This is a genomic window from Pseudomonas sp. PvP028 (genome assembly GCF_017832255.1).
GTDB classification, from domain to species: Bacteria; Pseudomonadota; Gammaproteobacteria; order Pseudomonadales; family Pseudomonadaceae; genus Aquipseudomonas; species Aquipseudomonas syringae.
This window is the reverse complement of sequence record NZ_JAFIBL010000001.1, coordinates 5,825,668-6,004,502: the sequence shown is the minus strand read 5'-3', so window position 1 is coordinate 6,004,502 and position 178,835 is coordinate 5,825,668. Positions and strand designations below refer to the sequence as shown.

Below are 178,835 nucleotides of genomic sequence, written 5' to 3'. Positions count from 1 at the left end.
GCTTGCTCTCATTTGTTCTAAACGATCACATATGGATCGTCAGAGCAGTTGAAATCTGGTTTTAAATTTTCGCTTCAACTCGCTGATTCGATCACGAATCTTCTAAACGAAGCAGAATAAATGGTCATTGATCTTATTCCAATATCTATCCAAAATCCACAATAAATCTAACTGTGGATTTTCTAGTCAAGTAGTCCCAATACTAAGTTTCTCAAAATAAATACTTAACAAGTAATCATAATTAACTATCTACTTGTACAGCTATTATTTCAACGCATCAGCCTCTCAACACCTGAGTTAGCCTGCTGACCTTTTCAGCCTATACGGGCGGCCATCTGATCCTCCCCCGATGCATCGCCAACTCAGACGAGAGGAGTAGGGCGTTCCGACATGAAAACCTAGGCAAAAAAAACCGCGAAGCGGGCTTGATGATGATCGGCGGAGACCAGAACTGATCCCCGGCCGGTCAACTATTTGTGAAACCGTGCAGCTATTTTGTAAACCTACAGCCTGAAACAGACTCTTGCGGCGAAAATGGAACCGCTCCACCTGTTTGCTCCACTCAAGGTTTGAACCTTTCTGCTGGAGCATCCGGACATGATAAATTTCAAATCCCTGCAAAATAACCTCGATTCCACGCTCACTCGCGCGTTGTCCGACGTGGATGACGTGCTGGACGGGGGCAATGGGCATTTCACCGCCGACGACATCGATGCCTTCAGTGAGGCGAGCCAGCAGGCTGCGGTCAGCTCCAACATCGCTGATCAATGCCAGCAGGCTGGTTATAAAATGACCAAAAATGTCATCGATGGATTTCAGTGAGTTCGAGGAGGTCGTCGGCCTGTGGCGTGATCAGCGTCCGGCGAGCCCGCTCGACTGCTGGGTCGACGACGCCAACGCACGGCTGGAAATGGTGGGTGGCGGAGTCCGTTGCAGCATCGAGTTACTCGACCCCTATGACGCCAACGACCCTCAGCGTATCGAAGCATTGCTCAGTCATGGCGGTGCCAGCCTGGCGTGTGCCTGTGACGGCGCGTTCGCCATCGATCCGCAAACGCGCTGCATGGTGCTGGTCAGCTGGATGCCTGGCCCCTGCAGCCTTGCCGATCTGCTGAACCGTCTGGAAAGCCTGGCCAATCAGCGCGCGGCCTTGCTCAGCCTGATGCACACCACTCTGGTCAATTCTGTGCCCGCCTTAGCCGGGCGCACGACCCTCAATCACCGGCAACCGGGAGTTTGAAATGCGCAAGGCCTTGATGTGGTTGCCTTTATTGTTGATCGGGCTGTCCCCCGCCACGTGGGCGGTGACCCCCGAAGCCTGGAAACATACGGCTTACGCCTACGATGCCCGGCAGACCGAGCTGGCGACAGCGCTGGCCGACTTCGCCAAAGAATTCGGCATGGCGCTGGATATGCCGCCCATTCCCGGGGTCCTTGATGACCGGATACGCGCTCAGAGCCCGGAAGAGTTTCTCGACCGTCTGGGCCAGGAATATCACTTCCAGTGGTTTGTGTATAACGACACGTTGTACGTCAGCCCCTCTAGCGAGCACACCTCGGCACGCATCGAAGTGTCATCCGACGCGGTAGATGACCTGCAGACTGCTTTGACCGATGTGGGGCTGCTGGACAAGCGTTTCGGTTGGGGTGTACTGCCGAACGAAGGCGTGGTTCTGGTTCGCGGCCCTGCAAAATATGTGGAACTGGTGCGCGATTACAGCAAGAAAGTCGAAGCGCCTGAAAAGGGCGACAAGCAGGACATCATCGTATTTCCGCTCAAATACGCCAGTGCCGCGGACCGCACCATTCGCTATCGCGATCAACAACTGGTGGTCGCCGGTGTCGCCAGCATTCTCCAGGATTTGCTGGATACCCGTTCTCATGGCGGGTCCATCAATGGTATGGATCTGCTGGGGCGAGGCGGTCGCGGTAACGGTCTGGCGGGCGGTGGCGCCCCGGACGCTCCGAGTCTGCCGATGAGCTCCAGCGGCCTCGATACCAATGCGTTGGAGCAGGGCCTCGATCAGGTGCTGCACTATGGCGGCGGCGGCGGCAAAAGCGGTGGAAAAAGCCGCTCTGGCGGTCGGGCCAACATCCGCGTAACGGCCGATGTCCGTAACAATGCTGTGCTGATCTATGACTTGCCCTCACGCAAGGCCATGTACGAAAAGCTCATCAAAGAGCTGGATGTTTCGCGCAACCTGATCGAAATCGACGCCGTGATTCTCGACATCGATCGCAACGAGCTGGCAGAACTGTCCAGCCGCTGGAACTTCAATGCCGGGAGTGTCAACGGGGGTGCCAACATGTTCGACGCGGGCACCAGCTCTACCCTGTTCATTCAGAACGCCGGCAAGTTCGCTGCCGAACTGCATGCGCTGGAAGGTAACGGCTCGGCCTCGGTGATCGGCAATCCATCGATTCTTACCCTTGAAAACCAGCCGGCCGTGATTGACTTCAGTCGCACCGAATACCTCACTGCGACGTCGGAACGTGTGGCCAATATCGAGCCCATCACCGCTGGCACCTCTCTGCAGGTGACTCCGCGCTCGCTGGATCACGATGGCAAGCCTCAGGTACAACTGATCGTCGATATCGAGGATGGTCAGATCGACATCTCCGACATCAATGACACGCAGCCAAGTGTGCGTAAAGGCAATGTCAGTACCCAGGCCGTCATAGCCGAACACGGTTCACTGGTCATAGGCGGTTTCCATGGCCTTGAAGCCAACGACAAGATCCACAAGGTTCCGTTGCTGGGCGATATCCCCTACGTCGGCAAGCTGCTGTTCCAGTCCCGCAGCCGTGAACTGAGCCAGCGCGAGCGCCTGTTCATTCTGACGCCAAGACTGATTGGCGACCAGGTCAACCCGGCTCGCTATGTGCAGAACGGCAACCCTCACGATGTCGATGACCAGATGAAAAGGATCAAGGAACGGCGTGACGGCGGTGAACTGCCTACCCGCGGCGACATTCAGAAAGTCTTCACGCAGATGGTCGATGGCGCTGCGCCAGAGGGTATGCATGACGGCGAAACACTGCCCTTTGAAACCGACAGCCTGTGTGACCCGGGCCAGGGCCTGACCCTCGATGGCCAGCGCTCGCAATGGTATGCACGCAAGGACTGGGGTGTGGCCGTTGTGGTAGCGCGTAACAATACCGACAAACCGGTGCGCATCGACGAGAGTCGCTGCGGTGGTCGCTGGGTCATCGGCGTCGCCGCCTGGCCCCACGCATGGCTGCAACCGGGCGAGGAGAGCGAAGTGTATATCGCGGTACGTCAGCCACAGATATCAAAAATGGCCAAAGAGAGTCGGCCATCACTGCTCCGGGGGGCAAAGCCATGAAGATCAGCAGCGTTGCAGTCGTGTTGGTGGTGTTCGCTACCCTGACCGGGTGCGCCACCCACGGTTGTTCGGGAACTGCCTGCAAACGCCCGGACTCCACCAGCCGTGAACTGGTCATCTGGTGGCCTCCGGACATGCGTGACGGTCTTGACGATCAAGACCACGAGCGCGATTACACCGTCGTGAAGTTAAGGGACTAGACATGATCGAGGTCGAGGAGAAAACAGCGTTCTACTACAACGTTGCGGCGCAGAGTCCTGCGGTGTGGCCGGTGGCAAACGGAGTCTCTTTCGTCAGCCGGCGCGAGCATCATGACTGGGGCATTGCGCTGCACATCGAGGGGCGAGCGCTGCGTCCCGAACAACTTAGAGAGGCGCTGCAACTGAGGTTCTCAGAAGCCGAACGATTCAATGACTACTTTCTGTTCCTGGATATGCGGCGTGATTTCGTCGTATGGCACGCGGTGAGCGACGCCCCCCATGCCGTCACCAACCTCGATGATATCCGGCGAAACGAATTGATACTGGCAGGCCTGGATCATCTGGTTTAGGAGATAACACCCGCATGAAAAAAAGACCGCCCCAGTGCAGATGGGGCGGTCTTTTTTTGCGCAGATGCAATCTACAAGCGTCAGGCAGTCACTGGTCGTGCGGAGCTCGGTCGGTTTTCGACACTGCACAGCGGTCACCCCGGCAGCGAGCACTGCCATCCGGATGGGGCAACCAGGCCAAATGCGGACGCCAGCGACAAAAAAGACGATAGCCGATATCAAGTAGCGGCCTGGTCAAGCGCCATGACAACGGTGCAGCCCAGACACCCAGCCCTGCTGCTCGCCAGCTCCAGAGCGTAGCGTCCAGGCCTGTGACCCATGTCCCATCGTCAAATCGGGCGTGCAATGATGATTCCATCTGCGCAAGTGTGAACCCCACAGATCCGGCATCAAACGCTTCACCACTGATATCGACAAAACGAAGGCGATCGGGTTTGGCGCGCGCACGCAGGATCTTGATCTCGCGCGCGCAGAGTGGGCATTCACCGTCAAAATAGAGGGTCAGGGGCCAATGGGTTATCTTGTGCATCGATGCTGTGTCCCGTACCGGTTGTGCACAAGGTAGTCCCAAACATCCAGGCCGACAATGGGCAATGCGGCCCGGTGTGATTCTGTCGGTTATTCATGCGGGTTTCGACGTTCACCAGATGACGTTGGTTCAGGTGACCTGGCCGGAAGTACGCCTGTGGCTAAACAGCCATCACAGCTCGACTTCGACCTGAATCACTTCATCGGTGACTTCGTCCAGCTGCCGAACCACTTTGTAGATGTGGCCGACAGCCTGCAGGGTGGGGCGGGGGATGTATTTGCCGACCTTGGAGCGGTACAGCGTCCTGGTCAGCCAGATGCTCTGCACCACCGGGATGCCGGCTTTTTTGGCGCGGGCAATCAATGCCAGGGCTTCCTCGTCTTCACCTTTGCAATGAATCAGCGGCAGAGGCGTTTCGCCTGGTCGGTAATACAGGGCCACCGCATAGTGGGTCGGGTTGACCAGCAGCATGTCGGCATCTTCCACAGGCTTGGGCGCAGCACTGGGCTCCTGATTGAGGATCTCCTGGGCAAGTTGCCGGCGATGGCCTTTGACGTGGGGGTCGCCTTCCGACTGCTTGTACTCTTTCTTGATGTCTTCGTGGCTCATGCGCAGTTTTTTCGCATGGAAGTATTTCTGCATGGCGAAGTCGATCATGGCGATCGCCAGCAGCAGCCCCAATATCACTCGCAAAATATGCCTGAACAGCTCGACCAGGGCATGCCAGTAGGTCGTCAGATCGCTGTTGGCCAGCAACACCAGGGTGCCCAGCACAGGTTTGACTTGCACATACAGCGTCGCGCCGATGGCAATGGCCTTGAGAACACTGAGCAGCAGGTTGAGCAGGTTTTGCCCGGAAAACATCTGTTTGGCGTGGGAGAACGGGTTGATCTTGTTGGGATCGATTTTCAGCGCCTTGGGCGCGAACAGAAAGCCGATCTGCATCCAGCTGCTGATCAGGCGCATCAGCATCGCTATACCGACGCTGCACAAGGTGAAGCTGAGCAGTACGGTGAGGCCTTCGCTGGCGATCAGCTCGACCGATGCGGCAAAGCTGCGGTCGATGCCTTTAAAGGACAGCGACAATAGCGCCTCCAGTCGGCTGACGCTTTCATCAGCCAGGGCCAGAGTGATTTCACTGACGGCCATCAACACCAGCAGTTTGCCGAGGTCCTGACTCTGCCCGACCTGACCCTTTTCCCGCGCGTCGCGCAGTTGCTTGGGCGTGGCCTTTTCGGTTTTTTCGCTCACGGCACTTGCACCAGAAGCGTCAGCAGCGACTTCAGATCAACCAGCTTCAACAATTGACCTGTGCCCAGTTCCAGCAGCGTCGGCAGATAGATCAGCAGAAAAGCGAGGCCGGCCATACTTTTGGCTGGCATGGCGAGGATCGAAACGTTCAGCTGTTGCGCATACAGGCCGATGATCGCGAACGCTGCTTCGATCAACAGCAGCAGCGCGATGAAGGGCGCGGCGTACAGCAGCATGTGCTGCATCGTCTGGTTCAACTGCTCCAGAAAGACATCCAGGCCGCCAGCGTTCATGCCCGGCATCCAGGCCGTCGGAGGCCAGACGCTGTAGCTGTCCCAGATGATCTGAGTCATCAGCGAAAGCCCCCCGGTGAGGATTACCAGCATGATCAGGGTTTCTTGAAACAGTTCGCCCAGTGGCGTGGCGTCAGGGCCCAGCGCCGGGTTCAACTGGCCGCCGCTGAGCGCACCGCGCTGGCTGTCGAGCAGCGCGCCCACCGAGGCGAACATCCAGAATGGCGCATACAGCAACAGCCCCAGTAGCGTGCCGAGTACCGCTTCCTTGATCAGCAGGCCGCCGATTGCGAACCAGTTGTCGTCGAGGGACTCCAGAGCCTTGCTGATGGCTGGTGCCGGGATCATCGCCATCACCGCCACGACGGCATAACGCAACGGGCCTTTCAGGTATTTGAAGCAAAAGGCTGGCACCAGCAGCATGCAGGGCATCAGCCGTGCCATTGCCAGTCCCATGCCCAGCATGAATTGAAAGGCGCTGTGCGCGTCGAAGGGCATTTAGTGGCTGACCCCGGAGCGGGCAATCAGGTCGAAGGCCATATTGATGAACTGGATCAGCTCGACGCCGATCCAGCGGCCGGTCATGGCCAGGGTCAGTCCGACGGCCCCCAGTTTGATGCCGAAGGGCAATGTCTGATCCTGAATCTGCATGAGTGCCTGCAGCAGCGAGGTGACCACACCCACGAGCACCGCAACGGCCAGCGGCGGGGCGGTCAGGATGACGACCAGAAACATGCCTTGCTTGAACAACGCCAACGCTTCCATGACCGCCTCACATGTAGGAATAGAACAGGCTGTCGAGCAGACGCGACCAGCCCGATACGAGCACGAACAGCAGCAGTTTGAGCGGCAGCGACAGTGTCATAGGCGAGACCATCTGCATGCCCAGTGCCAGCAACAGGTTGGAGACAATCAGGTCAATGACGATGAAAGGGATATAGATCAGAAAACCGATCTCGAAACCGGCCTGCAGCTCCGACAGCACAAAGGCCGGGATCGCCAGCAGAAGATCGTTTTTGTTGGCCTGATCGGCCATTTCCTTGGGCCACATGCGCTGGGTATTTTCCAGCAGATGGGCGACGACATCCGGGTCGGTGTTGCGTGTCATGAAGCGTTGCAGCGGCTCGATGACCACTTTGAGGCTGCTCTGCAGTTTGTCGGCGTTGCTCAGTTCCAGCGGGTGTTCATGAACCCGCTGCTGTATGTCGTGCGCCACCGGGGCCATGACGAACATCGTCGCGGCCAGGGCGATGCCATACAACGCCATGTTCGGCGGCACTTGCTGAACGCCGATCGCGTTGCGGGTGATCAGCAGCGTCATGGCGATCTTCAGAAAGGCGGTGCAGACGATCAACAGGAACGGGATCAGCGACAGCGAGCCGAGAAACAGCGCCAGCATGATCGGGTTGACGCCCTCCATGATCATGAGCGCGCCACCAGCCGGGTAATCTGCAAACCGAGGCGGCCTTCGACGTCGACCAGCTCGCCTTCGGCAACCACCTGCTCGCCATGGCACAGCGTGGCGTGGCCTGGCGCGATGCCGCTGACTTCGAGAATGGTTCCGGCGTCCAGTCGGCGCAGTTCGGCAAGCGTCAATCTGAGCTCGCCGCAGCGCAACGTCAGGGCCAGCTCCAGTGAGTCGAGCATCGGCGACTCGTTGTGTTCTCCCGACGCCTCTTCATGCTCCGCTTCGCTGTCCGCATAGCCGAATGCCTGCTCGGCGTGCTCGTCGTCACGCAGTTGCTGATCAGCCTGTTCAGGCACCGGTTCTTCATAGTCGTCGAGCATCTCGACGTCGTCCTGATACAGATCTTCAGTACTCATGGTGACTGTGCTCCTCATGACCGAGCTGCAGAAAAAGATGCTGGGCCTGTTGGTCGGTGCGGGCCGCCCATTGACGTCCAGCGAGTGTCACGGACCCTTGTCCGGCGCTGTCGAACCGGCAGCGGGCGGGTAGCACCACGTCACCGGGGCGTAGCGAGGCGATTTGTTCCCGAGTCAGTGACAGTTCGCCGACGATCAGTGGTGTCGCCACCGACCAGGATTCGTCCACGTTACGATTCAAGACTTGCCAGTCAGCCGAACCCAGAAGCCTGAGCAGGGTGGCGGGTGTGGCGTGCAGGTGGGCATCGAGTCGTTCGCTGCCCAGTCGCACGAGAACCCGGCAGCCGATGGCCGGCTCGGTCGGGGCGTCTGAAAACGGCGCAACAGGCGCCAGCAGATCGGCGATCACCGTGCTCAGGCGCTGGTTGAATAACTGCCAGTACCAGGCCTGGTACTCGCCGCCGAGCGTTAAGGGCACTTCGCCCAGCAGGCTGAGCAACGCTTCGGCATCGCTTAGCAACAAGGGGCCGACCGCCGTATTCAACCAGACACCGTCTGCCGGTATCCGCGCGTCTTCGTGCTGCGGCAGCAGGCTCAGTTCGGCGTGCTGACCGCGGGCGCTGAAGCCCAGGCGCCGTCCGGCGCCGAGTGCGCGTGTGGCTTGGGCCAGCAGAGCGTCGACCTTGCGCAGACGCAGGGCGCTCATGCTGTGAAGTCTTCATGCATGTCCAGCTCGACGTCCTGGCCAAGTGCCTGCGCCAGCGATTCCCGGCATGCGCCGACCTGGCCCTGCAAGCGCTTGAGAACGTCACGTCGGCCAAAGCCCAGTTGAATGCTCCAGCGGTTTTCGGATTTGCTGGCGTTGACCCGCACGCTGCCCAGATTGGGCATGAGCAGGCTGAACGCCAGCGGACCGTCCGGCTGATCGGGCAAACGCTGCGCCAGCTCGTCGATCAGCTGAGTCGGTACGTTTTCGGACTGTGCAGAGAAGGCCACACCGCTGCCTCCGAAGCCCTGCTGATCCGGCTCTTCACCTACCTGCGGTATCAGCAGTTGCGAGAAGAACATGCCGTCGGCGCTCATCGGGCTGTCGGCCACTGAACGGTTCAGCGCGAAACGAACCTTCTGCACATCGCCCCGTGGTGCTCCGGTAAAGGCTGGTGGCTGGTCATCGGACCTGGCGGGCTGACGCAGCGAAGGCAGGGGGCGCGAGGTGGCTGGCGGGGCACTCGGCGCGGGTGGCGCTTTGGCAGGGGTTTTGATCGGTGCGGTCATCGTCACTTAACCTTCTTCGTTGAGCGTCTCCTCCATGCAGGCGAGTTTCTCGACCGCGCGCTGAGACGCCTTGGCTTGCAGCCGTTTCTGTTCAAGCAACGCCTGTTGTTCAGCTACTCGCATTTGCTGTTGCTGCACGTCCTGGCGGATGTAAGCCAGGCGGTCGAGCATGGTTCTTTCCTTTTCGTGCCAGCCGTCGACATCAGTCAGGCTGAGCGTCTTTTGCAAATGCGCATGGGACAGACTCTCGCGGCGGCGCTTGTGGTTGTCGCGTTCCTGATTCAGCGACGCCCTTGTCTCTGCTAAGTGGTCGAGCATCGATTTCAGTTCCAACTGCGCCTGGCGATGGGCACGCTCGGCACTGGCCTGACGGTGTTGGCGCAGTGGCGTGAGCAGACCGATCACCTGCTGCAGAGCGACCTGTTGCGGGTCGTCTTCCAGTGGTTCGTCCATGGCTACTCCGGCAGTTGAGAGGTGAGTTGCAGCAGCCTGTCGAGGGTTTCCTGCAAGGGCACGGGTTCACGCAGGTCCTGGCGCAGGAACGCGTTTATGGCCTCGTTCAGTTGCACGGCACAGTCGGTGACCGGGTCGGCCCCGGCCTGGTATTCACCCAGGCGCAGGAGCATTTCCACTTGTTTATAGGCAGCCAGTAACTGGCGCAGGCGATTGTTCGCCCGTTGATGTTCGCGACCGGTGACGTTGCTCAGGATCCGGCTGATGCTGGCTGACACATCGATTGCCGGGTAGTGCCCGCGTTCGGCCAGTTTGCGCGACAGTACGATGTGCCCGTCGAGCAGCGAGCGCACTTCGTCGGCGACCGGATCGTTCATCGAGTCCTGTTCGATCAGCACCGTGTAAAGCGCGGTGATCGAACCGTTCTCGCTCATCCCGGCGCGTTCCACCAGGCGTGGCAGCAGGGTGTACACCGAGGGTGGCAGACCGCCGCGCCCCAGCGGCTCGCCCGAAGCAATGCCGATTTCCCGTTGCGCGCGGGCGAAGCGGGTCAGCGAGTCGAGCAGCAACAGCACTTTCTGGCCTCGGGCGCGAAAGGCTTCGGCGATGGCGGTCGCGGTGAACGCAGCGCGGGCGCGCTCCATGCTGGAACGATCGGATGTTGCACAGACCAGCACCGAGCGGCGGCGCAGGGTTTCGTCCAGTTCGTGGTCGAGAAACTCGCGCAGCTCGCGGCCCCGTTCGCCAATCAGGCCGAAAACGATGACGTCACAATCCATGTTGCGCGCCAGTTCGGCCATCAGCGTGGTCTTGCCGCAGCCTGCTCCGGCGAACAGCCCGACACGCTGGCCCTCGCCGAGCAGAATCGCACTGTCGATGGCGCGTATCCCGGTGGGTAACGCCCGGGTGATACGCGGTCGCTGGGTCGGCGGCAGGGCGTCGGCGATCACCGGCAAAGTCGTGCGGCGGTCCTCGGGGCCGGCGAAAGCGCCGAGGCAATCGCCCATCAGCGGGCGCCCGAAACCGTCCAGTACACAGCCGAGCAGGCTGTCATCGACGCCGATCCGGTGTGCCACGCCCAGCGGGCGGATCGGCGCGCCGACCTGAATACCGTCGGGTGGGCCCAAGGCACTGAGCAGCGTGCATTCCTGGGTGAAGCCGACGATTTCGGCCAGCAGCAACGAGCCGTCGGCTTTGCTCACTTCACACAGATCGCCGACCTTGGCCGATGGAATCTTGCACTCCAGCAGAATTCCGCGCACGGCGCTGACGCGGCCAATGACGCGCACCGCGCAGTACTGGCTCAAACGCTTGGCGTGCGCGTCTTTCCACAGGTTCAGTGCTGCATTCACCAGTTCACCTCGACATGGCGATTACCGTCGAATTGCAGGCGCTGATTATCGATTCGGGTGAGGCGCAGGCCATCCACTTCGTCACCTACGTAAACCCGTCGACCGTCGGCAGTCACCAGATGCGCATGCGGCCCGGTCATGATCTGAACCACCACAAAGGGCAGGGTGTTGCGATTGCTGCCCACGTTGTCCAGAACGGTTACCGGCGAGTCGTACAGGGTCTTGAAGCGCTGAAGCATGCGCTGGTAGACCAGCAGCGATTCTTCTTTCAGATCGCCGTTTAGGACCAGCCCGTCGGGCGTCTCTTCTACGCTGACGTCAGTCAGCAGGCGGTCGCTGAGCATGGTGCTCAACTGGTGGCGGACGTCATCCGCGCTGCTCAGACGTATGCGTTTGTCGGTCACAGGGTTTGCAGCCTTGGCTGGCGCCTTGGGTGTATCGGGCGAGGCCCCTGTCGTGGCGGCCGCCAGGTGTGCCGGGCTCTGATCCATAGCAATAGCGGGCGGGCGGGTCAGGCTCCAGGCGCTGCCGATGACGCCCACCAGCAGCCCGGCGATGATGCCCGTGGTGCGGTTGAGAAACTGCGAGCGGGACTTGACCTTCTCCAGCGGCACGTCGTTGCGTGCCGGCCCGGATTCGGCCTCAGGCTGTTTGGGAATCACGGCGGGCACGGAGGGCCATTCATCGCCCGCAGACGAAACGCACAGCCACACCGAACCCAGCATGAAGGCGTTGTTCAGCGTCAGGTCGATGCTCGGCCGGGCGTTGCCCTGTTCGTCGCAGACCGCGCCTTGTTCAGCGTTCAGTGTCCAGTTGTCGTCGACACGTTGCAGGCGGCAATGCAGGATTTCCACGCCCGCATCGTCAAGCGCCAGATCGTGTTGTCCGGCAGAGCCAATCGACCATTGCTCACCGATCAGCGGTAATGCCGCGCCTTGGTGCTGGCCGTTCAGTACGCGTAATTCAAACATCTGAAAGTCTCCGTGCGTTCAGGCCTTGCAGGCTCAAGCAGCATGCTCGTTGTCCAGCGGCTCGAGATCGTCTTCAAGGTCGAATCGACCCATGACCTTGACCTTGGCCGCATTGCTGATTTCCGCGAAAGATAGTACGGGTACATGGTAGAACTCCTCCCTCAACAAGGTACGCAGAGGGCTGCGCAGATCCTGTGCCACCAGCAGAACCGCCTGTTCGGGAGCTCGTACCGGGAAGGCAATGTGCAGCTGTTGCACGAGCATCTGGCTGATCTCGTTGCTCAGCGCGAAGAATGTTTCGGTTTGCGTCTGGCGCAGGCCATCCCGCAACAACCCCTCGCTTTCCGGCGTCAGCAGCCACACTTGCAGGCCTTCGGCACCGCAGTACTGGTGGTAGATCTGCGACTTGAGCGCAATGCGTACGTAGTCGGTCAGCACATTGGTATCGCGTTCATGCTGACAGTGCTCGATCAGGGTTTCGGCAATGACCCGGATCGCCCTCAGCGGCACACGCTCCGAGGCCAGGCGTTGCAGGACGGCCGAAAAGCGCGTCAGGGTGAGGACCCGTTGCATTTCCTGAGCGAGTTCCGGTTGCTCGGACTCTAGCCAGCTGAGGATGGCTTTGGTTTCCTGCAAGCCGATGAACTGCGGCGCGCAGGACTGCAATGTGCGCTCCATGCGTTCGATGATCAGGGTCGTGGAGCTGACCGGGTTCAAGTCGCCAGACTGCTCGGCCGGCAGCCATACCCATTGATCTTCCTGGCGGTCGGTGTTGCCCGGGATGGCCGCCGGAAGGTTTTCGCCTGCCAGCTGGCGTGCTTCCACGGCGACATGGCTCTGCGTGAAGGTGGCCTTGAGCATCGGTACGTCATAGACGGTGAAGCGAAACTCGTCCGGGGCAATGTCATCGACATGCTCGATGATGAACGAAGGCAGGGTCAGGCCGTACTGCACCACCAGACGGTTGCGGCGCTTGCGTATTTCGCTGACCAGCGCTTCGATCTGCGCGCTGTCCTGGCCGGGGTGGAATTGCAGCACAAACTGCCGGCTGGGGGAAAAGGTACGCAGGTCTTCCTTGCCGTTCATTTCTGGCGCCACAGCGGCTGTACGTTGCTCATCGGCCTTGGGTTTTGCCCGTTGCAACTGCAGCAGTCCACCGGCACCGCAGATGATCGCGATGGTGACGAAAACACCGGTCGGCATTCCCGGCAGGGCAGCGAAGCCGAGCATGGCCACCGAGGCGATGATCCAGGCCTTGGGCTGACTGGTGATCTGCTCGGCGATCTCGCGGCCGATATTGGCTTCCGCCCCTGCCTCGGTGTTGGGCACGCGAGTGATGATCATGCCGCTGGTGACGGAGATCAGCAGCGCAGGAATCTGGGCGATCAGGCCGTCACCGATGGTCAGCACGGTATACAGCTGCAAGGCGTCGCCCGCTGCCATGTTGTGCTGCAGCACGCCGATGGATATGCCGCCGATCATGTTGATGGCAACAATAATCAGGCTGGCGATCGCATCGCCGTTGACGAACTTCATGGCGCCGTCCATCGCACCGAACAACTGGCTTTCTTTGTTCAGTTCGGCGCGTCGTTTACGGGCCTCGTGGACGGTGATCAGGTTGGCGCGCAGGTCACTGTCGATGGACATCTGCTTGCCGGGCATCGCGTCCAGGGTAAAACGCGCGCCGACTTCGGCGACCCGTTCCGAGCCTTTGGTGATCACCAGAAAGTTGACCACCGTCAGGATCAGGAAGATCACCAGACCCACCGCCAGGTTGCCGCCCACCACGAACTGCCCGAACGCCTCGACGATGTGCCCGGCGTCCTGGTTGAGCAGAATCAGCCGCGTCGTAGACACCGACAGGGCCAGGCGAAACATCGTGGTCAGCAGCAGCACGGCAGGGAAGGTCGAGAACGCCAGTGGCCTGGGCAGGTGCATCGCCAGCATGATCAGCAGGCAGGAAATACAGATGTTCACGGCGATCAGCACGTCGATCAAGCCGGTGGGCAGCGGCGTGATCATCATGAACACGATGGCGATCACAAAAAACGCACCGACCAGTTCCGAGCGGCGCATGGCCGACAGCGCGACCATGTTCAGAAAGTTGATGACCCGGTTCATCAGGCAAGCCCCTCGTATAATTGCTTCTGTTCCTTATGCGTGAGCTCGGCCATCAGCGTGAGTAGATTATTCAGCGCGGCCTGACGGCTTTTCAGGTCCCGCCAGAGCAGGATCGGCAACTGCATCAGCATCGGCCGCAGGCCATTGAGAAACGCCAACTGGTGTTCGAGCCTGTTGCCCCCGATGTGCTGGGTCAGTTGCAAGGTCTGATTCACATTCATGCCATTGGCCGTCAGGGTCAGCATGTGTTTGAGGAAGGCCGGTGGGTCCACCGTCAGTTTGGGATTCTTTTTGCGCATGCGCCCCAGCAGGTGTTCGCAGCCGCGCAACAGCGTAGTGACATGGCGCGCGGTGGTCAGGCCATGCATCAGCGTGCGCAGTTGTTCATGAGAAGCCGACGGGGTAATCGCCGAAAGATCGTCGGCGATTGCGATGCGCATGTCGCGCAGGTTCAGGTCGAACTCGCCGGGTTCCTGTTGCTCGCCAATCAAGGCTTCGATCAAGCCCGTGACGTTGGGTTGTCCGGAAACCGCTACGCCATACAGATTGCGCAAGGCCGTGCGGCGCTTGTTATCGATGTTCTGGCGCCCGAAGGCTCTTGCGGTATTGATACCGGCGCGTGCGCGCGGGCCGAATCGGCGGCGCAGATGTTTGAGCGTCTGGGTCAGCGCTGCATATTCTGCTTCAGCCCCATCGTCTTCTGCCTGTTTACGTGCTGCCTGCAATACGACATGAGCCTTGGCAGCGTCGCCGTCAGCGAATTCCAGAACCTGTTCCAGATCGGCGTCGTTGTCCTGCAGCAGTTTTTTGCGCAGCAGTCTGGCGGCGTTATCCAGCCCGGTGTCGCTGGCGCTCATCAGCAACTGATAAAGCTCGCCCAGCTTGACGGCCCGCGACTGCAACGCGTTCCTGCTCGCGATCAGTTCTCGCTCACGCAATATCCGGCTGTGCTGCACCAGAGCCGCAGCGAAGCGCGAAACCTGCAGTGACGAGGTGCCTTTTTCATCAGGCAACCCGCTGCCGGGAATCGCTCGCGCAGCCGGTGTGATGGCGCGGATCGGCGCTACCGGGCGAATGGGCAATGTAGGCGGGGCGACAATTTTCATAGGACGATTCTGGGCCTGGTGTGACCGCTGAGTGGGTCGTTGGCCCGGTTCGGTTCCCTGGTGCCGAAGGCTCATGCGTTTGTGCCAAAAGCTGCAGAGCTAAAAATCGTGTTGCGCAAAAAAATGTATTACAAAGAATTTCACATTTTAAAATATTCATATAAATCATGTGGTTATGATTATTTTTGGACTGGCATGGTTATCGCTATAGGACTTGCACTCCATCAATTGAGGCAAGCCCATGCTCCCGAATCTTGTGATCCTTGATGCAACCGAACCACGCCAACCATCGTCGTCCGCCGGTATCCGGCAATTGACGGCCGATCAGGTCCAGATGCTCAGAGCGTTCATCCAGAAGCGGGTGAAGAACGCTGATGATGTGGATGACATCCTGCAATGCGTGTTTCTCGAGGCGTTACGCAATGAGCACAAGTTTCAGCACGCCAGCAAACCGCAAACCTGGTTGTGTGGCATTGCGCTGAATCTGATCCGTAATCACTTTCGCAAAATGTATCGTCAGCCCTATCAGGAAAGCTGGGAAGACGAGGTCCATACGGACCTGGAGTCGAACGGCGATATCACCCATCAGGTAGACGGGCACCGACAGCTGGCACGCGTCATAGAGGCCATCGACTGCCTGCCGACGAACATGCAGAAGGTTCTGGAAGTTTCTCTGGAAATGGATGGCAATTATCAGGAAACCGCCAACATGCTCGGTGTTCCTATCGGCACCGTACGCTCCCGACTGTCCCGGGCACGGGTGCAGCTCAAGCAACACATAGACCCGTTCGCCTGAGTGAATATCTGTCTGGAACCAACTTGCGCGCAAAACCACACAGTTGCCATCCCTCACCACTTGGATGGCAACCATGCGTATATCCAGTTCTCCCAGTCCTGCCCTCGGCAGCATCGTGAATCAACCCACCTCTGGCGAACTGGCTGCTGAGACGCCATTGGCCAAAGCTTCGCTTACGCAGGGCAGCGCAGGTGGTGGTCAGGCTTTTGTGCAGTTCGGCCAGGCCAACGACAGCCCCTCTTCCTTTTCGGGAACCGAGCAAAGCGGTTCATCGCTGATGAGTCTGCTGACTCGCAGCAGCAGCAGTGAAAGCACCTCCAGCGTCGATCAGGACGGTGATCAGGTGTCCCCGATGACATCGGTCTCGGCCACAGCGAGCTCGGCACCCACGGCGGCCTCCAGCCCGGCGAATGCCCCAAGCGCTACCGATGCAGCGTTTCTCGATAACTCCGAATATTCTTCGCCCGAGGCGCTCAAGCGCTGGGAGCCGATGGTTGCCAACCTGCCGCCCGAAGAGCGCGAGCAGGCGGCCAAAGAACTCAACCGGCCCATCGCCGCAGCGTGGATGGCCAGAGAGGATGGTCCCAATGCCGAAAAGGCGATGGCGTTCATCAATGCCAACCCTGCGTTGAAGACGGCGGTGGACGTCGGCAAGGATGGCGGTAATGCGGATGGCAAAATCACCAACAAAGACCTCAAGGCGTTCGCCAAAAACATGGAGAAGGCGGCCGACAATGCCGACAAGGATGTGGCCAAGTACATGGAAGATAACCCCGGCGCTGATCCTCAATCCCTTGAAATGGTGCGCAGCGCAGCGGTGATGCGCGCCAATATGCCGTTGGCGACGGCAGCCGACCCTCATCATGCCGTCGGGGCGGCGGACAAAACCGATGTCGATGGTAATGTCAGCGCCGAGGGTCTGAAAGCGCTGATTAAAAGTAACCCCGGGTTGTCAGGTACGCTCAAACAGTCCTGCAACATGTGGTCGCAGGCGGGCTTCCTCAGCCAGGTGGATGAAGCCGGTCTGACCGGGCGCAAGAAGGCTGCGCATAGCCCCGACCAGGTGTTCGATGCGTCCAATATGAGCGAGTGGATCAGGAAGAGCGCCCCCAAAAATGGTGGCCAGTTCGCCAGCATGCTCAGCGATGCCGCGACGTTGAATTCGGTAGCCGGTATCGATATCAGCAAACTCAATGCTCAGGTTTTCGAGAAGCCCGAGGCTTACACCGGCGCGCAGAAAGCCGCTGTGATGATCAAGTTGCAGCAGACCCAGCAAAGCGTGATAGCCGGGCGGGATTTGCGCAACACCGAGAAGACCGAGGCGGGCCTTAACGACCGAATTGCCCGGTTGCAAGACGATCCAGACGTTCAGGAGTACCTCAACAAAAGCATTCCCGAACAGGAGCGCAGCCTGGTTCGCAGCGATTCGGCGCTGCAGAAGGCCGTGACTGAGCAGGCTCAAAACGTCAACAGCGGAAAGGCCTTGCAAGCCGACATGGCAACCGCAGACAAGGCCGTCGACAAACACAACCCCAACCCCGATTACAGCGGCGCCATCACCGGCCTGTCGGCCCAACTGCAACTGCAAAAAGACCTGTTTCCGGATGCCCAGGTACCCACTGCCCAGCAAGTCTTCAACAACCAGCCTGATGAACTGCAAACGAAGATCGCCGACTCCTACGTGCGCAATTTCAGCGAGGGGGGCGCTCTGAAACAACTGCTTGGCCAGAAAAAGTCTGACGCCGGCGAGTCTCTGCAAACCGCAGATAACCAGAAAGCGGCGTATGAAAGCGTGCTGCCCGCTGATTTCGTTAATGATGAGCGTGAGAGCTACACGGCCAGCACCTTGTCCGAACTGCAGAACTCCAAAAAAGGCCGCAAGTTGCTGGAGGGCAAGACCGATGAAGAGGGCGGCCCTTCGCTGGCCGAGCAGCTCGCCGAGCAAGGTATCGGAGGCAAGGCATTCAACTCGGTCATGGGCTTTGCGTCAGTGTCTGACAGGCTCGCCAGCGGTGACAAGCTGGGCGCTGCTCAGGGCATCATCGACAGCTCCAGGTTGGGCGCGGAGGCAATCAAGGGCGGCATAGACACCGGCGCGAAAATGATGGGCCGTGAGGCGTCCGCGGGTCTTGGTCGTCTGGGCGGACAGATGATCGGCCGCGCTGTCGGTCTGGTTGCCGGTGAAGCCACAGGGCTTGCCGCAGGCGCAGCGCTGGGTGCTGCAATCCCGGTCATCGGCTGGGCCATCGACGGCGCCATGGCGTTGGGTTTTGGTATTTCGGCGATTATCGACGCAGTCAAAAAGCACAAGGCGCAGAAGGCGTTTGATCATAACGTTGACCCGGTGCTGGATCAGTTCGGGATTGACAGGGCGCATTGATTGAATTGAGTCGGCTCAGACGCCTTGAATGCTGAGCCTTCATTTCTACAGATCCGTGTGAGCTGTTTAATCGGACGCATGAAAGTTTATGGACAGCGTTAGCGCTAGACGCTAAAAAACCGAGGCTATTTGACAAATATCGGCCTTTTGTCAGGCCTGACATTAAATTAAACAGTTAAAAAAGGTGAGCCCGAAGAGTTGCGTATCGTCAAAAGCATCTGTCATTTCTTCGGACAGCTTTCGCGCATCATATACAAACTCTCCAGAAGCATCCTCTGTCCATCAACGAGCCAGGACGCCAAGGTGCGGTGAGCTTCAGGGGCCCCAAGTGAGCAGATTGATGCCTTGCCAGCAGGCGTTAGTAGGAGTGGCCCGATGGCCTGATCCGCATTTTAACAGCCTGCTGAATCGTGGGACGGTGGTGCCCTTGGTTTTCGGATTCGAAAAAGTCAAAGGTCTTTCTGCCCATGAGATCAGTACCTCTATACCGGGCAAGAATAATAGGTTTATGTACTAGGCAAATGAGAATCGCCTGGCCGGGGAGGCAGACGGTGGCAATCGAGGAAGTGGAGATCAGAAGCCTTGGCGATCTTGTAACGCTGTCTCTGGGATGTGAGCTCAAGAATATAAAGCTGCCTGAAGATCTGCTTGTAAGGCTGAAAACAAGCAAGAAACAGAAAGCCGAGTATCTGGATGCGTCAGCTGTTGATAGGTTTCCCAACAATCTCCTTGAGCAGGTCTCGGAAATGTCCAATGGTGCGCCCTTGAATACGCTGAGTCTTGAGGCGCTACAGGATATAAACGCTGAGTTGCGTGTGCGTGATCTGCGGACTTTTCTTCGGCAGTCCTGACAGCGTTGGCGCTCTTTCAGCAAAGTGACGCACGTCTTTCTATAACCTGATTCGTCTTGCAGTGGAGCTGAGGCCGCGATACACGGCCCCGGCTCCAATAGGGGGCTGGCCAAACCCGTTACGCCAGCTTTTCGTTTGCTGAGCAAGCCGAGCCTCGACTCGTTCCTCCTGCCTCTTGAGGTGACAACCTTTATTCTTCTCGAACACCTGTCCTCGGACAAAACGCGCCAACCATAAGGCGCGTTTTTTCAGAGGACGTGAGTCAAGGCTTGGCCCGGACCCTGTTTGCGGCAAGGAAGTCACCTGCTCGCTTTATTTCCTGCATTCTGAAACCTTCAATAGAGGTAACGTGCTGACCGGCAGATCGTTGCGCCCGGTAGGCACGGTTTCTGTGTAATAGCGTTTCCATATGCAGACCGCCCTGGTCTTTAGTGACGGTGGTATCTTTTTTCGGGTGATTCTCCACGAAGCTTTTTGACTGAGCATGTTTCAAGAAGGTCGCCGGGATAGGCACCTGCTTTTCTCCATTGTGCAGACGGGAGGTATATTCTTCGTGATGTTTAAAAGCTTTCAGGGCGTTATTAAGCGCAAACATGGTGCAGTCAGTTTTCGAGTATTGAAGAAAATTTCCTACCATTTTGAGTTTGACGTTGCCTAATGCTGAAAATATTTCCCTTTCTGCAGCATCTATAATGTTCCCCGGGGCAGACTCAAAGCCGACAATCGACGGTCGATGGCCGTATCTCAGTTGGATATCCAAGGCTATATGGTGGTCTGGCATCTTTTTGAATGGGGGGTAAACAACTCGCATACTCAGCGATTGCTTGTTTTTTTGAATATCCCTGTTTTGCTCTTTTATCGCCTGGTAACAGTCTTTATGACTTTTGAATGTCTGCAGATTCAAACCGGGATTTCTTGTATTTTCCGCTTTGGCGAACAGCGGCAGTAACTTGATATCTCCTTGCGTAATATTGGAGTTCGGACCTTCACCCTTTTTCACTTGGTTACAGACCATTACGGCATATTCATGCAGATCCTTATCACGCAAAGCTAACTGGGCCAGGTTAATCGGTTCCATCTTCTCCAGTAGGCGCTTAGGTATTGCTTCGGGCTTCTCAGGTATAGCATCTCCCCGTGATGCTTTCGGTGAGTTCAGCATCATTGTATGAAAATCTTCCAGCTCAGAATGGTTCCGCCCGCCGGGGAGGCGAAATTGTAAAAAGGCGGACGACGAAGGCATTGAACCTTCAGCCTGCGGAGTATCATTCGCGCCGGATGAGCTGGCCCCTGATTCATATCTTCCTGCCGCGCGCGCGTTTTGCGGTGATGCCGCTGTCTGGTTGGCGTTGTATCTGATATCCGTTGGCAGCGCATCCTGACGTCGCAGACGTCTGCCCTCGCCACGCTGTAGCGGTGGGTTAGTTACCGATGATGACGAAGCGCTTTCAGTGTTCTCTGCCTGAGTCCCCTGACGTCTGTTCGGACCTGAGATATTCATCGAATAGTCCCCGCCATGGTTAGCATTAAACCGGCTTTCGTCAGCCTGGTTGAGGAGGCGAGCGGAGCAGAATGGCCATGCAGTAACTTTGCCCGCCATATTTTCGCCACTTCGATCATCTGAACGCAGGCGCTGACAAAGTGATCCTCATCAATCCGTAACGGATCAAACCGCTGAAAAAGCAGCACTTCATTATTTTTTTCGTCCAGCCCGAAGGCCGCACCATCGCTGGAGCCGTAATGAAAGAGGTTGGCGGCCAGAATATCGCTCAGAAGTGTGCTGCTGGCTGGAGTAGAAAGCGTGCCCACGCACAGATAAACAAACAGCGTATTTTGCTGTTCAATCCGTTCCAGCGTCATGTCCAGTTCGTTGACCTTCAGACAGCACAGGTGATTCGCATCCAAAGAAAGCGGTCCACTTTCAAGCCTTATCGCCAACGCATTCAGCAAGTCTTGTATCGTCATAATCGGAACTCTGCAGGTCAGGAAAATGTGCACCAGCCGCTATCGAGGCCAAACCTCGCCCTGTCATGGCCAGGTCCTGTCCGGCTGGCCCGGTGCTCTATTACTGATCGTTGAGTGGTTGAGGCCTTCAGTCAGTTCCCCAGGCATTGATCGACTCAATGAAAGATCTTTTAGGGGGCGCCTTAGAAAAAGGATTTTAAAGTACGTTAAGCTGAACTGATTTCAGCTGTTGTAATGGCCGGAATCTTGGCGACGCCAGCTAGGGCATTACTAACCGGTCTAGCCTAGCAAGCTCTTCAGTGAATCCGTAAACGGCGTTTTTCAGCGCCTTGAATCGCTCATTCGCTGCCAGAATCGCTGTTTTCGTACCAAATCGGCGGGGTTGGCAACCACTTGGCCTAGTAGTCCGGGTCGAGAGTCGGCGGGCAGGCCCGCAGCGGCTCGATCGCGTCCTGATGGCTCATACCTCTGGCCAGTAGCGTGTCGATTTCCTTCCGGATCTGATCGCGGCAGGCTGCCTGGTAGAGCAGGGGCCGGCTGTGAGCGATCTGGTTTAGCGCTCGCTGAATCGGCTTGGGTAGCGTTTCAGGTTTGGTGATGCTCATGGCGGTGGTGGTGTCGAGAATCAGCGCTTTACCCTCGGGCATTCCCATGGTGACAACTACCGGCGTACCCCACAGGCTCGGTGGCGCTGGCGGGCGTCACGGTGGGGTAGGCGCCAAGCCCCATCATTTTGGCTTTGCCGCCGAGACGGTAACGGAACCGCCAAAGCTTCGAGCCGCCACGTGTGATCTCAAGGCAAAGGCCAGCGGTATCCGTCAGACAGTAGAGTTTTTCGCGGGGCTTTGCGGTACGAACGGCTGTGTCAGTGAGAGCCAAGACAAACCCTCTGGGCTGGCGCTGGCGGGGGATTTTCCCGTCAGAGTGTGAGTAGAAATCTGGACCGAACTCGATCTACTCACAATAAACTGGGCTTACAAGGGATTCGCTGGGAAAGCTGAGCACAAAAAAACCGGCTCGTGGGCCGGTTTATCTGGTGTTCCGGGTCTGGTTGTGACCTCTGGATACTGCTATGTGGTGCCCCGAGGGAGAATCGAACTCCCACTTCTTTCGAAAACGGATTTTGAATCCGCCGCGTCTACCAATTCCGCCATCAGGGCTCAATGGCGGCGAAGTATAAGGATGAGTTTTCTGTTGGTCAACAGGGATTTACGCAGGTTTTTTACTAATGCCGTCAAACCGGATAAACTTCCCGGCCCTGCTAAACGAACCCGATCATGCGCGTCGCTGACTTTACCTTCGAACTCCCCGATTCCCTGATTGCTCGCCATCCACTGGCCGAGCGTCGCAGCAGTCGTCTGTTGACCCTCGATGGGCCGACGGGCGCGCTGGCACATCGTCAATTCACCGATTTGCTCGAGCATTTGCGCCCGGGCGACTTGATGGTGTTCAACAATACCCGGGTCATTCCCGCACGCCTGTTCGGGCAGAAAGCCTCCGGCGGCAAGCTGGAGATTCTGGTCGAGCGCGTGCTGGACAGCCATCGTGTGCTGGCGCATGTTCGCTCGAGCAAGTCGCCCAAGCCTGGCTCGTCGATTCTGATCGATGGCGGTGGCGAGGCCGAGATGATCGCTCGGCACGATGCGCTGTTCGAGCTGCGTTTCGCCGAAGAGGTGCTGCCGTTGCTGGAGCGTGTCGGCCACATGCCGTTGCCTCCTTATATAGACCGTCCGGATGAAGGTGCGGATCGCGAGCGCTATCAGACCGTTTACGCGCAGCGTGCCGGTGCGGTGGCTGCGCCGACTGCCGGCCTGCATTTCGATCAGCCGCTGCTCGAGGCGATTGCTGCCAAGGGCGTGGAAACCGCGTTCGTCACTCTGCATGTCGGCGCAGGGACGTTCCAGCCGGTGCGCGTCGAGCAGATCGAAGATCATCACATGCACAGCGAATGGCTGGAAGTTGGCCAGGACGTGGTCGACGCCGTCGCCGCGTGCCGTGCACGGGGCGGGCGGGTGATTGCCGTCGGGACCACCAGCGTGCGCTCGCTGGAGAGTGCCGCGCGTGATGGCGAACTGAAGCCGTTCAGCGGCGATACCGACATCTTCATCTATCCAGGCCGACCGTTTCACGTGGTCGATGCCCTGGTGACCAATTTCCATTTGCCTGAATCCACGCTGTTGATGCTGGTTTCGGCGTTCGCCGGTTATCCCGAGACGATGGCGGCCTACGCGGCGGCCATCGAGCACGGCTACCGCTTCTTCAGTTACGGTGATGCGATGTTCATCACCCGCAATCCCGCGCCGACGGCCCCACAGGAATCGGCACCAGAGGATCACGCATGAGTCGCACCTGTCGTATGTCTTTCGAGTTGTTGGCCACCGATGGCAAGGCCCGTCGCGGTCGGCTGACCTTCCCGCGTGGTGTGGTGGAAACCCCGGCGTTCATGCCGGTGGGCACCTATGGCACGGTCAAGGGCATGCTGCCCCGTGATATCGAGGCGACCGGCGCGCAGATGATTCTGGGCAATACGTTCCACCTGTGGCTGCGTCCGGGTACCGAGGTCATCAAGGGCCACGGCGACCTGCACGATTTCATGCAGTGGAAGGGGCCGATTCTGACCGACTCCGGCGGCTTTCAGGTGTTCAGCCTGGGCGCCATGCGCAAGATCAAGGAGGAGGGCGTGACGTTCGCCTCGCCGGTTGATGGTGCCAAGGTGTTCATGGGGCCGGAAGAGTCCATGCAGGTCCAGCGTGATCTGGGTTCGGACGTTGTGATGATCTTCGACGAATGCACACCGTACCCGGCCGACGAAGAGGTGGCGCGGGTCTCCATGGAGCTGTCGCTGCGTTGGGCCAAGCGTTCCAAGATCGCCCACGGCGAAAACACCGCCGCGCTGTTCGGCATCGTTCAGGGTGGCATGCACGAGAACCTGCGCAAGCGCTCGCTGGAAGGCCTGGACGAAATCGGTTTCGACGGTCTGGCGATTGGCGGTCTGTCGGTGGGCGAACCCAAGCACGAGATGATCAAGGTGCTGGACTACCTGCCAGGCCTCATGCCGGCAGACAAACCTCGTTACCTGATGGGTGTAGGCAAGCCGGAAGATCTGGTCGAAGGTGTGCGCCGTGGCGTCGACATGTTCGACTGCGTGATGCCGACCCGCAATGCCCGCAACGGCCATCTGTTCACCGATACCGGCGTATTGAAAATCCGTAACGCGTTCCATCGCCACGACAATACGCCGCTGGATCCGACCTGCGATTGCTACACCTGCCAGAACTTCTCGCGCGCTTATCTGCATCACCTGGACAAGTGCGGGGAAATGCTGGGGAGCATGCTCAATACAATCCACAATTTGCGGCACTACCAGCTGCTTATGGCTGGTTTGCGCGAGGCTATTCAACAGGGTACATTGGCCGCCTTCGTCGATGCCTTCTATGCCAAACGCGGCCTTCCAACGCCGCCTCTGGGTTGAAACAGAACGAGTTTTTCCTGCTTTTTATACTAATTATGTAACTGGAGCGACAAATGAGCTTTTTCATCTCTCCCGCTTTTGCGGATGCTGCTGCACCGGCTGCCGGTCCTGCGGGCAGTGGTTTCGAGTGGATCTTCCTGGTCGGCTTCCTGGTCATCTTCTACCTGATGATCTGGCGTCCACAGGCCAAGCGCGCCAAAGAGCAGAAAAACCTGCTGGGCAACCTGCAGAAAGGCGATGAAGTTGTCACCAGTGGCGGTATCGCGGGCAAGATCAACAAAGTGACCGATGACTTCGTGGTCATCGAAGTGTCTGACACCGTTGAGCTGAAAATCCAGAAGGGCGCCATCGCGGCCACTCTGCCTAAAGGCACCCTGAAAGCGATCTGAGCAACAACTTTTTACCCATCGACGGGGCGCGCAAGGCGCCCCGCGTTTTAAGCGGGCGGCGTGATGCTGAACAAATACCCTCTGTGGAAATACGTACTGATCCTGGCGGTGCTGGTGGTCGGTTTTATTTATTCCGCACCCAATCTCTACCCTGATGATTCTGCCATCCAGATCAGCGGCGCAAGCACTGCGCTGCAAGTCAATCAGGCGGACGTGGATCGTGCAGCCAAGGCGCTTGCCGATGCCGGCATCTCGGTCAAGGCTTCTTCTCTGGCCGAGAATGGCAAGGGCGGTTTGTTGCGTCTGAGCAAGCAGGAAGACCAGTTGCCAGCCAAGGATGTCGTGCGCAAGGCGTTGGGTGACGATTATGTCGTCGCACTGAACCTGGCGCGTACCACGCCGACCTGGTTGCGTAAGCTGGGTGCAAGCCCGATGAAGCTCGGCCTCGACCTGTCCGGCGGCGTGCACTTCCTGCTGGAAGTCGACATGGACAAGGCGATCGATGCACGTCTGAAAGTCTACGAAGGCGAAGTCAAATCCCTGTTGCGCAAGGAAAAGGTGCGTTATCGCAGTCTGCCGCAGCTGGGCAATGTGATTCAGCTGGGCTTCACCGACGACGCAGAGCGTGAACAGGCGCGTGCACTGGTACGCAAGACCTTTACCGATTTCGAAATCACGCCTGCCGAGCTGAACGGTATCCCGGTGCTGCGCATGGCGTTGACGCCGGCCAAGCTGGCCGAGATTCGCGAATACTCGATCAAGCAGAACCTGACCACCGTGCGTAACCGGGTCAACGAGCTGGGTGTTGCCGAGCCGCTGGTTCAGCGCCAGGGTGCCAACCGCATCGTGGTCGAGTTGCCGGGTGTGCAGGACACGGCCGAAGCCAAGCGTATTCTGGGCAAGACCGCCAACCTCGAATTCCGTCTGGGTGCAGGCCCGGATGATTCGAAAGGCACTACCGAGATGTTCGAATTCCGCGAAGGCGGTCGTCCGGCAGCGGCGGTGGAGCGTGGTCTGATCATTACCGGTGATCAGGTGACTGACGCCAAGGCCAGCTTCGACGAGCATGGTCGTCCACAGGTGAACATCAACCTCGATGGTCACGGTGGCGAACTGATGAGCCGTGCAACCCGCAGCAATGTGGGACGCAGCATGGCGGTGATCTTCATCGAACAGCGTCCGACCACCACCTACACCAAACAGATGGTTAACGGCGTCGAGAAAGACGTGCCGGTGCAGACCTTCAAGGAAGACAAGAAAATCATCAGCCTGGCGACCATTCAGTCGCCACTGGGCAGTCAGTTCCGGATTACCGGTCTGAATGGTCAGGGTGAGTCTTCCGAGCTGGCGCTGCTGTTGCGTGCCGGTGGTCTGGCTGCTCCGATGTACTTCGCTGAAGAGCGCACCATCGGTCCTAGCCTGGGTGCCGACAACATTACCAAGGGTATCGATGCATCCCTGTGGGGCATGCTGTTCGTCTCGCTGTTCATCATGGCGATCTACCGCTTCTTCGGTCTGATCGCGACCGTGGCACTGGCCCTGAACATGGTCATGCTGCTGGCACTGATGTCCTTGCTGGGTGCCACACTGACCCTGCCGGGTATCGCCGGTATCGTGTTGACCATGGGTATGGCGGTGGACGCCAACGTGCTGATCTTCTCGCGGATTCGTGAAGAGATCGCCAACGGCATGACGGTTCAGCGTGCTATCAACGAAGGTTTCGATCGTGCCTACACGGCGATCCTCGACGCCAACCTGACGACGCTGCTGGTCGGCGGCATTCTCTTTGCGATGGGCACCGGCCCGGTCAAAGGGTTTGCGGTGACCATGTCGCTCGGGATCTTTACCTCGATGTTCACGGCCATCATGGTGACCCGCGCTATGGTCAACCTGATCTACGGCGGTCGTGACTTCAAGAAGTTGTGGATTTAAGGGGCTGCCATGTTACGTACCATCAACTTCATGGGCGTTCGCAATGTTGCGTTCGCCATCACGATGCTCCTTACCGCACTGGCGTTGTTCAGCTGGTTCCATAAAGGGCTCAACTTTGGTCTGGACTTCACCGGCGGTACGCTCATCGAGCTGACCTACGAGCGTCCCGCCGACCTCGGCAAGGTCCGTCAAGAGCTGGTTTCGGCGGGCTATCACGAAGCCGTTGTACAGAGCTTCGGCGCCACAACCGACTTGCTGGTGCGCATGCCGGGTGAAGACCCGCAACTGGGCACTCAGGTTGCCGAGGCGCTGCGCAAGGCTGGTGCCGATAACCCGGCAGTGGTCAAGCGTGTCGAGTTCGTCGGCCCGCAGGTCGGTGAAGAGCTGCGCGATCAGGGCGGCCTCGGCATGCTGATGGCGCTGGGCGGTGTTCTGATCTACCTGGCATTCCGCTTCCAGTGGAAATTCGCAGTCGGGGCGATCATCTCGCTGATCCACGACGTGGTAGTGACGATGGGTATCCTGTCGTTCTTCCAGATCACCTTCGACCTGACGGTGCTGGCGGCGGTGCTGGCGATCATCGGTTACTCGCTGAACGACACCATTGTGGTCTTCGACCGGGTACGCGAAAACTTCCGCCTGCTGCGCAAGGCTTCGCTGATCGAGAACATCAACATCTCCACCACGCAGACACTGCTGCGCACCATTGCCACCTCGGTTTCGACCCTGTTGGCGATCGTGGCATTGTGGGTGTTTGGCGGTGACAGCCTGGAAGGCTTCTCCATCGCGTTGTTCATCGGTGTATTGGCGGGTACCTACTCGTCCATCTACATCGCCAACGTGGTGCTGATCTGGCTGAACCTGACCACCGAGGATTTGATTCCTCCAGTGGTCGTCGAGAAGGCTGACGATCTCCCGTAGGTCCGGCCATCATAAAAAAGGCGCGAGTGCTGAACTCGCGCCTTTTTTTATGCTCCAAGGCTAGGCATTGCGCAGCCATGCTGCGTTTCGATTGGTCAGGAGGTTCAAGTGAACAAGTCTATGCTTGTTGGTGCTGTGTTAGGTGCTGCTGTCGTGACTGCTGGCGGCGCCGTTGCCACCTATAGCTTGGTCAAGGGTGGTCCTGAGTATGCGGATGTATTGGCGGTAGAGCCGATCAACCAGCAGATCAAAACCCCCCGTGAAGTTTGCAAGGACGTAACCGTTACCCGTCAGGCGCCGGTCAAGGACCAGCATCAGATCGTCGGTAGCGTTATTGGCGCGGTTGCCGGTGGTTTGCTCGGCAATCAGGTGGGTGGTGGTAATGGCAAGAAAATCGCAACGGTCGCAGGCGCGCTCGGCGGTGGTTATGCCGGTAACAAGGTTCAGGAAGGCATGCAGGAGCGTGACACCTACACCACTACGCAGAACCGCTGCACAACGGTCAACGATGTGAGCGACAAGGTTGTGGGCTACAACGTCAAATACAAGTTGAACGAGAAAGTGGGTCAGGTTCGTATGGAGCGTGATCCGGGTAGCCAGATTCCGGTCGACAAGAACGGTCAGCTGATATTGGGTCAGGCGCAGTAACGCCAGCCGCTGGGCTTCACAAGACATAAAAAAAACCGGCTTGCGCCGGTTTTTTTATGCCTGCAGCTTAACGCTTGAGTGAAGCTGGCAGGTGCGGTGCGATCGCGGTCAGTACCGCCTTGAAGCACTTGGTGTTGCCAGCAACGATGTGGCCTTTCTCAAGGAAGTCGTGACCACCGGTGAAATCGCTGACCAAACCGCCTGCTTCCTGAATCAGCAGGGCGCCTGCAGCCATGTCCCACTCGGACAGGCCTGATTCCCAGAACGCATCGAAGCGGCCGGCAGCGACATAAGCCAGGTCGAGGCTCGCAGCGCCTGCACGGCGGATGCCGGCGGTCTGGCCTACCAGGCTGCGGAACATGCCCAGGTAGTTCTCGATGTTGTCCATCTGGTTGTCACGAAACGGGAAGCCGGTGCCGAGCAGGGCGCCTTCCAGGCTCTTGCGCTGGCTGACGCGCAGACGGCGACCGTTCAAGGCTGCGCCACGACCACGGCTTGCGGTGAATTCTTCCTGGCGGACCGGGTCGAGAACCACGGCGTGCTCGAGGCGGCCGCGGTATTTGCAGGCGATGCTGACGGCAAAGTGCGGGATGCCGCGAACGAAGTTGGTGGTGCCGTCCAGTGGGTCGATGATCCACAGGTAGTCAGTACCCTCGCCGCTGCCTTCGTGCAGGCCGCTTTCTTCGCCGAGAATGCCGTGAGTCGGGTAGGCCTTGCGCAGAGCGGTGATGATGCTTTGCTCGGCAGCGCGGTCGATCTCTGTGACGTAGTCTTTGGCTTCTTTTTCGTCAACCTTGATGGTATCCAGGCGCTCGATGGAGCGGAAAATCAATTCGCTGGCGCTGCGGGCGGCGCGCAGCGCGATATTCAGCATGGGCTGCATGGATAATTCACCTAAGGTTGTTAAAGAGAGCCGGGCATTCTATGGGCTGATTCGAATTATTTCCAGCCTTGCGTTGTTACGGTTGTCGGGTTCGTGTGTGTTTTTTTGCGTCCGGTGCGTTCGCTTCTGCGGTTGCGCTCCGCACAGCTTCATAGCGTTAGCCGAGCCGTTTCTGTAAGATTTGCCCCCCTAATTCGTGTCAGTGAGCGTTCGCTTTGTTGCAGAACATTCGTGTTGTCCTGGTCGGCACTACCCATCCCGGAAATATCGGCGGGGCTGCTCGCGCCATGAAAAACATGGGGCTTTCGCGTCTGGTGCTGGTTGATCCGCGCATTTTCCCTTCGCCCGATGCCGATGCGCGTGCGTCCGGGGCTACCGACATTCTCGAGGGTGCGCAGGTGGTGGCGACCCTTGAAGAAGCGCTGGTCGGCTGCCGTCTGGTGCTGGGCACCAGCGCGCGGGATCGAAGCCTGCCGTGGCCTATGCTGGATCCGCGTGCCTCGGGTGAAAAAGTCATCGAGCAGGCCGGCGAGGGTGCCGAGGTGGCGCTGGTGTTCGGTCGCGAACATGCGGGCCTGACCAACGAAGAGCTGCAGCGCTGCCACTTCCATGTGCACATCCCGTCAGACCCTGCGTTTAGCTCGCTCAATCTGGCGGCTGCCGTACAGGTGCTCAGTTATGAAGTGCGCGTGGCCTGGCTGGCTGCCACGGAGCAGGGCGAGGCTTCCAGACCTGCGTCGGCGCACAATGCCGAGCTGGCGACGATGGACGAAATGGAAGGTTTCTATACCCATCTTGAGGCCGCGCTTGTGGCCATCGGCTTTCTTGATCCGGAAAAGCCGCGGCATCTGATGGCCCGGCTGCGCAGGCTGTACGGGCGTAGCGAAGTCGAGCGATCCGAGCTGAGTATTCTGCGCGGTGTGCTCACCGAAACCCAGAAAGCCGCACGTGGTGAACCCTACAAGCGAAAGGATCAGTGATGTTCGAGCGTCTGCGAGAAGACATTCAAAGCGTATTCCACCGCGATCCTGCGGCGCGCAATGCCTTTGAAGTCCTGACCTGCTATCCGGGGATGCACGCCATCTGGCTGCACCGCTTCGCCCATATCCTGTGGCGCACCGGCTGGAAATGGCCGGCGCGGGTGGTGTCGAACTTCGGGCGCTGGATGACCGGTATCGAGATCCATCCAGGTGCGCGTATAGGTCGCCGTTTTTTCATCGATCACGGTATGGGCATCGTGATCGGTGAAACCGCCGAGATCGGTAATGACGTCACCCTCTATCAGGGCGTGACCCTGGGTGGTACCAGCTGGAATGCCGGCAAGCGCCATCCGACGCTGGAAGATGGTGTAGTGGTCGGGGCGGGGGCCAAGGTGCTCGGGCCATTCACGGTGGGGGCGGGCGCCAAGATCGGCTCCAACGCAGTGGTCACCAAGGCTGTGCCTGCGGGCGCAACCGCAGTGGGCATCCCGGGGCGGATCATCGTCAAGTCGGACGACGAGGTTGAGGCCAGGCGCAAAGCCATGGCCGAGAAGCTCGGCTTTGATGCCTACGGTGTCAGTGCAGATATGCCTGATCCGGTCGCGCGCGCCATTGGCCAGTTGCTTGACCATTTGCAGGCTGTCGACGGTCGTCTTGAAGGCATGTGTGATGCGCTCGGCAGGCTTGGCAGCGACTACCGCGCCAAGGAGTTGCCGGAGCTGCGCGATGAGGTGTTCGACTGCGTGAAAGACCGTCAGGACGACAAGGTCGGCTAGGTATTGCAGCGGGCGAGCGCGTGCCATTACGCCGCACCTTTGCTATGATGCAGCCCGCACTTTTCGCTAATCCCGACTGTTTTACTTGGTCTAATAGTTGACTCTTTTACTCGGGAATAGCATACTCGCTCTCATTCCGAATCTCTGCGGTATACGCCATGCGACTGACTACTAAAGGCCGATACGCTGTAACAGCCATGCTTGACCTGGCGTTGCATGCGCAGAACGGGCCAGTGTCTCTGGCCGACATCTCCGAGCGGCAGGGTATTTCCCTGTCCTACCTCGAGCAGCTGTTCGCCAAGCTGCGTCGCGGCAATCTGGTTTCCAGTGTTCGTGGTCCGGGTGGTGGTTACCAGCTGTCGCGCGACATGAAAGGCATCCAGGTTGCTCAGGTTGTCGATGCAGTCAATGAATCGGTCGATGCTACGCGGTGTCAGGGTCTGGGCGATTGCCACGCTGGCGATACCTGCCTGACCCATCACTTGTGGTGCGACCTGAGCCAGCAGATTCACGAATTTCTAAGCGGTATCAGCTTGGCGGATCTTGTCACTCGCCGTGAGGTACAAGAAGTCGCTCAGCGCCAGGATATGCGCCGTGGTCATAACCACATGTCGCAACTGGGTAAGATCGAAACGTCCGCCGTCGAATGAACGCAGATGAATGAGCGGTGCGCCTGCCTGATAGGAGAGCTTCAATGAAATTGCCAATTTACCTCGACTACTCCGCGACGACCCCGGTCGATCCGCGTGTCGCGCAGAAAATGATCGATTGCCTGACCGTCGAAGGAAACTTCGGCAACCCGGCCTCGCGCTCCCACGTCTTTGGCTGGAAAGCCGAAGAAGCGGTCGAGAATGCACGTCGTCAGGTCGCTGATCTGGTCAGCGCCGATCCGCGCGAAATCGTCTGGACCTCGGGTGCTACCGAATCCAACAACCTGGCTATCAAGGGTGTTGCGCATTTCTACGCCAGCAAAGGCAAGCACCTGATCACCTCCAAGGTTGAACACAAGGCTGTCCTCGACACCACTCGCCAGCTGGAACGCGAAGGTTTCGAAGTGACCTATATCGAGCCGGGTGAAGACGGTCTGATCACGCCTTCCATGATTGAGGCGGCACTGCGCGACGACACCATTCTTGTTTCGATCATGCATGTGAACAACGAGATCGGCACCATCAACGATATCGCCGCGATCGGTGAACTGACCCGCTCGCGCGGTGTGCTGTTCCACGTCGATGGCGCGCAGTCGACCGGCAAGGTTGAAATCGATCTGGCCAGCCTCAAGGTTGACCTGATGTCGTTCTCTGCACACAAGACCTACGGCCCTAAAGGCATCGGCGCACTCTACGTCAGTCGCAAGCCTCGTGTTCGCCTTGAAGCGACCATGCACGGCGGTGGTCATGAGCGGGGCATGCGTTCCGGCACCCTGGCGACTCACCAGATCGTCGGCATGGGCGAAGCATTCCGTATCGCCAAAGAAGAAATGGCTGCTGAAAACGTGCGCATCAAGGCACTCAGCGATCGTTTCTTCAAGCAGGTCGAAAATCTGGAAGAGCTGTACGTCAACGGCAGCTTGACTGCCCGCGTACCGCACAACCTGAACCTGAGCTTCAACTACGTCGAAGGCGAGTCGCTGATCATGGCACTCAAGGATCTGGCGGTATCGTCCGGTTCGGCCTGTACCTCGGCGTCGCTTGAGCCTTCGTACGTGCTGCGTGCCCTGGGTCGCAACGATGAGCTGGCACACAGCTCGATTCGTTTCACCTTCGGCCGCTTCAGCACCGAAGAAGAAATCGATTACGCCGCGCAGAAGGTTTGCGAGGCGGTTACCCGGCTGCGCACACTGTCGCCGCTGTGGGACATGTTCAAAGACGGCGTCGACATTTCCAAGATCGAGTGGGCGGCGCACTAATTTAAAGTCGCCTCCAATACAGGTCATGGGCAATTGCGCGTGACCTGCAGAGCGGCTCCCTGATGTGAGAGGAATAGAATCATGGCTTACAGCGAAAAGGTCATCGACCACTACGAAAATCCCCGTAACGTCGGCAAGATGAACGCGGAAGATCCTGATGTGGGCACCGGCATGGTCGGCGCTCCTGCGTGCGGCGACGTGATGCGTCTGCAGATCAAGGTCAACGAGCAGGGCGTTATCGAAGACGCCAAGTTCAAGACCTACGGCTGTGGTTCGGCCATTGCGTCCAGCTCCCTGGCGACCGAGTGGATGAAAGGCAAGACTCTGGACGAAGCAGAGACCATCAAGAACACTCAACTGGCTGAAGAGCTGGCACTGCCGCCAGTGAAGATTCACTGCTCGGTACTCGCTGAAGATGCCATTAAGGCAGCCGTTCGCGATTACAAGCAGAAGAAAGGTCTGCTGTAAGCAGGCTTTTCTACAGAAGCTTGCGACAGAGTTAACTGCAACAGGCTAATGCAACAGGCTAAGGAGTTCCGATGGCTATCAGCATGACAGAAGCTGCCGCTAACCACGTACGACGTTCCCTCGAGGGGCGCGGCAAGGGTGACGGCGTTCGTCTGGGTGTTCGCACCACAGGCTGTTCAGGTCTTGCCTATGTGCTCGAGTTCGTCGATGAGGCGGCCAGCGAAGACACCGTGTTTGAACTGCACGGCGTCAAGGTGATCATTGACCCGAAAAGTCTGGTCTATCTGGATGGCACCGAGCTCGACTTCGTGCGCGAAGGGTTGAACGAAGGCTTCAAGTTCAACAATCCCAACTCGCGCGGTGAGTGCGGCTGTGGCGAAAGCTTCAACGTCTGAGGCTTTTATTGTGGGTACTCCCTGTCACTTCGCCCTGTTCGACCTCAAGCCCGAGTTTCAGCTTGATCTTGACCAGTTGGCCACGCGTTACCGTGAGCTTGCGCGCAACGTGCATCCGGATCGTTTTGCGGATGCCCCCGAGCGTGAACAGCGTGTGGCGCTGGAGCGCTCGGCCATTCTCAACGAGGCCTATCAGACCCTGAAAAGCCCGCCGAAAAGGGCGCGTTATCTGCTGGCAATGAACGGCAACGAAGTGCCGCTCGAAGTCACGGTGCATGATCCCGAGTTTCTTCTGCAGCAGATGCAATTGCGCGAAGACCTCGAGGACTTGCAGGACGAGGCCGATCTGGCCGGCGTTGCGACCTTCAAGCGTCAGCTCAAGATCGCTCAGGACGAACTGAACCAGAGCTTCGCAGCCTGTTGGAATGATGCTGCACAACGCGAGCACGCTGAAAAGCTGATGCGGCGTATGCAGTTTCTCGACAAGCTCTCTCACGAAGTGCGCCAGTTAGAAGAGCGCCTCGACGATTAACCCCGCGCGGCTTCTGCCGCGCGCCAGTGATTATTCTGAACAGCATGGCTTTACTGCAGATCGCCGAACCCGGCCTGAGTCCTCAACCGCACCAGCGTCGTCTGGCTGTGGGTATCGACCTGGGCACTACCAATTCTCTGGTCGCTGCAGTACGCAGCGGCCTGTCCGAACCGCTGGCCGATGCAGAGGGGCAGGTCATTCTGCCGTCTGCCGTGCGCTATCACGCTGATCGTGTCGAAGTAGGGCAGTCAGCGAAGATCGCCGCCTCCCAGGACCCGTTCAATACCGTTCTTTCGGTCAAGCGTCTCATGGGTCGTGGTCTGACCGACGTCAAGCAACTGGGCGAGCAGCTGCCGTACCGGTTCGTCGGCGGTGAGTCGCACATGCCGTTCATCGACACCGTGCAGGGGCCGAAAAGCCCGGTCGAAGTGTCTGCCGACATCCTCAAGGTCCTGCGCCAGCGCGCAGAAGCCTCGCTGGGTGGTGAGCTGGTAGGCGCGGTGATCACCGTTCCTGCCTACTTCGACGATGCCCAGCGTCAGGCGACCAAGGACGCTGCCAGACTGGCGGGCCTCAATGTACTGCGGCTGCTCAATGAGCCTACGGCTGCGGCGGTGGCCTACGGCCTGGATCAAAAGGCCGAAGGCGTGGTTGCCATCTACGACCTGGGCGGCGGGACCTTCGACATCTCTATCCTGCGCCTGACCGGTGGTGTGTTTGAAGTACTGGCCACTGGCGGCGATACCGCTCTGGGTGGCGATGACTTCGATCATGCGATCGCCAGCTGGATTGTCACTGATGCCGGTCTGTCTGCCGATATCGACCCTTCTGCGCAACGCAGCCTGCTGCAGGCTGCCTGCTCGGCCAAGGAAGCGCTGACTGACGCCGAGTCTGTCGAGGTCGCCTACGGCGAGTGGCGTGGCACACTGACTCGCGAGGCACTCAATGCGCTGATCGAACCTATGGTTGCGCGCAGCCTCAAGGCCTGTCGCCGAGCAGTACGTGATACCGGTATCGAGCTTGAAGAAGTCGAGGCGGTGGTCATGGTCGGCGGTTCGACCCGTGTTCCACGAGTGCGCGAAGCGGTGGCCGAGCTGTTCGGTCGTCAGCCGTTGACCGAGATCGACCCGGATCAGGTGGTAGCCATCGGGGCTGCGATCCAGGCCGATACTCTGGCCGGCAACAAGCGTGACGGTGGCGAACTGCTGCTCCTCGATGTGATTCCGCTCTCGCTGGGGCTGGAAACCATGGGCGGGCTGATGGAGAAGGTCATTCCGCGCAACACCACCATTCCTGTGGCACGTGGTCAGGAATTCACCACGTACAAGGATGGTCAGACGGCCATGAAGATTCATGTCCTGCAGGGCGAGCGTGAATTGATCAGCGACTGTCGTTCGCTGGCGCGCTTCGAACTGCGTGGCATCCCGCCGATGGTCGCGGGTGCGGCAAAGATTCGTGTCACCTTCCAGGTCGATGCAGACGGTTTGCTCAGCGTTTCGGCGCGTGAAATGGGCTCGGGTATCGAGTCGAGCATTCAGGTCAAGCCGTCCTACGGGCTGACCGATGACGAGGTCACTCGTATGCTCAAGGATTCCTTCGAGTATGCCGGCGACGACAAGGTCGCTCGTGTGCTGCGTGAGCATCAGGTTGATGCCGAGCGCCTGCTCGAAGCTGTTCAGGGTGCCCTGGACGCCGATGGCGAGCGTCTTCTCGACGAAGAAGAGCGCCTGGTCATCAACCTGCAGATGGACGAACTCCGTGAACTGATGCAAGGCACCGATGGTTATGCCATCGAGCAGCAGACCAAGCGTCTGTCGCAGGTGACCGATGCATTTGCTGCCCGACGCCTCGATTCGACGGTAAAAGCCGCACTGGCCGGGCGCAACTTGAATGAAATTGAGGAATAACTGATGCCGCAGGTGATTTTTCTGCCCCACGCCGAGCATTGCCCGGACGGGCTGGTTGTAGAAGTGGAGCCCGGCACGTCTATTCTCGAGATTGCCCACGAGCACCACATCGAGATTGAAAGCGCCTGTGGTGGCGTGTGTGCCTGCACCACCTGCCATTGCGTCATTCGCGAAGGGTTCAATTCGCTGAATGAAGCCGATGAGCTTGAAGAAGACATGCTCGACAAGGCGTGGGGGCTGGAGCCGCAGTCGCGTCTGTCCTGTCAGGCCATTGTCGGCAACGAAGACCTCACGGTCGAAATACCCAAGTATTCGCTCAACCACGCCGCTGAAGCGCCGCACTGATTCAAGGATTGCTCATGAGTCTCAAATGGGTTGATGTGCAGGAAATCGCCATCCAGCTGGCTGACAGCCACCCGGAAGTAAATCCGCTCACCGTGAGCTTCCCCAGGTTACGTGGTCTGGTCATGGCCTTGCCTGAATTCGATGACCATCCGGACCGTAGCGGGGAAAAGGTCCTGGAAGCGATCCAGACATTGTGGATCGAAGAGCTGGATTGACGTTCAGTAACGCGCGCAGTTAGGCAATACACCAGAACCCGCGTATAATTCGCGGGTTTAATTTTTCGCTTCAATCACTGCTTCTGGAGTTTCACCATGGCTGTTCAACGTACTTTCTCCATCATCAAGCCTGACGCCGTTGCCAAGAACGTAATCGGCGAGATCACCACTCGTTTCGAAAAAGCCGGTCTGCGCGTTGTCGCTTCCAAGCTGAAGCAGCTGTCCAAGGCCGAAGCTGAAGGTTTCTACGCTGAGCACAGCGCTCGCGGTTTCTTCGGCGACCTGGTTGCTTTCATGATCTCCGGTCCGGTTGTCGTTCAGGTTCTGGAAGGCGAAAACGCTATCGCTCTGAACCGTGAGCTGATGGGCGCTACCAACCCTAAAGAAGCTGCTGCCGGCACCATCCGTGCTGATTTCGCTGATTCCATCGACGCCAACGCTGTTCACGGCTCCGATTCCGAAGCAGCCGCCGCTCGCGAAATCTCGTACTTCTTCGCAGCTACCGAAGTAACCGCTCGCTAAGTCATTTTTGACTGACGAGTGAAGGGTGAATTCATGATTGCATCGACTGGTAAAACCAACCTGCTGGGGCTGACTCAACAGGAAATGGAGAAATTCTTCGACTCTATCGGGGAGAAGCGCTTCCGTGCCGGTCAGGTCATGAAGTGGATTCACCACTTCGGCGTCGATGATTTCGACGCGATGACGAACGTCAGCAAGGCCTTGCGCGAAAAGCTCAAGGCCTGTGCTGAAGTTCGCGGTCCTGAAGTGGTCAGCGAGGACATCTCCAGCGACGGCACCCGTAAATGGGTGGTGCGCGTAGAGTCCGGCAGCTGTGTCGAGACCGTCTATATCCCGCAGGGCAAGCGCGGCACCTTGTGTGTTTCGTCCCAGGCGGGCTGTGCTCTGGATTGCAGTTTCTGCTCCACGGGCAAGCAAGGCTTCAACAGCAACCTCACCGCCGCCGAAGTCATCGGTCAGGTGTGGATTGCCAACAAATCTTTTGGCAGCGTCCCGGCGACCGTCGACCGTGCCATCACCAACGTGGTGATGATGGGCATGGGTGAGCCGCTGCTGAACTTCGACAATGTCATTGCCGCCATGCATCTGATGATGGATGACCTGGGGTATGGCATTTCCAAACGCCGGGTGACCTTGTCCACTTCCGGTGTGGTACCGATGATCGATGAGCTTTCCAAGCACATCGACGTATCCCTGGCCTTGTCGCTGCACGCACCGAACGATGCGCTGCGCAACCAGTTGGTGCCGCTCAACAAGAAATACCCGTTGAAAGTGCTTCTCGAGTCCTGCCGTCGCTACATGTCCAGTCTGGGTGAAAAACGTGTGCTCACCATCGAGTACACCATGCTCAAGGACATCAACGACAAGGTAGAGCACGCGGTCGAGATGATCGAACTGCTCAAGGACACGCCTTGCAAGATCAACCTGATCCCGTTCAACCCGTTTCCGCACTCCGGTTACGAGCGTCCCAGCAATAACGCGATACGTCGTTTTCAGGACCTGTTGCATCAGGCCGGTTATAACGTCACTGTGCGTACCACACGTGGTGAGGACATCGATGCTGCATGCGGCCAATTGGTCGGGCAGGTGATGGACCGCACACGTCGTAGCGAACGCTATATAGCCGTGCGTGAGTTGAGCGCCGAGGCCGATGCGGCCCCTGTCGCGGTGACTCGAACCTGACTGCGAACCTGATCGAGAGAGACTCCATGCCTGTGCGTGCCTCGCTGCTGCTCTGTGTTGTCGTTTTGCTGACAGCGTGCGTATCCACCGGCAATGTCAACCCGCTGACGACGGCCCAGGGGCGCGAGGAAGCGCGCAAGGCTTACGTGCAACTGGGGCTGGGTTATTTTCAGCAGGGCCAGACCGAGCGAGCCAAGGTTCCGCTGAAAAAGGCGCTGGAACTCGACAACTCGGATGCGCAGGCCAACGCCGCGCTGGCCCTGGTGTTCCAGACAGAGATGGAGCCAGAGCTGGCCGAGCAGTACTTTCGCAAGGCGTTGGCCGCCAGCAATAACGAAACACGTATCGTCAATAATTACGGGAGTTTTCTGTTCGAACAAAAGCGTTACAAGGAAGCCTACGAGCGTTTTGAACAGGCGGCTGCCGACAACCTGTATCCTGAGCGGTCACGGGTTTTTGAAAGCCTGGGCATGACCTCGCTGAAACTGGGCAACCGCGAGCAGGCTCGCGAGCATTTTACCAAGGCATTGCGCCTGGACCGTCAGTTGCCGTTATCCTTGCTGGAGATGGCTCAGTTGTCCTACGAAGACAAGCAATATGTGCCGGCGCGTGACTATTACGACCGTTTTAGCCAGCTCAGCGAGCAAAATGCACGTAGTCTATTGCTCGGTACTCGGCTGGCGAAGATATATGATGATCGTAACAAGGCGGCCAGCTTTGGCCTGCTGTTGAAAAGACTCTATCCCGGTACGCCGGAATATCAGCAATACCTGTCGGAGCAATGATGAAAGCGGCGCATCCCGAAGTTGTAGCAACCAATCGCGTGAATCCTGGAGAAACCCTGCGCCAGGCCCGCGAGAGCAGGAGCTGGTCGCTGCCAGATGTGGCCTTGAGACTCAATCTCACCGTGACCTCCCTGACCAATCTGGAGAACGGCCAGTTTGAAAAGCTGCCTGGGCATACGTTTGCCCGTGGCTACGTGCGTGCCTACGCCAAACTGCTTGAGCTTGATCAGGCGGCGCTGGTCGAACAGTTCGACCAGTTCACCGGCACTGACGGTAAGGGTAGTTCGGTTCATGCGCTGGGCCGTATCGAAGAGCCGGTCAGGCTGTCGCACAACATTCTGCGTATCGTCAGCCTGCTGTTGCTGGTGATTCTGGTCGGCGGTGGTTTCTTCTGGTGGCAGGATCAGGCGACCTTGCGCGGCAAGGATCAGTCCGGGCTGAACATGGAGCACGTCGAAGTCGAAAGCGCTGATGGCACCACGCAGATTCACCCGCTTGACGAACCGGACGAGCCTGCTGTGGCTGAAACGCCTGCCTCCGGGCAAACTTCCTTGCCGTTGAATACCGGTGCGCCTGCCAGTGAGGCGCCAGCTGCTGCGCCTGCGGCACCGGCTTCCAGCGTTACAGGTCACGCAACCGCACAACCACAGACACCTGCTGCCGCTACGCCGCCGGCGAGCGCGCCTCAGGCCCCCGTTGCTGCGCCGAACGTGCCGTCGATGCCGGCTGCACCTGCCGAGCAGCCGGCGCCTGTCGTCGCGGGTGCCGGTCAGGTGACCGTACAGTTCGTTGCCGACTGCTGGACCCAGGTCACTGACGGGAACGGCAAGGTGCTGGTCAGCGGCCTCAAGCGCAAGGGCGAGAGTCTGGATGTCAACGGCAAGCCGCCGTTGACCCTGCGTCTGGGTTACGCGCGTGGTGCGCAGGTCAGCTACAACGGTCAGCCTGTGGATGTAGCACCTTTTACCAGCGGCGAAACTGCTCGCCTGAAGCTAGGGCAATAAGTCATGCACGGCGAATCTCCAATCAAGCGTCGCGAATCCCGGAAAATATGGGTCGGTTCCGTACCTGTCGGCGGTGATGCGCCGATCGCGGTGCAGAGCATGACCAACAGTGATACCAACGATGTCGCCGCTACCGTGGCACAGATCAATCGTCTCGAAGCGGCAGGTGTCGACATCGTGCGTGTTTCGGTGCCGGACATGGATGCTGCCGAAGCATTCGGCCGCATCAAGCAACTGGTCAAGGTGCCGCTGGTCGCCGACATTCACTTCGATCACCGCATCGCCTTGCGTGTGGCGGAGCTGGGCGTCGATTGTCTGCGTATCAACCCGGGCAATATCGGTCGTGAAGACCGTGTGCGGGCCGTGGTCGATGCTGCGCGCGATCGCGGCATCCCGATCCGCATCGGCGTCAATGCCGGTTCGCTGGAAAAAGACCTGCAGAAGAAGTACGGCGAGCCTACGCCAGAGGCCCTGGTAGAGTCTGCGCTGCGCCATGTCGAGCACCTGGAGCGCCTGAACTTTCAGGACTTCAAGGTCAGCGTCAAGGCTTCCGATGTATTCATGGCGGTCGCTGCCTATCGGCTGCTGGCCAAGGAAATTGTTCAGCCGCTGCACCTGGGCATCACCGAAGCCGGTGGCTTGCGTTCGGGTACGGTGAAATCGGCTGTCGGTCTCGGTATGCTGCTTGCCGAAGGAATTGGCGATACTATCCGCATCTCGCTGGCGGCTGACCCGGTCGAGGAAGTGAAGGTCGGGTACGACATTCTCAAATCGTTGCGCCTTCGTTCGCGTGGAATCAACTTCATCGCCTGCCCGAGCTGCTCGCGGCAGAACTTCGATGTGGTCAAGACCATGAACGAGCTGGAAGGTCGACTCGAGGATTTGCTGGTTCCGCTCGATGTCGCGGTCATCGGTTGTGTGGTCAACGGTCCGGGCGAAGCCAAAGAGGCGCATATCGGCCTGACCGGTGGCACGCCGAACCTGATCTACATCGACGGCAAACCCGCGCAGAAACTGACCAATGACAATCTCGTGAATGAGCTGGAACGCTTGATTCGCGAGAAAGCGGCTGAAAAAGCCGAAGCCGACGCCTCGGTCATCGTGCGCGGCTAACCCGGATTGCTAAGGATTTTCTGTGAGTAAGTCTCTACAAGCCATTCGTGGCATGAACGACATCCTGCCCGAGCAGACGCCGCTGTGGCGTCACTTCGAAGGCACTGTTGCCCGTCTGCTGGATAACTACGGTTACCGGCAGATTCGTATGCCTATCGTCGAATTCACCGAGCTGTTCAAGCGCTCCATCGGTGAAGTGACTGATATCGTCGAGAAAGAGATGTACACCTTCGCCGACCGCAACGGCGACTCTCTGACCCTGCGCCCTGAAGGCACTGCCGCGTGCGTGCGTGCAGTCCTCGAGCACGGCATCACTGGCGGCGGCCAGGTTCAGAAACTGTGGTACATCGGTCCGATGTTCCGTCACGAGCGTCCGCAGAAAGGCCGTTATCGTCAGTTTCACCAGATCGGTGTCGAGGTCTTCAACCTGGACGGTCCGGATATCGATGCCGAACTGATCGTCATGACCTGGCGCCTGTGGGGCCTGCTGGGCATTCGCAACGCCGTCAAGCTCGAGCTGAACAGCCTGGGCACCAGCGAGGCGCGTGCGCGTTATCGCGATGCGCTGGTCGAATACCTCTCTGCACGTCTCGACCAACTGGACGAAGACAGCCAGCGCCGACTGAAAACCAACCCGCTGCGCGTGCTGGACACCAAGCACCCTGAAACCCAGGCTGTGCTGGTCGATGCGCCGAAGCTGGCGGACTACCTGGATGACGAATCCCGCGTTCACTTCGAAGGCCTGAAGGCCCGTCTGGACGCCGCCGGTATTCCTTATGTGATCAATCCCAAGCTGGTGCGTGGCCTGGATTACTACAGCAAGACCGTTTTCGAGTGGGTCACCGATCAACTCGGTGCCCAGGGTACGGTCTGTGCGGGCGGTCGTTACGATGGTCTGGTCGAGCAGATGGGCGGCAAGCCTACTGCAGGCGTCGGTTTCGCGATGGGCATCGAGCGACTGGTTCTGCTGCTCGAAACCCTTGAGCAGGTGCCGGAAGAAATTGCCCGTCAGGTCGATGTCTACCTGTGCGCATTCGGCGAAGCGGCCGAGCTGGCGGCACTGGCACTTACCGAAAAGGTCCGTGATCAGTTGCCGACCCTGCGCTTGCAGGTCAACGCCGGTGCCGGCAGCTTCAAGAGCCAGTTCAAGAAAGCCGACAAGAGCGGTGCGCTGTACGCGCTGATCCTCGGCGAAGAAGAGCTGGCGGCGAAGGTCATTGGCGTCAAACCCTTGCGTGGCCAGGGTGAACAACAAAATATTGCCTGGGATGCTCTGTCAGAGCACCTGGCCTCCTGCGTCGTGCAGGGTTGAAGCTGATTTAACAGCCGTTTAGCGAATAGGAGTATTGGGGTGTCGGGTACCGAAGATGAAGAGCTGGCGGTAATGAAGGACTGGTGGCAGCGCAACGGCAAACCTCTGTTGACCGGCGGTCTGCTGGCGCTGGTCGTGGTTCTGGGTTGGCAGTTCTGGCACAGGTATCAGGCCAGCCAGTCGCAAGGCGCCTCGATGCTTTATCAGCAATTGCTGGAAACCGCACTGACGCCCAGTGGTCAGGCAGACACCGCACGTGTCGCCGAGATCTCCGGCAAACTGAAAAGCGAATTCGGTGGCACTACCTACGCACAGTTCGGTAGCCTGTTCGTCGCCAAGGTGGCGGTCGATGCCGGCAAGCTGGATGATGCTGCAGCCGAGCTGAAACCCGTGGCCGACAAACCTGCCAACGACACGCTGGGCGAGATTGCCCGTCAGCGTCTGGCACGCGTGCTGGCTGCGCAGAACAAGACCGATGACGCGCTGAAGCTGCTCGACGGCGATGCCGACAAGGCTTTCCTCGCCAGTCGTGAAGAACTCAAGGGTGACCTGCTGGTACAGCTGGGTCGTACCGACGAGGCGTATGCTGCATACCAAAAGGCCAAATCTGCTCTGTCCGAAGACGCAGCAGTGGGTGGCCTGCAAATGAAGCTCGACGATCTGGCGAAAGGGGATGCGTGACGTGATTCGTTGGAAACATGCAGCATTGCTGGCTCTGGCCATTCTGGCCGCGGGTTGCAGCAGCAACAGCAAAAAGGAATTGCCTCCGGCCGAGCTGACTGACTTCAAAGAAGAAGTGGTTTTGCAAAAGCAGTGGAGCCGTTCCGTTGGCGACGGTCAGGGCAAGACTTACAACATGCTCGTGCCGGCCATTGATGGCGACCGCATCTATGCGGCTGACGTCACGGGCGAAGTCGTGTCGCTGGACCGTCTGACCGGCGACGTGATCTGGAAGAAAGATCTCGACCTGCCCGTTTCCGGCGCAGTCGGCGTGGGCTATGGCCTGGTAATGATCGGCACCCTCAAGGGTGAAGTGATTGCCATGGACGCCACTTCCGGTGAGGAAAAGTGGCGCGCTCGTGTCACCAGCGAAGTGCTGGCTCCGCCTGCCACCAACGGTTCTGTGGTCGTTGTCCAGACTCAGGATGACCGCATCGTCGGTTTCGACGCTTCGACCGGTTCGCAGCTCTGGATCTACGAAAGTACCCCAGCGGTGCTGACCCTGCGCGGCACTGGTGCTCCGCTGGCAACCAACCGTCTTGCCGTAGCGGGTCTGTCGACCGGCAAGGTCGTCGCGCTGGATATCACCAACGGCGTGCCGGTCTGGGAACAGCGCGTTGCCATCCCGCAAGGTCGCTCGGAACTGGATCGTGTCGTCGATATCGACGGCGGCCTGTTGCTGTCCGGCGGTACGCTGTACGTCGCTACCTATCAGGGTCGCGTCGCCGGTCTCGATCTGGAAAGCGGTCGTGTGCTCTGGCAGCGTGATGCTTCGAGCTACTCGGGTGTCGCCCAAGGCTTTGGCAGCGTCTATGCCACTCTGGCCTCCGGCACTGTCGAAGGCATCGACGAGCGTTCGTCCACCGCGCTGTGGAGCAACGAATCACTGGCTCGCCGCCAGCTCGGCGCGCCGGAAGTGTATTCCAGCTATGTAGCGGTCGGTGACATGGAAGGCTACCTGCACCTGTTGAGCCAGGTGGACGGTCGTTTTGTCGGTCGCGAACGTATCGACAGCGACGGCCTGCGTGCGCGTCCGCTGGTGGTTGGGGACATGATTTACGTGTATGGCAACAGCGGCAAACTGGAAGCCCTGACCATCAAGCAATAAGTGTCCATGCCCGGGGCCATTGGCCTCGGGTGCCCTTGCTTCGGCAAGGCTGCGGTGCCTTTGTGGCATCGCCCCGAACTCCGGCCGCTGCCCTGCAGCGGCTTTTGTATTTTCTGAAATAACGAAGTGGAGAGCCGCATGGTTCCCGTAATCGCCCTGGTGGGTCGACCGAACGTCGGCAAGTCCACCATGTTCAACCGCCTGACCAGGACTCGCGACGCCATTGTCGGCGATCTGTCCGGTCTTACCCGTGATCGCCAATACGGAGAGGCGAAGTGGCAAGGGCGCTCCTATATTCTGATCGACACCGGCGGTATCTCCGGTGACGAGCATGGCATGGACGAAAAGATGGCCGAGCAGTCGCTGCTGGCCATTGAAGAAGCCGATGTGGTGCTGTTTCTGGTGGACGCCCGTGCGGGCTACACCGCTGCTGATCAGATGATTGGTGAGCACCTGCGCAAGCGCAACAAGCGTTCCTACGTGGTTGCCAACAAGATCGACAACATCGACGAGAACCTGGCGCGTGCCGAGTTCAGCCCGATGGGTCTGGGCGACGCCATTCCGGTGGCCGGTGCCCACGGCCGTGGCATCTCGCAGATGCTCGAAATCGCCCTGCGGGAATTCCCCAGGGACGAGGACGAGCTTGAAGAGGGCGCTGAGGTCGAGGAAGTTGCCGAAGGTCAGGAAGCCAAGCGCATCCCCGGCCCGAGCGAGAAAGACGGCATCAAGATCGCCATCATCGGTCGTCCCAACGTCGGCAAGTCGACGCTGGTCAACCGCATGCTGGGTGAAGACCGGGTTATCGTCTATGACGAGCCAGGCACCACGCGCGACAGTATCTACATTCCCTTCGAGCGCAACGAAGAGAAGTACACGCTGATCGACACCGCCGGTGTGCGCAAGCGCGGCAAGATCCACGAGGAAGTCGAAAAGTTCTCGGTGGTCAAGACGCTGCAGGCCATCAAGGACGCCAACGTGGTGATCTTTGTGATGGACGCCCGCGAAGGAGTGGTCGACCACGACCTGAACCTGCTGGGCTTCGCCCTTGAAGCGGGTCGTGCGCTGGTCATCGCGCTGAACAAGTGGGACGGCATGACGCCGGGCGAACGCGATTTCGTGAAGATCGAGCTGGAGCGCCGCTTGTTCTTCGTCGACTTCGCCGACATCCACTTCATCTCCGCGCTGCACGGCACGGGCGTGGGCAACCTGTATCAGTCGGTACAGAACTCGTTCAAGTCCGCGGTCACACGCTGGCCAACCAGCCGCCTGACGCAGATTCTCGAAGATGCGGTCAGCGAGCATGCACCACCGATGGTCGGCAGCCGCCGCATCAAGCTGCGCTACGCCCACCTGGGTGGTGCCAACCCGCCGCTGATCGTGATCCACGGTAACCAGGTCGAGAAGGTACCCAAGTCCTACGTCCGCTATCTGGAAAACACCTACCGGCGTGTACTCAAACTGGTCGGTACGCCGATCCGTATCGAGTTCAAGGGCGGCGAGAACCCATATGAAGGCAACAAGAACACGCTCACTGACCGTCAGGTCAACAAGAAGCGTCGGATGATGTCGCACCACAAGAAGGCCGACAAGAAGCGCCGCGACAAGCGCTGAGTCAGCATCGGGAAAAAGGCGCTTCGGCGCCTTTTTTTGTGGCCGTTTAATGGGCTATCCTGCCTGACCCGTGCCGCCCGGTGCCGGGAGATTGCAGGGAAAGGGTTCCATGATCGACAGCAAGTTGCCCAACGTGGGCACCACTATCTTCACCGTCATGTCACAGCTGGCCGCCGAAACCGGGGCTATCAACCTGTCCCAGGGGTTTCCCGATTTTGACGGGCCGCAGGCGCTGCGTGATGCGGTCTGCCGACATGTCACCCAAGGCCACAACCAATACTCCCCGATGACCGGGCTGCCTGCGCTTCGTCAGCAAGTCGCGGCAAAGATCGCCCGCAGCTATGGGCGTACGGTCAATCCGGACAGCGAAATCACTATCACGCCGGGTGCCACGCAGGCGATTTTCTGCGCGATCCACAGCGTGATTCGCGCTGGCGACGAAGTGATCATTTTCGACCCTTGCTATGACAGCTACGAGCCCGCCGTCGAACTGGCCGGTGGGCGCTGCGTCCATGTGCAACTGGGGCTGGATGACTTCGCCATCGACTGGCAAAAGCTGAGCGATGCGCTGAGCCCGCGTACCCGCATGATCGTCATCAACAGCCCGCACAACCCCAGCGGCGCGTTGATCAGCCGTGCAGAGCTCGATCGGCTGGCCGCGCTGATCGCGGATCGTGATATCTACCTGCTCAGCGATGAGGTCTACGAACACCTGGTGTTTGACGGCGCACGCCATGTCAGCGTGCTTGACCACGAAGCGTTGTATCAGCGCGCCTTCGTCGTCAGCTCGTTCGGCAAGACCTATCACGTCACAGGCTGGAAAACCGGTTACGTGGTCGCGCCGCCTGCGCTGACGTCCGAGCTGCGCAAGGTGCACCAATACGTGAGCTTCTGCGGTGTCACGCCGTTGCAGTACGCGTTGGCCGACTTCATGGCCGAACACCCGGAGCATGTCGACGAGCTGCCAGGCTTCTATCAGGCCAAGCGCGACTTTTTCTGTGGTCATCTGGCTGAGTCGCGTTTCAGCTTCCGGCCGGTGGGCGGGACTTATTTCCAGTTGGTCGATTACTCGCAGATCAGGCCCGACCTGAACGACGTCGACATGGCCTTGTGGATGACCCGCGAGCATGGTGTGGCGAGCATTCCGATTTCTGTGTTCTACCAGAGCCCTCCAGCAGGCCAGCGCCTGATCCGCCTGTGCTTCGCCAAACAGGAAGAGACGCTGCGTCAGGCGGCGGAGAAACTATGCGCGATATAAGCGGGCTGCCGAACCTCAACCTAGCGCTGATCCAGACCACGCTGGCGTGGCATGATCGCGAGGCCAATCTCGAGCATTTCGAGCCATTGCTGGATCAGGCGCGCGGCGCGGACCTGGTGATCCTGCCAGAGATGTTCACCACCGGGTTCTCGATGGAGTCCGAGGCCCTGTCAGAACCGGAAGCCGGGCCTACATCGGTATGGCTATTGGCTCAGGCCAAGCGTATCGACGCCGTGGTGACCGGCAGCGTCATGATGCGCGCGGCCGATGGTAGTCATCGCAATCGCCTGCTGTGGGCGCGACCGGATGGTGAGCTGCTGCATTACGACAAGCGTCATCTGTTTCGCATGGCCGGTGAACACCAGCACTACACGCCGGGCGATCGCCAGGTGATGTTTGAACTCAACGGCTGGCGCGTACGGCCGCTGATCTGCTACGACCTGCGCTTTCCGGTCTGGAGCCGTGACGCTCAGGACACCGACCTGTTGCTGTACACCGCCAACTGGCCGGGTGCGCGGCGCCTGCACTGGAACCGCCTGCTGCCTGCCAGAGCCATTGAAAACCTGTGCTATGTGGCGGCAGTCAATCGCGTTGGGTCAGACGGCAAGGGCTTTGCGTACACCGGTGACAGTCAGGTCCTGGATTTCCAGGGCGAGAGCCTGTTGAGCGTTGGCGAAGCGGACGGGGTGTTCAAGGCGACGCTTGGCGCGGCAGACTTGCATGCCTACCGCACACGGTTCCCAGCGGGGCTGGATGCTGATTCGTTTAATATTGAATAAAAGTACTTCAGAATGTTTCAAGTCGGCCGATAGCTGTTCCAGACCTCCAGGAGACCGTTATGACTATTATCAACACCTCCACGCTGAACAGTTACACAAGCTCGTTGACCTTAGCGATCAAACCTACTGACGCTGAAACAGCCAAGGCCGCGACTGCTGCTGCCACCACGACTACTGAAACAGAGAAAAGCTCTGATCAGGCGTCCACCGAAGGTGGCAAGGCCGGTGCGGCGGGTGGTGGTGGCAGCGTGGGTGGTTCCAGCGAATCGTCGCTCAATCAGACCATCGAACAGATAAAGCAGCAGATCAAGGACGCTCAGAAGCAACTCGCCGAGCAGAAGGCGCAGTTGGCTGCTGCTCAAAGCGGTAACGGCTCAGCGGAAGAAAAGGCTCAGAAATCCATGGCCATTCAGGGCCAGATCGCGACCATCAGCGCCAACCTGCAGACGTTGCAGGCCTCGTTGCTGCAGCTGGAAACCGGTGGCGGTGTAAACACCACCGCGTGATATCGCCTGCTTTGCGTCCGAAGTGACGCTCATCATGCCCGCGCACAGTGTTGCGCGGGCATTCAGCTGCTTGCGCCCCTGATCAGGTGGCGCAGCGTCCAGCGTTGCCTGTCACTCGTTGACGTTCATGAACTTGCGGGCCCACTCTACGTAGTCTTCAGGCTGCGTATAGGTGTGGGTCAGTTCGGTCGCGCTCATGTTCGATTCGCTGCCCAGGATCTGACGCTGCTCGCGCAGGCAGTCATAGGTGGCCTTGATCGCAGCGAAGTACGCCGCGTGACCATGCACGCAGACCCTCACGCCCATCTCGGCAAGACGCGCGTTGTCGTGCAATTCCGGGTTGCCGTACGTCACCAGCATCAGCGGCACGGTCACGCCTTCGGATATCTGCGCCAGGTGATCGAAGTCACGAATGCCGACGATGGTAATACCGTCAGCCCCGGCAGCCTGGTACTGCTGAACCCGGCTGATGGCTTCCTGAACCGGAATGATTGCCGCGTTGGTGCGAGCGAAAATCGACATCTCCGGATCGACACGCGCTTCCAGCGCTGCGCGGATCTTGCCAACACCTTCTGCAGTGGAAATCAGGTCAGTGGATTTGCGTCCGAACTGCGCCGGCAGCAGGGTATCTTCGATCGTCAGTGCAGAAATACCGGCACGTTCCAGTTCGACAACGGTGCGCATGACGTTAAGGGCATTGCCATAACCATGGTCTGCATCCGCGATGACCGGGAGCTGTGCGACGCGGCCGATACGCGTGGCCTGTTCGACGAATTCGCTCAGGGTGATCAGGGCGAAGTCAGGGGCTGCCAGGACTTGCAGCGACGCCACGGAGCCGCCGAGGATGCCTACTTCAAAGCCCAGGTCCGCTGCGATTCGCGCTGACATGGGGTCGAACACCGAGGCTGTGTGAAAGCAAGCGTTCGACGAGGTGAGCGCACGGAAGCTGCGGCGCAAATCTTGATGGGAAGCCTTGGGCATAATCGCTCCAAATGTGATTGGATCAGCTCAGCGTACCGAGGCCGATGGTAATTTCAATGCACGGTGGGTCTGCCCGAGCATTCTTTTCGTCCGGAAATCAATGCAATAGTCGTCTTGGTTTTATAGGAAAGGTGCAGCTGGCAGGTAAGTCCGAGCAGGCATCGTCAGCATATGAATTGCTGTTGGATTGGGCGCGCTCTGGAGTAAGGGCAGCATGCTACCACAGCATAAATGAAAAAGATTATGCCGAAACAGGCAGGGTCATGCGCGGAATGCAAGAGGTGGGTGCAGCGTGAGGCGGGGAGGGAAGAGTGCGATGCGAATGACGGACCTGCGTCCGCCATCCGGCTATCGAATCAGGCAGCCTTGGCTTGCGTCTGACTGATTGAACGATTCAGAGCACTGAACAGGGCGCGGAAGCTCGCCGTGGTGATGTTTTCATCGATGCCCACACCATGCACGGCGCGTTCGCCATTCACGCGCAGCTCGATGTAGGCAGCTGCCTTGGCGGTGGTACCCGAGCCGATCGCATGCTCGTTGTAGTCCATGATTTCCACGGCCAATGGCAGGCCGGCCACCAGTGCTTCCAGGGCGCCCTTGCCCTTGCCGCGCCAGTGCTGGGTTTCACCGTCGACGTGCACCTCGGCATCCACCGAGCTGTTGCCGTTCTCTTCCTGCAACTTATGGCTGATCAGCGCATAAGGAACGTTGGCTTGCAGGTATTCACGACGCAACAGCGAGTGAATCTGCTCGGCCGTCATCTCCAGGCCCAGACGATCGGTTTCACCCTGAACCACCTGGCTGAACTCGATCTGCATGCGGCGTGGCAGGGAAATGCCATATTCCTGTTCCAGCAGGTAAGCGATGCCACCTTTGCCCGACTGGCTGTTGACGCGGATCACCGCCTCGTAGCTGCGACCGATGTCAGCCGGGTCGATCGGCAAGTAAGGCACTTCCCACAACTCGCCTTCCTTCTGCTGGGTGAAACCCTTGCGGATCGCATCCTGGTGCGAGCCGGAGAACGCGGTGTGAACCAGGTCGCCAACGTACGGGTGACGTGGGTGAACCGGGATCTGGTTGCACTCTTCGACGACCTTGCGCACGCCGTCGATGTCCGAGAAGTCCAGCCCGGGATTGATGCCCTGGGTGTAGAGGTTCAGCGCTACGGTGACCAGATCGACGTTGCCGGTCCGCTCGCCGTTACCGAACAGGCAGCCCTCGACGCGATCCGCACCGGCCATCAGACCCAGCTCGGTAGCGGCAACGCCCGTGCCACGGTCATTGTGGGTATGCAGGCTGATCAGCACGCTGTCGCGGCGGGTAATGTTGCGGCCGAACCACTCGATCTGGTCGGCGTAAATGTTGGGTGTCGCTACTTCCACGGTCGCCGGGAGGTTGAGGATCACCTTGTTCTCGGGCGTCGGGTTCCACACCTCGATCACCGCATCGCAGACTTCCTTGGCGAATTCCAGCTCGGTCGCACTGAAGGTCTCCGGCGAGTACTGGAAGGTCCATTGGGTTTCCGGCTGTTGTGCTGCGTATTTAACGAACAGCTTGGCCGCGTTGACCGCGATCTCTTTCACCCCGGCCTTGTCCTGATTGAAGACAATGCGGCGGAACGACGGGCAGGTCGCGTTATACAGGTGAACGATAGCTTTCTTGGCGCCGCGCAGTGATTCGAAGGTGCGGGCGATCAGGTCTTCGCGAGCCTGGGTCAGTACCTGGATGGTGGTGTCATCCGGGATATGGCCGTCTTCGATCAGAGTACGCACGAAGTCGAAGTCAGTCTGCGAAGCCGATGGAAAGGATGCCTCGATTTCCTTGACGCCGACGCTGACCAGGGCTTTCCAGAAGCGCAGCTTCTTGGCCGCGTCCATCGGCTCGATCAGCGACTGGTTGCCATCGCGCAGGTCGGAACTGCACCAGATCGGCACTGCGTCGATGGTCTTCGAAGGCCAGGTGCGGTCAGGCAGATCGATGGTCGGGAACGCACGGTACTTCTTCGAGGGGTCTTTGAGCATGGTCATCAGGAAATCCTTTTGTATTCACGGGGCCGGGGTTGGGCGGCCTGCCGTTCTGGATAGATAGCACAGGGAGTTGCGAACACAGGGACGAGGCACAGCATGCTAGCCAGGCAGTCGGGCGCTGACCAGGCTGAGGCACCGATGTTGGCGCAACAGAATAAGGGTTTGAGAGGTTTTCATGAGGCCAACCGTAACCATTGGCATGGATGATGGCAAGCATTTGAAAAAGATTGGAATAAATTCTCGAAAAGGCGTCTTTAGCGATTTTTTATAGCGGGATATGAAGCTTTATGTGCGGGTTATTGTTGGGCGAAAGCGATGTGCGCAATGAGGGGGTAGGTGAACGAGCGGGGTAACACTCGCTCACCAGCAGGCTCACGGTTGAAACGCGCCGATGAAGATCGCCGGGTCTACGCGCGCATCGTTGAGGCTGACGTTCCAGTGCATGTGCGGCCCAGTTGCGCGACCGGTGGCGCCGACTTTGCCAACCACTCCGCCACGCGGTACGAGGTCGCCGACCTTCACGTCGATCTTCGACATATGGCAAAACATGCTGATGAAGCCTTGCCCATGATCAACGAATACCGTGTTGCCATTGAAGAAGTAATTGCCGGTCAGGATGACCTTACCCGCTGCCGGAGATTTGATCGGCGTGCCTGCAGGAACCGCGAAGTCGAGGCCCGAATGCGGGTTGCGCTCTTCGCCGTTGAAGAAGCGACGCACACCGAACTTGCTCGACAGCGGGCCGTTGACCGGCTTGTCCAGAATCAGATTGCTTGGCGTGCCCGGGCTGAAACTGCGGTAGGCGCGCAGTTGCTCGGCCAGTTCGCCCTCGATACGTTTGTTGTCTTCGGGGTTGGGATTGACCTGACGTTTGTTCTTGAGCGTGATGTGCTGCTCCGGGTATTTCTTGCTGCCAACGGTGAAGTTGAGCGTGCGCCCGCCGGACGTGACTTGCTGAGTGCCGGGTTTGACGGTCAGCGGAATGCCGACGATGGCCAGCCAGCGTGTGCCCTGTTCCCTGACCACCAGCACCGGTTTGCCTTGATAGGTGGCGGTCGGTGCCTGAGCGCCCGTGCCCAGATCGATAACCGCGACACCGCCGGGCACCGGCTTGTCGAGTGCGCGAGTGATGAAACTGTCGGCGTGGGCCGGGAGACAGAGCAGCAGGGCGAACAGCGGGGCGATAAAACGTAGCATCAGGCAGTCAGTCCAGAAGGGAGAGGGTCACGGGGGTGAGGTGATTGTCTTCGACACGCACGTGCAGTTCGCCTTCGCCGAGCCTGGCGGTAAGCCGTTGGCCCGTTTGCGTCTGTGCAGCGTTGCGGATTGCGTGGCCGCGCTCGTCGAGCAAAATGCTGTAACCGCGTCCCAGTGTGGCAAGCGGGCTGACCACGTTGAGGGTCTGCACCTGACTTTGCAGTTGCAGCTTGCGTGCCTTGATCTGTTCGCGAATGGCTCTCGGCAGACGCTCGGCCAGGGCATCCAGACGCTGGCGCAAAAAGGCCAGGGTCCGGCCTGGATGCTGGGCAGCAAGGCGGCTTTGCATGTGCGCCAGACGCACCTGACGTTGATGCATGTTCTGTTCAAACGCGCGGCGCAGGCGCATGTCCAGGTCATCCAGCCGTTGCGACTGCTGACGCAAGCGCTCGCCAGGGTGACGCAGACGCCGCGAAATACCCTCAAGACGCAGCCGCTCGCGCATCAGGCGGTCCTGCATGCGGCTGACCAGTCGCCGGTGCAGGTTGTCGACGCGTCGATGCAGGTCGCTGGAATCCGGGGCGAGCAGTTCGGCGGCAGCTGAGGGCGTCGGTGCGCGCACGTCGGCGACAAAGTCGCTGATGGACACATCGGTTTCATGCCCGACAGCGCTGACGATCGGCGTCACGCACGCGTCGATGGCACGGGCGACGGCTTCTTCGTTGAAGCACCACAGGTCCTCCAGCGAGCCGCCGCCACGGGCGAGGATCAGCGCATCGAAGCCTCTGCTGTCAGCCAGCTTCAGTGCGCGGACAATCTGGTTGATCGCCTCGCGGCCCTGAACGGCTGTGGGAATCAAGGTCAGCTCGACCCGCGGCGCGCGACGGCGGAACACGCTGATGATGTCGCGGATCACCGCACCGGTCGGAGAACTGATAATCCCGATACGTTGCGGGTGCAGCGGCAGCGCGACCTTGCGCTCGGCGCTGAACAGGCCTTCATCGCTGAGCTTGGCTTTCAGCGCATCGAACGCCAGGCGTAACGCACCATCACCGGCAGGTTCCACCGTATCGAGAATCAGCTGATAGTCGCCACGACCTTCAAACAGCGAAACCTTGCCGCGCACCTTGACCTGCAAGCCGTCCTTGAGCGCCTGACGCACACGCGCCGCGCTCTGCCGGAACAACGCGCAGCGTACCTGCGCGCCAGAGTCCTTCAGCGTGAAGTACACATGGCCCGAGGCCGGGCGCGAGAGGTTGGAGATCTCGCCCTCGACCCAGATGCTGCTGAACACGTCTTCCAGCAGCACGCGGGCGCGGCCGTTGAGCTGGCTGACAGTAAGGACTTCCCGGTCGAGGCCGAGTCTTGCGAAAGGGTCTTTGATCATGTCGGGCATCATAATGGCAATGCCGGTCTGGCGCACAGGTCTGTCTCGTCGGTAAAGGCAGGATTGCTTCTTGACCTGAATGGCCAGCCCATTAAGCTGCGGCCTCGAACAGCTTTAAGCGACGCTCCGTTATGAACACCCAAAGCATCATCGTCCCGCAAATCTCCACCTTTCCCGGGCACGAGGCCAGGGCGCGGCTGATCCTGCGCTGGTTGGTCAAGCTCAATGTGGTCGAGCCAGAGCTGACCACGTGCGGACGCACCTATAACAAGATGGCCTACTCGGTGGCACTGGGCGCGAAGCGGGTGGTGAAGAATCCCGATGCGTTGCCGTTCGGACAGGTCATCAACGGCCTGGAAATCGTCACCAAGCGCTGCATCTATACCCCGCTGAACGACTTTGCCGAAGAGGCCGGTTGCCCGGAGTGTAGCCGCGAAGTGGGGGAGGCGCTGTTCGACAGCCTGGAAGACTGGATGCCCGGTCACACCGATAATTTCACCTGCCCCGAATGCCGCCATGAAGATGACATCAACGGCTTTCTTTTTCTCGACGCCTGCGGGTTTTCCAACCTCGGTTTCATCTTCAATAACTGGCTGGATGCGTCGTTCACGCAGACCTTTCTGGATGACTTCGCCGAACGTCTGGATCGCCCGGTCTCCTGCGTTAATGTGCGTCTATAAACAGCTTTGATAATAGGCTGAGGTTTACATTGAGCCGGGCGGGGTCTGTGGGTATAATGGCGCGCTTCCAATTTCCCGCCCGGGAGCCCCCGCGATGCTGCGTATCAGTCAAGAAGCCCTTACATTCGACGACATTCTCCTTGTGCCCGGTTATTCCGAGGTACTCCCTAACGAAGTCAGTCTGAAAACCCGTTTGACCCGTGGCATCGAGCTGAATATACCTTTGGTCTCTGCTGCAATGGATACAGTCACCGAGGCCCGTCTGGCAATTGCCATGGCCCAGGAAGGCGGTATCGGTATCATCCACAAGAACATGACCATCGAGCAGCAAGCTGCCGAAGTGCGCAAGGTCAAGAAGTTCGAGGCCGGTGTCGTCAAGGACCCGATTACGATCGAAGCCGACGCCACTGTCCGCGATCTGTTCGAACTCACCCGCATGCACAACATTTCCGGCGTACCGGTCCTGCACAATGGCGACCTGGTCGGCATCGTGACGTCCCGCGACGTACGCTTCGAAAATCGTCTTGATGTCCCTGTCCGCGAAGTGATGACGCCCAAAGAGCGTCTGGTCACCGTGCGTGAAGGCGCCGACAAGAACGAAGTGCGCGAACTGCTGCACAAGCACCGCCTTGAAAAAGTCCTGATCGTGGATGCCAATTTCGCGCTCAAGGGCATGATGACCGTCAAGGACATCGAGAAAGCCAAGGCTTACCCGCTGGCCAGCAAGGACGATCAGGCTCGCCTGCGTGTCGGCGCTGCAGTCGGTACCGGCAAGGACACCGGCGAGCGCGTCACCGCACTGGTTGCGGCTGGCGTTGACGTCGTGGTCGTCGATACCGCTCACGGCCATTCCAAAGGCGTGATCGACCGCGTCCGCTGGGTCAAGGAAAACTTCCCGCAGGTGCAGGTCATCGGCGGCAACATCGCCACTGGCGAAGCAGCCAGGGCACTGGTTGCCGCAGGCGCCGATGCAGTCAAGGTCGGTATCGGCCCGGGCTCCATCTGCACCACGCGTATCGTTGCTGGTGTCGGCGTGCCGCAGATCAGCGCCATCGCCAACGTCTCCGCTGCCCTTGAAGGCACTGGCGTGCCGATGATCGCCGACGGCGGTATCCGCTTCTCCGGTGACCTGTCCAAGGCCATCGTGGCTGGCGCCTCCTGCGTGATGATGGGCTCGATGTTCGCCGGTACTGAAGAAGCGCCAGGCGAGATCGAACTGTTTCAGGGCCGTTCCTACAAGGCCTATCGCGGCATGGGCTCGCTGGGTGCGATGTCCCAGGCGCAAGGCTCGTCCGATCGCTACTTCCAGGATTCGTCCGCTGGTGCCGAGAAGCTGGTGCCGGAAGGCATCGAAGGCCGTGTGGCCTATAAAGGTCCGTTGTCGGCCATCATCCATCAGTTGATGGGCGGCCTGCGTTCCTCCATGGGCTACACCGGCAGTGCCGACATCGAGCAGATGCGTACCAAGCCCGAGTTTGTTCGCATCACCGGTGCCGGTATGGCTGAGTCCCACGTCCATGACGTGCAGATCACCAAGGAAGCGCCGAACTATCGCGTCGGCTAAAGCCTCCAGCTTCAAGCCCCAAGCAATCAGCTACAAGCGGTAGTTACGCAAGTGTAACTACCGCATTGATTCCGACAACTTGCCGCTTGCAGCGTATAGCTTGCAGCTGCTCAGAGAGTTTCCATGGCCCTCGACATTCACGCCCACCGTATCCTGATCCTCGACTTCGGTTCCCAGTACACCCAGCTGATCGCCCGCCGCGTGCGCGAAATCGGCGTGTATTGCGAGCTGCATCCGTTTGACATGGACGACGAAGCGATTCGCGAATTCGCTCCAAAAGGCGTGATCCTCGCCGGCGGCCCCGAGTCCGTACACGAAGCCGACAGCCCGCGCTGCCCGCAAGCGGTATTTGACTTGGGTGTGCCGGTTTTCGGTATCTGCTACGGCATGCAGACCATGGCCGAGCAGTTGGGCGGCAAGGTTGCCGGTTCCGAGCTGCGCGAGTTCGGCTACGCTCGCGTTGACGTAGTCGGCAAAAGCCGTCTGCTCGATGGTATCGAAGACCATATCGACGCCGACGGCCTGTTTGGCCTCGACGTATGGATGAGTCACGGTGACAAGGTCACCAAACTGCCGGAAGACTTCCACATTCTGGCCAGCACCCCGAGCTGCCCGATTGCCGGTATGGCTGACGACGCTCGCGGTTACTACGGCGTGCAGTTCCACCCGGAAGTGACCCACACCAAGCAGGGCGGTCGCATCCTGTCGCGCTTCATCCTCGACATCTGCGGCTGTGAAGCACTGTGGACCCCTTCGAAGATCGCTGAAGACGCCATCGCTCAGGTTCGCGCTCAGGTCGGTACTGACAACGTGTTGCTGGGCCTGTCCGGCGGCGTTGATTCCTCCGTGGTCGCGGCGCTGCTGCACAAGGCCATCGGCGATCAACTGACCTGCGTATTCGTCGACAACGGCCTGCTGCGTCTGCATGAAGGCGAGCAAGTGATGGCCATGTTCGCCGAGAACATGGGCGTCAAGGTGATCCGCGCCAACGCCGAAGAGCAGTTCCTGAACAACCTGGCAGGCGAGAGCGATCCAGAGAAGAAGCGCAAGATCATCGGCCGCACCTTCATCGACGTGTTCGATGCCGAGTCCTGCAAGCTGGACAACATCAAGTACCTGGCGCAAGGCACCATCTACCCGGACGTCATCGAGTCGGCTGGCGCGAAAAGCGGCAAGGCCCACGTCATCAAGTCGCACCACAACGTGGGCGGCCTGCCGGAAGAAATGAACCTCAAGCTGGTCGAGCCACTGCGCGAGCTGTTCAAGGACGAAGTCCGCCGCCTGGGCCTCGAACTCGGCCTGCCCTACGACATGGTCTACCGCCACCCATTCCCAGGCCCAGGCCTGGGCGTGCGCATCCTCGGCGAAGTGAAGAAGGAATACGCCGACATCCTGCGTCGTGCCGACCACATCTTCATCGAAGAACTGCGCAAGGCCGACTGGTACCACAAGGTCAGCCAGGCGTTCGTCGTGTTCCAGCCGGTCAAATCAGTCGGCGTCGTCGGCGACGGCCGCCGCTACGCCTGGGTCGTCGCGCTGCGTGCGGTGGAAACCATCGACTTCATGACTGCTCGCTGGGCACACCTGCCTTATGAGCTGCTGGAGACAGTGAGCGGCCGGATCATCAACGAAATCGAAGGGATCTCGCGGGTGACTTACGACGTGTCGAGCAAGCCGCCGGCTACGATTGAGTGGGAGTGATGGGACGTCCGGCATTGTCCGGCACGATCTAGCAAAAAATGCCATGGAGCCCGCTTAATTGCGGGCTTTTTGGTTCTGGCCGATTTTCTTTTTGAGAGTGAAGTGACTACTTTTAACGCAATATGCTCACCCCCAGCCTACCTGCGAGCCGAGTCAGGTTCGCGCGATCCAGATTAAGACCTCTAGCTGCAGCAGAAACATTGCCTTCTGAAAGCCTGAGAGCCTCTTCCAATATCGCTTTCTTGTATCCGTCGACAGATGATTTGAAATCGTGAGACGGGAGCTGCTGTGCAAGGATAGAGCCTGACTTTTCCGCAACCCTCTCGGAGGGAGATTCCAGGAGGTCAAGGTCCTGCAACTCCAGCGACAATACACTCTGCCTTTTCAACGATGCCGCCCGTTTTTTTGCTTTCAGCGCCGCCCGTGCCATCAGGTGTTCCAGCTCCCGAATATTCCCTGGCCACGAGTAGCCGACTAATGCCTGGCGGGCGGAGTCGGAAAATCGCAACGAAGGTACGCCGACCCTCCAGCGGTTTTCTTCCGCGAAAGCTCCGGCCAGCAACATGATGTCGTCCCGACGTTCTTTCAAAGAGGGGACGCGTAATGGGTAGACGCTTAGTCGGTGATACAAGTCTGCTCGAAAGCGACCCGCACGCACTTCCTCAATCAGGTCTCGGTTGGTGGCGGCAATCAAACGAATATCGACGACATGGAGCTTGTCGGAACCGACCCGCTGAAGCTGGCCGCCCTGAAGTACTCTAAGCAGGGTGGCTTGTGCGGCCAACGGCAGCTCGCCGATCTCATCCAGAAATAGCGTGCCAGTGCTGGCCACTTCAAATTTACCCAGCCGATTTTCGATGGCTCCCGAAAAGGCGCCTTTGACGTGTCCGAAAAGCTCGCTTTCAATCAGGTGCTCAGGAAGGGCGGCGCAATTGACCGTTATGAACGGTTTGTCCGCTCGCGCCGAGAGATCGTGCAGCCGCTGGGCAACCAGTTCCTTACCTACTCCGGTTTCGCCGGTAATCAAAACCGTGAGGTCGCTTGAAGCGACCAGATCGATTTCAGAGAGGAGTTGCCTGAAATTGTCGCTGTTCCCAATCATTTCAGGCTTGGGCCTGCGTGCAGAGAGTCGATAGGCTTCTGCTCGTTTCCGTTCTCCGGCAACGGTGCGCAATAGATCATCAAATCGGGATGCCGCTACGACGGTCGCCGCAGCGAACATGGCGAAGGTCTCGACGGTTTGAAGATCCTGCTCGGAGAACTGCCCCACGGTCAGGGCGTCCAGTGTCAGAACCCCCCAGGTTTTGTCATTGATCCGCAACGAGCACCCCATGCAGTCGTGTACGGGTAAGGCGCTTGAACCGATCAGTCCGTCATAGGGGTCTGGAAGATCACAGTTCGGTGGAAACAGAACGGCTCCCTGCGCTTCAATGATCGCCTCCAGTCGCGGATTGCTTGCCACGCGGTAGCGTCGCGCCATTGCGTCACTGGCCAAGCCATGCGCGGCAACCGGAATGAGTTCGCCCTGCTCCAGGCGCAGTAATGCCACAGCATCCGAGGGGACCAGCTCTCGCAATGCGTTCAGAACACGGTAGTAGCGATGCTCTGCAGGCAGCTCTACTGCTAAATCACCCAAGAGCGGAAGAAGGGCATGCAACGCATTCAGTTGATGAGTCGAAATGACATCTTTTTTCACGGATCAGGTCTTAATAACACAGTCATAAAGACTCTATACGCCTTCGGCTTGCTGTTTTACAAGGCTTTTATGCCTGGCACGGCGGTTGCTCTAACCAAGGGTACAGATTCCTACCCTCTGGAGCCCACCATGCTGACCTCAACCCAGCGCGACATCATCAAAGCAACTGTGCCTCTGCTTGAAACTGGAGGGGAAGCGCTGATCACTTATTTTTATCAACTCATGCTCGACACGCACCCTGAAGTGCGTCCGTTGTTCAATGAGGCGCATCAAGCTAACGGGTCGCAGCCCCGCGCGCTTGCCAACGGCGTGCTGATGTATGCCAAGAATATCGACAGGCTCGAAAACCTGGGCGGGCTGGCGAGCCGGATAATCAACAAGCATGTGGCGCTGCAGATCCTTCCCGAGCATTACCCTATTGTCGGCTCCTGCCTTTTGCAGGCTATCCGCGAGGTACTGGGCGCTGAAACCGCAACAGATGAAGTCATCGCAGCCTGGGCCGCAGCCTATCAACAGCTCGCAGACATCCTCATCGCCGGTGAGCAGAGTGTCTACGACGCCATTGCTGCAGCACCTGGCGGCTGGCGGGGTGGCCGTCAATTCACAGTCCTTAGAAAGGTGGCCGAAAGCGCTGAAATTACGTCATTTTATCTTGCGCCCACTGATCATCAGCCCGTTATCCGGCATAAAGCCGGACAGTACATCGGCCTACGGCTCATGATCGATGGTAAGGAAGTGCGGCGTAACTACTCTTTGAGTGAGCAGGCTGACGGTGTTCGATATCGAATCAGCGTCAAGCGTGAGCTGGGGGGACTCGCGTCTACTTATCTGCATGATTATGTGGAAGAGGGAAGCACCCTCGATGTGTTTCCTCCCTCCGGGGATTTCACGCTTAACGCCCACACCAAGCCACTGGTACTTATCAGCGGCGGCGTCGGAATCACGCCGACGTTGGCGATGGCGGAGCAAGCAATGGAGTCCGGCGAACGACAAGTAACCTTCATTCACTATGCACGTAATGGTCAGGTGCATGCGTTCTCAGACCTTCTGCGAGACTGGCAACACCGCTATCCGCTGTTCAAGGCGCATGTCGTTTACGCAGAGCGGACCGATCATGAGGCCTACACGCCGGACGCCATTGGCTATCCCTCCCTCACTCACCTTGAACAATGGCTGCCTGCCGACCGCGATGTCGATGCGTATTTCCTGGGGCCTAAGCCATTCATGGCATTCATGAAACGAGCCTTAAAGGATCTGGGAGTACCAGAGAATCAGGCCCGGTATGAGTTTTTCGGTCCCACAGAAGCCTTGGCGTGAGGTTGTAAGGCAAACGTCTAACCAGGCAACAATGCTGCTGATGTGCGGCGCTTCAAGCTCTATCTGCGCTGACCTTTAAGCGCACATGGATCCAGGTAAGCGGTTAGAGTTCGAACCTGTTTTGGCCTATTTGACTTTGCTGATCGCCGCAGGCGTTGGCCTGCTGCTCTCGACACTGCTGACCGTTCGACTTCCTTCACCACTCCAGACAGGCAGGTAGTGACATGAACACCACTAATTTCTGGTCCAGCATAGGGGTTCGGCTACCCATTATTCAGGCGCCGATGGTTGGCGTTTCAACTCCAGTACTTGCTGCCGAGGTTAGTAACGCAGGAGCCCTGGGATCGATCGGCCTTGGCGCCAGCACCCCGGATCAGGCACGAGCCCTTATAAAACAGACGCGCGAACTGACTGACCAACCGTTCAACGTGAACATGTTCTGCCATAGACCTGCCTGTTTTAGCCATACGCAGAATTATGCCTGGCTGGCCTATACCGCAAAATGGTTCTCCGAATTCGATGCAGCGCCTCCTCAAGAAATACGCGAAATCTATAAAAGTTTTCTGAGTGACCGGGTGATGCTTGAAGTGCTGTTAGCCGAGCGGCCCGCCGTAGTCAGCTTCCACTTCGGCACACCCGACTCGGCCTGGGTAGCTGAGCTACGAGAGGCGGGCATTGTTACGCTGGGTTGTGCCACCACGCTTAAAGAAGCACAAATGCTTCAGAAGGCCGGCGTAGATGCCATTGTCGCGCAAGGCTATGAGGCAGGTGGGCACCGTGGCGTATTCGACGATGCGCCCAATCAGGACCACGAGCTTGGGTTGCTCCCATTGACCCGCATGCTGACAACGCACATACGCTTACCGGTGATCGCAGCCGGTGGGATCATGGACGGCGCAAGCATTAATGCAGCATTGGCACTAGGAGCCGCAGGGGTACAAATGGGAACCGCCTTTATCCTGTGTCCGGAGTCCTCAGCTACGCCCGAGCATCGCGCAGCGCTTATCTCCGCAAGAGCCCATGAAACTCGAGTAACCAGCTATGTATCCGGCCGTCCTGCCCGTGGCTTGGCGAATCGTTTGTACCTGGAAAGCACTGGACAGCAGATCCCTGTCCCAGCCGAATATCCCTTGGCTTATGATGTGACCAAAGCACTGCACGCCGCCGCTGTTCTAAAAGGCTGTCATGATTTTGCCGCTCAATGGGCCGGGCAAGGGGCGCCGCTCGCACGCGCACTCCCTGCAGCAGAATTGATCAAAACCCTGGTGGAAGAGATGCGTTCAGCGTCTAAATCCACAACCTTCCTGTAGAGAGACAATCAATGCCATTGCTGAAAATTGATGTAATAGAGGGCCGTTCGGATCAGGAAATCGAGACGTTGCTGGATGCGATCCACGACGCGATGGTGAACGCATTCCAGGTTCCTGAACGTGACCGATACCAGGTGTTGAATGAACACAAAAGAAATCGACTGATCATTCAGGATACGGGGCTTGGATTTACGCGGTCCGACAAAGTCGTTGTCATCACCGCCATTAGCAGGCCGCGTCCAGCAGAGATGAAAAAGCGGTTTTATGCCCTGATAGCAGAAGGATTGGAGCGCAACTGTGGCATCGCAGCAGAGGACGTCATGGTTTCGATAGTGATCAACAGTGACGAAGACTGGAGTTTCGGTCTGGGGCGCGCTCAATTTCTAACAGGTGAGCTATAAAGGCACTTCCGCCAATCACCACCTCGAACTTCACGCTAGATGCTGGGCAAAAATCAATCAGGGTTGGGGCTTATGTGATCTATCAAACGGCCCGAGAACGCAAAGGAATCAGCGCTACTTTACCCGCTGGTGATACGTCCCAATGAGCACTTTCGCGTAAGAGGCTGCCGTCGTGACGGACGTCTCAGCTCCTTACCGACCGCAAAGCACCTCATTTGAAACTGGCTTGAAGTTCGAGGAAAATCCGCTCAAAGGCACCCCAAGCCCCAACATCGACGCAGGGGGCGCCCAGCAAAAAGATTCGATATTCACATCCCCAAAAACCAAGGACCCCCGTTCATGAAATCCCGATTTTCTCTCAGTTCATCTTTCCTGATCATGTTGTCGCTGACAGGATGCGCAGCGAATATGGATGCTCCAAAGCACGATCAGCCTGGAGAAAGTGCGCTTTACGGCAGTTGGCATGTTGCAGGCGTAGCGGTATCAGACTCAGGCGTGCAGGCACTGGGGGATGATGATCCGAGCTTTATGGGGCGACGTCTCAGCTTCAGTCACGACCAGCTGGCATGGAAAGCGTCCACAGACTCTACGGAGGATGTGTGCAAGGGGCCTGTTTTTCATGAGCTTCCGGCGATGACTGGAGCTGAACTGGAGCCGCAACTCCACAAGCTTGGCATCGAAAAAGCTGTGCGCTATAGCGTTGAATGCAAATCTGGAAGCTGGGGTCCTTTTGATAAAGAAACGCCGGCATTTTTCCTGGCACAGGACGGGGCGTTAGCTCTTTCCTGGTATGACGGCGGACTGCTGAAGCTCGTGCGAGACTGATCACGCACAGACCCTTCGCTTAGCGCGGTGAAGGGTCTACTAAAAAAGAAACCCGCGCTGTAACCAGATGCAGCCGTAAATCCACCAGCCACCTGAAAAGCTCACTGAATATACACGCTAGCCCTCCGCACACGTTATGACCTGAAGCACCTGAAACCACTTGCCCACTAACCCCAAACCGCGGCGACTCCATTTATGTTCAAACGCATTCTGTCCGCTCTCAGCGGCAAGAAATCTCAAGCTTCAACAGATAACTCGCCTGCTGATACAACGCCGCCAGAATTTAACGATGGCGAGTTGATCACCGTCTACGACAGTTACGGGCGCGAGATGAAGATCACTCGGAGCGAGTGGCGCGAGAAGGTGTTCCTGCCCAATCTGAAACAGCAGTGGGGTGATGCTGACGAGCTTTACAACCTCATTGTTTCGGGGCTCAACGATGGATTTGCGACTGACCTGATGCCTGCCGCCGAACGACTGGTCGAGATCGACGCTAATCCCGAGCGCAGTTATGTGGTGAACGGCATCGTGCTGATGCATAACGCCCGGCTCGATGCTGCAGAAGCCACGCTGCGCGAAGGGCTGGCTAAAGTCGGCGTGTCGGGAATCATTCTGACCAATCTGGCCAAGGTGTTTGCCGAGCGTGGTGATCAATCAGTTGCAGAGGCAACACTTTGGCAGGCGGTTGAGGCCGATCCGAATCAGGAAAACGGCCTGTTGTGGTGGCTGAGCATCCAGCAGGAACGGGGCGGTGAGGCCGCCTATCTCGATGCTCTACGCACTGTAGCGGCGTTGCCGGGCAGTTGGCGTGCGCAGTTGTGGATGGCGCGACATTACCTGCAGCAGCAGAACGTCGCGCAGGCGCGTGTGTTGTATGAAGAGGTACTGGCGGGCGGTCATTTCGACCGCAGTGCCTTGCAGATGATATCGGGTGACTTGGGCAACAATGGCCACATTCCGCTGATCATCGAGCTTGTCGGGCCTGCTTATGATGAGCACAAACATGATTCGACGGCAGGTCTCAACTTGCTGCGTGCCTATCAGGAACTTGGCAGGGTGGATGAAGGCGAGGCGTTGCTTACTCGCTTGTATGCACTCGGCTTTGCGCCAATCAAAAGTCACCTTGACCAGTTTGCGCGTGCTTTCGAGGACGTGCGCAGGCCGGAAGACAAAGGCATTCCGATTGATCCTGCCAGCGTGACGATCAGTACCTTGGCGCTGAACAAGCCGGTCTGGCACTACGGTTTGCGCAATGCTGACTGGCTCTTCGCGCAAAAACCGGAAGGTGCGCCAGAAATCGGTTTCTTCGCCTTGTCCAAAATCATGGAGAAAGCAGAGCCTGCCGAATCGCAGCGCGAGGATGATGTCGGGCGCTATACGCGTGCCATTCCTCTTTACATGGCTGAGTCGGTTCACTACTGGAACGACTATGTAGCCAATTGTTATGTTCAGGTCGCGGAGGGTGCGGGGCCGGTTGTATCGGGGGTTGAGGTCGACGGCAACACACTGTTCGATATCGTCCCGCCAACGACGAAGTATTTCGTGACGGGCGAAGTGGGTTGTTCGGGTGAGGGCGATCAGGCCCAGTGGCGGATTTCACTGAGCCTATGGAATTGTGCGACCCGCACCCGGCAAACCGTTGAAAACGGTAGTGCAGGCAAGGCAGAACTTGGTGCGCTGGTACTTGATCTTCAACAGCGCTTGTTGGCCGATATCGGACTCAAGCGTGAGCAGCCGCTGGATGTGTTTTACCAGCAGCCTGCAGCCGAGGTTTTGCCGGTGTATCTGACCCAGTTGGGCCAATCATTCATGCTGACGTTGCTTGCGAACGACCATTTGCCCAAGTCGGCAATGTGGGGTGAGCGGGCCATGCTCGAATGGCCCCTGAATATGGCGCTCCAGTGGCCTGAGATGGAGACCGCAAAACTGATGTACATCTCAGGGCTGGGAAAGTCGTTCGGTTACAAGTCGGAGACAGTGGCCGAGCACCAGCAACGATGCCTGCAAGTGCTGAGCGAACTGGAACGGGCAAACATCCCGGCATGGCGCCTTGCACCGTTGGTATGGAAAGTGTTTGGCATGCAGGCAGAACTGGAGGACTACCGCGTCAATCTTCCGCCTGATACAGAGCCGGCCTACATCGAATGGCTGGAGCGGGTGAGCCAGGCATAGCGGTTGATTGATGCAAAAAGCCGGAGCGGGCGTCACTGCCTTGCCCGGCTTTTTTACGCCTCGACTTCAGTTCGTGGTATCCACCCTTATCTTTACGCAAATGCAGGTGTATCGTATTCGCCCCTCGCATTTGCTCGCAGATGCGCTCAGTCGTCGTTTTCGAGGTTGCGCCGTTCATGTCCTTTACCCGTCGTCAAATCCTTACAGGCATCGCCGGTCTGGCCGTAGTCGGCCTAGGCGCGGGTGGTGCTTCGCGTTACTGGATGGGGCGTCGCGAGTCTGAAGCGGGCTCTGACTTCGTTCTGATCGCCGCTCCGCTGGATGTGGAACTGGTGGCGGGCCACAAGACGCCTGCCTGGGCCTTCGGCGGTTCTGCGCCGGGCACGGAGTTGCGCGTGCGGCAGGGTGAGTGGCTGCGCTTGCGTTTCATCAATCAGTTGCCGGTCGAGACGACCATTCACTGGCACGGCATCCGCTTGCCGCTGGAGATGGACGGCGTGCCGTATGTGTCGCAGTTGCCGGTCAAGCCGGGTGAATACTTCGATTACAAATTCCGTGTGCCGGACGCCGGTAGCTACTGGTATCACCCGCACGTCAGCAGCAGTGAAGAGCTGGGCCGCGGTCTGGTCGGGCCGCTGATTGTCGAAGAACGCGAGCCGACCGGTTTTGCCCATGAGCGCACGGTCAGTCTGAAAAGCTGGCATGTGGACGAAGTGGGTGCGTTCACCGAGTTCAGTGTGCTGCGTGAAGCGGCACGTGAGGGCACGGCGGGGCGGCTTTCAACGTTGAACGGCATTGCGCAGGCGGTAATTGAGCTGCCTGCCGGGCAGATCACTCGCGTGCGCTTGCTCAATCTCGACAATACCGTGACCTATAGACTCAATCTGCCGGACGCCGAGGCGCAGATCTATGCGCTGGATGGCAATCCGGTGAAGCCGCGTCCCTTCGGCGACGAATACTGGCTGGGGCCGGGCATGCGCATCTGTCTGGCAATCAAGGCCCCGCCGGCGGGCGAGGAGATCTCGCTGCGTAACGGCCCAGTGCGCTTGGGTACGTTCCGCTCGGTCGCCAATAACGACGCGCCTGGCCAGTGGCCGCCCGAGCTGCCGGCCAATCCGGTGGCCGAGCCTGACATGGAAAACGCCGAGAAGATCAATTTCAACTTCGAGTGGGTGGGCTCGATGTCGGTCAACACCGACAATGGCAAGCCGCCGAGCCTATGGCAGATCAATGGCGAAGCGTGGGACATTACCGACAAGACCTGCGCCGATCGGCCTATCGCCAGGTTGAAGCTGGGCAAGAGCTATATCTTCGAACTGAAGAACATGACTCAGTATCAGCACCCGATTCATTTGCACGGTATGAGTTTCAAGGTGATCGCCTCCAATCGGCGCAAGATCATCCCGTACTTTACCGACACCTTCTTGCTGGGGCGTAACGAGCGGGCGCGAGTGGCGCTGGTGGCGGATAACCCCGGTGTATGGATGTTCCATTGCCACGTGATCGATCACATGGAAACCGGCCTGATGGCCGCCATCGAGGTGGCATGATGCGGCAACCGCAGATCATCGACCGCAGCAATGATCAGTACTTCATGCGCGAGGCGCTGGCGCTCGCCGCGCAAGGCGCGCTGTTGGGTGAAGTGCCAGTCGGGGCAGTGGTGGTGCAGAACGGCGAGATCATCGGTCGTGGTTACAACTGCCCGATCAGCGGCAGCGACCCCAGCGCGCATGCCGAAATGGTCGCGATTCGTGACGCCGCCAAGGCGCTGGACAATTATCGCCTGCCGGGCAGCACGCTCTACGTGACGCTGGAGCCGTGCAGCATGTGTGCGGGGCTGATTGTGCACTCACGGGTGGCGCGTGTGGTCTACGGAGCGCTCGAACCCAAGGCGGGCATCGTGCAGAGCCAAGGGCAGTTTTTCAGTCAGGCATTTCTCAATCACCGCGTGCTATTCGAAGGCGGGGTGCTGGGCGAGGAGTGCGGGACGATGTTGAGCGAGTTTTTCAGAATGCGACGGGCAGCCAAGGACGCTGGCAAAGGCCAAGGCAACGTTTAGAGCGCAGATTCGTCCGTGCTATTGCTGGACGAGGGGACGGGAGAGGCTGGCGGGACGGGCGGTTGGGTCTTGTCGACGCCAGGAACATGCAGGTTGCCGTCGGCGACCTGACTGCCTTCAAGCTGGGGCTGCGTCACCCAGGTCAGAATGTCGTAATAACGGCGGATGTTGGCCACGAAATGCACCGGCTCACCGCCTCGGGCATAGCCGTAACGCGTTTTGCTGTACCACTTCTTCTGTGCCAGACGCGGCAGCATTTTTTTCACGTCGAGCCATTTATCAGGATTCAGCCCCTCGTTCTGGGCCAATTTGCGCGCATCTTCCAGGTGACCGCTGCCAATGTTGTAGGAAGCGAGAGCTAGCCAAGTGCGATCCGGCTCTTTAATTGAGTCGTCCAGTTGATCCTTTATGTAGGCAAAGTACTTTGCCCCGCCCTGAATGCTCTGGCGCGCGTCCAGCCGGTTGGATACACCCATGGCTTGCGCGGTGTTCTGGGTGAGCATCATCAGGCCGCGCACGCCGGTTTTCGAGGTCACGGTCGGCTGCCACATCGATTCCTGATAGCCAATGGCGGCCAGCAGTCTCCAGTCGACCTGTTCTTTCTTGGCCGATGTCTGGAAGTGTTTTTCGTATTTGGGCAGGCGCTCCTGAAGGTGCTGTGCAAAGGTGTAGGCACCCACATAGCCGAGTACATCGACGTGACCGTAGTAGCGGTCTTTCAGGCGTTGCAGCGTGCCGTTCTTTTCGACCTTGTCGAGGTAGGCGTTGATTTCGTTGAGCAGGCTGTTGTCTTCACCCGGCGCGACGGCCCAGCGCTGCGCGCGCGCTTCGCCCAGGTCGAAGGCGACGCGCACGTTCTGGAAGTAGACCTGGTTCATTGCCAGCTCATTGGAGTCGACCAGGGTCAGGTCGAGCTGGCCTTCGTCGACCATGCGCAGGAGATCAACGACCTCGACCGCGTCAGATTCTTCATATTCAATGCGGGGATTCTGCGCCTTCAGCGCCGCCAGTTGCTCGGCATGCGCGCTGCCCTTGAGCACCATGATGCGCTTGCCCACCAGATCGCCGGGATCGGTCGGCCGCGACTGGCCGTTGCGATAGACCACCTGAGGGGTGACTTCCAGATAAGAATGCGAGAAACGCGCCTGCGATTTGCGCTTTGGTGTCTCGATCAGGCCGGCGGCACCGAGTACCGGACCGCCTGGTTTGTTCATCTGGTCGAAAAGATCGTCGAGATTGTCAGCCGTTTCTATCTTCAATTCGACGCCCAGGTCCTTGGCAAAACGCTTGACCAGCTCGTATTCGAAGCCGGTTTCACCGTTGCGATCCTGGAAATAAGTCGCCGGGCTGTTGCGAGTGATCACCCGCAGTACGCCGTCCTCCTTGACTCGCTCCAGTGTGGTGGGTTTTTCCACACAGGCGCCGAGCATCAGGAAGAGTCCGGTTGCGATGAGCCATTTGGCGCAACGTGGGCGGAAGTCTGGTTTGAAGAACATCGGTGCAGTATACGCAAAGCGCACCGGGCGCCATATCTCGACAGTGAAGCTTGCGTCTGATAGGCGAGTGGCTTTTACAGGCATTTCCGGAGTTTTTTTGCCTGGGGCGACATTCGGGCGCAGCGGATGCCGCCGTTTTGGGTGATCAAATGCCCGGTTTAGGCTAGAATATGCGGCCTCAAAGCACACCCCCTTCTCGAGGCTGTCCCGAAGATGTTGATCCTGCGCGGTGCTCCTGCCCTTTCTGCTTTCCGCCACAGCAAATTACTAGAACAACTGAAACAAAAAGTTTCAGCTGTCAGTGGCTTGTACGCCGAATTCGCTCACTTCGCTGACGTCAACGACGTTCTGACCAGCGAAGAACAGCAGGTTCTCGACCGTCTCCTGAAATACGGCCCCAGCGTGCCGGTTCAAGAGCCGAGCGGCCGTCTGTTTCTGGTGTTGCCGCGTTTTGGCACCATTTCACCCTGGTCGAGCAAGGCCAGCGACATCGCTCGCAATTGCGGCCTTAGCAAAATCCAGCGCCTCGAGCGCGGGATTGCCTTCTATGTAGAAGGCCAGTTCAGCGAGACCGAGGCCCAGGCAATCGCCGACAGCCTGCACGACCGCATGACGCAACTGGTATTGGGCGACCTCGAGCAGGCTGCCAACCTGTTCAGCCACGCCCAGCCCAAGCCGCTGACCGCGGTGGACATTCTGGGTGGCGGCCGCGCGGCGCTGGAAAAAGCCAACGTCGAGCTGGGCCTGGCTCTCGCCGAAGATGAAATCGATTACCTGATCACCAGCTTCAATGGTCTGGGGCGCAACCCGCACGACATCGAGCTGATGATGTTTGCCCAGGCGAACTCCGAGCACTGCCGCCACAAGATTTTCAACGCCAGTTGGGACATCGACGGCCAGAGCCAGGAAAAAAGCCTGTTCGGCATGATCAAGAACACCTACCAGATGCACAGCGAAGGCGTGCTGTCCGCTTACAAGGACAACGCTTCGGTGATCGTCGGCAACGTCGCCGGTCGCTTCTTCCCGGACCCTGAAACCCGTCAGTACGGCGCGGTTCAGGAGCCGGTGCACATTCTGATGAAGGTCGAGACCCACAACCACCCGACCGCCATTGCGCCGTTTCCTGGCGCGGCGACTGGCTCCGGCGGCGAGATTCGCGACGAAGGTGCAACCGGTCGCGGTGCCAAGCCCAAGGCGGGGCTGACCGGTTTCACCGTCTCCAACCTGCAGATCCCCGGTTTCGTACAGCCTTGGGAAGTGCCGTACGGCAAGCCCGAGCGCATCGTGACTGCGCTGGACATCATGATTGAAGGCCCGCTGGGTGGCGCGGCGTTCAACAACGAATTCGGTCGCCCGGCGCTGACCGGCTATTTCCGTACCTTCGAGCAGTCCATCACTACGCCGCACGGTGACGAGGTTCGTGGTTACCACAAGCCGATCATGCTGGCGGGCGGTATGGGCAATATCCGCGAAGATCACGTCCAGAAGGGCGAGATCACTGTAGGTTCCAAGCTGATCGTACTGGGTGGCCCGGCGATGCTGATCGGCCTGGGTGGCGGCGCGGCTTCCTCGATGGCGACCGGCACCAGTTCTGCAGACCTGGATTTCGCTTCGGTTCAGCGTGAAAACCCCGAGATGGAGCGTCGTTGCCAGGAAGTCATCGACCGCTGCTGGCAGTTGGGCGACCGTAACCCGATCAGCTTCATCCACGACGTGGGTGCCGGTGGTCTGTCCAACGCCTTCCCCGAACTGGTCAACGATGGCGACCGCGGCGGACGTTTCGAACTGCGTAACGTACCGAATGACGAGCCGGGCATGGCCCCGCTGGAAATCTGGAGCAACGAATCCCAGGAACGTTACGTGCTGGCCGTGGGCGTCGAAGACTTCGAGCGCTTCAAGGCTATCTGCGAGCGCGAGCGCTGCCCGTTTGCGGTTGTCGGCGAAGCCACTGCAGAGCCGCAACTGACCGTCACCGACAGTCATTTCGGTAACAGTCCGGTAGACATGCCGCTGGAAGTCCTGCTGGGCAAGGCGCCGCGCATGCACCGCTCGGTCGCACGCGAAGAGGAGATCGGCGATGATTTCGACCCGAGCACGCTGGACATCGAAGAAAGTGTGCAGCGCGTATTGCGCCACCCGGCCGTCGCCAGCAAAAGCTTCCTGATCACCATCGGTGACCGCAGCATTACCGGCCTGGTTGCTCGCGATCAGATGGTCGGTCCATGGCAGGTGCCTGTGGCTGACTGCGCCGTCACCGCCACCAGCTTCGACGTCAACACCGGCGAAGCCATGGCGATGGGCGAGCGGACTCCGCTGGCGTTGCTGGATGCTCCGGCTTCGGGCCGTATGGCGATCGGCGAAACGCTGACCAACATCGCGGCCTCGCGTATTGAAAAGCTTTCTGACATCAAACTGTCGGCCAACTGGATGTCGGCGGCTGGTCACCCTGGAGAAGATGCGCGTCTTTATGACACCGTGAAAGCGGTCGGCATGGAGCTGTGTCCGGAACTGGGGATCACCATTCCAGTGGGCAAGGACTCGATGTCCATGAAGACCCGCTGGAGCGACGAGGGTACCGAAAAGAGCGTGACCTCGCCGCTGTCATTGATCGTGACGGGCTTTGCGCCCGTAGTCGACATCCGTCAGACCCTGACGCCCGAGCTGCGCATGGACAAGGGCATCACCGACCTGATCCTGATCGATCTGGGGCGCGGCCAGAACCGCATGGGCGCCTCGATTCTTGCGCAGACTCACGGCAAGCTCGGCCGCGTCGCTCCGGACGTCGACGATGCTGAAGACCTCAAGGCCTTCTTCGCTGTGATTCAGGGCCTCAATTCCGACGGTCATATCCTGTCCTATCACGACCGTTCCGACGGTGGTCTGCTGGTCAGCACGCTGGAAATGGCTTTCGCCGGTCACTGCGGTCTGAACCTGCACCTCGACGGTGTGGCCGACAACGTCTCCGAACTGAGCGCGATCCTCTTCAACGAAGAGCTGGGCGCGGTCATTCAGGTGCGTCAGGACGCTACTCCACTGGTGCTGGCGCAATTCAGCGCGGCTGGTCTGGAAGACTGCGTGGCAGTGATCGGTCAGCCGATCAACAACGATGAAGTGTCGATCAGCTTCAATGGCGAGCCGGTATTCAGTGGCCAGCGCCGTCTGTTGCAACGTCAGTGGGCCGAGACCAGCTATCAGATCCAGCGCCTGCGTGACAACGCCGAATGCGCGGATCAGGAATTCGATGCGCTGCTGGAAGAAGACAACCCGGGCCTGACCGTCAAGCTGGGCTTCGACGTCAACGAAGATATCGCCGCGCCGTACATCAAGACGGGTGTTCGTCCTCAAGTTGCCGTTCTGCGCGAGCAGGGTGTCAACGGTCAGGTCGAGATGGCGGCAGCCTTTGATCGTGCCGGCTTCAACGCAATCGACGTGCACATGAGCGATATCCTGGCCGGTCGTGTCGACCTGAACGACTTCAAGGGTATGGTCGCCTGCGGTGGCTTCTCCTACGGTGACGTATTGGGTGCAGGCGAAGGCTGGGCCAAGTCGGCATTGTTCAACAGCCGCGCGCGTGATGCATTCCAGGGCTTCTTCGAGCGCTCCGACAGCTTCACGCTTGGCGTGTGCAACGGTTGCCAGATGCTGTCCAACCTGCACGAGCTGATTCCGGGTAGCGAGTTCTGGCCGCATTTCGTGCGTAACCGCTCCGAGCAGTTCGAAGCGCGCGTGGCCATGGTTCAGGTTCAGGAGTCGGCGTCGATCTTCCTGCAGGGCATGGCCGGTTCGCGCATGCCAATCGCCATCGCGCATGGCGAAGGGCACGCGGAGTTCCGCAATGACGACGCACTGCTCGAGGCGGATGTGTCCGGCACCGTGGCACTGCGCTTTGTCGATAACCACGGCAAGGTCACTGAAACCTACCCGGCCAACCCGAATGGCTCGCCACGCGGTATCGGCGGCATGACCACCCTCGACGGTCGTGTGACCATCATGATGCCGCACCCGGAGCGTGTATTCCGTGCCGTGCAGAACTCGTGGCGTCCCGAGGACTGGAACGAGGACGGTGCCTGGATGCGCATGTTCCGCAACGCGCGGGCCTGGGTTAACTAAGGCGCGTGTACAAGCTCGCCTTCTTCGTTCCGCCGAGCCATGTGGACGAGGTCAAGAACGCCGTATTCGCTGCTGGTGCAGGGCGAATCGACGCTTACGATCACTGCTCGTGGCAAGTGCTCGGCTAGGGCCAGTTCCGCCCGCTGGATGGCAGTCAGCCATTTATCGGGCAGAGCGGTGTGGTCGAGTCGGTGGAAGAGTGGAAGGTCGAGCTTGTCGTCGCTGACGAGCTGATTCAGCACGTGGTGGTGGCGCTCAAGCAGAGCCATCCTTACGAAACGCCTGCTTACGAAGTATGGCGGCTGGCAGAGTTCTGAAGCTGGACGCAGAGCGTCCGGAAATGCGTCACCACGCTGGAGCGTGGGGACGATAATCATCCTGTAACTATCGTGCCAATGCTACGCACTCAGACTTGTACATAAATCTTGTGGGAGCGAGCTTGCTCGCGAATGCGCAACGCCGCACATTCAAGGTCGAATTTCGATCATCGTCCCGTCTTTCACCAGATCCCATATTTCCCGCATGTCGTTGTTCTTCAGCGCAATGCAGCCGTTGGTCCAGTCCAGTGTGTGGAAATACCATTCCGGATACTCTTCATCCACCGGTGTGCCATGAAGCATGATCATGCTGCCCGGTTTCACGCCCTCGGAGCGTGCGCGTGCCGAGTCCGAGACATTCGGGTAGGAAATGTGCATCGACAGGTTGTAGTTATTGCTGGGTTTACGCCAGTCGATCCAGTAGAAACCTTCCGGCGTGCGCTGGTCGCCTTCCTGCAGCTTGGTGCCCTTGGGGTTCTTGCCCAGCGAAATTCGGTAGGTCTTCAAGGCCTCACCACCGCTGATCAACTGCAATTGGCGCGCTGACTTGAGCACCAGCACCTTATCGATCGGCTTGCTGGCGATACTCTCGGTATTGATGACCTTGTTATTGATGATTTTCTGTTCGCTGCCCTTGGGCACGATGGTTTGAGTAAACGCGGCCTGCGAAAGCGGCATGAACGACATGCAAAAGAGGGCGAGCAACCAGCGCATTACAATTTCCCTGAAGATACTTCTTTGACAAAAAGCGCCGATGTTGTGTGCGACCCTGGCGTTCAGGTGTCCAGCAACGGACGTGACGGGGGAAGGGCGCTGGTATGAACCGGGTAGGCCTGGCGACGCCGATCCGCGAAGAAGTATTCTAGGGTACGCCCGACTGTCATGAAAGCCAGGTCCGACCACGGAATGTCTGCTTCGTCGAATAACTGCACTTCCAGGCTCTCGATGCCTGCGGCGAATGCCTCATTCGCCATCTCTCCACGATAGAACACATGCACCTGATTGATATGCGGCACGTCGATCAAGGTGTACAGATGCAGTTCGCTCAGGGTGGCGCAGGCTTCCTCCATGGTTTCGCGCCGTGCAGCCTGTTCGATGGTTTCGCCGTTTTCCATGAAACCGGCCGGCAGCGTCCAGAAACCCAGGCGCGGCTCTATGGCCCTGCGACACAGCAGCACTTTGCCGCCCAGCGTCACCAGACAGCCCGCAACGATGTTCGGGTTCTGGTAATGAACGGTTTGGCAATGCTCGCAGACATAGCGCAAACGGCTGTCGCCTTCGGGAATGCGCTGGATAACAGGGTTGCCGCACTGGCTGCAAAATTTCATGGGATCAGTCGATAGTGAACGCAGTCGCTATCTTGGCCTGTCGTGCAGCGGCTCGGCAACCCTCTGTGTGGCAGGAGTTGTCCTACAAGGGCTTGGGCGCAGCGTTGCTTTGGTGCATGATGCCAGACAGGCAACAGATCGAGATTTCCCATGCTGGATGAGCTACTTGGCCGTGTAGTCAGGCACACGCCAGAAACCCTTGACTCGGATCGACAATTCCCCGAGGCGGCTGTTCTGGTGCCGATTACCCGCAGCGAGCAACCCGAGCTGATTCTGACCCTGCGCGCCAGTGGCCTGTCGACGCATGGCGGTGAAGTGGCGTTTCCGGGTGGCCGGCGCGACCCCGGCGACCCCGATCTGATTTTTACTGCGTTGCGCGAAGCCGAGGAGGAAATCGGCCTGCCTCCCGGGCTGGTCGAGGTGATCGGGCCATTGAGTCCGCTGATCTCCAAGCACGGTATCAAGGTCACGCCTTACGTGGGGGTGATACCTGACTTCGTCGAATACCAGCCCAATGACGGCGAGATCGCTGCAGTATTCAGCGTGCCGCTGGAATTCTTTCGTCAGGACACGCGCGAGCATACTCACCGCATCGATTACGAGGGTCGCAGCTGGTACGTGCCCAGTTATCGTTATGGCGAGTACAAGATCTGGGGGCTTACCGCGATCATGATCGTCGAGCTGGTCAACGTGCTGTACGACACCAGAATCAGCCTTCATCATCCGCCTGAACGGTCGACGATCTGAGCCGCTGGCACCTTAACCGTCACTGTTTATAGTTCGTCCCCATGAGTACGACCCGCCCGAGGAGGCTGCATGAAATTTCGCCTGGGAGAATCCCGTGTCCAGACCGATCCGCAGAGCTGGGTGGCTCCCAATGCAACGCTGATCGGCAATGTCAGGCTCGAGGCCGGCGCGAGTGTGTGGTTCAACGCGGTATTGCGGGGCGACAACGAGCTGATTCACATTGGTGAAAACAGTAATGTGCAGGACGGTACAGTCATGCACACCGACATGGGGTCGCCGCTGAGTATCGGCAAAGGCGTGACCATCGGCCACAACGCCATGCTGCATGGCTGCAGCGTTGATGATTACAGCCTGATCGGTATCAATGCGGTCATCCTCAACGGGGCGAAGATCGGCAAATACTGCATCATCGGCGCCAATTCGCTGATCGGGGAAAACAAGGTCATTCCTGATGGCTCGCTGGTCATGGGCACACCGGGTAAAGTGGTGCGCGAACTCACCGACGTGCAGAAGAAGATGCTGGAAGCCAGCGCAGCCCATTACGTACACAATGCCCAGCGTTACGCCCGTGACCTGGCGGTGCAGGAAGAGTGATGAGCACTGATACCCCGATCGAAAAACCGGTCCGTTCCCCATGTGTAAGTATTTGTGCACTGGATGAGCAGGATATATGCACCGGTTGCCAGCGAACCGTCACCGAAATCACCCGCTGGAGCCGCATGAGCAACGACGAGCGCCGTGTGGTGCTTGGCCTCTGTGACGAGCGCGCCAGAGCCAGCGGCCTGATGTGGACAGTGGGCGAAGCACGCTGATGTTCCGATGGCCTTGTAGCCGCGAACTTGTTCGCGAAGAGAGTGGTGCAGTCGATGCATTTCCTGCGTCAGGAATAGCGCTTTCGCGAACAAGTTCGCTCCTGCAGGTTATCCGTGAGCTTTTGTAGGAGCGAACTTGTTCGCGAAGAGGGCGGTGCAGTCGATGCATTTCCTGCGTCAGGAATGGCGCTTTCGCGAACAAGTTCGCTCCTGCAGGTTATCCGTGAGCTTTTGTAGAGGCGAACTTGTTCGCGAAGAGGGCGGTGCAGTCGATGCATTTCCTGCGTCAGGAATAGCGCTTTCGCGAACAAGTTCTCCTGCAGGTTATCCGCGAGCTTTTGTAGGAGCGAACTTGTTCGCGAAAAGGGCGGTGCAGTCGATGCATTTCCTGCGTCAGGAATAGCGCTTTCGCGAACAAGTTCGCTCCTACAGGTTATCCGCGAGCTTTTGTAGGAGCGAACTTGTTCGCGAAGAGGGCGGTGCAGTCGATGCATTTCCTGCGTCAGGAATAGCGCTTTCGCGAACAAGTTCGCTCCTACAGGTTATCCGCGAGCTTTTGTAGAGGCGAACTTGTTCGCGAAGAGGGCGGTGCAGTCGATGCATTTCCTGCGTCAGAAATAATGCTTTCGTTTTCGCTTGGGCGCGGCTCTTGTCCGCGTTTGCTATCATTGCCGCTCGCTTGCACAGGCCCAAACCCTCCATGCTTTTCCTGATCGCCTACATCAGCAGTGTCGTGCTGATCAACTTCGCCTTTTCCAGTGCGCCGCATCTGGACATGATCTGGTCTGCCTGGGGCGGGTTGGTGTTCGTGTTGCGGGACATGGTGCAGATTCGCTTTGGCCACGGCGCGATCATTGCCATGCTGGTGGCGCTGGTTCTGTCATATGTCACCAGCGACCCCACCATCGCCCTGGCCAGCGCCACGGCGTTTGCGGTTTCCGAATGCATTGACTGGCTGGTGTTCAGCATTACCAGACGCCCGTTACGTGATCGGTTGTGGATCAGCTCGGCACTCAGCATTCCGCTGGATACCTTTATCTTCTTCGGCATGATCGACGCCCTGACGGCGCCGGTCGTGCTCACCGCGCTGGCATCGAAGTTCGCCGGCGTTACCATTGTCTGGATGATCATGGCCTGGCGGGCGCGCAACAGTGCCTGTCCAGGCTGAGCGCCCATTTGCCGGGGCTTCGTGGTAAATTGCGCGCCTTTCTTCACAGCGGTTGCTTGCATACGGCGGGCAGCCCTCGACATCTGCTTCACGAGGACCTGAGATGACTCAAATCGGAACTCCACTGTCGCCCACCGCGACGCGCGTACTGTTCTGCGGCAGCGGCGAACTGGGCAAGGAAGTCGTGATCGAGCTGCAGCGCCTCGGCGTTGAAGTGATCGCTGTTGACCGTTACGAGAACGCGCCGGCCATGCAGGTCGCTCATCGCAGCCATGTGATCAACATGCTCGACGGTGCGGCACTGCGCGCAGTCATCGAGGCCGAGAAGCCGCATTTCATCGTTCCGGAAATCGAAGCCATCGCCACCTCGACGCTGGTCGAGCTTGAGGCTGAAGGTTTCACCGTGATCCCGACCGCACGTGCCGCGCAGCTGACCATGAACCGCGAAGGCATTCGTCGTCTGGCAGCCGAAGAGCTGAAGCTGCCGACCTCGCCTTACCACTTTGCCGACACTTTCGAGGCGTACAGCAAAACGGTCGAAGACCTCGGTTTCCCGTGTGTGGTCAAGCCGGTCATGAGTTCTTCGGGCAAAGGGCAGAGCCTGCTCAAGAGCACCGATGACGTACAGAAAGCCTGGGATTACGCGCAAGAGGGTGGTCGCGCTGGCAAGGGTCGCGTCATCGTCGAAGGGTTCATCGACTTCGATTACGAAATCACCCTGCTGACCGTGCGTCACATCGGTGGCACCACGTTCTGCGCGCCGGTTGGGCATCGTCAGGAAAAGGGCGACTATCAGGAATCCTGGCAGCCGCAAGCCATGAGCCCGGTTGCGCTGGCAGAGTCCGAGCGTGTTGCCAAGGCGGTGACCGAGGCATTGGGTGGGCGCGGGATGTTTGGCGTCGAACTGTTTATCAAGGGCGATCAGGTGTGGTTCAGCGAAGTCTCGCCGCGCCCGCACGACACCGGTCTGGTGACACTGATTTCTCAGGACCTGTCGCAGTTTGCTCTGCACGCGCGCGCAATTCTTGGCCTGCCGATTCCGTTGATCCGACAGTTCGGCCCGTCGGCTTCGGCAGTCATTCTGGTCGAAGGCCAGTCCACGCAAACCGCTTTCGCCAACCTCGGCGCTGCATTGGCCGAGCCTGATACTGCATTGCGTTTGTTTGGCAAGCCGGAAGTCAACGGTCAACGGCGCATGGGCGTTGCCCTGGCGCGTGACGAGTCCATCGAAGAGGCCCGGGCCAAAGCGACCAGGGCATCGCAGGCGGTAAACGTAGAACTGTAGGGGCGCAGCGGTAAGCCTCAAGGCTCAAGCTGCAAGAAAGAGCACCACGCTTCTTCTTGCAGCTTGCAGCTTGCAGCTCAAAGCTCTCTATCTCTCGTCTCCTTCAGGCTCAACACCGCCAGCACGCTTATCAGCGCTGCTGCAGACACATACCCGCCAACCCAGCTCAGGCCACCCATCGCCACCAGTTTCTGGGCGAAGAAGGGGGCGACCGACGCTCCGACGATTCCACCCAGGTTGTAGGCCGCCGATGCCCCGGTGTAGCGGACCTGCGTTGGGAACAGCTCCGGTAGCAGCGCGCCCATCGGCGCGAACGTGATGCCCATCAGAAACAATTCAATGCACAGAAACAGCGCCACAGCCCAGGTGCTGCCGTGGGTCAACAGCGGCTCCATGGTGAAACCTGACAGGATCGCCAGCACACCACCCGCAATCAACACTGGCTTGCGCCCGAAGCGATCACTCGCCAGTGCGGCCAGTGGTGTTGCCGCCGCCATGAAAAGCACCGCAAAGCACAGCAGCCCCAGGAATGTCTCACGGGTATAGCCCAGCGTGGCCACGCCGTAGCTCAACGAAAACACCGTTGAGATATAAAACAGCGCGTAGCAGACCACCATCGACGCTGCACCGAGCAGCATGGGTTTCCAGTGCTGGCTGAAGGTCTCCACGATTGGCAGGCTGACCCGTTGGTGACGAGCCATGGCCTTGGCGAACACGGGTGTTTCTTCCAGCTTCAGGCGCACGTAAAGCCCGACCATGACCAGTACGGCACTGAGCAGAAATGGAATCCGCCAGCCCCACGAACGGAACTGCTCGTCATCCAGGGTCATGGCCAGCGCCAGAAACAGGCCGTTGGCGGCGAGGAAGCCGATCGAAGGGCCCAGTTGCGGAAACATGCCGAACCAGGCGCGCTTGCCTTTCGGGGCATTCTCGGTCGCCAGCAGCGCCGCGCCACCCCATTCGCCGCCCAGGCCAAGTCCCTGACCGAAACGCAGCACACATAGCAGAATCGGCGCCAATGCCCCGATCGTCGCGTAACCAGGCAATACGCCGATCAGTGTGGTGCAGATCCCCATCAACAGCAGCGAGGCCACCAGCGTCGACTTGCGCCCGATCCGGTCGCCGAAGTGACCGAACAGCGCCGACCCCAGGGGGCGAGCGAGAAAGGCGATGCCGAAGGTCAGAAATGACGACAGCATCTGGGCGGTGCCCGAGGTCTGCGGGAAAAATACCGGACCGATCACCAGAGCGGCGGCTGTGGCATAAACGTAAAAGTCGTAGAACTCGATGGCTGTGCCGATGAAGCTGGCCGTAGCGACGCGGGTCGTCGAATTCACCGGTTTTGCGTGCGCGTCTTGGTCTTCGCGAGAGAGCAGGGTGCTGGTCATGCGGATTTCCTGACAGTCGACTCGCCGGTCGGCAACGACCGTACTCCGGCAAGCGTGCATTTATTGTGATTGTGGTTACAGCGTCGAGCAGATTAACCCGAATGGGTCGAGAGGCAAGGGCGGTGCAGGAATCTATTTGAAGGCAGACAGCTATTTAGCTATTTGAAGGTGCGGACCAGCGTGTTCTGCCACATGGCGACACGCTTGACGCGGTTGTCCTCGGTCTCGAGGATTTCCAGTCGGTAAGGCCCTATCTTCAAGCACACCGGAGCGTCCGGGATGGTCTCGAGTGCTTCGGTAACCAGCCCGTTGACAGTTTTCGGACCGTCTGAGGGCAGGTGCCAGCCAAGGCTCTTGTTCAAATCGCGGATGGACGCTGCGCCTTCGACTTCCAGACGCCCGTCGTCCTGTTGTTTGACATGCGGGTTATCCAGTCGCTGCTCGCTTTCGAACTCGCCGACAATCTCTTCGAGAATATCCTCGAGGGTGACGATGCCCAGCACTTCGCCGTATTCATCGACCACCACGCCGAGACGCCGTTGCTGTTTGTGGAAATTCAGCAACTGCAACTGCAACGGGGTGCTTTCCGGCACGAAATAAGGCTCGTAGCAGACCGCCAGCAACTGCTCCTTGGTCAAGGTGCCCTTGGGCAGCAGGTGGCTGATGTCACGGGTATTGATGACGCCTTGCACCTGATTGATGTCGTTGTGATAAACCGGCAGGCGCGTGTGCCGTGAAATGATCAGGCGTTCGATGATCATTTCCATGGGGTCATCAAGGTTGACGCCGTCCACTTCGTTGCGCGGGATCAGGATGTCATTGACCGTAATGCTGTCCAGCGCACGAATCCCTGAGAGCACGCTGGCGCGTGGCGAATATTCCTGGGCAGCATCGTTGCGTGGAGTGTTTTGCGTATCGTCTTCGAAGGCCTGATCCTGCTGCTGTACAGCACGTGACAGGAAGGGGCGCAGCAGCGTCTTGGCCAGAACATTGAACACGTAGGCCAGCGGCCAGACGATCTTCATCGGAATGCGCAGCACACTGTTGCCCAGCAGCAGTGTCGAGACGGGGTGGCGGTTCGCCAAGCGACGCGGCATGTATTCAGCGAAGACCAGCATGACGCTCATGGTAGCGAGCCAGGCCACGGTCGGACCGTTGTAGAACCAGTAATTGGCGGCGATAAGCGTCGCAATGACGGTGATCAGTACCCTGATCAGGGTATTGCCCAGAATCAGACTGTTCAGGTTGAACGCCAGCTCGGGGAGCGGCGCCGACTTTTCCGGGCGGCTGGCGGCGCGCATCGCCTTGACCTGATGATGAGCGGCCTCGACCGCGGTCAGCAGGCCGGCCCACAGCAGCAGTAGGGCGAGGACACCGAGCAACGGGCCCAGGGGCAGATTATCCATGATCAGGGCCCGTCAGATGTGCAGGATGAATTCGCGTACCAGCTTGCTGCCGAAATAGGCGAGCATCAGCAGGCAGAAACCGCCCAGGGTCCAGCGAATAGCCTTGTGCCCACGCCATCCAAGGCGGTTACGGCCCCATAGCAGCACACTGAACACGATCCAGGCCAGGCAGGCCAGCAGGGTCTTGTGCACCAGATGCTGGGCAAACAGGTTTTCGACGAACAGCCAGCCGGAAATCAGCGACAGCGAGAGCAACGACCAGCCAGCCCACAGGAAGCCGAACAGCAGGCTTTCCATGGTTTGCAACGGCGGGAAGTTCTTGATCAGCCCGGAAGGGTGCTTGTGCTTGAGGCGATAGTCCTGCAACAGCAGCAGCAATGCCTGGAATGCAGCAATGGTAAACATCCCGTAAGCCAGCAGCGACAGCAGGATGTGGCTGAGTATGCCGGGCTCTTCCATAATCGGCTGCACGGTGCCGCTAGGGGCGAACTGGGCGAGCAGTACAGTAACCATGCCCAGCGGGAACAACAGCACCAGCAGGTTTTCCACCGGGATGCGCGACGTGGCGATCAGGGTGACGACGATCACCGAAGCCGCGATAAGGCTGGCGGAGTTGAAAAAGTCCAGGCCAAGGCCGACCGAGTGCGTCAGTTGGGAAAACAGACCAATGGCATGTGCGATGACCGCCAGCGTACCGAGCAGGCAAAGCAGCCGCTTGTCGGGCTTGACGGCCTGGCTCAGGCGCAGGCTCTGATAGACGGTCGCAGCGGCATAAATGATGGCGGCGGCGAGGCTGGGAAGCAGGCTGGGTGGCAAAGGGGACATAGATCCTGATGGACGGGCCTGAAAAGACGCTGAGTTTGGCATAGAACCGGTAAATCACGAAAGACCACAGAAGCAGTCTGCGTGGTGTCCGTGCGACGGAGTCTTCGCTATAATCTGCGACCTGCTCAAGCCGCAGGCTCGCCGAGCGCCATTTCTGCATTACGGGCCGGGCCGCATCAACCGGGGTTCGACGAGAGCCTGAAAGGATCGCGCATGTTTGAAAATCTGACTGACCGCCTCTCGCAGACGCTGCGCCATGTTACTGGCAAGGCCAAGCTGAACGAGGACAATATCAAAGATACCTTGCGCGAAGTGCGTATGGCGTTGCTCGAAGCCGACGTCGCCTTGCCGGTGGTCAAAGACTTCGTCAACAACGTCAAGGAACGCGCCGTCGGCACTGAGGTGTCGCGCAGCCTGACCCCGGGTCAGGCGTTCGTGAAGATCGTCCAGGCCGAACTCGAAAGCCTGATGGGCGCGGCCAACGAAGACCTGGTGCTCAATGTCACGCCGCCTGCCGTCATCCTGATGGCGGGTTTGCAGGGGGCGGGCAAGACCACCACTGCCGGCAAGCTGGCGCGCTTCCTTAAAGAGCGCAAGAAGAAAACCGTGATGGTGGTGTCGGTCGACGTTTATCGTCCCGCGGCCATCAAGCAGCTCGAAACCCTGGCCAACGACATCGGCGTGACGTTCTTCGCCTCCGACATCAGCCAGAAGCCGGTGGACATCGCCCAGGCGGCCATTAAAGAAGCCAGGCTCAAGTTCATTGACGTGGTCATCGTCGACACTGCCGGTCGTTTGCACGTCGATGTCGAGATGATGGGCGAGATCCAGGCGCTGCACGCGGCGGTCAAACCGGCCGAGACGCTGTTCGTGGTCGACGCCATGACCGGCCAGGATGCGGCCAATACCGCCAAGGCCTTCGGTGACGCACTGCCGCTGACCGGCGTGATCCTCACCAAGGTCGACGGTGATGCGCGCGGTGGTGCGGCGCTGTCGGTGCGTGCCATTACCGGCAAACCGATCAAGTTCATCGGTATGGGCGAGAAGAGCGAGGCGCTGGAGCCGTTTCACCCGGACCGCATCGCGTCGCGCATCCTCGGCATGGGCGATGTGCTCAGCCTTATCGAGCAGGCCGAACAGACCCTCGACAAGGACAAGGCCGACAAGCTGGCGAAAAAGCTCAAGAAGGGCAAGGGCTTCGACCTCGAAGACTTCCGCGACCAGCTGCAGCAGATGAAGAACATGGGTGGCCTTGGCGGCCTGATGGACAAACTGCCGAGCATCGGCGGCGTCAACCTGTCGCAGATGGGTAACGCCCAGGGCGCAGCGGAAAAACAGTTCAAGCAGATGGAAGCCATCATCAACTCGATGACCCCTGCCGAGCGCCGTGATCCGGATCTGGTCAGTGGTTCGCGCAAGCGCCGCATTGCGATGGGTTCGGGCACTCAGGTTCAGGACATCGGGCGTCTGATCAAGCAGCACAAGCAGATGCAGAAGATGATGAAGAAATTCTCCGCTAAGGGCGGAATGGCCAAAATGATGCGCGGCATGGGTGGAATGTTCCCCGGCGGCGGCATGCCAAAAATGTAATTGCGTCGCGTGCAAGAGGCTTTGCACGCGTCCCATCTGGGGGGTGACCCCCAGTCAGCCCGCACTATGCGGGCTTTTGCCGGCTGTCATACCGACAGCTCCCTCGCAAATCTGGAAGGCATGCCGATAGGCGCCGGAAAAAGACATTTGCAAAAGTCGGGATATTCCTTAGAATATGCGGCCTTTCGGGCACCTATGCCCGCTGTGCATCTTAGATTTGCAGCACCGACTACAGGAACGATGTTCAATGCTAACCATCCGTCTTGCCCTTGGCGGCTCCAAAAAGCGCCCGTTTTACCACCTGACCGTAACCGACAGCCGCAACGCTCGTGACGGTTCCCACAAGGAACAGGTTGGTTTCTTCAACCCGGTTGCCCGTGGTCAGGAAATCCGTTTGTCCGTTAACGAAGAACGCGTCAACTACTGGTTGAGCGTGGGTGCACAAACTTCCGAGCGCGTTGCCCAGTTGCTCAAAGAGCACAACAAGACCAAGGCCGCGGCCTGAGTCTTATGAGCGCGACGCCTGCATCTGCCGACGATCTGATCGTCATTGGCAAGATTTATTCGGTTCATGGCGTTCGCGGCGAAGTGAAGGTTTATTCCTTTACTGATCCGATTGGAAACCTGTTGGACTACAAAACCTGGACGCTTCGGCGCGAAGGCAGCGTTGATAAGCAGGTGGAGCTGGTCAGCGGACGCTTGCAAAGCAAGTTTCTGGTCACAAAGCTCAAGGGTCTCGATGATCGTGAAGAAGCCCGTCTTCTGTCCGGTTACGAAATCTGCGTGCCGCGTAACCTGTTCCCTGATCTGGACGATGGCGAGTACTACTGGTACCAGCTTGAAGGCCTCAAGGTCATCGACCAACTCGGGCAATTGCTCGGGAAAATCGATCACCTGCTCGAAACCGGTTCGAACGATGTAATGGTTGTAAAGCCCTGCGCGGGTAGCCTGGATGATCGTGAACGCCTGTTGCCCTATACAGAGCAATGCGTGTTGGCAATCGATATGGCTGCTGGCGAGATGAAGGTGGATTGGGACGCGGACTTCTGAATGCCATGGCCAGCCTGCGCATAGAAGTCATCAGTCTGTTTCCCGAGATGTTTTCCGCCATCAGCGAATACGGCATTACCAGCCGTGCGGTGAAACAAGGGCTGTTGCAGCTCACTTGTTGGAATCCGCGGGATTACACCACTGATCGCCATCACACTGTGGATGATCGCCCATTTGGCGGTGGTCCGGGCATGGTGATGAAGATCAAGCCCCTTGAAGATGCTCTGGTTCAGGCCAGGCAAGCGGCAGGGGATGCGGCGAAGGTGATTTACCTGTCGCCACAAGGCCGCCAGCTGAATCAGTCTGCGGTACGCGAACTGGCGCAGGAGGAAGCGATTATCCTCATCGCCGGTCGTTATGAAGGCATTGACGAGCGTTTTATTGATGCTCATGTCGATGAAGAGTGGTCGATTGGTGACTATGTTCTTTCCGGTGGCGAGCTGCCGGCTATGGTCCTGATTGACGCGGTTACGCGGCTGCTGCCTGGAGCTTTAGGGCATGTGGACTCCGCGGAGGAAGATTCCTTCACGGACGGTCTGCTGGATTGCCCGCATTACACCCGACCTGAGGTGTATGCGGATCAGCGTGTTCCCGACGTGTTGCTAAGTGGCAATCACGCGCACATCCGGCGTTGGCGTTTACAGCAGTCCCTTGGGCGGACCTATGAACGACGCGCTGATCTTCTGGAAAGCCGCTCGCTTTCTGGAGAAGAGAAGAAGCTGCTGGCGGAATACATCCGCGAGCGGGACGATAGTTAACGTATCGATGGTCGATCCAGACGGATTACCTTAGGAGCACCAGCATGACTAACAAAATCATTCTTGCCCTCGAAGCAGAGCAGATGACCAAAGAGATCCCTACCTTTGCACCAGGCGACACCATCGTCGTCCAGGTTAAAGTGAAGGAAGGCGACCGCGCTCGTCTGCAAGCATTCGAAGGCGTTGTAATTGCCAAGCGTAACCGTGGCGTGAACAGTGCTTTCACTGTTCGTAAAATCTCCAACGGTGTTGGCGTTGAGCGTACTTTCCAGACTTACAGCCCGCAAATCGACAGCATGGCTGTGAAACGTCGCGGTGACGTTCGCAAGGCCAAACTGTACTACCTGCGTGACCTGTCCGGTAAAGCAGCGCGCATCAAGGAAAAACTGTCCTGATACAGTTTTTCGATGCATAAAAAAGGCAGCCTCAGGGCTGCCTTTTTGCTGTCTGTTGTTTGATGATTCATCCCTTGTCTACCGACACATGCACTGAGTGAACATGGCTGCCATCGACCACCCGCTGATTGACCGGTTTCTGGACGCGCTCTGGCTTGAGAAGGGGCTGTCCGACAATACCCGGGATTCTTACCGCAGTGATCTGGCGCTGTTCAACGGCTGGCTGCAGGAGCGCAACGTTGACCTGATCAGTGCCGGGCGCGAAGTCATCCTCGATCATCTTGCCTGGCGCGTTGAGAATGCCTACAAGCCTCGCTCCACGGCGCGTTTCCTGTCCGGCGCACGTGGCTTCTACCGCTATCTGCTGCGCGAAAAGCTGATTTCCGTCGATCCTACCTTGCAGATCGACATGCCTCAGTTGGGCAAACCGTTGCCCAAATCGCTTTCCGAAGCCGATGTCGAAGCATTGCTTGCTGCTCCCGACCTGAGCGAACCCATCGGCGAACGTGACCGCGCCATGCTTGAGGTGCTGTATGCCTGCGGTCTGCGCGTGACCGAACTGATCAGCCTGACCCTGGAGCAGGTCAATCTGCGTCAGGGCGTGCTGCGCGTGATGGGCAAAGGCAGCAAGGAGCGACTGGTGCCCATGGGCGAAGAGTCCATCGTCTGGGTCGAGCGTTACCTGCGCGGTGCCCGCGACGAGTTGCTGGGCGGAAAGCCCAGCGACGTGCTGTTCCCGAGCACCCGCGGCGACCAGATGACCCGCCAGACCTTCTGGCACCGTATCAAGCATCAGGCGACTGTTGCGGGCATCGGCAAATCCCTGTCGCCGCACACCCTGCGCCATGCCTTCGCCACCCATCTGCTCAACCACGGCGCTGACTTGCGCGTGGTGCAGATGTTGCTCGGGCACAGTGATCTCTCGACGACGCAGATCTACACCCATGTGGCGCGTGCGCGGTTGCAGGAATTGCATGCTAGGCATCATCCGCGCGGTTGATTCACGACGTATTTTGCGAAGCTTCTTACGTCGCTCCGAGTCGGCCCCGCGAGCCTTATGTGGTAGGCTTTGCCGGTTTCGCCTATCAAGGCTGGCACGCCTTTTTTCGACAGTTGCCAGCCTGTCCGCCGTCATAGGAGTTTTCATGCGTTTGCCACAGATTTTCGCTGCCGCCGCTTTGATGCTGGCCGGCACCTTCAGTATCTCTGCCCTGGCGGATGCAGCCCCCGATCAGGCCATCCGCAAGACGCTCGACTCGCTGGAATTGCAGCTGCCGGTCGAGAGTATTTCGCCGAGCCCGCTCAATGGCCTCTATGAAGTGAAGCTCAAGGGCGGCCGCGTCCTGTACGCCAGCGCCGACGGTCAGTTCGTGGTGCAGGGTTACCTGTTTCAGGTGCAGAACGGCAAGCCGGTCAACCTGACCGAGAAGACCGAGCGTCTGGCCATTTCCAAGACCATCAATGCCATTCCTGCTTCCGAGATGGTGATCTATCCGGCGGTGGGCGAGACCAAGTCTCACATCACGGTATTCACCGACACCACCTGCCCGTATTGCCACAAGCTGCATCAGGAAGTCGCTCAGTTGAACAAGATGGGTGTCGAAGTCCGTTACCTGGCCTTCCCGCGTCAGGGGCTTGGCTCTCCGGGTGACGAGCAGTTGCAGGCCGTCTGGTGCTCCAAGGACCGCAAAGGCGCGATGGACCGCATGGTCGATGGCAAGGACATCAAGGCCGCCAAATGCGACAATCCGGTCAGCAAGCAATATGAGCTCGGCCAGTCGATCGGCGTCAACGGCACGCCTGCGATTGTCCTGGCCGACGGTCAGGTGATTCCGGGCTATCAGCCTGCGGCGCAGGTTGCCAAGCTGGCACTGGGCGCCAAATAAGCCGGTGTTTTCAGACGCGCCTTGTGCAGACAGGGCGCAAGCAGCCGGAGTGTCGTCAAAATTTCAGCCGCATGGCGCCATGCGGCCGTTTTTCCACAGCCGATTCAGGTTCGGCTGTTTTTCGGGGAGTTCATCAGTGAAACCGGTCAAAGTAGGCATATGTGGGCTGGGTACTGTCGGTGGCGGTACTTTCAACGTACTTCAGCGTAACGCCGAGGAGATTGCCCGCCGTGCCGGGCGTGGAATCGAAGTTGCGCAAATTGCGGTTCGTACACCAAACCCCAATTGCCAGATTACCGGTACGCCGACCACCAGCGATGTGTTTGCCATTGCGACCAACCCTGAAATCGACATCGTCGTGGAACTGATCGGCGGCTATACCGTTGCCCGCGACCTGGTGCTCAAGGCCATCGAAAACGGCAAGCACGTGGTGACCGCCAACAAGGCGCTGATCGCTGTGCATGGCAACGAAATCTTCGCCAAGGCGCGTGAGAAGGGCGTTATCGTCGCTTTTGAAGCAGCTGTTGCCGGTGGTATTCCGGTCATCAAGGCCATCCGCGAAGGCCTGTCGGCAAACCGCATCAACTGGGTTGCCGGCATCATCAACGGCACTGGCAACTTTATCCTCACCGAAATGCGCGAGAAGGGCCGTACGTTCCCGGATGTGCTGGCTGAAGCTCAGGCGCTGGGTTATGCCGAGGCCGACCCGACATTCGACGTCGAAGGTATCGACGCGGCGCACAAGCTGACCATCCTTGCCTCCATTGCCTTCGGCATTCCGCTGCAGTTCGACAAGGCCTACACCGAAGGCATCACCAAGCTGACGACTGCAGACGTCAACTATGCCGAAGCGCTGGGCTATCGCATCAAGCACCTGGGCGTTGCACGCAGCACGTCTCAAGGCATCGAACTGCGCGTACACCCGACGTTGATCCCGGCCGATCGCCTGATCGCCAACGTCAACGGCGTCATGAATGCTGTGATGGTCAATGGCGATGCGTCCGGCTCGACGCTGTTCTACGGCGCGGGTGCCGGCATGGAGCCCACTGCATCTTCGGTGGTGGCCGATCTGGTCGATGTGGTCCGTGCGATGACCTCCGACCCCGAAAATCGCGTGCCTCATCTGGCCTTCCAGCCAGATTCGTTGTCCGCCCACCCGATCCTGCCGATCGAAGCCTGCGAGAGCGCCTATTACCTGCGCATTCAGGCCAAGGATCACCCGGGCGTGCTGGCTCAGGTCGCGAGCATCCTGTCCGAGCGTGGTATCAACATCGAATCGATCATGCAAAAGGATGTCGAAGAGCACGATGGCCTGGTGCCGATGATCCTGTTGACTCACCGGGTAGTGGAGCAGCGTATCAATGACGCCATTCAAGCCCTGGAAGCCCTGCAGGACGTGGTTGGCCCGGTGGTTCGTATCCGCGTCGAGCACCTTAATTAACATCAACTGCAAGCTCTCAGCTCCAGGCTGCAAGCCGGTCGTTTCGACCTTGCAGCCTTGGAGCCCTGGCTTTCAGCACAGACCAAAGGTTTGATCCCATGCGCTATATCAGTACTCGCGGCCAGGCGCCGGCCCTGAATTTCGAAGACGTGCTGTTGACTGGTCTGGCCAGCGATGGCGGCCTCTACGTGCCGGAAAACCTGCCGCGCTTCACACAGGAAGAGATCGCTTCGTGGGCAGGTCTGCCTTATCACGAACTCGCCTTTCGGGTGATGCGCCCCTTCGTGGCTGGCAGCATCCCGGATGCCGACTTCAAAAAGATTCTCGAAGAGACCTATGGCGTGTTTGCCCACAGTGCTGTTGCGCCGCTGCGCCAGCTGCATGGCAACGAGTGGGTGCTCGAACTGTTCCATGGTCCGACACTGGCCTTCAAGGACTTCGCACTGCAACTGCTTGGCCGCCTGCTCGACTACATTCTGGCCAAGCGTGGCCAGCGTGTCGTGATCATCGGCGCGACCTCGGGCGACACCGGTTCTGCGGCAATCGAAGGCTGCCGTCGCTGCGATAACGTCGACATTTTCATCCTGCACCCGAACAACCGGGTATCGGATGTACAACGTCGGCAGATGACCACCATCTTCGGCGACAACATTCATAACATTGCAGTCGAAGGCAACTTCGACGACTGCCAGGAAATGGTCAAGGCCAGCTTCGCTGACCAGAGCTTCCTGAAGGGCACACCGCTGGTCGCGGTCAACTCGATCAACTGGGCGCGGATCATGGCCCAGATCGTTTACTACTTCCACGCGTCGCTGCAGCTGGGCGGACCTGCGCGTTCGGTATCGTTCTCGGTACCGACCGGTAACTTCGGCGATATCTTTGCCGGTTATCTGGCGCGCAACATGGGGCTGCCGATCAACCAGTTGATCGTCGCCACCAACCGCAACGACATCCTGCACCGCTTCATGAGCGGCAATCAGTACGTCAAGGAAACGCTGCACGCCACGCTGTCGCCTTCCATGGACATCATGGTGTCGTCCAACTTCGAGCGCCTGCTGTTCGACATGCACGGTCGTAACGGCGCTGCCATTGCCGAGTTGATGAGCACGTTCCGCCAGGGCGGCGGTTTCAGCGTCGAAGAAGAGCGCTGGACCGAGACCCGCAAACTGTTCGATTCGCTGGCGGTCAGTGATGAAGACACCTGCACGACCATCGCCGAAGTGTTCGCCAGCACCGGCGAGTTGCTCGACCCGCATACCGCTATCGGGGTGAAGGCTGCGCGCGAATGCCGCCGCAGTCTGGACACGCCGATGGTGATTCTGGGCACGGCGCATCCGGTCAAGTTTCCGGAGGCGGTGGAGAAAGCCGGTGTAGGAAAAGCGCTTGAACTGCCTGCACATTTGTCTGATTTGTTCGAGCGGGACGAGCGCTGTACGGTTCTGCCAAATGACCTGAAAGCCATACAGGCGTTTGTCAGCCAGCATGGTAATCGCGGTAAACCGCTCTGACAGAAGCGTCGTGTAACAACTTTAGGCCCGCCATCTGGCGGGCCTTTCTGTTTCTACGTGCCAAACTTCGCTGGTTTTTCGAACCATAGAGTTGAGTCATTCGTAGTGAAGCAGGCAAGTATGCAGAGCGTAGTCAGGGAGGCAGGCAGTACATCGGGATGCAGCGCATGGCGCAAGGTATGGGTATTGCTGGCGCTGATTTTTGCCGGAGCAGCCAATGCGGCGCAAAGCTTGCCGTTTTCACTGACAGCCCCTTTTGTGGTTTCCGCGGATCTGGCGCTCAAAGATCAGGACCGTGCCTGGCTCGACCAGCGCAAGGTACTTCGGGTCGGCATTGCGATCGCAGACTACGAGCCGATCGATATCACCAGTGATCGCAACCGTTATCAGGGCATCAGTGCCGATTACCTGGGGCTGGTCAGCGACCAGTTGAACCTCCCGGTGCAGGTCACCGGGTACGCCAAGCGTGACGAGGCTATCGAAGCGCTGCGCGGCGGCAAGATAGACCTGCTGACCAGTGCCAATGGTTTCGAGCGGGGTGTGAAGGGGCTGTCTTTCTCAACCGAATACATGCCCGATCGATCGGTAGTCGTTGGCCGCGGTAACGATCTGAGCCCGCCGTCGAACCTGGCTGGCAAGAAGGTCGTGCTGCTTGATGGCTATGCCGATTCGGAGGTGCTGCACCGCGTTTATCCCGACAGCCAGATCATTATTGCGCCTAACCTCTACAGTGCTCTGGAAGCCTTGAGTCAGGGTGAAGTGGACGTTTTCATCGGCAACGAAGTCATAGTCCGTGCCTACACCGCCCTGCGGCCCTACCTCGGTTTGCAGATCAAATTCGAGAGTCGTTTGCCCCCGGTGGGGTTTTCTTTTGCGGTGCGGGGTGACGAGCAGCGCTTGCTGACCTTCATCAATCGCGCCCTGGACAGCATTGCACCCTCGACCAGTCGTGAAGTGCTCGGCCGCTGGACTATGGGGCTGGGCGCTGACGTTGAAGGACAACGCATTCGCCTCACCAGTGCCGAGCGACGCTGGCTGCTCAAGCATCCGAGTGTGAACATCGCGACCGTGCAGCACCCACCGTATATCTACAAAGACAAGAACGGCCACTGGGTGGGGTTGAACGCAGATGTGCTGTCACGTATCTCGCGTATGACCGGCTTGCAGTTCGTCCATCAGGAACTGCCCTCCACGCAGCTGAGTATCGACATGCTGCGCGCCGGTCAGGCTGACATGAACACGACGCTCGCGGAAAATACCGAGCGCCGACGGTTCCTGGATTTTACCTATTCGTTCGGCGGCAATAGCTGGATGTTCGTAGTGCGCTCCGACCGCTCGTCGCACATATCGCTCGACAGTCTGACCGGGAAAGTACTGGCACTGCCGGCCAGGCATGCGCTCGAGGACCTGATCAGGCGCGAGCACCCCTTGATCCAGCTGCGTCTGGTGGACACCTACGATCAGGCCCGTGCGCTGGTGGAAAGTGGTGCCGCCGACGCGACCATTCAGAATGAAGTGGGGGCTTACCTGTTTCCGTCCGGACAACTGAAAGTTGCCAGAAGTGTCGAAGGCCAGTGGTCGCCCGACAGATTTTCAGTGATCAAGACTCAGCCCGAACTGCTGGGGATTCTGAACAAGGCGCTGGAGGAGTTTCCGGTGGCCGAGTTACGCTCGATCCGTCTGAAGTGGCTGGGCTCGGCGCTGCCTCAGCCGTCGCTCTGGGGGCGCATACCGCCCTGGGTGTTCTGGGTCGTGTCTCTGGCTTTGCTGATCGGGCTGGTGTCGCTGACCTGGAGCAGTCGCCTCAAGGTACAGATTCGCCAGCGCCAAAGGGTGCAAAGGCAGCTCAATGATCAACTGGCCTTTAAACACGCTCTGTTCGACGGTATCCCCAATCCGATTTATGTGCGCGATCTCAAAGGGCGCCTGATTTCCTGTAACCGTAGCTACGAGCAGAGCCTGGGCATCAGTTTCGAACAGATGAATGGCCGACGCCTCACGGATGTCAATCTGATCCCGCGTGCGTTGGCCGAGCAGATGCATACCGATTACCTCACTCTGCTGGAGAATCATCAGCCGGTCTTTTCTGATCGCACCATCGAACTGCCGGGCAAACGTATGGACGTCTGGCAATGGACGGTGCCTTTCTTCGCTGCCGATGGACAGTTGCAGGGGCTGCTCGGCGGCTGGATCGATATCACAGAGCGCAAGCAACTGGAACAGCAGCTTCAGGAAGCCATGCGCCTGGCCGATCAGGCAAATGAGGCAAAAAGTGCTTTTCTGGCCAGCATGAGCCATGAAATTCGCACGCCGATGGGGGCAATCATTGGTTTGCTGGAACTGGAATGCGAACAAGCCTTGCGTCTGGGCAAGATTCCATCGCAGGGCCTGCAAGTGGCTCACCGCTCGGCTACGGAACTGGTCGCGCTGATTGGCGAAAGTCTTGACCTGGCCAGAATCGAAGCGGGCGGCATGCAGTTGTCACTGGCTGTGACGTCCCTGCAAGAACTTTTCGACGGCGTGATTGAGCTTTTTTCCGCGCAGGCTGGGGAAAAGGGCGTGGAACTGCGCCTGGAATTCTCCGGGCAGGCGCGCGGCGACTACTGGCTGGATCCCTTTAGATTGCGTCAGGTACTGCACAACGTGCTGGGCAACGCCTTGAAGTTCACTCGGCAAGGTGCGGTGGTCGTGACGCTCGACGTGACCCATGACTCGCCTGAGTCCACGCGCGTGCGCATTGGTATTCAGGACAGCGGCGAGGGTATCGATCCGCAGCGTCAGCAGCAGGTATTTCAACCTTTCACCCAGGCAAGCGATGACACGGCCGCATACTACGGAGGCAGCGGGCTGGGGTTGAGTATTACCCGGCAACTGGTGGAGCTGATGAAGGGCGACATCAGCCTGCACAGCGAGCCGGGCAAGGGGACCCTGGTCACCATCGATCTGCCGTTGACCAGGGTGAGCGAGCCGGTTTTGCCCGCGGACGATGTGACGGATGTGCTTGTCGACACGCGTAGCCTTCATCTGTTGGTGGTTGATGACATGTCCGCCAATCGTCTGGTGTTGACCCGGCAGCTGGAGTTTCTTGGCCATCAGGTAACGGCTGTCGAAGACGGCAAGGCGGCGTTGTCGAGCTGGTGCGAAGGTGTGTTCGACGCGGTCATCACCGACTGCAATATGCCGGGTATCAGCGGCTATGCATTGACCCAGGCCATTCGCCAGATCGAAGAGAAAGAGCAACGTCAGCGCTGCCCGGTGATCGGCTGTACCGCCAACGCAATGAGTGACGAGGCGGCACGTTGCGAGCAGGCAGGCATGGATGGCCTGCTGATCAAGCCGCTGTCACTGGCGCGTCTGGCCCATGAGTTGGCGGATCGGGTACGTGAACCGACGTTCGACATCGGCACGCTACAAACCATGACTCAGGCCAACCCGCAACAGATGCAACGGTTGCTGAGCGAATTATGGAAGAACCTCAGGCATGAGCACGCGTTGCTGGAGCCCGCGGTGTCGGCCAGTGACTGGGAGACCCTGAGCGCCTGTCTGCATCGGCTCAAGGGCGCTGCGAGTCTGGTTGACGCAGTGCCGCTTGCCAAGGCCTGTGCCGCGCTGGACGACAGTGTTCGGCTGCAGAGCACGGCCAGCCTGGCCGAACGCTGGCAGGCACTGGAAGTGGCCATGACCGGTCTGCGCGCGGATATCGAATTGCAACTGGTGGCCGTGCCCGAGACCGCAGGGCCAGGCAATTGAATCCAGCGACACAGTGTGGCGGGTTTAGGACATGTCCTATGGGGCGGGTGTCCGGTACGAGCTACAGTTGGCGTTATCCCGGGCCGATGGCTCTGACTCCACAGGCGTGATCGTGCACTCACTCAAGGTTCTCATTCTCGAAGACCATCCTTTCCAGCTGATGGCTCTGCATCAGATGCTCAACGCCAATCAGGTGTTCGATGTGCTGGCGGCCGACAGCGTCGAGGTCGCCAGGCTTTCCCTGCAAAGCCGCGGCCCTGTCGACATCGCGATCTGTGACTTGCAGATGGAAGGGCCTGATGGTCTGGAGCTGATCCGCTTCATGGCTGAGAACGGCCTGGCGCGCGCGCTGATCATTGTCAGCTGTTCTGCCGCCTGCGTGTTGGAAGGGGTGGCGCAACTGGCGCTCGCCCAAGGCCTGAACGTTCTGGGCTATATGCAGAAACCGGCCTCCGCGGGGGCGTTGTACGAGCTGCTCGAGGCGTATGGACCCGGCCGCTCAGACTGTATAGAGCAGGCAGCGTCGGGCAGCACGTTCAGCGCTCTTTGCGCCATCGAATTGTTTGACCCGACCGGCAGCGGACCGATAGACGTGGCGTCCATCGCCGAACAATGGATCACCTATTTTCAACCCAAGGTCAGTCTGCAGGGCGAGTTGCTGGGCGCCGAAGCGTTGGTTCGCTGGCAGCATCCGGTGTACGGCCTGCTGGCACCCGGGCGATTTATCGAGGCCATCGAGGCTGAAGGACTCACCGTTGCGTTGACCTGGCGGGTGCTGGATCAGGCGCTGCAGTTTTCTGCGCAGGCCATGCGCGAGCAGGGTGAGGCGCTGTCGGTTGCCGTCAACATTGACCCGCACGTGCTGCAACAGCTGGATTTCGCCGAGCAGATCACGCAAGCGCTTGCCCGCCATGGCGTGCCGGCCACCGCGCTGACCCTGGAAATTCTCGAGCAGGACGCCGCGCGCCCGGAAACCTGGCAGCTCGAAGGCCTGCTGAGGTTATGCATGCAGGGCTGCAAGTTGTCTATCGATGACTTTGGTATGGGCGCCTCGAATATCGACCGTCTTCTGCAATTACCTTTCAGCGAGCTGAAAATACCGACCGAGTTCGTGCGCGGCATGGCCGACGACGCGCGTAAATCGGCGGTGGTTGCCGGTGCCTTGCTGATGGCGCAGAGGCTGTCGATGTCGGTCGTGGTTGAAGGTGTCGAGACGATTGAAGACGTCCACAGTCTGCTGGCGTTGGGCGATCCCGCCATTCAAGGGTATTTCATCGCTCGCCCGATGTCGGCCTCGGCGTTCATGCGCTGGGTCGCCGAGCGTGACAGCGGCCACCTGCACGCCGTTTGCAGAGACGACCCGCTTCAGGACATGCCGCTTTCCTGCAAATAAATGAACAGGGCTGCGTCATTGGCCAGTCCGAGCTTACGCATGGCGGCGACTTTCTGAGCGCTGACGGTCTGTTTGCTGCGATTGAGTTGCGCAGCGATCCGGCCAACCGTATGGCCCGCCGAGAGCAGGCGTAACACTTCCAGCTCCCTTGGCGACAAGCGATCTGCCGGTAGTAGCGCATCGGAGCCATGCTGACGGGCTTCGCTCAGCACGCTGCGTACCGAATCGGCGACAAAAAGCTCACCGCGCCTGACCCCCTTGATGGCAGCAGGCAGCTCTCCGGCAAGGCTGGCCTTGCTCAACAGACCTCGGACATCCAGGTCGAGCATGGACTGAAACAGTCCGGCATTGCTCAGGGTCGTGACAACGATCACCGGCAGCGTGGGAAAGTCCCGGCGGATGCGCTGCAGCAGACGCAGGCCATCGTTCTGCCGTTCGACGGGCATCATGAAGTCGGTCACCAGCACATCGCATGCGTGGCGTTCGAGTGCCTGGAGCAGTTCGTCCGGATTGCAGGCCTCGGCGACGACGCTGGCCAGATTGTCCTGCTCCAGGACGACTCGCAGGCCGATGAGAAAAATCGGGTGGTCATCAGCCACGATGACCCGCAGCGGGCGATCAGCGGACTCGCTCAAGAGGTGGCTCCGTGAAAAAGGCTATACGGGTATTGCACGCGCTGGAGGTGTTTAGCGCAGTGATCAAGAGCATAGGCACCTTGTAGGACGCGTAGCGGAATTATGTTGGATTCTTCCTACAAGCTCGCTTTCTTTTGTCATTGGCGTCCGGTTTTTTCCTTGTCACATTCAACAGGCATGCTCGAAATGACAGACAGGTGCTGCGATTCGGCGATAGAAAGAACTTTCTGCTGTCGCCGATGGTCATTGATTAGCACCTTTGCATTCAAACTGTTGAGTGGTGATCCGGATGGAAAATATCAGCTTACTGCTAAGCGAAGCGCTGGCTCCCTATCAGGCCAGTATTGGCCCGGCCGGCTCTCGGGGCGAACGTCTGGTGACTCTGAAAGACAAATCGGGCACCAGTGTGATCGAACGCGCATTTGGCGCTGATCAACTGAGCGACAAGCGTCAGCTCACCGACGTGGTAGACGGTCTGCGCCGCGATCTGATGGTTGCGGAGGGTCGAATCGAACCCTGCGTCATTGCCGCCATGCGCAATGCTGCAATCAGTCGCACGTTTGTCGGCACTCCATCATTTGCTTAACAGTTGCTTAACCGACGTCTCCGATACCGGAACCTGACGGGTTCGCTGCACTCCTATCGATTACGTCAGGTTTGATCATTGTGCTCCGGTGATCAAGGGCTGACGTACTGACCACAATGGTCATGTTTACCCCGAGCAGGTCCCCCTCTGCCCGGGGTTTCTTTTGTCTGGTCATTCCTTGTCCAGCAGTGCCTTGACGTCCTCCAGGTAGCCGGCCCGTTGCGAAGGCTCCAGCCACTGCGCATAAAAGCCCATCAGGCTGGTTTCGCGCAGCACGCGCATCACGCGGTTGACCAGTGCGATGGCCTGCTCGCCCTCGGGCGAGCTGCTGCAGCTGACGTAGACGAACTGGTATGCAGGATTGCCCTTGATCGGCAAGAAGGCCAGTTCCTCCGGCCTTATGCCTTGTTGCATGGCATGATAGCGCGCCTCCGGCCAGAAGCTGATAAAGGCTTGCAGACGCCCCAGACGCTCCATTTGCAGCAGGCTGCCGACGGCATCGTTACCGTAGTGCGGGACGAGGGTGCCCTCATCGACGTCGTGCAACGTGTGGTCGATCATCTCTCCATAGCTGCGTTCGGCAACGATGCCCAATTTGATCGTCCGGCTGGCCATCAAGGCCGCGACGTCGATTTTTCCGTCCTCGACGTAGGGCTCGAACTTCGACATTTCCTCCTTGCGCACAATCAGACCGCTGCTGAGGATGGCGCCGATCGGTATGGAAAAAAGCAGGGTTCTGGCTCTTTCTGCCGTCCACAGCATGGTGGGATCACAACTGAGAGACGTGTCGTCGCTCAGCATTTGCAGAGCCCTGGCGCGGTTGACCCGCATCAGCACATGATCGTATTCGGGCATTTGCGCGGTCAGCAAGGGCATCAGCTGATCAATTGCTCCTTGCCCGCGCATGGAACCGGAAAAAATCGTCGAAGGAGGGATGTCGCGCATCAGCCAGGTCAGCGTCTCCCTGGCCTGGCTGACACACGGCATGGCAGCCAGCGACAGGGCGAGCATCAATCGAGCCGTTGTACAGTACGAGGCAGGAAGGGGCATTCGCGGGTGTCATCCTCGAAAAGGGTTCAACAGTCTGAGGTAGGGTTTGCAGCTCTTTGAATGGCGCTGCGCCAGTGGCGTCACATTCAGGTGCCCCGGTTGGGAGTCCGGGTGCTCGCCGCATATCGTCATTAGCACAGATATGTATCAGAAATTTGTTTCAAACTATCGATTTTTGTTCGTCCTGCAAATGGGGGGCAAACACATCCTTGCGCGAGCAAGTTCGTTCACAGGCCCGGCATCGGGTAGACTTGCCGTCTTCCCTCCAGACTCTAGAAGCCCGTTCATGGCCCAGCCGTCCACGACCTACAAATTCGAACTCAACCTCACCGACCTCGATCGCGGCGTGTACGAGAGCGTCAAGCAGACCATCGCCCGCCATCCTTCGGAAACCGAAGAGCGCATGACCGTGCGTCTGCTGGCCTATGCCTTCTGGTACAGCGAACAATTGTCGTTCGGTCGCGGCTTGTCTGATGTCGACGAGCCCGCTCTGTGGGAAAAAAGCCTGGATGACCGGGTTCTGCACTGGATCGAAGTGGGCCAGCCGGACGCCGACCGACTGACCTGGTGCTCGCGCCGTACCGAACGCACCAGCCTGCTGGCCTACGGCAGCCTGCGCGTCTGGGAAGGCAAGGTCATCCCGGCGATCAAGAACCTGAAAAACGTCAATATCGCCGCCGTCCCGCAGGAAGTGCTGGAAGTGCTGGCCAAGGATATGCCGCGGGTCATCAAGTGGGATGTGATGATCAGTGAAGGGACGGTGTTCGTCACTGACGACCGCGGCCAGCATGAAGTCCAGCTGCAATGGCTTGCGGGCGAGCGCGGCTGACAGCCGCCGGTTCCGATCGAAATCACATTCATCGACACTGCAAAGAGAATCAGCTGACCCGCATGCGCATCGAACCTCGTCTATTGCCCGACACCTTGCCGTTCCTTGGCGACCTGCCGCCCCTGCTCACACGTCTGTACGCAGCACGAGGTGTGGCCTGCGAGGCCGAACTGGACAAAAGCCTGGCGCGGCTGATCCCCTATCAGCAACTCAAGGGGATCGATGCGGCAGTAGACCTGCTGGTGACTGCGCTGCGCGAGGGCCAGCGTATGCTGATCGTCGGCGATTTCGACGCCGATGGCGCGACTGCCAGCACGGTGGGTGTTCTGGGCCTGCGTCTGCTGGGCGCGGCGCATGTGGATTATCTGGTGCCCAACCGGTTCGAATATGGCTACGGCCTGACGCCGGAAATCGTCGAAGTGGCGTTGCAACGCGAACCTCAGCTGTTGATCACCGTGGATAACGGTATTTCGAGCGTCGAGGGCGTGGCGGCGGCCAAGGCGGCCGGCTTGCAAGTACTGGTGACCGATCACCATTTGCCTGGCCACGAGCTTCCGGCTGCAGACGCCATCGTCAACCCGAACCAGCCAGGCTGTACCTTTCCCAGCAAGTCGCTGGCCGGTGTCGGGGTCATTTTCTATGTACTGATGGCCTTGCGTGCGCGTCTGCGCGAGACCGGCTGGTTCGAGAGCAATCAGCGTGCTCAGCCCAATCTGGGCGAGCTTCTGGACCTGGTCGCGTTGGGCAGTGTGGCCGATGTGGTGCCGCTGGATGCCAACAACCGCATTCTGGTCCATCAGGGGCTGATGCGTATCCGTGCCGGGCGTGCCCGACCCGGGCTGCGCGCCATTCTGGAAGTGGCCCGGCGTGAGCCTTCGCGCATCACCTCCACCGACCTGGGGTTCATTCTCGGGCCACGCCTGAACGCGGCGGGGCGCCTGGATGACATGAGCCTGGGGATTGAGTGCCTGCTCTGCGACGACCCGACCCTGGCGCGGGAAATGGCCGTGCAACTGGACGAGCTGAACCAGGATCGCAAATCCATCGAGCAGGGCATGCAGCGTGAGGCGCTCGCCCAGCTCAAGGACCTGCCGCTGGAGTCGATGCCGTTCGGCCTCTGCCTGTTCGACGCCGAGTGGCATCAGGGTGTCATTGGCATCCTTGCTTCGCGGCTCAAGGAACGTTACCACCGTCCCACCATCGCGTTCGCCAGCGCCGGGGAGGGCGTGCTCAAAGGTTCGGCCCGTTCGGTACCGGGGTTTCACATTCGCGATGCGCTGGACGCCGTGGCGGCCAGTCATCCGCATCTGATCAGCAAGTTCGGTGGTCACGCCATGGCGGCAGGCCTCTCGCTGCCTGAAGAGAACTTTCCGGCGTTTGCCGAAGCATTCGACCAGGAGGTACGTCGTCAGCTCGACGAGCAGGACCTGACCGGGCGTCTGCTGTCCGACGGCTCGCTGGCCGTCGAGGAATTTCATCTGGAACTGGCCCGCGCGCTGCGCAATGCCGGTCCTTGGGGGCAGCACTTCCCCGAGCCCTTGTTCCACGGCGTGTTTCAGCTGGTCGAGCAGCGAGTGGTGGGCGAGCGTCACTTGAAGATGGTGCTCAAGACCGAGTGCGGCAGCGTCAAACTCGATGGCATTGCGTTTGGCGTCGACCGGGATATTTGGCCCAACCCTAATATTCGCTGGGTCGAGCTGGCCTACAAACTCGACCTCAACGAGTTTCGCGGCAACGAAACCGTGCAACTGATGGTGGTGCATATCGCGCCACGCTGACGATAGCAGGAACCCCTCTCGCTACCGGGTTGTCGACACTACACAGTCTGCCAAACCTGTTCTTTGAATGAACGGAACCTGGACACCTGAATTTTCATTACGAGAGGTTGCCATGAGCCTGCTGCTTGAACCCTATACCCTGCGCCAATTGACCCTTCGCAATCGCATCGCAGTGTCGCCGATGTGCCAGTATTCCAGTGTCGACGGCCTGGCCAATGACTGGCACCTGGTTCACTTGGGAAGCCGTGCCGTTGGCGGCGCCGGCCTGGTCATCACCGAAGCGATGGCGGTGACGCCGGACGGGCGCATCACTCCCGAAGACCTCGGGTTGTGGAACGACGAACAGATCGAACCGCTGCAACGTATCACCCGTTTTATCAACGCTCAGGGTGCGGTTGCAGGCGTCCAGCTGGCGCACGCCGGCCGCAAGGCCAGCACCTGGCGCCCGTGGCTTGGCAAGCACGGCAGTATTTCCCTGAATGAAGGCGGCTGGACCCCGGTCGGACCTTCGGCAATTGCTTTCGATCCGCAGCACACCACCCCTGTGCAACTGAGCGAAACGCAGATTCAGGAGTTGATCAAGGCGTTTGTCGATTCCGCACGGCGCGCCTTGGAGGCGGGCTTCAAAGTGGTGGAAATTCACGCCGCCCATGGTTATTTGCTGCATCAGTTCCTCTCGCCTCTGAGCAACCAGCGTACCGACGAGTATGGCGGTTCATTCGAGAACCGCATTCGCTTTACGCTGCAAGTCACCGAAGCCGTACGCGCGGTGTGGCCTGCAGAGCTGCCGGTGTTCGTTCGTGTGTCCGCCACCGACTGGGTGGAAGACGGCTGGAACGCCGATGAAACGGTCGAGCTGGCGCGTCGATTGAAAGCCATCGGGACCGATCTGATCGATGTATCGTCGGGCGGTACGTCAGCCAACGCGGAAATTCCGGTCGGTCCGGGCTACCAGACGCGCTTCGCCGAGCGGGTTCGCAAGGAGTCCGACATCGCGACAGGCACGGTGGGCATGATTACCGATCCGGCGCAGGCAGAGCACATTCTGCGTACCGGGCAGGCCGATATCATCCTGCTGGCGCGTGAGCTACTGCGTGATCCGTACTGGCCTCTGCGCGCCGATGAAGACCTGGGTGGCCGCCTGGCAACCTGGCCTGCGCAGTATCAACGTGCGACGCACCGTGATCAGCCGATTCATGAGTCTGACTTGCGCGACTGATCGCCAATCGTTTTGCTGCTGGCAATACCGAAAAATGAGCGCCGCACGGCGCTCATTTTTGTTACTCGCCTTCCAGCAGCTCGGTGACGCGGCTGATCAGTTCGGCAATCGCAAACGGCTTTGGCAGCACATGCATGCCCGGCTCAAGCGTGTCATGCGCCAATACAGCGTTTTCAGCATAACCGGTCACGAACAGGATTTTCAGGTCGGGCCGGACGTCACGAGCCGCGTCTGCGACCTGACGACCGTTCATGCCGCCCGGCAGACCGACGTCGGTAATCAGCAGGTCGATGGCCGCTTTGGACTGCAGTATGGTCAGCGCATCGGCGCCTCGTTCAGCCTGCAAAACGATATAACCAAGGTCTTCAAGCAACTCTGCAATGAGCAAGCGCACCGCGGGTTCGTCATCGACAACCAGAATGGTTTCGTCGCCGGTGCTCGAGGCGGGGACTTGCAACGGGCTGTCATCGAAGGCCACCGTTTCAGCTTCACCTTCGTGCATCGGCAGCAGAACGCAGACCTTCGAACCCTCACCCAGCTTCGAGGTAATGTGCACGCCGCCGCCTGACTGCCGTGCAAACCCGTAAATCATCGACAGCCCCAGCCCGGTGCCCATGCCTAGCGGTTTTGTGGTGAAGAACGGGTCGAAGGCCCGCGCCATGACGTCGTTGCTCATGCCCGTGCCGGTGTCGCTGACGGAGAGTTCCACATAGCGGCCTGCGGGCAACTGATACCTGGTCGCAGTGGCGGCAGTCAGGTGACGGTTGCCCGTCTGGATCAGCAGTTTTCCACCATCGGGCATGGCGTCCTTGGCGTTGATGCACAGGTTGAGCAGCGAGTTTTCCAGTTGATGCGGATCAACCAGGGTCGCCCACAGCCCGTGCGAGGCATTGACCTGCATGTCGATCGCCGGGCCCACAGTGCGCCGGATCAGCTCGTCCATGCCCGCGACCAGCAGGTCGATATCCGTAGCCTTGGGCGCCAGTGTCTGACGGCGCGAGAATGCCAGCAGTCGGTGGGTAAGGGATGCCGCGCGTCTCGAGCCTTCCAGGGCTGCGTTGATGTAGCGATCCAGTTCCGTGAAGCGCTCCTGTCTGATCCTCGACAGCAGCAGCTCCATGTTGCCGGTGATGCCCATCAGCAGGTTGTTGAAGTCATGGGCCAGCCCGCCGGTCAATTGCCCGACCGCTTCCATTTTCTGCGACTGAATCAAGGCCTCTTCGGCGATACGCAGGGCCTTGATGCGGTCCTTCTCGTGGGTCAGGTGCTTGCCCAGCGCAAAAATGATTCCATTGCCAGGCGCAGCGGTCCAGCCAAACCAGTGGTAGCTGCCGTCGACATGCTGGTAACGATTTTCAAACAGCGGCAGTACGTGGTTGATGGTGTGTTTCAAGGCGTTCTGGGTGCTGCTGACATCATCCGGATGCAGCAGGGTCATGATTGACGTGCCCAGCAGCTCGTGTTCCGGGTGGCCCAGCAGCGCTGTCCAGGCCGGGTTTACCCGCAGAAAAATACCGTTGAAATCGAGTATCGCCAGCGGGTCAGGAGAAATCTCCCAAAACGTGTCCAGCTCCAGTGTGCGTTGTTCAAGTCTGGCGGTCTGCTGTCGTTCCAGGTTGACCAGGTCATCGATCAGTTTCAGGCGTTTGCGCTCGCTTTCCTGCAGCGCTTGCTGATTGAGGACATGCGCGGTGGTTTCGTTGGTGATACAGAACATGCCAACCACCACGCCGTGCTCATCGATTACCGGTGAAAACGAGAATGACCACCATGTCTGTTCGATCTCGCCGTAGCGCGCCATGCTCAGCGGCATATCCGTGTAGCGGCAGGGCTTGCCGGCGAACGCATCGATCACCAGCGGCGCGACCTGATCCCATACGTCCGCCCACAGATCCGGGATCAGCGCACCGATGGCGTGGTCCTTGCGCGGTCCGAGGATCGGGGTGTAAGCGTCATTGTGGAAAAACACCAGCTCCGGCCCCCAGAGCAGGTACATGGATTCCGGGGAATTGAGGATCAGATTCAGGGTGTTTTTCAGCGACACCGGCCAGTGCTCGATCGGTCCGAGTAGTGTCTGGCTCCAGTCCCTGGATCGGATAATCCCGGCAGCCTTGCCGTTGGCGGTCGGGAAACCAGTGGGCGATGTCACGTCAGACAAACTCCTGAAAATCTGAATCGGAGTGCAATGGCATTCATATGAATGTAAGTGTGTATTGGGTCAATTCAGAAAAGGGACTGTATACCTGCTTTTACCTGCAGCTTGTACATTATTGACTCTTTGCTACAGGTGCGGGTTTCAAGCATTTCGCTGTCGCGCGGGGCAGATTGACGAACGGGTAGTGCTTTTAGCCGTAACATCCGGAAGCAAACCGGTAATAGCCAGGCAGTGACTTCTCTTCAACTTGTGGGTCAATGAACTATCTGACAAACCTTGTAGGAGGCTTCCTGTGAATACGCGTGGTTTACTCGATCAATTGCTCAAGTCCGGACAAAGCATGTTGCAGGACAAGAACAAAGGCAAATCCGGCAAGCAATCGTCTGGCGGCGATTCACTGATCAACGGTCTCGGCAGCCTGCTTGGCGGTGGCAAAGGGCAGGGCGTTTCCCAGAATGGATTGGGCAGTCTGCTATCTGGCGCCGGTGGTGGTGCGCTGGCCGCAGGTGCCATGAGCCTTCTGCGCGGCAAACGCTCACGCGGGATGGGCGGCAAGGTCTTGACCTACGGAGGTCTGGCGGCGCTGGGGGTACTGGCTTACAAGGCGTACAACAACTGGCAGGCCAGTCAGGGGCTCACCGCTCAGCGCGAACCGCAAACCATCGACCGGCTGCCCGAGGCTGAAGCCGAGCAGCACAGCCAGGCGATCCTGCGCGCACTGGTCGCCGCCGCAAAGGCCGATGGCCATGTCGATGAGCGCGAGCGCGAACTGATCGAGGGAGAGTTCACCAAGCTGAACAACGAGCAGACGCTTCAGCAGTGGCTTCATGCCGAGTTGAACAAGCCGCTGGACCCGGCCGAGGTGGCCCGGGCCGCGACCACGCCGGAAATGGCCGCGGAGATGTACATTGCCAGTGTGATGCTGGTGGATGAAGAGCACTTCATGGAACGCGCCTACCTTGATGAGTTGGCGCGTGAGTTGAAACTTGAACCCGGCCTCAAGACCGAGCTTGAGGGCCAGGTGCGGAACGCTCAGTAAACTGGCGCTCCGGCCGCCGGCTGCCCGGCACGCCTTGCGTGCCAGGCAACTCGATCAATCAATGATGTTCCATTCCTTCGGCGTTGGTCAGCTCCCTGATCAGCGCTGTCTGCTGCTCTTTGAATGTGGCTTCGAATTCTAGAATCCGTCCTTCGTATTCCGGGTCGTCAAGGCTGATATTGCGTTGCTCGAACTCGTCGGTGAGTCGATGCAGTTCAGTCCTGTAGTTACGTTCGAGTGCTTCGAAGCGTCCAGAGTGGGTTTCGCGCAGGTAGTTGATCCAGTAATCCTGCTGCCCGGCAAAGCGCAGGAAGGGCTCGCCGCGTTCACCGCTTTGCACGCGAAGCAGTGCCGTCTCGAACTCCCCCGGCCTGATGGCGGCGTGGGCCGGGTACATCATGCCTTCCGGCGGCACGGGCAAGTCCAGCGTGCTGGCCCAGTGCGTGCGATACGCCAGACGTACCTCGGCTTCATCACGGTTTCCGGCCTGTTCGCGGGCCGCGACATCCAGCTCCGACAGGCGATACAGCCGCACGGTCAGTCGATACAACAGGGCTCCACGCTGCTCCGTTACGACGTCCTGCAACGACTGGCGGATGAACACCAGCACCTCCATCTGGTTAAATTCCAGAAGGATGCCGTCCGAGCAAGTGTCGTTGTGATGAAACAGCCTGAGCGGTTCCTCGGCGATGGCGTTGAGGGTCAGTGCCAGTTGAGGGTCCTCACTCACGGTCGCCAGTACTCGCCAGACGCGTTCGCGCAGCGCTGCACGGCTGGCGATGTTGCGATAATCGGCGCTGTGACGCAGCGAATCGATCAGGTCGAGCAGGTGGCGGGTGTGCTCTCTCGCTTCCAGCTGCTCCCAAATCTCGCGCCGTCCGGTGCTCAACGGGTTGCTGTCGTCCAGCCAGGGCTCTACCGTGACGGGTTCCGGAGTCGCTGCCCGGCTGTCCTCTGATGACTCGTAATCTGATATCGATGAGTCCGAATCATGGTGTTCCGTCCAGTCCATTGCGCTGAGTTCGGGCGGCAGGTCCATGTCGAAAGTGAATGAGCGTCCATAACGCTCCGACAAATGCGCCCGCCGCATGGTGTCGTCGGAAAGCGGATTGCTCAGCAGGCTTATTTCCGTGTGCGCAAACTCGCTGCCGGGATTGGCGAGTATGTGCTCTGGCAATTCGCTGATCAGATTGCCCTCCAGCAACAGTGTCCTGATTTGCGCCGGCACCATGCTCTCCACCCAGGTTGGCCATTCGACCAGCCCTGCATTGTTCAGTGACAGCCAGTTGAGCGCTGTGCCACCGAGGCTGTTCAGGTTGTTGATGGCGCCTATCCGGTTGCCATCCAGTTCCAGCCGCTCAAGCGTGGCAATCCGGCCGAAGAAATCGATGTGCTGTTGATCGACCAGCATTCCCTGATCCATCAGCGATAGCGAACGAAGTGATCGAAGCTCGAGCAGTGCCGGTGGCAGTTGCAGCAGGGGCGCGACATGCCCGTTCAATTCCAGCGAGGTCAGGTCAGTCATGCGGCGCAACAGTTGATCAAGATCAGCGGCCGTGCCGGTGATTCTGCTCAGATGCAGATAGCGTACCTGGCGATAAAAGAAATCCGGCAGTTGGCGCGGAAAGTCGGTCAACGCAATGTCTGCAAGGCGCAGGGGGCTGTGGATTTGTCCCAGGCTGAAGGTTCGCCAGTGATTGATCAGGATCCTGCCGATCTGACGGCGCGATTCGATGAGCTGCTCGCTTGGTGCGGCCATTGAGCTGGAGGCATGCGTCCACTGATCAACGGCGGCAAATAGTTCGGCGCCTTGTGTCAATTGCCTGTTTACAGCGGCCCTCACGGCAAGCGGAGTGTCCATGACAAAACTGAAGGAACTGCCAGCGACCGCTTCGTTGATACGTGCGTGTATTGCGGTGTGTCGGGACAAGGCGTTGCCGCGCAAGTCAATCACGGTTCGATGCTCTGCGCTGGGGGGATTGTCGAGGATCCACCCGGGCAGTTCCGTCAGGTTGTTGTGGGCCACCGACAGTTCGCGGATGTTGTTGGGGATCATGTCGGTCAACCAGGACGGCCAGCGGTGCATGCCGACCCGCTCCAGCACCAGCCGATCGAGGTGCAGCCAGCTCAGGTCCATGGGCAATACGCTTATCAGTCGATTGCCACTGAGGTCCAGCATCCTCAGGCCGGGCATGTTGCGTAAATGATTCATCTGCGCCTGATCCAGAAAAATCCCCTGGTTGATCAACCCCAGTTCGGTCAGTTGTGGCAGCACACGGGACACTTGTTGAGGCAGGTTGAAAAAGACCGAGGTCTCGGGGGCGAGCCCGGCAGATGGCTCACTGACCAGGTTCAGTGCCCGGGTATGCGGGAAGCGTTGCAGGAAGACTCCCAGTTCGGCGCTGTTGTTCAGTTGCCGAGGCAGGTTCATGCCGGCAGGCGCCAGGTCAATTGCATCCGGCTCGACCGCTATGTTTTCCAGATGCAGCGCGGTAACGCGGCTGAAGAAGAAATCCGGCAGATGTCGCGGAAAGTCACTCAACGAGACCTGCTGCAGGCGCAGCGGCTCAAGCGTGCGTCCTATCTCGGGGAGATTGTTGAGGCGCCAGTGGCTCCAGATCGCGTCGTTGAGACGCCTGCGACTGTCTATATGAGTCTGACTCATAGCGGGCATTGCCACGGATTCATAAGCCCAGGCATCGAGACTTGCGCGCAACAGCATTTGCTCGCCCAGCAGGTCGTTGAGTCGCGCATCAATGGTTCTGTTGTCCCAGCCGGTGTGGCGCAGGCGGCTGAGAATGTCCTCGGGAAACGCGTCTTCCAGTTCAAGCATGCGGATCTTGTCCAGCAGGCTCTCGTCGGTCATGTGCCAGTCGACCCTGGCGCCGCCGCTTAACGGATAGCCAAGGCGACCGTCGGCCAGGCGCATGGGAGATTTCGTGCCTGGCTTGATCGCCTGCATGTTCAGCAATGGCGCGAGGTGCCGGCGGGGCAGGGGGTTTTCCTGAATCAGCGCTGCCAGCGCCTGACCCTGGCCGGGGTGGGCAAAGCCCAATTGGTTGCGCTCGGCATCGGGCAGGGCGTGCAGCACGGACGAGTAAAGATCGTCGAGCCCGTGCAGGTGCCGGTCGTCGGCGTCACGGGTTTCGTAGCGATTGCCGTCCTTGATCAGCACTTTGCGTACCGGCGCATCCGTCGGGCCAATGCTGTCGATCAAACGGCCACCGAAATACCGGTTATGGACCTCAAGCCTGACCTGTGTAGGCCATTGCGGCAGGGCTTCAAGGCTGTGCAACGCTAGACAGTCGCTGTCGGCGCTGGAGACCGAGGTCAGATAAAGCCCCTCATAGGCCCGCGCCAGCCTCACTTGTTGTAAATAGGCGCTGGCCTCTTCGGCAATGGGCAGTGGCACACGGCGTTCCGTCGTCAGTTGCAGTCGCTCTGCCGACGAGGCGTGGTCGGCCAGCTCCATAGCGACCAAAGGTGGCAGGCCGGGAAATGCCTTCTGCAAGGTTTGCGCTCCGTCCGCCTCGGCGACGTTCAATGCGCGGTAACGGGACTCGAACAGCCAGCCTCGGGTGGCGCGGGCGCGTGCCGCCAATTGCGCCCGTAGCGTGATCAGTCGCGGTGACATGCCAAGCTGACCTGCGCCGAACTCTTCATTGAGCAGGGTGCGGATTTCGTTGTTGCTGAGCTTTTCCAGCACCTGACGCAGGGCATCCGGCTGATCGGCATGTACAGTGATGTCGAGGGTGTCAGTCGCGACCGGCTGGTACGCCGGGGCGAATGTCTGGAGCTTTTGGCCCTCGGCATCCACCAGCACCAGCGCGCGATTGCCCGGCCAGCCACGGTCCTGGCTCAGCAGTTCAAGTTGAAGCGGTGCCGCCGCGTTTACATCGTTGGCTTCCAGTTGCTCTATGCAGCGCTCGATCTCCTGGTCCAGTTGGAACCGGCGCGCAGTGTCCTCAAGCAATGCGGGAGGGCGACGCTGATCGGTCAGTGCCTCGCGCATCACCGATTCAGGCGTGTTGCTGACATTGACGATGCGCCTGGCGGTGCTGTCGGAAAACGTATCGCTGGAATAGCCCAGCCGTCGAAACAGGTTCAGTCCTTCCATCGCCAGCGGCTGATCGAGCTCATGCAGCCATGCTCCGGCGCCGTTGTGTCGCAAGGCGGGCCGGTAGCTGTCCGCGCGGGTCGGATGCTCGATCAGGTAACCGTCGCCGTTGGCGGCAGAGCTGACCGAATAGGTGCGTCCTTCAAGTGGCAACCATTGTTTACCCTGCCATGTGTACAGGCCTGTAGCGTCGGGCTGCAGACCCTTGGGCAGGACGATGTCATGGGCAAAGGGGGTCAGATCAGGCTTCCACAGGCGGGTCATGCCGCCCGGCAAATCCACGGGCTTGAGGCTGTTCACGAATTCGGGCGCCTGTACCGCCGGGATGCCTGCTGCGCTCGTCGCCGCAGCGCCAAGCGCCGATATCAGCGCAACGTTCTCGACCACATCGAACAGGTAGGCGAACGCCTGCTGCTTCTCGTCCCTGGCCCAGCTCTCCACGCCCTCATACACTTCGTGAGCCAGCTGGATAGCGGTGACCGCCATCATCACCTCGCCCAATACCGGAACCACGAAGCCTGCAATATTCAGAACATTGAAGGCGGTGTCCGTGAAGTACTGCACGCGCTCATCGAAGGTCTTCTGGTCCTGTGCCGCAGTAGGCACACCATGAAACAGTGCGTCGTCGCGCAAGGCTGCGCGTTTGCGCTCGTACAGGTTGTCCAGCAGCGGACCTTTCAGCACGGTTTCTCTCAGGTCGAGTCGGGCGTTTCTGTCCGCCTCACGCTCCAGCCACTGACGCTCGAAAATGCCGCCTTTCTTGACTTTGGGGTGCAGGCGCTCGGACAACTTTTCAAACAAGGCACTTCGATGGCGCGCAGGTATGAAGCGCATGAAGAAGTTCAGGTAGCCGTTAATGAACATCCGGTCGCGCAATGCGTTTATAAACACTTCGACCGAGTCGTACTCCTTCAGCGGCGCAACGGGATCATCCGGGATATACACCACAATCCGTTCTGTCTGCGTGGCCATCTCCCGGTCTTTGCCAATCACCAGAATACCGGTTAGTTCGATATCGCCCAGGCACAGTACGCTGCAACTGACCGGCCGGTTATCGAGTCGGACATGCTGTTTGCCGTCGAGAAGCTCCAGTAAGGCGCCTTGCAAACCCCGGCTGATCAGCTGTTGCAATGACGCAATCTGCAACTGTAGCCGGATCGACGATGCTTCCAGTTGCATGAAGCTCTGGCGCAGTCTCGATGCCGCAGCGTCTGCCGTTTCGTCGGGTGTCGAAGGCCTGCTGAAGGCGGCCTGGATATGCGCCTGATATTGGCCGCCCAGATCCAGCTCACGGCACAGCGCCGCAAAGCCGGTCGGGGGAATCGGCAAGGACGTGCCGCTGATCTGTTGGCCGATGATGTCGAACGAAGAGAACACCTGGGCCTTGATCCCGGTGCTGGAGTCCATTGCGCCCGGAGCTGTTTCCCAGGCTTCGAAATTCTGCAACGCGGCCTTTAGCAGGCTCTGGGTCGACGCCCTCAGGGCAATGTTTGCCTGCGTTATCGGGTCTCTGGATGCCGTATTGAATGATTGGTCGACCCGTGCACGGCTGGCGTGGAACAGCCAGGTGTTGGCGACGTCCACTTCCAGCCCGAAGCGATCCTTGATGGCAGCTGTCAGCAGGGGCCTTGCGAAGTTCTCCAGCGTCGACAGACTGTCCAGCGTCGGACGAACCTGTTGTTCGTACTCGCGATGCTCGGCATACAGGCGCTGCAGCTCGGCGAGCTGATCAGGGCTGGACTTGCGTGCGCCTGCCAGCCATCGCAACGGGCGCCGAAGGGCTTTGCGCAAGGTTGCATGGGTTGCCGGCGCTGCGTGAAGCAGCCACTCGGGGGATTTGTCTTTTATCAGTTGCAGATGCGGGGGCTCAGGAGCCTTGCCCGTCAGAGATAGATCCAGCATTTAAGTGCCTTGTCGTGAATGAACAGGCGACAAAGCTTACGGCCGCGACTTGCCGTGCAAGTGCTAACTATCTATGTACTCTCGCTGTTTCTGAAGGCCATTGCTCAAGTAGTGGTCGCGATGGCCGACAAGACATGAAGAAGGGTGAAAGAGCGGCGTTCGATAGCGGCCGTGACTTCATTTTGTATTACCCATGTAACGTTTGACGGCTGGGCTATACTCACGCCGTTTGGACCGTCCGTCGGTCCGCTTCTTGAACACGGCCCGACGCCGTCGTTGAACTCTTGAGGGCTGACTGTGAAGAACTGGACCTTGCGCCAACGGATTCTGGCGAGTTTCGCCGTCATCATCGCAATCATGCTACTGATGGTCGTTGTATCTTATTCACGGTTGTTGTCCATCGAGTCCAGCGAGGAAGATGTACGTCTCGATGCGTTGCCCGGTGTCTACTACAGCACCTTGGTGCGCAGTGCCTGGGGCGAGAGTTACATCCGCACGCTGGAGCTGATTGCCGAAGGGCAGGGGCGGCCGCTGACCAAGCAGGAACGAGACCAGTTTCAGGGCTTTGACGAAAACCTGCAGGCCCAGATGGACGGCTACAAGAAGTCCATTTTCGATGATGCAGACAGAGACAGCTTCGCGCTTTTCGAAAAGCGCCGCGAAGCTTATTCGCGCATGCTCGCCGAGGTTCACGCCAAGTACGATCGCGGCGACTACGCAGGCGCGCGTGCCGAGTTCTATGGCGATGTCAACCCGGTCTGGCTCGCCGGCCGCAAGCAGCTCAATGAGCTTATCGTGGCCAACAAACAGCTGGCTGATCAGGCCACCACCAACATTGTCAACGCCGTGCTGGCTGCCAAGATCAGCATGATCCTGTCGCTGTTGGTTGCTGTGCTGGCGGCTGCGGCCTGCGGTCTGTTACTGATGCGTTCGATCATGGCGCCAATGCAATTGATCGTGAGTATCCTGGACGTCATGCGCAAGGGGGATTTGAGCACCCGTCTGAGCCTGTCGCGCAAGGACGAGTTCAATGCGGTCGAGACCGGTTTCAACGACATGGTCACCGAGCTCACCGCGCTGGTTGCGCAGGCGCAGCGCTCCTCGGTACAGGTCACTACCTCGGTCACCGAGATCGCTGCAACGTCACGTCAGCAGCAGGCCACCGCCACCGAGACCGCGGCAACCACCACCGAGATCGGCGCTACGTCGCGGGAAATCGCCGCTACCTCGCGGGACCTGGTGCGGACCATGACCGAAGTCACTTCGGCGGCAGACCAGGCGTCGATTCTCGCCGGCTCCGGTCAGCAGGGCCTGGCACGCATGGAAGACACCATGCATCAGGTGATGGGCGCTGCCAATCTGGTCAACGCCAAGCTGGCGATCCTCAACGAGAAGGCCGGCAACATCAATCAGGTCGTCGTCACTATCGTCAAGGTCGCCGACCAGACCAACCTGCTGTCGCTCAATGCCGCCATCGAGGCCGAGAAGGCCGGTGAGTACGGTCGCGGTTTTGCAGTGGTGGCCACCGAGGTGCGTCGCCTGGCCGACCAGACTGCCGTTGCCACGTATGACATCGAGCAGATGGTGCGGGAAATCCAGTCGGCGGTGTCTGCTGGCGTGATGGGTATGGACAAGTTTTCCGAAGAGGTGCGCCGCGGCATGTTCGAGGTCACTCAGGTCGGCGAGCAATTGTCGCAGATCATTCATCAGGTTCAGGCGTTGGCACCCCGTGTGCTGATGGTCAACGAAGGCATGCAGGCCCAGGCCACCGGCGCCGAACAGATCAACCAGGCGCTGGTGCAACTGGCGGATGCCAGCAGCCAGACCGTCGACTCACTGCGTCAAGCCAGTTTCGCCATCGACGAGTTGAGTCAGGTCGCGGTCGGGCTGCGCAGTGGCGTTTCGCGTTTCAAGGTCTGAAGGATCAATGAGCGATCAATCGCCGAGGCGCAATGGCACGCCACTGACCGCCAGCAAGCTCTTTCTGCTGTTTTGTATCGGCGAAGACCGCTATGCACTGGACGCGACCGAGATCGCTGAAATTCTGCCGCGGGTAAAACTCAAGGCGATTGCCCAGGCACCACACTGGGTGGCGGGAATCTTTGCCCACCGCGGCGAGATCGTCCCGGTGATCGACATCAGTGCGCTGAATTCCGGTCAACCGGCCCGCTCGCGGACCAGTACGCGCATGGTGCTGGTGCATTATCGCTACGACGACGCGCACCCGGCGCAGTTGCTGGGGCTGATTCTGGAACAGGCCACCGAGACGCTGCGCTGCCCTGTTGCGCAGTTCAAGGCGTACGGGCTGGACAATCGCTTGTCACCTTACTTGGGGCCGGTGCGTGAGGATGAGCAGGGCCTGTTGCAGTGGATTCATGTCCACGAGCTGTTGAGCGAGCCGGTCCGCGAGTTGTTGTACCCGGTGCCGCCGATTGACCTCGAATTGCTTGAGGACGCGCAATGAAGGTGGATGATTCGCGCTTCTTCAGCTTTCTCAAGGAGCGTATCGGCCTGGATGTGACGTCCGTCGGCGAGGCTATTATCGAGCGCGCCCTGCGGCAGCGGGCGGCGGCCGCCCACTGCGCTGACAGCGATGCCTACTGGCATCTTCTGGTCTCGTCGCCACAGGAGCAGCAGGCGCTGATCGAGGCGGTGATCGTTCCCGAGACCTGGTTCTTTCGTTATCCCGAATCGTTTCTCAGCCTGGGCATGCTGGCCCGTGAGCGTATCGCCAGCCTTGCCGGTGCGCGCCCCTTGCGCATTCTCAGCCTGCCGTGCTCGACCGGTGAGGAGCCATATTCCATCGCCATGGCGTTATTCGACGCCGGGGTCGACGCCAGGCAATTCAAGGTCGATGCCATCGATATCAGCCCTGTTTCGATTGCCAAGGCCGAGCACGGCGTTTACGGGAAAAACTCCTTCCGTGGCAGCGACATCAGTTATCGCGAGCGGTATTTCCATCCGGTCGCTGACGGCTTTGAAATCGCTGACAGTGTGCGCGCCTGTGTGAGTTTTCAGCCGGGCAACCTGCTGGACCCAAAACTCGCCTCGCACGTGGCCTATGACATCGTTTTCTGCCGCAATCTGGTGATCTATTTCGATCGACAGACCCAGCAACATGTGTTCAAGGTGCTCAAACAACTGACCCGTGAAGACGGCCTGCTGTTTATCGGTCCGGCGGAGGGCAATCTGCTGTCCGCTATCGGCATGCGCTCGACGGGGATCGCTCAGTCATTCGCTTTTCGGCACGCGTCCGTCGATGCTGCGGTGCCGGCCCCAGCGCCAAAACAGGTCGCTGCACCCGTTGCCCCGCGTCCTGTCGTCGAGGCGCCTGCCAGAGCGGTCGCGCCACGACCTGCGCCGCGCACATCAGCTGCATTTGCGCCTATTGCAAAACCAGTCGCTGCGCAGGCCAATAGCGAGGTGTCGGCAGTGCTCGACAAGATTGCGGGGCTGGCCAACGAAGGCAAAACTGCCGAAGCGCGGGCTGCATGCGAGCGTTACCTGCAACAGCATGAGCCGGTCGCGCAGGTGTTTTACTGGCTGGGTCTGCTCAGTGAAGTGGAGGGCCGTGTGCCACAGGCGCAGGGCTTCTACCGCAAGGCGCTGTATCTGCAACCGCAGCACTCCGAGTCGCTGGCCCAACTGGCGGCATTGTTGGCGGCCCAGGGTGACACTGCCGGCGCGCGCCGCTTGCAGGACCGCGCTGCGCGTGGCGCGAATAAACAAGGAAACCACTGATGACGGGCGTGTCCGGTTTTTCCAGTCTGACCCATGATCAGGCCCAGGATATCGATGATTGCTGGAACCGCATCGGCATTCATGGCGATCGCTCCTGCCCGCTGCTTGCAGAGCACATCCACTGCCGCAACTGCGCGGTTTATTCTGCCGCCGCCACCCGACTGCTGGACCGCTATTCGCTGGCCCAGGAGTCGCATGAACATTTTCAGGGCTCGGTGTTGCTGCGCGACCTCGAGACCCGCTCGATTCTGGTATTCCGTCTTGGCGAAGAGTGGCTGGGGCTGGCGTCGCGCTGCCTCTCGGAAGTCGCCCCCAGCCAGACCATCCATTCACTGCCACACCAGCGCTCGCGTGCGTTGCTGGGTGTCGCCAATGTACGCGGCGCTCTGGTAGCGTGCATCTCACTGGTCGAGCTGCTCGGGCTGGACAGCACAGCGGTGAGCACCCCGTCTACGCGTGTTGTGCCGCGCATGCTGATCTTGAGTGCCGAAGGCGGCCCTGTGGTGGTGCCGGTCGACGAGGTGGACGGCATTCACGCCATTGACGAGCGCGAGCTGGAAGCCGCTTCGGCTTCCGGCTCGCACGCCAATGCCCGTTTCACTCGTGGCGTCCTGCAATGGAAGGGCCGCAGCCTGCGCTGGCTGGACGAAGATGAGTTGTTGTCGGCGGTGTATCGGAGCCTCACATGACGCCAGATCAAATGCGTGACGCCTCGCTGTTCGAACTGTTCACGCTGGAAGCCGACGCGCAGACCCAGGTACTGAGTGCGGGCCTGCTGGCACTCGAACGTAACCCGACCCAGGCGGATCAGTTGGAAGCCTGCATGCGGGCCGCTCATTCGCTCAAGGGCGCAGCGCGTATTGTCGGCGTCGATTTCGGCGTGAGCGTCGCGCATGTCATGGAAGACTGCCTGGTCAGCGCTCAGGAAGGCCGTCTGCTGCTTCAGGCCGAGCACATCGACGCGCTGCTGTCGGGGACCGATCTGTTGATGCGTATCGCCACGCCAGGCAGCGACAGTATTGGTCAGCCTGATATCGACAGTTATGTCGAAAGGCTCAATACGTTGCTGACTTCCGGCGCTGGCGCAGCACGCACGGTGAGCACGCCGCTGCCAGACCCGGCCTCGGACGCTTTGCTCGCCAGCGCGATGCTTCAGCTTGAGACTTCCAGCGGTGCGGCTGTGCCCGAGCCCTTGGTCGCAGCATCGCCTGCGCCCGCTCAACCAGCCGTCATGCCGGAACCTGAAGCGCCGTTCACGCCATTGCGTGAACGGCGTGTGGCCGAAGGTGGCGAGCGTGTGTTGCGAGTCACTGCCGAGCGCCTCAACGGGTTGCTGGACATGTCCAGCAAATCGCTGGTCGAGACTCAGCGCCTCAAACCGCTGCTGGCCGGTATGCAGCGGCTCAAGCGTCTGCAAAGCAGCAGCGACCGTGCGCTGGAAGTGCTGGGCGCCAGTTTTGGCGAGGAAGGTCCTTCGGCCGATGTGCAAAAAGCCCTGGAAGACGCACGCAATCTCTTGTCCCAGGCGCAGCAGGTGTTGGCCCGGCACACTGCCGAGCTGGATGAATTCGGCTGGCAGTCGGCACAACGTGCGCAACTGTTATACGACACAGCACTGGCCTGCCGCATGCGGCCTTTCGCCGATGTGCTGAACGGCCAGGCGCGCATGGTCCGCGACCTCGGGCGTGAGCTGGGCAAACAGGTCCGCTTGCAGATCGAAGGCGAGAAGACGCAGGTCGATCGCGATGTGCTGGAAAAGCTCGATGCACCACTGACCCATTTATTGCGCAACGCCGTGGACCATGGCATCGAGTCGCCCGAGCAGCGCGTGGCGTCCGGTAAGGATCCGGAAGGCCTGATTCGTCTGCAGGCCTCGCATCAGGCCGGCTTGCTGGTCGTTGAGTTGAGCGATGACGGTGGCGGCGTGGACCTTGAACGTGTGCGCCAGAGTATCGTCGACCGCAAGCTTTCGCCTGCCGAGACCGCTGCGCAGTTGAGCGAGGAAGAACTGCTGAGTTTTCTGTTCCTGCCGGGCTTCAGCATGCGCGACAAGGTCACGCAGATTTCCGGCCGTGGTGTCGGCCTCGATGCCGTGCAGCATATGGTTCGCCAGATGCACGGCAGCGTCGAGCTGCAGCAATGGGCGGGCGAGGGCAGTCGCTTCAGAATTGAAATGCCGCTCACGCTTTCAGTGGTGCGCAGTCTGGTCGTGGAAGTGGGTGGTGAAGCCTACGCCTTTCCGCTGGCTCATATCGAACGTATGCGCGACCTGCAGCCTGACGACATTCTGCAGTTGGAAGGGCGTCAGCATTTCTGGGATGAAGAGCGCCATGTAGGCCTGGTCTCGGCCAGTCAATTGCTGAACCGGCCGCCTGCGCAGAAGGCCGGAGAGACGCTCAAGGTCGTGGTGATTCGCGAGCGCGATGCGGTTTATGGCGTCGCCGTCGAACGCTTCATTGGTGAGCGTACGCTGGTGGTGATGCCGCTCGATACGCGCCTGGGCAAGGTGCAGGACGTGTCGGCAGGGGCTTTGCTCGACGACGGTTCGGTGGTGCTGATCATCGATGTCGAAGACATGCTGCGCTCGGTGGAAAAACTGCTGAATACCGGCCGCCTGGAACGCATTGATCGACGCAATCGCCAGGTAGACCAGGTATCACGCAAGCGCGTGCTGGTGGTCGATGATTCGTTGACCGTGCGCGAGCTGGAACGCAAGCTGCTGCTCAGTCGCGGCTACCAGGTGTCGGTGGCCGTGGACGGAATGGACGGCTGGAACGCCCTGCGCGCCGAGGACTTCGACCTGCTGATTACCGACATCGACATGCCGCGTATGGACGGTATCGAGCTGGTGACCTTGTTGCGCCGCGATACCCGCTTGCAGTCCTTGCCGGTCATGGTCGTGTCCTACAAGGACCGCGAAGAAGACCGGCGTCGCGGTCTGGACGCCGGCGCCGATTATTACCTGGCCAAGGCCAGTTTTCACGATGATGCCTTGCTCGACGCTGTCGTCGAATTGATAGGAGACGCGCAAGGATGAAGATTGCCATCGTCAACGATATGCCCATGGCCATCGAAGCCCTGCGCCGTGCGCTGGCTTTCGAGCCCGCACATCAGATCATCTGGGTGGCGTCCAATGGTGCCGACGCCGTGCAGCGTTGCGTCGAGCAGACCCCGGATCTGATCCTGATGGACCTGATCATGCCGGTGATGGATGGTGTGGAAGCCACGCGCCGGATCATGGCCGAAACACCCTGCGCCATCGTCATCGTGACCGTGGACCGCGAGCAGAACATGCGCCGCGTGTTCGAAGCGATGGGGCACGGCGCGCTTGATGTGGTGGACACGCCGGCCATTGGCGGTCCCAATCCAAAAGAGGCGGCGGCGCCCCTGCTGCGCAAGATCCTCAATATCGACTGGCTGATCGGCCAGCGTGTCGGCTTTGAACGGGGCGCGGCTGCACCGGTTTCCGCGCCGTCGAGACGTGACCGGCTCGTCGCGATCGGCTCCTCGGCAGGCGGGCCTGCGGCGCTGGAGATTCTGCTCAAGGGGCTTCCGGTGAGCTTCCCGGCGGCGATCGTCCTTGTGCAGCATGTCGATCAGGTCTTCGCCGCCGGTATGGCCGACTGGTTGAGCTCTGCCTCCGGCCTGCCGGTGCGTCTGGCACGGGAAGGTGAAACGCCACAGCCGGGTGTGGTGTTGCTGGCGGGCACCAATCATCATATTCGATTGCTCAAGGACGGCACGCTGGCGTACACGGCGGAGCCGGTGAATGAAGTTTACAGGCCCTCGATCGATGTGTTTTTCGAGAGCGTTACCCGTTATTGGAATGGCGAGGCGGTCGGCGTTCTGCTGACCGGGATGGGGCGCGACGGTGCACAGGGACTCAAGGCCATGCGAGAGCGGGGGTTTCTGACCATCGCTCAGGATCAGGCCAGTTCTGCTGTGTATGGCATGCCCAAGGCTGCCGCAGCCATTGATGCTGCGGTGGAAATCTGTCCGTTGCCCGCCATAGCACCTCGCTTGATCGAGGTATTTACTCAATGACTGCAGTGCTGAACTCAGCGGCAGTCGGCGATCAGGAGAAAGATCATGAATGACCTGCAAACGGATGAGCTCAAGACACCGGATGAAAACAGCGCAATGGTGCTTCTGGTGGATGATCAGGCCATGATTGGTGAAGCTGTACGGCGCGGACTGGCCGGCCATGAGTCTATCGACTTTCATTTTTGTGCCGACCCGCATCAGGCAATTGCCCAGGCCGTGCAGCTTAAGCCGACGGTGATTCTGCAGGATCTGGTGATGCCGGGCCTCGACGGGTTGACGCTGGTTCGTGAGTACCGCAGTAACCCGTTGACCCGCGATATCCCGATCATCGTGCTGTCCACCAAGGAAGACCCGCTGATCAAGAGCGCGGCGTTTACGGCGGGTGCCAACGACTATCTGGTCAAGCTGCCGGACAACATCGAGCTGATTGCGCGTATTCGCTATCACTCGCGCTCGTACATGACCCTGTTGCAGCGCGACGAGGCCTATCGGGCCCTGCGCGTCAGCCAGCAACAATTGCTCGATACCAACCTGGTGTTGCAGCGCCTGATGAATTCCGATGGCCTCACAGGGCTGTCGAACCGTCGTCATTTCGATGAGTATCTGGAGCTGGAGTGGCGCCGGGCAATTCGCGAGCAATCCCAGTTGTCGATGCTGATGATCGATGTCGACTACTTCAAACCCTACAACGATAACTTCGGCCACCTGGAGGGCGACGAGGCCCTGCGTCAAGTCGCCAAGGCCATCCGTAACAGTTGCAGTCGTCCATCTGATTTGCCAGCACGCTACGGCGGTGAAGAATTCGCCATGGTCCTGCCCAATACCTCGCCCGGCGGCGCACGTCTGCTGGCAGAGAAGCTGCGCCAAAGCGTGGCGGGCATGAACATCCCGCACATTGCGCCAGTGCCCGGCTCCAGCCTGACGGTGAGTATCGGTGTAGCAACCATGACGCCACAGGTCGGGATGCAAAGCCGTCAGCTTATTCTGGATGCCGACAAAGGGCTTTATCAGGCCAAGAACAACGGACGCAACCAGGTCGCGGCTGGCTGACGCCGGCAGCGGCCGATAAAATAGGCTTCACAACGCCTGCCCGACGGGCTGCTTTCGTGGCCCGGCCTGGGGTATACTCGTCGGCTTTGAAAATTTCGCCTGCGAGTGCTGCCTACCATGGAAATCAACCCGATCCTAAACAGCATCAAGGATTTGTCCGAGCGCTCCGAAACCATTCGGGGGTATCTTTGACTACGATCACAAACATGATCGTCTGACCGAAGTCAACCGCGAGCTCGAAGATCCAAACGTCTGGAACAATCCGGCCTACGCCCAGGAACTGGGGCGCGAGCGCTCCCTGCTGGCGCAGATCGTAGAAACCCTGGACGAAATGTCCTCGGGGCTGACCGATGCCAAAGACCTGTTGCTGATGTCTGCCGAAGAAGAAGACCAGGCTGCCGTCGATGACGTCGCAGCCGAAGTCGAGCGCCTGCGCGAATCGCTGGAAAAGCTCGAGTTCCGCCGCATGTTCAGCGGCGACATGGACCCCAACAATGCTTACCTGGACATCCAGGCCGGCTCCGGCGGTACCGAAGCGCAGGACTGGGCCAATATCCTGCTGCGCATGTACCTGCGCTGGGCTGACAAGCGCGGTTTCGACGCCACCATCATGGAACTGTCCGCCGGTGAAGTCGCCGGTATCAAGGGCGCTACCGTGCACATCAAGGGCGAATATGCCTTTGGCTGGCTGCGTACCGAGATTGGCGTTCACCGTCTGGTGCGCAAGAGCCCGTTCGACTCCGGCAACCGTCGCCACACCTCGTTCTCGGCTGTATTCGTTTCGCCGGAAATCGATGACAACATCGAAATCGACATCAACCCGGCGGACCTGCGTATCGACACTTACCGTTCCTCCGGGGCCGGTGGTCAGCACGTAAACACTACTGACTCGGCGGTGCGTATCACCCACGTTCCGACCAATACCGTGGTCAGCTGCCAGAACGAGCGTTCCCAGCATGCGAACAAGGACACCGCCATGAAAATGCTGCGGGCCCGTTTGTATGAGCAGGAAGTGCAGAAGCGTAACGCGGCGTCCCAGGCGCTCGAAGACACCAAGTCCGATATCGGCTGGGGTCACCAGATTCGTTCCTACGTACTGGACGCCTCGCGTATCAAGGACCTGCGGACCAACATAGAACGCAGCGACTGCGACAAGGTGCTTGATGGCGATATCGACGAATACCTGATCGCGAGCCTCAAGCAAGGGCTGTAAACCGTCAGCCGACACCTCAAGTCCCTCGTCGCAAGGCGAGGGCGAACCTGTGATGGAATATTTAAAGACATGAGCGACCAACAACTCGACCCGCAAGCCCTGCAACAGGAAGAAAACACCCTGATCGCCTTGCGCAAGGAAAAGCTTGCTGCAGGCCGTGCCAAGGGTCAGGCCTTCCCCAACGACTTCCGCCGCGACAGCTACTGCAACGACCTGCAGAAACAGTACGTCGACAAGACCAAGGAAGAACTGGCAGAGGCAGCGATTCCGGTCAAGGTTGCCGGTCGCATCATGCTCAACCGTGGCTCGTTCATGGTGATTCAGGACATGACCGGGCGCATCCAGGTCTACGTCAACCGCAAGACCCTGCCTGAAGAAACCCTGGCCGAGGTGAAAACCTGGGACCTGGGCGACATCATCGCTGCCGAAGGTACGCTGGCACGCTCCGGCAAGGGCGATTTGTACGTTGAGATGACCAGCGTTCGTCTGCTGACCAAGTCATTGCGTCCGCTGCCCGACAAGCACCACGGCCTGACCGACACCGAACAGCGCTACCGTCAGCGTTACGTCGACCTGATCGTCAACGAGGAAGTGCGCGAGACCTTCCGCGTGCGCTCGCAGGTCATCGCCCACATCCGCAGCTTCCTGATGAAGCGCGACTTCCTCGAAGTCGAAACGCCGATGCTGCAGACCATTCCCGGCGGCGCGGCGGCCAAGCCCTTCGAAACCCACCACAACGCGCTGGACATGGAAATGTTCCTGCGTATCGCCCCGGAGCTGTACCTCAAGCGTCTGGTGGTCGGTGGTTTCGAGAAGGTCTTCGAGATCAATCGCAACTTCCGTAACGAAGGTGTTTCGACCCGGCACAACCCCGAGTTCACCATGCTCGAGTTCTACCAGGCCTACGCCGATTACGAAGACAACATGGACCTCACCGAGGAACTGTTCCGCGAACTGGCGCAACTGGTGCTGGGTACCACCGACGTGCCTTATGGTGACAAAGTGTTCCACTTTGGCGAACCGTTCGTGCGCCTGTCGGTGTTCGACTCGATCCTCAAGTACAACCCCGAGCTGACCGCTGCCGACCTGCAGGACATCGACAAGGCGCGCGCCATTGCGAAAAAGGCCGGTGCCAAGGTGCTGGGCTTCGAAGGCCTGGGCAAATTGCAGGTGATGATTTTCGAAGAGCTGGTCGAGCACAAGCTGGAACAGCCGCACTTCATTACCCAGTACCCGTTCGAAGTGTCGCCGCTGGCGCGTCGCAATGACGAAAACCCGAACGTCACCGACCGTTTCGAGCTGTTCATCGGCGGTCGCGAAATTGCCAACGCCTACTCCGAGCTCAACGACGCCGAAGACCAGGCCGAACGCTTCCAGGCGCAGGTGGCCGACAAGGATGCCGGTGACGACGAAGCCATGCACTACGACGCCGACTTCGTCCGTGCGCTGGAGTACGGCATGCCGCCGACGGCAGGCGAGGGGATCGGTATCGACCGGTTGGTGATGCTGCTCACCGACTCGCCGTCGATCCGCGACGTGATTCTCTTCCCGCATATGCGCCCGCAAGCGTAATCAGTGTTAAAACAGCCGCCTTCAATGGGCGGCTTTTTTTTAGGTGTTTTTCAGATCGACTCATTTCAGAGCGACTTATAAGGAAGCTGTCGTGACGATTGCCAGAGAAGGGGCCGCCGGAGTAGCGAGCGCGGTGGCCAAAAGTGTCAAGTATCAGGGCCGCAAGGCTGCGCGCGAGGGCAGTGAGCAGCGCAGGCAGGTCATTCTCGATGCCGCCATGCGTATCGTGGTGCGTGACGGCGTACGCGCCGTGCGCCATCGCGCAGTGGCCGCTGAAGCCAGTGTGCCGCTGTCGGCAACCACCTATTACTTCAAGGACATTGATGATCTGCTGACCGATGCCTTCGCCCAGTATGTACAGCGCAGCGCTGACTATCTGGTGCGGCTGTGGCAGAACACCGAAGGCATTCTGCGCGAAATGATGAGCCGCAGTTCCGGTAGTCCGACCGACCGTTTTCGTCTGGCGGACGACATCGCGCGTATGGTGATGGAGCACATTCGCCATCAACTGCTGACCCGGCGTGACTATCTGATCGCCGAACAGGCGTTCTACCACGAAGCACTGATCAACCCGCGCCTGACGCCATTGGTCATGGCCCACCAGGAAATTTTGCTGCAAGGCAGTTGTCAGTTTTTCCAGGTGCTCGGTTCCCTGCAGCCCTATCAGGATGCTCAGGTGTTGACGGGGCTTATCCGTCGCATTGAGTATCAAGGCCTGCTGCATGGGCCGCAGCGTCAAGCCGACGAAGAAATGCTCTGTATCCTGACCCGGCAGATGCGTCTGGTCCTGGGGACCCCGCAGCCGCTTCGAGGGTGACTATACTGCTGCGCGAGTGCCCCGGATCGGCTGTTCAGACGGTTTGACGATCCTGCCAGTTTCGATATTTTTCCAGCGGTGGCGTGTTGTTCCTCGCCGCCAAGCAGTAGCGTGACAGCCAGCCAAGGAGTACCGGTGGACGAGTATCAACAGACTATTCGTGCTTTATCGGATCGGATCGTCGTTGCACAGACGCCGATTCGCATTCTGGATGCAGTTAAATGGGATGAGAACGTCCGCAAGGAGTTTCTGGCCGCCAAGGGCAAGGCGCTGCCTGCCGTGGACCGCGCCTATTACGAAAACCGTCCGCTGGGTTTCGACTCTTCCGCCTTGAAGCAAGAGTTTCAGAACATCGAGCGCGACGTTACGCGTCAACTGGGGCAGTTCAACCCGGTCGGGCAGATCATGCGCCGCATGTGCCGTGAGTACCGCATGGTGGTGCGTATGCTTGAGGCACGCGGTACGTCCGACTTCGGGCTGATTTCTCAGGAATTGTACGGCGCGGCATCCGACGCTTTTCATGCGGGTGATCCGACGCTGGCCGATCTTGGCTTGATGCTTTCGGATTACCTGAACAACATTGCCGGACGCGGCGACCTGAAGGACGAGCCGAAAACGCTCACCGCCAAGGACGCTGTTTCGCTGCTGCAATCGCGCCTGAACCGCGTGTTCGGTGAGGCCGAGGAGACCATCCGGGTTTTCGAATCCGACGGGATCGTCGCCGATGCAGCTGCCGGTGCCGATTACATCAAGATCCGCACCGACGCGATGTTCAACGAACGCGATGTACGCGCGCTGGAAGTGCACGAAGGGCTGGTGCACGTGGGCACCACGCTGAACGGGCAAAACCAGCCGATCTGTACGTTCTTGTCCAAAGGCCCGCCATCCTCGACGGTGACGCAGGAAGGCCTGGCGATTCTCATGGAAGTCATCGCCTTTGCATCCTATCCGAGCCGCCTGCGCAAGCTGACCAATCGCACGCGCGCCATTCACATGGCCGAGCAGGGTGCCGATTTTCTGCAGGTGTTCGAGTTTTACCAGGAGCAGGGCTTTGGCATGTCGGAGAGCTACGGCAATGCCAGTCGCGTCTTCCGCGGTTCGGTGCCCAACGGCCTGCCGTTCACCAAGGACCTGTCCTACCTGAAGGGCTTCATCATGGTCTACAACTACATTCAGCTCGCCGTGCGCAAGGGCAAGCTCGAACAGGTGCCGCTGCTGTTCTGCGGCAAGACCACGCTGGAAGATATGCGTACCCTGCGCCAACTGGTGGACGAAGGGTTGGTGGTCGCACCCAAGTACTTGCCCGAGCAGTTCCGTGACATGAACGCCCTGTCAGCCTGGATGTGCTTCTCCAACTTCCTCAACCACCTGAGCCTGGACCGTATCGAAGCGGATTACTCGAATATTTTGTAGGCAGCGATCTTTGCTGTACGCCAGCCTGTTTTTGACTCTGGCCGAAGGCCGTAGGAGCGAACTTGTTCGCGAAGGAGAGGTACATTCTCCGAAAGCTCATGACTATGCCTATCGGCCAATGCTCGCGGAACATGGGAACGAGAATCTGAGTCTCGCACCAGCTCGGCAGTGATGTGGCGATGAAAACAACAAGGAAACCTCATTTGAAACTGCTCGGCATCTTCACGCTGGTCCTTGCGCTCACCGGTTGCAGTTCGATGTTGTTCTATCCCGAGCAAGGTGTTCCGTTCACACCCGACAAGGCGCGCCTGCAGTATCAGGACGTGAACCTCACCGCTGCCGACGGTACGCGCCTGCATGGCTGGTGGCTGCCCGCCAAGGAAGGCGTGCCGGTGAAGGGTACGGTGCTGCACCTGCATGGCAACGGTGGCAACCTGTCCTGGCATCTTGGAGGCGTCTGGTGGTTACCCGAGCAGGGTTATCAGGTGTTGATGCTGGATTACCGTGGCTATGGCGAGTCGCAGGGCGAGCCAAGCCTGCCAGCGGTCTACGAGGACGTTCAGGCCGCTTTCGACTGGCTGAACACTGCACCGCAAGTGCAAGGCAAACCGCTTGTGGTGCTGGGGCAAAGCATTGGTGGGGCGCTGGCGGTGCATTACCTGTCCGAACACCCGCAGGAGCGCTCGCGGCTCAAGGCGCTGGTGCTGGACAGCGTGCCGGCCAGCTACCGCAGTGTCGCGCGAAACTCGCTGAGCAAGTCGTGGCTGACCTGGCCATTGAAAGCGCCCTTGTCCTGGCTGATCCCGGAGGCCGACAGCGCGGTCAACGGCCTGCCAAAACTGGCTGGCACACCGATGCTGATCTTTCACAGCATGGACGACACGCTGGTGCCGCTCGCCAACGGCATCGAGCTGTACAAGGCCGCGCCGCCACCGCGCGTATTGCAATTGACCCGCGGCGAACACGTACAGACGTTCGCAGACCCTCTCTGGCGTCAGGTGATGCTGCGCTACCTGGACGACCCGACGCATTTCAACGGCCTGCGCCGCCTCGCGGAAGTGCCCAACTACCCGACCCCTGCAACACCGCCAGCGCCATGAGCCGCGAGCGTAACCTCAACGGCATGATCCTCAGCGCGGTGGGTGCCGTCATCGGCACGGTGGGCTGTCTGTGGTTTTACGGCTACCTGCACTTCGCAAAGCCCGAGGATGCACTGCTGCTCGGTGAATTCACCCTGCTCAAAACCGTCCCCGGCGAGGATTACAAGGTCGCTGCCACGCCAGCCGCCGAGGTCGCGCAATGCGTTGATGGCGTACTGGTGTTGTTCGATACGTCGCGGAAAGGTCTGTCGGGCGTATTGATCGATGATCGCAGGCAGGCAGTGCGTTGCCTCGGCCAGCAAACGCCTCGGCAATAAGACAGCCGCAAAAACCCTCGCCCATGAAAAAGCCCCGCCTGTATGCGCAGGCGGGGCTTCGGTGCAGCAGCTCAGTCGCTTATTTCATCGAAGAGCGTGGTGCAACAGGCTGGTTGTCGTTGGAGATGGTGACTTCCACACGACGGTTCATGGCGCGGCCCGAGTTGCTGGAGTTGTCAGCAACCGGGTATTCCTTGCCATAACCCATGGTCACAATGCGCGCTGGGTCTACACCCATGCGTACCAGAGCCATACGCACCGAGTTGGCGCGACGCTCGGACAACGACTGGTTGTAGGAAGCCGAACCAGTGCTGTCGGTGTAGCCTTCGACAATCACTTTACGGTCCGGGTTTTCCTGCAGGAAACCAGCCAGCTTGCCAATGTCGCCCTGGGCGGTTGGCTTCAGTTCGGCCTTGTTGTAGTCGAACAGCACGTCACCGAAAGTTACCAGCGTACCGCGTTCGGTCTGCTTGGCGTTCAGGCTGTTTTTCAATGCGGCGATCTGTGCGTCACGTGCTTCCAGGCGTGCTTTTGCACGGTCGGCAGAAGCGTTTTGCAGCGCTGCTTCAGAAGTCCGCAGGGCGATGGTCTGCTTGGCCAGTTCGATACGCTGGTTGGTCAGGTACGACAGTTGGTCGACTTTCTGTACGTCGTCATCGTTGCGGAAGGCTTGTTCTGCCTTGGTCAGCCATTCGCTGGCGTCCTTGGTTTCAAGGGCGGCGACTTGGGTGGCCTGAGGATTGGTCTGCAGCGCGGTGAAGTTGCTGCGAGCCTGTTCCAGGTTAGGGTTTGGCTTGGTTGCACAGGCTGCCAGGGCAACGCTCATGGCCAGCAGAGCAGGGATCATCAATTGTTTGCGCATAATAAGGTCGTCCTTTAATCAGTTACGAATTCATGAAAACGGAAGGGTGTGCGGGGCAATCACTGCACCTGACGCAGGCCTTCTTCACGGAGTTCGTTGACGCCTTGACGAGCGTCCTGCACGGCCTTGGCAGCTTTGGCGGCCTGAGATTTACGTTCTGCTACACGAGCGTCCCACTCGGCCTGTTCAGACAGTCGGCGTGCTTCTTCGTATTTATGATCCTGCATGGCCAGATCAGCAGCTTTGAGCTTGTCCTGAGCCGACTTCATTTCCACCGCCGCGAACTCGGTACCGCCAGCGCTGACAGCGCTGTTGACGGCCGATTGCGAAACCGCGTACTGCTCGGAAGGCGGGTTACCGGCACAACCGGCCAGGATAAAGGTGCTACCGAGTGCCAGCGCAGCTAACTTGAGGCCGCGCAGGCCTTTGAATTTGGTTTTGGCAGTTAAGGTGTTCATGTTGATCAACTCCAATGTCTGACTCCAACGTGGTTATCCATGACAGTCGTTGCATCAAGTCCGGGCATCAGGTTCTACAACCGCCTACTGCCTTTCGGGCTTTCCTGTAATGGTTAAATGTTCCGACCTTCACGGTTTTTGAATAGTTCAGATAAATATCTACTGGCCGGTCAGGAATTTTCAGAAGCCTTCAGATGAATGCCAATATGTTGGTCATCATATTAAGGGGTGTGGAGCCACGATCAATGACCCTGATGGCGTTCAGGTTTTTGCTGAAGCATTTGTCCAATTGCAGGCTTTTGGTGCACTGTTGGCACAGCGGATTTGAATTCACGTACGCCCGTGCTGCCGAGCGGGTACGCAACTGAGCCCAGATAAAAAACGGGAGAGGAACGATGGCCGATATCGATGCGCGTCTGCGCGAAGACGTTCACCTGTTGGGTGAGCTGTTGGGGAATACGATTCGTGAGCAGCGAGGCGCTGAATTTCTCGACAAGATCGAGCGTATTCGCAAAGGCGCCAAAGCGGGCAGACGTGGTTCGGCGGAAGGGGCTGAACAGCTCAGTTCCAGCGTCGACGGGCTGGGTGATGACGAACTGCTGCCGGTTGCGCGTGCCTTCAACCAGTTTCTCAACCTAGCCAATATTGCCGAGCAGTATCAGCTCATGCACCGCCGCGACGATAAACAGCCGCTGCCATTCGAATCGCGAGTACTGCCCGAGCTGCTTGATCGTCTCAAAGTCGAAGGTCATTCACCGGACGCTCTGGCACGCCAGCTGAGCAAGCTGGAAATCGAGCTGGTGCTGACTGCGCACCCGACCGAGGTAGCACGTCGCACGCTGATCCAGAAATACGATGCCATCGCTGCGCAGCTCGCCGCACTGGATCATCGCGATCTCAACAGTATCGAGCGCACACAGATTACTTCGCGCCTGCAGCGGCTGATTGCCGAGGCCTGGCACACCGAAGAGATCCGGCGCATCCGACCCACCCCGGTCGATGAAGCCAAATGGGGTTTCGCGGTCATTGAACACTCGCTCTGGCACGCCATTCCAAACTACCTGCGCAAGGCTGACCATGCGCTGCATGCAGCCACCGGCCTGCATCTGCCCCTGGAAGCCGCGCCGATCCGTTTTGCTTCATGGATGGGCGGCGATCGTGACGGCAACCCGAATGTCACGGCTGCGGTCACCCGCGAAGTGCTGTTGCTGGCGCGCTGGATGGCGGCTGACCTGTATTTGCGTGACGTGGACAATCTCGCCGCAGAACTGTCGATGCAGCAGGCTAGCGACGCTCTGCGTGCCAGCGTGGGTGACAGCGCCGAGCCTTATCGAGCGGAACTCAAACGCCTGCGCGAGCGCTTGCGTGCGACGCGCAACTGGGCCAATGCCTCACTAAGCGAAACCCTGCCTGCGCCGGAAGCGGTGCTGCAAGACAACCGTGAACTGCTCGACCCGCTGATGCTGTGCTTCCAGTCGCTGCACGAATGCGGCATGGGTGTGATCGCCGACGGGCCGCTTCTGGATTGCTTGCGTCGGGCCGTCACATTCGGTCTGTTCCTGGTGCGTCTGGATGTTCGCCAGGATTCCAGCCGTCACTGCGCAGCGATGACCGAAATCACTGATTATCTGGGGCTGGGTCGCTACGAAGAGTGGGATGAGCAGACCCGTATCGACTTTCTGTTGCGTGAATTGAATAACCGCAGGCCGCTGCTGCCGAGCTACTTCAAGCCGGCAGCCGATACCGCAGAGGTGCTGGCAACCTGTCGGGAGGTGGCGGCCGCTCCGGCGGCGTCGCTGGGGTCTTATGTGATCTCGATGGCCGGTTCGGCCTCGGATGTGCTGGCCGTGCAACTGCTGCTCAAGGAATCCGGGCTGCAGCGGCCCATGCGTGTGGTACCGCTGTTCGAGACCCTGGCCGACCTGGATAACGCCGGTCCGGTGATCGAGACACTGCTCGGGCTGCCGGGCTATCGCTCGCGTCTGCACGGCCCGCAAGAGGTGATGATCGGCTATTCCGACTCGGCCAAGGATGCCGGCACGACGGCGGCGGCCTGGGCGCAGTATCGTGCCCAGGAAAGACTGGTGGAGATCTGCCGCGAGCAGCAGGTTGAATTACTGCTGTTCCACGGCCGCGGCGGTACAGTCGGTCGTGGCGGCGGTCCGGCGCACGCGGCGATTCTGTCGCAGCCGCCGGGTTCTGTGGCCGGGCGCTTCCGGACCACCGAGCAAGGGGAAATGATTCGTTTCAAATTCGGTCTGCCGGACATCGCCGAGCAGAACCTCAATCTCTATCTGGCCGCCGTGCTGGAAGCGACCCTGTTGCCGCCGCCACCTCCACAACCGGCGTGGCGGACGATGATGGACCAGATGGCCGGCGACGGGGTCAGCGCCTATCGCGCCGTGGTGCGCGAGAACCCGGAATTCGTCGAGTATTTCCGTCAGGCGACACCCGAGCAGGAACTGGGGCGTTTGCCACTTGGCAGCCGTCCGGCCAAGCGCCGCGAGGGCGGTGTAGAGAGTCTTCGTGCCATTCCGTGGATCTTCGCCTGGACGCAGACGCGTCTGATGCTGCCCGCCTGGCTGGGCTGGGAGGCTGCACTGAGCAAGGCACTGGAGCGCGGGGAAGGCGAGGTACTGGCGCAGATGCGTGAGCAGTGGCCGTTCTTCAGAACGCGCATCGACATGCTGGAAATGGTCCTCGCCAAAGCCGATGCGGACATCGCCCGACTCTATGACGAACGTCTGGTCAGCGCTGAGCTGCAACATTTGGGCGCACATTTACGCGACCTATTGTCGCAGGCGTGCAATGTGGTTCTGGGGCTGACCGGGCAGACGCAACTGCTGGCCCATAGCCCTGAAACGCTGGAATTCATCAGCCTGCGCAACACCTACCTTGACCCGTTGCATTTGCTTCAGGCAGAGCTGTTGTCGCGTTCGCGTAATCGTGAAGCCAGTCTGGACAGTCCTCTGGAACTGGCGCTGCTGGTGTCTGTAGCGGGAATTGCTGCCGGTCTGCGCAATACGGGCTGATGGATCAGGCCGATGCCATCGTCGGGCCTTTTTGGTCCGGCGATGGCCAGGGTGGGATTTGCAGGCTGGCCTGCCGTAAACCTTGATACAGGTCATGTCACTCTGAAATCAAGGCTGACAAGCCGGTACGCCTGCGGTTACTGCGACTTTCGGCGGCTTGTGCGGCCTCGGTCTGCTGTGTATCTTGATCAGCCTTTCGGCCTATTGGCCTGATTCATTTTTTAGATTGGCCCCCGAGGCGAATCCGATGATTTCACTATAAAAAATTTGAGGAGCATGACGATGCGCGTGATTCTGCTGGGAGCTCCCGGGGCCGGTAAAGGTACTCAGGCAAAATTCATCACTGAAAAGTTCGGCATCCCGCAGGTTTCGACAGGCGACATGCTGCGCGCTGCAGTCAAGGCTGAAACCGAGCTGGGCCTTAAGGCCAAAAGCGTTATGGACTCGGGCGGTCTGGTTTCCGATGATCTGATCATCGGCCTGATCAAGGACCGTCTGGCCGAGCCGGACTGCGCGAACGGCGTGCTGTTCGATGGTTTCCCGCGCACCATTCCACAGGCCGAAGCCCTGTTGAAAGCCGGTCTGGAAATCGACCATGTGCTGGAAATCGCCGTCGATGACGAAGAAATCGTCAAGCGCATGTCCGGCCGCCGGGTTCACGAAGGTTCCGGGCGCATTTACCACACCATCTTCAATCCACCGAAGGTTGAAGGTATCGATGATGTGACTGGTGAGCCGCTGCTGCAGCGCAAGGACGACGTCGAAGAGACCGTGCGTCATCGCCTGTCGGTGTACCACGCCCAGACCAAGCCGCTGGTCGAGTTCTACAGCAAGCTGGAAGCGAAGAACGGCAAGCCCAAGTGCAGCCATATTCCGGGCGTCGGTTCGGTTGAGGACATCACTGCAAAAGTACTGGAAGCTCTTAAGTAAGGCTCTCGGTCTGAACAATAAATGGCCCGCTTGCGGGCCATTTGTCATTTATACTGCTGCACTTTTTCACATTGACCACGACGGAAACACCGATGACCACCTTGCTGGCCCTGGACACCGCCACTGAAGCCTGCTCGGTCGCTTTGCTGCATGACGGCAAGGTGCTGAGCCACTACGAGGTGATTCCGCGCCTGCACGCCCAGCGGCTGCTGCCCATGATCAAAACCCTGATGGCTGAGGCGGGCATTGCCATGTCGGCGCTGGACGCCATCGCTTTCGGACGCGGGCCTGGTGCATTCACCGGTGTACGTATTGCCATCGGCGTCGTGCAAGGCTTGGCATTCGCCCTGGAACGTCCGGTACTGCCTGTTTCGAACCTCGCCGTACTGGCGCAGCGCGCCTGGCGCGAGCACGGCGTGTCGCAAGTGGCATCGGCCATCGATGCGCGCATGGACGAGGTGTACTGGGGCTGCTATCACGAGACCGCTGGCGAGATGCGTCTGTTGGGCGACGAAGCTGTGATGGCGCCCGAACTGGCCACGCTGCCTGCGCAGACCAGCGGTCAATGGTTTGGTGCCGGTACGGGCTGGGGCTACGCAGAGCGTATTCCGGTCAGCCTGGCAGGTCATGATGCAGCCATGCTGCCGCACGCGCAGGATCTGTTGACGCTGGCGACCTTTGCCTGGCACCGCGGCGAGGCCCTGCCTGCAGATGACGCTCAGCCGGTTTACCTGCGTGACAAGGTGGCTACGCCGAAGGCGCGTTGAATGAACGGGGGGCGGGGATTGCACGACAGCCTGCCGCTTTCATGAGGATGTCTTTTCGATACCCGCCAACCAGTCAGCCAGTTTTTGAAAAATATCAGTTTGCCATCTACCGTTTATCGTCTGAATGGTCTTTAATCTCATTTGGCGATAACAATTTGCAATATATGTGGTCTAGTTATCGTTAAGCAATTTGCGAACTACAAGGCAGTAACGCTAAATTGCCACTATCGACGCCGAGTACATAATCGATGCGCATAGACGGAACCTCATCACGCTCGTATCCCATCAAGCGAAAGCCGCAGAAAACGCCTTCGATCGTCGAAGGTTCTTTTGAGGAAGTCGTAGTTGATGCCGAGCTGCCGCCGCCTCCAGCGCGCGCTCGCCGTGAAACGGGTGATTCAACGATTGGCAGCACCGCCAACGTACCTGCGCGTCCGCAAGACATCATTTTCCCGCGCTCCATGAGCTCTCGTGTCGCCCATGCGCTGGCCAGTTATATGGCCACTGCCAGTTTTGTCGATTGGGACCTTGAAGTATCGGGGCTCGATCTGCACGTCTGATTGTGTCTCTTCTGCCTTACTACGTCGGTTGTCCGTCATGGAGTGAAAACGCCTGGCGAGATTCGCTGTACCCCGCAGATGCCCGCCCCAATGATTTCCTGAATCTCTACACTCAGGTATTCAACGCTGTCGAAGGCAATACCACGTTCTATGCCCGTCCCGCCGCCACCACGGTGCAGCGTTGGGCAGAAACAATGCCCGACGATTTTCGCTTCACCGCCAAATTCCATAAAGACATCAGCCACAATGGCGATCTTCGTGAGCAGGTGGGCGCCGCTGAAGAGTTTATTCGCCTGCTTGCGCCGCTGGGCGGGCGTATCGCGCCGTTCTGGCTGCAGTTGCCCGCCAGCTTCACGCCGCAGCGTCTGGCCGAGCTGGCCGGCTTTCTCGACGAGCTCAACGTGCCGCTGGCCGTGGAAGTGCGCAATATGGCGTTTTTCATGAAGGGTGACGAAGAGCGCATGCTCAATCGCCTGTTGCTGGACCGAGGCGTCGAGCGCATCTGCCTCGATTCCCGGGCATTGTTCAGCTGTGTATCGACTGACCCTGCAGTCCTGCACGCCCAATCGAAAAAGCCCAAGGTGCCGCCTCGTCCGGCTGCGCTGACCCTGTTTCCCCAAGTGCGCTTCATCGGCGGTCCGGACCTGGAGGCCAACGATCAGTTTCTGCAGCATTGGGTGGAAAAGGTTGCCGTGTGGATCGAAGAGGGGCGCACGCCGTATGTGTTCCTGCACACCCCGGACAACATCAGGGCTGCCGAGCAGGCCATGCGCTTTCATCAGCAACTGATGGCGCGATTGCCTGGCTTGCCGGCATTGTTCGAACTGGACCGCGGGCCTCAGGTGGAACAGTTGGGCTTGCTCTGAGGTCTTCCAGGTGTGGGCTGATGAAGTCCGACCTTGTGGAGAGCCCGCTTATGGATTCGCAACTGCGCTGTTTTGCCCCTGTTTGTAAACGCTTCATCCGATTCGCATCTGTTGCCCAGTCCAAGGGTTGAGCATGCGCGTGCTGCTGGTATTCCTGCTGCTCTGCGCAATGGCTGCGTTCGCGGTCTGGCGTGGCTGGGTCGATGTCCCCGAGCGCTGGAACCCATGGGCACCGCTGGATGTGCGGGCCGAGCCCAACTTTCTGACGTCTTACAAGCTGTCGCGACTGCGCAACGATCCCGCACTGTGCGATCAGGTACTGAGTTCGTCGGGGTTGCGTTTCAGTCGCCAGGCCGACAGTGATCCTTCTGCTCGTTGCCCTCTGCAAAATACTCTGCGTATTCAGGGGGGCGACGTGGCGCTGAGCAGTAGCTTTCTGGCCAGTTGCCCGTTGGCGGTCGCCTATGCGCTGTTTGATATCCACACATTGCAACCTGCGGCTCAGGCCGTTTTCGGCCAGCGGGTAGCGCGGATCGATCACTTGGGCAGCTTTGCCTGCCGCAACATCTACAACCGCGCCAATGCTCGGCTCAGCCAGCACGCCACGGCCAATGCGCTGGACATGGCAGGTTTTCGCCTGGCAGACGGTCAGCGCATCGGTGTTCTCAAGGATTGGGGCGATGAGGGGGACAAGGGGCGTTTTCTAAGGCTGTTACGTGACGGTGCCTGCAAAAACTTCAGTACGGTGCTCGGGCCGGATTACAACGCGGCGCATCGCGATCATTTTCACGTCGACATGGGGCGCTGGTCGGTGTGTAAGTAAGCGTTCGGGGCTTAGGCCGCCATCCGCAGGTTCTGCAGGATCAGCGGACGTGCCCAGCCGTTCTCGTAGTCGAACTGACGCTGTTGGGCGGCAATGGTCTGCTCATCCAGCGGCTGGGCAGGCTTGTCGGCCAGTTCCCATTCGAATTCGGCAATCGGCAGATGCAGCGGGCGTGGCTGCGGGCCAGGGCCTGGTTTGACGCTATCGTCATAAGGGTTCAGAACGGTAGGGCGTACCCAATGGCTCTCGAATTCCAGATGGCGTTGCTGTTCGATCATTTCAGCCATGCTGAACGGCTCGGCAGGCGGAGGCAGCAGATCAAGGTCGAATTCGGCAATCGGCAGGAACAGCGGCTCTGGAGGCTTGACCTCGGTGTCGGTGACCGGGCAGGTACGTTGCTCGACGATCTTGCTCAGGGTTTTTGCACCAGCGACCGGTTCGCCCGTCTCTACATCCACCTCAACAGCCGTCGGATGCACGGGTACTGAAGGGCTTTCACTGACCTGATCCGCCATCGCCCGGGCAAATGCATCCGACCACAGCTGCGTCACAGCACCCAGTGTGCGGCTGTTGCGTACGCTAAAGTCGCCTGAGTGCGACAAATAGCCGATGGATGATTGAACAATCTCTGACATAGCGATCAGTACTGGCCTTGGGTCTGGCAAAATGCCGGATACTTGGTTATCGGCAGATTTTGCCGATCATTAACAATTTTTGAGTGTGTAAGCGCAATGATTGATCAGCAAGCAGGCAGTCGTATCCGGGTCGAAGCCCTGGCCGTTGGCGAACAGGAGCAGGCGGCGCAGTGGGCGCAGCGCCTAGGCCTGCCGTTGAGCGATGCGTGCGCTGATTTTGCGCTGCAATTGACTGACCACGGGCTGCAATTGCAGCAGTTGGGCGATGATGCACCGGGCGCCGTACGTGTCGATTTTGTCGAGGGCGCGGTGGCTCACCGGCGGCTATTCGGCGGCGGGACCGGGCAGATGATTGCCAAGGCGGTCGGTATTCAGCCGGGCATTCGCCCCAGCGTGCTGGACGCAACGGCAGGTCTTGGCAAGGATGCGTTCGTGCTGGCAAGTCTGGGCTGCGACATGAGCCTGATCGAGCGTCAGCCGATTATCGCTGCATTGCTGGAAGATGGTCTGGCCCGTGGGCGCGGTGATCGTGACGTCGGCTCCATCATTGCCCGGATGCGCCTGTTGACCGGCAACTCGATCGACATCATCCGCGCCTGGACAGGGGAGCCGCCCCAGGTGATCTACCTGGACCCTATGTTCCCGCACCGGGAAAAGACCGCGCTGGTGAAAAAGGAGATGCGTCTGTTCCGGCCGCTGGTCGGTGATGACATGGACGCGCCTGCGTTGCTGGAAGCCGCACTGGCGCTTGCCACCCACCGCGTGGTGGTCAAACGCCCGCGCAAGGCCCCCTGCATCGACGGCGTCAAGCCGGGCTATGCGCTGGACGGCAAATCCAGCCGCTACGACATCTACCCGAAGAAGGCTTTGAAGCCCAAGGCAGCCACAGACGAGAGCGGTGCATAGCGCCTATCGTCGACAGCCCGAGTCAAACGCAGATGCGCCTGTGAATACAGGCGCAAACACCGCACTCAAAGCGCGCCAAAGACCTTCTTCGCCAGGCCCGTAGCTGCAGCAGCAGGGTTGGCGCGAATGCTTTCTTCCTGTTTGGCGATCATTTCGAACAGCCCGTTCAGCGCCTGTTCGGTCACGTAGCCTTCAAGATTTGCACTTTTGCTGTCAAGCGCGCCAAGCGCCGCCGCCTTGCCGGCAAAGGCGTTGTACTTCTGCGCCAGACCGACCTGATCGGTGGACTTCTTGACGATAGGCAGGAACTTGGCGCGTATCTGCTCGCGGCTGGTGCTGCTCAGGTACTGGGTGGCCGAGTCCTTGCCGCCGCTGAGAATGGCCTTGGCGTCGGTTACGCTCATCTTTTTCACTGCATCTACAAGCAGTGCCTGAGCTTGAGGCACGGCGGCTTCGGCGGCCTGGTTCATGCTGGTTTCCAGCTGATCGACTTGAGCGCCCATGCCGAGCATTTTCATCTTTTTCGCGATCTGGCCGAGTTTGCCCGGCAGCTCGATACGCACCTCTTCATTTTTGCTGAAACCGCCGGGAACGCCGAGTTGTTTGACGGCGACCTGTGCGCCTTGAGTCAAGGCATCCTTGAGCCCACCGGTCGCGTCTGATTGCGAGAGGTCGCCCAGCGATAGAGCGAAGACGTTGGCCGACAGCAGAAGGCCTGCGCACAGGCCGGCCAGGGTGAACGAAAAACGAGGCATGAGAGCGTCCTTGTTGAAGTGGGTTCTGACCTGAACCCGGATCGATAATGGTGCGGTGCGTGATCAAGCGTATCAGGAAGTCGCGACAGGCACTTGCACCTGTGAGCGATGGACGTCAATCGATGTCGAGGGGGAGGAAGCCTTGTGAAACGACAACGGCGCGCCGAGGCGCATCGTTGAAGGGAGCAATCAGCGCTGAACGGATCAGCCGGCTGCTTGAATGACCTTGATCAGCAGGCCTTTCTGGTCTTCGTTGGTCAGCTCGACCGAGTGAACGGTATCGTTGATCCATACCAGAGTGCCGTTGTGTTCGATTCGTGCCGACAGGGAGTAGCTGTGGCCCTGCACGGGGTAGCGATCTGCGGCATAGCCCAGTTCAAACGGCAGCGGCACCTGGTGAGTAATCTCTGTTTCGCTGACATCAATCACATGGGCCGGTGCGTCAGCAAGGCTGATGTCATTCAGCGCAACAATCAGCTTGCAGCCAGTTGGCAACGCGATGCGTGGCAGGTAATAAACTTCACCCTGAAGGCGTACTAGGGGTTCGCTGGACATTTCAATTTCCTTATTTGATAAGTACCAGTCATTGGTACAGACCAAACCCTAGCAGGGGCCAGAGAGCAGAAAACAGCTGTCTAAAGATCCCTGCCAGGTTACGGAAAAGCCCTACGTTTTCTCTTGATCGCTTCCCACATCCTGCTCCTCTTCATTGCTGTGCAAGGCCACTTGCCGTATCGAAAGACGGATTTCGGCAGGCAATACTCGCTTGGCCGCACCTTCCGCCAGTTCTCCCAGCATCGGGTGATAGCTCAGCTTGCCGGCACTGTCCTTGCGCAGCACACCCAGGTCCAGCAGGGTCTGGATGAAGTGCCGGAACAGGCTCTTGTCGAAGAACTCCGGCGCATTGAGGCCATGCAGAATCGACAGGCGCTGAGCCATGACCGTGCACAGGTCCTCGAGCTGCTCGGGGCTCAGCGTGTTCTGCCCGCTGTTGAGCAACAAGGCAATCGCCATGTAGAAGCGCTGCAGCGTCTGAGCGATGGCGCGGGACAACAGCGTAAGCAAGACGAACTCGCGCGAGCTGGGCTCCGGGCGCACGTAGGCGTCCTTTTTGAAGCGCAACAGGCCTTGTTCCACGAACGCAGCCAGCCATTGATCGACCACTTCATCCAGCTCGTTCAGCGGCCAGCGAATGAACAGTTCCGATTGCAGGAATGGGTACAGCGCACGTGTGTAGCGCAGGATCTGTTCGCGGGTCATGCGCGACGAGCTCTGGAAAAAGCTCGCCAGCAGCGAGGGCAGGGCGAAGATGTGCAGGACGTTGTTGCGGTAGTAGGTCATCAACACCGCATTCTGTTCGTTCAGGTACAGAATTTTGCCCAGCGCGTCTTTTTGTTCGGCGAGCAGGTCCATGCCTTTGACATGCTCGATCAGCGAACGGCCATCACCTTCCGGCAGTGTCGTGTGCGGGGAGTACGGAACGGCGCGTAGCAAGGTCAGGTAAAGGTCGAGAACCCGCTCCATGGCCTGATCGTCCAGCGCCAGTCTTTGCGTCGACAATAACGCCACGGCAACCAGGTTCATCGGGTTGACGGCGGCGGCTTCGTTCAGATGCTGGGCCACACGCTCACCCAGGCGGTGCGTGGTCTCGCTCAGCCATTCGGGGCGAAATTGCGGGTCCAGCTGCTGTTCGCGCCAGTCCGGTTGTTCGCCATCGAGAAACTCGGCCAGTTTGATCGGCGCACCGAAGTTCACCGAGACCTGACCGAAACGCTGCTTCAGCGCGCCGATGACTTTGAAGATATCGAAGATCGACTCTTTCTTCTTGGTTGCGCCGCGCAGTTCGCCCAGGTAAGTACGGCCTTCCAGAACACGCTCGTAGCCGATGTACACCGGGATAAAGACGATGGGCATCCGCGAGTTGCGCAGGAAGCTGCGCAGGGTGATGGCGAGCATGCCGGTTTTCGGTTGTAGCATGCGCCCGGTGCGTGAACGGCCGCCTTCGACAAAGTATTCGACCGGAAAGCCCTTGATGAACAGCGTGTGCAGGTACTCGGTGAACACCGCCGTATATAGCGGGTTACCCTTGAACGTGCGGCGCATGAAAAATGCCCCACCACGTCGCAGCAGGCCGCCGACCACAGGCATATTCAGGTTGATGCCGGCGGCGATGTGCGGCGGCGTGAGGCCGTTGCGAAATAGCAGGTAAGACAGCAGCAGATAATCGATATGGCTTCGGTGGCAAGGCACATAAATGACCTCATGTCCCGGTGCGACTTCCTGAACGCCTTCGATGTGGCTGACCTTGATGCCGTCGTAGATCTTGTTCCAGAACCAACTGAGCACCACCTCCATGAAACGGATCACCGAATAGGTGTAGTCCGAGGCGATCTCGTTGCCGTAGCTCAGCGCCCGTTCCCGGGCCTTTTCCTGGGTGATGTGTTCACGCTCGGCCTCTTCAATGATCGCCTGCTTGACCAGCGGTTCGTCCAGCAGACCTTTGACCACCGTGCGCCGGTGCGACACGTCCGGGCCGATCACGGCGCTTTTCAGGTTGCGAAAGTGCACGCGCAGCAGACGTTGGGTCATGCGCAGCGTCAGCTCGTAACCTTTGTTTTCACCCACCAGTTCGCGCATGTGAATGGGCGCGGAAAACTGCACGCGGGTCTTGCGGCCCAGAATCAGAATGCTGACCAGACGGCGCAACCGGCCGGTCACCGCCCAGCTGTCGGCAAACAGCAGCTTCCAGGCACTGGATTCGCGGTCAGGTGACTGGCCCCAGAACACGCTGACCGGGATGATCTGCGCGTCTTCGCCGGGGTTCTGGCTGACGGCTGCGACCACACGCTCCAGCGTCGGGGGCGCACCACGCTTGTCCTGGCGACCGAGCCAGTCGGGGGAGGGGGTCAGGTAAAAGAATGCGGCGGGCTCGATCAGGTTGCCAACCGCTACCGACAGAACCGGACGAGGTAGACCGGCTTTACGGCATTCTGTATCGATCACTGCCAAATCGCTGATTGAAGGCGATTGCAGTGCATAGAACACCGGGCGACTGCGGTCCAGATTCAGCGTAAAAGACGATTGATTGATGGTTTCCGAGCGAACCCAGAGATACAACAACCGGCGCAGGGTGCCGAACACAAGACGACGGAATGGAGAGCGGGTCATACGGCTTCTGCTGAGTGAGGGGCGGGCGGCTGCCCTGGATGGGCGCCAGTGTGACGTATCCCGAAGCGATCGGCAAAAGCGCCGGTGTGCCCGCTGAACGGATCAAGTCCGAATGACCGCTTGCCGAGCCATGCTCACCTGACGACGGCACGTATCAGGAACGTCGCGTCAGGAACGTCGCGGCGAAAAGTCTTACGCGGTTCGCCAGGTAATCTCTTCCTCACCGTCGGCACTGACGCGTATCCAGCGGTCAGCAGTTTCGTCGCTTTCTTCTTCAACCCAGGTGCCCGGGGCGCAACGTACTTCGACGTTCAAGGCCTTGAATGCGGCGCGTGCGCAGGCGATGTCGTCTTCCCACGGGGTCTGATCGCTGTCCAGATGCAGGCTGTTCCATTTGCCGACTGCTCTGGGCAACCAGGTCACGGCTACAGTGCCCGCTGTGCATTTCCAGGTCTGGCCTTTCTGCTTCCAGTCGCTGCAGGAGCCCAGCGCGTCGCCGAGCCACTGGGCGATTGCCTTGTGATCGACGTCTTCGTCTTTCAGGTAAATCTCGATATCGGGTTGGCGCATGGGGGCCTCTGTTGAATGCTTATTGCAGTACGAAATAATCGTAGCGCATGGAAACGGTGACCTTGAAAGGTCCTGGTTGCTCGATGACCGCTGCCCGACGTTCGGCGCTGGCGCGCCAGCCGTGAGGTGTCATGGCCAGCAGATCGGCGCGGGACTGGCCGTCGATCAGCTTCAGCGTATAGCGCAGGGTTTCGCTGTGTTGCAGCTGCATGCCTTGCGGCACCAGCGACAGGTGCTTGTCGTCGGCGTAATCGCGCACTTCATCATAGAGCCTCTGACGCAGTTCCATCAGATGCTCATTGGTCGGGCCGACCCGCATCAGTCCGCCGCCCGGGGTCAGCAAGCGCTTGGCTTCCTGCCAGTCCAGCGGGCTGAACACACTGGCCAGAAACTGGCAACTGGCATCCGGAAGTGGCACACGTGCCATGCTGGCGACCATCCAGGTCAGCGTCGGGTCACGACGGCAGGCGCGCTTGACCGCTTCGCGGGAGATGTCCAGCGCATAGCCATCGGCATGGGGCAAGGCTTCGGCAATCTGCGCGGTGTAATAACCTTCGCCACAGCCGATGTCCAGCCAGCGCGCCGGGGATCGCTCGGCGGCCAGTTCAGCCAGACGCCGGGCTACCGGAGCGTAGTGCCCGGCATTGAGAAAGTCGCGTCGCGCCTCGACCATGGCCTGATTGTCGCCAGGGTCGCGGCTGTTCTTGTGCTGCACCGGCAACAGGTTCAGATAGCCCTGACGGGCTCGGTCGAAACGGTGATTGGCCGGGCACACCACGCCGTTGTCGGCAGTGCTGAGCGGCGCTGAGCAGATCGGGCAGGTCAGCATCAGGCGAGCAACTTGACCAGAGTCTGGTAGTAGATCTCGGTCAGCACATCGAGGTCGCTGGCCAGAATACGTTCGTTGACCTGATGGATCGTTGCGTTGACCGGCCCCAGTTCGACCACTTGGGTGCCGAGGGTGGCGATGAAACGACCATCGGAGGTTCCGCCGCTGGTCGAGGCTTTAGTCTCACGGCCCGTTACGCTTTTGATGCTGGAGGACACGGCGTCCAGCAACGCGCCCGGCTCGGTGAGGAACGGCAGGCCGGACAATGCCCAGTCCACGTGCCAGTCGAGTTCATGCCTGTCGAGGATATCGGCCACGCGCTGTTGCAGGCCTTCGACGGTCGACTCGGTGGAAAAACGGAAGTTGAAGACCGCCACCAGATCGCCGGGGATGACGTTGGTGGCGCCGGTTCCGGCGTTCAGGTTGGAGATCTGGAAGCTGGTCGGCGGGAAGAAATCGTTGCCGTGGTCCCAGTGCTCGGCGGCCAGTTCGGCCAAGGCCGGAGCGGCCAGGTGAATCGGGTTCTTCGCCAGATGCGGGTAAGCCACATGGCCCTGCTTGCCGCGCACCGTCAGCGTGGCCCCCAGCGAACCGCGCCGACCGTTCTTGACCACATCGCCGACCAGCGTGGTGCTCGACGGTTCGCCGACGATGCACCAGTCCAGACGTTCCTTGCGTGCTGCGAGGCGCTCGACCACGGCTTTGGTGCCGTGATGCGCCGGGCCTTCTTCGTCGCTGGTGATCAGGAATGCCACCGAGCCCTTGTGATCAGGGTGATCGGCGACAAAGCGTTCGGCCGCCACCAGCATGGCCGCCAGACTGCCTTTCATGTCTGCCGCGCCACGCCCGCAAAGCATGCCGTGCTCGTCGATCAACGCATCGAACGGGTCGTTCTGCCAATTCTGCAGCGGCCCGGTCGGAACCACGTCGGTATGACCGGCGAAACACAGTACCGGGCCGTCGGTGGTGCCGTGGGTGGCCCAGAAGTTGTCGACGTCTTCGATGCGCATCGGCTCCAGCTTGAAGCCGGCATCGCCCAGGCGCTGCATCATCACGGTCTGGCAATCGGCATCGACCGGCGTCACTGACGGACGGCGGATCAGATCGCAGGCGAGTTGGAGGGTGGGCGAGAGGTCGGCTGGGGCCGTCATGTACAGAACTCCGGTAGCAAGACTTTGGGCGCGAAAAGGCGGATATCTTAAAGCAAAACGACGACCTGAGGCCGTCGTTTATTGTGCGCTGTGGATAGGTCAGGTTGTGGATGGGGCGGGGCGGGTTGCGCGTGCCGACAGGACGGCCATGGTTATGGCTGCCAGATAAGGGATAGATTGTGCGAACAGCATGGTTATCCAGAAACCGGAATTCGTATCGATGGATGCCCTGCCTGTGAGCAAAAGCACAATCGCGATCCAGGAGATCGCCAAGGTAGACAGTTCTTCCCTTACATCGAGCAGGTTTTGTCCGATCCGGTTTGCAGAGGTATGTTTGGGCGTTATGTAGAAAGGCATTGCCGAGGTGAAAAGCCCCGCCAGCACTGCCTTGCCCAAGGTCGGATAAAGCGCCATGCCGGCCAGTATCGCCGCCAGTGCCTCTTTGGTGTGTGTGCTGACCAACTGCCGGTAGAGCACAATCATCTTTAACGAGCGCAGGGCAAACATCAGTATCAACGACGTGGAAAATATCCATGGCAGCGGCCCGAAAGTCTCGGGCTTAAGGATCATTGCCATCGACCAGGCCAACGCAGCCAGCGTTAACAGATAATTCATTCCTTCTGCCACCCACGGCATCCACCCCGCGATGAAATGGTAGCGTTGCATCGCGCTCAGGGACGGGCAGTTTCCTGCAATCAGGCTTCCGGCGTGTCGCTTGACGATCTGCATAGCTCCATATGCCCAGCGATATCGTTGTTTCTTGAAGTCCATGAACGTATCGGGAGTCAGCCCTTTGCCATAGCTGATAGCGGCGTAACCAGTGGAGAAACCACTTTCCAGCATACGCAGGCCAAGTTCGGCGTCTTCGCATATGCACCATTCCGCCCAGCCCAGTCGGTCCAGTGCTGATCGGCGGATCAGTGTCATGGTGCCGTGCTGGATAATTGCATCGTGATCGTTACGGATCACCATGCCGATGTTAAAAAAACCTTGGTACTCGGCCTGACAGCAACACTTGAACAGGCTTTCGTGACCGTCTCGATAATCCTGCGGCGATTGAATGACTGCAACCTTCGGGTCCGCGAAGTGGGGCACCATATGTTTGAGCCACTGTCGATGGACGCAGTAATCAGCGTCGATGACTGCCACTACTTCTGCGTCTTCAGCGGTATGTCTCAGGAGATAGTTGAGTGCACCCGCTTTGAATCCGGGAAGTGGACTGACATGAAAAAACTGGAACCGAGGGCCGAGCTGCTGACAGTATCGCTCGATAGGCTTCCAGATGGCCGGGTCCTGAGTATTGTTGTCGATGACCAGCACCTCGAAGTCCGGGTAGTCCAGCTTTTGCAACGAGTCAAGAGTCCGTTTCACCATATCCGGAGGTTCGTTGCAGCACGGAACATGCAGGGAAACTTTCGGGGCGGGACCAACAGGACGATGGACGGGGCGGAAAGACCGTGGGGTGTCCGGTCCCCAGCAGGCTTCGAGGAATTCGTGCGTTTCGATACCCATGTAAGTCAGCACGCTGGCAGCCCAGATAAAGGCGACAGGCAGCGCGAGCCAGGCGGGCAGTGGCTGTGAGTAGTGCATGCCGAACCCTGACAATACGCAATAAGCCAGCACGATTATCAAGGCGCCTGTAGGCCAAGACTCCGGTTTAAGGCGGGTGATAAGCCTGAGTATTTCCGAGAGCATGTTGACCGGCATTTTTACCGGGCCGTTGATGTGCAGTTTTAATCTGCGCTTTGCATCGAACAAACCCCAATTAGGCCCGGGCAGACCTTCTTCAGTCTTCCAGTGCTGATCGAAGGCTTCTATAACGAAATAGTCATGGCCGTGCTGATCCAGTAATGGAATCTGGTTGCGCAGGTATATCGAGTGCTCTGCGTCAGAGGTCGTCATCCGCCTCTTGGCGATGGCCTTGCTCGGCCAGCCAATCTCGGAAAGTATGAGGGGGGTGTCGGGGAATCTCGTTCTCAGTTCGTTCGCGTGTGCCAGAGTGATCGCGGTCGCGTCCAGCGCTGAAACGCCTTCCCAGAAAGGCAAAATATGGGCGGCAATGAAGTCGACATGCCTGACGAGTTCCGGCGTCTCGTACCATTGTGTCCATATCTCGGAGGTCGAAACAGGCACATTGACGGCGCGTCGTGCGGTCTGCAGATAGAGAATAAGCAGGTCGATGGGAACATCATCACGAAACAGGACTTCATTTCCCAAGACCAGGCGTTGCACGCTGGAGTAACGGTTGGCGAGTTCGATCCCTGCATTTATTTCCTCGATATTGTGCGTTTCATCCTCTGTTATCCACACGCCAAGCGTGACATTCATGCCCAGTGCTTCGGCGAGTTCGGGGATATGCATCAATGTCCCTTCCACCGAGTAAGTTCTTATATTCCGTGTCATGCTTCGAAGTAGCAGCAGGTCTTCTCTTATCTGATCACGCGTCGGAAAAATCTGTTTGTAGGGGCTTTGGCCCGGTCGAAAAGGGGCGTAGGCCACGCCAGAGATCATTGCAGGCCAGTTGGGCGGATAGTTGAACCTGGTTTTGAACAGGTTTTTCAGCCACGTGCCTGCCTTGTTTGAATATTCATCCATGTCGGAAACGTGCTCCATGCTTGTTGCGCTGGTGCCGCGAGTTCCCTTCGCGTTGGTTAACCTTAGTCGCCTTCGTTCATTGCCGTTTGCAATGCTTAGACTCTTTTCCTCGGGCGTTTCCAAAAACGGAATGGCATTTAAGCAGTCAGCGTTGATCGCGTTCTAACATCATTATTTTTTACTTCCCTTGAATCTCTGGGTCAGATCGTCAACGGATAAGGACCTTGCCTGCCGGGAACAAGTCAGGTGTCTTGTCGTCGACAAACCCCTATAATGCGCGCCGGTTTTTGAGGTATTGGTCATGAGCGCAGAAGATCCACGTTTCGCTGGCATCGCCCGTCTTTATGGCGTCGAGGGGCTGGCACGCCTGCGCGCGGCTCATGTGGCCGTGGTCGGTATCGGCGGCGTGGGCTCCTGGGCTGCGGAAGCAGTGGCGCGCAGTGGCGTGGGTGAGATTTCGCTGTTCGACATGGACGATGTCTGTGTCAGTAACAGCAACCGCCAGTTGCATGCACTGGACAGCACGGTCGGTCGGCCGAAGGTCGAGGTAATGGCTGAGCGTATCCGCGCGATCAACCCCGATTGCATCGTGCACGCGGTGTCTGATTTCGTGACCCGCGACACCATGGCCGAGTGCATTACCCCGGACATGGACTTCGTGATCGACTGTATCGACAGCGTCAACGCCAAGGCTGCGCTGATTTCCTGGTGCAAGCGGCGCAAGATTCAGATGGTCACCACCGGCGGGGCGGGCGGGCAGATCGATCCGACCCTGATTCAGATCGCCGACTTGAACCGCACCTTCAATGACCCGCTGGCCTCCAAGGTGCGTTCGACCCTGCGTCGGGATTATGGCTTTTCACGCACGCCTAACCGTCACTACAGCGTGCCTTGCGTGTTTTCTACTGAACAACTGCGCTACCCCAAGCCGGATGGCAGCATTTGTCTGGAAAAGAAATTCGTCGGCGAGGGCGTAAAGCTCGATTGCGCCGGTGGTTTCGGTGCAGTGATGATGGTGACCGCAACCTTTGGCATGGTTGCCGCCACCCGTGCGGTGGACAAACTGGTGGCGGGCACGCGACGGCCTTCGGAGCGGGTCAAGCCAGCGGCTGCGACGCCCGATCAGGCTTGAGTCAGCTGGCGCATCTTCTGCAGTACGGCATTCAGGCCGTTGCTGCGCGAGGGTGAGAGCTGGCGGGCGAGGCCCAACTGATGGAACCAGTCAGGTAAATCCACGGCTGCCAGCTCCCGTTCCGACAGGCCGTTGACACGCGCCAGCAGCAGCGCCACCAGGCCGCGAATCAGTCGCGCGTCGCTGCCAGCCCGAAACAGCCAGGCGTCGTCGCTGACTTCGCCGGTCAGCCAGACCTTGCTTTCACAACCGTGTACCAGATTGTCGTCGGTCCTTTCTTCGTCACTCAGCGGCGCAAGTTGATCACCCCATTGCATCAGCAGGCGTGCGCGCTGTTCCCAGCCTTGCGGCCGGGAAAAGCTGTCGAGTGCAGTTTGCGCCAGCGGGGGCAGGCTCATCGAAGCAGCTCCAGTGCCTGATCCAGTGCGCTGAAGAACTGCAGCAGATCGTCCGAATCGTTGTACAGCGCCAGTGACACGCGAATCGCGCCGGGCAGGCCAAGGGTCTTGAACAGCGGCATCGCGCAGTGATGGCCGGCGCGTACGGCAATGCCCTGCTCGGTCAGCAGGTGGGCCACATCAGCATTGTGAACGCCATTGACGACGAAGCTGACCAGTGCCAGATCCGGCGAGCCCAGAACTTGAATGCCGTCCCGCTGCTGCAGGCCCTCGAGCAGGCGACGGTGCAGTCTGGCTTCATGTTCTGCAACCGCCTGATGGTCGAGACTGTCCAGGTAACTCAGGGTAGCGCCCAGACCGATCACACTGGCAATGGGCGGGGTGCCCGCCTCGAAACCCAGTGGTGCCGGACGAAATTTCGCGTGCTGATAATCGGCTGTCAGCACCATCTCGCCGCCGAACTGCCAATGCGCGAGGCTGGGCAGCGCCTCGTTGCGTCCGTAGAGCACGCCGAGTCCTTCCGGGCCATACAGTTTGTGGCTGGAAAACACATAAAAATCGCAGCCCAGCGCCTGCACATCATGGCGTCCGTGCACCACGCCCTGCGAGCCGTCCACGACGGTGAGTGCGCCTTGGCTCTTGGCCAGGGCGATGAGGCGGGCAAGGGGTTGCCAGGTGCCGAGCACGTTGGAGAGCTGGGTGACTGCGAGCAGGCGTGTGCGCGGTCCGATCAGGCTGGCTGCCGCGTCGCAGTCGATCACGCCGTCGATGTCCAGCGGCAGAACCACCAGTTTCAGGCCCCGACGCTGAGCCAGTTGCTGCCATGGCAGCAGATTGGCGTGATGTTCCAGCGCGCTGATGGCGATCTCGTCGCCCGCCGCGAATTCATGTTCCAGCCCGTAGGCCAGCAGGTTCAGCGCAGACGTTGCGCCGTGGGTGAAGATGATCTGGCCGTTCTCGCCGGCATTCAGCCAGCGGGCGACCTTGCCACGGCTGGCCTCGAACGCTTGAGTGGCGTGTGCGCCGGGCAGATGCTGGGCGCGATGCACATTGGCGGCACCGTTGGCGTAGTAATGAGTCAGGGCGTCGAGGAGTGCCTGAGGCTTTTGCGTCGTGGCGGCGTTGTCCAGATAGGTCTGGCCTTGCCGTTGCAGCGCAGCGATGGCGGGGAAGTCGCCGCGCCAGGGAGAGAAGAGGGGCATTGTTCGTCCAGCGTGTGGAGGCGGGTTCAAAGTCGTCAGCCTTGAACCCGCACACAGCATCAGTTATGAGCGTGCAGTGCTTCGTTCAACTCGACGGCCGACTTGTGGGTTTTGCATTCCACTGCGCCGGTCTGAGAGTTGCGACGGAACAGCAGGTCGGTCTGACCCGCCAGCTCGCGGGCCTTGACGATCTTGACCAGCTCATTGTTTTCGTCGAGCAGCGCGACCTTGGTACCCGCGGTCACGTACAGGCCCGACTCCACGGTGTTGCGATCACCCAGCGGGATGCCAATGCCGGCGTTGGCGCCGATCAGGCAGCCTTCACCGACCTTGATGATGATGTTGCCACCGCCGGACAGCGTACCCATGGTCGAGCAGCCGCCGCCCAGATCCGAGCCCTTGCCGACGAATACGCCAGCGGAAACGCGGCCTTCGATCATGCCCGGGCCTTCGGTACCGCCATTGAAGTTGACGAAGCCTTCGTGCATGACGGTCGTGCCTTCACCGATATAGGCGCCCAGACGCACGCGAGCGCTGTCAGCGATACGAACGCCGCTCGGCACAACGTAATCGGTCATCTTCGGGAATTTGTCGACCGAGAATACTTCCAGCAGCTCGCCCTTGAGGCGTGCTTCGAGCTGACGCTCGGCCAGTTCGACCAGGTCGACCGCGCCCTGGCTGGTCCAGGCCACGTTTGGCAGCAGAGGGAAGATACCTGCCAGGTTAAGACCGTGCGGCTTGACCAGGCGGTGTGAAAGCAGATGCAGCTTGAGGTACGCCTCGGGAGTCGACGTCAGTGTGGCGTCTTCAGCCAGCAGGGTCGCGACCAGCGGCTTCTGGCTTTCGGCCAGACGAGTCAGCAGTGCGGCTTGAGTCGCGTCCACGGATTTGGCCGCTTCGGCCAGCTTGTAGGCCAGGTCGACATTGAAGGTGATTGCCTGGTTGCCGCCGGTGTAACCCAGAACCGGTGCGATAGCCGCGACCAGTTCCGCAGAAGGATTGATCAGAGGCTGAGCATAAAATACTTCAAGCCATGCGCCTTGACGATTTTGGGTGCCGACGCCGAAGGCCAGGCTGAACAGGGTGGTGGACATGTAAATACCTCGTGGCTTTATCAAGGGGCTTTCAGTAGCGCTCTGGCTTACTGTAAAGCCGCTGCATACAGGTCAGGCTTGAAGCCGATCAGGGTTTTATCGCCCAGATCAAGCACTGGACGCTTGATCATGGACGGCTGCGCGAGCATCAGTTCTATGGCTTTCGCCTGGTCGAGATCGGCCTTTTGTCCGTCTTCGAGCTTGCGAAAGGTCGTGCCTGCGCGGTTCAGCACAACCTGCCATCCGTGTTCATTGCACCACTGCTCGAGGTGCTCGCGGTCGATGCCCTGGGTCTTGTAGTCGTGAAATTCGTAGCTCGCCGAATGCTCGTCGAGCCAGGTACGAGCCTTCTTCATCGTGTCGCAGGCTTTGATGCCAAATAGAGTGTAAGTCATTGTTTAAGGTGGGGTGGCTGATCTTGCTCGATACTCCCCACGTCCTCTCCTCGCAATTTAGCCGGCTATTATGCCACGTCAGTCCGTTCAGTGTCGTGACAGCGCCAGTACGGTGGCTGAACGAAAATTAGATAATAAGGCTAACCATCATTAAGAAAACTTCACCCGCTCACGCTTGAGTCGCTGGCTGCTGCGCGCAATTATTACCCGTCATTTGAAGTTTGGGTGCGTTATGTCTGAGCAAGAGAAGAAGCGTCAGGAAGCGCTTGTACGGCAACGTTATTACAGGGAGCGTCAGCGTGCCGAGGGATTCAAGCAGAGTACCCTCTGGATTCACGGTGAAGCTGAAGCCCAGGGCCGCCTGGCTGCCCGCGAAGGAAAGCCGTTGTTGCCCATGCAGTCCCATGATCCGGTCAGTTGGGCGGTCGGCTGGGTGGCGGAAAAGCTGCGAACCCGAGAGTAATCAGCACTTTTTTCGGGCGGTCACGCCACACGTTGGAAACGTATGGCGCTGTTGATTGCCGCATGATCAGCACGTGCCCGGACGCTTTCCGTCAGTGCGTTTCAAATTTCGAGTTGCCACGGTCCGCATAGATAGCGCCCATCACGGCGATGTCATTGCTGCTGAGCGTCTTGCCCACATTGATGATCTCGAAGTCACCGAGGGTCAGGCCGTTGGGGATATCGAAATGCATGATCGAGTCACGGTCGTAAGCCGAGTGGTGGAAGTCGGCGGCCTCGTACCTGTCGAAAAAATTGGTGTTGATCTCTTCGTCACTCAATCCGGTTTGCGAAAGCAGTGAGCGCACGAGCGGTTCGTTCCAGGGGATGTTTGCCTGCGGATGCTGATGCTCGTGAACCGCGCCCAAGGCGTGACCGAATTCATGCAGCACGATGCGCGTCAGTTCCGGCATGGGTTTCAGATCCGCCGTGTACAGCTCTTTGAGGTTGAACTCCATGGTCGACTCGTCAGGCTCGGCCAGCAGGGTATCGGTGCCTATGGCGCTCCAGTTCAGGTGTTCATTGAAGCCGATTCTGATATCGCTTGCCCCGTCCGTAACGAACTCGAATTTCAGATTTATATGAGGCAGCCATTTGCTTGCCGCTTCTACGATGGGCGCTGTGAGGGTGGCTGGAGGGTTCTTGAGGAAAAGAACTTTCAGGGTCCGCCCGCGAGCCCAGTATTTGCTGAACGAAACCAGCAGGCGCGCCTGGTGCCTTGACTGGCCGGTGTTGTTGCCGGTTTCCGATTGGTAAGCAGGGGTGGTTTCCGCGTTAGCGGGGTTTTCGCGAATCGCCGCTTCATACGAAGCCTGGTGATTTCCAGCGCTGCGCATGCAGCAGGATGCGGGCAGTTTTACGCCTTTTGGAGCAGTGGATGCGGGCATGAGATTGGCCTTCATGGTTGTTCGCTTCGTGTCTGGAAGCATGAAAAATGAAGGTTGAGAGTACGTTCACGCAGGGGGCTGGAGGTGGTAACTAATTACCCCGCCGCACGTTGCATGCGGCGGGGCAATCTTTTTGGGTTTGGCTTTTACTTGCTCAGGAAGGCGCGGATACGTTCGGCCGCTTCGATGCATTCCGCCAGCGGTGCCACGAGCGCCAGACGCACCCGGCCTGCGCCAGGGTTGACGCCATCCACTTCGCGGGAAAGGTACGAGCCCGGTACTGCGGTGACATGCTGATCGACGAACAGATCGCGGCAAAATGCAGCGTCATCGGTACCGACATTCGGCCACAGGTAAAAACCACCGTCCGGGCGCTGAACGTCGAGCACCGGGCTCAGGATGTCGAGCACCGCAGCGAATTTTTCGCGGTACAGATCACGGTTGGCGCGTACGTGCTCCTCATCATTCCAGGCCGCGATGCTGGCCAGTTGAGTCTGAACCGGCATGGCGCAGCCGTGATAAGTCCGATACAACAGGAAGGCCTTGAGGATCTCCGCGTCACCCGCCACAAAACCGGAGCGCAGGCCCGGCAGATTGGAGCGTTTGGACAGGCTGTGGAAGACCACGCAGCGTTTGAAATCCTTGCGGCCCAGCTCGACGCAGGCACTGAGCAGGCCCGGCGGCGGGGTTTGTTCGTCGAAGTACAGCTCGCTGTAGCACTCGTCCGCAGCAATGACGAAGTCATGTTCGTCGGCCAGGGCAATGAGCTTTTTCAGGGTTTCAACCGGAATCAGTGCCCCGGTAGGGTTGCCCGGCGAGCACAGAAAGAGGATCTGACAACGCTTCCAGATGTCCGGGCTGACGGCATCGAAATCGGGATTGAAACCGTTCTCGCTCAGGCATGGCAGGTAGTGTGGATGGGCTCCGGCCAGAAACGCAGCGCCTTCATAGATCTGGTAGAACGGATTCGGGCTGATCACCAGGCCGTCATCGCTGCGATTGACCACGGTCTGGGTGAAGGCGAACAGCGCTTCGCGTGTGCCGTTGACCGGTAGTACATTGCGCGCCGGATCGATCCAGCCCTGTGGTACGCCGAATCGACGGCTGCACCAGCCGGCAATGGCTTCGCGCAGTGCCGGAATACCCAGCGTGGTCGGGTAAACCGCCATCTGATCGAGATTGTCTGCCAGCGCCTTGGCGACGAAATCGGGGGAGCGGTGCTTAGGCTCGCCAATCGACAGCGCTACCGGACGCTTTTCCGGGTTGGGCGTTACGCCGGCCAGCAGAGCGCGCAGCTTCTCGAAAGGGTAAGGCTGAAGCAGTTGCATGGCGTTATTCATGGAACGTGTTCCTCAATGAGCTGCGTTGAGTCGATTCGTAGGAGCGAATGTTCATATGCTGATCCGCAAATCGCCGCCTTGCTCTGAGTTGACACTCAGTTGCTTGACGATTGCATCCTGCAACTGGCGGCACAATTGTGGATCGGACAGCGGGTGATTGTTGGCGTCGGTGATGAAGAACACGTCTTCCACGCGTTCGCCCAGCGTTGCAATCTTGGCGTTCTGCAGGGACAGGTCGAACTCCAGGAAGATCTTGCCGACGCGCGCCAGCAGCCCGGGACGATCCGGTGCCAGCAACTCGAGTACCGTCACTGGGCGCTGGGCGTCGTTGTGGATGGTGACTTGCGGGGCGAAGGCAAAGTGCTTGAGCTGACGCGGCACGCGGCGCTTGATTATTGTCGGGTAATCATCCGGGTTGCGCAGGGCTTCGGTCAGGCCTTCGCGGATGTCCTGAATGCGCTCCGGATTATTGCCGATCGAACCACCCTCATGGTCGAGGACGATGTAGGTGTCGAGTGTGAATTTGCTGCTGGAAGTGATAATGCGCGCGTCGTGAATGTTCAGGTTCAACTGGTCCATCGCCGCCACGGTCACCGCGAAGAAGTCATGCTGATCCGGGGCGTAAATGAAGATCTGCGTGCCGCCCTCGAATTCACGCTGCGTGGTCTCCTTGATCAGCACCAGCGGACCGCCGTCGGCCGGTTGCTGCAGGATTGCATCGCTATGCCAGGCCACGTCGCCTGCGGTGTGACGCAGGAAGTAATCGTCGCCCAGTGCTGACCAGAGTTGCTCGACGTCATCAGGATCGGTGCCGTTGCGTACCAGAATATCCAGCGCGGCAGTCTGTGTGCGACGAATCTGTTCTTCGCGGTCGACCGGGTTTTCCAGGCCGCGGCGCAAGGCTCGCTTGGTCTCGGTGTACAGCTGGCGCAGCAGGCTGGCACGCCATGAGTTCCAGAGCGTCGGGTTGGTCGCGTTGATGTCGGCGACAGTCAGTACATACAGGTAGTCCAGATGCACTTCGTCGCCCACGAACTGAGCAAAGTCGTGGATGACCTGCGGGTCGGAGAGATCCTTGCGCTGTGCGGTGGTCGACATCACCAGGTGGTTGCTCACCAGCCATACGATGAGTCGGGTGTCCCAGGCAGGCAGATGATGGCGCGTACCGAAGGCCTGCGCGTCGACGGCGCCGAGCTCCGAGTGATCACCGCCACGACCCTTGCCGATGTCGTGATAAAGCCCGGCCAGGTAGATCAGCTCCGGCTTGGGCAGGCGGCCCATGATCTTGCTGGCCAGCGGAAATTTCTCGGACACTTCGGTGTACTGCAGCTTGCGCAGGTGCTTGATCAGATTCAGCGTGTGCGCATCGACCGTATAGATGTGAAACAGGTCATGCTGCATCTGGCCAACGATATGGCCGAACTCCGGCAGGTACAGGCCGAGAATGCCGTAGCGATTCATTCGGCGCAGGTTGCGATGAATGCCTATTTCGCACTTGAACAGCTCGATGAACAGGCTGGTGTTGCGAATATCGTTGCGGAACTCGTCGTTGATCAGATGCCGATGTTCACGCAGCAGGCGAATGGTGTCGGCGCGCACACCTTTTATCTCCGGGTGCTGGGCCATGAGCACGAAGATTTCGATCATGGCAAACGGGGTGCGCTTGAAGACGTGCGGATGGGTGGCTTCTATATAGCCGTCGTGCAGTTGAAAGCGTGAATTGATCGGCTGTGGTATACCGCTGTCGTCGGAAAGAATCACTTCTTCGAAATGCTGGATGATCAGATCGCTGAGTTCGGCGATGCTCATGACCACTCGGTAGTACTTCTGCATGAAGCGCTCTATGGCCAGTTTGGCATCATTGTCTTCATAGCCCAGCAATCCGGCGATGCGCACCTGATAATCGAACAGAAGCCGGTCCTCTGAGCGCCCGGCCAGCATGTGCAACGCATAACGCACCTTCCACAAAAACTCCTGGGAGGAGGCGAGCAGGGCGTTTTCGCTGCCCAGCAGGAAGCCTTCGCCTGCCAGCGCATGCAGGTTAAGCGTGCCGTACTGACGTCGCGCGACCCAGAGAATGGTCTGAATATCGCGCAGGCCGCCCGGAGAACCCTTGACGTTGGGTTCCAGGTTGTATTCGGTGTCGTTGTACTTGTGGTGGCGTTTTTTCTGCTCCGCGTGCTTGGCGAGGAAGAACTCCTTGCTCGGCCACATATGCTCGGTGCTGGTGACCTCCAGCATGCGCTGGCGCAGGCGCTCGGGGCCGGCGATGGTGCGGCTTTCCATCAGATTGGTGATGACGGTCAGGTCGGCGCGGCCTTCCTGTGCGCATTCGTTGACCGAGCGTACGCTTTGCCCGACTTCCAGGCCGATGTCCCACAGCAGCGTCAGAAACCGCTCGATGGGTTCGCGGAAAACTTCGTGGTCGTCGCTGTCCAGCAGGATCAGCAGATCGATGTCCGAGTAAGGATGCAGCTCGCCGCGCCCGTAGCCACCCACTGCCAGAAGCGCGATGTCGGCGTCTTCACTCCATTCGAACTGATCCCAGGCCTTTTGCAGGATGTTATCGACAAACCATGCCCGGTCCTCGATCAGTCGTCGAATGTCACGGCCCGACCTGAAGCGCTCATCAAGGACATCTCTCGCTCTGCGGATGGCCTTCTTGAACGCAGCGATGGGGCTGGCTTTCAAGGCCAGTTCGGCCTGGAACTGGCCACGATCGAACAAGTCTGGATCTACTTGCGGCATTGAACAGTATACCTCGTGTCGGGCTGTGCAAGTGACGGGCGGGCGTTCAGCCGGGCATGATCGGGTCAGGGAGCTTTTTGGGCAATGGTGTCATCGCTGCGCAAGGTGAAGATTTCGTAACCGTCGGCGGTCACCAGCAGCGTGTGCTCCCATTGCGCCGAGAGCTTGCGGTCCTTGGTGATCGCCGTCCAGCCATCGCCGAGAATCTTGGTCTCAGGGCGACCCTGGTTGATCATCGGTTCGATGGTGAAGGTCATGCCTTCCTGCAGCTCGATACCGGTTCCGGTCTCGCCAAAGTGCATGACCTGTGGCTCTTCATGAAACACCTTGCCGATGCCATGACCGCAGAACTCGCGAACCACGGAGAAACCGTTCTTTTCAGCGTGTTTCTGGATGACGGCACCGATGTCACCCAGGCGAGTGCCGGGTTTGACGATTTCGATGGCCTTGTACAGGCACTCCTGAGTCACCTTCGACAGGCGCTCGGCCCATACCGGAACGGTGCCGACATGGAACATCCGGCTGGTGTCGCCATGGTAGCCGTCCTTGATGACGGTGACGTCGATATTCAGCGAGTCGCCGTCCTTCAGCTTCTTGTCGCTCGGGATGCCGTGGCAGACCACCTGGTTGATCGAGGTGCAGATCGATTTTGGGAAGCCCTTGTAGTTCAGCGGGGCCGGGATCGCCTTCTGTTCGTTGACGATATAGTCGTGGCAGAGGCGGTCCAGCTCTTCGGTGGTCACACCGGGCTTGACGTGCGGCGCTATCATTTCCAGAACATCGGCGGCCAGGCGACCGGCGATGCGCATCTTTTCGATGTCTTCCGGGGTTTTGAGGGTGATGGTCATACGAATTCTCTCGGCGTGGCAGGCACGCGGTGGGTGCGCAAAGGCGCAATTCTATCAGACCACCGGTGCCGGGTAATCATCGCTTCCTTCTATAGGCTGTCCGTGAAGCTGCAAAGTCGCCGCAAAACAAGCACTTGATGGGAGTTCCGTTCTCTTCCCTTTTGTGATATAAAATGCGCCGCTTTCCAAGGTCCGTCCTTGGAAGCACAAACCCACACACGTGTCGACACGATGACCTGGGTGCCCTTGGCAGATGCCATTGGTTGGTCATTGGGATACGTGGAGGCCTAACCCGACTTATCAAGGAACTATTTATGTCCCAAGTCAATATGCGCGATATGCTGAAGGCTGGTTGCCACTTCGGTCACCAGACCCGTTACTGGAATCCGAAAATGGGTAAATACATTTTCGGCGCGCGCAACAAGATTCACATCATCAACCTTGAAAAAACCCTGCCTATGTTCAACGAAGCGCTGACTTTTGTTGAGCGCCTGGCTTCGGGCAAAAACAAGATTCTGTTCGTCGGCACCAAGCGTTCCGCTGGCAAGATCGTTGCTGAAGAAGCAGCACGTTGCGGTTCGCCGTACGTCGACCATCGCTGGTTGGGCGGCATGCTGACCAACTTCAAGACCATCCGTCAGTCGATCAAACGTCTGCGCGAGCTGGAAGTACAGGCTGAAGACGGTACTTTCGCCAAGCTGACCAAGAAAGAAGCCCTGATGCGTACCCGTGATCTGGAAAAGCTGGATCGCAGCCTGGGTGGTATCAAGGACATGGGCGGTCTGCCAGACGCTCTGTTCGTTATCGACGTTGATCACGAGCGCATCGCGATCACCGAAGCCAACAAGCTGGGCATCCCGGTTATCGGCGTCGTTGATACCAACAGCAGCCCGGAAGGCGTTGACTACATCATCCCGGGCAACGATGACGCAATCCGCGCCATCCAGCTGTACATGGGTTCGATGGCTGATGCTGTTATCCGTGGTCGTAACAATGTTGCTGGCGGCACCGACGTTTTCGTCGAAGAAGCTCCAGCTGCAGCCGCTGTAGAAGGCTGAGTACAAACGCCTGGCGTTTACTCAGTACGCGAAAAGGGGGCTTAGCCCCCTTTTTGCCACCTAGGAAATGATTTGTCGGTCTGTAACCATGACCTCTCTGTCATGTGTTGCTGCCACCCTGATTTTTCAAGAATTGCACGCCCGGCCTGCCGGGTGGAATGGTTGAAGACCTATCCAAGAGGATTTTGAAATGGCAGAGATTACTGCAGCGTTGGTCAAAGAACTGCGCGAGCGTACCGGCGAAGGCATGATGGATTGCAAAAAGGCCTTGACCAAGGCTGGCGGCGACATCGAAAAAGCAATCGACGATATGCGTGCTTCCGGCGCCATCAAGGCCGCCAAGAAAGCAGGTAACGTGGCTGCTGAAGGCGCTATCGCCATCAAGGACGACGGCAAAGCCGCTGTCATCATCGAAGTCAACTCGCAGACCGACTTCCTGGCCCTGCAAGACGACTTCAAGGCTTTCGTTGCTGCAAGCGTCGAAAAAGCCTTCGCTGACAAGCTGACTGATGTCGCTCCGTTGATCGAAGCTCAGGAAGATGCACGTCTGGTACTGGTCGGCAAGGTTGGCGAAAACGTCAACATCCGTCGCCTGAAGCGTATCGAAGGTGACGTGGTAGGGACTTACCTGCACGGCAACAAGATCGGCGTGGTTGTTACCCTCAAGGGTGGCAACGTCGAACTGGCCAAAGATATCGCCATGCACGTAGCGGCAAGCAACCCCGAGTTCCTGTTCCCTTCGGAAGTTTCTGCCGAAGCGATCGAGCGCGAGAAGAACGTCTTCCTGCAATTGAACGAAGACAAGATCAAAGGCAAGCCAGCTGAAATCGTTGAGAAGATGGTTGGCGGTCGTATCACCAAGTTCCTGGCAGAAGCCAGCCTGGTCGAGCAAGCCTTCGTCAAGAACCCGGAAGTCAAGGTCGGTGATCTGGCCAAGAAAGCCGGCGCTGAAATCGTTTCCTTCACCTACTTCAAAGTAGGCGAAGGCATCGAGAAGCCAGTTGATAACTTCGCTGACGAAGTGGCTGCTCAACTGGCTGCCGCCAAGCAGTAAGACGGTTTTTCAACTGTCGCCCCAAAGAGGCTGCCCGCTCACGCGTGCGGCCTCTTTGTCGAAAGAGAAAAGGAAATTTTCCTTGGAGATTGTGCTCACAAGGCTGCATTCTCCCGACGCGCGCATAGCGTCAAGCTAAAGTAAGCGCAGGCTTGAAATAGCCCGCACAGATTTTTTTCAGAAAACGCCGCAGGAGAGATTCGCAATGGCTCAGCAGGGCAGTGGTTATCAGGCTCGCTATAAACGCATTCTACTCAAGCTTAGCGGTGAGGCCCTCATGGGCTCAGAAGAGTTCGGCATTGATCCCAAGGTGCTGGACCGCATGGCGCTGGAAGTCGGCCAGCTGGTCGGTATCGGCGTTCAGGTCGGTCTGGTGATCGGTGGCGGCAACCTGTTCCGTGGCGCGGCCCTGAGTGCTGCGGGCATGGATCGGGTGACAGGCGACCACATGGGCATGCTGGCCACTGTGATGAACGCCCTGGCAATGCGCGATGCGCTTGAGCGCGCTAATATCACCGCCATCGTGATGTCGGCCATTTCCATGGTGGGTGTGACCGATCATTACGATCGTCGCAAAGCCATGCGCCATCTCAGCGCCAAGGAAGTGGTGATTTTTGCTGCCGGTACCGGTAATCCGTTCTTTACGACCGATTCTGCTGCCTGTCTGCGCGCGATCGAGATTGACGCCGATGTGGTGCTTAAGGCCACCAAGGTGGACGGTGTGTACACCGCAGATCCGTTCAAAGACCCGAATGCCGAGAAGTTCGATCATCTGACGTACGATGAAGTGCTGGATCGCAAGCTGGGTGTGATGGATCTGACCGCAATCTGCCTGTGTCGCGATCACAAGATGCCGTTGCGCGTCTTCAACATGAACAAGCCGGGTGCCCTTCTGAATATCGTCCATGGTGGCGCTGAAGGGACCCTGATCGAGGAAGCACAATAATGATCAACGAAATCAAGAAAGATGCTCAGACCCGCATGCAGAAGAGTCTGGAGTCGCTGACCCATGCCTTCACCCGTATCCGTACCGGCAAGGCGCATCCAAGCATCCTGGGTGGCGTCATGGTTCCTTACTACGGTGCTGATACCCCGCTGGCCCAAGTGGCCAACGTGACCGTCAAGGACTCGCGTACCCTTCAGGTCGTGGCGTTCGAGCGCAACATGCTGGCGGCTGTCGACAAGGCTATCCAGAGCTCTGGTCTGGGTTTCAACCCGACCAACCTGGGCGAGCTGCTGCTGATCTCCATGCCGGCGCTGACCGAAGAAACCCGCAAGGGCTTCACCAAGCAGGCGCGCGATGCCGCGGAAGATGCCCGTGTGGCCGTCCGTAACATTCGCCGTGACGCCTTGAGCCAGTTGAAAGACCTGGTCAAGGAGAAGGAAATCAGCGAAGACGAAGAGCGTCGTGCGGCTGACGACGTACAGAAGCTGACTGACAAGTTCGTTGCGGAAATCGAAGTTGCGGTCAAGCAGAAAGAAGCCGATCTGATGGCTGTTTAAGGTTTCGGACGCTTTCATGGAAAAGATAAAACCGGCCGTGCCGTCTTCGGTGCCGCGCCATGTCGCGATTATCATGGATGGTAATAATCGCTGGGCGAAGAAACGCCTGCTGCCAGGCGTTGCAGGCCATAAGGCGGGTGTCGATGCTGTGCGGGCCGTTATCGAGGTCTGCGCTGAAGCCCGGGTCGAAGTACTGACACTGTTCGCGTTCTCCAGTGAAAACTGGCAGCGCCCGGCCGAAGAGGTTGGCGCGCTGATGGAGCTGTTTTTCACGGCGTTGCGCCGTGAGACCAAGCGCCTGAACGAGAACGAGATCAGCCTGCGGATCATCGGCGACCGCTCGCGCTTTCATCCTGAGCTTCAGGCTGCCATGCGCGAGGCGGAAGTGCGCACCTCTGGCAACAGCCGCTTCGTGCTGCAGATCGCTGCCAACTACGGTGGGCAGTGGGACATCGCGCAGGCCGCCCAGCGGCTGGCGCGTGAGGTTCAGGCCGGACACCTGCAGCCGGAGGACATTACTCCCCAGTTGTTGCAGACCTGCCTGGCCACCGGCGACTTGCCGTTGCCGGATCTGTGCATACGCACCGGCGGCGAGCATCGCATCAGCAACTTCCTGCTTTGGCAGCTGGCCTACGCCGAGCTGTACTTCTCCGACCTGTTCTGGCCGGACTTCAAACACGATGCCATGCGCGCTGCGCTGGCAGATTTCGCTTCTCGCCAACGTCGCTTCGGTAAAACCAGCGAACAGGTAGAAGCTGGAGCCCGGGCTTAATGCTGAAACAACGGATCATCACGGCACTCATTCTGTTGCCGATCGCCTTGTGCGGGTTTTTCCTGCTGACCGGCATGTACTTCGCCCTGTTCATCGGGGTGGTTGTCGTTCTGGGTGCCTGGGAATGGGCGCGGCTCGCAGGTTTTGCCGCGCAGTCGATGCGTATCGGTTATGCGGCTGTGGTCGCCGTTCTGCTATTTCTCATGTACCTGCTGCCGGGGCTGGAGCCCTGGGTGCTGGTTGCCGCCGTCATCTGGTGGAGTGTTGCGACCTTTCTGGTCCTTACCTATCCGGACTCGAGCAGCCACTGGGCGAGTGCAGCGTGCAAGCTGGTTATCGGCCTTCTGATTCTGCTGCCTGCATGGCAGGGTCTGGTCCTGATCAAGCAATGGCCGCTGGGTAACTGGCTGATTCTGTCGGTGATGGTGCTGGTCTGGGCCGCCGACATCGGCGCTTATTTCTCCGGCAAGGCTTTTGGCAAGCGCAAGCTGGCACCCAAGGTAAGCCCTGGCAAGAGCTGGGAGGGCGTATATGGCGGTCTGGTCGTCAGCCTGGGCATCACGGCAGCAGTGGGCGTTTCCCGCGACTGGACGGTTGCGCAGTTCATAGCAGCGCTCTTTGGTGCCGCGGTGATCGTATTCATTTCGGTGATTGGCGACCTGACCGAAAGCATGTTCAAGCGCCAGTCCGGGGTCAAGGACAGCAGCAATCTGCTGCCTGGCCACGGCGGGGTGCTCGACCGTATCGACAGCCTGACGGCGGCCATCCCGGTATTTGCGGTGCTGCTCTGGGCCGCTGACTGGGGTGTCATGTGAGTCGGCCGCAACAAATCACCATTCTGGGTGCAACCGGTTCCATCGGGCTGAGTACTCTGGATGTCGTTGCCCGTCATCCAGCGCTTTATCAAGTGTTCGCGCTTACCGGCTTCAGTCGCCTGGACGAATTGCTGGCCTTGTGCATCAGGCACACGCCGCAGTACGCCGTAGTGCCTGATCAGATGGTCGCCCGCAAGCTGCAGGATGACCTCGCGGCGGCCGGGCTCGATACCCGGGTGCTGGTCGGCGAGGGCGGTCTGTGCGAAGTAGCCGCAGACCCTCGGGTAGACGCAGTCATGGCCGCCATTGTCGGGGCTGCCGGCTTGCGTCCGACGCTGGCTGCGGTGGAGGCGGGCAAGAAGGTATTGCTGGCCAACAAGGAAGCGCTGGTCATGTCCGGCGCCTTGTTCATGCAGGCCGTTCGGCAGAGTGGCGCTGTGCTGTTGCCGATCGACAGTGAGCACAATGCGATCTTCCAGTGCCTGCCCGGCGACTTCGCTCGCGGGCTGGGTGCCGTCGGTGTTCGGCGGATCATGTTGACTGCCTCGGGCGGGCCGTTTCGCGAAACGCCGCTGGAGCAGTTGCACAATGTCACGCCTGAGCAGGCCTGTGCCCATCCGGTCTGGTCGATGGGGCGCAAGATCTCCGTCGATTCGGCAACCATGATGAACAAGGGGCTCGAGCTGATCGAAGCCTGCTGGCTGTTCGATGCGCGCCCGGATCAGGTCGAGGTGGTCATTCACCCGCAAAGCGTGATCCACTCGCTGGTCGATTACGTCGATGGCTCAGTGCTGGCTCAATTGGGCAATCCCGACATGCGTACGCCCATCGCCAATGCACTGGCATGGCCTGCGCGTGTAGACTCTGGCGTTGCGCCACTGGACCTGTTTCGTATCGGCCAGCTTGATTTTCAGGCGCCGGACGAGGAGCGATTCCCCTGTCTACGGCTGGCGCGACAGGCGGCAGAGGCTGGAGGCAGCGCACCTGCCATGCTCAACGCGGCTAATGAAGTGGCCGTTGCGGCATTCCTCGACGGGCGTATCCGCTACCTGGAAATCGCCGGTATTATCGAAGAGGTTCTGGATCATGAGCCTGTCACCGCGGTCGAAGGGCTTGATGCGGTGTTTGCCGCCGATGCCAAAGCGCGTTTGTTGGCGGGCCAATGGCTTGAAAGAAACGGGCGATAGCGATCTGACAACCCGACAAGATGTGAGTGAAAGGGTTGATGTGGTGCGTCAAGGGCGGGCCTGGAGGTCTGCAATGATTAACACACTGGCCGACCAGTCGGTACCCGGAGAAGGCTGATGAGCGCTTTATACATGATTCTCGGCACCCTGATTGCGTTGGGCGTGCTGGTGACCTTCCACGAATTCGGCCACTTTTGGGTGGCTCGTCGCTGTGGCGTCAAAGTGCTGCGTTTTTCAGTAGGCTTCGGCACGCCTCTTCTGCGCTGGCATGACCGTCAGGGCACCGAATACGTCGTCGCTGCCATTCCTCTGGGCGGCTATGTGAAAATGCTCGACGAGCGCGAAGGCAATGTCCCGCCCGAGCTCGCCGACCAGTCGTTCAACCGCAAGACAGTAGGCCAGCGCATTGCGATCGTGATCGCCGGCCCGACAGCCAATTTCCTTCTCGCCATCGCATTTTTCTGGGTGCTGGCGATGATGGGCAGCGAACAGGTGCGCCCGGTGATCGGCGCAGTCGAGTCCGGAAGTATCGCCCAGCAGGCTGGCCTGACGGCCGGACAGGAAATCGTCGCTGTCGATGGCGAGCCTACTTCTGGGTGGTCCGGGGTCAACCTGCAGCTGGTCCGTCGCCTGGGTGAAAGCGGTACCATCGCTTTCAAGGTCCGGGATCAGGGTTCTACGGTCGACACTTCCCGTGAGCTGGTACTCAATGACTGGCTGAGAGGGGCAGAAGAGCCTGATCCGATCAAGTCGCTGGGTATTCGCCCGTGGCGTCCGGCGCTGCTGCCGGTGCTGGCAGAAATCGATCCGAAAGGTCCGGCGCAGAGCGCAGGGCTTAAATCGGGTGATCGTCTGATTTCGATGGACGGTCAGCCGCTCGAGGAGTGGCAACAGGTTGTCGATCGGGTGCGCGAGCGCCCCGAAGCGAAGATTTCGCTGCGCATCGAGCGTGATGGCGTGCAAATGGACGTGCCGGTGACGCTCGCGGCCAAAGGCGAGGGCAAGGCTGCCGCGGGTTACCTGGGTGCTGGTGTGAAAGCTGTCGATTGGCCACCGGAAATGCTGCGCGAGGTCAGCTACGGGCCTTTCGCGGCGATGACCGAGGGCGTGAAGCGCACCTGGAACATGAGTGTGCTGACTCTGGACTCGCTGAAGAAAATGTTGTTCGGCGAGCTCTCGGTAAAAAACTTGAGTGGACCGATAACCATTGCTAAAGTGGCGGGCGCTTCGGCCCAGTCGGGCATCGGAGATTTTCTGAACTTCCTCGCTTATCTGAGTATTAGCCTGGGTGTTCTGAATCTGCTGCCCATTCCCGTCCTGGACGGGGGGCATTTGCTGTTTTATCTGATCGAGTGGGCGCGTGGTCGTCCCCTTTCGGAAAAGGTCCAAGGTTGGGGGGCGCAGATCGGTATCAGTCTGGTAGTGGGCGTAATGTTGCTCGCGCTGGTCAACGATCTGGGCCGACTGTAAAGCGTTGCCGAGTTGCGAATCTGCCGCATTTTGCGGCAGTTTGTTTATTGCCAGTTGGAATAAGAAAGGACTTCATGAAACGTCTGCTGCTAACTGCGGTTCTTTCCGCACTGATGATCGCTGAAGTTCACGCCGAGTCCTTCACCATCTCCGATATCCGTGTCAACGGCCTGCAGCGGGTTTCCGCCGGCAGCGTCTTTGGTGCACTGCCGCTGAACGTAGGCGAGCAGGCGGACGATGGTCGTTTGGTCGATGCTACCCGTTCGCTGTTTAAAACCGGTTTCTTTCAAGATATCCAGCTGGGTCGCGACGGCAACGTGCTCGTCATCAACGTCGTCGAGCGTCCTTCGGTTGCGAGTATCGAAATCGAGGGTAACAAGGCCATTTCCACCGAGGACCTGATGAAGGGGCTGAAACAGTCCGGTCTGGCCGAAGGTGAGATTTTCCAGCGTGCCACCCTCGAAGGCGTGCGTAACGAGCTGCAACGTCAATACGTTGCCCAGGGCCGTTACTCTGCCGAGGTTGACGCCGAGGTTGTTCCTCAGCCGCGCAACCGCGTCGGCCTGAAGATCAACATCAATGAAGGCACCGTAGCCTCCATTCAGCACATCAACGTGGTGGGCAACAAGGTCTTCTCCGACGAAGACCTGACCGACCTGTTCGAGCTCAAGACCAGCAACTGGCTGTCGTTCTTCAAGAATGACGACAAGTACGCCCGTGAAAAGCTGTCCGGTGACCTTGAGCGTCTGCGTTCGTACTACCTCGATCGCGGCTATATCAACATGGATATCGCCTCGACCCAGGTGTCGATCACGCCCGACAAGAAGAACGTGTACATCACGGTCAACATCAACGAAGGCGAGAAGTACAGCGTCAAGTCGGTCAAGCTCAGCGGTGACCTGAAGGTCCCTGAAGACCAGGTCAAATCCCTGTTGCTGGTGCAGCCGGGCCAGGTCTTCTCACGCAAGGTCATGACCACGACGTCCGAACTGATCACCCGTCGTCTGGGTAACGAAGGCTATACCTTCGCCAACGTCAACGGTGTGCCGACGCCGAACAACGAAGACCACACGGTCGATATCACCTTTGTCGTCGACCCGGGCAAGCGTGCCTACGTCAACCGTATCAACTATCGCGGCAACACCAAGTCGGAAGACGAAGTGCTGCGTCGCGAAATGCGCCAGATGGAAGGCGGCTGGGCATCGACCTACCTGATCGACCAGTCGAAAACCCGTCTGGATCGTCTGGGCTTCTTCAAGGAAGTCAACGTCGAAACGCCACCTGTTCCTGGCACCGACGATCAGGTCGACGTGAATTACGCCGTTGAAGAGCAGGCGTCCGGTTCGATCACCGCCAGCGTGGGCTTTGCGCAAAGCGCCGGTCTGATCCTCGGTGGTTCGATCAGCCAGAACAACTTCCTGGGTACCGGTAACAAGGTCAGCATCGGTCTGACCCGCAGCGAATACCAGAGCCGTTACAACTTTAGCTACGTCGATCCGTACTACACGCCGGACGGTGTCAGCCTGGGTTACAGCGCGTTCTATCGCACCACCAACTACGATGACCTCGACGTTGATGTTGCAAGCTATGCGGTTGACAGCCTGGGTGCCGGTATCAACCTTGGCTACCCGATCAGCGAGACCTCGCGCCTGACTTACGGCCTTTCTGTGCAGCAGGACGAGATCAAGACCGGCAAGTACACCGTTGACGAGATTTTCGACTTCGTCGAGAAGGAAGGCGACAAGTACCTGAACTTCAAGGGCTCGGTTGGCTGGTCTGAATCGACTCTGAACAAGGGTGTATTGGCGACCCGTGGTCACTCGCAAAGCCTGGTGTTCGAATCCACCTTGCCGGGTAGCGACCTGTCGTTCTTCAAGCTGGATTACCGTGCTCAGTACTTCCACCCGATCACCGATAACTACACCCTGCGTTTGCACACCGAGCTGGGTTATGGTGACGGATACGGTTCGACCTCGGGTCTGCCGTTCTACGAGAACTACTATGCGGGCGGTTTCAACTCGGTACGTGGCTTCAAGGACAGCACCCTTGGTCCGCGCAGTACGCCAAGTAACGGTTCCAAGCCGGGCACATTGGCGGACCCGGATCAGGATCCACTGCCGTTCGGTGGCAACGCCCTGGTTCAGGGTGGCGTAGAAGTCATGTTCCCGCTGCCATTCGTCAAGGATCAGCGCTCGCTGCGGACGTCTGTTTTTTGGGACGTGGGTAATGTCTTCGATACCAAGTGCGACTCGACCAGAACAAGCGCGTCAGGCAAGAAAGTCGAATGCAACGACATCGACCTTTCCGGCATGGCCAGCTCTGTGGGTATCGGCGTCACCTGGATCACCGCACTCGGCCCGCTGAGCTTTGCTCTGGCGATGCCGATCAAGAAGCCGGACGACGAAGCCGAAACGCAGGTTTTCCAATTCTCCCTGGGTCAGACCTTCTAAGCGTCTGATCTTTGATAACGCAACGAATTTTGTAGGAGTTGTATTGTGCGTAAGTTGACTCAACTGGTAATGCTGGCAACCGTACTGGTCGCAAGCCCTGCATTCGCCGACATGAAAATTGCGGTACTGAACTATCAGATGGCCTTGCTGGAATCGGACGCTGCCAAGCGTTACGCAGTGGACGCCGAGAAGAAATTCGGCCCGCAACTGACCAAGCTGAAAAGCCTGGAAAGCAGCGCCAAGGGCATTCAGGATCGTCTGGTCAGCGGTGGCGACAAGATGGCTCAGCCTGAGCGCGAGCGTCTGGAGCTTGAATTCAAGCAAAAGGCCCGTGATTTCCAGTTCCAGTCCAAGGAACTGAACGAAGCCAAGGCCGTTGCTGACCGCGAAATGCTCAAGCAGTTGAAGCCTAAGCTGGATCAGGCTGTAGAAGAAGTCATCAAGAAAGGTGGTTTCGACCTGGTTTTCGAGCGCGGTGCGGTGATCGACGTCAAGCCACAGTATGACGTGACTCGCCAGGTCATCGAGCGCATGAACCAGCTGAAGTAACCATGAGCATAACCATCAAGCTCGGCCAGTTGGCCGAGTTCCTTGGTGCTACGTTACGTGGCGACAAGGATATCGAAATCACCGGGCTGGCCACTTTGCAAGAGGCCGGCCCTGGTCAAGTCAGTTTCCTGGCAAATCCCAAGTATCGTAAATTGCTGGTCGATACCCAGGCCACTGCCGTGCTGCTCAAGCCGGCAGACGCCGAAGGTTATACCGGTAATGCGCTGGTGGTTCCTGATACTTATCTGGCCTATGCGCGCATTTCGCATTTTTTCGATCCCAAGCCTAAAAGTAGCGCAGGCGTTCATCCGACGGCAGTGATTGCCGCAGATGCACTGATTGATCCTGCTGCCAGCATTGGCGCTTTTGCTGTGATCGAGAGCGGTGTGCGCATTGCAGCAGGTGTCACCATCGGTGCTCACTGCTTCATCGGCGCTCGCTGCGAGATCGGTGAAGGCGGCTGGCTGGCCCCGCGGGTAACGCTTTACCACGATGTGCGCATTGGCAAGCGCGTGGTCATCCAGTCGGGTGCTGTGCTGGGTGGCGAAGGCTTTGGCTTTGCCCAGGATAAAGGTATCTACCACAAGGTTGCACAGATCGGTGGCGTCACCCTTGGTGATGACGTCGAGGTTGGCGTCAATACGGCAATCGATCGGGGTGCGCTGGCTGATACGCGAATTGGCAATGGCGTCAAACTGGACAACCAGATTCAGATTGCCCACAACGTGCAGGTCGGCGATCACACGGCGATGGCTGCGTGTGTTGGTATCTCTGGAAGCACCAAAATCGGCAAGCATTGCATGCTGGCGGGCGGGGTTGGTCTGGTGGGGCATATCGATATTTGCGATGGTGTTTACATCACGGGTATGACCATGGTCACGCACTCCATCACCGAGCCTGGTTCTTACTCCTCGGGTACGGCTATGCAACCAGCGGACGAATGGCGCAAGAGCGCAGCTCGTCTGCGCAAGATCGACGACATGGCGCGACGTCTGCAAAAGCTCGAAAAGGTTGTAGAGACGGTGACCTCCTCGGGTAATCGCTCATCTGATGGCTGATACCTTTTTAATATCAAGCGTGCTCAGTCGATAAACTGCCTCCTTGATGTAGAGGGGTGCTGCGCAGTCGCGACGCACTCCTAATCTTTACTACAGGCTTCCCCTCGAAATGATGGACATCAAAGAAATTCGCGAATACCTGCCTCATCGTTACCCGTTCCTGCTGGTGGATCGCGTGACCGAGCTGGATATCGAGAACAAGAACATTCGCGCCTACAAGAATGTCAGCGTCAATGAGCCTTTTTTCAACGGTCATTTCCCTGAGCATCCCATCATGCCGGGTGTGCTGATCATCGAAGCGATGGCGCAGGCTGCCGGTATTCTTGCGTTCAAGATGCTCGACTCCAAGCCGTCGGACGGCACGCTCTATTATTTCGTCGGTTCGGACAAACTGCGTTTCCGTCAGCCGGTTCTGCCGGGCGACCAACTGGTTCTCGAGGCGAAATTCCTGAGCAGCAAGCGCCAGATCTGGAAGTTCGAATGTAAGGCTACAGTTGATGGCAAGGCAGTCTGCTCTGCTGAAATCATCTGTGCGGAACGCAAACTATGAGTTTGATTGACCCTCGCGCAATCATCGATCCGACGGCCGTTCTGGCCGACAATGTTGAGGTCGGCCCTTGGTCGATCATCGGACCCGGTGTGGAAATTGGCGAGGGTACAGTCGTCGGTCCTCACGTTGTCCTCAAGGGGCCAACCAGAATCGGCAAGCACAACCGCATCTACCAGTTTTCATCGGTGGGTGAGGACACGCCTGATCTGAAATACAAGGGCGAGGAAACCCGCCTTGTCATCGGCGATCACAATGTGATCCGCGAAGGCGTGACCATTCACCGTGGAACCGTTCAGGACCGTGCCGAAACCACGCTGGGCGATCACAACCTGATCATGGCCTATGCCCACATCGGGCATGACAGCGTGATCGGCAACCACGTGATTCTGGTCAACAACACCGCCCTGGCAGGCCATGTTCACGTCGATGACTGGGCTATCCTGTCCGGCTTTACTCTGGTGCATCAGTTCTGCCACATCGGTGCGCACAGCTTCTCCGGCATGGGCACTGCGATCGGCAAGGATGTACCCGCGTTCGTCACGGTCTTTGGCAACCCGGCCGAGGCGCGCAGCATGAACTTCGAGGGCATGCGCCGTCGGGGTTTCTCCGAAGAAGCCATTCATGCGCTGCGCAGAGCCTACAAGACGGTTTATCGTCAGGGTCTGACCATCGGCCAGGCGCTGGCCGATCTGGCAGAGCCTGCGGCGCAGTTTCCTGAAGTGGCGGTATTTCTTCAGTCCATTCAGACGTCGACTCGCGGCATCATTCGCTAATCATGAGCAGCCCACTCTGTATCGCTCTGGTCGCGGGTGAAGCATCCGGCGATATCCTCGGATCCGGTCTGATGCGTGCCCTCAAGGTGCGCCATCCCGATATCCGCTTCATCGGTGTCGGCGGTCCGTTGATGGAAGCCGAAGGCATGCAGTCCTCCTTCCCGATGGAACGTCTATCGGTGATGGGGCTGGTTGAAGTGCTCGGGCGACTGCGCGAACTGCTGGCCCGGCGCAAGTTGCTGGTCCAGACCCTGATCAATGAAAAGCCGGATGTCTTCATCGGCATCGACGCCCCTGACTTCACGCTCAACATCGAACTTCAACTGCGTCGCGCCGGCATCAAGACCGTGCACTACGTCAGCCCGTCAGTCTGGGCCTGGCGTCAGAAGCGTGTGCTGAAGATTCGTGAAGGCTGTGATCTGATGCTGACCCTGTTGCCGTTCGAAGCGCGTTTCTACGAAGAGCAGGGCGTACCGGTGCGTTTTGTCGGTCACCCGCTGGCAGATACCATCCCCCTGGAGTCCGATCGTGCAGGTGCTCGCGCTGGCCTGGGATTCGCGCAGGATACGCCGGTTGTCGCTTTGATGCCGGGCAGTCGGGGCGGTGAGGTGGGGCGTCTGGGCGGGTTGTTTTTCGACACGGCCGAGCTGCTGCTTGCCCGGCGCCCTGACTTGCGTTTCGTGCTGCCCTGCGCCAGCCCACAGCGGCGAGCTCAGGTGGAGCAATTGCTGCAGGGTCGTGATCTGCCCGTCACGCTGCTCGACGGCCAGTCGCACGTCGCCCTGGCCGCGTGCGATGCGGTACTGATCGCCTCCGGCACCGCGACCTTGGAAGCCCTGCTGTACAAGCGCCCCATGGTGGTTGCCTACCGCCTGGCGCCGCTGACCTTCTGGATTCTCAAGCGAATGGTCAAAAGCCCTTACGTGTCGCTGCCCAACCTGCTGGCCCAGCGTCTGCTGGTGCCTGAACTGCTGCAGGACGACGCTACGCCAGAAGCCCTGGCGCGTACGCTGCTGCCATTGATCGAAGACGGTCGCGAGCAAACCGCCGGTTTTGATGCCATTCACCGGATCCTGCGCCGCGATGCGTCCAATCAGGCCGCCGATGCGGTATTGAGCCTGCTCGGACGGTCGCCTTCACTGTGAGGTCGCCCATGATGCAAACAGGTCTGGATTTTACCCTCGTCGAGGACCTGGTGGCGGGTGTTGATGAAGTGGGTCGCGGCCCGCTGTGCGGTGCAGTGGTAACCGCCGCCGTCATTCTCGATCCGACCAGGCCCATTCTCGGTCTCAATGACTCGAAGAAACTGACCGAAGCCAGGCGCGAGAAGCTCTTCGTCGAAATTCAGGAGAAAGCCCTTTGCTGGTTCATCGCCAGGGCTGAAGTCGAAGAGATCGACCAGTTGAATATCCTGCACGCCACGATGCTGGCCATGCAGCGCGCAGTCGAAGGCTTGAGTATCACGCCCAGACTGGCGCTTATCGACGGCAACCGCTGCCCGCAGTTGTCGGTGCCCTCGGCGCCGGTGGTAAAGGGTGACTCCAAGGTACCTGCCATCGCTGCCGCTTCGATTCTCGCCAAGGTGAGTCGGGATCGAGAAATGGCGGCGTTTGAACTCATCTATCCGGGTTATGGCATCGGTGGGCACAAGGGTTATCCTACGCCGGTGCATCTGGAAGCACTGGCCCGGCTCGGGCCTACGCCCATTCATCGGCGTTCCTTTGCACCGGTGCGTGCAGCCCACGAAGCGCGCGCAACGATAATGATGGGCGGCTCGCTTGCGCCGTCAGTCGGTTTGCTGCAGGACTGACGTTTCACTCCGGGCCAGCTACAATCCTGCCCTTCGTTTTTTGTATTTTCGCGTTTTATAGGATCACCATGCCGGCTTCTTTCGTTCATCTACGCCTGCACACCGAATATTCGCTGGTTGACGGCCTGGTCCGGGTCAAACCGTTGATCAAGGCGCTGACCGGCATGAACATGCCCGCCGTGGCGGTGACCGACCAGAACAACATGTGTTCGCTGGTCAAGTTCTACAAGGCCGCTCAGGGCTCCGGCATCAAGCCGATCTGTGGTGTTGATCTGTGGCTGGCGGGCAGGGACGAAGATGCCGCGCTCAGCCGCATCAGCCTGCTGGCCATGAATGCCCAGGGCTACCGCAACCTGACCGAGCTGATTTCCCGAGGCTTTATCGAAGGCCAGCGTAACGGTCAGATCGTCATTCAGCGCCAGTGGGTCGCGCAGGCCAGTGAAGGCGTGATCGCGCTTTCTGCGGCCAAGGAAGGCGAAATCGGCATGGCCTTGCTTGGCGGCAATCCGGGGGAGGCCGACGAACTGTTGCGCGAGTGGCTGGAAGTCTTTCCTGACCGCTTCTATATCGAAGTGCAGCGTACCAACCGCGCCAATGACGAAGAGCATCTGCACGCTGCGGTGGCCCTGGCCGAGCGTCACGGCGCCCCGCTGGTGGCGACCAACGATGTGCGCTTCATCAAACAGGCCGATTTCGAAGCCCATGAAACCCGCGTATGCATCGGTGAAGGGCGTGCGCTGGACGACCCGCGTCGCTCGCACAACTACAGCGATCAGCAATACCTGAAAAGCCCGGAAGAAATGGCCGAGCTGTTCAGCGACCTGCCGGAAGCGCTGGAAAACACCGTCGAGATTGCCAAGCGCTGCAACATCGACGTCAAGCTGGGCACGCACTTCCTGCCCAACTTCCCGATTCCCGATGGCATGACCATCGATGAGTATTTCCGCAAGGTCTCCTTCGATGGCCTGGAAGAGCGTCTTGCAGTCCTGTTGCCCAAGGACACGACCGAAGATTACGAAGCCAAGCGTCAGGTGTATGTCGACCGGCTGAATTTCGAGCTGGATATCATTATCCAGATGGGCTTCCCCGGATACTTCCTGATCGTGATGGACTTCATCCAGTGGGCCAAGAGCAACGGCGTACCGGTGGGGCCGGGTCGTGGTTCGGGTGCCGGATCGCTGGTTGCCTATGTACAGAAGATCACCGACCTCGACCCGCTGGAATACGACCTGCTGTTCGAACGCTTCCTGAACCCGGAGCGGGTTTCCATGCCTGACTTCGACGTCGACTTCTGCATGGATGGTCGTGACCGGGTGATCGAATATGTGGCCGAGAAGTACGGTCGCAACGCGGTCAGCCAGATCATCACCTTCGGTTCCATGGCCGCCAAGGCGGTGGTGCGTGACGTGGCGCGGGTGCAGGGCAAGTCTTACGGGCTGGCCGATCGTCTGTCGAAGATGATCCCGTTCGAAGTCGGCATGACCCTCGAAAAGGCCTACGAGCAGGAAGAGATTCTTCGCGATTTCCTCAAGGTGGATGAGGAAGCGGCGGAAATCTGGGAGATGGCGCTCAAGCTCGAAGGCATCGTGCGTAACGTCGGCAAGCACGCCGGTGGTGTGGTTATTGCCCCGACCAAGCTGACTGACTTCTCGCCGATCTATTGCGACGAGGCCGGTGACGGTCTGGTGACCCAGTTCGACAAGGACGATGTCGAGGCTGCGGGGCTGGTGAAGTTCGACTTCCTCGGTCTGCGTACCCTGACCATCATCGACTGGGCGCTCAAGACCATCAACCGCGACCGCGCCAAGGTCAACGAAGAACCGCTGGACATCGCGTTCATTCCGCTCGACGACATGCCGACCTATCAGTTGCTGCAGCGCGCCGAGACCACGGCGGTGTTCCAGCTCGAGTCGCGCGGCATGAAAGAGCTGATCAAAAAGCTCAAGCCCGACTGTCTGGAAGACTTGATCGCACTGGTGGCGCTGTTCCGTCCCGGCCCGCTGCAATCGGGCATGGTCGACGACTTCATCAACCGTAAACACGGTCGCGCCGAGCTGTCCTATCCGCATGTCGATTACCAGTACGAAGGCCTCAAGCCGGTACTGGCACCGACCTACGGCATCATCCTGTATCAGGAACAGGTGATGCAGATCGCCCAGGTCATGGCCGGTTACACCCTTGGCGGTGCGGACATGCTGCGTCGTGCCATGGGCAAGAAAAAGCCCGAGGAAATGGCCAAGCAGCGCGGTGGTTTCATCGATGGCTGCAAGACCAATAACATCGACCCGGACCTTGCCGGTAACATCTTCGACCTGGTGGAAAAGTTCGCCGGTTACGGTTTCAACAAGTCCCACTCCGCAGCCTACGGGCTGGTGTCGTACCAGACTGCCTGGCTGAAGACTCACTACCCGGCGCCGTTCATGGCGGCGGTGTTGTCGGCGGATATGCACAACACCGACAAGGTCGTGACCTTGATCGAAGAAGTGCGCACGATGAAGCTGCGCCTCGACGCGCCGGACGTGAACACCTCGGAGTTCAAGTTCACGGTAAGCGACGATGGCCGTATTCTTTATGGCCTTGGCGCGATCAAGGGCGTAGGCGAGGGGCCAGTCGAGGCGATTACCGATGCGCGCCAGGACGGGCCGTTCAAGGACTTGTTCGACTTCTGCGCTCGCGTCGACCTTAAACGGGTCAACAAGCGCACCCTGGATGGTCTGATTCGCAGCGGTGCGCTGGATCGTCTCGGGCCGTACTTCGAACTGGAGCCCAAGGCCTATCAGGCCAATATCGACCGTAACCGTTCGGTGCTGCTTGCCGCGCTGGAAGAAGCCATTCAGGCGGCAGAGCAGACTGCACGCAGTCATGACAGTGGTCACGCCGACCTGTTCGGCGGTCTGTTCGTCGAAGCGGATGCCGATGTCTACGCCAATCATCGCAAGACCCGCGAGCTGAGCCTCAAGGATCGTCTGCGTGGTGAAAAGGAAACCCTGGGGCTGTACCTGACCGGGCACCCGATCGATGAATATGAAGGCGAGATCCGCCGTTTCGCTCGTCAGCGCATCATTGATCTCAAGCCGGCAAGAGACACCCAGACAGTCGCGGGCCTGATCATTGCCCTGCGCGTCATGAAGAACAAGAAGGGCGACAAGATGGGGTTCATTACCCTGGACGATCGCTCGGCGCGCATCGAGGCGTCGCTGTTTGCCGAAGCGTTCCATTCGGCTCAGTCACTGTTGCAGACCGATGCTATGGTGGTAGTCGAGGGCGAAGTCAGTAATGATGACTTCTCCGGTGGGCTGCGCTTGCGGGCCAAGCGTGTCATGAGTATCGAGGATGCTCGCACCAATCTGGCCGAGAGCCTGCGTGTGACGGTGCGTGCCGAGGCGCTCAAGGGCGACCGGCTGCGCTGGCTGGGCGATCTGTGCAAGCGCCATCGCGGTGCCTGTCCGATCACGGTGGACTACACGGGGCAGGACGCCCGCGCATTGCTGCAATTGGGAGAAGCATGGCGGATTGATCCTGCGGACAGCTTGATTCAAGCTCTGCGTGACCAGTTCGGACGTGAGAACGTCTTTCTCCAGTATCGTTGAACGTCGCAGGCTCGACTTGCGCTCAACCCTGAATTTTAATTTCGACCTGAACGCGCCGGTTCCGAACAGGAACGGCGCAGACGGATCAACCGGCCGGCCTCTTGGCCGTCGACCCAAGACGGATGCCTATGAACCCGAATTTTCTTGATTTCGAACAGCCTATCGCTGACTTGCAGGCCAAAATCGAAGAACTGCGCTTGGTGGGTAACGACAACTCGCTGAACATCGGCGACGAGATCTCCCGGCTGCAAGACAAGAGCAAGACGCTCACCGAAAGCATCTTCGGCAACCTGACCAGCTGGCAGATCGCGCGCATGGCGCGCCATCCGCGTCGTCCTTACACGCTGGACTACATCGAAAATATCTTTACCGAGTTCGATGAGCTGCACGGTGATCGGCATTTCTCCGATGATGCGGCGATCGTCGGCGGTATTGCCCGTCTGGACAACCAGCCAGTCATGGTCATCGGCCATCAGAAAGGCCGGGAAGTGCGCGAGAAGGTTCGCCGCAACTTCGGCATGCCGCGCCCCGAAGGCTATCGCAAGGCCTGCCGTCTGATGGAAATGGCCGAGCGCTTCAAGATGCCGATCCTGACCTTTATCGATACGCCGGGCGCCTATCCGGGTATCGACGCGGAAGAGCGCAACCAGAGCGAAGCGATTGCCTGGAACCTGCGCGTGATGGCCCGTCTCAAGACGCCGATCATCGCTACCGTCATCGGTGAAGGCGGTTCTGGTGGTGCGCTGGCGATTGGTGTCTGTGACCAGTTGAACATGCTGCAGTACTCGACCTACGCGGTGATCTCTCCGGAAGGCTGCGCGTCGATTCTGTGGAAGACCGCCGAGAAGGCCCCGGATGCTGCTGAAGCGATGGGCATCACCGCTGACCGCCTGAAAGGTCTGGGTATCGTCGACAAGGTCATCGCCGAGCCACTGGGTGGCGCGCATCGTGATCCGGTCGCCGCCGCTGCCTTGATTCGCGCAGAGCTGAGCAGTCAGCTGGCGATGCTCAAGGAGTTCGATAACGACGAGCTGCTGGCGCGCCGTTATGACCGACTGATGAGCTACGGTCTGTAAGCTGCGTCGCCCCGATTGTTTCCACGTCTTGCGGGCTTCTGCCCGAAGGGCGTGGGAGCGAACCTGTTCGCGAAAGGGCGGGTTTGAGCACTGCAGCACTTAGTGTGCGAACCCGCCAGGCCGGTGAAAAACATTCATGACCACTCCCACACGCACCGGTCATGATCTTTCTGCCAGGCTTCTTCAAGTCCTGGCCCCATGGCGCAATGCGCCTGTCTGGCATGTCGGTTTCTCCGGCGGCCTCGACTCAACCGTGCTTTTGCATCTTCTGGCTGAACTCGCCAGTCGCGAAACCCTGCCTGCGCTCAACGCCATCCATGTGCACCACGGTCTGCAGACTGCTGCCGATGGCTGGCCAGAGCATTGTCAGCAGGTCTGCAAGACGCTCGGGGTGGCATTCGAGTCTGTTCGCGTTCAGGTCGAGCCCGCTGCAAGTCTCGAGCAGGCTGCCCGGCAGGCGCGTTACAGCGCCTTCAGTGAGCGGCTGGTTGAGGGCGAGGTGCTGCTGACGGGGCAGCATCGCGATGATCAGGCCGAAACCCTGTTGTTCCGTCTGCTGCGCGGCGCAGGCGTACGCGGTCTGGCTGCCATGCCCGATCAGCGCGTGCTGGGGCGTGGGCATCTGCTGAGGCCGCTACTGGATGTGTCGCGAAAGCATCTGGAAGACTACGCGCATCGGCACGGCTTGAACTGGATCGAAGATCCCAGCAATGACGATCAGCAGTTCTCGCGCAATTTTTTGCGCAGTCAGGTATTGCCGTTGCTGACCTCCAGATGGCCGCAGGCAGCGGCCAGTCTGGCGCGTACTGCGCGCCACCTCGGCGAAGCGCAGCAATTGCTCGACGAGCTCGCGCTGCAGGATATTGCCAACGCGCAGGCTGCAACGTCGTTCACTTGGGTTGGCCTGCCGGTGTTGAGTCTTGGGCCGATTGCCGCATTGTCCGCAGCCCGGCAGCGCAATGCACTGCGTCACTGGCTTGCGCCACTGACGCGCCTGCCGGACACCGATCACTGGGCTGGCTGGGAGGCATTGCGCGATGCGGCGCATGACGCAGGTCCGTTATGGCGGCTTGCTGATGGAACGCTGCACAGGGCGCAGAATTGTATCTGGTGGGTGCCCGCTGACTGGGAGCCGCTCTGTCGTCAGGCAATGGACTGGCCGGACCCTGGTGTGCCGCTGGACTTGCCGGGTAATGGCTGCGTGGTTCTGGAAGGCGACGCGCCGTCGGGGTGTCTGCAAATCCGCTATCGGCAGGGCGGTGAAGTGTTACGCCTGGACGGGCGCGGCAGCCGTGATCTCAAGCGTCTGCTCAACGAGCAGTCAGTGCCGGCGTTTCTGCGCGGCAGATTGCCGCTGCTGTACCTCGATAACGTGCTGCTGGCCGTCGCCAACCTGCCTGGACTGGACGGTTCGCCCAATGAAAACTGGCGTTTGCGCTGGGTTATGCCGACCGGCGACCAAAGTTTGAGCTGAAAGGCCCTTTCAGGTAGACTACGCTCCCTTCTTGATACAGCTTCTGTCGGCTCTTTTGAAACGACACGAGTTGCCGGTTACCAACCAGTATTTACTGGGTAATTCTTAAAATGTAGCGCACACCACACGGGCTTCGGCCGGTCGGTTTCAACGCAGCAGTTTCGGGAGTGCACCGTGAATTTTGTCGGTAATCGGGGGCTTCGGCCTTCCTTCGCTATCCCCGGCGGCTCTGACCGCTTTAACGCAGACTTCTAGGGTTTTTCATGACGCGCTACATCTTCGTCACGGGCGGTGTTGTTTCTTCATTGGGGAAAGGCATTGCCTCGGCTTCATTGGCGGCCATCCTGGAGGCGCGGGGACTCAAGGTCACCATGCTCAAACTGGATCCGTACATCAACGTGGACCCAGGCACCATGAGCCCGTTCCAGCACGGTGAGGTATTCGTCACTCACGACGGCGCCGAGACCGACCTGGACCTTGGTCACTATGAGCGGTTCATCCGCACCACCATGACCCAGAACAACAACTTCACCACCGGTCGTGTGTACGAGCACGTCCTGCGCAAAGAGCGCCGTGGTGATTACCTGGGCGCGACCATTCAGGTCATCCCGCACATCACCGATGAAATCAAGCGCCGCATCATCAAGGGTGCTGGCGATGCCGACGTGGCGCTGGTCGAGATCGGCGGCACGGTGGGCGACATCGAGTCGCAACCTTTCCTTGAAGCCATCCGCCAGTTGCGCTTCGAAGTCGGCGCACGCCGCGCGATGCTGATGCACCTGACGCTGGTGCCGTACATCGCCACTGCCGGCGAGACCAAGACCAAGCCGACCCAGCATTCGGTGAAGGAATTGCGCTCCATCGGCCTGCAGCCTGATGTGCTGGTCTGCCGTTCCGACCACCCGATCGACGTT

At 59.2% G+C, this 178,835-nt stretch carries 160 protein-coding genes, 1 tRNA gene and 2 pseudogenes (1 of these 163 running past the window's edge); 111 read left to right on the top strand and 52 right to left on the bottom strand.

Going from position 1 to position 178,835, the window contains the following annotated elements; genetic code table 11:
* Positions 1–597: 597 nt before the first annotated feature.
* From JOE34_RS25750 to JOE34_RS25730, 5 genes are read left to right on the top strand one after another with little or no spacing between them, the layout of a single operon-like run.
* Positions 598–822, top strand: coding sequence for a type III secretion protein (locus tag JOE34_RS25750; RefSeq protein WP_003314139.1), 225 nt, complete (start codon positions 598–600; stop codon positions 820–822).
* Positions 800–1,240 carry a type III secretion system protein HrpG gene (locus JOE34_RS25745; protein WP_017277760.1) on the top strand — a complete coding sequence of 147 codons (441 nt, stop codon included), beginning with the start codon at positions 800–802 and terminating at the stop codon, positions 1,238–1,240. Before JOE34_RS25750 ends, JOE34_RS25745 begins: the two co-directional genes overlap by 23 nt.
* Before the next feature lies 1 nt (position 1,241).
* Positions 1,242–3,347 (top strand): type III secretion system outer membrane ring subunit SctC, encoded by a 2,106-nt coding sequence (sctC, locus tag JOE34_RS25740; protein WP_058444549.1) that lies wholly within the window; start codon positions 1,242–1,244, stop codon positions 3,345–3,347.
* A complete protein-coding gene (gene hrpT / locus JOE34_RS25735) occupies positions 3,344–3,547 on the top strand; it encodes an HrpT family type III secretion system protein (RefSeq protein ID WP_003314144.1) in 204 nt (67 codons plus the stop codon). Before sctC ends, hrpT begins: the two co-directional genes overlap by 4 nt.
* Positions 3,548–3,549: 2 nt before the next feature.
* Positions 3,550–3,897: a hypothetical protein gene (locus JOE34_RS25730; RefSeq protein ID WP_003314145.1), complete on the top strand. Its 348-nt coding sequence runs from the start codon at positions 3,550–3,552 to the stop codon at positions 3,895–3,897.
* A gap of 88 nt (positions 3,898–3,985) precedes the next feature.
* Here the strand turns inward: JOE34_RS25730 and JOE34_RS25725 are convergent, their stop codons facing one another.
* From JOE34_RS25725 to sctW, 13 genes are all read right to left on the bottom strand, one after another.
* The gene (locus JOE34_RS25725; RefSeq protein ID WP_003339815.1) at positions 3,986–4,426 is read right to left on the bottom strand and encodes a DUF393 domain-containing protein; all 441 of its coding nucleotides are present in this window, start codon (positions 4,424–4,426) and stop codon (positions 3,986–3,988) included.
* A gap of 171 nt (positions 4,427–4,597) precedes the next feature.
* Positions 4,598–5,677 carry a type III secretion system export apparatus subunit SctU gene (gene sctU / locus JOE34_RS25720; protein WP_003421879.1) on the bottom strand — a complete coding sequence of 360 codons (1,080 nt, stop codon included), beginning with the start codon at positions 5,675–5,677 and terminating at the stop codon, positions 4,598–4,600.
* Complete coding sequence (sctT, locus tag JOE34_RS25715; protein ID WP_003339813.1) at positions 5,674–6,468, bottom strand: type III secretion system export apparatus subunit SctT; 795 nt, start codon at positions 6,466–6,468, stop codon at positions 5,674–5,676. Before sctT ends, sctU begins: the two co-directional genes overlap by 4 nt.
* Positions 6,469–6,735, bottom strand: coding sequence for a type III secretion system export apparatus subunit SctS (gene sctS / locus JOE34_RS25710; RefSeq protein ID WP_003339811.1), 267 nt, complete (start codon positions 6,733–6,735; stop codon positions 6,469–6,471). It lies immediately after the preceding gene.
* 7 nt (positions 6,736–6,742) lie between these two features.
* The gene (sctR, locus tag JOE34_RS25705) at positions 6,743–7,396 is read right to left on the bottom strand and encodes a type III secretion system export apparatus subunit SctR (RefSeq protein ID WP_003409078.1); all 654 of its coding nucleotides are present in this window, start codon (positions 7,394–7,396) and stop codon (positions 6,743–6,745) included.
* On the bottom strand, positions 7,393–7,794 hold the full coding sequence (locus tag JOE34_RS25700; RefSeq protein WP_003339807.1) for a FliM/FliN family flagellar motor switch protein: 402 nt from the start codon (positions 7,792–7,794) through the stop codon (positions 7,393–7,395). The genes sctR and JOE34_RS25700 overlap by 4 nt, the downstream gene beginning before the upstream one ends.
* On the bottom strand, positions 7,784–8,500 hold the full coding sequence (locus JOE34_RS25695; RefSeq protein WP_209996817.1) for a type III secretion system protein: 717 nt from the start codon (positions 8,498–8,500) through the stop codon (positions 7,784–7,786). The genes JOE34_RS25700 and JOE34_RS25695 overlap by 11 nt, the downstream gene beginning before the upstream one ends.
* Complete coding sequence (gene hrpP / locus JOE34_RS25690; RefSeq protein WP_003383951.1) at positions 8,497–9,069, bottom strand: type III secretion system protein HrpP; 573 nt, start codon at positions 9,067–9,069, stop codon at positions 8,497–8,499. Before hrpP ends, JOE34_RS25695 begins: the two co-directional genes overlap by 4 nt.
* A gap of 6 nt (positions 9,070–9,075) precedes the next feature.
* Positions 9,076–9,522 carry a hypothetical protein gene (locus JOE34_RS25685; protein WP_003339800.1) on the bottom strand — a complete coding sequence of 149 codons (447 nt, stop codon included), beginning with the start codon at positions 9,520–9,522 and terminating at the stop codon, positions 9,076–9,078.
* 2 nt (positions 9,523–9,524) lie between these two features.
* Positions 9,525–10,874, bottom strand: a complete 1,350-nt coding sequence (gene hrcN, locus JOE34_RS25680) for a type III secretion system ATPase HrcN (protein ID WP_004418817.1) — start codon at positions 10,872–10,874, stop codon at positions 9,525–9,527.
* Entirely contained in the window at positions 10,871–11,845 is a 975-nt protein-coding gene (sctD, locus tag JOE34_RS25675; protein WP_122220539.1) for a type III secretion system inner membrane ring subunit SctD, read from the bottom strand. Before sctD ends, hrcN begins: the two co-directional genes overlap by 4 nt.
* Before the next feature lie 33 nt (positions 11,846–11,878).
* Positions 11,879–13,966, bottom strand: coding sequence for a type III secretion system export apparatus subunit SctV (gene sctV, locus JOE34_RS25670; RefSeq protein ID WP_003409090.1), 2,088 nt, complete (start codon positions 13,964–13,966; stop codon positions 11,879–11,881).
* Positions 13,966–15,072: a type III secretion system gatekeeper subunit SctW gene (gene sctW / locus JOE34_RS25665; RefSeq protein ID WP_003314154.1), complete on the bottom strand. Its 1,107-nt coding sequence runs from the start codon at positions 15,070–15,072 to the stop codon at positions 13,966–13,968. Before sctW ends, sctV begins: the two co-directional genes overlap by 1 nt.
* Before the next feature lie 241 nt (positions 15,073–15,313).
* On the opposite strand from sctW, the gene hrpL reads away from it, so the two are divergent.
* From hrpL to JOE34_RS25645, 4 genes are all read left to right on the top strand, one after another.
* Positions 15,314–15,868, top strand: coding sequence for an RNA polymerase sigma factor HrpL (hrpL, locus tag JOE34_RS25660; RefSeq protein ID WP_004403098.1), 555 nt, complete (start codon positions 15,314–15,316; stop codon positions 15,866–15,868).
* Between the two features lie 73 nt (positions 15,869–15,941).
* The gene (locus JOE34_RS25655) at positions 15,942–18,248 is read left to right on the top strand and encodes a type III effector HrpK domain-containing protein (RefSeq protein WP_209996815.1); all 2,307 of its coding nucleotides are present in this window, start codon (positions 15,942–15,944) and stop codon (positions 18,246–18,248) included.
* Between the two features lie 184 nt (positions 18,249–18,432).
* Complete coding sequence (locus JOE34_RS26025; RefSeq protein ID WP_229636504.1) at positions 18,433–18,765, top strand: hypothetical protein; 333 nt, start codon at positions 18,433–18,435, stop codon at positions 18,763–18,765.
* A 34-nt stretch (positions 18,766–18,799) separates the two neighbouring features.
* Positions 18,800–19,099 (top strand): hypothetical protein, encoded by a 300-nt coding sequence (locus JOE34_RS25645; RefSeq protein WP_249732468.1) that lies wholly within the window; start codon positions 18,800–18,802, stop codon positions 19,097–19,099.
* Positions 19,100–19,361: 262 nt separating this feature from the next.
* Here JOE34_RS25645 and hopZ3 read toward each other — a convergent pair whose 3' ends face one another.
* From hopZ3 to JOE34_RS25620, 5 genes and pseudogenes are all read right to left on the bottom strand, one after another.
* The gene (hopZ3, locus tag JOE34_RS25640) at positions 19,362–20,597 is read right to left on the bottom strand and encodes a YopJ family acetyltransferase (RefSeq protein WP_209996811.1); all 1,236 of its coding nucleotides are present in this window, start codon (positions 20,595–20,597) and stop codon (positions 19,362–19,364) included.
* Positions 20,594–21,061 carry a type III secretion system chaperone gene (locus tag JOE34_RS25635; protein WP_024664423.1) on the bottom strand — a complete coding sequence of 156 codons (468 nt, stop codon included), beginning with the start codon at positions 21,059–21,061 and terminating at the stop codon, positions 20,594–20,596. The genes hopZ3 and JOE34_RS25635 overlap by 4 nt, the downstream gene beginning before the upstream one ends.
* 398 nt (positions 21,062–21,459) lie before the next feature.
* Positions 21,460–21,714, bottom strand: a complete 255-nt coding sequence (locus JOE34_RS25630) for a hypothetical protein (protein ID WP_235387512.1) — start codon at positions 21,712–21,714, stop codon at positions 21,460–21,462.
* Between the two features lie 46 nt (positions 21,715–21,760).
* Positions 21,761–21,940, bottom strand: a pseudogene (locus JOE34_RS25625) (Arm DNA-binding domain-containing protein); the annotation flags it as partial.
* A 196-nt stretch (positions 21,941–22,136) separates the two neighbouring features.
* Positions 22,137–22,221, bottom strand: a tRNA-Leu gene (locus JOE34_RS25620).
* A gap of 117 nt (positions 22,222–22,338) precedes the next feature.
* On the opposite strand from JOE34_RS25620, the gene queA reads away from it, so the two are divergent.
* The 6 genes from queA (at position 22,339) to JOE34_RS25590 (ending at position 28,423) form a co-directional block, all read left to right on the top strand.
* A complete protein-coding gene (gene queA / locus JOE34_RS25615; RefSeq protein ID WP_003421908.1) occupies positions 22,339–23,403 on the top strand; it encodes a tRNA preQ1(34) S-adenosylmethionine ribosyltransferase-isomerase QueA in 1,065 nt (354 codons plus the stop codon).
* Between the two features lie 14 nt (positions 23,404–23,417).
* A complete protein-coding gene (tgt, locus tag JOE34_RS25610; RefSeq protein WP_161421222.1) occupies positions 23,418–24,533 on the top strand; it encodes a tRNA guanosine(34) transglycosylase Tgt in 1,116 nt (371 codons plus the stop codon).
* A 53-nt stretch (positions 24,534–24,586) separates the two neighbouring features.
* A complete protein-coding gene (gene yajC, locus JOE34_RS25605; RefSeq protein WP_002552468.1) occupies positions 24,587–24,922 on the top strand; it encodes a preprotein translocase subunit YajC in 336 nt (111 codons plus the stop codon).
* A 63-nt stretch (positions 24,923–24,985) separates the two neighbouring features.
* Positions 24,986–26,854 (top strand): protein translocase subunit SecD, encoded by a 1,869-nt coding sequence (gene secD, locus JOE34_RS25600; protein WP_003421910.1) that lies wholly within the window; start codon positions 24,986–24,988, stop codon positions 26,852–26,854.
* Between the two features lie 9 nt (positions 26,855–26,863).
* Positions 26,864–27,775 carry a protein translocase subunit SecF gene (secF, locus tag JOE34_RS25595; RefSeq protein ID WP_003314165.1) on the top strand — a complete coding sequence of 304 codons (912 nt, stop codon included), beginning with the start codon at positions 26,864–26,866 and terminating at the stop codon, positions 27,773–27,775.
* 108 nt (positions 27,776–27,883) lie between these two features.
* Positions 27,884–28,423, top strand: coding sequence for a glycine zipper 2TM domain-containing protein (locus JOE34_RS25590; protein ID WP_003421912.1), 540 nt, complete (start codon positions 27,884–27,886; stop codon positions 28,421–28,423).
* Positions 28,424–28,490: 67 nt separating this feature from the next.
* On the opposite strand, the gene suhB is transcribed toward JOE34_RS25590, so the two are convergent.
* Complete coding sequence (suhB, locus tag JOE34_RS25585) at positions 28,491–29,306, bottom strand: inositol-phosphate phosphatase (RefSeq protein WP_003314166.1); 816 nt, start codon at positions 29,304–29,306, stop codon at positions 28,491–28,493.
* Between the two features lie 215 nt (positions 29,307–29,521).
* Between suhB and trmJ the strand changes: the two genes are divergently transcribed.
* The 22 genes from trmJ to JOE34_RS25475 all read left to right on the top strand — a co-directional run bounded on the left by trmJ (position 29,522) and on the right by JOE34_RS25475 (position 48,733).
* Positions 29,522–30,286 carry a tRNA (cytosine(32)/uridine(32)-2'-O)-methyltransferase TrmJ gene (trmJ, locus tag JOE34_RS25580; RefSeq protein WP_032658608.1) on the top strand — a complete coding sequence of 255 codons (765 nt, stop codon included), beginning with the start codon at positions 29,522–29,524 and terminating at the stop codon, positions 30,284–30,286.
* Positions 30,286–31,062: a serine O-acetyltransferase gene (gene cysE, locus JOE34_RS25575; protein ID WP_003421917.1), complete on the top strand. Its 777-nt coding sequence runs from the start codon at positions 30,286–30,288 to the stop codon at positions 31,060–31,062. The genes trmJ and cysE overlap by 1 nt, the downstream gene beginning before the upstream one ends.
* Before the next feature lie 158 nt (positions 31,063–31,220).
* The gene (gene iscR / locus JOE34_RS25570; RefSeq protein WP_002552474.1) at positions 31,221–31,712 is read left to right on the top strand and encodes a Fe-S cluster assembly transcriptional regulator IscR; all 492 of its coding nucleotides are present in this window, start codon (positions 31,221–31,223) and stop codon (positions 31,710–31,712) included.
* A gap of 44 nt (positions 31,713–31,756) precedes the next feature.
* Complete coding sequence (locus tag JOE34_RS25565; protein ID WP_003409112.1) at positions 31,757–32,971, top strand: IscS subfamily cysteine desulfurase; 1,215 nt, start codon at positions 31,757–31,759, stop codon at positions 32,969–32,971.
* Positions 32,972–33,052: 81 nt separating this feature from the next.
* Entirely contained in the window at positions 33,053–33,439 is a 387-nt protein-coding gene (iscU, locus tag JOE34_RS25560; protein ID WP_002552476.1) for a Fe-S cluster assembly scaffold IscU, read from the top strand.
* A gap of 71 nt (positions 33,440–33,510) precedes the next feature.
* Positions 33,511–33,834 carry an iron-sulfur cluster assembly protein IscA gene (gene iscA, locus JOE34_RS25555; RefSeq protein WP_003314173.1) on the top strand — a complete coding sequence of 108 codons (324 nt, stop codon included), beginning with the start codon at positions 33,511–33,513 and terminating at the stop codon, positions 33,832–33,834.
* A gap of 10 nt (positions 33,835–33,844) precedes the next feature.
* Positions 33,845–34,366, top strand: coding sequence for a co-chaperone HscB (hscB, locus tag JOE34_RS25550; RefSeq protein ID WP_209996809.1), 522 nt, complete (start codon positions 33,845–33,847; stop codon positions 34,364–34,366).
* 44 nt (positions 34,367–34,410) lie between these two features.
* The gene (hscA, locus tag JOE34_RS25545) at positions 34,411–36,273 is read left to right on the top strand and encodes a Fe-S protein assembly chaperone HscA (protein WP_003409113.1); all 1,863 of its coding nucleotides are present in this window, start codon (positions 34,411–34,413) and stop codon (positions 36,271–36,273) included.
* A gap of 3 nt (positions 36,274–36,276) precedes the next feature.
* Entirely contained in the window at positions 36,277–36,618 is a 342-nt protein-coding gene (gene fdx, locus JOE34_RS25540) for an ISC system 2Fe-2S type ferredoxin (protein ID WP_003409114.1), read from the top strand.
* Positions 36,619–36,632: 14 nt separating this feature from the next.
* Positions 36,633–36,833: a Fe-S cluster assembly protein IscX gene (iscX, locus tag JOE34_RS25535; RefSeq protein ID WP_003339751.1), complete on the top strand. Its 201-nt coding sequence runs from the start codon at positions 36,633–36,635 to the stop codon at positions 36,831–36,833.
* Positions 36,834–36,929: 96 nt separating this feature from the next.
* Complete coding sequence (ndk, locus tag JOE34_RS25530) at positions 36,930–37,355, top strand: nucleoside-diphosphate kinase (protein WP_002552482.1); 426 nt, start codon at positions 36,930–36,932, stop codon at positions 37,353–37,355.
* A gap of 33 nt (positions 37,356–37,388) precedes the next feature.
* Complete coding sequence (gene rlmN, locus JOE34_RS25525) at positions 37,389–38,537, top strand: 23S rRNA (adenine(2503)-C(2))-methyltransferase RlmN (RefSeq protein ID WP_003314177.1); 1,149 nt, start codon at positions 37,389–37,391, stop codon at positions 38,535–38,537.
* 26 nt (positions 38,538–38,563) lie between these two features.
* Complete coding sequence (pilW, locus tag JOE34_RS25520; protein WP_004403131.1) at positions 38,564–39,322, top strand: type IV pilus biogenesis/stability protein PilW; 759 nt, start codon at positions 38,564–38,566, stop codon at positions 39,320–39,322.
* Complete coding sequence (locus JOE34_RS25515; protein WP_016567379.1) at positions 39,322–40,326, top strand: RodZ family helix-turn-helix domain-containing protein; 1,005 nt, start codon at positions 39,322–39,324, stop codon at positions 40,324–40,326. The genes pilW and JOE34_RS25515 overlap by 1 nt, the downstream gene beginning before the upstream one ends.
* Before the next feature lie 3 nt (positions 40,327–40,329).
* Complete coding sequence (gene ispG / locus JOE34_RS25510; RefSeq protein ID WP_003339743.1) at positions 40,330–41,439, top strand: flavodoxin-dependent (E)-4-hydroxy-3-methylbut-2-enyl-diphosphate synthase; 1,110 nt, start codon at positions 40,330–40,332, stop codon at positions 41,437–41,439.
* 22 nt (positions 41,440–41,461) lie between these two features.
* Positions 41,462–42,751, top strand: a complete 1,290-nt coding sequence (gene hisS, locus JOE34_RS25505) for a histidine--tRNA ligase (RefSeq protein ID WP_003421924.1) — start codon at positions 41,462–41,464, stop codon at positions 42,749–42,751.
* Positions 42,752–42,790: 39 nt separating this feature from the next.
* Entirely contained in the window at positions 42,791–43,432 is a 642-nt protein-coding gene (locus tag JOE34_RS25500; protein ID WP_003409121.1) for a tetratricopeptide repeat protein, read from the top strand.
* Positions 43,425–44,579 (top strand): outer membrane protein assembly factor BamB, encoded by a 1,155-nt coding sequence (bamB, locus tag JOE34_RS25495; protein WP_209996806.1) that lies wholly within the window; start codon positions 43,425–43,427, stop codon positions 44,577–44,579. The genes JOE34_RS25500 and bamB overlap by 8 nt, the downstream gene beginning before the upstream one ends.
* Before the next feature lie 138 nt (positions 44,580–44,717).
* Positions 44,718–46,190, top strand: a complete 1,473-nt coding sequence (gene der, locus JOE34_RS25490; protein WP_003409123.1) for a ribosome biogenesis GTPase Der — start codon at positions 44,718–44,720, stop codon at positions 46,188–46,190.
* 109 nt (positions 46,191–46,299) lie between these two features.
* Positions 46,300–47,448 (top strand): pyridoxal phosphate-dependent aminotransferase, encoded by a 1,149-nt coding sequence (locus JOE34_RS25485; RefSeq protein WP_024683228.1) that lies wholly within the window; start codon positions 46,300–46,302, stop codon positions 47,446–47,448.
* A complete protein-coding gene (locus tag JOE34_RS25480; protein ID WP_004403140.1) occupies positions 47,436–48,227 on the top strand; it encodes an amidohydrolase in 792 nt (263 codons plus the stop codon). The genes JOE34_RS25485 and JOE34_RS25480 overlap by 13 nt, the downstream gene beginning before the upstream one ends.
* A gap of 59 nt (positions 48,228–48,286) precedes the next feature.
* Complete coding sequence (locus JOE34_RS25475; protein ID WP_010424208.1) at positions 48,287–48,733, top strand: FlxA-like family protein; 447 nt, start codon at positions 48,287–48,289, stop codon at positions 48,731–48,733.
* 111 nt (positions 48,734–48,844) lie between these two features.
* Here the strand turns inward: JOE34_RS25475 and JOE34_RS25470 are convergent, their stop codons facing one another.
* From JOE34_RS25470 to xseA, 4 genes are all read right to left on the bottom strand, one after another.
* The gene (locus JOE34_RS25470; RefSeq protein WP_003314188.1) at positions 48,845–49,714 is read right to left on the bottom strand and encodes an oxaloacetate decarboxylase; all 870 of its coding nucleotides are present in this window, start codon (positions 49,712–49,714) and stop codon (positions 48,845–48,847) included.
* A 356-nt stretch (positions 49,715–50,070) separates the two neighbouring features.
* Positions 50,071–51,741, bottom strand: a complete 1,671-nt coding sequence (gene leuA, locus JOE34_RS25465) for a 2-isopropylmalate synthase (protein ID WP_003421933.1) — start codon at positions 51,739–51,741, stop codon at positions 50,071–50,073.
* A 372-nt stretch (positions 51,742–52,113) separates the two neighbouring features.
* On the bottom strand, positions 52,114–52,938 hold the full coding sequence (locus JOE34_RS25460) for a peptidoglycan DD-metalloendopeptidase family protein (RefSeq protein WP_010424206.1): 825 nt from the start codon (positions 52,936–52,938) through the stop codon (positions 52,114–52,116).
* Between the two features lie 7 nt (positions 52,939–52,945).
* On the bottom strand, positions 52,946–54,325 hold the full coding sequence (gene xseA / locus JOE34_RS25455) for an exodeoxyribonuclease VII large subunit (RefSeq protein ID WP_162885224.1): 1,380 nt from the start codon (positions 54,323–54,325) through the stop codon (positions 52,946–52,948).
* A gap of 131 nt (positions 54,326–54,456) precedes the next feature.
* On the opposite strand from xseA, the gene JOE34_RS25450 reads away from it, so the two are divergent.
* The 3 genes from JOE34_RS25450 to guaA all read left to right on the top strand — a co-directional run bounded on the left by JOE34_RS25450 (position 54,457) and on the right by guaA (position 58,270).
* A complete protein-coding gene (locus tag JOE34_RS25450; protein ID WP_209996803.1) occupies positions 54,457–55,005 on the top strand; it encodes a sugar ABC transporter ATPase in 549 nt (182 codons plus the stop codon).
* 94 nt (positions 55,006–55,099) lie between these two features.
* The gene (guaB, locus tag JOE34_RS25445) at positions 55,100–56,569 is read left to right on the top strand and encodes an IMP dehydrogenase (RefSeq protein WP_003314194.1); all 1,470 of its coding nucleotides are present in this window, start codon (positions 55,100–55,102) and stop codon (positions 56,567–56,569) included.
* Between the two features lie 123 nt (positions 56,570–56,692).
* Positions 56,693–58,270: a glutamine-hydrolyzing GMP synthase gene (gene guaA, locus JOE34_RS25440; RefSeq protein ID WP_003409133.1), complete on the top strand. Its 1,578-nt coding sequence runs from the start codon at positions 56,693–56,695 to the stop codon at positions 58,268–58,270.
* 112 nt (positions 58,271–58,382) lie between these two features.
* Here guaA and norR read toward each other — a convergent pair whose 3' ends face one another.
* Positions 58,383–59,966, bottom strand: a complete 1,584-nt coding sequence (gene norR / locus JOE34_RS25435) for a nitric oxide reductase transcriptional regulator NorR (protein ID WP_209996801.1) — start codon at positions 59,964–59,966, stop codon at positions 58,383–58,385.
* A 129-nt stretch (positions 59,967–60,095) separates the two neighbouring features.
* Between norR and hmpA the strand changes: the two genes are divergently transcribed.
* The 7 genes from hmpA to tadA all read left to right on the top strand — a co-directional run bounded on the left by hmpA (position 60,096) and on the right by tadA (position 68,050).
* Positions 60,096–61,283 (top strand): NO-inducible flavohemoprotein, encoded by a 1,188-nt coding sequence (gene hmpA, locus JOE34_RS25430; RefSeq protein WP_010424195.1) that lies wholly within the window; start codon positions 60,096–60,098, stop codon positions 61,281–61,283.
* Positions 61,284–61,507: 224 nt separating this feature from the next.
* Entirely contained in the window at positions 61,508–62,593 is a 1,086-nt protein-coding gene (locus tag JOE34_RS25425) for a nitronate monooxygenase (protein WP_209996799.1), read from the top strand.
* An 11-nt stretch (positions 62,594–62,604) separates the two neighbouring features.
* Entirely contained in the window at positions 62,605–62,994 is a 390-nt protein-coding gene (locus tag JOE34_RS25420; RefSeq protein WP_003409144.1) for a tautomerase family protein, read from the top strand.
* 339 nt (positions 62,995–63,333) lie between these two features.
* Entirely contained in the window at positions 63,334–63,819 is a 486-nt protein-coding gene (locus tag JOE34_RS25415) for a hypothetical protein (RefSeq protein WP_010424193.1), read from the top strand.
* Positions 63,820–64,014: 195 nt separating this feature from the next.
* Positions 64,015–65,991, top strand: coding sequence for a tetratricopeptide repeat protein (locus JOE34_RS25410; protein ID WP_209996797.1), 1,977 nt, complete (start codon positions 64,015–64,017; stop codon positions 65,989–65,991).
* 176 nt (positions 65,992–66,167) lie between these two features.
* Positions 66,168–67,541, top strand: coding sequence for a multicopper oxidase family protein (locus tag JOE34_RS25405; protein ID WP_024662091.1), 1,374 nt, complete (start codon positions 66,168–66,170; stop codon positions 67,539–67,541).
* A complete protein-coding gene (gene tadA / locus JOE34_RS25400; protein ID WP_003421956.1) occupies positions 67,541–68,050 on the top strand; it encodes a tRNA adenosine(34) deaminase TadA in 510 nt (169 codons plus the stop codon). The genes JOE34_RS25405 and tadA overlap by 1 nt, the downstream gene beginning before the upstream one ends.
* Here tadA and mltF read toward each other — a convergent pair.
* The gene (gene mltF, locus JOE34_RS25395; RefSeq protein ID WP_080053099.1) at positions 68,047–69,546 is read right to left on the bottom strand and encodes a membrane-bound lytic murein transglycosylase MltF; all 1,500 of its coding nucleotides are present in this window, start codon (positions 69,544–69,546) and stop codon (positions 68,047–68,049) included. The two genes, tadA and mltF, sit on opposite strands and share 4 nt — an antisense overlap.
* Positions 69,547–69,759: 213 nt before the next feature.
* Between mltF and purL the strand changes: the two genes are divergently transcribed.
* Positions 69,760–73,656, top strand: coding sequence for a phosphoribosylformylglycinamidine synthase (purL, locus tag JOE34_RS25390; RefSeq protein WP_024664406.1), 3,897 nt, complete (start codon positions 69,760–69,762; stop codon positions 73,654–73,656).
* A 5-nt stretch (positions 73,657–73,661) separates the two neighbouring features.
* Positions 73,662–73,973 (top strand): annotated as a pseudogene (locus tag JOE34_RS25385) (YqfO family protein).
* A 150-nt stretch (positions 73,974–74,123) separates the two neighbouring features.
* On the opposite strand, the gene JOE34_RS25380 reads toward JOE34_RS25385, so the two are convergent.
* Positions 74,124–74,687: a L,D-transpeptidase family protein gene (locus tag JOE34_RS25380; protein ID WP_003409156.1), complete on the bottom strand. Its 564-nt coding sequence runs from the start codon at positions 74,685–74,687 to the stop codon at positions 74,124–74,126.
* Positions 74,688–74,749: 62 nt separating this feature from the next.
* Complete coding sequence (locus tag JOE34_RS25375; RefSeq protein WP_010424175.1) at positions 74,750–75,301, bottom strand: NUDIX hydrolase; 552 nt, start codon at positions 75,299–75,301, stop codon at positions 74,750–74,752.
* 150 nt (positions 75,302–75,451) lie between these two features.
* Between JOE34_RS25375 and JOE34_RS25370 the strand changes: the two genes are divergently transcribed.
* The 5 genes from JOE34_RS25370 (at position 75,452) to purT (ending at position 79,313) form a co-directional block, all read left to right on the top strand.
* A complete protein-coding gene (locus JOE34_RS25370; protein ID WP_074907415.1) occupies positions 75,452–76,048 on the top strand; it encodes a CoA pyrophosphatase in 597 nt (198 codons plus the stop codon).
* A gap of 69 nt (positions 76,049–76,117) precedes the next feature.
* Positions 76,118–76,642, top strand: coding sequence for a gamma carbonic anhydrase family protein (locus JOE34_RS25365; RefSeq protein ID WP_003314213.1), 525 nt, complete (start codon positions 76,118–76,120; stop codon positions 76,640–76,642).
* On the top strand, positions 76,642–76,860 hold the full coding sequence (locus tag JOE34_RS25360; protein ID WP_003415455.1) for a DUF1289 domain-containing protein: 219 nt from the start codon (positions 76,642–76,644) through the stop codon (positions 76,858–76,860). Before JOE34_RS25365 ends, JOE34_RS25360 begins: the two co-directional genes overlap by 1 nt.
* A gap of 700 nt (positions 76,861–77,560) precedes the next feature.
* The gene (locus tag JOE34_RS25355; protein WP_003391204.1) at positions 77,561–78,028 is read left to right on the top strand and encodes a preQ0 transporter; all 468 of its coding nucleotides are present in this window, start codon (positions 77,561–77,563) and stop codon (positions 78,026–78,028) included.
* 103 nt (positions 78,029–78,131) lie between these two features.
* The gene (gene purT, locus JOE34_RS25350; RefSeq protein WP_010415982.1) at positions 78,132–79,313 is read left to right on the top strand and encodes a formate-dependent phosphoribosylglycinamide formyltransferase; all 1,182 of its coding nucleotides are present in this window, start codon (positions 78,132–78,134) and stop codon (positions 79,311–79,313) included.
* A gap of 77 nt (positions 79,314–79,390) precedes the next feature.
* On the opposite strand, the gene JOE34_RS25345 is transcribed toward purT, so the two are convergent.
* From JOE34_RS25345 to ccsA, 3 genes are all read right to left on the bottom strand, one after another.
* On the bottom strand, positions 79,391–80,701 hold the full coding sequence (locus JOE34_RS25345) for an MFS transporter (protein ID WP_024683848.1): 1,311 nt from the start codon (positions 80,699–80,701) through the stop codon (positions 79,391–79,393).
* A 158-nt stretch (positions 80,702–80,859) separates the two neighbouring features.
* Positions 80,860–82,107, bottom strand: coding sequence for a transporter associated domain-containing protein (locus tag JOE34_RS25340; protein WP_003314221.1), 1,248 nt, complete (start codon positions 82,105–82,107; stop codon positions 80,860–80,862).
* Between the two features lie 12 nt (positions 82,108–82,119).
* The gene (ccsA, locus tag JOE34_RS25335) at positions 82,120–82,932 is read right to left on the bottom strand and encodes a cytochrome c biogenesis protein CcsA (protein WP_003314223.1); all 813 of its coding nucleotides are present in this window, start codon (positions 82,930–82,932) and stop codon (positions 82,120–82,122) included.
* 213 nt (positions 82,933–83,145) lie between these two features.
* On the opposite strand from ccsA, the gene ffh reads away from it, so the two are divergent.
* From ffh to JOE34_RS25280, 11 genes are all read left to right on the top strand, one after another.
* Positions 83,146–84,522, top strand: a complete 1,377-nt coding sequence (ffh, locus tag JOE34_RS25330) for a signal recognition particle protein (protein ID WP_004406399.1) — start codon at positions 83,146–83,148, stop codon at positions 84,520–84,522.
* Between the two features lie 247 nt (positions 84,523–84,769).
* Entirely contained in the window at positions 84,770–85,027 is a 258-nt protein-coding gene (rpsP, locus tag JOE34_RS25325) for a 30S ribosomal protein S16 (RefSeq protein ID WP_002552521.1), read from the top strand.
* Between the two features lie 5 nt (positions 85,028–85,032).
* Complete coding sequence (rimM, locus tag JOE34_RS25320) at positions 85,033–85,572, top strand: ribosome maturation factor RimM (protein WP_003314225.1); 540 nt, start codon at positions 85,033–85,035, stop codon at positions 85,570–85,572.
* Positions 85,573–85,577: 5 nt separating this feature from the next.
* Positions 85,578–86,330, top strand: coding sequence for a tRNA (guanosine(37)-N1)-methyltransferase TrmD (gene trmD / locus JOE34_RS25315; protein ID WP_002552523.1), 753 nt, complete (start codon positions 85,578–85,580; stop codon positions 86,328–86,330).
* A 44-nt stretch (positions 86,331–86,374) separates the two neighbouring features.
* Positions 86,375–86,725, top strand: coding sequence for a 50S ribosomal protein L19 (rplS, locus tag JOE34_RS25310; RefSeq protein WP_002552524.1), 351 nt, complete (start codon positions 86,375–86,377; stop codon positions 86,723–86,725).
* Between the two features lie 103 nt (positions 86,726–86,828).
* Entirely contained in the window at positions 86,829–87,725 is an 897-nt protein-coding gene (gene xerD, locus JOE34_RS25305; protein WP_010416032.1) for a site-specific tyrosine recombinase XerD, read from the top strand.
* A gap of 145 nt (positions 87,726–87,870) precedes the next feature.
* Positions 87,871–88,611 (top strand): bifunctional protein-disulfide isomerase/oxidoreductase DsbC, encoded by a 741-nt coding sequence (gene dsbC / locus JOE34_RS25300; protein WP_010416035.1) that lies wholly within the window; start codon positions 87,871–87,873, stop codon positions 88,609–88,611.
* Positions 88,612–88,747: 136 nt separating this feature from the next.
* Entirely contained in the window at positions 88,748–90,052 is a 1,305-nt protein-coding gene (locus JOE34_RS25295; RefSeq protein WP_003314229.1) for a homoserine dehydrogenase, read from the top strand.
* Between the two features lie 98 nt (positions 90,053–90,150).
* The gene (gene thrC / locus JOE34_RS25290) at positions 90,151–91,560 is read left to right on the top strand and encodes a threonine synthase (protein ID WP_003314231.1); all 1,410 of its coding nucleotides are present in this window, start codon (positions 90,151–90,153) and stop codon (positions 91,558–91,560) included.
* A 120-nt stretch (positions 91,561–91,680) separates the two neighbouring features.
* Complete coding sequence (locus JOE34_RS25285) at positions 91,681–95,310, top strand: transporter substrate-binding domain-containing protein (RefSeq protein ID WP_245227068.1); 3,630 nt, start codon at positions 91,681–91,683, stop codon at positions 95,308–95,310.
* A 31-nt stretch (positions 95,311–95,341) separates the two neighbouring features.
* Entirely contained in the window at positions 95,342–96,703 is a 1,362-nt protein-coding gene (locus JOE34_RS25280) for an EAL domain-containing response regulator (protein WP_209996795.1), read from the top strand.
* Here JOE34_RS25280 and JOE34_RS25275 read toward each other — a convergent pair.
* Positions 96,676–97,338: a response regulator gene (locus JOE34_RS25275; RefSeq protein ID WP_017277712.1), complete on the bottom strand. Its 663-nt coding sequence runs from the start codon at positions 97,336–97,338 to the stop codon at positions 96,676–96,678. The two genes, JOE34_RS25280 and JOE34_RS25275, sit on opposite strands and share 28 nt — an antisense overlap.
* A 289-nt stretch (positions 97,339–97,627) precedes the next feature.
* On the opposite strand from JOE34_RS25275, the gene JOE34_RS25270 reads away from it, so the two are divergent.
* On the top strand, positions 97,628–97,924 hold the full coding sequence (locus JOE34_RS25270; RefSeq protein ID WP_003314237.1) for a DUF3509 domain-containing protein: 297 nt from the start codon (positions 97,628–97,630) through the stop codon (positions 97,922–97,924).
* A 171-nt stretch (positions 97,925–98,095) separates the two neighbouring features.
* Here JOE34_RS25270 and JOE34_RS25265 read toward each other — a convergent pair whose 3' ends face one another.
* Positions 98,096–98,935 (bottom strand): TIGR02285 family protein, encoded by an 840-nt coding sequence (locus tag JOE34_RS25265; RefSeq protein WP_003391185.1) that lies wholly within the window; start codon positions 98,933–98,935, stop codon positions 98,096–98,098.
* 325 nt (positions 98,936–99,260) lie between these two features.
* Here JOE34_RS25265 and JOE34_RS25260 point away from each other — a divergent pair, with 325 nt between their 5' ends.
* From JOE34_RS25260 to JOE34_RS25250, 3 genes are all read left to right on the top strand, one after another.
* Entirely contained in the window at positions 99,261–99,803 is a 543-nt protein-coding gene (locus JOE34_RS25260) for a YaeQ family protein (protein WP_209996793.1), read from the top strand.
* Positions 99,804–99,865: 62 nt separating this feature from the next.
* Complete coding sequence (recJ, locus tag JOE34_RS25255; protein ID WP_003314241.1) at positions 99,866–101,581, top strand: single-stranded-DNA-specific exonuclease RecJ; 1,716 nt, start codon at positions 99,866–99,868, stop codon at positions 101,579–101,581.
* A 112-nt stretch (positions 101,582–101,693) separates the two neighbouring features.
* Entirely contained in the window at positions 101,694–102,800 is a 1,107-nt protein-coding gene (locus tag JOE34_RS25250; RefSeq protein WP_003391177.1) for an NADH:flavin oxidoreductase/NADH oxidase, read from the top strand.
* A 61-nt stretch (positions 102,801–102,861) separates the two neighbouring features.
* On the opposite strand, the gene JOE34_RS25245 is transcribed toward JOE34_RS25250, so the two are convergent.
* Positions 102,862–104,949 carry a response regulator gene (locus tag JOE34_RS25245; RefSeq protein ID WP_024650228.1) on the bottom strand — a complete coding sequence of 696 codons (2,088 nt, stop codon included), beginning with the start codon at positions 104,947–104,949 and terminating at the stop codon, positions 102,862–102,864.
* Between the two features lie 298 nt (positions 104,950–105,247).
* Between JOE34_RS25245 and JOE34_RS25240 the strand changes: the two genes are divergently transcribed.
* Positions 105,248–105,994 carry a tellurite resistance TerB family protein gene (locus JOE34_RS25240; RefSeq protein WP_209996791.1) on the top strand — a complete coding sequence of 249 codons (747 nt, stop codon included), beginning with the start codon at positions 105,248–105,250 and terminating at the stop codon, positions 105,992–105,994.
* Positions 105,995–106,052: 58 nt separating this feature from the next.
* Here the strand turns inward: JOE34_RS25240 and JOE34_RS25235 are convergent, their stop codons facing one another.
* Positions 106,053–112,013 carry an NEL domain-containing protein gene (locus JOE34_RS25235; RefSeq protein WP_209996789.1) on the bottom strand — a complete coding sequence of 1,987 codons (5,961 nt, stop codon included), beginning with the start codon at positions 112,011–112,013 and terminating at the stop codon, positions 106,053–106,055.
* Positions 112,014–112,310: 297 nt separating this feature from the next.
* Here JOE34_RS25235 and JOE34_RS25230 point away from each other — a divergent pair, with 297 nt between their 5' ends.
* The 13 genes from JOE34_RS25230 (at position 112,311) to JOE34_RS25170 (ending at position 127,280) form a co-directional block, all read left to right on the top strand.
* Positions 112,311–113,933, top strand: a complete 1,623-nt coding sequence (locus tag JOE34_RS25230) for a methyl-accepting chemotaxis protein (protein ID WP_024662079.1) — start codon at positions 112,311–112,313, stop codon at positions 113,931–113,933.
* Between the two features lie 7 nt (positions 113,934–113,940).
* Positions 113,941–114,477: a chemotaxis protein CheW gene (locus JOE34_RS25225; protein ID WP_003314250.1), complete on the top strand. Its 537-nt coding sequence runs from the start codon at positions 113,941–113,943 to the stop codon at positions 114,475–114,477.
* Positions 114,474–115,754, top strand: a complete 1,281-nt coding sequence (locus JOE34_RS25220) for a protein-glutamate O-methyltransferase CheR (protein WP_046266129.1) — start codon at positions 114,474–114,476, stop codon at positions 115,752–115,754. Before JOE34_RS25225 ends, JOE34_RS25220 begins: the two co-directional genes overlap by 4 nt.
* Positions 115,754–116,443, top strand: coding sequence for a chemotaxis protein CheW (locus JOE34_RS25215; protein WP_003391161.1), 690 nt, complete (start codon positions 115,754–115,756; stop codon positions 116,441–116,443). Before JOE34_RS25220 ends, JOE34_RS25215 begins: the two co-directional genes overlap by 1 nt.
* Entirely contained in the window at positions 116,440–118,791 is a 2,352-nt protein-coding gene (locus tag JOE34_RS25210) for a hybrid sensor histidine kinase/response regulator (RefSeq protein ID WP_003314252.1), read from the top strand. Before JOE34_RS25215 ends, JOE34_RS25210 begins: the two co-directional genes overlap by 4 nt.
* Positions 118,788–119,798, top strand: a complete 1,011-nt coding sequence (locus JOE34_RS25205; protein WP_003314253.1) for a chemotaxis response regulator protein-glutamate methylesterase — start codon at positions 118,788–118,790, stop codon at positions 119,796–119,798. Before JOE34_RS25210 ends, JOE34_RS25205 begins: the two co-directional genes overlap by 4 nt.
* Before the next feature lie 45 nt (positions 119,799–119,843).
* Positions 119,844–120,848, top strand: a complete 1,005-nt coding sequence (locus JOE34_RS25200) for a PleD family two-component system response regulator (RefSeq protein WP_003314254.1) — start codon at positions 119,844–119,846, stop codon at positions 120,846–120,848.
* A 117-nt stretch (positions 120,849–120,965) separates the two neighbouring features.
* Positions 120,966–122,061 (top strand): peptide chain release factor 2 gene (gene prfB, locus JOE34_RS25195; protein ID WP_096114110.1). Its coding sequence is split into 2 segments (ribosomal slippage): positions 120,966–121,037 and positions 121,039–122,061, totalling 1,095 coding nucleotides; the frame shifts between segments, so codons are not numbered across the junction.
* 69 nt (positions 122,062–122,130) lie between these two features.
* Complete coding sequence (gene lysS, locus JOE34_RS25190) at positions 122,131–123,633, top strand: lysine--tRNA ligase (protein ID WP_003415497.1); 1,503 nt, start codon at positions 122,131–122,133, stop codon at positions 123,631–123,633.
* Between the two features lie 91 nt (positions 123,634–123,724).
* Positions 123,725–124,450: a TetR family transcriptional regulator gene (locus tag JOE34_RS25185; protein ID WP_003391149.1), complete on the top strand. Its 726-nt coding sequence runs from the start codon at positions 123,725–123,727 to the stop codon at positions 124,448–124,450.
* A gap of 135 nt (positions 124,451–124,585) precedes the next feature.
* Positions 124,586–125,863 carry a flavohemoglobin expression-modulating QEGLA motif protein gene (locus JOE34_RS25180; RefSeq protein ID WP_003339622.1) on the top strand — a complete coding sequence of 426 codons (1,278 nt, stop codon included), beginning with the start codon at positions 124,586–124,588 and terminating at the stop codon, positions 125,861–125,863.
* A 203-nt stretch (positions 125,864–126,066) separates the two neighbouring features.
* On the top strand, positions 126,067–126,963 hold the full coding sequence (locus tag JOE34_RS25175; RefSeq protein ID WP_122336034.1) for an alpha/beta hydrolase: 897 nt from the start codon (positions 126,067–126,069) through the stop codon (positions 126,961–126,963).
* Positions 126,960–127,280 carry a hypothetical protein gene (locus JOE34_RS25170; protein WP_003314260.1) on the top strand — a complete coding sequence of 107 codons (321 nt, stop codon included), beginning with the start codon at positions 126,960–126,962 and terminating at the stop codon, positions 127,278–127,280. Before JOE34_RS25175 ends, JOE34_RS25170 begins: the two co-directional genes overlap by 4 nt.
* 79 nt (positions 127,281–127,359) lie before the next feature.
* Here the strand turns inward: JOE34_RS25170 and JOE34_RS25165 are convergent, their stop codons facing one another.
* Positions 127,360–128,142 carry an OmpA family protein gene (locus JOE34_RS25165; protein WP_003314261.1) on the bottom strand — a complete coding sequence of 261 codons (783 nt, stop codon included), beginning with the start codon at positions 128,140–128,142 and terminating at the stop codon, positions 127,360–127,362.
* 59 nt (positions 128,143–128,201) lie between these two features.
* On the bottom strand, positions 128,202–128,615 hold the full coding sequence (locus tag JOE34_RS25160; protein ID WP_003314262.1) for a DUF4398 domain-containing protein: 414 nt from the start codon (positions 128,613–128,615) through the stop codon (positions 128,202–128,204).
* Positions 128,616–128,995: 380 nt separating this feature from the next.
* On the opposite strand from JOE34_RS25160, the gene ppc reads away from it, so the two are divergent.
* The 6 genes from ppc (at position 128,996) to JOE34_RS25130 (ending at position 135,578) form a co-directional block, all read left to right on the top strand.
* On the top strand, positions 128,996–131,632 hold the full coding sequence (gene ppc, locus JOE34_RS25155; RefSeq protein ID WP_003422016.1) for a phosphoenolpyruvate carboxylase: 2,637 nt from the start codon (positions 128,996–128,998) through the stop codon (positions 131,630–131,632).
* Positions 131,633–131,914: 282 nt separating this feature from the next.
* The gene (gene adk, locus JOE34_RS25150) at positions 131,915–132,562 is read left to right on the top strand and encodes an adenylate kinase (RefSeq protein WP_003314266.1); all 648 of its coding nucleotides are present in this window, start codon (positions 131,915–131,917) and stop codon (positions 132,560–132,562) included.
* Between the two features lie 92 nt (positions 132,563–132,654).
* Positions 132,655–133,329, top strand: coding sequence for a tRNA (adenosine(37)-N6)-threonylcarbamoyltransferase complex dimerization subunit type 1 TsaB (gene tsaB / locus JOE34_RS25145; RefSeq protein WP_057445471.1), 675 nt, complete (start codon positions 132,655–132,657; stop codon positions 133,327–133,329).
* Positions 133,330–133,577: 248 nt separating this feature from the next.
* Complete coding sequence (locus JOE34_RS25140) at positions 133,578–133,889, top strand: hypothetical protein (RefSeq protein WP_003391136.1); 312 nt, start codon at positions 133,578–133,580, stop codon at positions 133,887–133,889.
* 2 nt (positions 133,890–133,891) lie between these two features.
* A complete protein-coding gene (locus tag JOE34_RS25135; protein ID WP_057445470.1) occupies positions 133,892–134,755 on the top strand; it encodes a DUF72 domain-containing protein in 864 nt (287 codons plus the stop codon).
* A 133-nt stretch (positions 134,756–134,888) separates the two neighbouring features.
* Complete coding sequence (locus JOE34_RS25130) at positions 134,889–135,578, top strand: extensin family protein (protein WP_003391133.1); 690 nt, start codon at positions 134,889–134,891, stop codon at positions 135,576–135,578.
* 11 nt (positions 135,579–135,589) lie between these two features.
* Here the strand turns inward: JOE34_RS25130 and JOE34_RS25125 are convergent, their stop codons facing one another.
* Positions 135,590–136,213 carry a hypothetical protein gene (locus JOE34_RS25125; RefSeq protein WP_003391131.1) on the bottom strand — a complete coding sequence of 208 codons (624 nt, stop codon included), beginning with the start codon at positions 136,211–136,213 and terminating at the stop codon, positions 135,590–135,592.
* Positions 136,214–136,309: 96 nt separating this feature from the next.
* Between JOE34_RS25125 and JOE34_RS25120 the strand changes: the two genes are divergently transcribed.
* Positions 136,310–137,119 carry a class I SAM-dependent methyltransferase gene (locus tag JOE34_RS25120; protein WP_057445469.1) on the top strand — a complete coding sequence of 270 codons (810 nt, stop codon included), beginning with the start codon at positions 136,310–136,312 and terminating at the stop codon, positions 137,117–137,119.
* Positions 137,120–137,184: 65 nt separating this feature from the next.
* Here the strand turns inward: JOE34_RS25120 and JOE34_RS25115 are convergent, their stop codons facing one another.
* The 7 genes from JOE34_RS25115 to JOE34_RS25085 all read right to left on the bottom strand — a co-directional run bounded on the left by JOE34_RS25115 (position 137,185) and on the right by JOE34_RS25085 (position 146,187).
* Positions 137,185–137,874 (bottom strand): DUF4197 domain-containing protein, encoded by a 690-nt coding sequence (locus JOE34_RS25115; RefSeq protein ID WP_003391124.1) that lies wholly within the window; start codon positions 137,872–137,874, stop codon positions 137,185–137,187.
* A 204-nt stretch (positions 137,875–138,078) separates the two neighbouring features.
* On the bottom strand, positions 138,079–138,429 hold the full coding sequence (locus JOE34_RS25110; protein ID WP_004418703.1) for a YbaY family lipoprotein: 351 nt from the start codon (positions 138,427–138,429) through the stop codon (positions 138,079–138,081).
* Between the two features lie 111 nt (positions 138,430–138,540).
* Positions 138,541–141,042 carry a glycerol-3-phosphate 1-O-acyltransferase PlsB gene (gene plsB, locus JOE34_RS25105; protein WP_003391119.1) on the bottom strand — a complete coding sequence of 834 codons (2,502 nt, stop codon included), beginning with the start codon at positions 141,040–141,042 and terminating at the stop codon, positions 138,541–138,543.
* A 192-nt stretch (positions 141,043–141,234) separates the two neighbouring features.
* Positions 141,235–141,612, bottom strand: a complete 378-nt coding sequence (locus JOE34_RS25100; RefSeq protein ID WP_003306646.1) for a hypothetical protein — start codon at positions 141,610–141,612, stop codon at positions 141,235–141,237.
* 19 nt (positions 141,613–141,631) lie between these two features.
* Positions 141,632–142,441: a putative RNA methyltransferase gene (locus tag JOE34_RS25095; RefSeq protein ID WP_003391116.1), complete on the bottom strand. Its 810-nt coding sequence runs from the start codon at positions 142,439–142,441 to the stop codon at positions 141,632–141,634.
* Complete coding sequence (gene dapE, locus JOE34_RS25090) at positions 142,441–143,592, bottom strand: succinyl-diaminopimelate desuccinylase (RefSeq protein ID WP_003339604.1); 1,152 nt, start codon at positions 143,590–143,592, stop codon at positions 142,441–142,443. The genes JOE34_RS25095 and dapE overlap by 1 nt, the downstream gene beginning before the upstream one ends.
* Before the next feature lie 99 nt (positions 143,593–143,691).
* Positions 143,692–146,187, bottom strand: coding sequence for a glycosyltransferase (locus tag JOE34_RS25085; protein WP_209996787.1), 2,496 nt, complete (start codon positions 146,185–146,187; stop codon positions 143,692–143,694).
* A 301-nt stretch (positions 146,188–146,488) separates the two neighbouring features.
* Here JOE34_RS25085 and tcdA point away from each other — a divergent pair, with 301 nt between their 5' ends.
* Entirely contained in the window at positions 146,489–147,319 is an 831-nt protein-coding gene (gene tcdA, locus JOE34_RS25080) for a tRNA cyclic N6-threonylcarbamoyladenosine(37) synthase TcdA (RefSeq protein ID WP_209996785.1), read from the top strand.
* Here tcdA and JOE34_RS25075 read toward each other — a convergent pair.
* From JOE34_RS25075 to JOE34_RS25060, 4 genes are read right to left on the bottom strand one after another with little or no spacing between them, the layout of a single operon-like run.
* The gene (locus tag JOE34_RS25075) at positions 147,310–147,717 is read right to left on the bottom strand and encodes a SufE family protein (RefSeq protein WP_003314282.1); all 408 of its coding nucleotides are present in this window, start codon (positions 147,715–147,717) and stop codon (positions 147,310–147,312) included. The genes tcdA and JOE34_RS25075 overlap by 10 nt on opposite strands.
* A complete protein-coding gene (locus tag JOE34_RS25070) occupies positions 147,714–148,919 on the bottom strand; it encodes a cysteine desulfurase (RefSeq protein WP_004418700.1) in 1,206 nt (401 codons plus the stop codon). Before JOE34_RS25070 ends, JOE34_RS25075 begins: the two co-directional genes overlap by 4 nt.
* A gap of 59 nt (positions 148,920–148,978) precedes the next feature.
* A complete protein-coding gene (dapD, locus tag JOE34_RS25065; RefSeq protein ID WP_003339600.1) occupies positions 148,979–150,013 on the bottom strand; it encodes a 2,3,4,5-tetrahydropyridine-2,6-dicarboxylate N-succinyltransferase in 1,035 nt (344 codons plus the stop codon).
* A 47-nt stretch (positions 150,014–150,060) separates the two neighbouring features.
* Positions 150,061–150,408: an ArsC family reductase gene (locus JOE34_RS25060; RefSeq protein ID WP_003314287.1), complete on the bottom strand. Its 348-nt coding sequence runs from the start codon at positions 150,406–150,408 to the stop codon at positions 150,061–150,063.
* Between the two features lie 232 nt (positions 150,409–150,640).
* Between JOE34_RS25060 and JOE34_RS25055 the strand changes: the two genes are divergently transcribed.
* Complete coding sequence (locus JOE34_RS25055; protein ID WP_003314288.1) at positions 150,641–150,871, top strand: hypothetical protein; 231 nt, start codon at positions 150,641–150,643, stop codon at positions 150,869–150,871.
* Positions 150,872–150,962: 91 nt separating this feature from the next.
* On the opposite strand, the gene JOE34_RS25050 is transcribed toward JOE34_RS25055, so the two are convergent.
* The 4 genes from JOE34_RS25050 to map form a co-directional block, all read right to left on the bottom strand.
* A complete protein-coding gene (locus tag JOE34_RS25050) occupies positions 150,963–151,811 on the bottom strand; it encodes a matrixin family metalloprotease (RefSeq protein ID WP_003391100.1) in 849 nt (282 codons plus the stop codon).
* A 131-nt stretch (positions 151,812–151,942) separates the two neighbouring features.
* Positions 151,943–153,136, bottom strand: coding sequence for a succinyldiaminopimelate transaminase (gene dapC, locus JOE34_RS25045; protein WP_004418696.1), 1,194 nt, complete (start codon positions 153,134–153,136; stop codon positions 151,943–151,945).
* A gap of 51 nt (positions 153,137–153,187) precedes the next feature.
* Entirely contained in the window at positions 153,188–155,884 is a 2,697-nt protein-coding gene (locus tag JOE34_RS25040; protein ID WP_032658445.1) for a [protein-PII] uridylyltransferase, read from the bottom strand.
* A 65-nt stretch (positions 155,885–155,949) separates the two neighbouring features.
* Positions 155,950–156,732: a type I methionyl aminopeptidase gene (gene map / locus JOE34_RS25035; RefSeq protein ID WP_046266122.1), complete on the bottom strand. Its 783-nt coding sequence runs from the start codon at positions 156,730–156,732 to the stop codon at positions 155,950–155,952.
* Positions 156,733–157,046: 314 nt separating this feature from the next.
* Between map and rpsB the strand changes: the two genes are divergently transcribed.
* The 19 genes from rpsB to JOE34_RS24940 form a co-directional block, all read left to right on the top strand.
* A complete protein-coding gene (rpsB, locus tag JOE34_RS25030) occupies positions 157,047–157,790 on the top strand; it encodes a 30S ribosomal protein S2 (protein WP_003314293.1) in 744 nt (247 codons plus the stop codon).
* Positions 157,791–157,980: 190 nt separating this feature from the next.
* Complete coding sequence (tsf, locus tag JOE34_RS25025; protein WP_003314294.1) at positions 157,981–158,844, top strand: translation elongation factor Ts; 864 nt, start codon at positions 157,981–157,983, stop codon at positions 158,842–158,844.
* A 205-nt stretch (positions 158,845–159,049) separates the two neighbouring features.
* On the top strand, positions 159,050–159,790 hold the full coding sequence (pyrH, locus tag JOE34_RS25020) for a UMP kinase (protein ID WP_003339591.1): 741 nt from the start codon (positions 159,050–159,052) through the stop codon (positions 159,788–159,790).
* Positions 159,790–160,347 carry a ribosome recycling factor gene (frr, locus tag JOE34_RS25015; protein ID WP_003314295.1) on the top strand — a complete coding sequence of 186 codons (558 nt, stop codon included), beginning with the start codon at positions 159,790–159,792 and terminating at the stop codon, positions 160,345–160,347. The genes pyrH and frr overlap by 1 nt, the downstream gene beginning before the upstream one ends.
* Before the next feature lie 16 nt (positions 160,348–160,363).
* Positions 160,364–161,119, top strand: coding sequence for a polyprenyl diphosphate synthase (gene uppS, locus JOE34_RS25010; RefSeq protein WP_003314296.1), 756 nt, complete (start codon positions 160,364–160,366; stop codon positions 161,117–161,119).
* The gene (locus tag JOE34_RS25005) at positions 161,119–161,934 is read left to right on the top strand and encodes a phosphatidate cytidylyltransferase (RefSeq protein WP_003422045.1); all 816 of its coding nucleotides are present in this window, start codon (positions 161,119–161,121) and stop codon (positions 161,932–161,934) included. The genes uppS and JOE34_RS25005 overlap by 1 nt, the downstream gene beginning before the upstream one ends.
* Positions 161,931–163,121, top strand: a complete 1,191-nt coding sequence (gene ispC / locus JOE34_RS25000; protein WP_046266121.1) for a 1-deoxy-D-xylulose-5-phosphate reductoisomerase — start codon at positions 161,931–161,933, stop codon at positions 163,119–163,121. Before JOE34_RS25005 ends, ispC begins: the two co-directional genes overlap by 4 nt.
* Before the next feature lie 117 nt (positions 163,122–163,238).
* Positions 163,239–164,591 carry a sigma E protease regulator RseP gene (gene rseP / locus JOE34_RS24995; protein WP_003339583.1) on the top strand — a complete coding sequence of 451 codons (1,353 nt, stop codon included), beginning with the start codon at positions 163,239–163,241 and terminating at the stop codon, positions 164,589–164,591.
* A 74-nt stretch (positions 164,592–164,665) separates the two neighbouring features.
* Positions 164,666–167,041, top strand: coding sequence for an outer membrane protein assembly factor BamA (bamA, locus tag JOE34_RS24990; RefSeq protein WP_024650250.1), 2,376 nt, complete (start codon positions 164,666–164,668; stop codon positions 167,039–167,041).
* Between the two features lie 45 nt (positions 167,042–167,086).
* A complete protein-coding gene (locus tag JOE34_RS24985) occupies positions 167,087–167,590 on the top strand; it encodes an OmpH family outer membrane protein (protein WP_003314303.1) in 504 nt (167 codons plus the stop codon).
* A 2-nt stretch (positions 167,591–167,592) separates the two neighbouring features.
* Positions 167,593–168,648 (top strand): UDP-3-O-(3-hydroxymyristoyl)glucosamine N-acyltransferase, encoded by a 1,056-nt coding sequence (gene lpxD, locus JOE34_RS24980; RefSeq protein WP_003314304.1) that lies wholly within the window; start codon positions 167,593–167,595, stop codon positions 168,646–168,648.
* 109 nt (positions 168,649–168,757) lie between these two features.
* Positions 168,758–169,198 carry a 3-hydroxyacyl-ACP dehydratase FabZ gene (gene fabZ, locus JOE34_RS24975; protein ID WP_002554719.1) on the top strand — a complete coding sequence of 147 codons (441 nt, stop codon included), beginning with the start codon at positions 168,758–168,760 and terminating at the stop codon, positions 169,196–169,198.
* On the top strand, positions 169,195–169,971 hold the full coding sequence (lpxA, locus tag JOE34_RS24970; RefSeq protein ID WP_003314305.1) for an acyl-ACP--UDP-N-acetylglucosamine O-acyltransferase: 777 nt from the start codon (positions 169,195–169,197) through the stop codon (positions 169,969–169,971). The genes fabZ and lpxA overlap by 4 nt, the downstream gene beginning before the upstream one ends.
* A 2-nt stretch (positions 169,972–169,973) precedes the next feature.
* On the top strand, positions 169,974–171,116 hold the full coding sequence (gene lpxB / locus JOE34_RS24965; protein WP_065088539.1) for a lipid-A-disaccharide synthase: 1,143 nt from the start codon (positions 169,974–169,976) through the stop codon (positions 171,114–171,116).
* A gap of 11 nt (positions 171,117–171,127) precedes the next feature.
* Positions 171,128–171,781 carry a ribonuclease HII gene (gene rnhB / locus JOE34_RS24960; RefSeq protein WP_024960254.1) on the top strand — a complete coding sequence of 218 codons (654 nt, stop codon included), beginning with the start codon at positions 171,128–171,130 and terminating at the stop codon, positions 171,779–171,781.
* A 68-nt stretch (positions 171,782–171,849) separates the two neighbouring features.
* Complete coding sequence (gene dnaE / locus JOE34_RS24955; RefSeq protein WP_003314309.1) at positions 171,850–175,371, top strand: DNA polymerase III subunit alpha; 3,522 nt, start codon at positions 171,850–171,852, stop codon at positions 175,369–175,371.
* A gap of 128 nt (positions 175,372–175,499) precedes the next feature.
* Positions 175,500–176,447, top strand: a complete 948-nt coding sequence (gene accA / locus JOE34_RS24950; protein ID WP_003339568.1) for an acetyl-CoA carboxylase carboxyl transferase subunit alpha — start codon at positions 175,500–175,502, stop codon at positions 176,445–176,447.
* Between the two features lie 136 nt (positions 176,448–176,583).
* Positions 176,584–177,921, top strand: a complete 1,338-nt coding sequence (tilS, locus tag JOE34_RS24945) for a tRNA lysidine(34) synthetase TilS (RefSeq protein ID WP_209996783.1) — start codon at positions 176,584–176,586, stop codon at positions 177,919–177,921.
* Positions 177,922–178,184: 263 nt separating this feature from the next.
* Positions 178,185–178,835 carry the beginning of a CTP synthase gene (locus tag JOE34_RS24940; RefSeq protein ID WP_003364819.1) on the top strand. Its footprint extends 981 nt past the window's final position, so 651 of the gene's 1,632 nt are visible here — the first part of the coding sequence; it begins with the start codon at positions 178,185–178,187; its stop codon lies off the right edge, out of view.

What these genes read in the sequence shown, in the direction of transcription:
- JOE34_RS25750 (WP_003314139.1), top strand. Translation starts at nt 598, where the DNA reads ATGATAAATTTCAAATCCCTGCAAAATAACCTCGATTCCACGCTCACT.
- JOE34_RS25745 (WP_017277760.1), top strand. Translation starts at nt 800, where the DNA reads ATGTCATCGATGGATTTCAGTGAGTTCGAGGAGGTCGTCGGCCTGTGG.
- sctC (WP_058444549.1), top strand. Translation starts at nt 1,242, where the DNA reads ATGCGCAAGGCCTTGATGTGGTTGCCTTTATTGTTGATCGGGCTGTCC.
- hrpT (WP_003314144.1), top strand. Translation starts at nt 3,344, where the DNA reads ATGAAGATCAGCAGCGTTGCAGTCGTGTTGGTGGTGTTCGCTACCCTG.
- JOE34_RS25730 (WP_003314145.1), top strand. Translation starts at nt 3,550, where the DNA reads ATGATCGAGGTCGAGGAGAAAACAGCGTTCTACTACAACGTTGCGGCG.
- JOE34_RS25725 (WP_003339815.1), bottom strand. Translation starts at nt 4,426, where the DNA reads ATGCACAAGATAACCCATTGGCCCCTGACCCTCTATTTTGACGGTGAA.
- sctT (WP_003339813.1), bottom strand. Translation starts at nt 6,468, where the DNA reads ATGCCCTTCGACGCGCACAGCGCCTTTCAATTCATGCTGGGCATGGGA.
- sctS (WP_003339811.1), bottom strand. Translation starts at nt 6,735, where the DNA reads ATGGAAGCGTTGGCGTTGTTCAAGCAAGGCATGTTTCTGGTCGTCATC.
- sctR (WP_003409078.1), bottom strand. Translation starts at nt 7,396, where the DNA reads ATGATCATGGAGGGCGTCAACCCGATCATGCTGGCGCTGTTTCTCGGC.
- JOE34_RS25700 (WP_003339807.1), bottom strand. Translation starts at nt 7,794, where the DNA reads ATGAGTACTGAAGATCTGTATCAGGACGACGTCGAGATGCTCGACGAC.
- JOE34_RS25695 (WP_209996817.1), bottom strand. Translation starts at nt 8,500, where the DNA reads ATGAGCGCCCTGCGTCTGCGCAAGGTCGACGCTCTGCTGGCCCAAGCC.
- hrpP (WP_003383951.1), bottom strand. Translation starts at nt 9,069, where the DNA reads ATGACCGCACCGATCAAAACCCCTGCCAAAGCGCCACCCGCGCCGAGT.
- JOE34_RS25685 (WP_003339800.1), bottom strand. Translation starts at nt 9,522, where the DNA reads ATGGACGAACCACTGGAAGACGACCCGCAACAGGTCGCTCTGCAGCAG.
- sctD (WP_122220539.1), bottom strand. Translation starts at nt 11,845, where the DNA reads ATGTTTGAATTACGCGTACTGAACGGCCAGCACCAAGGCGCGGCATTA.
- sctV (WP_003409090.1), bottom strand. Translation starts at nt 13,966, where the DNA reads ATGAACCGGGTCATCAACTTTCTGAACATGGTCGCGCTGTCGGCCATG.
- sctW (WP_003314154.1), bottom strand. Translation starts at nt 15,072, where the DNA reads ATGAAAATTGTCGCCCCGCCTACATTGCCCATTCGCCCGGTAGCGCCG.
- hrpL (WP_004403098.1), top strand. Translation starts at nt 15,314, where the DNA reads ATGCTCCCGAATCTTGTGATCCTTGATGCAACCGAACCACGCCAACCA.
- JOE34_RS25655 (WP_209996815.1), top strand. Translation starts at nt 15,942, where the DNA reads ATGCGTATATCCAGTTCTCCCAGTCCTGCCCTCGGCAGCATCGTGAAT.
- hopZ3 (WP_209996811.1), bottom strand. Translation starts at nt 20,597, where the DNA reads ATGAATATCTCAGGTCCGAACAGACGTCAGGGGACTCAGGCAGAGAAC.
- JOE34_RS25635 (WP_024664423.1), bottom strand. Translation starts at nt 21,061, where the DNA reads ATGACGATACAAGACTTGCTGAATGCGTTGGCGATAAGGCTTGAAAGT.
- JOE34_RS25630 (WP_235387512.1), bottom strand. Translation starts at nt 21,714, where the DNA reads ATGGGAATGCCCGAGGGTAAAGCGCTGATTCTCGACACCACCACCGCC.
- queA (WP_003421908.1), top strand. Translation starts at nt 22,339, where the DNA reads ATGCGCGTCGCTGACTTTACCTTCGAACTCCCCGATTCCCTGATTGCT.
- tgt (WP_161421222.1), top strand. Translation starts at nt 23,418, where the DNA reads ATGTCTTTCGAGTTGTTGGCCACCGATGGCAAGGCCCGTCGCGGTCGG.
- yajC (WP_002552468.1), top strand. Translation starts at nt 24,587, where the DNA reads ATGAGCTTTTTCATCTCTCCCGCTTTTGCGGATGCTGCTGCACCGGCT.
- secD (WP_003421910.1), top strand. Translation starts at nt 24,986, where the DNA reads ATGCTGAACAAATACCCTCTGTGGAAATACGTACTGATCCTGGCGGTG.
- secF (WP_003314165.1), top strand. Translation starts at nt 26,864, where the DNA reads ATGTTACGTACCATCAACTTCATGGGCGTTCGCAATGTTGCGTTCGCC.
- suhB (WP_003314166.1), bottom strand. Translation starts at nt 29,306, where the DNA reads ATGCAGCCCATGCTGAATATCGCGCTGCGCGCCGCCCGCAGCGCCAGC.
- cysE (WP_003421917.1), top strand. Translation starts at nt 30,286, where the DNA reads ATGTTCGAGCGTCTGCGAGAAGACATTCAAAGCGTATTCCACCGCGAT.
- iscR (WP_002552474.1), top strand. Translation starts at nt 31,221, where the DNA reads ATGCGACTGACTACTAAAGGCCGATACGCTGTAACAGCCATGCTTGAC.
- JOE34_RS25565 (WP_003409112.1), top strand. Translation starts at nt 31,757, where the DNA reads ATGAAATTGCCAATTTACCTCGACTACTCCGCGACGACCCCGGTCGAT.
- iscU (WP_002552476.1), top strand. Translation starts at nt 33,053, where the DNA reads ATGGCTTACAGCGAAAAGGTCATCGACCACTACGAAAATCCCCGTAAC.
- iscA (WP_003314173.1), top strand. Translation starts at nt 33,511, where the DNA reads ATGGCTATCAGCATGACAGAAGCTGCCGCTAACCACGTACGACGTTCC.
- hscA (WP_003409113.1), top strand. Translation starts at nt 34,411, where the DNA reads ATGGCTTTACTGCAGATCGCCGAACCCGGCCTGAGTCCTCAACCGCAC.
- fdx (WP_003409114.1), top strand. Translation starts at nt 36,277, where the DNA reads ATGCCGCAGGTGATTTTTCTGCCCCACGCCGAGCATTGCCCGGACGGG.
- iscX (WP_003339751.1), top strand. Translation starts at nt 36,633, where the DNA reads ATGAGTCTCAAATGGGTTGATGTGCAGGAAATCGCCATCCAGCTGGCT.
- ndk (WP_002552482.1), top strand. Translation starts at nt 36,930, where the DNA reads ATGGCTGTTCAACGTACTTTCTCCATCATCAAGCCTGACGCCGTTGCC.
- rlmN (WP_003314177.1), top strand. Translation starts at nt 37,389, where the DNA reads ATGATTGCATCGACTGGTAAAACCAACCTGCTGGGGCTGACTCAACAG.
- pilW (WP_004403131.1), top strand. Translation starts at nt 38,564, where the DNA reads ATGCCTGTGCGTGCCTCGCTGCTGCTCTGTGTTGTCGTTTTGCTGACA.
- JOE34_RS25515 (WP_016567379.1), top strand. Translation starts at nt 39,322, where the DNA reads ATGAAAGCGGCGCATCCCGAAGTTGTAGCAACCAATCGCGTGAATCCT.
- ispG (WP_003339743.1), top strand. Translation starts at nt 40,330, where the DNA reads ATGCACGGCGAATCTCCAATCAAGCGTCGCGAATCCCGGAAAATATGG.
- bamB (WP_209996806.1), top strand. Translation starts at nt 43,425, where the DNA reads ATGCGTGACGTGATTCGTTGGAAACATGCAGCATTGCTGGCTCTGGCC.
- der (WP_003409123.1), top strand. Translation starts at nt 44,718, where the DNA reads ATGGTTCCCGTAATCGCCCTGGTGGGTCGACCGAACGTCGGCAAGTCC.
- JOE34_RS25485 (WP_024683228.1), top strand. Translation starts at nt 46,300, where the DNA reads ATGATCGACAGCAAGTTGCCCAACGTGGGCACCACTATCTTCACCGTC.
- JOE34_RS25480 (WP_004403140.1), top strand. Translation starts at nt 47,436, where the DNA reads ATGCGCGATATAAGCGGGCTGCCGAACCTCAACCTAGCGCTGATCCAG.
- JOE34_RS25475 (WP_010424208.1), top strand. Translation starts at nt 48,287, where the DNA reads ATGACTATTATCAACACCTCCACGCTGAACAGTTACACAAGCTCGTTG.
- JOE34_RS25470 (WP_003314188.1), bottom strand. Translation starts at nt 49,714, where the DNA reads ATGCCCAAGGCTTCCCATCAAGATTTGCGCCGCAGCTTCCGTGCGCTC.
- leuA (WP_003421933.1), bottom strand. Translation starts at nt 51,741, where the DNA reads ATGACCATGCTCAAAGACCCCTCGAAGAAGTACCGTGCGTTCCCGACC.
- JOE34_RS25460 (WP_010424206.1), bottom strand. Translation starts at nt 52,938, where the DNA reads ATGCTACGTTTTATCGCCCCGCTGTTCGCCCTGCTGCTCTGTCTCCCG.
- xseA (WP_162885224.1), bottom strand. Translation starts at nt 54,325, where the DNA reads ATGATCAAAGACCCTTTCGCAAGACTCGGCCTCGACCGGGAAGTCCTT.
- JOE34_RS25450 (WP_209996803.1), top strand. Translation starts at nt 54,457, where the DNA reads ATGAACACCCAAAGCATCATCGTCCCGCAAATCTCCACCTTTCCCGGG.
- guaB (WP_003314194.1), top strand. Translation starts at nt 55,100, where the DNA reads ATGCTGCGTATCAGTCAAGAAGCCCTTACATTCGACGACATTCTCCTT.
- guaA (WP_003409133.1), top strand. Translation starts at nt 56,693, where the DNA reads ATGGCCCTCGACATTCACGCCCACCGTATCCTGATCCTCGACTTCGGT.
- hmpA (WP_010424195.1), top strand. Translation starts at nt 60,096, where the DNA reads ATGCTGACCTCAACCCAGCGCGACATCATCAAAGCAACTGTGCCTCTG.
- JOE34_RS25425 (WP_209996799.1), top strand. Translation starts at nt 61,508, where the DNA reads ATGAACACCACTAATTTCTGGTCCAGCATAGGGGTTCGGCTACCCATT.
- JOE34_RS25420 (WP_003409144.1), top strand. Translation starts at nt 62,605, where the DNA reads ATGCCATTGCTGAAAATTGATGTAATAGAGGGCCGTTCGGATCAGGAA.
- JOE34_RS25415 (WP_010424193.1), top strand. Translation starts at nt 63,334, where the DNA reads ATGAAATCCCGATTTTCTCTCAGTTCATCTTTCCTGATCATGTTGTCG.
- JOE34_RS25410 (WP_209996797.1), top strand. Translation starts at nt 64,015, where the DNA reads ATGTTCAAACGCATTCTGTCCGCTCTCAGCGGCAAGAAATCTCAAGCT.
- JOE34_RS25405 (WP_024662091.1), top strand. Translation starts at nt 66,168, where the DNA reads ATGTCCTTTACCCGTCGTCAAATCCTTACAGGCATCGCCGGTCTGGCC.
- tadA (WP_003421956.1), top strand. Translation starts at nt 67,541, where the DNA reads ATGCGGCAACCGCAGATCATCGACCGCAGCAATGATCAGTACTTCATG.
- mltF (WP_080053099.1), bottom strand. Translation starts at nt 69,546, where the DNA reads ATGTTCTTCAAACCAGACTTCCGCCCACGTTGCGCCAAATGGCTCATC.
- purL (WP_024664406.1), top strand. Translation starts at nt 69,760, where the DNA reads ATGTTGATCCTGCGCGGTGCTCCTGCCCTTTCTGCTTTCCGCCACAGC.
- JOE34_RS25380 (WP_003409156.1), bottom strand. Translation starts at nt 74,687, where the DNA reads ATGCGCTGGTTGCTCGCCCTCTTTTGCATGTCGTTCATGCCGCTTTCG.
- JOE34_RS25375 (WP_010424175.1), bottom strand. Translation starts at nt 75,301, where the DNA reads ATGAAATTTTGCAGCCAGTGCGGCAACCCTGTTATCCAGCGCATTCCC.
- JOE34_RS25370 (WP_074907415.1), top strand. Translation starts at nt 75,452, where the DNA reads ATGCTGGATGAGCTACTTGGCCGTGTAGTCAGGCACACGCCAGAAACC.
- JOE34_RS25365 (WP_003314213.1), top strand. Translation starts at nt 76,118, where the DNA reads ATGAAATTTCGCCTGGGAGAATCCCGTGTCCAGACCGATCCGCAGAGC.
- JOE34_RS25360 (WP_003415455.1), top strand. Translation starts at nt 76,642, where the DNA reads ATGAGCACTGATACCCCGATCGAAAAACCGGTCCGTTCCCCATGTGTA.
- JOE34_RS25355 (WP_003391204.1), top strand. Translation starts at nt 77,561, where the DNA reads ATGCTTTTCCTGATCGCCTACATCAGCAGTGTCGTGCTGATCAACTTC.
- purT (WP_010415982.1), top strand. Translation starts at nt 78,132, where the DNA reads ATGACTCAAATCGGAACTCCACTGTCGCCCACCGCGACGCGCGTACTG.
- JOE34_RS25345 (WP_024683848.1), bottom strand. Translation starts at nt 80,701, where the DNA reads ATGACCAGCACCCTGCTCTCTCGCGAAGACCAAGACGCGCACGCAAAA.
- JOE34_RS25340 (WP_003314221.1), bottom strand. Translation starts at nt 82,107, where the DNA reads ATGGATAATCTGCCCCTGGGCCCGTTGCTCGGTGTCCTCGCCCTACTG.
- ccsA (WP_003314223.1), bottom strand. Translation starts at nt 82,932, where the DNA reads ATGTCCCCTTTGCCACCCAGCCTGCTTCCCAGCCTCGCCGCCGCCATC.
- ffh (WP_004406399.1), top strand. Translation starts at nt 83,146, where the DNA reads ATGTTTGAAAATCTGACTGACCGCCTCTCGCAGACGCTGCGCCATGTT.
- rpsP (WP_002552521.1), top strand. Translation starts at nt 84,770, where the DNA reads ATGCTAACCATCCGTCTTGCCCTTGGCGGCTCCAAAAAGCGCCCGTTT.
- rimM (WP_003314225.1), top strand. Translation starts at nt 85,033, where the DNA reads ATGAGCGCGACGCCTGCATCTGCCGACGATCTGATCGTCATTGGCAAG.
- trmD (WP_002552523.1), top strand. Translation starts at nt 85,578, where the DNA reads ATGGCCAGCCTGCGCATAGAAGTCATCAGTCTGTTTCCCGAGATGTTT.
- rplS (WP_002552524.1), top strand. Translation starts at nt 86,375, where the DNA reads ATGACTAACAAAATCATTCTTGCCCTCGAAGCAGAGCAGATGACCAAA.
- xerD (WP_010416032.1), top strand. Translation starts at nt 86,829, where the DNA reads ATGGCTGCCATCGACCACCCGCTGATTGACCGGTTTCTGGACGCGCTC.
- dsbC (WP_010416035.1), top strand. Translation starts at nt 87,871, where the DNA reads ATGCGTTTGCCACAGATTTTCGCTGCCGCCGCTTTGATGCTGGCCGGC.
- thrC (WP_003314231.1), top strand. Translation starts at nt 90,151, where the DNA reads ATGCGCTATATCAGTACTCGCGGCCAGGCGCCGGCCCTGAATTTCGAA.
- JOE34_RS25285 (WP_245227068.1), top strand. Translation starts at nt 91,681, where the DNA reads ATGCAGAGCGTAGTCAGGGAGGCAGGCAGTACATCGGGATGCAGCGCA.
- JOE34_RS25280 (WP_209996795.1), top strand. Translation starts at nt 95,342, where the DNA reads ATGTCCTATGGGGCGGGTGTCCGGTACGAGCTACAGTTGGCGTTATCC.
- JOE34_RS25270 (WP_003314237.1), top strand. Translation starts at nt 97,628, where the DNA reads ATGGAAAATATCAGCTTACTGCTAAGCGAAGCGCTGGCTCCCTATCAG.
- JOE34_RS25265 (WP_003391185.1), bottom strand. Translation starts at nt 98,935, where the DNA reads ATGCTCGCCCTGTCGCTGGCTGCCATGCCGTGTGTCAGCCAGGCCAGG.
- JOE34_RS25260 (WP_209996793.1), top strand. Translation starts at nt 99,261, where the DNA reads ATGGCCCAGCCGTCCACGACCTACAAATTCGAACTCAACCTCACCGAC.
- recJ (WP_003314241.1), top strand. Translation starts at nt 99,866, where the DNA reads ATGCGCATCGAACCTCGTCTATTGCCCGACACCTTGCCGTTCCTTGGC.
- JOE34_RS25250 (WP_003391177.1), top strand. Translation starts at nt 101,694, where the DNA reads ATGAGCCTGCTGCTTGAACCCTATACCCTGCGCCAATTGACCCTTCGC.
- JOE34_RS25235 (WP_209996789.1), bottom strand. Translation starts at nt 112,013, where the DNA reads ATGCTGGATCTATCTCTGACGGGCAAGGCTCCTGAGCCCCCGCATCTG.
- JOE34_RS25225 (WP_003314250.1), top strand. Translation starts at nt 113,941, where the DNA reads ATGAGCGATCAATCGCCGAGGCGCAATGGCACGCCACTGACCGCCAGC.
- JOE34_RS25220 (WP_046266129.1), top strand. Translation starts at nt 114,474, where the DNA reads ATGAAGGTGGATGATTCGCGCTTCTTCAGCTTTCTCAAGGAGCGTATC.
- JOE34_RS25215 (WP_003391161.1), top strand. Translation starts at nt 115,754, where the DNA reads ATGACGGGCGTGTCCGGTTTTTCCAGTCTGACCCATGATCAGGCCCAG.
- JOE34_RS25210 (WP_003314252.1), top strand. Translation starts at nt 116,440, where the DNA reads ATGACGCCAGATCAAATGCGTGACGCCTCGCTGTTCGAACTGTTCACG.
- JOE34_RS25205 (WP_003314253.1), top strand. Translation starts at nt 118,788, where the DNA reads ATGAAGATTGCCATCGTCAACGATATGCCCATGGCCATCGAAGCCCTG.
- JOE34_RS25200 (WP_003314254.1), top strand. Translation starts at nt 119,844, where the DNA reads ATGAATGACCTGCAAACGGATGAGCTCAAGACACCGGATGAAAACAGC.
- lysS (WP_003415497.1), top strand. Translation starts at nt 122,131, where the DNA reads ATGAGCGACCAACAACTCGACCCGCAAGCCCTGCAACAGGAAGAAAAC.
- JOE34_RS25170 (WP_003314260.1), top strand. Translation starts at nt 126,960, where the DNA reads ATGAGCCGCGAGCGTAACCTCAACGGCATGATCCTCAGCGCGGTGGGT.
- JOE34_RS25165 (WP_003314261.1), bottom strand. Translation starts at nt 128,142, where the DNA reads ATGCGCAAACAATTGATGATCCCTGCTCTGCTGGCCATGAGCGTTGCC.
- ppc (WP_003422016.1), top strand. Translation starts at nt 128,996, where the DNA reads ATGGCCGATATCGATGCGCGTCTGCGCGAAGACGTTCACCTGTTGGGT.
- adk (WP_003314266.1), top strand. Translation starts at nt 131,915, where the DNA reads ATGCGCGTGATTCTGCTGGGAGCTCCCGGGGCCGGTAAAGGTACTCAG.
- tsaB (WP_057445471.1), top strand. Translation starts at nt 132,655, where the DNA reads ATGACCACCTTGCTGGCCCTGGACACCGCCACTGAAGCCTGCTCGGTC.
- JOE34_RS25140 (WP_003391136.1), top strand. Translation starts at nt 133,578, where the DNA reads ATGCGCATAGACGGAACCTCATCACGCTCGTATCCCATCAAGCGAAAG.
- JOE34_RS25130 (WP_003391133.1), top strand. Translation starts at nt 134,889, where the DNA reads ATGCGCGTGCTGCTGGTATTCCTGCTGCTCTGCGCAATGGCTGCGTTC.
- JOE34_RS25125 (WP_003391131.1), bottom strand. Translation starts at nt 136,213, where the DNA reads ATGTCAGAGATTGTTCAATCATCCATCGGCTATTTGTCGCACTCAGGC.
- JOE34_RS25120 (WP_057445469.1), top strand. Translation starts at nt 136,310, where the DNA reads ATGATTGATCAGCAAGCAGGCAGTCGTATCCGGGTCGAAGCCCTGGCC.
- JOE34_RS25115 (WP_003391124.1), bottom strand. Translation starts at nt 137,874, where the DNA reads ATGCCTCGTTTTTCGTTCACCCTGGCCGGCCTGTGCGCAGGCCTTCTG.
- JOE34_RS25110 (WP_004418703.1), bottom strand. Translation starts at nt 138,429, where the DNA reads ATGTCCAGCGAACCCCTAGTACGCCTTCAGGGTGAAGTTTATTACCTG.
- plsB (WP_003391119.1), bottom strand. Translation starts at nt 141,042, where the DNA reads ATGACCCGCTCTCCATTCCGTCGTCTTGTGTTCGGCACCCTGCGCCGG.
- JOE34_RS25100 (WP_003306646.1), bottom strand. Translation starts at nt 141,612, where the DNA reads ATGCGCCAACCCGATATCGAGATTTACCTGAAAGACGAAGACGTCGAT.
- JOE34_RS25095 (WP_003391116.1), bottom strand. Translation starts at nt 142,441, where the DNA reads ATGCTGACCTGCCCGATCTGCTCAGCGCCGCTCAGCACTGCCGACAAC.
- dapE (WP_003339604.1), bottom strand. Translation starts at nt 143,592, where the DNA reads ATGACGGCCCCAGCCGACCTCTCGCCCACCCTCCAACTCGCCTGCGAT.
- JOE34_RS25085 (WP_209996787.1), bottom strand. Translation starts at nt 146,187, where the DNA reads ATGGATGAATATTCAAACAAGGCAGGCACGTGGCTGAAAAACCTGTTC.
- tcdA (WP_209996785.1), top strand. Translation starts at nt 146,489, where the DNA reads ATGAGCGCAGAAGATCCACGTTTCGCTGGCATCGCCCGTCTTTATGGC.
- JOE34_RS25075 (WP_003314282.1), bottom strand. Translation starts at nt 147,717, where the DNA reads ATGAGCCTGCCCCCGCTGGCGCAAACTGCACTCGACAGCTTTTCCCGG.
- JOE34_RS25070 (WP_004418700.1), bottom strand. Translation starts at nt 148,919, where the DNA reads ATGCCCCTCTTCTCTCCCTGGCGCGGCGACTTCCCCGCCATCGCTGCG.
- dapD (WP_003339600.1), bottom strand. Translation starts at nt 150,013, where the DNA reads ATGTCCACCACCCTGTTCAGCCTGGCCTTCGGCGTCGGCACCCAAAAT.
- JOE34_RS25060 (WP_003314287.1), bottom strand. Translation starts at nt 150,408, where the DNA reads ATGACTTACACTCTATTTGGCATCAAAGCCTGCGACACGATGAAGAAG.
- JOE34_RS25055 (WP_003314288.1), top strand. Translation starts at nt 150,641, where the DNA reads ATGTCTGAGCAAGAGAAGAAGCGTCAGGAAGCGCTTGTACGGCAACGT.
- JOE34_RS25050 (WP_003391100.1), bottom strand. Translation starts at nt 151,811, where the DNA reads ATGAAGGCCAATCTCATGCCCGCATCCACTGCTCCAAAAGGCGTAAAA.
- dapC (WP_004418696.1), bottom strand. Translation starts at nt 153,136, where the DNA reads ATGAATAACGCCATGCAACTGCTTCAGCCTTACCCTTTCGAGAAGCTG.
- JOE34_RS25040 (WP_032658445.1), bottom strand. Translation starts at nt 155,884, where the DNA reads ATGCCGCAAGTAGATCCAGACTTGTTCGATCGTGGCCAGTTCCAGGCC.
- map (WP_046266122.1), bottom strand. Translation starts at nt 156,732, where the DNA reads ATGACCATCACCCTCAAAACCCCGGAAGACATCGAAAAGATGCGCATC.
- rpsB (WP_003314293.1), top strand. Translation starts at nt 157,047, where the DNA reads ATGTCCCAAGTCAATATGCGCGATATGCTGAAGGCTGGTTGCCACTTC.
- tsf (WP_003314294.1), top strand. Translation starts at nt 157,981, where the DNA reads ATGGCAGAGATTACTGCAGCGTTGGTCAAAGAACTGCGCGAGCGTACC.
- pyrH (WP_003339591.1), top strand. Translation starts at nt 159,050, where the DNA reads ATGGCTCAGCAGGGCAGTGGTTATCAGGCTCGCTATAAACGCATTCTA.
- frr (WP_003314295.1), top strand. Translation starts at nt 159,790, where the DNA reads ATGATCAACGAAATCAAGAAAGATGCTCAGACCCGCATGCAGAAGAGT.
- uppS (WP_003314296.1), top strand. Translation starts at nt 160,364, where the DNA reads ATGGAAAAGATAAAACCGGCCGTGCCGTCTTCGGTGCCGCGCCATGTC.
- JOE34_RS25005 (WP_003422045.1), top strand. Translation starts at nt 161,119, where the DNA reads ATGCTGAAACAACGGATCATCACGGCACTCATTCTGTTGCCGATCGCC.
- rseP (WP_003339583.1), top strand. Translation starts at nt 163,239, where the DNA reads ATGAGCGCTTTATACATGATTCTCGGCACCCTGATTGCGTTGGGCGTG.
- bamA (WP_024650250.1), top strand. Translation starts at nt 164,666, where the DNA reads ATGAAACGTCTGCTGCTAACTGCGGTTCTTTCCGCACTGATGATCGCT.
- lpxD (WP_003314304.1), top strand. Translation starts at nt 167,593, where the DNA reads ATGAGCATAACCATCAAGCTCGGCCAGTTGGCCGAGTTCCTTGGTGCT.
- fabZ (WP_002554719.1), top strand. Translation starts at nt 168,758, where the DNA reads ATGATGGACATCAAAGAAATTCGCGAATACCTGCCTCATCGTTACCCG.
- lpxA (WP_003314305.1), top strand. Translation starts at nt 169,195, where the DNA reads ATGAGTTTGATTGACCCTCGCGCAATCATCGATCCGACGGCCGTTCTG.
- lpxB (WP_065088539.1), top strand. Translation starts at nt 169,974, where the DNA reads ATGAGCAGCCCACTCTGTATCGCTCTGGTCGCGGGTGAAGCATCCGGC.
- rnhB (WP_024960254.1), top strand. Translation starts at nt 171,128, where the DNA reads ATGCAAACAGGTCTGGATTTTACCCTCGTCGAGGACCTGGTGGCGGGT.
- dnaE (WP_003314309.1), top strand. Translation starts at nt 171,850, where the DNA reads ATGCCGGCTTCTTTCGTTCATCTACGCCTGCACACCGAATATTCGCTG.
- accA (WP_003339568.1), top strand. Translation starts at nt 175,500, where the DNA reads ATGAACCCGAATTTTCTTGATTTCGAACAGCCTATCGCTGACTTGCAG.
- tilS (WP_209996783.1), top strand. Translation starts at nt 176,584, where the DNA reads ATGACCACTCCCACACGCACCGGTCATGATCTTTCTGCCAGGCTTCTT.